This is a genomic window from Pseudorhizobium endolithicum (assembly GCF_902153245.2).
GTDB lineage: Bacteria > Pseudomonadota > Alphaproteobacteria > Rhizobiales > Rhizobiaceae > Neorhizobium > Neorhizobium endolithicum.
The window spans coordinates 108397-333864 of the sequence record NZ_CABFWF030000001.1; the positions used below are offsets into that span (position 1 = coordinate 108397).

Consider the following 225468-nt stretch of genomic DNA (forward strand, 5'->3'; position numbering starts at 1 on the left):
CCAAGGCAAATCCGATCCTTCGCTTGCAGCGTCTGCGAGAAGCGCATAGCGACCAGTGGTCAGCAGTTCCGCGGTGATCCGCCGGTGCAAGGCCTCAAGAGGCAGCCCGTCCTTCGTCGCCTTCTCCCAAAGCGGCTCCATTGCCGCCGGCATTTCGATCTGCGCCTCGGTACGGTGGATGACGCCGACCATTCCATGGATCGTCGGATGGACGATTTCGGGAAACTGCGCCCGCTTCTGGTAGGCGTCGTACAGTGCCCTTCCGCCGTCAGCCTGGGCAGAGAAGCCCGAGGGTTGCGGCAGGTATTGTGTCCCCGCCCCCTTCACCTCCTTCTCGCCGGCCGTCGTGTCGCGCATCAGCGACCATTCGTCGGCACGCTCGATGTAGGATGGGTGCTTGGTGTCGACGGCATCGGTCATCAGTTCAGAACCTCGTGTGGCCGGAACAATGCCGGGGAATGCTGGTTACGCGCGAAGCACTGGGAGGATGTCATGACTACCGAGCATCAAACGTCCGGTGAAATGCCGGAACAGCCGCTGGTTCACCAAAGACAGGCGAGCCCAAATCCATTGGCGGCGGAGATCTGTCTACTCTGCGCTGGCTCTGGGGTATTCAACCGGGTCGAGTGCATGGACTGCGAAGGCCGTGGGATCATCTCGATTGCGTCGGACGAACCGCCCCGCCCGCATTAGTACAGCCCCTTCACCGTTGTTGTCGTCGTCACCGGCGGCGACGATATGAGCGCATTGAAGGCACGGCTCGTGCTGTCGGCGTCATCATCATGGGTTGCCTCGGGGAAGCTCTCCAAGGCCGTGAACCAGTCCTCATTCCATCGTCCGCGGATCACGAACACGTTGCCCGCCTCGGCCTGAGCAGAGAAGCCACTGAAGCGCGTGATCTTGTCGCCGCTCTCCGGAGACGAGCGAACGCTGAAGCCTGCCAGCATCTTCGTCAGGGTTGCGACCTGGCTCTTGCCGGCCTGCCCCGGATCCTGCGGCAACGAAATCGCAACCTGCCTACCGTCGCCATCCGCGGTGTTCTTGATCATGCGCTCGACACCGGCCGGCGACTGCCGATCGCGTCGATGATCTGCGACGAAGTAGCGGCCGTCGGGCGTCTTGCCCATTAGAGTACCGGCCGTCCAGTCGGGGTCGTTGCTCTCGGTCTTCGGCGTACCGGCCAAGTCCCAGCCGCGCATCCAACGAATATCATGCGGCGCGGCGTCAACGATCTGGCACCAGGCCCGCTGGAAGTAGAGACCGGCCGCCGGCCGGATCTTCCAGTTGCCACCGAGGAGACGTTCCCGCTCCACCGTCGGCAGGGCCATGAGGCTTGCCAGATAGCTCGGGTCCGCCGCCATCAGCGCGCGGTTGTCCGTCAGCTTCGCCGGGACGAACGTCACCGACTTAGGCGGGATCGGTCTGTCAACGCCGTCCTCATCCGGCGCGGTGTGATGCGCCAACTCCTCCGGACTGTCTGCCCAGATGATCGCGTCCCCTATGCGGACGAACCACCGAAGGACACCGGCGCGCTCCGGAATCGGCAGACCAGTATCCTGATTGATCCACCACGCGATGAACTCGGCAACCCAGCTATCAGCATCAGGGTTGCAGGTAGCCCTGATGTAAGGCCGGACGCCCGACATCGAGCGGTTACGCGAAACCATGTACCAGAACTGCTTCGCGCTGAAGTGCGTCAACTCATCGAAGCATATGAGAGGAATCTGCGAGCCCTGCCAGTTCAGGACCGTCTTGTCATGCTCGAGGTGAGCGAACGAGACAGAAGCCCCAGAGGGGAAGCTCCATTGCAGAACATGTTCTTTCGGACTGGCGCCGATCGAAGGGTACAGCTTTTCGCTCTCATCCCACAGGCCGCCCTCGTTCCGGACCTGCACCGTCGAACGACGGAAGAAGACCGCGCCGAACTGCGAGTTTGCGATGTGGCGCAGCGGCTCCATGAGGAGCGCCCAGGTCTTGCCGCCGCCGGCCGAACCGCCGTAGATCGCAATATCAGCCGCTGATGCTAGGAACGCCGTCTGTGGCCCCGGTTGCGGCCGGATGATTGTCTGGGCTGCCGCGCCCGCCTCAGCTCCTGCCATTGTCGGGCAACTGGAAGATCGTCACCGGCGATACTGGCACCGGCAAGTCCTTCCCATCCTTTCCCGTCAGCTCGCGGCGGTTCGTGTAGCTGCCGCCGACTTCCTCAGCCGCCTGTTTCAGCAGCGAGGATGCCAACACCATGTTGCCCTGCGTCTCGGCCTTGTCAGCCATTCGCTGGAGAGCACGCAATCTCACCGCCCGGTGACTTATGGCAATGGATGCAGTGTCTTCGAGGAAGGTCTTGCGGGTCTCCTCGAAGAGTAGTCGCCACTTGTCCGAAATCTTTGCGGCGGCCTTTTTGTTCGGGTCGTAAGTCTCGACCAGCTGTCGGCTGATGTCGACACCGAACTCCTTCTTGACTGAGCCAGCGACGATCGATGGGCTGTCGAAGCATGCCAGAGCTTGAACGATGTAGGTTTTCACCTCATCGGTGAGCTTTGTCTTTGCCATTGTCTCGTCTAGGCCCCGTCAACTCAGGCTACGCGCAGCTGACACGTACCGCACACATGGCCGATGCTCGCTTTTGATATCTCCGGCCCGCGGTTCGCAGCATCTACGAGAGCACGAACATTTGCGGCGTCTGCTCCATAACGCCGGACGACACCGACGAACTCTTCAACGTCGTGTCCCCTGAGCGTGAACGCCGGGAGACCGGAGAGCTTGCGGAACTTCGGTGCGCCGAATGCATCACGCTCTTGGCCGCAGTGGTATAGCTCGTGCTCGACCAGGGCGCAGAACTCAACGTCCGAACATGTGGAAGCATACTCAGCGTCGAAGGTCAGCAGGAAGTCTGGCACGTCACCGAACCATTGCTGCAACTGCAATTCGATCCTAGCACGAGACCATTTGCCGGCAGGCGGCAGTCCCATCTCACACTGACCGACGATCCGGCGACCATGTCTCCCGTTGGGAACATTGGTCCATAGCGCGCCGATATGAGCGACGCGAAGGTGAGCGTGATCCTCATTCAGGAGGTCGGCGTCATCGTTGATGAACGAGGCGCGAGCCCATTCGACAAGATCAAGCGCCGGCTCGAACCGGATCGACACATCTTCAGTCATGTCCTTGGGCGGGTATGGCCGGCTGACGTTCATTGCTTGCCTTTGGCGGCTACCTGGGCGAGTTTCGAAGACCTCGCATTTTTAGGACCGGCACTGAATCATGGCTCAAACGGACGTCGACAATCTCACCGGAATGTTCTTCACGTTGGACAATCCCGACGGGAGCTACGGAACGGGACAGGTCATTCGCAGAGCGGCTGACGGCGTCTACTTCGTGCGCTTCGACGGCAATGAGGTGACGCTACCCTTAGAGCTGGTTACGATCGGAGACATGCTCGAGACCACAGCGGACGAGTACAAACTCTGGCGGTTCTTCGAAACGGCCGAAGAGCGAGAGAAATGGATGGATTGGCTGGACGCCCCGTCCAGACCCCGTGTTCTTTCACTAGTCAGGACACCGCCAACAACACCGTCCTCCGACTGATCACCTTGCCATTGGCGCGCATCTCGGTGAACCTCTCGTGCCGGGCGTTTTTCAGGACTGGCATGGTTAACCTTGGGAGAGACATGCATTGACAACTGATCGCGATGAACAAGGTCTCGAAAGCAAATTCGAAGATGGCACGTTATTCGTCACTATCGATAAGATGCTGATTCGGAACACTGGCTCACAAGAAGCGCTGATCGAGCTCCTGAAGAGTCGGTTCGAAGACGAACATCTGGAGAGGGTTGTCATCCTCCCACGGAAAGACAAGGCCTAAACAAGAAGCCCGCCACCAGATTGACGTCTGGGGCGGGGCTGCAAGTGGCCACTAGAGGCCGATATCGACTAGTTGTAGGGCGAATTGCAGTATGCCCTTACGCCGACGCGCGGCACATAGGTGTTGTCGGAGGCGCGGTAGGTACGATACCGGTTGGCGCACCACTGAACATGGCTAGATCCACCGCGGGCGCTGGGCTGGTTAGCTATAGCCCCACCAATGATCGCTCCGGCCCCGAATGCAGCGAGCGGGTACCACCATCCATCACTGTGCCGACGGTAGCCCCGGCGATACTCCCTGGAGCCTCTGTGGCCTCGGTACCATCTGCGGCGGTCATCGCGATCACGATCCCAACGGCGGCGATCATCTCTACGAGCCTGTACTTGCTCCACCGCAGATACCTGCGGCGCCTTCACGGAAGGCATTACAATCGCACCTGCCGGAACGATCGAAGTTGCCAAAATGAGGGCGCTCATCGCCCCGGCGGTCAGTGTCTTACCGATTGCCAACATAGCGGGTCCTTTCATCTAACATTTCCGAAACTGAGTCCGGAGATGTTCGGTTCCCGCTCATGAATGTCACGTGAAGGAGAAGGCTCCTGTGTCACCTTCCCTCGGCACGCCGGCAGAATGAGGCCTCGATCTTCCTGTCGAAACAGAAGGCTTGGACGCCCATGCCCGGCTCCAGGAACGCCACACAGGCGTGCTCACGTTCGGAGGGTGTGGTCATGCGGTCAGATGTTGACGCCGCTGCACATACGCCGCGCTACGTGCCAGCCTACCGATGAAGCGTCGTGGCCTTCGGAGGCCTTGCCGATGCGCTTGATTGTGAACCACGGCAGCCGAAGTTCGAAGGCGACCCGCAGGCCACGCGAACACTCTGGCGCCATGATGATAAGGCGGCCGATGAAACCGCTCTTGCCGCCCGGCCCACGTCCACCAGGGCGGAACCACTTGTTCGGCGCGATACCCCAAATGGTCGAGCCTACCTGCAGGCTAACACCCGTCGCTTGGATCTGCGCAGACTGAACCCCTGTCTCACGGTAGAAGTGCATTCGCTTGTCTCCAGATATGAGTAAGCCCCGCTCTCCGTTTCCGGGGCGGGGCTGTGGTGGCCAGGTCGCCGAAGCCGCGGTTTGACACAACAATTCGCGGGCGGCATCTTCCTTCCTCGTAGCAAGGGAGGAAATTGATGAAAATGACTGCAATTTTTGCTGTTTCGGCTTCTATCCTGCTTTCAGGATGTATGACCGAGTCACGATACAATCAGGCTCAAGAGGTCATTCGAGGCAGCCCGGCGGCCAAACGAGACGTCACCAACAGATGCTATGAAGGAGCCAACAAGGCCTCGCCGGCGCGGAAGGCTGAGATGGCGAAGATCATGAACGTCAGCCCGAGAAGCAACGTGGCCCGCACCTATTGCACGCGAGCCTTCAATGCGATCGCCGCCAAGCGGATTACCTACACCGATCTCCGCACTCGGAGCCCTGCTTTCATTCGAGCCATTCAAGGCCGATGATACGAAAAACATGGTGGCATTGGTAGTCCACCATGCCACTTGCGCATTCGCCTTCCCGATTAGTCCGGTATCGCGCCGGTGGACCGCTCTACACGGCCGTGGCCTCTGTCCCCCCCATCTACGCCATCTGGACGTGCCCGTTTAAACTTTTTGGCGAAACCAGCTTACTTGGCGTCGAAAATAAGCAGCGTCTACAATAGCCCCATTGCGGCCATCAAGCGGGGGTGGGCCTTGAGCGAGATTCTTCTGGTTAACTTCGGAGCTCGGTGGAACGAGCCTGTACACATAGTTGAGAAGAGAAAGGTAGAGAGCATCAATGGACCTGCGGACGCGATACGGCACATGCGAGACAAGTTCCGTGACAAGACGGGTCCAGCCTATTCAAGAGCTGTGAATATTTGTTACGCGGCCCTCCGGCGCGAAGCAGATCCCGACATATCCAGGGTGTTCTTCTTGACCGCTTACGAGGATTATCTTTCGAAGATCCGGCCTAGTGGCTAGCTCTAAGTTCGCGCGCCGATTGGCAGCCTAAGTGAGCACCATTCTCAGTCGGAAGTTTGGCCCTCCAAGGGATGCCAAGATGAAGATCTCGTTTTCGCGGCTGTTACTAGCGCTCCTCGCAGCGGCGTTGATTGGAAGCATCTTCAGCATAATACCGCTCGGCGAGCGGCCACGGGACCCACCGGAAGACGTCATCATCTCACCAGACGCCCCGCCTCAAAATGTGCCTCCACCTGAAGAGGCGGAGTAGGAGGGGCTATCGCGACGAAAGGCCGGGCGAAGTCGCACCGACCTTCCTCATCATCGCCGCGAAACGCCGCTTATTGAGGTGTGGCAGCTAGTTTCTGCTTCAGCAACCAATCCCAAAGCTCGGCATCATTCAATGCGGCCCACTCGACGTCAGAGTGATCCACACCTTCCAGTACAGAGATGCGTGCGTCGCGCTCCAGCGATTTCAGGCGTTCATAGAGGACTACAGAATCTGACAGTGGGATGACGTCATCATTAGCGCCATGGAAGATCCAGAAAGCTGCGTTCTCATTGGTCCTGTTCAGGTAGTGACGATTACCACCCCCAGCGATAGGAACCACAGCCGCAAACCTGTGGGGGAACTGTTCTGCCATCGCCCACGCGCCGAATCCGCCGCGGCTGAAGCCCATAAGATAGATGCGCGACGGATCCACGCGATAATTCGCGATGACCTCTTCAAGCGCAGCATCGACCTTTTCAATCGGGTAGAGCAACTCTTCGCTTGGATTCTGCGGCGAGAACACGAGGAATGGAAACTGCTTCCCATCTTCGATGAGCTTGGGAACCCCGCTGGTCCTAACCTTCTCGATGTCCGTGCCGCCCTGGTCGCCACCGTGGAGCCATACGACAAGAGGGTATGCCTCTGTAGAATCCTCGTACCCCTCCGGTGTGTACATCAGATATTTCAGATCATTTTGGATGTGCTGGCTTGCCGTCACCGGAACCTGATCTGCACCGACTGTGCCGGCTCCGAAACATCCTAGGGCTGCAATCGCAACCACGGACAAAATCTTGCGGAACATCGATCTACCTCCTCTTTGCGATCAGAGGCAGGTTTGCACATCAGAGGGTGTCGAACAACCAACGCCAGCGCTCCGGAGCCCATGAAAAAGCCGCCTCGAAAGGCGGCTATACTCAGGGCGCATTTCTCCTACCGCCTATTTTGGCGGTGGCCCGGCGATAACCGCTCAGAAACAGCCACGTCATGCGCAAATCAGTTGCGCACAATTTTAGGACGCTCTCCGGAGATTATCAAGGGGCACGTCGATGTTCGCGAACCCATTCAAGGTTTCGATCACAGCTTTCACCTTGCCCCGCGAAGATGGGCCCAGCACACGGGCGAGCATGCCGGCGAAAGGCGCACCGTCGACAATGACCGCAGTGGTATTCGGCGGAAACATCTTCTCCATCTGCCGGCGGGTGGTCTTGTTGAGCTTTGCGGCCTCTCTTGCGATGCGCCTTTCCCGATCCAGCAGAAAGTTCTGGTAGGCCTCGTGCTCGGCGTCCATCAGGGCGCCTATGTCTTCCAAGCTGAAACGGACCGGTGGTCGGTCCCTGACCGGCTTCAACAGGCACATGACGCCGTCAATCGCCCTCACCTCTTCGAAGTTCAGGTGGGGCAGGTTCACGAAGGCGTAGCCCACCAACATGGGGAACCGCTTCTCCATCCACTGCTTCGTGCGGTGGTGCTTGGTCTCCATCCGGAACGAAGGCATAAAGCACTCCACCCCTTCATTTCGCAGGTTGCGCTCTATGATCGTCTCGAGCCGGTGCTGCTCGTTTGCCGCGTCCCACCGTGATGCCATGCGCTGGTAGCCTGGCTTGATCCGGATCGCATACCAGTCTGTTTTCGCCATTTTCATTCCCTCGTTTCGAGCCCGCCGCTCGGTTATCTGCTCTGTCCAATGATCGCTTCGGCAGCCGCCGCGGCCTTCTTCGGGTTGTGATAACCGAGCTGCAGCTTGCGTGTGTACGAGCAGCAGCAGCACATGGGCGGCTCCTCGCTTCGGCTGGTGCCGTCGAGGTGGGCCTTGATCACCTTGGCCTTCCGGGTCTCGTAAGCACTGCACTGACAGCGAACGACCCAGCGCTGACCGTTTCCGTTGGACGGGATCTCGCTTGCCACGCCCATGACGGTGAACCGGCCGATCTTTTTGCCGGTGAGATCGACGAAGCTGGGCTTGATCAGCTCTTCTCGGCTAGGCCGCCGGAAGGGGATCGGATCTGCGGAATAGTTCGAGTTCTCAGGCGGTTCCCAATGAAAGTGCTCGCCCTTCCCCGCCACCTGGCTTGCTGTCTTGTCGAACGGCATCAGCGGAGCGACGGCATCGAAATCTACTTGGCGATAGCTCATGCGGCCACCTCGTAGATCGGGGCATCGGCTTCGCAGCACTCTCGGGCCCGTAGCTGCTTGCAGATGCCAAGCGTCAGCTCCTTCCCGGTGCAATGCCAACGGAGAGCCGCAATCATGTCGGGCATGGTCGACTTGCGGCCCGTGGAGATGCGGAGAGAATAGCAGAGCTGCACCAGCTCATCCCGCCACAGAAGGTTGATTGCCGCTGCGGGTAGAGAGCGCTCCAGCCCTTGCGTTGGCATCCTCCACCGCTCTAAGCCGTCGTACTGCCAGGTTGGATCGACGCAACGTCGCTTCTCCGGGAAAACCCAAGTGGCAATTCTATGGCCAATGCCATCAGGAAGGCCGCGCATGTAGTAGGTGCCGTCGCGCTCGTAGTGCATCGCCTTGGCATGGGTGGTGTGCTCGACAAGGAACTTCTCATGAATGGCGGCTATGACGTGATGAGCGCAGCCCTTCATCGCCTCCACTTGGGCAGGGAGCCGGTCAAGCTTGTCCTTTGCCGACTTGATCTCCACCGCGATGATTTCAGCCGGTGAGACCGCAATGAGATCAATCCGGTTTGGCCCGTAGGTGCTGACGTTGATTTCGTGGATGATGCGGGCGCCGGGCCGGTTCTCACGAATCCTCGCCACGACTGCCTCGCGAATGTCTGCCTCTGCAGATGAGCGATAAGCTGGCATCAGACCTCACCCCGCAGCGCTGCGATCTTCCGGACCGAGCTCATAACCGTTGTGTGGTCGCGTCCACCGAACCAACGCCCGATGACAGGATACGAGAGATCGGGACGCTCATGACGAACGACGTACATCGCCGTCTGGCGAGCGAAGCAGAGATCCCGCTGCCGCCTTCCGCTTTTCAGGTCCGCGATGGTGAAACCCGGAAACGCATGCAGTACCTCGCCGACGATATCGCTGACGGGCCGGCGCCCCGGTGCCATAACCTCTGTCTCGCCGCGAAACGCGAGCACATGCTCATCAAAGCGCATTGCCACGAATGTCCAGAGCGGACGAGGACCCCCGCTCCACTTTGGCTCCGGCGTGGGCTCAGCCTTTTCCTCCGGAACCAACGCTTCCACAACGATGGCCTTCGGTGCAGGTCGCACCCGTGGGTGAAAGCAACGTTGGCGGACTGCTGCGGCGCTTGCGAAAATCTCCGCTGCGGATGTGAACTCTCTGGCTGAAACGATCATCTTGCGCGTCCTGCCTTTGTTTGAGGAATTTTCGATGCCGGCTCAGGGCGCGGGCGCTTGAGAGCGTCGAGTCGCGTTTGGATGTCCGGATCTATGCTGGTGTGAGGGCTAGCCGTGAGAGAGCGTGGTGCGCCCTTCAGGACGCGGTCCTTCAGCTCTCGGATGCGCTCGATGTGCTTGGGGTCTTGCCGCTCAAGCGCAATGATGTCGCGCCGGCGCTGGTCCTCCGCCCTGGTGATGAGGTTCTTCGCCTCGCGGCCGATGATCGAGCGCTCCACCACGAACGGGGAGATGATCGACCGGGCATGCCGAGCGAACTCTGCGCAGGTCGGCATGAACTGGCCGGTATGGTTTCCGACACGGCCGGCGAGGAAGTCGTTCGTCGCTTCCGAAACGGCCCAATCGGGAAGATCAGCGCAAGCGATCTTGAACTCTCGGGCATACTCCTCGACGTTGATCTCAGGCTGTGGCCGCAGCTGGCCGTGAAGGCGTCGGCCCGCTTCACGGATGCTGTCGATCGAGCATGGCTGGAGAAGCCTGTCGATTTCGGCGACACGCTTAGCGATCTGTCGCGCTCGGATCCTGAACTGCTCTGGGAGACGGTCGAAAACATGCTGGGCGATGAGGTCACGCATGATCTATCGCCTCCAGAAATCTCGATTGAGCGGATTTTTTTTGCGCGCCAGCGCCTGAAGAAAAATCTCCTGATTTTTCGTTCTGGCTTCTGGAATATGGCTTCTGGGGCTTAACGTCGGTGTTATCCTTCGGGTTATCCAAGGCCTGATTTTCCTTGTCTTTTGAAAGGGCTGGGTTACCCCCTCTGCCGCCGTTTTTGCGCGCAACTGCGCTCTTCTTCTCGTCCCGGATCATGCGCCGCGAGTAGATCACGCCATCTCTCGTGCGGGAGAAGACGCCGGCAGATTCCAGTTCGCCAAGAAGCTCGGTGACCTGATCTGATGGGGCTCCTGCCAACACGGCGATCTGCAGGTCTGTCGGGGATTTGCCGGAGACGAGAAGGTGGCCGTAGGGTGTCGCCTCGTGCATAAGCGCGAGCATTTCGATCCACAGGCCGCGAGCGGCCATGGAACACATGCGAAGCTTAGGATCGCCTCGCCAATCGAGAGGATAGAACTTGAGCCAAGGGTTCTTGCTCATCTCCAAACCTCAACGTCGATGCCGTAGATCGCCTTGATGATCTTCTGGGTCCGCTTGAATTCGCGGGTAACGCAGCCTTTCACGTCCACACACCGAAGCCGGCCGTCCTGGTCGTGGTCGATGAAGGCGAAGTCGGCGCGGTAGCTGCCGATGATCTCGCCATTGACGATGAGGTTGAACTTCCGCTGGCGCTCGAAGCCGGAGATCCGGCCATCCTTCTCCAGCAGCTTCAGATCGCCGTAAACTTCCGCCTCCCGCTTGCTGTCGAAAGTAATGCCGTCGAGGGTGGTGCGCTGCGCACCAAACTTGTTGCCGCGCTTCGGCTTCGCGACGGCGGCCAGATACTCTTCCCGGCTCATGGTCTCGGTCATGCCGGCCTCCGCGCGCGCAGATCCTGCAGCGCTTGCCGGACGCGCCTGTTGTAGGCTTTCCGGCTATCGATAAGTGAGATCCGGTACCGGCGATCCATCTCAGCATTGATGAGGCGGTCAGCCTCGTGCTCAGGGATGCCCATTGCCTTGCTTATGGCGATGGTGTCGGGACCGAACTGAGCAAGGGCTTGAAGGAGGGTCATGGCCGATCCTCCACAACCGTGATTGCGCTCTGGCAGCACCGCCCTTCACCATCATTGATTGGGCTTAAGTCCGAGGAACAGCCTTCGTCGGATCGCATTAATTCATGCGGAATCGGATAGGAGGCGACATGATCAACGACCTTTGGGACAAGCCGGTTGAGCTGATGATCGACGGCCCTGACCACTTCCATTGCGTCGGCAGCAGCCGGGAGGCTGTCGCTTGCCTCACCAAATCCTGGCCGGGAGAGCACGACGCCTTTTATGTTGCGGCGCGCCGAGCCTGCATGAAAGCGATGGAAGGCAAGGTGAGAAGCGAAGAGGCCCAGGCTGCGTTCATCAATGCGGCGGAGAACGCAGGAATCCTTCGGCACTGACCGCTGCAGGTTTTGAACCCGAGTGCCGGGACGCACCCAACGCTCCTGGGTTCTGCCTCTTGATTGGACGGTCCTGAGATCCCAGATCGGAACATGGCGCTGACTAGAGCGCCTTCCTTGTTGATCACACGCCAAATCAGTGAGGTAGAAATGATCTCGAAGCTGTTCGACCGACCGGTCTATCTGAAGGAAAAGAAGGACCTGGTTCGGGAGGTGATCTCCGTCGAAGATGCAATCGACTTCCTCGAGGAGTTGCCTGAACGTGAGCGCGATGTGGTGCACGATGCCGCGCTTAAGACGTGCTACATGGCCCATGATGGCCTCAAGCCTCTGCGTGCAGCACGCGATGCTATCCGCGCCTTCGGAAAGAAAAAGGGCATCCTGGTTAAACAGCCGGCCGTTCAGCCGTGGATGGTCAAGACGCCCGCCGGCGGCGGCCGCGTGTCGCTGTAAGACCGCAGTGAAGATCGGGAGGCCGTGAATGCGGCCTCTCTTGTGCAGCAAGCCGTTCATGCCGCCACCTCGTCTTCCTCGATCGCAGCTGATGTCTTGCCAGTGATCCGGCGCTCGGCGATGTCGGCATATTCCGGATTGAGCTCGACCATGATGCTGCGCAGACCAAGCTGCTCAGCAACGAGACCCACGGTCCCGGAACCGCCGAACGGGTCCAAGACCTTGCCGGGAACACGATCAAACGCATCGCAGATGGGGCCACAGCCATCCGCAGCACCGCAGCAGCCGCAAACGGACTTGGGGGTGCCGGCGACGATGCACCTGCGGGCGAGTTCCTGCGGGAATGTTGCAAAGTGCGCGCCGCTATAGCCTTGGATGTTAAACGTCCAGACGTTTCGTCCATTCCGAAGCTCCGGGACATAGGTCTCGACCCAGGTGCCTTCCCGGTTCTGGCCGGCCGTGCTGCCCTTTGCTGGCTTGTACTGCCCATCCTTGCGGCGGGCGTGCGCGTTTCCCGTTGTTGGCTCTTTCAGCGCTTCCGGATCATAGTAGTATTTCTCGCTCTTCGTGAGCAGCCAGATCTTCTCGTGAACCGCAGCAGGGCGGTCATAAACGGATTCCGGCTTTGGGTTCGTCTTGTTCCAGATGATCTCCGACCGCACCCACCAACCATCGTCCTGCAGGGCGATCGCCAACCGGTTCGGGATCATGCAAAGATCCTTGGGCTTCATGTAACCGCCGGCGACGACACGTCCGCCAGTCTCGACATGCGATTGGCGATCGCCTGAAGAGAACGCCCCGCGGGCCTTCGAATAGTTCGGGTCGTAGACCGGGCCCACGGTGGAAAACGGTTTGTCGCGGAAGGTTCGGTCATCGCTGCCGTCTTCCTTGTATGCGGCTGCCGACTTGCCGTTCGGCGTTGTCGCATAGCAGTCACCGTAGTTGAGCCATAGCGTGCCCTGAGGCTTCAAGACGCGCCGTACCTCGCGGAAAACGTCAACCATGACCTGCAGGTGTTCGCCCAGCGTCGGTTCAAGTCCGATCTGCCCGGCAACGCCATAGTCGCGCAGCCCCCAGTAAGGTGGCGATGTCACCACGCAATCGACGGAACCGGCTGGCATGGTCCGCATCACATCGATGCAGTCCCCCACGTACATGGTGCAGCGGCCGTCGAGCAGTTTGCGCGTCTGGATCATGCCGCCTGCTCCCTCTTTGCGAGAGCCTTCAGGTACGCGCCCTTGATCTCCTCAAACCGAGCGATGTCGTATTCTTTGGTCGCGATCTCGTTCTCAGGGCGGGGCTTCTTTGAACCTTTGCCGTGGTCGTCGAGCCAGGTCATGGCACTCGCAATGCGACGGTCGAGCCATGCGATCATCTCTTGAGGATCGGTCATCGGCGCGTCCTCCAGACTTCGTCCGGGTCGATCCCGTCAGCTGCCATCTGCTCCAGCGCAGCCCTTTGACTAGCCTCATGCTCGGCGAGCCGTTCTTCCGACCATCCATCCAAGCGGGCATACTTTTCTGCGAAAGCTCGCGAGTCTCTCCATGATCTCGCGTAGGGCGGCCAAGCGCGGGTTAGCTCAAATTTTCTTTTTCCGCCCTCGGTAAGTTGCCCCAGGCAGACCCGCTCAAGCCATCCCTTACAGTCGAGCTTCGCTGCGGCGATGACGTAGTCGTCTGGGCAGACCTGAAATGATCGATATCCCGTCTCTGAGAGAAAGGGCTTCTCCCAGTCGATGACACGAGCTTCGCCGCCACATATCCCGAAGATGCCCGAATAGGTGAAATCAACTCGGCAACCGGCGATCTCGATCTCAAATCGACCTTTCTGACCGAACAACGGGATCTCGCCGTCAGTCGCAGCAAGAGCTGCGGACATCCAATCCCATGCGTCGTAAAGGCAGAAGAACCTTCCGTTGCCGTCCGGCGGACCACCCTTTTCAGCTTCGGCTTGCGTCAACCCGAACGCATGTTCCCCGATCGCCCTCAAGCGGTTACCGGACGCCACCATACCGTCGTAGTCTGCGTTCCGAACCGCGACGTCATAGGCGCGGAGTTCTGCCGACGCTTCATTCAGCATTCCGGCATCGTCGCTCGGCAATGTATCGCGGTATGCGAAGCGCGCGAGCCGGTTGTCTCGCTGCTCGATCTGCCAGGGTGAAAGTTTCGGCCGGGTCGGCACTGGCGCGGCGAGCGGTACCAGAGGCGCTGTGATCAGGTCGAACATAGAAAGCTGCTGCATGACCGACCTCACATCAACAGAGGCTGGACGGAGCCGTCCGAAAAGACAGCATCCATAGGTGTGTCGGCAGTCGGCTCATCTCCGCCCCAGCCATTCGGCCATGTGCGGAGAGCGATCAGTTCTCGGATCCGTGCCTCCTCTTGGGCATTGATCAGATCGACTTTCGGCCGGCTGAGGCGCTCGGCCTCAAGGTTGATCTCCGATTGGATCGACAAGATCCGATCGAGTGCCATCAGCCTCGCCTCAAAGGTGAGCGGGCCCATGCGCTGCTTGTTCTTGGCCGTGGCGATGTCGCCGTTATCATCGATGCCGGTCTTCTTCAGCCGGTGTCGCGGCTCCCGCAGTTCACGATAGAGAGGCTTCAGCCCTAGCAGTGGCGAGATGTATGACCAGTACGGAACACGAAGAACAGTCTCGAGGCCAAGATCGCGAGCGGCGAGCGGGCAGCCGTTGCACCCGGTCCGAGCGTTGATCTCCTGCGCCTCGTCGCCGCCGTAAGCATCGACAACAGCTGATGTGTCCCAAGCGCCGTATTCTTCCATTCGGGCGTAGATCTTGAGCCAGTCGAAGACGTTGCAGACCCGCCAATGAAGAATCGGTGCGAGCGTGGCGATGCGTCCGCGGATGCCCTTCGCCTCAGGAACCACCTGCTGGTACCAGCCCTGCCCGCACTCGGCTCCGTCCTTGCCGCAGGACATGGCAATGCGGCCGTCGCGGATTGCGCTCTCGCCCTGCCGAACACCGGTGATCATGAGGATCGAACCGCTGAGCTCGTTGATCCGCCGCTCCAGTGCAGCAGTCATCGGATCGACCTTGATCTGTCGCGTGCACCAGCGGAACGTGTTGTTGTTGGGTGGCGGGACGCCCCGGCCTAGCATGTAGACCAGGAAGCGCTGATCCATCGGCGTGCAAACAACCTCGCAGTGAATGCCGCGCGCCCGAAGCCGATCGAGCAAACGTTCGGCAGCTATCGCCAGAGGCGGTAATTCCATGCGGGTATCGGCGTAAAGGACGCTGATCGACTCTGGCGCCTGGAGCCGGCCGGCGTCGATAAGGTGAATGACCACCGTCAAGGTAGCAGTGCTATCCTTGCCGCCGGAGAAGGCGAATACCCAATGGTCGTGCGCCGGGCCGTATGCCCGCATTGACTGCAGGGTCATCTCGACCGCCTCGTCGTATACAAGGCGCTTCGCGCCTTCGAACAGCGTTGGCTGATGAATGGTCACTGTCAGTCCTCCGTGATCCACTCAGCCCTATCGGCCCACTTCTGAGACCGGGCCCGCCACTTCTTGGCGATGCGCAGACGCCTCAAAAGCGGCAATCTTTTCATCCAGCGAAGCCAGACGGGCACGTAGCTCTCGCTGCTCAATGCGGGCTTGCTCCCGCTCTGCTGCTCGTAGGGCATCCATTTCCTCGCTATCGATGCGCCTTGCCGTACCCTCGTAAATCGAGCGAGCACGGCGGGCTGTGAACTGCTTGGTGACGCGCGGAGAAATGAACCGCACCGCTTCAAAGAAAACGTTGTCGAGCTTGCCGTACCGCTCGAGCGGCCAGGCATCCCGGAATGTCTTTTGCGCTTCGAAAACTGCCGCCATGGCCTTCTTCCTGCTCGTAAACACACGCTTGGGACGAGATCCCAATTCCTTGTCGTGACTTCCCAACACCTTGTCGGTCTCCTGCTTTAGGTTCGCTCGTGTTGATGGAGACGACCTATGCGCAGGACCGAGATTGACGGAGAGAACCCAGGCACTGACGCCAATCAGGCTGATGTTCTCTCCAGGTCCGCCGCTCGCGGAACCTCAGTGCTTCAGTTCCCTCGCAGAGCCGACACCGCCGCATTGGGTGGCTCTGCTGCTGGTGGCGATCCGCCGTCGCCGCCAGCTCCGTTCGAGCCGCTTGGAGATGCCGTCGCTGCCGTCGTGTTGAGGCTGCGGGGTGGCTTCCCTCGGGTGAAAGTGCTGGCCCCGGTCTTGCGGGAGGAGGAGGAAGACCGGGACCAGCGTTGACGGGTCAGAGGCACCCCGCCAACTTTTGGATCAGGCCGCGCCTGATTGGATCTCTGTATGCTTCGTAAAGATGTTCAGCCCGCCGTCGGAGCGCTGTCGCAAAGCCTTGCGCCGGCGGATCTCCGCTTCTGCTTCATCCCGGCTGCGGCCGGAGACGGCGCCAAATTCGGGATCGACGATGATGCAGGTTCCGTCCTGGGTGACCACAACGCTCATGCCGCCCTCCCGAACTGCTTCGGCCACAGACGCGCTGCCACTACGGGGAATTTCTCATGAAGCCATTCACGCTCGCCCTGATCGATATCGTCGTCAGCGGCGAGGAACGGTCGTTCATCGTCGTAGTAGGTCTCACGAAGCTTATGGAGCCCCACCCAAGCGTCGAAACACTCTGGATGCTCGCGGTAATCCATGAAGTACCCATCGAACTTACCGGCGCAGTAGAAGTGTCTTTCGCCCTTGCCGATCGTGCCCGAGCAATGCTCGCAGCGATGATCCTTGCGGCCAACGACGGTCTTGCGATTAAAGAAGTCGTAGCTCATGCGAACTCCTCCTCAATCTCAAAGGCAGCCATGATCTCGGAGGCCCGATGAGGCACTTCCTTCGCCAGTTCGACGGCGATCTTTTTCGATTGTGCGGGGGTGAAATTCCGGGCGGCGAGCTGCCAACGGATCACGTCGAGCAGTTCGTCATCGCCACCGTATTCAATGACCGGATATTGAATGCCGAGGTTGCGGGCGATGTTGTATCGCGACCAACCGTCGAGGAGGATATTGCCCCGGCGAACGATCGGCTCCAGCACTCCTTCGAAAGCTACCGAGGTTCCGAGGGCGTCGTATTCCTTCGTCGACAATTCCGGGAAGCAGTGAGCGAGGCTCGTCCGCTTCATTGGAACCGGCGGGAAGTCTTCGTAGGTGAGATAGCCGGGGATGGCCGGAGCAAGTTCAACGAGGGCTCCGGCCTGATGTGTTGCGGCAGAAGGTTCGCTCTCTACATGATCGCCTCCTGTGTTGGCGGCGGCGCAGCTTGCTTCATCGAGACTTACGCGCGCGGCGCTGGGGGCTTCGGCTTCACCTTGAGAGGCCGGAGCGATGGGGGAATTGGTTGCGGTCTCTCCCGCCGTCACGCCTGCCCTTTCGGGGCCGTCGACGTTCACGCCGTGATGCTGGACGGTCAGAGCTGGGATCACCTCGGGTTGCCCCAATCCACCAGCCACAGCCTCTGCCTTATCGGCTTCGACCAAAGCGGGCGCTACAGTTGCGTCCGTAATCGCGGTCCTTTCGGATACCGCCTCCGCCGCCTGACGCGGGGATTGAAGAGCCATCGAGGGACCGTTGCCGAACTGGGTGGAAACGGCATCCGCAAGAGCTTTGTTTTCGTGGCGCGCCTCCTCCGAGATCAAGCCGGCATCGGCCATCTCGTCGACGAGCGCCTTGTGATCATCCATGGCATCAGTCGTGCGCTGACGACGGCGATCTTCACGAGAAGGCTTGACCTCTTCCGGCTCAAACATCTCGAACTGAGGGATCATGCCGAGGGCGCCGAGATAGGTGGCGAGGACAGCCTCCTCTTCCATGCGCTCCTGGTCGTCCTTTTTGCGGAGAGCGACGACCTTCTTGAGGATCTTGGGGTCGAAGCCCATAGATTTGGCCTCGCCGTAGACGTCCTTGATGTCGTCGGCGATGGTCTTCTTCTCTTCTTCGAGACGTTCGATGCGCTCAATGAACGCTCGGAGTTGGTCGCGGGCTACACCGTGGACGTCACTCATGCTGCCACCTCAGAACGAGACTTGGCTGCCGGATCCGGAGAAAGAAAAAGATCAACGGGTATGTCGAGGCCGATTGCCTTGGCGTGCGCCCAAAGCTTCTGCGCTGGCTTCAAGGGGATGATCCCGTCGGTACCGCCCTTGTCTTTCGGCTGGGTCCAGCGATACACCCGGGTCCTGTCTGCCCCGGTAATTTCCTGGACGGCTTCTGGGCCACCAAAGCGATCTATGATCGAGGCAGCAGGCTCAAGCTTTTCGGGTGCGGTCGTATCCATGTGTCAACTATGCGCTAATCGCACAGTCTTAGTCAATACTTTTGTGCCGCATTCGCACGAGACCCGGCGTTTTCGTCGTGCGAAAATGCCATATGCTTGAAGATCCATACAAGAAATGGGTGATTGAGAACCTCGCAAAGCCCGGAAAATCTCAGACGGGGCTGGCGAAGGCGCTCGGACTACACCCTTCAGCCATTAACAAGGTCGTAAGCGGCAAGCGCCAGCTGAAATCTCACGAGGTCGCAGGAGCGGTCGCCTATTTTGGGGAAGAAGCTCCAAAGACCGAACTTGCTCCCTCGGCGTCGAAATGGGTGCCGGCACGCAAAGCTGGCGTGGTTGCGGCAGGCTTGTTCCGTGAGGTCGACGAGTTCGATCAGTCAGAGCCGGAAGACATTACCGTCCCCAGGGACGAGAACTTCCCGAACGCTCGCCAGCTCACCTTTGAGGTAGAAGGTGACAGCATGAATGAGCTACGCCCTCGCCCGATCCTTCCAGGCGACACCATCGTCTGCACTGCCTACGAGGACATCGCCGACCGCGTCGTTCTCCGCGACGGCATGGTTGTCGTAGTTCAGCGAGAGCGGGACGCCGGCCAGATGCGCGAGTGGTCCGTGAAGCAGATCGAGATCTACGAGGATCGGACAGAGTTTCACCCGCGATCGAGCAATCCAAAGCACAAGCCAATCGTAGTTCACCGGCAGTTTGATGCTGACGACGGGATCTCCGTGGAGGTCATCGCCGTAGTGCGAATGGTAATGAACGCGATGCCAGGGTTCTAGCTTGCCTTCCCGGCATCACTTACGAACAGGCGATGCACCGTCCCATCTTCATTCAAGGTAGGCTTGGCGGTGATGGCGACGACCTCTTGGGTATCGAGGGCGTGCGTGTAGAAGTTCTGCGGTGTCAAAAGAGCGGGATCGGTGATCTTGCCGCGGTATTCCTTCCCATCTTCATCTTCCAAACGGAACGAGCCAGTTGTTGTGTCGACAGCTCTAAACACGCCCCTGAACGTAGCCATTTCGCCTACTGTGACTTCCTCCTTAGAGCGCAAAGCCGCCGCGGTCGGCGTATCGATCACTATAGGATCGGCGTTCTTTGGCACCTGTCGTACCTCGTTGACGGTTTTTCCTACAGGGGCAGCCATATCCGATAGTGCGGCCCGGTTGTTCGCCGCAAGGGTTTTAACGACATCAAGCAGGCCCTCTCGGATTTGCTGGTCACTCTTCCGAGCTTCAAGTGCGAGTTCGTGATACTGAGCGGACTGTTGTTGGATAATATCTAAAGCCTTATCCATTTCTTTTGTCTGCCCCGTGCGTTGCGCCACTATTGCTTTGATGAATGACGGAACCGCCATTTCCGCTAAAGAGAATAGCAATTCGGGGTAAACCGCCATCTTGCCGTGCACCATCATCATGTAGATGAGGTAGAAGATCGAGCCACGCTCCGGCGGACCAACTTGGACCCTTACCTCTGAATGCGCTGACGCCTTTATCTGCCGGTGAAAATGATAATGGCCGACTGAATTGTACACGCGAGCCATCCCCGACAAAGACTGCCCCAATAGGAGCGCGTCCATTCGATGGGCATCTGCGTCTCGTCCAGCGAACTCTACTTTGACCGGCTCGATTAACGACCGTTCCACCATGCTTCTCTCCCCCATCCCTGGGACATAGAAGCAGGAATCCTATTTGTTGTGGAGTCATGAGCTTGCTAAGCCGCGCAGCTTCGAACGCCATGCAGATCAAACGCCTGGCATGCATCCGCGATCTCCTGAACAAACCACCGTTTCGGCTCATCACACATGTAGCTCTTCCCGTCGTCACCAAGGAAGTTCATGACTGGCAGGATGCAGAAGGTTTCCTCGTCTCCTACCGGAGCGAACGGACCTATCTTGAACCGATAGCCTGGGAATCTCCGCTCCAGATAATCCGCCAACCGGTCTTTCGCGGTCGCCACGGCTTCGCGCTGCTCGAATGGCGGCACGATGATGAATTCCAAAACCTCTCTTTCAATAGCCATCTGAGTTTCCTCCGCTGATCGCGAACAGCTTTCCGATGGAGCTGTCACAGTGGCCGCAATGGAACGGCACGTTGTCGAGATAACCGCCCTCGCCCAGTTCATGCGCATCACTTGGAAGATCCACACCCGCCGGCACTTCCAGCTCCCTTGACGACTCCCGCAGGCAATTCGCGCACCGGATGTGAAGCCTCACGGGCGGCTGTCCTTTCATCAATGCTAGACCCATCATGTTCTCCTTTTGTTCTACAAAGCCAGAACGGAAGGAGAGAGTCCAGACCGATTCGCTAATGCGCGGCGAAAAAACAATTGTGCGCTTTTAGCACTTTTTTGTTGTTGCTTTGTTTGTGCGATTATCGCATAGTTACCTCATCAACCGATGGGGAGCAGCAATGCAGACCGCAGCCGACACCACCGCCACCCGGAAGCACATCATCGAGGCGAACGAGACCGTTCTTTGCCTGTCGAAATGGAACAGCCCGATCTGGGGCCCGCGTTCCGTCATTGCCGAAACGCCGGCGATGGGCCGCCCTCTGACGGTCTGCGACCTCCTGGACGAACTGACCGACGACGACACCGTCACGATCCGTCGGCTCAACGTCGAAACGTGGTCTGCTCCTGAGGACATCACCGAGGAAGTCGCTCGGCATTACCTCTACGTCATGGACGAGCGGGAAGGTGTCGAGCTCGGCGACGAAGATCGGTTCCCGGCTTACGTCCGCAACAGTCGTGCTTGGGCGCTCTGGAAAGATGATCTGGAAGCTTCGGCACCGGTCCATCGCGATCCCGATCGTCTGCACGACGAGCGCCGCGACCATCAGGTTATGGGGCTGGTGGCATGAGCAGGACTGATTGCGCCACCCAGGTCTTCGGCGGCTGCTCCTGCCCTCCCGGCCACTGCCGCATCGAAGCCCGCCGCAAGGAAGACGAGGCCAAGCTTCGCCGGATCATCGCCAAGCGAAACGCGGACACGGCGCTGATGATGCTCGGCGCGGTCCTCTCGATCATGGCCTTCATCACCTCATTCATCCTTTTCGCCATCCCGGAGAGCAAGAGGCTTGCACGGGTGAACCAGGAGATTGTTCATGTCCAACGATAACGCATGGAAATGGTGGCAGGACGCTCTTGCCGGAAACTTCGGACCGATCCACGACAGCGACCCTCAGCAGGGTTACTACCGCACGCGCTTCAAGGAAAAGCCGTGGGAGCCGGTTGCGATTTGGTTCGAGAACGGCGAGTGGCACGCCATGCGCGGCGATCGTACCGTTCGCGCCGCCGATATCTGGACCTGGTGCTGCCGGAACCCGATCACCTATGAAGCCTACACCAAGGCGATCGAGGGTGACGGTTGGGATGACGAGCCGGAAGCAGTTCGGGGTATGGGCGACAACCTGCCCGACGATCCGTTCGAAGCATTGAAGCTGGAGTTCGCCGGCGAGCAGGAGCTTGCTGCGGAACTTCTCAGGACAAAGGTCGAAACGCAGGATCAGGCCAACAAGATCGGCGTCCTGTCGAAGCGTATCGCCAGCATTTCGAAACGGGCCTCCGACCTGCATAAGGTTGAGAAGGCCCCGCACCTCGAGGCCGGCCGCGCCGTCGATGACAAATGGCGCGATCTCAAGGAAGAGCCGGACTCGCTTTCCAAACGCCTCAAGCGACACCTCGACGACTACCTCCGTGAGCAGCAGCGGCTCGAAATGGAGCGTCAGCGCAAGGCCCAGGAAGAAGCCGACCGGAAACGTCGGGAGGCCGAAGATGCGGCGAGCGCCGCCGCCCAACAGGAGAATGAGGCTGCGGCTGTCGAAGCAAAGCGGCTGCAGGATGAAGCCGCACAGGCTGAACGGGATGCCCAGGCGCGCAACGCCAGCGCCGGCCGGACTGGCGCCAGGGTGGCACTCCGTACCTTCGTCTATGCCCAGATCACAGACTACGACGCTCTGCTGATGGCGCTCAAGGACCGCGCCGAGATTAAGGAGATCGTCGAGACGCTCGCTCACCGTGCGGCCCGTTCCGGCGTCGAATTACCCGGCATGGGCATCCGCTCCGAACAGAGGGCAGCATGACCATGAACGCACACGTCCCAGCGACACTCTCCGCCGGCGGACAAGTCATGGCAATCGTGCCGCAGACCTTCGAGGAAACCATGCGTGTTTCGCGCGCCGTGGTCGCCTCTGGGCTCGCACCGTCCGCCCTCATCGGCAAACTCACCGGCGACGACGCCGCGGCCGCCGTTGCAGTCGCCATCATGTCCGGTGCGGAGCTTGGCTTAAAGCCGATGGTCAGTCTTCGGAGCTTCACCGTGATCAACGGCAAGCCGGCGCTGTACGGCGACGGTTTAATCAACGTCGTTCGCATGTCCGGCAAGGTGGCATATCTGCGCACCGGCTGCGATGAGGTGAACGGCAAGCTGATCGGCTACTGCGAGGCCAAGCGCAGCGACACCGGCGAAGAGAAGCGTGTCGAATTTAGCCAAGATGACGCAACCCGCGCGCGCCTCTGGGATGATCGGGCAACAGTTAAAAAGCAGGTGTGGGAGAACGGGCAGAAAGTCTGGCGGGACAACGTTCCGAACGACGCGCCTTGGTACCGCTTCCCGAAGCGGATGCTTGCCTGGCGCGCGGCCGGATATTGCCTCCGCGAACTGTTCGGCGATGTGCTGGGCGGTATCCGCGATGAGTTCGAGGCTCGCGAGATCGCAGAAGCTGAAGGCATGCGCGACATCACGCCGCCGGCGGAGACCGAAAACAAGCCGACCCCGCCCAAGCCTCCGAAGCCGCCAGCCCCGCCATCCTCGACGACGATCGACGCCGAACCGGCGCGGGACGGGCAGCCGGCAGAAAGCGACTTCGACCTTGGCGGGTATCTCGAGGAAATCGAAACGGCTCTGGCCGGTGCCAAGGATGAGGCGTCCGTCGAGGAGATCTGGAACGACTTCGACGCTCCGGCCACGCTTGAGACCGAAGGGCATGCCGACATGATCGAAACGGCATTCGCGATCAAGACGCGCCGGCTCGCCCTGCTGTCGCCGCTGAACGGGGGCTGATCATGGGACGGGCGCTTCTTGTTCTGGCGAACGATTCCTTCCGCCAGAAAGCTATCGACTGGATCAGGCGAGCGCCCTTCGACACTCGCGTCGAGTTCAAAGGGCCAAAGCGGACCCTGCCCCAGAATGACCGGATGTGGGCGATGTTGACCGATCTGTCGGTCCAACTGGTCTGGCACGGCCAGCGAATGGCTCCCGACGACTGGAAGCTAGTCATGCTTGATGCGCTGCGCCGGGAGACTGGCGAGCAGCTTCGCATCGTCCCCAACTCCGACGGGACAGGCTTCGTCAATCTCAGCACGTCGTCATCCGATCTTTCGAAGGACGAGATGACGGCTCTCATCGAAATCATCTTCGCCTTCGGTGCTCAGCATGGCGTCGAATGGACCGAGCCGAAAGGGAAAGCAGCATGACCTGCACCTGCATCGAAACCGTCAACGAAAAGCTGGCCGAGCGCAACACCCGTCTGACGCTTCCCCTCGTCTTCGGACGCAAGCCGGGCGAGCCCGAGCGCCTGATGATCGTCACCGAGCAGATCGAAACCGGACGAGGCAAGGCCAAGGCCGTCGGCATGTTCGCAACCTGCTGCCCGTTCTGCGGCGTGAAGTACGAAGGAGCGGCAGCATGACCACTGTCCGCCAGCACGAGCGCCAGAAGCCTCGCAAGCCAGAGGCCTACATCGAGACCCACCTCGCCCTCTTCTCCCGCCGTGCCGACCGCATAGCGTTCTGCCAGAGGCATGGAATCCAGCTCGTCGGATATGACGACCCTCGTCTGTCCAAGCCGACCGCGGATCCGGTTCCCGGGCACGGCCGGTCGCTCACGGAAATAGCCGCACAACTTATGGGACTGGCAAAGCTGGCGAAGAATATCGGGAAGGCACGGCAATGATGGAAACAATCATCTGCTGCCGCTGCGGGATCCGTTTCGATGTGTCAAAGACGTGGAAAGCCGCCCGACTCAACGACAAGGCAACGTTCTACTGCCCAAATGGGGATGCGCAACACTTCACGGAAAGCGAGCTGGACCGTGTGCGCCGCGAGCGCGACCGCCTGAAGCAGCAGATCGCGGAGCGCGACGACAGCATCGCCCGCGCCCGTCAAAGAGCAGATGCCGCGGAGCGATCAGCATCCGCTCGTAAGGGCGTCATCACCCGTTTGAAGCGGCGAGCGGCGGCCGGCGTCTGCCCGTGCTGCAATCGCACCTTCGAAAACCTGCTGCGGCACATGTCGAGCCAGCACCCGACTTTCGCGGCTGAGGAGGTGAAGTGATGGCTTTCGCAATCCGCCGCCCGGCAACGGCATTCTCAAGCGACCCGTCAGACAAGGCGCAGAAGCGGATCACCGACGACCGTCACCTCGCGTTCATCCGGACCCTCCCGAGCGTCCTGTCGGGCGTCTACGGCTGCGAGGCCTGCCATATTCGGTACGGAGACCCGATGTACCGGAAGAAGCACACCGGCAAGGCACAGAAGCCCGATGATGCATGGACGATCCCGCTCACGCCGGACGAGCATCGCGACCAGCATGCCTCGAACGAGCGGGAATGGTGGCTTGCACAGGGAATTGATCCGCTCCGGATCGCGCTCCAGCTCTACGCCGTCACCGGCAACACCGAAGCAGCAACGAAAATTATTCTGGAGGCTCGGAAGCAATGACCACAGACAAGGCAATGGTGACGGATGAATTTCGGCGGCTACTTGCTGCCATCCCACCGACAGATCGCGGCTATTCGTGGGAACTGAAGGATGCTCTCGGGAGCGAGGCGTTCCGCGGCTATGGGCCGGTTGCCACCGCGTGCAAGTTCATGATGGACAACACCGCCGCCCTTTCCGCCGCCCTCGCACAAGCGGGACAGCCCGTGGCGTACCCTAAAATTATGTACGTCTGCGAACGGTGCTACGACGACAATCCAGAAATGTGCGGGCACGACCGCACCGACATCTATGTGACGAAAAGCGGGAAGTGGCTCTGCGACGGCTGCATTGACGATGAAGGTATTTCCGCCGGCGACTGCGTATCGCCGCCAGTCCTATACACCCACCCATCCGTATCGAATTTGAGTGGGAGTGCGGAATGACTCTCGCCCTTGGTGATTGCTTCGACATCCTGCCGACCCTGGCTGACAAGTCTGTGTCGCTCGTCTTGGCAGACCTGCCTTACGGCACGACGCAGAATAAATGGGACAGCGTTCTAGATCTCCAGCGCCTGTGGGCGGAATACGACCGTGTCTGCACTGGAGCCGTAATTTTGTTCAGCCAGGGTGTGTTCACGGCTCAAGTCATCGCGTCCAACGTCAGCGCCTTCAGATACAAACTGGTATGGGAAAAGTCGAAGCCGACGAACTTCCTGAACGTCAGCAGGCAACCGCTTCGAAAGCACGAGGACATCTGTGTATTCTACCGGTCGCAGCCGACCTACAACCCGCAGAAATCCGAAGGAAAGCCCTACAGCAAGGGCGTTCGGAAGGATCAGTTAACAGGCTCCTACGGTGATTTCGCCCCGGTTCTTGTGGCGAGTGAGGGTGGGCGTCACCCGACTGACATCATCTACCACAAGACGGCAGAGAGCGAGGGTCCTGTTGTACACCCGACGCAAAAGCCAGTCGGTCTGCTTGAATACCTCATCAAAACCTACACCAACCCCGGTGATATCGTCCTCGATAACGCGATGGGCAGCGGCTCTACGTGCGTAGCCGCGTCGAGGACAGGTCGCCGATTCATCGGCATTGAGAAAGACCCCGGATTTTTCGCAATCGCAGAACAGCGGCTCACGGCCGAAAGCGAGGCAGCATGACCACCGACCAAAACCAACCTCCCGTGTCGAATTTGCAGCCGCCGGAAGATTGGCTGATCGTACCGAGAGTTGCGTCAAAGGAGATGCAGGAAGCTGCGATGCACTACCTTCTCAGGACGGGAAATATCTACGCTCGCGACGAAGAAACGGTTGTAGTTGAAACGACAACACCAGGGGACGTTTGGAGGGCAATGCTTGACGCTGCTCCGACACACCCCGCACCGAAACCGGACGGCACATCATGAGCGAAGAGCAAGCCGTCCTCGATCTCGTGAAGGCACTCGGCGCCGTCCTCCACGGCTGCAAGCACGATTCCGTCATGTCAGCGCTTGGCACTGTCACTCTGCTCGCGATCGTGGATTGCGCTGAAGATCGCGACGAGGCCGAGGCAATGGCTGAGGAGTTTGCGGAGGTCATCAACGAGGCAGTAGCCGAAGCCATGGACGGGGAATTGCCAAGCCGATGACCGTCATCCGCCACGAAGGCCAGTTGCAGGTCACCTGCGATGCCTGCCCCCTCACCTACCGTCGCACGTATGCCGAAGAGGATTTCAAGATCCTCGTCGAGGAGATCAAGGCTGAAGGCTGGAAGATCGAGCGCCAGGGCGCCGAGTGGCGCCACACCTGTTCCGACTGCGCCAAGTGGGCTGCAGGGAGGCTGATATGAACCTTTCCGAAGCAAAGGCCCTGCTTCCGGAAATCCGAGGCGTGATCGAGCTCGCCAGCGAAGACTGGGCAGCAAGCTACAGCGTCACGAACGGACGCTCGCAGATCTGTGGCCGCGATCCGATGACCGGCGAGATCTACCCGATCGCCACCCTTGAAAAGGCTATCACGACGGACGATCGCCAGCTCATGCGCAAGGCGCCGCTCTACGTCCGGGCACTGCTGATGCTCCGCGACGAAGCTGTCCGCGCGTACCTGGAAGCGACCAGGCCGCCACCGGAGCCGAAGCCCGATCCGAAGGACTTCGCGGCCGAAGTTTCGATGAAGTGCAAGAACGATCGCGCCTTTGCCCGCTACCTGGAGGAGCGCCACGAGTTGCAGGACGCATCGAACGGCGAACGCATCAAGACTCGCGTCCGCTCCATCCTGGCCGTCCAGTCGCTCGCCGAGCTCAACACCGATCCGCAAGCAGCCGAACGCTGGAAGGCGTTGCGTAGCGACTTCAAAACATGGCTGAGGATAAGCAGATGACCAGTCCTGCCCTGGTGAGAGCTGCGGACCTGAAGCGCATGGCGGATGTTGCCAAGGCGAAGAACGTCACCGTCTGGATCGAGATCAACGGGCGCAGGATCGGCGTCTCGCCGGACTTGCCGCCAATTGACAGCGGAGCGAAGCCGACTCAGAAGTATGAGGACTTTGACCTCTGATGAGCGACATGCCGCGCAAACCTTACCTCTCTCGCGAAAAGACCCGCCACGGCAAGTTCGTTTGGTATTTCAAGCGCAATGGAAAGCGCATCCGGCTTCCGGAGCCTTACGGCAGTGACGCCTTCAACGAGGCTTACGAGAAAGCCCTATCCGGCCACGACACGATCATAAAAAAGGAAAAGGCGAGAAGCGGTTCGCTGAAATTGCTCATAGATCAATACAAGCGGAGCGCTGCCTTTGCCCAGCTGGCGCCCTCGACCCGTCGGGCGCGCGACAACATCCTGAAGCAGGTGATCGCTGATCCGAGAAACGCGGACGGCCCGTTCGCCGCCGTCACGAAGGCGACGATCAAGAAGGGCATGGATAAGCGCGCAGCCACGCCGAACGCCGCGAATAACTTTCTGAAGACGATGAGCCACCTGTTCAAGTGGGCGGTCGAGGCGGAGCACATCGAGATCAACCCATGCCACGGGGTTTCGAAAGTCGGCGTGAAATCGGATGGCTTTCATACGTGGACGGTCGACCAGGTGGAGCAGTATCGCAGTTTTCACAAGCTCGGCACGAAGCCGCGGCTCGCGATCGACATCCTGCTCTTTCTTGGCCTCAGGCGCTCTGATGCCGTCGTTGTCGGTCGCCAGCACATGAAGGACGGCGTCATCTCCCTGCGCACGCAGAAGACTGGCCAGTGGGTCTATCTGCCCGTTTTCAAGCACCTGCAGGAATCAATCGACGCGACACCGACAGGCGATCTGGCCTTCCTGACCACGGAAAAAGGCAAACCCTTCAGTTCGGCCGCGTCATTCGGGAACTGGTTCGCGAAGCAATGCACGGCAGCTCGGCTGCCTGACGAGTGCCGCGCCCACGGCCTCCGGAAAGCCGGCGCCACGATTGCAGCCGACGAAGGCGCGACGGCTCATGAACTCATGGCGATGTTCGGATGGTCACGGCTTTCCATGGCCGAGGTCTACACGAAGGAAGCCGACAAAAAACGCCTCGCAAGAGGCGCATCGGAACGTCTGTCGAACAGAATGTAAGTCGCACCCTCGTCCCCGAGCGGTCGCACCTTCAACAGAAACAACAGGTTAGGTATGGTTTTGGCGACCCCTGCAGGACTCGAACCTGCGACCTACTGCTTAGAAGGCAGTTGCTCTATCCAGTTGAGCTAAGGGGCCGGATGCGGCGGATGGCGATGTTTCAGTGCGTCCAGGGCTGGATGCGGTTGTAACGGAAATTGTCCGTGTAGGAGACGATCTGGCGCGCCACTTCCTTAGGCGGGATGACGCGGTACGCGATCCCCTCGCGCTTCGCATAGGCTTCCGCCTGCTCCTGGCTCTCGAAGGTCAAGCGTACCTGCTGGCGCATGTCGGAAGACGACGTGTATCCCAGAATGGGATCGATGCGCCGCGGCGCCTCCTGGTCGAACTCCAGGACCCAGAGATGGGTCTTGGCCTTTCCGGACTGCATGGCGGTTTTGGCAGGACGATAGATCTTGGCGGACATTCCCGACGACGCTCCCTGAATGGGCCGGACTGCTGCTGGCCTCATCCGGCGCGTGGTCGGAGTGGAGAGATTCGAACTCCCGACCCTCTGGTCCCAAACCAGATGCGCTACCAGACTGCGCTACACTCCGTTTCCACGTTGACCAGCGAGATACACGCTTCGATGCGGCCCCGCAACAGCAAAATCCAACGAGGACGCCCCGCCGGCGGTTCCGCCCAAGGTTCCCCAGAGGCTCCCCCGAGGTTCCCTTGTCAGCGGGCGGCCTCCACCCGCTTCGACATCACCCGGTCCCCCGCCTCGATGCCCAGGGCAGCCGCGCGTCCGCCGTTCAATTCGAGGACGAAGTGCACCGGCCCGCGCGAATCGATGATCGTCCTTGAAAAAGGGACGGCTCGCCTGTGGATGTGGGATATTGTTCCGTCGCGCTGGATGAACAGCATGTCGAGCGGCAGCGGCGTGTTCTGCATCCACATGGATACCGGGCGCATTTCGCCGAAGTCGAACAGCATGCCGTGGTCCGGCGGCATGCTCTCCCGGTACATCAGGCCCTGGGCCCGCTGCTCCACGGTCAGCGCCAGTTCCACCGTGAAGCTGTGGGTCTTCCCCGACTTCGTCTGGATCAGCAGCTGTTCCTGCTCAAAACTCTGCTGCGCCTGCGCATGGCCGAAGGCAAACAGGAAGATCGCGGTCAGGACTGCATGGAACAAGGCTTCGGGCCGCCTCGGCATCAATGGGCCCGTGCGATGGGACCGGGATTGTCCGGATGGATTTCGGCCGCCATCAGCCCTTTGTCTCCCGGCCCGTAGCGAACCAGCACCACCTGCCCCGGACGCAGTTCCGTGAGCCCGAAGCGGCGGAGTGTCTCCATGTGGACGAAGATGTCCTCCGTCCCCTCGCCCCGGGTCAGGAAGCCGAAGCCCTTGGTGCGGTTGAACCACTTCACCAGCGCACGCTCCAGCCCGCTGGTCGGCGTGACCTGGACATGCGTCCTGACGGGCGGAAGCTGCGACGGATGAACCGCCGTCGACTGGTCCATGGACAGGATGCGGAATGCCTGGTAGCCGCGATCGCGCTTGTGGATGAGCGCGACGATACGCGTACCTTCCAGAATGGTCTGGTAGCCGTCGCGCCTCAGGCAGGTCACGTGCAGCAGTACATCCTGCATGCCGTTGTCCGGCACGATGAAGCCGAATCCCTTGGCCACGTCGAACCACTTGACGACACCGGTAATCTCGATCAGATCGACAGGCTCTCCGACGATGTCGTCAATCCCGGCCACGCCCTTCGCTGACATACGGTCTGCCATCTGTGTCGGCCCCTTGATTACGCGCTACAGCTAGGTGAACTGATTCTGAAGGTGAGATTAACATTGCGTTAACCCTTCAGCGCAAGTCCCCGTCTAGGAAATATCCATCTCCCTGCTATCTCCGCAGGCTTGCCCGGAGCTTTCCGAGGGGAGCATATGGGCCATCACGACCAAAAAACGGAGACCACCGATGCGTTACCTTCACACCATGGTCCGGATCAGGGACCTCGACTCCTCCATGCGTTTCTATACCGATCTCTTCGGCCTCCAGGAGGTGCGGCGGATCGAAAACGAGAAGGGGCGCTTCACACTGATCTTCCTGGCGGCGCCGGAGGATGTCGAGGCGGCCCGCACCGGTGCCCCCTGCCTCGAGCTCACCTATAACTGGGACCCCGAGGATTACACCGGCGGCCGCAATTTCGGACATCTCGCCTACGAGGTAGACGATATCTACGGCTTCTGCAGGCGGCTGATGGAGAACGGCGTCACCATCAACCGTCCGCCGCGCGACGGACACATGGCCTTCGTCCGCTCGCCGGACGGCATCTCCATCGAGATCCTGCAGAAGGGTGAGCCGCTTCCAACGGCGGAGCCATGGGCGTCGATGCCCAATACCGGCAGTTGGTGACGTCTCCACCCTTGTTGTGAGCGGGGTGGCGAGTCACGCTACCGGCGTGATTCGCATCCCGGCAGCGGAGGCAGGCATGACGCCGCCCTATTCGATAAAATCCATCGGCAGAACGAGCCTCGTTGCAGCACTGGGCCTCCTTGCGATCGTTGCCCTGCCTTCCTGCTCGACCAGCAAGACGGGCCAGACCGCGGAGGCGCCGGCGGAAGCCGCCGATTCGCCGAAGGCCAGGGGCCTGCTGGCGAAGGGCGGCCAGACCGCCCGCGCCCGTTACATAGATCCTGCGCTCGTCTCGGCGCATTCACCGACGCTCGTTGCCGATGCCGCCACAGCCACTCCGGACGAGGAGGCCCCGCCTTCCGTCGACGGCACGGCTGGAGATGCGATGGCGCAAGGCGTGGTGACGCAACCGACGGGCATCCGTGCCGGGACCGTCAGCATCTTCTCCGGCGCGCCGGTATCCACCGCCCCGGTATCCGCCGGGCCCGCCGCGGCAGGATCGGTTCCCCCGCCGCCGCCCGGACGCATGGACGCGCGCGCCGGCAGCCTTTTCGGCAGTCCGCCGGCAGCAGCACCGGTCGTGGAGGCTTGCGGCACGGACCACCGGGGCCTTCCGATAAGCTGCTGAAATCTATCGGTCTCTTACCGGATGACAACCGCCCTCCGACTGTCATTTTTTTGAGGCAAATCGAATTTTGCCGCTTGCGGGATGAAAATCACCCCTCTATAAGGGCGCCACACCGCGCACGCGCCCTTCGTCTATCGGTTAGGACGCCAGATTTTCATTCTGGAAAGAGGGGTTCGACTCCCCTAGGGCGTGCCATTTCCTTTCAGAATCCACTTCAAGGCGCCGCTGCAGCATCCAGAATACGCAGCTGAATTCGGCGGCTCCCCTGCCAGTGATCGCCGTTCAGGCAGCTGGCGAGGTGGAGCTGGTTTCCACGCGAATTGAGCAATAGCTGGCCGAGCGGTGTATCCGCGCAACGGAAGGCAATGCCTTCCAGCCGCGACCCGTCCGCCGCTTCCAGAGTGACCTTCACATGGGCCACGCCCACCATACGTGCGTCCTTGACGCGGTGCGCGGGGATCGCGAACACCGGCTGAGGATGGCCGGATCCGTAGGGCCCTGCCTTCTCGAGCTGGTCGAGCATGTCGAGCGTCGCGCCCGAAGCGGAGAGCGCACCATCGATCTTCAAGACATGATTGGCGACCAGCGACGGCACGACATCGGCCGCCTTCTCCTCGAAGAAGGCCCGCAGTTGTCCGAGCTTCTGGCGCTCCACCGTAAGGCCCGCAGCCATGGCATGGCCTCCCCCCTTGAGCAGCAGGCCCTCGTCGACCGCGGCTCGAACCATCCTGCCCATGTCGAAGCCGTTGATCGAACGGCCGGAGCCGGTGCCCTTGCCCGACGAATCGAAGGCGATAGCGAAGGCGGGTCGCCGGAACTTCTCCTTCAGGCGCGCGGCCAGCAGCCCGACGATACCGGGATGCCAGTTGTCGCGCGCCGTCACCAGCACCGTCGCCGCCTCCCCGTCCCCATACTCGGCGGTCACCTCCGCCTCCGCCTCCGCAAGCATAGCGGTCTCCATGGCCTGCCGCTCGCGGTTGAGGTCGTCGAGACGGCCGGCGATCTCCTCGGCCGCCACCGAATCATCGAGCGTCAGCAGGCGGCTGCCGAGCGCCGCGTCGCTGATGCGTCCCCCGGCATTGATCCGGGGCCCCACCAGAAACCCGAGGTGGTACGGCGTGACGGGACCGCCGAGGCCGGCCTTCCGAAGCAGGGCCGCAAGCCCGGCATTGTTCATGTGGCGCGCCGCAAGCAGGCCCTTGACGACGAACGCCCGGTTGAGGCCCTTAAGGGGCACGACGTCGCACACGGTCGCGAGCGCGACCAGATCGAGCCAGGCCAGGAGATCGAGCGTCCTGGCCCGCGGCTCTCCCTTCTCCCGCAGGAGCCGTGCCGTCGCGACGAGCACCATGAAGACCACGCCCGCCGCGCACAGATGACCCTGCCCCGACAGGTCGTCCTCCCGGTTGGGGTTGACCAGCGCCAGACAATGCGGGAGCGCGTGCCCGAGCTGGTGGTGGTCGATCACCACCACGTCACACCCCTCCTCCCGCGCCGCGTCCAGGGCCTCGTGGCTGGTCGATCCGCAGTCGACCGTCACGATCAGCTGCGCGCCCCTCGCAATGAGCCGACGCATCGCTGCCGGGTTCGGCCCGTAGCCCTCGAAGATGCGATCGGGAATGTAGATTTCCGCCGTCACTCCGAAATGCGAAAGAAAGCGGTGCAGGAGCGCCGACGAGGCGGCACCATCGACGTCATAGTCGCCGAAGATCGCGACGCGTTCTCCGCGTCCGATCGCCAGCGCGATCCGCGTCGCTGCCTCCTCGCAGTCCGTCAGCCTGTATGGTTCCGGCATCAGGGCGCGGATCGTCGGATCGAGAAAGGCGGGCGCGTCATCGAGCCCTACCCCGCGGCCCGCCAGCACCCGCGCCACGAGGTCCGGGATACCGTGGACCTGGGTGATGGCCAAGGCGCGGTTCTCCGCTGCCTGGTCAAGCCGTGAGACCCACCGCTGCCCGCAGGCGGAGCGGTCGACGCCGAGAAAGGCCCGCGGCACCGGATCGACCGGAGCATCGGCAGTGGTGGCGAACGGCAGGTGTCTGGCTGTCATTCCGCCTTATTAGCCGATCCGGTGTTTTGACGGAATCACTTTAATTCGTCACGGTTCCGGCGTCCAAGCCGGCAAGCGCCTTCAAAGCAGCGCCAGCACCGTCCACGTCAGAACCGCCATCGGGGCCACGAGGACGAGCAGGATCGTCCAGTTGCGGCGCACCTCGGCATCGTCAGGATATTCCTGGTCGTTGGCATGCGCGGGCGTGGAACAGCCCGCCGTCTTCGCGACGGCGACTTTCGCCCCGCCGCCGGCCAGACGGAATGTCGGATGACCTGGGAGTTTCGAGATCACGCTAGCGCCTCCCCGCGAAGGTGATGTCGGACACAGCATATGCCGGGACCAGCGCCAGCGCCAGCTCCGTTTTCCGTTAAGCCGGTTTTCCAAACAGCCGCCCCGGCGGAGCCTCCATTGCTGGAAGCGCTGCAAGAGGTCCTCAGAAGGCCTTCGGGCGTTCGATGCGGATCACCTGCGGCTCGCCGACCAGATAGTCCTCCGCCTTGATCCCGGCGACGGCCTTGCGCACCGATTCTTCCGTCGTCGCGTGGGTGACGAGGATGATCGTCTTGGAACCGCCCGCCGCCCCGTTCGGACTTGCGCGCTGCACGATCGATTCCAGCGAGATGTTGTTTTCGGCCATTCGCGTGGCCACGCTTGCAAATACGCCGGTGCGATCGGCGACGGTGAGGCGAATGAAGTAGCCGCCCTCGTGGCTGCGCATCCGTGCCCGCTGGTAGGGAGCAAGGGCCGCCGCCGGCGTACCGAGGACCGGAACCCGCTGCGCTCCCGGCCTGCTCTTGGCGATGTCGGCGATATCGCCCAGGACAGCCGAGGCCGTTGCGTCGCCGCCGGCACCGGGCCCCACCATCAGAAGTTCACCGAGGATGTCCGATTCGATCGCGACGGCGTTGGTCACGCCATCCACCTGTGCGATCACCGTGTCCCGCGGCACCATCGTGGGGTGGACACGCTGTTCGATGCCGGACTCGGTCCGCTGCGCCACGCCGAGCAGCTTGATCCGGTAGCCGAGATCGGCGGCGGCCTCGATGTCCTCGATCGAGATGTTGCCGATCCCCTCGAGATAGATTTCGTCGGCAGCAATCTGCGTGCCGAATGCGAGGGTCGTCAGGATCGCAAGCTTGTGTGCCGTATCGTTCCCCTCGATATCGAAGGTGGGGTCCGCCTCCGCATAGCCGAGACGTTGCGCCTCCTTCAGGCAATCGGCGAAAGAAAGACCTTCCTTCTCCATCCGCGTCAGGATGTAGTTGCAGGTCCCGTTCATGATCCCGTAGATGCGTGCGACCTTGTTACCGGTCAGCGATTCCCGCAGGGCCTTGATGACCGGGATGCCGCCCGCCACCGCCGCCTCGAAATTCAGGAGGACGCCTTTCTCCTCCGCGATCGTCGCCAGTTCGACGCCGTGGCGCGCAAGCAATGCCTTGTTGGCCGTCACCACGTGAAGACCGCGCGTCAGGGCGGCCCGGACGGAACGGTCCGCCGCTCCCTCTGCGCCGCCGACGAGCTCGACGAACACGTCGATATCCGCACTCGCGGCCATCTCCTCGGGACTGTCGAACCAGGTCGCGCCGGACAGATCCACACCGCGATCGCGCGACCGGTCCCGTGCGCTGACGGCAGACACCTCGATGGCCCGTCCGCACGTCACCGCAAGCTCGTTTGCGCGCGTGGTGATGATCCGGACCAGGGAAGCGCCGACGGTTCCGAGACCCGCAATGCCAACCTTCAGGGCATCTGCCATGTTATCTTCCTGCGTCTGTAGGGGATCGGCAGCCCGGCCGGGCCGCCGGAGGTCAACGGCGGGCGTTCAGCGAAATCACGTTGTGCATGGTTTCGTCTGCCGTCGACAGGAACTTCTTGATGTTGCGGGCCGCCTGACGGATGCGGTGCTCGTTCTCCACCAGCGCCAGCCGAACATAGTCGTCGCCCATTTCGCCGAAGCCGACGCCCGGTGCGACGGCCACATCGGCCTTTTCCACGAGCAGCTTGGAGAACTCCAGCGAGCCCAGGTGCCGGAACTTCTCCGGGATCTTCGCCCAGGCGAACATGGTCGCAGCCGGCGGCGGCACCTCGAAGCCGGCCTTGCCGAAGCTCTCCACCATCACGTCGCGCCGGCGCTTGTAGACGTTGCGGACCTCCGCGATGTCGGAACCGTCGCCGTTCAGGGCATGGGTTGCCGCCACCTGGATCGGCGTGAAGGCGCCGTAGTCGAGATAGGACTTCACGCGTGTCAGCGCCGAGATCAGCCGCTCGTTGCCGACCGCAAAGCCCATGCGCCAGCCCGGCATGGAGAAGGTCTTGGACATGGACGTGAACTCGACGGTCACGTCGATGGCGCCCGGCACCTCCAGCACGGAGGGCGGCGGGTTGTTCTCGTCGAAGTAGATCTCCGAATAGGCGAGGTCGGAGAGCACGATGATGTCGTGCTTCTTCGCGAAGGCGATGACCTCCTTGTAGAAGTCGAGCGACGCGACATGAGCCGTCGGGTTCGACGGATAGTTGATGATCAGCGCCAGCGGCTTCGGGATCGAATGGCGGACCGCCCGCTCCAGCGGCGGGAAGAAGCTCTCGTCCGGCTCGACCGACATGGACCGGATCACGCCACCGGCCATCAGGAAGCCGAAGGCGTGGATGGGATAGGTGGGGTTCGGGCAGAGGATCACATCGCCCGGCGCCGTGATGGCCTGCGCCATGTTGGCGAAGCCTTCCTTGGAGCCGAGGGTCGCCACGACCTGGGTCTCGGGGTTGAGCTTCACGCCGAACCGGCGGGCATAGTAGGCCGCCTGCGCGCGGCGCAGACCGGGTATGCCCTTGGAGGAAGAATAGCGGTGCGTGCGCGGGTCCTGCACCACTTCACAGAGCTTGTCGACGATGTTCTTCGGTGTCGGAAGGTCGGGGTTTCCCATGCCGAGATCGATGATGTCGGCGCCTGCCGCTCGTGCGCTGGCCTTCAAACGGTTGACCTGTTCGAAGACGTAGGGTGGCAATCGGCGGACTTTGTGAAACTCTTCCATGACTTTCCCCGTGAAGAGACGCGCGGCAAGTTGCGGCGCAGGGATATTGCCTCTCGGCGATTTGCTGATTTGCTGCCAATCCGCCGCAAACGCAAGCGTTAATTGGCGATTGCCGCCTCGGCCTCGCGGCCGTGTTCGGCGGCAAGCCGGCGCAGCTCTGCAAGCCGGCGCCTGTATTCGGCTTCCGATACGCTGCCGTTCGCACGCGCGGCGGCGAGCGCCGAAAGCTGGGCCTCCGATCCGGCGGCCTCGTCGTCGGCGATCTGCACATTGGCCGCCGTCAGCCTTCGGTCGAAGGTCGGATAGGTTCCGCTGTCGCGCTTGGCGATCGGCCCGGTCGGCGGCGGTGGCGCGTCGGAGACGACGGTCGCGGTCGGAGCGGTGTTGGGTATTCCGTCGTCGAGGGCGAAGCTGTTGCAGCCGGCCAGCAGAATCGGCAGCGCGCCGATGCCGAGGATGAGCGGCGCCCTGGCCGCAAAATACCTGATCTTTTCCATGTTCTTCGCCCGTTCCGGCACTTTCGCCACGACGCGATTTTTAGCGCCGATCGCTGGCACTTGTATTCGTTTTCGGGCACAATGTACAAAAATAATCAAACAACAAGAACATCCTGCGGGAGGAACGATTGACCGACAGACGGGAGGAGAAGGAGACCGGCGGCCAAGGCTTTTCCGGTTTCGACCCGAAGTCGATCGAGTCCTATGTCGTGAAGGACCCGCAGGCCCTGACCCTCAATCTCGCCAGGGCCCTGGAGCATCTCGGGCAGGCGGCTTCGGAATGGCTCGCGTCACGGGAGCGGGGCGAAGCCTCTGATGCCGCTGCCGATCCGGCGACCGATCTCGTCAGGACGCTGTCGCAGGTGGCCCAATACTGGGTATCCGACCCGAAACGCACGCTGGAAGCGCAGACCCTGCTTCTCTCCAGCTATATGGGTATCTGGACCCGCACATTGGCGCAGATGTCTGGCGCGCCGGCACCGGAGCCCGAGCCCTTCCCGAAGGACAAGCGCTTCACCGACGAGGATTGGACCAGGAACCCCTTCTTCGCCTTTCTTCGACAAGCCTACCAGGTGACCGTTTCCTGGGCGGAAAAGCTGGTGACGGAGGCGGAGGGCCTCGACGACCACGCGCGGCTCAAGGCGACCTTCTATGTCCGGCAACTCACGGCCGCCCTGTCGCCCGCGAATTTCGCCCTGACCAACCCGGAGGTCTATCGGCATACGGTGGCGACCAGCGGCGCGAACCTCGTCGAGGGCATGCGCATGCTGGCCGAGGACGTGGCCGCCGGTGGCGGTGAACTGCGGCTTCGCCACACGGATCACAAGCAGTTCAAGGTCGGCGAAAACCTCGCCTTGACCCCAGGTAAGGTGATCGCCCAGAGCGAAGTCTGCGAGATCATCCAGTACGACGCGTCGACCGAGACTGTCCTCAAGCGGCCGCTGCTGATCGTGCCGCCATGGATCAACAAGTTCTACATTCTCGACCTGACGCCGCAGAAGAGCTTCATCAAGTGGTGCGTGGACCACGGCCACACCGTCTTCGTCATCTCCTGGGTGAACCCGGACGAGCGCCATGCGAGGAAGGACTGGGAAGCCTATATCGAGGAAGGTATCGAATTCGCGCTGGAGACGGTGGAGAAGGCAACCGGCGAGCGGGAAGTCAATGCAATCGGCTATTGCGTCGGCGGTACGCTCCTCGCAGCAGCACTGGCGCTGCACGCGCAGAAGAAGGACAGTCGCATCGCCTCGGCGACCTTTTTGACGACCCAGGTGGACTTCACGCTCGCCGGCGACCTCAAGGTCTTCGTCGACGAGGAGCAGTTGGCTGCTATCCAGAAGCAGATGGAAAAGACCGGCTACCTCGAAGGCTCGCGCATGGCCAACGCCTTCAACATGCTGCGGGCCTCGGAACTGATCTGGCCTTATGTCGTCAACAACTACCTGATGGGCAAGGAGCCCCTGCCCTTCGACCTTCTCTACTGGAATGCCGATTCCACCCGCATGGCGGCTGCAAATCACGCCTACTACCTGCGTAATTGCTACCTCGACAACACCTTGAGCAAGGGCGAGATGAAGCTCGCAGGCCGGGTGATCTCGCTGAAGGACGTCAAGATACCGATCTACAACCTCGCGACCCGCGAGGATCACATCGCGCCCCCGCGCTCGGTGTTCAAAGGCTCGGACCTGTTCGGCGGACCGGTGGAATTCGTCCTGAGCGGCTCCGGCCACATCGCCGGCGTCGTCAACCCGCCGGACAAACAGAAGTACCAGTACTGGACAAACGGCAAGCCCCGCGGCGATTTCGATGAATGGGTTGCGAAGGCAAGGGAAACCAAGGGTTCGTGGTGGCCGCACTGGCACGCCTGGATCGAGAAACGCAGCAAGGAGCGCGTCGGTGCCCGCAAGCCCGGCGGCGCCGCCCTGAACGCCATCGGCGACGCACCGGGCACCTACGTCCTCGAACGAGTCTGACGGCAGCCGATGATCTTCGACCCGCCGCTCGTGCCGGCAAGGCTGGTGCAGCGCTACAAGCGCTTCCTGTTCGACGCCATTCTGGACGGCGGCGCGCCGATCACCGGTTTCTGCCCGAATACCGGCTCGATGCGCGGATTGACGACGCCCGGCTCCCGCATCTGGATCTCGCTGCATGACAGTCCGACGCGAAAATACCGCCACATGCTGGAGATGGTGGAGGCGGACGGAACGATGGTCGGCATCAACGCGGCCTTCGCCAACCGTCTCGCGGAAGAAGCGCTGGTCGCCGGTCTGGTGCCTGCCCTTTCCGGCTATGGGAGGCTCCGCCGCGAGCAGCGTTACGGCAACCGGTCGCGGATCGACTTCCTGCTCTGCGAGCCGGGGCGGCCGGACTGCTATGTCGAGGTGAAGAACGTCCACTTCGTGCGCGAGTGCGGCGTGGCGGAATTCCCCGACACCGTGACCGTCCGCGGCGCGAGGCATCTGGAGGAATTGGGCGACGCGGTGGAGGCCGGTCACCGGGCGGTGATGCTCTACGTGGTTCAGCGGCAGGATTGTGAACGCCTCAGGCTTTGCAGCGATCTCGATCCGCGTTATGCCGCAGCCTTCCGGCGCGCAGCCGGACGCGGCGTCGAAGCCTACGTCCTGCGATGCCGGGTGACGCCGGCGGAAATCGTCGCCACCGACCTGATCGGCATGGACGAGGCCGGCCTGCCTGCATTATGAACGTAAGAATTGTGAGAGCATCCGGATGGTAAACTATATCGACGCGGTCGCAGCCCCCCTGAAGAACACGGGCGCGATCCGGCTCTACAGCGCGGACGACTTCGCCGGCATGCGCAAGGCCTGCCTGCTGACCGCCCGCTGCCTGGACGAGCTCGCCGCCATCGTCAAGCCGGGCGTCACCACCAACGCGATCGACCGCTTCGTGTTCGAGTTCGGCATGGATCACGGCGCCCTGCCCGCGACGCTGAACTACCGCGGCTACAAGTATTCGGTCTGCACCTCCATCAACCATGTCGTCTGCCACGGCATGCCGGACGACAAGCCGCTGCGCGAGGGCGACATCGTCAACATCGACGTCACCTATGTGCTGGACGGCTGGCATGGCGATTCCAGCCGCATGTATCCCGTCGGGCAGATCAAGCGTGCCGCCGAGCGGCTGCTGGAAGTCACCTATGAATGCCTGATGCGCGGCATTGAGGCGGTACGGCCCGGCGCCCGAACGGGCGCGATCGGCCAGGCGATCCAGACCTATGCCGAAGCGGAGCGCTGCTCCGTGGTCCGCGACTTCTGCGGCCACGGCGTCGGACGCCTCTTCCACGATACGCCGAACATACTTCACTATGGCCGCGCGGACGAAGGGCCGGAACTGCGCGAAGGCATGATCTTCACCATCGAGCCGATGATCAATCTCGGCAAGCCGCATGTTAAGGTGCTCACCGACGGTTGGACCGCCGTGACGCGCGATCGTTCGCTCTCGGCCCAGTACGAACACGCCGTCGGCGTCACTGCGACCGGCTGCGAAGTCTTCACCCTCTCCCCGGCCGGCCTCGACCGCCCGGGCCTGCCGCCGCTCAAGAGGTAGCGCATGACGAACCGCCCCTCTCCTCCACATGACGGCGAAGCGCCTGCCATGGACGAGGAGGTGGACGAGCGCGGTTTCTTTGCCGAGCAGGCGCCCAAGCCGGCTGCCTTGAAGAAGAGCGGCCTGCTCCCGCGCGACGACAAGCAGGCCCATTACCACGGGCACCGCGACCGGCTGCGCGCCCGCTTTCGAGATCATGGCGATACGGCACTCGCCGACTACGAGATCCTCGAGCTTCTGCTCTTCCGGCTCATCCCGCGCCGCGATACCAAGCCGATCGCCAAGGCGCTGATCGACCGCTTCGGCAACCTTGCGGGCGTCTTCGGGGCACCCGCCGCCCTGCTGCAGGAGGTAAGTGGCGTAGGCGAGGCCGTCGCCCACGACCTGAAGCTTGTTTCCACCGTCGCGCACCGGATGCTGAAAAGCGAGCTCCGCGGCAAGCAGGTGCTGTCCTCCTGGTCGTCGGTCATCGACTACTGCCACGCGGCCATGGCCTACGAGGCACGGGAGCAGTTCCGTATCCTCTTCCTGGACAAGCGCAATGCACTGATCGCCGACGAAGTGCAGGGACGCGGCACCGTCGACCATACGCCGGTCTATCCGCGTGAGGTGGTCCGCCGGGCGGAGCTCTCGGCGACCGCCATCATCCTCGTCCACAACCATCCGAGCGGCGACCCGACCCCCTCGCGCGCCGACATCGATATGACGAAGACCATCGTCGACTCCGCCAAGCCGCTCGGCATCACCGTCCACGATCACATCATCATCGGCAAGGAAGGCCATGCGAGCCTGCGTGGACTGCGGCTGATCTGAACCCCTTGCCCGCATCCCTCCTGCCCGACGCGAACAAAGCGGATCGCAGGCTGTTCGGCACCTGCCACCTTCAATCAAACCGTAAGACAAAGCTGATATGCAGTGGCTGACGCTGGCGCATCGCAGCAGAGCAGAAACCGGAGCGATCCATGAACCATCTCGACCTCATCGTGGTCGGCAGCGGACCGGCCGGGCGCCGTGCTGCGATTCAAGCCGCCAAGCTGGACAAGAACGTGCTCGTCATCGAGCGCGGCCGCCGCGTCGGGGGCGTCTCCGTCCATACCGGCACCATCCCGTCGAAGACGCTGCGGGAGACCGCCCTCAACCTGACCGGCTGGCGAGAGCGCGGCTTCTACGGCCAGTCGTATCGGGTGAAACAGCACATCAATGCTGCGGATCTGCGCCGCCGTCTGCTGATTACTCTCGACCACGAGGTGCAGGTGCTGGAGCACCAGTTCGCCCGCAACCGCGTACAGCAACTGCATGGCGCGGCCCGCTTCGTCGACCCGCACACGCTGGAAGTAACGCGGGAGGACGGAGAACTTCAGCGGGTGAGCGGCGCGTCGATCCTGCTGGCGGTCGGCACCAAGCCCTTTCGCCCCTCCCATATTCCCTTCGACGGACAGGCGATCATCGACAGCGACGAGCTTCTGGACATCGACACCGTGCCGCGGTCGCTGGTGGTGATCGGCGCCGGCGTCATCGGCATCGAATACGCCTCCATCTTCAGCGCGCTGGACACGCAGGTTTCGGTCGTCGAACCCAGATCCACCATGCTCGACTTCATCGACCGCGAGATCGTCGAGGACTTCGCCTACCAACTGCGCGACCGAAACATGAAACTGATCTTCGGGCAGACGGCGGAGAGGATCGAACGGGAGCCGGGCGGCAAGTGTCGCGTCGAGCTCAACAACGGCCGCATCCTGCATTCCGAGATGGTGCTGTTTGCCGCCGGCCGCGTCGGCGCCACCGCCGACCTCAACCTGGCTGCCTGCGGGCTGGAGGCCGACAGCCGCGGACGCCTCAAGGTCGATCCGGAAACCTTCCAGACCGCCGTGCCGCATATCTACGCTGCGGGCGACATCGTCGGCTTCCCGAGCCTGGCCTCGACCTCCATGGAACAGGGCCGTATCGCCGCCCGCCATGCAGTGGGTGCGCCGGCCAGCGAACCGCCGCAATATTTCCCCTACGGCATCTATGCGGTGCCGGAGATCTCCACCTGCGGCCTGACGGAGGAAGAGGTGATCGCCCGCAAGATTCCCTACGAGACGGGGATCGCGCACTTCCGCGAAACCTCCCGCGGCCACATCATGGGCCTGGAGACCGGGCTCCTGAAGATGATCTTCTCGCGCAGGACCCGCCGCCTGCTCGGCGTCCATATCATCGGCGAAGGCGCAACCGAACTCGTCCACATCGGCCAGGCAGTGCTGAACCTCAAGGGCACCGTGGATTACTTCGTGGAAAACACGTTCAACTATCCGACGCTGGCGGAAGCCTACAAGATCGCCGGCCTGGACGCATGGAACCGGATGGGCGAAGGACCGAAGGAAGCGCCGGTCGCGACCGCCCAGTCGCTCGATCCCTCCCTGCAGCCCATGAAAAAAGCCGCGTCGAGCTGACGCGGCTTCGAAGGTCTGTCCGATGAGCCCGCGCTGCGGGCTCATTCGTTTTAGCGCGAATAGAATTCGACGACCAGGTTCGGTTCCATGATGACCGGGTACGGCACATCCGAAAGGCTCGGAACGCGGACATAGGTGGCGACCATCTTGCTGTGGTCGGCGTCGATGTAGTCCGGAACGTCACGCTCGGCGAGCTGTACCGATTCCAGGACAGAAACCAGCTGCTTCGACTTCTGGCGCACTTCGATGACGTCGCCCGGCTTGCAGCGGTAGGAACCGATGTTGACGCGCACGCCGTTCACGGTCACGTGGCCGTGGTTGACGAACTGGCGAGCCGCCCAGATGGTCGGTACGAACTTGGCGCGGTAGACGATCGCGTCGAGGCGCGACTCGAGCAGGCCGATCAGGTTCTCGCCGGTGTCGCCCTTGCGGCGGTTAGCTTCGTCGTAGATGGCGCGGAACTGCTTTTCACGGACGTCGCCGTAATAGCCCTTCAGCTTCTGCTTGGCGCGCAGCTGCACGCCGAAGTCGGAAAGCTTGCCCTTGCGGCGCTGACCGTGCTGGCCCGGACCATATTCGCGGCGGTTGACCGGGGACTTCGGACGGCCCCAGATGTTTTCGCCCATACGGCGATCGATTTTGTACTTGGACGACGCGCGCTTGCTCATCGTATTTCCTTCTCAACAGGTTGCACCGGCTTGTTGCCAAACCGGATCAAGGAAACACGCCCTCCTCTGGACTTCGATTTAGAAGTCCTGACAGGTTTCTCACGAAAGCGTCCGGAGAAAACCACGGGACATGTCAAATGAAACACCGGGCGTTGCCACCCGGTGCTGGCGGGGTCTTTAGGCCGGCGACGGGGAAATGTCAACTATGGAAGCGCCTATTCCGCCGCCGCCCTTGCCTCGTCGGCATCCGGCGCGTCGGCGCTGCCCGGCGAGGTTTGCACCTGCAGGTCGGGGAACGCCACAATCCGCTTGCCGCCGAAGTCCGTGTGGACGACGATCAGCCCCTGTTCCTCGAAATAACCGAGCAGACGCCGAGCACGTCGGGCCGAGTGGGTTCCATAAGCCTTGGCGATGCGCATGTCCGAGGGACAGGGTTCCGCAAGCAGCGCCGCCTTGGCGAGCATCAGGAAGACACCCTGCAGGTCGTCCGACACCCGGACCGACAGATCGAGCGCCGTCTGCCACCCCACGGTCTCCGCCGTCTCCTTGTCCACGCCTGCACGCGAGATCGCAACGCGTCGGCGGAACTCGCTCATCGACATGGGCGGTCCTGGAAGCCGCCGCATGCGGGCACGCACTAGGAAATCCTGGTAGAGAACGGAATCGGTCCGATAGGCCGCCTGCGGGTCGTTGATGATCTCGCAGAGGACCGCGTTCAGCCGCTCCTCCCGCTCCTCGGGCGAAAGCTCCGGCTGCGCCGGACGGCTGGGCTCCTGCGGCATCGGACCGGCTGCCGGGGCCGAGCGCGACAATTCCGCCAGAATATCCGTGGTTGGCCTGGGCGCCGGCGGCGCCCGCCGCACGATCGGGCGCTTGAACTCCTCCGGATCGGGCGTGAAGATCAGGTCTTCGATGTCCTGCGGCGCATCCGGCAACGGCATCAGCTTAGGGCTGGAGGACCTGGCAGATGTCTCAACAGGACCGATCACGATCGGCAGCGGCCGTCGAGACAGCGCGGGACCGAGAGCGACGAAATTTCCCCGCTTCAGGTCGCGAAACATCTCCGCCTGCCGGCGGTCCATGCCGAGAAGATCGGCGGCACGCGCCATGTCGATGTCGAGGAAGGTGCGTCCCATCAGGAAGTTGGAGGCTTCCGCCGCGACATTCTTGGCAAGCTTCGCGAGGCGCTGCGTAGCAATGACGCCGGCCAATCCCCTCTTTCGGCCTCGGCACATCAGGTTGGTCATGGCGCCGAGCGACATCTTGCGGGCCTCTTCCGAGACATCGCCGCCGACCGAGGGCGCGAACATCTGCGCCTCATCCACCACGACCAGCACCGGATACCAGTATTCGCGATCGGCATCGAAGAGCCCGTTGAGGAATGCAGCCGCTGCCCGCATCTGCTCCTCGATGTCGAGACCTTCGAGCGTCAGGACGCAGGAGACCCGGTGCTGGCGGATGCGGGTCGCAATCCCGACCAGTTCGGCTTCCGTACGCTCTCCATCGACGACGACATGGCCGTACTTGTCGGCGAGCGTGACGAAATCTCCTTCCGGATCGATGACGACCTGCTGTACCCATTGCGCCGACTGCTCCAGCAGGCGGCGCAGGAGATGGGACTTGCCTGATCCGGAATTGCCCTGCACCAGAAGGCGAGTCGCCAGCAGCTCCTCGATATCGAGCTTGGCCGGAGCGCCCCCGGACACGGTCCCCATATCGATGCCGACCTGCAATGCCCTAACCCCGTATGCCTAAGTCTCTTGATGGTGACGCCCAGCGCGCAAGGAGGAGCTACCTATCACGAACATCGCGCCTTTTCGCCCGCCTCGGCGAGTTGTTCACAGACGATTGACGGTCAGGCGGCCATCGCCCGCTTCCAGCCGAGCGTCAGAAGCCCCGCCCCGATCATCAGCGTGCCGCCGCTGCGGTTGACGAGCCGCTGGACCCTCGGCTTGCGGATCGTGCTGCGCGCCATCGACGCGAGAAGCGCATAGAGCGTTGCGTTCAACGTGGCGAGCACCAGGAAGGTCGCCTCGAAGATCGCCATCTGCAGAAACAGGGGACGCGCCAGGTCGAGGAACTGCGGAAGGAAGGCGACGAAGAACATGATGCTCTTCGGGTTCAGCGCGGTTACCACGTAAGTGTGCAGGAATACCCGAAATGGACGCTCCGACGATACCTCACCCTCGGCGACAACGCCCCCGCCCGAAACGGGAGCGCGCCACAGCTTGATACCGAGGTAGATCAGGTAGGCAGCTCCGACCCATTTCAGGACCGTGAAGAGGGCAGCCGACGTGGCAAGCAGCGCGCCGAGCCCGAGCATGGACGCCGTCATCGCCGTAAAATCGCCGAGCGCCACGCCCGCGACGGTCGCGGAGGCGATCCTGCGGCCGTGTCCCAATGCATAGGAGATCACGAGGAGTATCGTCGGCCCCGGAATGGCCAGCAGGACGGCGGAAGCGGCAACGAAGGCGAGCCAGGTTTCGATCGGCATGGCGATTCCTCTCAATGGACCGCAGCAGCAAGCCACCGATTCCGCCGCTTTGCAAGCGCAGCACGCCGCAGGCTCAGGCCCCCAGCCCGAACCCCTGCATGAGCCGCCGTATGGCGGGATCGGGACTGCCGGAGGTAAAGACGGCAATATCGGGTTCGGCCGGAATCGGCTCTTGCGGCCGGTGCTCCTGCGGCAGGAGCGACAGCGCACGGCGGGCAATGGCTTCCGCGGGATCGATCCAGTCGACGGGCCAGGGCGCCGTCTTGCGCATCCGATTGACGAGGAAGGGATAGTGGGTACAGGCGAGCACGACGATATCGGTGCGTCGCCCGTCCTGTTCGATGAAGCAGGGAGCGATCTCCTGCCCCACGGCCGCCTCGTCGACGAAGCCTTCGCGCATGTAGGTTTCCGCCAGGCCCGCCAGCCGTTCGCTGCCGACCAGTCGCACATGCACTTTCGATGCCCATTCGCCGATCAGATCACGCGTATATTGCCGCCTGACGGTTCCCGGCGTCGCCAGGACGGAGATGAGGCCGGAGCGCGTCCGTTCCGCTGCCGGCTTGATTGCCGGCACCGTGCCGACGAAGGGAGTTTCGGGAAATGCCGCCCGCAGGTCGCCAAGGACCAGCGTCGAGGCCGTATTGCAGGCGATCACCGCAATCTCCGGATCATGCCGCTCGATCAGGTCGCGGAACAGGGTGACGATCCGCTCACGAAGCCGCTCCTCGTCCCAGCTGCCATAGGGAAAACCGGCGTCGTCGGCGATGTAGACGAAGCGACGTTCCGGCATCAGCACCCGCGCCTCGCGAAGCACCGTAAGGCCGCCGATGCCCGAATCGAACATCAGCACGGGCTTGAGGTCAGACGTCGTCATTCTCCGGCTTCTCCCCCGCGCTTCCCGTCTTCTTCGGCCAGCGCCGCGGGAAACGGTCCAGCGACGAGATCACCCCACGAAATACGCTGATCTCCTGCTCCGTGAAGCCGCGGCGTGAAATGACGGCGCGCAGGTTGTCGACCATCTTCGGCTTTTTCGCAGGCGGATGAAAATATCCCCGCGCATCGAGCGCCTCTTCCAGATGCTCGAACAGTCCAAGCACCTGTTCCTTGGTGGACGGCCGCTGCTCCACCGGCTGGAACGGCGTGGCCGCCACGTCGTCCAGTCCCGTCTTCATCCACTCGTAGGACATCAGCAGCACCGCCTGGGCGATATTCAGCGAGGCGAATGCCGGGTTGACGGGAAAGGTGACGATCTCGTCCGCCAGTGCCACCTCTTCATTGGTAAGGCCCCAGCGCTCGCGGCCGAAGAGGACTCCCGTCTTCTCCCCTGCCCGGAACTTCTCGCGCAAGGTCGTGGCCGCGATCACCGGGGAGCGCACCGGCTTGTAGCCGTAGCGCTCCCGCGCCGTGGTGGCGTAGACGAAATTGAGGTCCCTGATCGCGTCCTCCAGGGTGTCGAAGACGCGCGTCCCGTCGATCACATGATCCGCCTTGGAGGCGGCCGAACGGGCCTTCTCGTTGGGCCAGCCGTCCCGCGGATTGACGAGCCGCAGTTCCGCCAGTCCGAAATTGGCCATGGCGCGGGCAACCATGCCTATGTTCTCGCCGAGCTGCGGCTCGACGAGAATGATGGCCGGACCTTCGGCTATGAGTTCGCGCTCGCTATTGGTGCCTGACATGCTTCCATCCGATCCCCCGGCGCCGCAATAGCGGCCCCGGAGTGGAACGGCAAGGCCTTCTTCCCTCGCTCAGCGTTCGGCGAGCGCCAACTTTGCGCCCATGGCGACGAAGGCGGCGGCAAATGTGCGCCGCATCCAGTTCACCACTCCCGGCCGGGAGATGACATGCCGGCGCATGGCGGCGGCGAACACGCCATAGCCGGCGAAGACGACGAAGGTGAGCGCCATGAACGCGCCGCTCAGCACCAGCATCATCGGCAGGGCGTTCGCCTCGGCCGGGCTGACGAACTGCGGCAGGAAGGCGAAAAAGAAGATCGAGAGCTTCGGATTGAGGATGTTGAGCAGGATTCCGTCGACAACCGTCTGGCGTACGGTGCGCGGCGTTGCCTCCTCGTCGACCGCAAGCGTTCCGCGGTCCATGATCGTCCGCCATGCCATGTAGAGCAGGTAGGCGACGCCGAGATACTTGATGATCTCGAAGGCCAACGCACTGGCATGCAGCACGGCCGCAAGGCCGGTCACGGCCGCGGCAATGTGGGGCACGATGCCGAGCGTGCAGGCGAAGGCCGCGACGATGCTGGCCCTGGCGCCGCGGGAGAGGCCGGCGGCCAGCGTGTAGAGGACCCCGGTGCCGGGCGAGGCGATGATGACGAGCGAGGTCAGAAGGAATTCGAGGCTCATGCTGTTCCCCTTCGATTGTGCCGCCCGGCAGGCTTACGGCCGCCGCTGGTTCTGATCGCAGTCCGGCTTGTCGAGAACCTCCAGCTTCGACAAGCTTCCGCTGAGTACGAAGTCGCCGTAGTCCATGGTGAGGTCGCGGGTGATGCCGTTGTCGTAAAGCTTGAAGGACATGGAGTAGACCGGCATGGCGTCTCCCTCCGCCCCTTCGCTGAAATAGGCGATGGTGACGGGCCAGTAGGCGGCCTGGGAGAATTCTCCTGCCCTTTCGGCGTCGTCCCCCGCCTCCTGCTGCGGCGTCTGCTGCGGGCCAATGACCGTATTGGTGATCATGCTCTGGTCGCCGTTCTCCGAACCGTCGAAGATCCGGGTCTCGAAGAAGCGCTTCCCGCTTTTCGCGTTCTTGATGACCTCCAGCATATGCTCGGTCGGAAAGGCGCTGGCGACCAGTTCGATCTCCCGGGGATCCGGACGCTCGATCTCGACCTTTACCTTCGAATCGTCCTCCCTCGCCTCCCCCGACACCTCCTTGTCCATCTGCTCGTCGGTGAAGGACTTCGTCTCGAAGCGGAACTCGTCCCTCTGCATGTCCTCGAAAGTGGTCGTCTGCTGATCGGTCAGGCGGGTCTCTTCGCCCGTATTGATGCGCGTGACGAAGCGGAAATTGGTGGTGAAGCCGGTGCAGGCGGAGCCGGTGAATTCGTAGACCATCCGGCCGTTCATGCCCTCGATCCCGGAGCGCTCGGATGAGTCCTTCAGTTTCAGATCATAGACGGCACGATGCGGCAGAAGAACTGCAGCCCCTTCCACGCCGGCCGGAGCCGATGCTGCGGATCCGGCAGCAAGCCCGAAAGCGAGGATTGCCGCACGTCCCTGGTTGATCATTCACAATCTCCTGTTGGACTCACCGAGGGTGTTATATGAACGCCATTCAGTGAGGCTATCGCCTTTGAATGCCGGATTTTCGAGACGTTTACAACAGAACTGGAGTCGCCCGTGTCCGAAGCCATAGAAAGCCGCCTCAGGGAGAAGGGGATCACGCTGCCCGTAGCGGCCGCCCCCGCGGCCAATTATGTCCCCTATACGATCAGCGGAAACACGCTCTACCTCTCCGGACAGTTGCCGATCGAAAACGGCAAAGTTGCGGTGACCGGTCTCGTGGGTCGCGATATCGATGTCGCAGCCGCGCAGCGGGCGGCCGAATTGTGCGCCGTCAACATCCTCGCCCAGGCAAAGGCGGCGCTCGGCGGCGATCTGGGACGGGTACGCCGTATCCTCAAGCTCAACGGCTTCGTCGCCTCCACGCCCGATTTCACGGAACAGCACCTCGTCATCAACGGCGCCTCCAACCTCATCGCCGAAATCCTGGGCGAAGCCGGCAGGCATGCGCGTGCAGCCGTCGGCATGGCGGCTCTGCCGCTGAATGCCTCCGTGGAAATCGACGCCATCATAGAGATCGAAGCATGAGCACCGCCGACTGGATCAGGGACGTGCCCGTGGCCCATCGCGGCTACCACGACATGAACAAAACCGTATGGGAAAACACGCTTTCCGCCTTCTCCCGTGCCGCCGAGGCCAGCTTCGCCATCGAATGCGATGTCCAACTTGCCGCCGACAGCGTGCCGGTGGTCTTCCACGACCATGACCTCGAACGCCTCTGCGGCATCAAGGGCGATGTGCGCGAACGCACCTCTGCAGAGCTCGGCATGTTGGCCGTTGGCGGCACCGCCGACCGGATCCCGACCCTCAAGCAGATGCTGAAGCTGGTGGCCGGCAAGGTTCCGCTGGTCATCGAGATCAAGGGCCGCGCCGGCGAGGACGACGGCTTCGCGGAGGCAGTGCTGGAGGCGCTGGAGGGCTACGAGGGGAAGGTCGCGCTGATGAGCTTCGACCACCACAGCCTCAAGGACCTCAAGAACGCCGGCTCTCCCTACCCTGTCGGATTGACGGCCGAAGGCATGAAACCGGAGGATCTGTTCCGTCATGATGACGCGATGCATCTGGGCCTCGACTTCATCTCCTATCACCACGGCCACCTGCCCAACAGCTTCGTCACCGGCCGGCGACAATCCGGCATTCCGGTGATTACCTGGACCGTCAGGGATGAAAACGCCCGCAGGCATACCTATACTCATGCGGACCAGATGACCTTCGAGGGCTTCGACCCACGGGAGACCGCTTCCGCCTAGGATGACCGAACCGCTTTCCATCCGCATCGAGAAGAGCTTTGCCGCGATCCAGCCGGAGCGCTGGGCGCGGCTTTCCGGGGCGTCGAAGTCCGGGCCCGGCATCTACAATCCGTTTCTGTCGCATGCCTACCTCTCCGCCATGGAAGAGTCCGGATCCGCCACCGCCAGGACCGGATGGCTTGGGCACCACATGCTGCTGGAAGATGCGGACGGGGCGCTGCTGGGTGCCATCCCCGGCTACCTGAAAAGCCACAGCCAGGGGGAATACGTCTTCGACCACGGATGGGCTGACGCCTTCGAACGTGCGGGCGGTCGCTACTATCCCAAGATCCAATGCAGCATTCCCTTCACACCGGCGACGGGGCCTCGTCTTCTGGTCACCGAGGGCGCGGATGAGGAAGCCGTCCGGGCCACGCTTGCCGCAGGTCTCCGGCAGGTGACACAGCAGCTCGGCGTCTCATCCGCCCATGTCACCTTCCTGCCGAAGGAGGAACTGCCCTTCCTCGAGGAGGCGGGCTACCTCCACCGCACCGACCAGCAATTCCACTTCATCAACGCAGGTTATGCCGACCACGATGCCTTTCTCGAAACGCTCGCCTCGCGCAAGCGGAAAGCCCTGAAAAAGGAACGGCGAGCCGCTCTGGAGAACGGCATCGCCATCGACTGGCTGACCGGCAGCGACCTTACCGAAGACATCTGGGACCAGTTCTTCGCCTTCTACATGGACACCGGCAGCCGCAAGTGGGGCCGCCCCTACCTCACCCGCAGCTTCTATTCCCTGATCGGCGAGCGCATGGCGGACGACATCCTGCTGGTCATGGCGAGACGCGGCGGCCGCTACATAGCCGGGGCCATTAACTTCATCGGCGGCGACACGCTCTACGGCCGCCACTGGGGCTGCGTCGAGGACCATCCTTTCCTGCATTTCGAGGTCTGCTACCATCAGGCTATCGACTTCGCGCTGGCGAAGGGGCTGAAACGGGTCGAGGCCGGCGCGCAGGGCCAACACAAGCTGGCACGCGGATACCTGCCGGTGACGACGCATTCCGCCCACTACATCGCCCATCCGGGCCTGAGGCGGGCCGTGGCCGACTACCTCGAGCGCGAGCGGCTGGAGGTGGAGCATGTCGGCGAATATCTCGAAGCCCACAGCCCCTTTCGCAAGGACGAGCGGCAGCAGCAAGAACGACGAATAGACGAAGGAGAGGAATGCCAATGAGTGGCCCGGCCTATGACGACAACAATATCTTCGCCAAGATCCTCCGTGGCGAGATCCCCTGCCACAAGGTTTATGAGGACGAAGACACCCTCGCCTTCATGGACGTGATGCCCCAGGCGCCCGGCCATCTGCTGGTCGTGCCGAAATCACCCTCCCGCAACCTCCTCGATGCGGACCCCGTTGCTCTTTCGAAGACGATCCCGGTTGTCCAGAAGCTCGCGAAGGCGGCAAAGGAAGCCTTTGATGCCGACGGTATCTTCATCGCCCAGTTCAACGAGCCTGCCGCCGGTCAGACGGTCTATCACCTGCACTTCCACGTCATCCCGCGCCGCGAAGGCGAGCCGCTCAGGCCGCATTCTGGCAAGATGGAAGATGGTGACATCCTGAAGGCTGATGCCGAGAAGATCAGGGCCGTCCTGTAGGCATGCTCGCAAACCAGAAGAGAGGCAGGTCAGCCTCCCTTTCTCATTGCACGGATGTCAGACCGGGCTCACATAGCCGTTCCGGCGCGGAAACGGCCAGCCCGACAAGAGGTCCATGTCCGGCCGGAACACCTCCACCTTCAGCGGATAGCAGGCGGCGGCATCGCTGGAATGCGAGTTGCCGCACTCTCCTCCCGGGCAAGCGGAGAGAGCACCCAGCAGGTCGATCTCCGCGAAGAACTCCAAATAGTCCCCCGGCCGCACTGGGCTCGCCTTCATGAAGTACTGGTGCGTGTCCTTCGTGAAGCCGGTGCACATGAAGACGTTCAGGACGTCGTGGACATGCGGTTCCGCCTCCTTGAACGACATTCCCCGGGCAGAAGACAGCGCGCGGCAAAGGTTGGAATGGCAGCAGTTGTGATAGTCGCCGCCGCCCAAGAGCCGGTTCGTGTAGGGATCGCAGCGCGTGCCGATGACGTCATGCACGCCTGCACCATCATCGTCCCAGCCATACCAAGCGAGCGTATCGTGGGTGATGGTCGCCATCGGCCGCAGCGATGGCAGCGTGCTCCAGAGCCGGTCACCGACGGACACGTGTGTCGCATGCAGCGCCCGCGTCTTGCCGCTGAAGAACCGCTCGTTGAGGTCGTTGGCATTCCAGAGGTTGAGATCCCCCACCTGCGGGCCGTCAACGCTGACGACACGGAAGAAATACCCCTTCGGCACCGTAAATGTGCGCCCGTCACGCGGCGGCACGATCACCTCGTCGATCTTCTCCAGCGTCTCCCGGGCCTTTCCCAGCCGATCCAGGTCCGGCGCTGCCAGCGTCCCGTTCGGATAAACCACTACGGGCTTTCTCGACCGGCGCTCGGCCGCGTCGGCGGGTTCTGCTGAGGGAAGGCTTCTGTCTGTCATGGGGATCCCGTATCGGTGAGGCATGGTATGGAGTGGCATGTTGGGTAGCGCTAGAAGCCAAGCCAGTAAAGGCCAAGCCCCAGGACTACAGTCGAGGTGACGACTGCAACGCCGATCCGCTGGCCCGCGACGAGGAATGCAGCAAACCCTATCCCGGCAGCGAGCAGTCGCAGCCAGAGCGGGGATTCGGCAAGCGTTCCGGTGGGGAAGACGATGAGCTTGGCAGTCACGGCCATGACCAGGGCAGTGGCTACCGCCCTCACCCAGTGCAGCGCCTCGGAGTCTTCGTCCAGCCTGTTGCCCGCCAGGACGCCGAGCCAGCGCCAGATATCCGTCGCCAGCCACCCCGCAACGGCGATCACGACATAGGGCCACCACTCACCGCCCATGTTGTTCCCCTGTCTGCGGCTCCCGTTTACGTCCCCGGATCCAGATCCGGTCGATCAGATAGGCAGCCGTCCCGCCGCCGATCCCGGCATAGAGGACATCGAAACCAGGTGAGATCACCGCCATGAGCGGTCCGGCTGCCACGCCGATGATGAAGGCCAGTTTCACCACGGCCTGGCGAGCCGTCGCCCAGATCGAGGCGAGGAAATAGACCGGGGTGAGCATGAAGAGCGCCCCCGACACGAGCGGCGGGAAACCTTCGACGATGCCGTAGCAGACCGCGACGATCAGGGTATTGGTCAGCGTCAGCGTGATGCCGAAACCGGCAAAGAAGATCGCCCGGTGCTCCCGTGGCACGTCCTTGAGGCGCTGCGTCGCGAAGACCCAAGCAGTAATGGCAATGAAGTGCGACAGAAACAGAAGCAGCCAGGCCGGCGTACGGCTGGTCCGCATCTCCGGCACGAGCGAAGCGACCATCGGCATCAGGCGGATCGATGAGAGTGTGACGGCGGCGAAGCAAGCGGCGATGTGGGCACCACCCGCCATCATCCCGACCAGGATCATCTTGGCCGGAAGCGCCCAGATCGAAATGGTCATGAAGATCGCTTCGCCACGGCTGATGCCGGACTCGAAGGCAAACGCACTGAAGCCGACGAAGGAGGTCATCAGGATCAGCGCAGGTAGCGAGGTGATGCCCCTCATCCCGGAAAGAAACCAGAAGAAGGCAGGCTGGATATCACTGCTTGGAGACATGAGGAACCGAAGGCAAAGCGGGCTGTGCCGCAGGAATGACAATGCCGGGCTCTGGACCCGGCATTGCTGTTCTGGTGGTGGGATTACTTCGACTTCGGCACGCGTGGCACAATGCTGCCCTTGCGAGGCGGCGTCTTCGGTGCCTCCTCGGAGGCCGTCACGTCAGCTTCAGCCATCGGCCGGCCCGTTTCGCCATCATCCCTGTCCTTGGTCTTCTTCGGACGCGCCTTCTTCGCTTTTGCGCCAGCCTCTTCCGAAGCCTCTTCGACTTCGGCTTCCGGCTTCGGCTTCACCGGCACGGCTTCCGGTATGCACTCCAGGATCAGGCCGTCGGTGCCGTCTTCCTGCTTGCCGACCGTTACGTGAACCACGCCGCCCTTGCGCAGCTTGCCGAACAGGATTTCGTTGGCAAGCGGCTTCTTGATGTGCTCCTGGATGACACGTGCCAGCGGCCGTGCCCCCATCCGCTCGTCATAGCCCTTCTCGGCCAGCCAGGCGATCGCATCCGGCTGCAGGTCGAAGGTGACGTTCCGCTCGGAAAGCTGCGTCTCCAACTGCATGACGAACTTCTGCACGACCTGATGGATGACCTCGGTGGGCAGCGGCGCAAAGGGAATCGTCGCGTCGAGACGGTTGCGGAATTCCGGCGTAAATAGACGGTTCAGCGCCTCCTCGTCTTCGCCGGTGCGCTTTGACGAACCGAAGCCAATCGCGGCCTTGGCCATTTCCGAAGCACCCGCATTGGTCGTCATGATCAGGATGACGTTACGGAAGTCGATCTTCTTGCCGTTGTGGTCAGTCAGCGATCCATGGTCCATCACCTGCAACAGGATGTTGAAGATGTCCGGATGCGCCTTCTCGATCTCGTCGAGCAGGACCACGCTGTGCGGATGCTGATCGACGCTGTCGGTCAGCAGGCCGCCCTGGTCGAATCCGACATAGCCGGGAGGTGCGCCGAGCAGACGCGAGACCGTGTGCCGCTCCATGTATTCCGACATGTCGAACCGTAGCAGTTCCACGCCGAGCGACGATGCCAACTGCTTGGCAACCTCCGTCTTGCCGACACCCGTCGGCCCGGAGAAGACGTAGGCGCCGATCGGCTTGTTCGGCTCGCGCAGGCCGGCGCGAGCAAGCTTGATGGAGGTCGACAGGGCCTCGATCGCCTTGTCCTGGCCGTAGACGACCGAACGAAGCTCCTTCTCCAGGTTGGCGAGAACCATCTCGTCGTCCTTCGAAACGGTCTTCGGCGGGATTCGGGCCATGGTCGCGATTGTCGCCTCGATCTCCTTCTCGGTGATCAGCTTCCGCCGCTTGGAGGCCGGTAACAGCATCTGCGCCGCCCCCGTCTCGTCGATCACGTCGATCGCCTTGTCCGGCAGCTTGCGGTCGGAGATGTAGCGGGCCGACAGTTCGACAGCGGACTTGATCGCCTCGTTCGTGTAGCGGAGCTTGTGGTACTCCTCGAAATAAGGCTTCAGCCCCTTCATGATCTCGATCGCATCCTCGACCGACGGTTCGTTGACGTCGATCTTCTGGAAACGGCGGACGAGCGCCCGGTCCTTCTCGAAGAACTGGCGATACTCCTTGTAGGTGGTCGACCCGATGCAGCGGATCGCGCCCGAGGACAGTGCCGGCTTCAGCAGGTTGGACGCATCCATCGCACCGCCGGAGGTGGCGCCGGCGCCGATGACGGTATGGATCTCGTCGATGAAAAGCACGGCTCCGGGATACTCCTCGAGCTCCTTCACCACCTGCTTCAGGCGCTCCTCGAAATCGCCGCGGTAGCGGGTTCCAGCCAGCAGCGTGCCCATGTCGAGCGAGAAGATTGTGGCATCCGCAAGCGCCTCGGGCACCTTGCCCTCGACGATGCGCTTGGCGAGACCTTCGGCGATCGCTGTCTTGCCCACGCCGGGATCACCCACGTAGAGCGGGTTGTTCTTGGAGCGGCGGCAGAGCACCTGGATTGTCCGATTGACCTCCGAGTGGCGGCCGATCAGCGGATCGATCCGCCCGTCCTTCGCCTTTTCGTTGAGGTTGACGCAGTAGGCCTTCAAGGCCTCCGCCGGCTTCTTGCCGGGACCCTCGTCCTGCTCGCGGGAAGGCTTGGCATCGGCATCGCTCTCTTCTGCGCCGCGTGGCGGACGCACGGTGGACGAGCCGGGACGCTTGCCGATCCCGTGCGAGATGTAGTTGACCGCGTCGTAGCGGGTCATCTCCTGTTCCTGGAGGAAGAAGGCGGCATGGCTTTCCCGCTCGGCGAAGATCGCCACGAGCACGTTGGCGCCCGTGACTTCTTCCCGGCCGGAGGACTGGACGTGGATCACCGCGCGCTGGATGACGCGCTGGAAGCCCGAGGTCGGCTTGGAATCCTCGTCGTAACCGGTGATAAGGTTGGCGAGCTCGTTGTCGACATAGTCTGTCACGGTCTTGCGCAGGGCATCGAGGTTGACGTTACAAGCACCCATGACCGCTGCTGCATCGGCATCGTCGATCAATGCCAGAAGCAGGTGCTCGAGCGTGGCATATTCATGATGCCGCTCGTTCGCATAGGTCAGTGCCTGGTGTAGCGCCTTTTCAAGACTAGGCGAAAAAGTTGGCACGTGGGCTCCTCACTTCTTTTCCATCACGCACTGGAGCGGATGCTGGTGCTGCCGGGCGAAATCCATGACCTGGCTCACCTTCGTTTCCGCAACCTCGTACGTGTAGATTCCGCATTCCCCCACGCCATGGTTATGGACGTGGAGCATGATCCGCGTGGCTGCTTCGCGATCCTTCTGGAAGAAGCGCTCCAGGATGTGGATGACGAACTCCATCGGGGTGTAGTCATCATTCAGCAGCAATACGCGGTACAGGTTCGGTTTCTTCGTCTTCGGCTTCGTGCGGGTGATGACGGACGTGCCGCGATTTGCGTTGTCCCCGTCGCCGCTTTTGTCATCTTGCATCAAGATCGGCCGTGCGATCATTTCCATTCATTCCCCAATCATCCGGCGATCGATCCATCGGCTCGGGCGGCGGACATCAGATCGTACTAACTTAGTTCATTGGGCGGCGATTTTAAGCCCCCTTCGCTCCTGCGCAATCACTATTCGCGGACGGCAGCCCTATTCCCGCAGATGTTTTACCCGCCGCGGAATCAAAAAGCCGGTGACGTTGCCATCACCGGCCGTGCCGATCCCATATGGCTGTGCAGCTACGCCGCCTCGGCCGCGACCACCGCGGTCGAACTGCCGGTCGGCACCCGCGCTTTCGACGCGTAGGCAGACTTCGCCAGATCCGCATATAGCTCGCTCAGCTTCCCCGCTTCCGCCACGAACGCATCGTAGGAAGACTTCATGTAATCCGCCTGCAACTGGTAGGCGTCCTCCAGACCACGTGCGGACATGAGCGACTCCATGAAGCTCGTCATGTCCTGAAAGGAGCGGCGGGAATAGTCTCCCGCCTCGGTGGCAATCGTCTGAAAACCCTTGGCCATCTCGGAATAGCTCTTCAGCATCTCCTCCATGACTTCGCTGCTTTTCCTGCTGGCATCATCAAAATTGAACATAGCAGTGCCCCTTGTTCATTCGGACCTGCTCATAAAATGACCGGCGGATGCGGGAGTCAAGGATTTTTGTGCGGCGCACAAAGTATACAGCCGGCGTGGCCGGATCAGAGATCCACGTCCAGGATGGCCATGGAGAAATTATAGGAACGGTCGCCGTCCTCGTCGTCGACGTAAACGACGCCGAGGAACTCTTCCCCGAGATAGACTTCGGCCGAATCGTCCTTGCGGGGCCGCGCCTTGACCGTCATCTGCGGGTTGAACGTCCGCTTGAAATAGCCGTCGAGCTTCTTGATTTCGTCTGCTTTCACGATGTCTTCTCCGTCAGCGGTTCGGTTCGCGGCGCTTGTGGCATGGCATCAAGGGCAAAGTAAAGGCAGGCAACGGAACGCCGGCCTCTTTCGCACACCGGCGCCGTTCAGGCCGGACGGTTCATTCGTCGGACGTCAGCAACTGGTCCATCAGACGGGCAGGCTCGGAGCAGCCGGCCTCGCCCACCACCTTGGCGGGGACGCCTGCGACCGTCTTCATGGCCGGCACCGGCTTCAGCACCACCGACCCGGCGGCGATGCGCGAGCACGAGCCGATCTCGATGTTGCCGAGGATCTTCGCGCCGGCGCCGATCAGCACGCCGTTGCCGATCTTCGGATGCCGGTCCGCCCCTTCCTTGCCCGTGCCGCCGAGGGTCACGCCGTGAAGGATGGAGACGTTGTCGCCGATCACCGCCGTTTCCCCGACCACAAGCCCCGTGGCGTGGTCGAGGAAGATTCCCCTGCCGATCCGGGCGGCGGGATTGATGTCCGTCTGGAAGACGCTCGATGCCCGGCTCTGCAGGTAGAGGGCAAAGTCGCGCCTGCCACGGGCCAGAAGCCAGTGCGCCAGGCGATGCGTCTGGATCGCGTGGAAACCCTTGAAGTAGAGGACCGGCTCCAGAAAGCGCAGGCAGGCGGGATCACGGTCATAGACCGCCTGGATATCGACCCTCAGGATGCTGCCCCATTCCGCCCACTCGTTCAGCATCTCCGCGAATGTCTGGCGAAGCAGCACCGCCTGGAGGTCGGGATGGTCCAAACGTTCGCAGATCCTATGGATGACGCTGTCTTCAAGCGAAGTGTGGTTGAGGACGGTTGAATACAGGAACGCCGCTAGAAGCGGATCGCTGTCGGCCGCGGCCCTCGCCTCCTGGCGCATCGTGTCCCAGATGGGGTCCATGGTTGCGACTGGTTCCTTCGGACGGATCTCGGTTCTCGCGGCCATGGCCGTCTCCTCGTTTCTCTCGCCGTCTATTATATAGAATGAACGCTACAGGAACACCAATGGCGATGAAATCGCATTTCTTTGATCCTGGGTTCAGCCATGGTGAAGCTCGGGCCGGAACTGCGAATAGAATTCCAGCACGGCTTTCTTGAACACCTTGTCGCCGACGGCCAGCATGTGGTCGCGGCCGGGGATGTCGAGGGCCCTGGCGTTCGACATCAGCGCCGCAAGCCTGTGGGGCGAGCCGGCGATATCGTCCTTGGTGCCGACCCCGATCAGGGTCGGAGCCTCGATCCGACCCATGTCGGCTTCAGACACTAGATCCCGCGAACCACGGATGCAGGCGGCCAGCGCTTCCCGGTCGCTCCGCGTCTGGTCAGCAAACGCCCGGAACATCCGGCCGCGTTCATGATCCACCTCATCGAGGGAGGGCGCCAGAAGCGCATCGGCGATCGGATCCCAATCCCCTACCCCGTCGGTCATCCCGCTGCCGAGTCCGCCGAGAACGAGCGATCGGACCCGGTGCGGATGAGCCAGCGCCAGAAACACGGAGATGCGGGCTCCCATGGAATAGCCCATGACGTGAGCTTCCGGGATGCGCAGGTGGTCGAGGAGCGCGGCCGCGTCTTCGGCCATTACCGACGGCCTGTAGGCTTCGGGATCGCGCGGCTTGCCGCTCTGGCCGTGGCCGCGATTGTCGATTGCGATCACGCGGTAGCCGGCCTCGCCCAGCGTCTTCACCCAGCCGGGATGGACCCAGTTCACCAGCGCGCTGGATGCGAAGCCGTGGATGAGGAGCACCGGATCGCCCGCCGGGTCTCCCTCGTCCAGATAATGGAGGTCCAGGCCGTCATGCCGGAAGGAGGAGAAGGAGGGAGCATTGAGATTCATGGGAGAGCCTTGAGGTCACTGCCGGATGGAGGCGGATGTAAACCGCCGCTTGCGGACTTTCCACCTCATGCGACCTTTTTTTCCCCTACACATTCGCGACCGGGGCAGATAATGTCCGCCGCCAAACAAACAAGCAATTCGGAGACGACCATGGCTGGTCACAGCATCCCCCATTTCCAGAACGACGGCGGCCATCGGCTGATCCAGATCGGCGTCAAGGAGTTCATGTGCACCGGTGCCTCGGTTCCGTTCGACCACCCGCACATCTACATCGACATGGGCGACGACAGCGAGAAGGTATGCTCCTATTGCTCGACCTTGTACCGCTACAACCCGGCGCTCAAGGCGGAGCAGACGGATCCGCCCGGCTGCGTCTTTCACGTGAAGGCCGCCTGACACGCCGGGCGTAACTCATGCCTGTTGAAAAGGCCGCGATCGTCGGGGCCGGCATAGCGGGACTGACCACCGCGCTTTCCTTTGCCCGGCGCGGTATCGCATGCGACATCTTCGAAGAAGCGCGGGAACTGACGGAAGTCGGCGCTGGCCTCCAGATATCGCCCAATGCCTCGCGGATCCTCGCCGACCTGGACGTGCTCCCGGCGCTCGAGGCCGTATGGACCGAGCCGGAGCGGATCGCGCTGGTGTCCGGCACGTCGCTTCGGCAGATCGCCCATGTTCCGGTCGGGCCGTTCGCCCGCGAGCGGTGGGGAGCGCCCTACGGAGTGCTTCACCGGGCGACGCTCCAAAAGACGCTGATTGAGGCCGTCGAGGCGAACTCGATTTGCAGCATATATCTCGATCATCCGATCCGCCCGGATATTCGAGAGACCCTCCGTCACGCGGGCGGGATGGGCTACGACCTCATCGTCGGCGCCGACGGCGTCTGGTCGAATATTCGTGCCGAGGTTTCCGGAAGCCCGCTCCCCGGATTTTCCGGAAACGTTGCGTGGCGTTTCACGATACCCCAGGCTGGCGCCCCTGACTGGCTGCCGCTCGACCAGGTAACCGCGTTTCTTGGTCCGTCCACTCACTTGGTCGCCTATCCTCTGAAAGACAACGACAGCATCAACCTGGTTGCCATCGCATCCGGCATCGGCGCCGGACAGATGTGGGATGCCAAGGCAAGCGAGGCGCAGCATCGCATGCTGGTCACGCAGTTCAGTGCGTGGGACAGCCGCATATCCCGCCTGCTTGCAGATACGGACGCAGCGACTTTCTGGCCGCTCTACCAGGCATCCACCGGACGGTGGCAGAACGGCAAGGACGTCGTTCTGATCGGCGATGCCGCCCACGCCATGATGCCGTTCGCAGCACAGGGAGCAGCCATGGCGATCGAGGATGCCTTCCTGCTGGCCGAAAAGGTCCACCGTGCCCCCTCCCTGCCGAGGGCCTTGTCGGATTTCGAGGCAGAACGGAAGGCAAGGGCCGCCCGCGTGCGCTCCCGCGGTGCCTTCAACCGTTTCGCCTACCATGCCCGCGGCCCCATCCGGATCGGCCGGGATCTCGTGCTGGCGCTGAAGCCGCCGCGATCCCTCGCGGCGGATCTGGACTGGCTCTACGGCTATCGTGCTTCCTGACGTCAGGCCGCCGCTGCGGCCGCGAAGCCTGCTTCCAGGTCCTTCTTCAGGTCCGCGACATCTTCGAGCCCGATCTGCAGGCGAATGACCGGCCCGTCCTCCGGCGCCTTGCGGATGGTCCGGTCGGACAGGTTCACCGGCACGGCCAGGCTTTCGTAGCCGCCCCAGGAATAGCCGAGCCCGAACAGCGAAAGCGTGTCCAGCAACGCGTGCGCCTTGGCCTTGAACCGGACCGGATCATCACCGGCCTTGAGCACGAAGGAGAAGACGCCGCTCGCCCCCTTGAAGTCGCGCTTCCAGATCTCGTGTCCGGGAAAGCTCGGCAAGGCCGGGTGCAGCACGCGCGCAACGTCGTCCCGGCTCTCTAGCCAGCGGGCGATCTCCAGCGCGCTGCGCTGATGGTGTTCCAGGCGCACACCCATGGTCCTCAGTCCCCGCAGGATCTGATAGGAATCGTCCGGGGAGCCGCAGATCCCCATGGTGATCGCGGTTTCCTTCAGTTGCGGCCAATAGGTGGCATTCGCCGAGACCGATCCCATCAGGACGTCAGAATGGCCCGACGGATATTTGGTGGTCGCGTGGATGGAAATGTCGACGCCGAAATCGAGCGGCCGGAAGTAGAGCGGTGTCGCCCAGGTGTTGTCCATGGTCACCACGCAGCCATGCCGGTGGGCTGCCTCGGAGATCGCCCGGATGTCCTGCATCTCCATCGTGTTGGAGCCCGGCGCTTCCGTGTGAACCAGCTTCGTGTTCGGCTTGATCAGGCTCTCTATCCCCCCGCCGATCTCCGGATCGTAATACTCGATCTCGACGCCCAGGCGCTGCAGCATCGCGTTGCAGAACAGCCGGCATGGCGCATAGACGGAGTCGACAATGAGGGCATGGTCGCCGGCCGACAGGAAGGCCAGGAAGGGGACGGAGATCGCCGCCAGCCCGGATGGCACGACGATCGTGCCGGCCGATCCCTCCAGCTCGTCCAGCGCCTCGCACAATGCATCCGTCGTCGGTGTTCCGCGCGTGCCGTAGGTATATTTCTGGCTCCGCGTCTCCATCGCCCGGCAGTTTGGAAAAAGCACCGTCGATGCGTGGACGACAGGCGGATTGACGAACCCGTGGTAGCTGAACGGATCATGCCCAATATGCGCGAGGCGTGTGTTGACGCCGGCATCGGCGGACAAGGGGGCCTTTTTCTTCATGCGGGGGAAGCTCTCTTCTGGAAGGAGGCCGGATGTTGCCCATTGAGGCGGGAACGGTCAACCCCGCGGGTCTGATGCCTCGCCTGCCGGCGACCATCCGTGAGCGGACGCCGAGTCTTTCAGCATCCGGAGCTCAAAGATTGGCAGCATGATCCGCAAATAGGCAGATTAAGGACATTTGACTCTTTTCGGACACAATTTAGGCACCGCAGGCTTGACCGTGCTGACGTTTGCGACTGTGATAGCGCTCCCGCATCCGGGAGGTTGGCGGGACGTCGTGTTGTGATCGGTTAGCGAACTGCAGCGTGACGAGATCAGAAAAACCAAAAGATAAAGGTTGGGAAAATGAGAAAGACGCTACTGTCAGCCACGATTGGCGCAGCAGTCCTGGGCGCTGCCTCGGCTGCATCGGCTGCCACGCTTGATGATGTCAAGGCGAAGGGTTTCCTGCAATGCGTGGTCAACACCGGACTTGCAGGCTTCTCTGCGCCGGATGCGTCGGGGAACTGGACCGGTTTCGACGTCGACTACTGCCGCGCCATTGCCGCTGCCATCTTCAATGATCCGTCCAAGGTCAAGTTCACGCCGACCACGGCACAGACACGCTTCACGGCGCTGCAGTCGGGTGAAGGCGACGTGATGTTCCGCAACACGACCTGGACCATCAACCGCGACACGGCGCTGGGCCTCAATTTCCGTATCGTCAACTACTATGACGGTCAGGGCTTCATGGTTCCGAAGTCGCTCAACGTGAAATCGGCTCTTGAACTGTCCGGCGCCGCGGTTTGCGTTCAGTCGGGAACCACGACCGAACTGAACCTGGCCGATTACTTCAAGGCCAACAACCTTCAGTACAATCCGGTCGTCTTCGAAAAGCTGCCGGAAGTGAATGCCGCATACCAGGAAGGCCGTTGCGACGTCTACACGACGGACCAGTCGGGCCTCTATTCGATCCGTCTGTCGCTTTCCAACCCGGACGATCACATGGTCCTGCCGGAGATCATCTCCAAGGAGCCGCTCGGCCCGGCAGTCCGCCAAGGTGATGACCAGTGGTTCGACATCGTATCCTGGACGCATTACGCGCTCGTACAGGCGGAGGAATTCGGCATCACCCAGGCGAACGTCGACGAGATGAAGAACTCCGAGAACCCGGAAATCCGTCGTCTCCTTGGTGTTGAAGCAGATTCCAAGATCGGCACCGATCTCGGTCTCGGCAATGATTGGGCGTACAACATTATCAAGCACGTGGGCAATTACGGCGAGGTGTTCGAGCGTAACATCGGCGCCAACACGCCGCTCAAAATCGAGCGCGGCCTGAACGCTCTGTGGACCAAGGGCGGCCTTCAGTACGCAATGCCGATCCGCTGATCAGCGATCGAACTCCGGATGAGGCGGTTTCGCCTCATCCCTTCTGCCACATAACAAAAGAAAACCCGAAAAGGGTCAAAGGGGAATAGGCCGGCATGACCGATCACGCTATCGCTGCGCCGCCCGCTGAACGATCGTTGGCTTCATATATCTACGATCCGAAGTTTCGCGGGCTGTTTTTCCAGGCGCTCACTCTCGTCATCACCGTCTTGGTGGGCTGGTGGATATTTGACAACACGACCGAAAACCTGGCGCGTTCCAACACCGCTTCCGGTTACCAGTTCCTGAGGGGTCGCGCCGGATTTGATATCGGCCAGTCGCTGATCCCCTATACCAGCGATTCCACCTATGGCAGGGCCATTTTCGTCGGCTTCCTGAATACGCTGCTCGTCGCCTCGGTGGGAATCGTAACCGCGACGATCATCGGCTTTGTGATCGGCATCGGACGCCTGTCGCGGAACTGGCTGATTGCCAGGCTTTGCACGGTCTATGTCGAAGTGTTCCGCAACATCCCCGTCCTGCTCGTCATCTTCTTCTTCTACAAGGGAGTCCTCGGCGCACTACCACAGGTACGCGATTCTCTGGAGCTGCCATTCAGCATGTTTCTCAACAATCGCGGTTTGGCGTTCCCCCGGCCTATATGGGGAGATAGCGCCATCCTGATCCCCATTGCCCTTGTGGTCGCAGTCATTGCCGCTCTTGTCATCGCGCGATGGGCCAAGGCTCGTCAGGCCGCCACAGGAAAACCATTCCACACCGTCTGGGTCGCCATCGGATTGATCGTCGGGCTGCCATTGTTTGCCTTTGTCCTCGCCGGAATGCCGCTGACATTCGATTATCCCATCGCAGGCCGCTTCAACCTCACCGGCGGCAGCGTGATCGCGCCAGAATTCGTTGCGCTTTACCTGGCTCTCGCCTTCTATACCGCGTCATTCATCGCGGAGATCTTCCGAGCCGGCATCAAGGGCGTGCCAAAGGGCCAGACAGAAGCTGCCTCTGCGCTCGGGCTGCAGCCATCGACAACGACGAGGCTGGTCGTCATGCCGCAGGCAATGCGGATCATCATTCCGCCGCTCACGAGCCAATATCTCAACCTGACCAAGAACTCCTCGCTCGGTATCGCCATCGGTTTCCCTGAACTCGTGGCAACGGGCGGAACGACCATGAATCAGACCGGTCAGGCGATCGAGGTCGTTTCGATCTGGCTGGCCGTCTATCTCAGCATCAGCATCGTGACGTCGATCTTCATGAACTGGTTCAACGCCAAGATGGCGCTGGTGGAAAGGTAAGCGATGAGCACGAACTCTCTCGGCTTTGTCCGCACCGAACTCCTCGCTCCCCACCCTGCCCCCGCCGGCGAAAGAAGCGCGTTTGGCTGGATCCGCGGCAATCTCTTCGCGACACCAAAGGATACCCTTCTGACGATCCTTGCGATCGCCCTGCTTGTCTGGACTGTTCCGGACATGCTGAACTGGCTTTTCTTCGATGCCGTCTGGAGCGGATCTGACCGAACCGCCTGCCTCACGCTCGCCCAGGGCGGCGTCCAGCCGGATGGCTGGAGTGGCGCATGCTGGGCTTTCGTCAGCGAGCGCTTCGAACAGTTCATGTTTGGCCGCTACCCGATCGACGAACGTTGGCGCCCCACCCTGGTAGCCGTGCTCTTCGCTGCCGTTCTGGCCCCCATGCTGATGCCGCGACTACCCTACAAGGGATGGAACGCGCTCGTTCTGTTCGTCATCTTCCCAATTGTCGCTTTCTTCCTGCTGCACGGCGGTGTCTTCGGCCTGCAACGGGTAGAGACGCCGCTCTGGGGCGGTCTGATGGTCACCCTCATCCTGTCGTTCGTCGGCATTGCGGTGTCCCTGCCGATCGGCATCCTGCTCGCACTCGGCCGACGATCGCATCTACCGGTCATCCGGGTGATCTGCGTGACCTTCATCGAGGTCATACGCGGCGTCCCGCTGATTACGGTCCTCTTCATGGCCAACGTCATGCTGCCGCTCTTCCTGCCGACCGGCTGGACGATCGACAACTTCCTGCGAGCACTCGTAGGCGTTGCGCTGTTCGCCTCCGCCTACATGGCGGAAGTCGTGCGCGGCGGCCTGCAGGCGATCCCGAAGGGCCAGTACGAAGGCGCCGATTCGCTCGGCCTGAGTTATTGGCAGAAGACCCGGCTCATCATCATGCCGCAGGCGCTGAAGCTGGTGATCCCGGGCATCGTCAACACCTTCATCGGCCTGTTCAAGGACACCTCTCTGGTGTCGATCATCGGCATGTTCGACCTGCTTGGGATCGTTCAGTTGAACTTCACCGACACGCGATGGATCACGCCGATCACGCCGAGCACAGGCCTGATCTTCGCGGGCTTCATATTCTGGCTGTTCTGCTTCGGCATGTCGCGCTACTCCGCCTTCATGGAGCGCCATCTCGACACTGGCCACAAACGATAAGACAAGGGGAAAACAATGGCTGACGCCCGACCCAACAAGCTTTCCGTCTCCGCCACCGATGTCGCCATCGACATCATTGCCATGAACAAGTGGTACGGCGACTTTCACGTGCTTCGCGACATCAACCTGCGCGTCATGGCAGGCGAACGCATCGTCGTCGCCGGACCGTCCGGCTCCGGCAAGTCCACGATGATCCGCTGCATCAACCGCCTGGAAGAGCACCAGTCGGGCCGCATCGTCGTTGATGGCATCGAACTCACCAACGACCTCAAGAAGATCGACGAGGTGCGCCGCGAAGTCGGCATGGTGTTCCAGCACTTCAACCTCTTCCCGCATCTCACCATCCTGGAGAATTGCACGCTAGCGCCGATCTGGGTGCGCAAGATGCCGAAGAGGAAGGCCGAGGAGATCGCCATGCACTACCTGGAGCGGGTGAAGATCCCCGAACAGGCGCACAAGTATCCCGGCCAGCTCTCCGGCGGCCAGCAGCAGCGCGTGGCGATCGCCCGCTCGCTCTGCATGAGCCCCAAGATCATGCTCTTCGACGAGCCGACCTCAGCGCTCGATCCGGAGATGATCAAGGAGGTTCTGGACACGATGGTGAGCCTGGCGGAGGAAGGCATGACGATGGTCTGCGTCACCCACGAGATGGGTTTCGCCCGCCAGGTCGCCAACCGGGTCATCTTCATGGACCAGGGGCAGATCGTCGAGCAGAACGAGCCGGCGGAGTTCTTCGACAACCCGCAGCACGAGCGCACGAAGCTCTTCCTCAGCCAGATCCTCCACTAAGGCGGCAGCCAGCCACAGACGGGCCACGGCTGCAAAGCTTGGCCCGTTCCGCTTTGCGGGACGCGCTCCGCAAGGGATGCCGGCCAGCAGCGAACGCACCGAACGACGCCTCAAGCAGCGTATCAGCAAACCCGGCTAACGACTTGGTTGATTGGGATGTTTGGTGGGTGATGTAGGGCTCGAACCTACGACCCGCTGATTAAGAGTCAGCTGCTCTACCAACTGAGCTAATCACCCGAAATCCGACCGCCGCAACCCGTGCGCCGCCGGTGTGTGAGCGCGTATAAAGTGGAACGAACCGCTTGTCCAGCGCTTCAGCCAAAATAATTTGTGCGCCGCGATTTCGCCTGTCGCGGCTCCCGCATCCAGGCAAAATCAGAGTTCAAGCGTACCTCGGGCCAGCCGCACCGCCTGCCCTCCGATCCTCGCTCTCGCGATCCGGCCATCTTTTACATCCACATGAAGATGGATGTAGGACGGCCGGCCCATCTCCACGCCCTGCTCCACCAGGAGCGGATGGTGCCCGTCCGGAAGTGCGTCGAAATGGTGGATCGCTCCGGCAAGTGCGGCAACCGCCGAGCCCGTCGCGGGATCTTCCACAATTCCCATATCCGCGGAGAACATCCGCGCATGGAATTTCGCCTGATGGTGAACACCGCCGCGGCAGTAGACAAAGGCCGATGCGAGGCCGCCCTCCACGAAGGGTGCAACCTTTTCCCAGAGCGCCGGATCGAAGTCGATCGCCTCGACGTCCGAAAGGCCATGGACTGGAATCACCACGAAGGGAACACCTGCGCTCCAGATGGATACCCGGTGGTTCTCCAGGCCGATGCTTTTCGGATGCAGGCTCAGTGCTTCGGCAATACCTTGCACGTCGAGCGGCAGCTGGATGCTGATCGGCGTCTTCGGAAGATCGAATTCGGCGAAGCTGGCGGAGCGCTCCCGCAGCCTCACGGCGCAACGCACCGGCCCGACCGTCTCCTCCAGCACGCAGACGATGTCGGCGTCTCCCTCTCCCGCCTGCTGGAGCTCCGCAAGCGCCACGGCCGTTCCGACGGTCGGATGCCCCGCGAACGGAAGCTCGCGCGCAGGAGTGAATATGCGCAGCCGGGCCGCATGTGCGGGCTTCACCGCCGGCTGCACGAACACGGTCTCTGAAAGGTTCATCTCGCGGGCGACGGCTTGCATCGTCTCGTCGTCCAGCCCATCGCCATCGAAGATGACCGCCAGCGGATTTCCCGCCAGCACCTGGTCCGTGAAGACGTCATAGATCCCGTAGCGGCGCGCCATCGTCCCTCCTGAATGAATGCCTCCGTCCGCAACCTGCCTGACCGCCATGCCGGACGCAACCCATAAACCCGGAACCTTCGCACGGTTTTGCCGGGAGCTTATATGTTCAGTTCCATCACCACGGGACAGTGATCCGACGCCTTCGGCCGGTCCCAGCCGATGCGCGGGAAACGCTCGACCTCCTGGCCCGGCGGAAACGGCGTGCGGTATGGCTGGCCGCCGCGAACGATGTCCGGGATCACCGTCGCATTGCGGGCGGCAAGCGCCGGCGAAAGCCAGATGTAGTCGAGCTGGCAGAGATGTTGCTCCTGCGGGCCACGGGCATGATAGAGCGTCCAGCGATCCATCTCGGGACGCCGTTCGACCGGGTTCACCGCAAAGCCATCCGTCGAGAACACATCCAGCGCGCTCCTTTCTTCCCGCACATGCGCGAAATGGTGGCCGAGACGCCGGCTGCCGGTGACGACGACCTTTTCCTGGTAGTCGTTCATGTCACCGCAGATGGCGAAGTTCTTGCTCGCAGCACGATCCGCCCCGAACCGGTCCTCGATGATCTTCCGCACCGCCCTCGCCTCTGCCTCGCGCACGGGCATGGTGCTGGTCCGGCCGTCGCCCGGCTCGCGCCCATTGCCCATGGATTTGAAGTGGACGACGTAGAGCGTCAGGGGCCGGCCGCCGATCTTCAGGTCGAGCTCGAGGCAGTCGCGCTTGAAGACCTTGTCATGGGGCTTTTCGTAGGCGGCCAGTTCGTCGGTAAACAGATCGAGGTCCGCATAGGTCAGCATCGCATTGCTGCGGATGTCGACGAGCTCGATCGGCTGCCCGTGACGCGTCGTCTCGCGCATGAGCACCGCGACGTCGATCCCACGGGTATCGTTACCCTCCACCAGGTACTTCTGCATGTAGCCATGCCCGACCATGCGGAACAGATATCCGTACTCGAAGGCGTGCAGCGCCGGCATGTTGTCGACCTCCTGCAGGCAGAGGATGTCGGCATCCGCATCGGCGATTGCGAGTGCCGACATCTGGCGCGTGTCGTCCGTCGACGCGACCACGCGCGCCTGCTCCATCTGCTCGTAGAGCTCCTTGCTGTCGACGTCGTAGAGACGCATCACGCGATCCCTCCGCAAGTGGTTGCGGAAACCGGAGAAGTCGAACCGCGTGATCAGGTTCTCGATGTTGAAGGTCGCGAGGCGGACGGACATGCGCAAATTCCTGAAGGACAGGCTGCCGTTATGCCCGCTGTGGAGGGGCCTTACAACCGCCACCCGGACTGGAGCACCACCCTTACCGTCTCGCCCTCCCGGACGGCCTGCCGCGAAAAGGCCCGCAGCGGCTGTCCGTCGGCAAGCTGCAGCCGCAGGGCATACCGCTCCCCCTCGAAGAAGGAGGACATGACGGCCGCCGCGATGCCGGAGCCATCGAGGATGACATCCTGCGGCCGGACGAGGACGTCCGATCGAGGCGCAGCGACGTTGCAATGAAGCAGCGCGTCGCGAAGGCGTGGCCAATCGAGATGCCGCACCGCCTCCTCCGCAGGCATCCGCACCGACAGGATGGAGCCCTGCCCCACCAGTCCACCCACGATCCGGCCCTCCGGTCGCGCATAGATGACCTCGGGCGGCGCCACCTGCAGCAGCCGGCCTTCGGACATGACCGCGACATCCGTCGCCAGCGCCATCGCCTCGCTCTGGTCGTGCGTCACATAGATCATCGTCGCACCGGAGCGGGAGTGGAATTCCCGGAACGTTTCCTCCATCTCCTGCCGCAGATGCCGGTCGAGATTGGCAAGCGGTTCGTCGAGCAGCACCACGTCGGGCTCGGTCACGAGGCAGCGGGCGAGCGCAACGCGTTGTCTTTGCCCACCGGAAAGTGCGGCCGGGCGCCGGTCCGCATAGGCCTCCAGACGGACCGCCGAAAGCGCCTCGCGGACCTTCTGCCGCGCCCTGTCCTTCCCCACGCCTCTCACCGTCAGCGGATAGCCGACGTTCTCCGCCACCGTCATGTGCGGCCAGAGTGCGTAGGACTGGAACACCATCGCCATGTTGCGCCGCTCCGGCGGCAGCATGGTCGCCGCATCGGCGAGCAGCCGCTCGCCGAGCAGGATCGAACCGTCGGTCGGCTGCTCGAACCCCGCGATCATCCGCAGCACCGTCGTCTTGCCGCAGCCGGACGGTCCGAGAAGAGCCAGGAAACGGCCTTGCTGGACGGTAAGCGAAAGATCGCGCACCGCAGGAGCTGCACTGGCGAAACGCTTCTCGAGGCTGTTGAGGATCAGCGGCGCCATGGCAGGGCTCCCACCGGCAGGCGCCGCGCCATCAGTTCAAGAGCAAGCATGAGGACCACCACCATTGCCACGACGAGCACCGATAGGGCTGCAGCGAGGTCGAAGCTGCCGCTGTCGTCGAGATTGTAGATTGCCACCCCGAGCGTCTGGGTCCCGGCGGACCAGAGGAGCGCCGACACCGTCAGTTCGTTGCAGGCGATCAGGAAGACCAGGATGACCGAGGAACCCGCGGCAGGCGCGATCAGCGGCACCATCACGTCTCGCATCCGTCGGGAGAATCCGGCCCCGGCAAGACGGGCGGCCTCCTCCAGCGACGGGTCGAGCTGCCGGTAGGCGCTGACCACCGGCTTCAGGCTGACAGCCAGGAAGCTCGACAGATAGGCGATGAGGATGATCCAGACCGTGCCGTAGATCGAGATGCCGACCACGGGCAGCGGAGCGGCGAACAACAGGATGAAGGCGACGGCCAGCACGATACCCGGAAGCGCATACGGAATCTCCGCCAGCGCGGCGATGAAGCCGGCCAGCCGGCTCCGCGTCTGCACGATGTAGTAGCCGAGCAGGACGGAGATCAGCAGCAGCCCGAGCGCGCTTGCGAACGCCAGCGAGATCGAGTTCGCAAATGCCGTGCGCGTCACCGATTGCCGGAACAGGACCTCCTCGTAAGCATGCAGGGTCGCCGTTTCCGGCGTCAGCGGCACCCCGTAGGCTGGCGCCAGTGAGCTTGCCAGGAGCGCCAGGAACGGCAGGACCAGGATGACGCAGGTCAGGCCCCACAGCAGCAGTTCGGCAATCCACCGGAAGCGCCCGAGGGTGAAGAGCGCGGCCTGGCCGGAGTGGCCGATGGTGCGGAAGTCGCGACCGCGCAGCACCCGCGCCTCCACCGACAATCCTGCGACGGCCAGAAGCGTGATCAGCGCGGAAATGATGGAGATGTCGGAGAAGGTCGTCGGACCGAAGCTTGCGAACTTCGAATAGATGAGCGTCGGCAGAGTGTAGATGGAAGCCGGAATGCCGAGGATTGCCGGTATTCCGAAATTGCCCACCCCGGAGACGAAGGCGATCGCCGCCCCGGCGACGAGCCCGGGAACTGCGAGCGGCAGGACGATATCCAGCAGCACGCGCCAGGAAGAGGCCCCGGACAACCGCGCCGCCTCCACGCCTTCCTTCGGAAGCGCCAGCAGTCCGGCACGCATCGCCAGGTAGACGAGCGGCGCATGCTGCACCCCGAACAGGAGCGCGATGCCGCCGATCGAATAGAGCGGCTGCGGGCTGCCGAGCGGCGGCGCCATGCCGATTGCCTTCAGAAGCGTGCTCGACGGTCCCGTCAGCCCGATCCAGGAAAGCGCCGTCACCTGTGGCGGGATCATCATCGGCAGCATGAAGAGAAAACCGAGAGCGCCCCTGCCCCGAACGTCGAACAGCGTCAGCAGGACGGCGAAGCTGCCGCCGAGGGTGACCGCTGCGATCATTCCGAGGAGGGATGTCGTCAGCGTGTTCAGCGTCGCCTCCCAGAGCGCGGGGTCGGCAAGCAGCCGGCCTGCTTCTCCTTTCAGGGCCGAAGAGATGCCCGTTGCCGCCAGCCGGGCGAGCGGCAGCACGCTCAGAACGAGTATGACGGTTGCTACAAAAGGAAACAGCCAGCGCGGCTGGCTGTCCCGGGAATAGGTTTGGGGTGGCATCTGCTCGTGATGAATCAGCCGGCGGTGCCGAAGATATCGGAGAAGGTCTTGAGGTCCTGTTCCGAATTCTTGAGCGCGTCGGCCGCATCGAGCGGCAGGACCTTGATCTCCTCGCGCGGCGGGAAGCCGGCCGGAACGCCGAGACCGCTATGGGCCGGGATGTAGCCGAGGTCGAGCTGCACCTTCTGGCCTTCCTCGGAGAGGAGGTAATCGATGAACTTCTTGGCCGCATCCTCGTGCTTCGTCGAAGACAGGATGGCGACAGGCTCGGTCACCGCGGAGACGCCCTCTTCCGGGAAGACGAATTCGACCGGCGCACCCTTGGCCTTCTCGCGGATCGGCAGGTAATCGACGACCATGCCGAAGGCCTTCTCGCCGGAGGCAACGGATTTCAGGACCGCGCCATTGCCGCCGGAGGCGACGGCGCCGTTGTCCTTCAACTGCCCGTAGTAGTCCCAGCCGAGGCCATCGACGCCGGCCAGCGTCTGGGCATGGATGAGCGCCGCCCCCGAGGTCAGCGGGCTCGGCATGGCGACCAGGCCCTTGGCTTCCGGCTTGGTCAGGTCCTTCCAGCTCGTCGGCTTCATGCCGGCCTGGGTATTGTACATGATGCCGGTGGTGATCAGCTTGGTCGAATAGTAGTGGCCGTCCGCATCGTAGAGGGCGGCGTCGAGGTTCTTCGCTTCCGGCGACTTGTAGGCCATCAGCTGGCCAGCCTGCTTCATGCGCTCGAGCGTCACGGTGTCGGCGATCAGCAGGACGTCGGCGACCGGATTGCCGGCCTCGATCTCGGCCATCAGCTTGGCCATGATCTTCGGCGTCCCGTCCCGGACCCATTCGACGTCGAGGTCGGGATTGGCTGCCTTGAAGCCGTCGACGGTGGCCTGCGCGTCCTCGTTCGGCTGGCTCGTGTAGATCACGAGATCTGCGGCCTGGACGGCGCCGGCGACAAGAGCCGTGGCGGCGAGAGCGGAGATTGCTGAGACGATCTTGTTCATGGGGACCCTTCCTGATGGATGCCCCGCTAAATCACAGCCGTCTAACAGCCATATGACAGTGCCGCGCCGTCCCGCGGGTTAGGGGAAGCACCGGACATCCGGCATCTTCCCGGGTCGCATCGGATCAGGCCGCTTCTGCGACCGCCGTGCCGATCAGCCGGCCGAGACGTTGTATTCCTTCCTCGATCATGGTCTCGCTGGCGCAGGAGAAGGAGAGCCGCAGCGTATTGTTGCTGGAGCCGTCGGCGTAGAAGGCTCTGCCCGGAACGAAGGCCACCTTCTCCGTCTGGATCGACCGAGCGAGAAGTTCGCCGCCGTCCATGCCTTCCGGAAGCCTCACCCAGACGAACATGCCGCCTTCCGGCTTTGTCCAGCTGGTGCCCGCCGGCATGTACCTGGCAAGCGCCGCAAGCATCGCGTCGCGCCGCGCGCTGTAAGCCTTCCTGATCTTCGCCACCTGCTCCGGGAATATCCGCTCGGCGACATGGGCGATGGCGATCTGGTTGATCGTGGAGGAATGCAGGTCGGCGGCCTGCTTCATCAGGACCAGTTTGCGGATGACCGGCATCGCGGCGACGACGAAGCCCACCCGAAGCCCCGGCGCGAGCGTCTTGGAGAAGCTGCCGCTGTAGATCGTCCGGGTATTCTCGATGCCGCCGCTGCGGGCAATATCGAGGGCCATGATCGGCGGAACCGGCTCGCCGTCATAGCGCAGGTTCTGGTAGGCCGCATCCTCGATGATGGCGATGTCGAGCTCGTCGGCCAGCGCCAGAAGCTTCTCGCGACCGGGCCGGTCCACGGTCTCGCCGGTCGGATTGGCGAAATCGGCCGAGAGATAGGCAAATTTCACCGCTCCGCCCGCCTTCGCGGCAGCCTCCCGGTAGCCGTCAGGCGTGCGGTTGCCGTTCAGCGACAGCTGGTCGTATGTCGGCTCGTAGGCGTTGAAGGCCTGCAGCGCGCCGAGATAGGTCGGCCAGGTCACGAGCGCCGTATCCTTCGGCGACAGGAAGAGCTTGCCGATATAGTCCAGGGCCTGCTGCGAGCCGGACGTGATGAAGACGTTGTCGACGCTGCAGGGGATGCCGATCTTCACCATCTCCGTCACCAGCCATTCGCGCAGCGGCTTATAGCCTTCGCTGATGGAGTACTGCAGCGCGGCATTCGCCCGCGGCCCGGAAAAAATATCCCCATAGGCTTGCTTGAACGCCTCGTCCGGAAAGAGCGCCGGATCGGGGATACCGCCGGCGAAGGAAATGATGTCCGGCTGATCGAGAAGCTTCAGCAGTTCCCGTATTTCCGACGCCCGCATCCGCGTGGCGCGGGTTGCGAAGATATTTTCCCAGTCGAGCATCTGCGTTTCCTCCGCCTTCACCAATGCCGCCATCCTACACAAAAGGCGATAGGTCAGCAACACTGACCTATCCCCTTCATTCGGCTTCGGCGTCAGCCGGGCTTGCACAACAAAAGACAGCGTGCTCAACGAACTGAACCCCATCGCCACTTCGAGAAGACCAATGACGTCATCATTCTACGACGAGAATGCCGAGGCCTACGCATCAAGGGTCCGCGGACTGCCGATGGCGCGACTCGATGCCTTCCTGGCTGGATTGAAACCCGCAGCCCGGGTGCTGGAACTGGGCTGCGGCGGTGGCCAGGATAGCGCCTACATGCTGAAGAAGGGCTTTGACGTCGTGCCGAGCGACGGTTCGGCAAGCCTCGCCCGAGAGGCAGAGAAGCTGATCGGCAGGCCGGTCAAGGTGATGCAGTTCCAGGAACTCGATGCGGCTGATGAATTCGACGGCATATGGGCGGAGGCGAGTCTGCTGCACGTGCCACGCGCGCAACTCCCGGATGTCTTTTCCCGCATCCGCATTGCCCTTCGGAAGGATGCACCGGTGCATGCGAGCTTCAAGGCCGGCGATGCCGAGGGCCACGACGGTCTCGGCCGTTACTATAACTATCCGCCCGCCGTATCGCTTTTCGAACTTCTGGCCATAAGCGGCTTGAAGGACATCACGATCGACGAGGCCGATGGCACCGGATATGACAACATGCCGACGCGTTGGCTCTATATCGCGGCCGGAAAATGAGAAAGGCCGGAGCTTTCGCCCCGGCCTCGCGGTTCCATCAGTTTAACGTCGCTTAGTTGACCGACTTGTCGACCAGCTTGTTCTTGCCGATCCAGGGCATCATGCCGCGCAGCTTGGCGCCGACTTCCTCGATCTGGTGGCTGTCGTTGTTGCGGCGGATGCCCTTGAAGCGCGCCATGCCGGAACGGTATTCCTGCATCCACTCGGAGGTGAAGCGGCCGGTCTGGATGTCCTTCAGCACGCGCTTCATCTCGGCCTTGGTTTCTTCCGTGATGATGCGCGGACCGGTGACGTATTCGCCCCACTCGGCCGTGTTGGAGATCGAGTAGTTCATGTTGGCGATGCCACCTTCGTAGATCAGGTCGACGATCAGCTTCACTTCGTGCAGGCACTCGAAATAGGCCATTTCCGGCGCGTAGCCGGCTTCCACCAGCGTCTCGAAACCGGCGCGGATGAGCTCGACTAGACCGCCGCAGAGAACGACCTGTTCGCCGAAGAGGTCAGTTTCGCACTCTTCCTTGAAATTGGTCTCGATGATGCCCGAACGGCCGCCGCCGACGCCGCAGGCGTAGGAGAGAGCGAGTTCGAGGGCATTGCCGGAAGCGTTCTGGTGAACGGCGACCAGGCAGGGAACGCCGCCGCCCTTCTGGTACTCGCCGCGAACCGTGTGGCCGGGGCCCTTCGGCGCGATCATCACCACGTCGACGGAAGCCTTCGGCTCGATCAGGCCGAAATGGACGTTGAGGCCGTGGGCGAAGGCGATCGCCGCGCCGTCACGGATGTTCGGAGCGATCTCCGCCTTGTAGATGTCGGCCTGCAGTTCGTCCGGCGTCGCCATCATCATCAGGTCGGCCCAGCCGGCCGCCTCGGCAACGGTCATGACCTTGAAACCGTCAGCTTCCGCCTTCTTGGCCGTCGCCGAGCCGCTCTTCAGGGCGATCGCCACGTTCTGGGCACCGGAATCCTTGAGGTTCAGCGCGTGCGCCCGCCCCTGGGACCCGTAGCCGATAATGGCGACCTTCTTCGACTTGATGAGGTTGAGATCGGCATCGCGATCGTAATAGACGCGCATCGTAAGTTCCTTCCCTATGCGTGTACGTTGTTGCTGGTCTTCATCGTCCCGAAGAGAAGCGCAACGCCTCCCCCGATTCCTGTCGTGCGCCGTGGAGGGAGAGGAAGGCGGTAACCGCCCTCTCCGCCTGGCGCGCATTGTCCTTAAGCCCCGGCTCGCCGAGCAGCATGCGCACATGCAGATCGGACACGATCAGGCCGTAAAGCGTGTGATAGGCGGCATCGGCATCGTCGAAGCGCAAGAGGCCGGCGCGCTTGCCGGCGTCGATCAAAGCCATGGCGCGCCGGTCGATCTGCCGCCGGCCGTGCTCAACGAGCAGCTTGCCGAGCTTGGAGCCGTCGCGGCTCGACTGGCCGATCGCCAGCCGGTTCAGCGCCAGAGACACATCTCCGGAAAGCACCTCCAGAAGATCGCGCGCGAAGAGTTCGAGATGGTCGCGCAGGCTTTCGGCCGTCAGCCGCTCCTTGCCGCGTTCGGCAGTGCGGACCTTGCTCGCCTGATGGGCGATCATCGCCGCGAGAAGGCCGTCGCGGTCGCCGAACCACTTGTAGAGGCTTTCCTTGGAGCAGTTCGCCGCCCGTGCGAGACCCGACGTGGTCAAGGCCTTGTCGCCGCCCTCCACCAGTAAACGCAGCGCCTGCTCCAGAACTTCGTTCTGGCGCGGGGTAAACTCCGGCATCCGACCTGCATCGGCGATCACGACACTCACTCCAACAATGGTACCGTACGGTACGGTTCGTGAGCGACTTATGCTGATTTGTCCGCACCTCGTCAAGAGGCTCAGCGGGCGTAGTCTACCGGCAGGCTCTCCCCGCTCTTCAACACCTCCATGGAGATGAAGGCGGAGACGTCGAACAGCTCGATCCGCTTCACCATTCGCCGGTAGACGATGTCGTAGTGCTCCACTCGAGGCAGCACCACCTTCAGGATGTAGTCGTAGCTGCCGGTAAGCCGGTGAGCCTCCACGATCTCGCCGATGTCGCTGATCGCCTTGCGGAAACTCTCGATCCAGTCGTCCGAATGATGCGCGGTCTTGATGAGCGCGAAAACGGTGGTCGGCACGCCGATCCGGTCGCGGTCGAGCACGGCGATCCGGCTGCGGATATAGCCCGCCTCCTCCAGCCGCTGAATTCGCCGGGAACAGGCCGACGGAGAAAGCGACACCTGCTCCGCGACATCGGCCACCGGCAGCGTCGCATTCCCTTGCAGGAGATCCAGGATCTTTCGGTCACGCTCATCCAGCATCGGATGCTCTCCCTTTCAAGCATCCAGAATGCGCCTTAGAGCCGCAAGACGCAATCCACGTGCGCAGAATCTCCCAATCACCTCGCAAGATGCACGCCGCTGCGGCGGAGCACGCCCTATCATCACCGGCAATTCGGAAGGGAAACAACCATGAAAACCATCGGCCTGATCGGCGGCATGAGCTTCGAAAGCACCGCGGTCTACTATCGCCTCATCAACGAGATGGTGCGCAGCCGCTGCGGCGGCCTCGCCTCCGCCGACATCCTGCTGCATTCGGTGAACTTCGCAGAGATCGTCGAGATGCAGAAGGCAGGCCGTTGGGACCTCGCGGCACGGACGCTTGCCGACAGCGCAAGGCGGCTTGAGACTGCGGGCGCATCATGCATCCTGATCTGTACCAACACCATGCATCTGGTCGCCGGGGATGTCGCCGCTGCCGGCGCAATCCCGCTGATCCACATCATCGACGAAACCGCGGCAGCGCTGCAGGCCCAGGGCCTGAAGCGCCCTCTCCTGCTCGCCACCCGCTACACCATGGAGCACGGTTTCTATGCCGACCGGATGCGCCGGGCGGGTCTGGACGTCATGGTCCCGGAAAAGGAAGGCCGCGACCTGATGCACGACATCATCTTCGGCGAGCTTTGCGTTGGTGCCGTGCGCGCCGAGTCGCGGCAGAAAGCCCTCGCACTGATCGATGGGGCGAACGCGGCCGGCGCCGACAGCGTCATCCTCGGCTGCACGGAAATCTGCCTCCTGCTCGACCCCGAGCGTCTGCCGCTGCCCGGCATCGACTCCACCACGGTCCATGCCCGCGCCGCCGTGGAGTTCGCTTTGAAAAGAACCGGCATCACCCGATCCGCCGCGTGACGATACTTGACTCAGTCAAGTGAATAGCGAAAGTCTCGCCGGGGAGGCTTTTCACTATGATCGCGACCGAAACCATTGAGGCCATCCGCGCCTTTAACCGCTTCTATACGAACAGGCTCGGCTTGCTGGCCAAAGGGTATCTGGCGACCCCATATACCCTGACCGAGGGCCGAATCCTCTACGAGCTTGGATCACGTCGTAGCGTTTCCTCCACGCAACTGAACCGCGACCTCGGCCTGGATCCCGCCTATCTCAGCCGCATCCTGAAGAAGTTCCGTGAGGCGGGGCTCCTTGCGACCGAACCCGATCCCATCGACGGGCGTAGCCGCATCCTCTCCCTCACCGCTGAGGGAGCGGAGATCTACAAGACCCTGGGCGACCGGTCGCGCCGGCAGATCGCCGGCGATCTACAGAACGTCGATAAGGCGGACCAGGCCCGGCTGGTCGATGCCCTGCGGACCGTCCACACAATCCTCGCCCCATCCTCCACCTGCGAAACGGAACCTGTCATCCTGCGCCCGCACAGGATCGGCGACATGGGCTGGCTTGTGGAGGCACAGGCGACGGCCTATGCCAGGGAATACGGTCTGAACGAGAAGTTCGAAGGTCTCATCGCCGAGGTTACCGGCAGGTTCATCGCCAACTTCAACCCGGAGCGCGAGCGGAGCTGGATCGCCGAGCGTGGCGGCACGCGTGTCGGCTGCGTGCTCGTCGCCGACGGCGGCGGGAACATCGCCAAGTTGCGGCTGCTTTATCTGGATCCGCGGGCGCGCGGGTTGGGTATCGGCCGAAAGCTCGTGGATGAGTGCATCCGCTTCGCGACGGCGGCAGGCTATGAGAAGCTGTCGCTCTGGACGACCGACATGCTGACGGCTGCGATCCGGATCTACGAAATGGCCGGATTCGAGCTTATCTCCGAGGAGAGACATTCGATGTTCGGGCCGCAATGTGTGGGCCAGACCTGGGAACTCAATCTCGCCGAAGCCGGACCGAGGCCCGTCTAAACGGTCTGCCCGCAGGCATGGCGGAATCGCCGCACCGTTTCCGCCATCCCGAACTCCAGCGCGTCCGCCGTCAGCCCGTGCCCGATGGATACTTCCGCGAGGTGAGGGATGCGCTTCACCAGCGCCGGCAGGTTGGCTACGGTCAGGTCGTGCCCGGCATTGACCCCCAGCCCTTCCGCGCGTGCCGCATCGGCCGTCCGCCCCAGCAGTTCGACGATTTCAGCCGCGCGCTCCGGATTGTCGTAGCAACCGCCGTAAGGCCCGGTGTAGAGCTCGATCCGGTCGGCGCCTGTTTCCTTGGCCAGCCGCACCGCCTCCACGTCACCGTCGCCGTCCGCAAACAGGGAAACCCGCATTCCCCCCGCCTTCAGCCGCGCAACGATCGGTTTCAGCATCTCGCCCTGCGCCCTGAAGTCGAAGCCGTGGTCGGACGTTGCCTGGCTCGGATCGTCCGGCACGAGCGTCACCTGCTCCGGCTCTGTCCGCTCGCACAGCGCCAGGAAATCCTCGCTCGGATAACCCTCGATGTTGAACTCGGCCTGCGGGAACTCGTCGTCGATCAGCGCCCGGATCACCGGCAGGTCGGAGAAGCGGATATGCCGCTGGTCAGGCCGCGGGTGGACGGTGAGCCCGCTTGCCCCTGCCTGCAACGCGATGCGACCCAGATGCTCCAGGCTCGGCCACGGCAGGTCGCGGCGGTTGCGCAGCATGGCGATGGCGTTGATGTTGACGGAAAGCTTGGTCGGCATGGCACGGATTCCGTTTGGAAGATGTCTACCTGCTTACGCCAGCGCGGCCCGGCAGACCAATGGCTTTCGCAAATCCGCCCATTGAAACTTTTGATGCTTGTTCACCGCACGATGGTCAGAGTCTCCGCCGCCCGCGTGATCCCCGTATAAAGCCAGCGTTCCCGCGTGTCCCGGAACGCCCAGCTCTCGTCGAACAGCACGACATTGTTCCATTGGGAACCCTGCGCCTTGTGGACGGTCAGCGCATAGCCGTAGTCGAATTCGTCATAGCGCTTGCGGGTCGACCAGGGGATCTCCTCCTCGCTCTCGAACGCCGCCTTCAGAAGCTTGATCTTCGCCGCACCGCGATCCATGTCGTCGTCTTCCGGGCGGATCATCAGGTTGATGCCCGGCTTCACGGTTTCCCGCGACGAACTCATCACCTGCCAGAGCGAGCCGTTGAGCAGGCCCTTCACCTGGTCGTTCCTGAGGCAGACCAACTTGTCGCCGGATTGCGGATAGTCCGTGGTGAAACCCTTGAGCTCGCGGAGCCGCTGGTTGTATCGCTTGCGGGTCTTGTTCGTGCCGACGAGAACCTGGTCCGCGTCGAGCACCAGTGCCTGGTTCACCTCGTTGCGCGAGATCACCTGCGCCGTCCCATAGTCCCCATACATGATCTCCTTGCCCTCGCGCACGTTCATGGCGAGTTGGATGATCGGGTTGTCCCGCGCCTGCCGGTGGATGTCCGTCAGGAGGTAATCCGGCTGCTGCTCCGTGAAGAAGCCGCCGCCGGAGACCGGCGGAAGCTGCCCCGGATCGCCCAGCACCAGGATAGGCGTGCCGAAGCTCATGAGGTCGCGGCCAAGCTGCTCGTCCACCATGGAGCACTCGTCGATGACGATCAGCGCTGCCTTCGCGACGGGGCTCTGGCGGTTGATGGAAAACATCGGTGAGATCGAGGTCTTGCCGGTCTCCTCGTCGGAAACCTCCTCCTCGCCCCGAGGCCTGTAGATCAGCGAATGGATGGTCTTGGCGTTCTTGGCGCCGCGTGAGCGAAGCACCTGCGCTGCCTTGCCGGTAAAGGCAGCGAACAGCACGTCGCCATCCACATGCTCGGCGAAATGCTTGGCAAGCGTCGTCTTGCCGGTTCCGGCATAGCCGAATAGCCGGAAGACCTGTTGGCGGCCGTCTTTCAGCCAGCGCGAAACGGCCTTCAGGGCCTCGTCCTGTTGCGGAGCAAATTGCATGGCTGCGACATGGCAGGATTCTGGACGCTACCGCAACCGAAAAGAACGAAAGAGGATCAAAACCGCCGGGAAAGCGGATCGTTCGCAAGTTCGACCGGCCGTCCATGCGGCGTCGCCTCCGCCGCCCGCTGCCAGCTTTTCTGCAGGCCAAGAATGGCCTCGGCATCCGCAATGTCCTTGCGCACCAGCAGCCCCGTCAGCGCCTCGACCCAGCAGTCGAAGTAGTCGCTGCCGTCCTCGGCGCGTCCCGGCCTGTGGACTTCCGCCGACAATGCTTCCGCCCATTCGCCCCAGGAGAACAAACCTTTCTCGTGAAGATGCACGGTCATGGCGAAGGCTTCCGCCGCCCAAGGCTCCGGAAACACCGGATCGCCCTCGGCGGAACGCGGCAGACCCGGAGACTGGACAAGCAGGGATCTCGCCTCACACGCGCTCAAGATAGCTCTCCCAGGCATCGATCGAGACCGTCAGGGTCGGGTCGGCACCCTCGCCCCAGATCTCCCCGCCATCGAACACGACGGTGTAGACCCATTGCGGGTTCTCCCCGCGACCATGCGCGTTGTCGTCGGCGAAGACGAAGGAGCCCTGCACCGCCTCGATCACACCGGTCTTCCCCCGCGCATAGCGTGGCAATCGCGTATGCGTCTCCGGATTGAAGTTCCGGGTCCGCACCCGGTCGCCGACCGCGTATAGCGGCTCCGTCTCCACAGGCCGGTCGCACGGTCCACCCCGTGCCAGCACGCCAGCCACCAGGTCGGCGGTCAGCACCCGCTTCGGTTTCGCCGGCTCCTGCAGCTTGTGCCCGGCATCGATCTCCTCGGCATTCGCGAAGCCATGCCGCTCCAGAAGTGTCTCCAGCGCACGGATCCAGATTTCGTAATAGCTGGCCTTCAGATAATCCGCCGGCGGAATATTCTCCCTGGCGTGCCTGCTCTCATCGATCGTCCAGGCACCGAATGCACCGCAGGAGAGCGTGATGCCGAGCGCCCGCTTTTCCCAGCCGGCATGAAAATACGGCTCGTTCGGCTCCGGCGCGACCGGCCCGAACCCCATCTGGCCGCCGAGATCGTGGGGCCCGTTCATCGAGCCTGCTCCGGCGAGAGCGCAAGTCCGGTACCGATCATCGAGTCGCGCGTCACAAGATCGGCAAGCCGGCTTTCATCCATCCCCTCCGTCCCTTCGGGACGCATGGGCACCACGAGATAACGCAGCTCCGCCGTCGAATCCCATACGCGGATCTTCGTGCCCTGGGGCAGCCTCACGCCGAACTCCGTCAGCACGCCGCGCGGATCGATCACTGCCCGCGACCGGTAGGCAGGCGCCTTGTACCAGACGGGAGGGAGGCCGAGCACCGCCCAGGGATAACAGGAGCAAAGCGTGCAGACGACGAGATTATGCATTTCCGGTGTATTGAACACCGCCCGCATGTGCTCGCCCTGCCGACCTGTGAAGCCGAGGCTGGCGATCGCCGCCGTCGCGTCCTGCCGCAGCCAATCCGCGAACTCCGGGTCGCTCCAGGCTTTCGCCACGACGCGCGCGCCGTTGCGCGGTCCCACCTTGGTCTCGTAGGTCTCGACGATTGCATCGATGGCGGCGGGTTCGATCAGGCCCTTCTCCGTCAGCACCGTCTCCAGGGCCCGCACCCGCGCCTGCATGTCGGAATAGCGGTTGTCGTGGTGGTGATCGTGATCGTGATCGTGGGGATCGTGCTCGTGCATTGCTCCCGCCCTTTACTTCAGCATCGGCCAGAGGCTGATGACGAGCAGAACGGCCATGGTGATGTTGAACCATTTCAGCCGCAATGGCACCGACAGCCACTCGCGCAGCGCCGAGCCGAAGCCGGCCCAGGTGGAGACGCTCGGCAGGTTGACGAGCGCGAAGGCCACGCCGACCAATAGCACCGTCGGCACGTAATAGGTGGGGTTGGTATAGGTGGCCATCGCCGTCACCGCCATTACCCAGGCCTTGGGGTTCACCCACTGAAAGGCGGCCGCTCCGAAAAAGGTCATCGGCCGCGCTCCCGCCTCGCCCTCCGACAGGCTGCGCGAAGTGCCGATCTTCCATGCGATCCAGAGGAGATAGGCTCCGCCTGCGAACTTCAGGATGGTATAGACGAGAGGCACGCTCTGCATCAGGGCGCCGAGCCCGAGTCCCACGCCGATCAGGAGCGACAGGAAGCCGGCCCCGATGCCCAGCATGTGGGGAATGGTCCGGCGAAAGCCGAAGTTCACCCCCGAGGCGAACAGCATCATGTTGTTGGGGCCGGGCGTGATCGATGTCGTGAATGCGAACAGCACCAGGGCCAGAAAGGTTTCCAGCGGCATGTATTCTCCAGGCGCCAATGTTTGATGTTCACCAGACGGTCGCCTCGTTCGGCGGGCGGCCTGGGAAAGTTCTAGGCTCATTCCGCAGTCGCTTCAAGCGGGCTTGGCAGGCGAGCGGTACGCCTTATCTTGGCGTCATTGAGCTGGAGCCGTTCCATGATAGACGACACCCTCCCGACCGTCACGCTCCCGGACCGTGTGGTCGTGCCGGCACTTGGCCTCGGGACATGGCAGATGGGCGAGGATGCCGGGAAGGCAGAACAGGAGATCGCCGCCCTGCGTGAGGGCATCGACCGCGGCATAACCCTGATCGACACGGCCGAGATGTATGGCGAGGGTGGCGCCGAGCGCCTTGTCGGTGAAGCAATCTCCGGCCGCCGTGACGAAGTCTTCCTCGTCAGCAAGGTCCATCCGTGGAACGCCAGCCGCAAAGGCACGATCGCCGCCTGCGAGCGCAGCCTCACCCGCATGAAGACCGGCCGCATCGACCTCTACCTCCTCCATTGGCGCGGCGAACATCCGCTTGCAGAAACGGTGGAGGCTTTCGAAGAGCTTCGGCGGCAGGGCAGGATCGGCGCCTGGGGCGTCTCCAACTTCGATCTTGCCGACATGCGGGAACTGATGGAGGTGCCGGGTGGCGAGAACTGCGCCGCCAACCAGGTGCTCTACAACCTGTCCCGCCGGGGAGTGGAGTACGACCTCCTTCCCTGGTGCCAGAAGCGTGGCATCGCAGTCATGGCTTATTCGCCGATCGAGCAGGGAAGCCTCGCCCGTAACGACACCCTCATCCACATCGCCAAGGCCTACCAGGCGACGCCGGCGCAGGTGGCGCTCGCCTTCCTGCTGGAACGGGACGGCGTCATCGCCATCCCGAAATCTTCCCATGCGTCACGCGTCGCGGAAAACAGGGAGGCGGCCAAACTCGACCTGACGGACGACGACCTGGCGGCACTGGATGCCGCCTTCCCGCCCCCGAGCCGGCCGACGCCGCTGGAGATGATCTGATTACATTCCCTGCGGGCCGCGGTTCATCGCGGCGATCCCGGTGCGGCAGATCTCGATGAGGCCGAGTGGTTTCAGGATGGCCACGAACTGGTCGATTTTCGAGGACTTCCCGGTAATCTCCAGGATGAAATGCTCCACCGTCGCATCCACCACCTTGGCCTGGAAGGCATCGGCAAGCCGCAGCGTCTCGGCCCGATGCTCGCCCGAACCCACCACCTTGATCAGCGCCACCTCCCGTTCGATCGGCCGCTCCTGGCCGAGCACCTGCGCGCGGACTGTGAGATCCACCACCCGGTGCACCGGAACGATGCGCTCCAGTTGCGCCTTGATCTGCTCCAGCACGCTCGGCGTGCCGCGCGTGACGATGGTGATGCGGGAGAGATGTGCCTCGTGCTCCGTTTCCGAAACCGTCAGGCTCTCGATATTGTAGCCGCGGCCGGAAAACAGGCCGATCACGCGGGCAAGTACCCCCGGCTCGTTGCTGACGAGCACGGAGAGCGTATGGTTCTCGGCCTTTGCCGTTTCCGGAGCGATAAAATAGGCCGATCCGGTCGGTAGTTGATGAGCATTCATGTTCTTGCGTCCGTTATCTCAGAAATGGCTTTAACAAGCTGCCGCTCAAACGAGCTGCCGGCCCTTGGCATCGATGGCAGTGGCGACAGCTTCATCCGTGGCCTCGTCCGGAAGCAGCATCTCGTTATGCGCCTTGCCGGACGGGATCATCGGGAAGCAGTTGGCGAGGTTTGCGACGCGGCAGTCGAAGATCACCGGCTTCTTCACCGCGATCATCTCCTCGATCTTGCCGTCGAGTTCCTTCGGATCGTCGCAGTACATGCCGACCGCGCCATAGGCTTCCGCCAGCTTGACGAAGTCCGGCATCGCTTCCGTGTAGGAGTTCGACAGCCGGTTGCCATGCAGCAGCTGCTGCCACTGGCGCACCATGCCCATGTACTGGTTGTTGAGGATGAATATCTTGACCGGCAGGTTGTACTGGATGGCGCAGGACATTTCCTGGATGCACATCTGGATGGAGGCATCGCCGGCGATGTCGATGACGAGCGCGTCCGGATGCGCCACCTGAACGCCGATCGCCGCCGGAAGGCCGTAGCCCATGGTGCCGAGACCGCCGGAGGTCAACCAGTGGTTCGGCTGTTCGAAGCCGAAGAACTGCGCCGCCCACATCTGGTGCTGGCCCACTTCCGTGGTGATGTAGGTGTCCCTGCCCTTCGAGAGTTCGTAGAGCCGCTGGATCGCGTATTGCGGCATGATGACGTCGTTCGACGGCTTGAACGCGAAGGAATTGCGCGCCCGCCACCGTTCTATGCTGGCCTTCCATTCCTGCGTCTGGGCCGCCTCCGGCCTCTTCGGCAGCGCCCGCCACAGGCGGACCATGTCTTCCAGAATCGTCCCGACATCGCCGAGGATCGGCACGTCGACGCGGACGTTCTTGTTGATCGAGGACGGGTCGATGTCGATATGGATCTTGCGGGAATTCGGCGAGAATGCGTTCAGACGCCCGGTGATCCTGTCGTCGAAGCGCGCCCCGATGCAGACCATGACGTCGCAGTCGTGCATCGCCATGTTCGCCTCGTAGGAGCCGTGCATGCCGAGCATGCCGAGCCAGTTCCTGCCCGATGCCGGATAGGCGCCGAGCCCCATCAGGGTCGAGGTGATCGGGAAATCCGTCAGGTCGACCAGTTCGCGCAGCAGGCGGCAGGCTTCCGGCCCGGAATTGACGACCCCGCCGCCCGTATAGAGGATCGGACGCTTCGCCGCGGCCATCAGTTCGACGGCGGCCTGGATTGCCTTCAGGTCGCCCTGCAGCTTCGGGGTGTAGCTCTTGTTGACGGGCGTCTCGCCCGGCGGCGTATAGGTGCCGGTGGCAAACTGGATATCCTTGGGAATATCGACGACGACCGGGCCCGGGCGGCCCGTCTGCGCGATCCGGAACGCTTCATGGATGATGCCGGCCAGTTCGTTGACGTCCTTCACCAGCCAGTTGTGCTTGGTGCAGGGCCGCGTGATGCCGACGGTGTCGCATTCCTGGAAGGCATCCGAACCGATCAGCGTCGTCGGAACCTGCCCGGAAATGCAGACCAGCGGCACGGAATCCATCAGCGCGTCCTGCAGCGGCGTGACGGCATTCGTCGCACCCGGCCCGGAAGTGACCAGCATCACGCCGACCTTGCCGGTCGAGCGCGCATAGCCTTCGGCCGCATGACCCGCCCCTTGCTCGTGCCGGACGAGGATGTGCTGGATTTCTTCCTGCTGGAATATCTCGTCATAGATCGGCAGCACCGCGCCGCCGGGATAGCCGAAGATATGCTCCACCCCGTTGTCCTTCAGAGCCTTCAGAACGATCTCCGCGCCCGTCATCTGATTGTTGCTGTCCGTCATTGTCCTGATCCACTCGCTCCGGCTGTTCTGGCTGAGATTGGGCATAAAAAAAGGCCCCTTGAGGAGCCTGTTAGCGCATGGGTGGCTGACGCCGGATGGTTACACCATCCTGCCCATGCGCCTTCCCACCACGATAAGTACGTTCGAAATCGTCATGGCCGGAAGTGTTAGACAGATTGTTGCTCCGCGTCAACGCGATCGACACCAAAAATTACGCCCGGTCAAGAATGGCCGGCCAAGGCAGGCGAACTACACCACTTGTTAAACCGGCTGCACTAGGTTGCAGTTGGTCAGCAGCCGGAGAGCATTGATGCTCCTCTCCCGATGACAGGGCTTCGTCTTGCGCAACAACGACCTGCACCATTCCGTATCGGCTGGCGAACAGGATCGCCGGGACACCACCGCGCCGGGGAACCGGATGCTCGGGCGGGTGGTCGCGTGCACGGGCTCACGTGCAACGATCGCCGCCACGGCAGAGAACGGAGAGACCACGCTGACGGAGCTGTGGTCGGTCGGCCGCCTGATTTCGATCAGCGTCGGCAACAACCGCGTGGTTGCGCTCGCCTATTCGATGACGACCGATGAGAAGACCTGGGGCGAGAACGACAACGGCTTTCGGATCGAGGCCGAACTTCTGGGCGAGGTCCGCGTCGGCCCGGATGGCCGGGAAGAATTCTCCGGCGGCATCTCGCGCTATCCCTATCTCGGCGCGGTCGCCCATCGCATCCGCGCCGCCGACCTCCTGCGCATATACGACGCCGGCAAGAACGATAGCTGCGTCATCGGCAGGCTGACGCAGGATGAAACGATCGATGCCGCGATCCACATCCCCTCGATGCTGTCGAAGCACTTCGCCATCGTCGGCTCGACCGGCGTGGGCAAGTCGACCGCCGTCTCGCTTCTCCTCCACAAAGCCATCGAGGCGGATCCGAAACTGCGGGTCCTGATCCTCGACCCCCACAACGAGTTCGCGGCAGCGTTCCCCGAACACGCTGTCGTCATCGACACGGAAACACTCGACCTGCCCTTCTGGCTGATGAGGCTCGAGGAATTCGCGGAGGTCCTTTTCCGTGGCCGCCCCCCGGTCGCGGAGGAGCTCGACATCCTGCGGGACCTCATCCCCGAAGCAAAGCGAGCCTTTCGCGGGGGCGATTCCAGCCTGATGCGCCGCACCACGGAGAAGAGCTCGATCACGGCCGATACGCCGGTGCCGTATCGGATGGCGGACCTCCTCGCGCTGATCGACGAGCGGATCGGCCGGCTGGAAGGGCGCGGCGAAAAGCCGATCCTGCGAACCCTCAAGCTGCGCGTCATCTCGGCGATCAATGACCCGCGCTACCACTTCATGTTCTCCAACAATACGATCCAGGACACGATCATGGAGACGATCGCCCACATCTTCCGCATTCCGGGCGGTGACAGGCCGATCTGCACGTTCCAGCTCGCCGGGATTCCGTCCGAGGTCGTGAACTCCGTGGCGTCCATCCTGTGCCGTATGGCCTTCGAACTGGCGCTCTGGAGCAACGGCGCAATCCACATGCTCGTCGTCTGCGAGGAGGCGCACCGCTATGTCCCCGCGGATCCGGAGCGGGGCTTCCTCCCAACCCGGCAGGCCATCGCCCGCATCGCGAAGGAAGGCCGCAAATACGGCGTGTCGCTCGGGGTCATCACGCAGCGGCCGGGAGAACTCGACCAGACGATCCTGTCGCAATGCTCCACCCTGTTTGCGATGCGCCTCGCGAACGACCGCGACCAGGAAATCATCCGGTCGGCCATACCCAACTCGTCGATCTCGACCTTGAGCTTCCTGTCCTCGCTCGGCAACGGCGAGGCGATCGCCTTCGGCGAAGCGATCGCTGTTCCGATGCGGCTGCGGTTCGCGCGGGTGGAGGAGAAATACCTCCCGAAGGCGAACGGGGTCCTCGACAAGGGCAGCGAGGAGACACCCGACACGGTGGATCTCCGCAACGTCGTGGCCCGGATGCGCTCGATCGCAGCGCCGGAACTCGGGGCTTTCAAGCCAATCGCCGATGATGTCTGCGAGGCACGGTCTCAACTACTCCCGGAGGAGAGCGAGGAGCGGGATGCCATGGCCGCCGAGATGGAACTTGACCGCTGGGCGCGCAGCGTTGCGCCTTCCCACCAGGCATCGGGACTGTCGGCGGACCTTCCGGCAAGGCCGGAGCCCTATCGGCCGGACATGCTACCCGGTGCATCTCCGCAGAACGTGCAGCGCACGCCGGCCGCCTTCGAGCAGCCGCGCGGTTTCGATCGTGATCATTCCCCTGATCGTCCGCCGGTCTCCGCACGAGCCTTCGGCGGGAATGCCGGACTTCGCCCGTTGCAGCCGCCGCGCCGGGAAGGTTCGTTGCGCGACACCCTGCTCAAGAGGCCGCTGAGCAGCCTCTACGACGACAGGGACTGATCGCCGGAAGGATCGATCCGTCGCCAGCTCTCGTCCATCTGGTTGCGGAACCAGGTCATCTGACGTTTTGCATATTGCCGTGTGAGCGCCGAGGCCCGCTCCACCACCTCTTTCGGCGTCATGCCCCCGTCAAGCATCTGCGCGATCTGGACGACTCCGATCGCTTTCATCGCGGGAGCCTCAGCGGGAGGATCGAGCGCCAGCAAATCCCTGACCTCCTCCACGGCTCCATTGTCGAACATCTTCTCGAAACGCCGGTTGATCCGGTCCTGCAGCACCGCCCGGTCGGGCAGCACGACGAGTTTCAGCGCCCGGTCCGGGTCGATGACTATCGGCCCAGGCTCCTGCCGGAAAGCAGCGATGGAGCGGCCGGTCTCTTCCAGCATTTCGAGGGCACGAACGATCCTCTGCCCGTCGGTTGGCCGAAGCGTCCGGGCCGTCATGGGGTCACGGTCGGCAAGCTCGGCATGAAGCCGCTCGGCCCCCTCCTGCTTGAGCCTGAGGCGCACCCGGCAGCGCACGTCCTGGGAGATCTCGGGCATTGCGGAAAGCCCGCCGGTCAGCGCCTTGAAATAGAGCCCGGTGCCGCCGACGAAGACCGGCAACCGCTTCTGCGCCCGCAGTTGCGGCAGAAGCGCCGCCACGTCCCGTAGCCATTCTCCCGTGGAATGCGCCCGTGTCGCCGGCACATAGCCATAAAGATGGTGCGGGACGTCGGCCATTTCCTCCTGCGAGGGGCGTGCCGTCAGCACGCGCAAGGTGTCGTAGACCTGCATGCTGTCGGCATTGATGACGGCTCCGCCGGCATCCGCCGCCAGTTGCAGGGCAAGCGCCGACTTGCCGCTGGCGGTCGGCCCCGTTATCAGGATCGCGTCCCAATCTGTCGCAAGGTTTCTCATATGGCTTTCGTTGCCACGCTCATCGCCCATCCGTCAAATCCCGTACTGTCTCCATCCATGGGCGACCGTGCAGCCGAGGCGGTGAACGCTGCGGGTCTCTACTGGCTCGCGGACGGCATAGCCTGCGACATAGCCCTGCGGGACGGCGCGGATGTCCAGGCAGCGGAAGCCAATCTCCGCGCCGTGATCGCCGGTGGGCCGGTCGACCTCGTGGTGCAGGAGACAGAATCCCGGCGAAAGAAATTCCTGATCGCCGACATGGATTCCACCATGATCGGCCAGGAATGCATCGACGAACTCGCGGACGTCGTCGGCCTCAAGGACAAGGTGGCCGCGATCACGGCCCGTGCGATGAACGGCGAGATCGCCTTCGAGCCGGCGCTGCGGGAGCGGGTGGCGCTCCTGAAGGGCCTGCCGCTCTCGGTCGTCGACGACGTCATCTCCAGCCGCATCACACTGACCCCCGGGGGACCGGAACTGATCGCCACCATGAAGGCCCAGGGCTTCCACACCGCCCTCGTCTCCGGCGGCTTTACCGTCTTCACGAACCCGATCGCCGCGCGCCTCGGCTTCCACGAGAACCGCGCCAACATCCTGCTGGAGAAGGACGGGATCCTCACCGGCCAGGTGGCGGAGCCGATCCTCGGCAAGCAGGCGAAGATCGACGCGGTGACGGAGATCTCTGCGCGGCTCGGCATCTCCACGGATGAGGTTATCGCAGTCGGCGACGGGGCGAACGATCTCGGCATGCTCAATCTCGCCGGCTCCGGTGTCGCCCTCCATGCAAAGCCCGTCGTCGCGGCCCAGGCCCGCATGCGCATCGACCACGGCGACCTCACCGCCCTCCTCTATATCCAGGGCTACCGGAAAACGGATTTCGTGACGCCGTGACGTTGAACGAGCCACCATTGGTCGTCCTGGAGACCGCCCGCCTGCGCATCCGCAGCTGGATCGAAGGCGATCGCGATCTGTTCCGGGAGATCAATGCCGATCCCAAGGTGATGGAGTATTTCGCCTTCCGGCGCAGCCATGCCGAATCGGATGCGCTCCTCGACAAGCTGAATGGCTCCATCCGCGATACCGGACTCGGCTTCTATGCCCTGGAACTGAAGGAAACGCGCGAGCCCATCGGCTTCTGCGGCCTGTCGCCTGCCAGCATGCCGGAGATCTTCCCGGCCGAAACCGTGGAGATCGGATGGCGGCTCGCGACCCGTTTCTGGGGGCACGGCTATGTCACGGAAGCTGCGCGCGCGCTGCTTGATTTCGCGTTCACCGGCAAGGGCATACCAGCGGTTCTGGCATTCGCTGTGGCAGACAACCGCCGGTCCACCGCCGTCATGGAACGGATCGGAATGAAGCGCTGTCCGCAGATGGATTTCGACCATCCCCGGGTTCCGGACACCCATCCTCACCTGAAGCGGCACGCGGTCTACGCGGCCATGGGCGGCCGCGTCACCCCGTAGCCCGGCCTATTCCACCGGCACCGCCACGAAGCGCAACGCTCCCGTTGGGTCGGCGATCATCAGGTGGGCGTTGCGGCGACCTTCCGATTTCAGCGCATCGATCCGATCCTTCACCGCCTTCGGGCTGTCGACGAAGTCCTGGGCGACCTCGACGATGACGTCGCCTGGCTTCAGCCCCTTCTCGGCGGCTGCGGAACCCGCCTCGACAGCGGTGATGGCCACGCCTTCGACGTCTTCGGCTATGTTGAACGCAGCTCGCTGCTCGTCGTCGAGAGGCGCGATCGTCATGCCGAGTGTGACTTCGGTGGCCTGCTCCGTTTCACCGTTCTGCTCTTCGCCCTGATCTCCGTCTTCCGGTGCCGGCTCTTCGCCTTCGGGCGCGACATTTTCCTCGGCTGCCTGGTCTTCCGGGCTGTCCTCCAGCCTGCCGAGCGTCACCTTGACTGTTTCCTCCTTGCCGTCCCTCAGCACGACGACGTCGACCTCCTTCCCGACCGGGCTTTCCGCCACCGCACGCGGCAGATCGCGCATTTCGGTGACGGGATTGCCGTCGAAGGAAAGGATGACGTCACCGGCCCTTATCGAGCCATCGTCCACGGGACCGCCCTTCACGACACCAGAGACGAGCGCACCGCGGGCACTGCCCATCCCCAGGCTCTCGGCCACCTCGTTGCTGACCGGCTGGATGCGCACGCCGAGCCAGCCGCGCCGTGTCTCGCCGAACTCGATCAGCTGGTTGACGATGTTCTGAGCAAGCTCCGTCGGAACGGCAAAGCCGATGCCGATCGAGCCTCCGGACGGAGAGATGATGGCCGTGTTGATGCCGATGACCTCGCCCTTCATGTTGAACAGCGGCCCGCCGGAATTGCCCTTATTGATGGCAGCGTCTGTCTGGATGAAGTTGTCATAGGGGCCGGCATTGATGTTGCGGCCGCGCGCGGAGATGATGCCGAGCGTCACCGACCCTCCGAGCCCGAACGGATTGCCGATCGCCATCACCCAGTCGCCGATGCGCATCTGGCGGGAATCGCCGAAGCGAACCGCCTTCAGCGGCGTCTTGGGCTCGACCTTCAGCACCGAGAGATCGGTCTTCGGGTCGGTGCCGACGAGGGTGGCCTTCAGCTTGCTGCCGTCGGGAAACACGACCTCGATGTCGTCGGCGTCCTCGATGACGTGATTGTTGGTGACGACGAAACCCGCCGGATCGATGACGAAGCCCGATCCGAGGGAGTTGACCTTCTGGCTGCCGCCTTCTCCTCCCTCGCCGTCGAAGAATTCGTCGAAGAACTCCTCGAAGGGGGAACCGTCCGGCGTTTGCGGCGGCTGCGGCCCGGCCCCGTTGCTTTCGACGCTTTGCGACGTGGAGATGTTGACCACCGCGTCGAGCAGGCCTTCCGCAAGATCGGCCACGGAGCCGGGGCCGGTGGCGAGGCCGGCGCCCGGCGAAGGCTGGATGTTCACGGTCGGAGCAGCGGTCGGCGGTGCCGGCAGCATGGCCTCCGGCTGGGTGCCCTCTCCGGCTGACGGTCCCCTGTCCGGCCCTGCCGGCGGCTCGTTTCCGCCGGGCGCCCCCGGCGCCGGCGCTGCCGGAACGCTCGGGGCGGGGCTTGCCTGTGGCGCGGGCGTCTGCGCCGCGGCAGCGCCCGTCACGGCGAGGATGGCAAGCACCGCAACCGAACGTTTCAAGGTCAGAACCGATTGAGCCATATGGCTTCCCCTGTATGTCATGCCCGCGTGAGAAATGCCCGGCGGAATCGTGCGGGACTGTCACCGCAAGATAGGGCGGAATGAAGACCGGGGAAATTACCTTTTCGTGACATGGATCCCGATGCAGACGGCCCGTGTAGAACGGAAAGAGGCGGCCGAAGCCGCCTCTCGAAGCTAGCCGCCGTTGCCGGCCGCGCCGGCCTCTGCCGGTGCAGGCTGGGTCGGCGGTGTCGCCGGGGCGGGCGATGCGGCCGGCGCGTCGGCACCTTGTCCGTTGCGTGCGGCCGCCGCGGCGGCGGCGACATCCGGACTATTCAGGAACTTCAGGAAGTCCGAATTGGGCGACATCACGAGCGTGGTGCCGGTGTCGACCAGTGAGGCGACATAGGCGCGCATGGACCGGTAGAAGTCGAAGAATGCCGGATCGCGCCCGAAGGCCTCGGCAAAGATGCGGGTACGCTCCGCATCGCCTTCGCCTCGGATGATTTCCGAATCCCTCTGCGCCGCCGATACGATTTCCACAACCTGACGGTCGGCGACGGCGCGGCGGGTCTGCCCCTGCTCGTTACCGCGTGCACGGATCAGTTCGGCCTCAGCAAGACGCTCGGCCTTCATGCGCTCGAAGGTCTGCTGCGAGACTTCCTGCGTCAGGTCCGTCCGGCGGATGCGGACGTCGCGAACCGCAAGACCCAGGGATTCGGCGGCCTCGCGCAGTTGGGCGTTGACCTCCTGCATCATCTGGGAACGCTCGTCGGACAGCGCGGCATCGAAGTTGCGCAGGCCGTAGACCCGGCGAAGTGCCGCATCGAGACGCGTGCGCAGACGCGCTTCGGCCGCCTCGCGGTCACCCGAGACCGTTTCCCGGAAACGGCGCGGATCGCTGATCTGGTAGACCACGAAGGCGTCTACCTCGTAGAAGGCGCCGCCGCGAACCTGGACGCGGATGTCGTCGAGGTCGAAGCGCAGCGCGCGATCCTCGACATACTGGACACGATCGGCATCCATGAAGGCGAAGGGCAGCTTGAAATACAGGCCCGGCTCCGTCTTGACGTCCTGGATCTCACCGAAGCGGACGACGATAGCCTGCTCCCGTTCGTTGACCACGAAGACCGACGAATAGATGAGGAACAGGAGGATGGCGAGGCCGATCAGCAAGGCCGGGAGACGATTGGAAATCATCGGTTGCCCCCCTGCTGGTTGCCGCGGGTCAGTTCATTGAGGGGCAGATACGGGACGACACCCGGCCCTTCCTCCATGATGATCTTGTTGGAATTCTTCAGGACCGTCTCCATGGTCTCGAGGAAGATCCGCTGGCGCGTCACCTCGGGTGCGGTGGCATATTCTTCGTAGATCGAGATGAAGCGCTGGGCCTCACCCTGCGCCTCGTTCACGACGCGATCCTTGTAGGCTGCCGCCTCTTCGCGAATCTGCGCCGCCTGACCGCGGGCCTGGCCGAGCTGCTGGTTGGCGTACTGGTTCGCCTCTTCCACGAAGCGATCCTCGTCCTGCTCGGCGCGCTGCACTTCTTCGAAGGCGTCGGCGACTTCGCGCGGCGGTGCCGCGTCCTCGATCGGCACGGCATTGATGGAGATGCCCGCGCCGTAGGCATCCATGGTGCCCTGGATGATCGCCCGCACTTCCGTCGAGATGTCCTCGCGATTGTCGCGGAAAATGTCCTGAGCCGGACGGCGGCCCACCACCTCGCGCATGGCGCTCTCGGCGACCTGCTGCAGGGTGGATGCCGGGCTTTCCAGATTGAAGAGATAGGCTTTCGGATCGCTCACCGTATAAAGGACGGAGAACTGGACGTTGACGATATTCTGGTCGCCCGACAGCATCAGGCCGGCGGCGGACTGGGCGCTGCCTGCGGCGCCGATGTTCTGCTGCTGCTCGGTCACCTTGACGATTTCTACGGTTTCCAGAGGCCAGAGATGGAAGTGAAGCCCCGGCATGGAGATCTCTTCCTTGGGCTTGCCGAAACGAAGCTCGACGCCCCGCTCGTCCGGCTGCACGGTATACACCGACTGGATCGCCAGGAAGGCGACGATCACGAGGATCACGATGACGACGGCACCGCCGTTGAAGCCGCCGGGAACGACGCCGCGGAGACGGTCCTGGCTTCGACGGATCAGATCCTCGAGATCCGGAGGACCGCCGCTTCCGCCACCGCCCCGGGGCCGGTTCGGACCGCCCCCCCATGGACCCTGATTATTGCCGCCGCCGCCGCCCCATGGGCCGCCGCCGCCATTCTGATTGCTCCAGGGCATCAAAACCTCTTTGTTTGCCACTCCCGAACACGCGGAAGCGCAGCTCCCCCGTCCAATGCCCGTTATAGGGAGCCGCGCGGGCGCTTTCAACGATGCGCCAATAACTTCAGGGTATTTGGTAACGAAATGTTTCAGTTTGTCGCGGGACGGCGACGATAGACAGCGAAGCGGGTGGGATAACTGTCCTTCTCACCAGCAGGAACAGCCGTTTCCTCGCACCTCTCGAAGAGCGCGGGATCGATGTCGGGGAAGAAGGTATCGCCGTCCGCCACGGAGGTCTCGACATGCGTCACGTAGAGGATGTCGACAGCATCCATGATCTGGCGATAGATCTCCCCTCCGCCAATCACGCACACCTCCGCCGCACCCGTCTCTGCGGCGATCCGTTGCGCAGCAGCCAGCCCCTCGGCCACCGAAGCTGCCGTCACCGCGCCTTCGACGGAAAAGTCGCGATTGCGGGTAATGATCACATGCGGCCGGCCGGGCAGAGGCTTGCCGCCGAACGATTCCAGCGTCTTGCGGCCGACGATGATCGGCTTGCCCATCGTCAGAGCCTTGAAGCGCTTCAGATCGGTCGACAGCTTCCACGGCATGTCGCCGTCCCGGCCGATGACACCGTTCCGTGCGACTGCGACGACGATGGAGACGGGAACGCTCATACCGCGATCGGCGCCTTGATGCTCGGATCGGCCACGTAGTTTTCCAACGTGAAATCCTCGTAGGTGAAGGCGAAGAGGTCGCTGACCGCCGGGTTGAGACGCATCGTCGGCAAGGGCTTCGGCATACGGGTCAGTTGCAGCTTCGCCTGCTCGAAGTGATCGGCATAGAGATGGGCGTCTCCGAGCGTATGGACGAAGTCGCCCGGCTTCAGCCCGGTCACCTGCGCCATCATCATCGTCAGCAGCGCATAGGAAGCGATGTTGAAGGGCACGCCGAGGAAGATGTCGGCCGAACGCTGGTAGAGCTGGCAGGAGAGCCGGCCATCCGCCACGTAGAACTGGAACAGGCAATGGCAGGGCGGCAGCGCCATTTCGTCCACCAGCGCCGGATTCCATGCCGAAACGATGTGGCGGCGCGAGTTCGGATTGGTCTTCAGCGATTCGACCACATTGGCGATCTGGTCGATGTGGCGGCCGTCCGGCGCCGGCCAGGACCGCCACTGGGCGCCGTAGACCGGACCGAGATCGCCGTTGTCGTCCGCCCACTCGTCCCAGATGGTGACGCCGTTCTCCTTGAGATAGGCGATGTTGGTATCGCCGCGCAGGAACCAGAGCAGTTCGTGGATGATCGACCGGAGATGCAGTTTCTTCGTCGTGAGGACGGGAAAGCCGTCCTCGAGGTTGAAGCGCATCTGATAGCCGAAGACGGAGCGCGTACCCGTACCGGTCCGGTCGCCGCGGTCGGTTCCGTGATCCATCACATGGGAGAGGAGATCAAGATACTGCTTCATGCCACACGCCAGTTTTTCAACGGGAGCCACCATAGCGGCTCCGCTCTCCGCCACCAACGCCGCGGAGCGCTTGCGCACAATTATCTGCGGGATCCGGCACTATGGCGCAAGTCATCGCACCATGTTCCGGATGCCCCCTTTTCAGGACCGATGGAAATCCCTATATCTGCCTTGCCGGGCTTCGGTCCGGCTATGGCGATAAACGGTCGGTGAAATAAGCCTATTGGACCCGGGGGCGGTACCCGGCGCCTCCACCAAAAACCGGTCGGTCGATCTGACCGGCTTTTGATGGGGGCGAAATAGGATCGACAAGGGTGTAAAGATCGAACTTTCGCTCGGCATGATACCGCCGTTATCGGGTCACAAGAGTAGTTGCAAACGACAACTATGCGGAAGCTCGTCTCGCTGCCTAATGGCGGTGTGACACTTCAAATCAAGTCCTAAGGGGTCGCACTCTTAGGCGGGGTCCGAAGGCACCTGGCAACAGAAGCCTTCACCTTCTCCCTTCCCGCGAAATTATGTACACTAGCCATCATGCCGACGCTTTCCCGCGTTTGGCTGGCATGGCATAAGCATGCTTCGATAAGACAGTCAGAAGTGAGAGACAGAACCGTATGGGGCAGGATCATATCCGCTACGATATCTTGGCGCAGGACGCATTGCGCGGTGTTATCCGCAAGGTTTTGAGCGAAGTCTCTGCCACCGCCCGCCTTCCCGGCGACCACCACTTCTTCATCACCTTCCTGACCGGCGCGCCGGGCGTGCGCATTTCGCAGCACCTGAAGGCCAAGTATCCGGAACAGATGACGATCGTGATCCAGCACCAGTTCTGGGACCTGAAGGTATCCGACACGCAGTTCGAGGTGGGTCTTTCCTTCTCCGACACGCCGGAGCGGCTGGTGATCCCGTTCAACGCGATTCGCGGCTTCTACGATCCGTCAGTGAACTTCGAGCTCGAATTCGAAGTGCCGCTGGCGGAAGAAGACGATCAGTCGACGGCGGAAATCACCGCCATTCCGGTCGAACCGGTGGCCAAGGCCGAACCTACGGCACCTGCCGAGGGCGAGGAGAAGAAGCCCGCCTCGGTCGTCTCGCTCGATTCGTTCCGCAAGAAGCAATAGCATCGCCGGAGATGGCATGAGCGGCGATGTCCTGAACCTGCGGCAGTTCCGCAAGTCGAAGCAGCGGGCGGAGAAGGAAAGGCAGGCGGAGCAGAACCGCATCACCTTCGGCCGCACCAAGGCCGAGAAGATGCTGACGAAGGCGTTGAACGACAAGGCGGAACAGTCCCTCGATCAGGGCCGGCTGGAAAAGCCCTCGGAAGGGGACTGAAGGGCAGCATCCGCCAAGGGGCGGCGGAATCTCTTGTGACATTGGGTATGGCTTGGCTCTCGACTGGAGGCGCCGGTGATCCGCAAACACTCCGCCACGCTCCACGGGCATCGCACCAGCTTTTCCCTCGAAGATGAATTCTGGGATGAGTTGAAGCGGATCGCCGCCCAGCGGCAGATGAGCCTCGCCGGGCTCATCGCCAGGATCGACGACGAACGTCCACCCGAAAGCAATCTTTCTTCGGCGCTGCGGGTCTACGTCCTGCGCTGGCTTAGGGGCGAAAGGGAACCCGCCCCTACCGATCACTAGTCTTATTGTTCGACGCCCGGCAGGCCTTGAATGCTCGGCGTTTCGAGCGGCGCGGAACCGCCCGGCGAAAACAGCTCCTGCGCCGGCGGAATGTTCAGAACCGGCGGAGCCTGCTCGGCTCTTCTGCGGTTTTCCTCCGCCTCTCTCGCCGCCGCCTCGGCGCGTTCGCGCTCCGCCCGTGCGGCGGCCTCGGCACGAAGTCGTTCCTCCTCGCGGCGGGCCCGTTCCTCCGCCTCCGCCTTCTTGCGGGCCGCCTGCCGCTCGGCAGCGAGGAACCGGTAGAGGGCGGTTTCACGGCGCAATCGCTGCTTTTCCAGCACGCTCGCCTGCAGTGCTTCCACGCGCCGGCGCTCCTTTTCGAAGGCGCGCAGCGACAGGAAATTGGTGAGCGGCATGACATCGAACTCCACCTGCGGCTCCGCCAGGGAACCGGAATAGATCCATCGCACGGTCGGATCTCCGCCGGCCAGCCCCTCGTCGCCGGCCTCGTAGATGGCCGCCAATTCGCCGCGCAGCATCCGCTCGGACAGCTCGATCCGCGCCTGTCCCGAGAGGGCGACGCCGTCCGCGGAAGCCGTGACGTTCTGGGCCCGCACTTCGCCGTCGGTGATGGTGAAGGGCACCTTCACCTCGCCCAGGTCCGCCTGCCCCTTGCGGATCAGTCTCTCCGCCAAAGGCAGGATGTTCGCCTCTGTCACCTCGCCTTCCCTCCCATCCACTTCCGCCAGAAGGGCCGGCAGGGCACCGGGGGCAATGCCGGACACCGACAGATCGGAGAGCGCGATTTCCCCGGAGCCGTTGAGGGAACGCAGCAGCTCCGCGGGCCCCTCGGCAGTCGCTTCCGCCGCGACGACGGCATCGAAGCGCCCGGTCGCGACGGGCAGACCGCCCTTCTGCCAGGCGAGCGCCGCAAGATCGGCCCCTTCCACCGTCAGCCGTGTCTGGAATATGCCGTTGCCTTCTCCGTTCGACATGGCGAGCCGGCCCGAAAAGCGCCCTCCGAGCCATGATCCGGTGGCGTCCTCGAGCGCCATCGCCCCATTGCGGTGATCCAGTGTTGCCGAGAAGCCCGTGGCCGGACCCAGGACACCCGGCATGAAGGTCTTCGCGCGCAGCTTCAACTGAGCTTCGGCAGCGCCGAAGATGGGCAGCGAGAACGGCTTCTCCGACAGTGCCCCCGTCGCCGGATCGGTAACGGCCCCATAGACGGCTTCCGCAAGCCAGGCCAGATCCAGGCTATCCAGCGCAAGGTCACCCTCGACCGAAGCACTGCCGGCGCTGCGGTCGATCGTCAGGCGCTCGCTGGCGAAACCGTTCCCCCTCGCCTGACCGGAAGCCTTCTCCAGCCGGATCGTTTCCGGCGCGACGACCAGGTCGGAACGGACCTCCAGCGGCAATCCGGTACCGAACTGGGGCAGCCCGATCCCCGTCATCAGCAGGTAGGGCTCGATATCATCCGAACGCAGGCTGATCCGTCCGTTTCCGGTTCCGAAAGCCGCAGCGTCCAGGTCGATCGCGCCTTCGGCCTGGAACTGCGTCCGCCCGGTCGTGAAGGTGAACTTCGACACAGCAGGGCGGTCTTCCTCCAGATGCAGGTCCACCGTCGCCGTCGCCGCCCCGTCGTTCCCGAGCGGAAGCGGATCGAGGCCCAACTGGCCGAGGATGACGGCGGTCTCCTCGTTCCGGAGGCTCGCGGACAGCGACAGCTCGTTCTCGCGGGTAAGGTCGAGCACCGTCGGCAGCGTGAGTTGGGCCCTCACGGCACTTCCGTTGCTGTTTCCGCTGAGTTCGGCGCGCACTCCCGCCCCGTCTCCGCCAACGTCGACCTCGGCGGTCAAGGCAGTCCCACGGAACCAGCGGGCATTCGCCGCGAGCCGGTCGAGCAGCGGGTGCGGCGGCAATCGGTCTCGCAGGACGGCGATCACGCCGGAGGGATCGTCCGCACGAAAGGTCGCCGTCCCGCTTCCGGTGTAGTCGAGCAGCGATCCTTCCAGCCGGCCCCTGGCTTCGACCTGAGCCCCCGCGAGGTCTCTGACCTTCAGCCTTTCCAGCGCAAGCGCTCCTTCGGAGAGGGTGAAGACCGTATCGACCTTGTCGGCGGCGACGCCGAGCGCCGTGAAGCGTTCCGCCTTCAGGCTGGCGGCAATGGTGTGATCCAGCACGTCCTCTCCGGCGTCATTGCCGGTGATCAGCGATCCCAGCGCCCGCATGGCATCGAGATCGATCTCGTCGCCCGCAAGATCAAGGGTGAGCGACGGCGCGGCCTGTGCGGAAGCCTGGCGCTCCAGCTTGCCGCGAAGGGTCGCCGGGCCGATTGCGAGTTCGAGATCCTCGAAGCGCTGCAGTTCTCGGGTCAGGTTCACGCGGGCCGAAAATCCGGCCGTCTTGAGCCGCCGGATGGCCGGATCGACCGATCCCGAAAGCCAGTCGGCCAGGCCCGACGGCTGGTTCGATGCCACGAGCATGTCGCCAACGAAGGAGACCCGGTCGGCAAGCGTCAGCGCACCCTTGGCTTCTACTTGGGTGCGGCCGGGAAAGGTCGCCGCGAAACCGTCCACGCTCCAACCGGTGCCGGCAGGGCGGACGTCAATCCGGATATCGCGGACCGTGGTGTCGTTGGCAACCACGGCAGGCAGGCTGAACCGCGCCCGTCCGGGTACCTGCGGAATGGGTATCTGAGCGGCGACGTCGATCACCGCCTGGATGCGGCGCTGCGCCGAAGCGGCCGCGTCGCGGCCTGTCTTGGCACGCTCACCCTCGCCTAGCCGGTTCACATCGATCTGCTGTCCCTCCGCCGTCAGCAGGAATTCAGGCTTTTCACCGGTGTCGAGCGTGGCCTCGCCCGTCACGACATAGGGATCGTTCAGCGGGCCGACTTCGAGCCGGTAGTCGGGAATCCTGATGCGCTCGTTGGTCAGTTCGAAGCTGCCGTTGAGACGCGGCCCCGGCGGCGGCGCTTCGACCGGCTCGCTCTCGTCCTCCTCCTGCAGGACATCGACGGCAAACCGGCCGTTGAAGGCGGGGCGGTCGTCGGCCAGCAGCAAGGCCCCGTCGAGATCGAGCGCTACCGGAGCGGCATCGGGCAGCAGCCGCAGCCGCAGCGGCATCCTCAACCCCGTCGCTTCCCCCTCTCCTGTCGCGAGGCTGAAGGCCGCCTCCTGCCCGTCGAGCGAGGCATAGCCCTCGCCGCGCCACGGCCCGGCCAGCGAGGCGGCGGAGAGATCGGCGTTGAGCCCTGTGAGGCGGCGCGTGGCGCCGCTCTGCTCGTCGATCAGGTCGAGCGAGCCATTGGTGATATGAACGTCCTCGATCACGACGGTCCGCAGCGGAATGTCGGCGCGGCTGCCGCGCATCCAGTCGAGCGTCCCATCCCCGAGTATCCGCACACGGGCCTGCGGCTCCTCGATCCGCATGTCGAAGATGCGCGCCTCGCCCGACAGGAACGGGGCGAGTTCCATGTCCATGGAAAAATGGGCCGCATGCAGTTGCGGCAGGCCATCGCGATCCTGCCCGACCCGCACGTCGTGCAGGGTCACCGACGGGAACGGCAGGATGCGAGCATCGACCGCGCCGTGCACCACCACCTTCTTGCCGAGGATGCGGCTTGCCCGCTCCTCGAACTCGACCCGGAAATCCGTCCAGTCGACGAAATACGGGGCGAACAAAGCGGCGAACAAAGCCACCACCAGAACACCGCCAAACGTCAACAGGATGCGTCCGAGCACCGAGCGAGTCTCCTTGCCTTTATGAAAAGACTAGTCCCACCCGATACCCCGACAAGTCAAGCATCAGGCCCCCTCGCCGCTTGAGGCGTCCAGCGGGAAGATCTTGCCCGGGTTGAAGATGTTGTCCGGATCGAGGCTCTTCTTGATTGACCGCATCAGATCGATGGCGCCTCCGAGTTCCTGTCTCAGGAAGCTCATCTTGCCCTGGCCGATGCCATGCTCGCCGGTGCAGGTACCGCCCATGGCGAGAGCCCGGGCATTGAGGCGGGCGACGAAGGCCTCGGCCCGCGCCACGTCGTCCGGGTCCTTGTCGTCGAACAGGATCAGCACGTGGAAATTACCGTCGCCCGCATGGCCCACGATCGGCGCCAGGAAGCCATGCTCGATAATATCCGCCTGGGTCTCCACGACGCAGTCGGCAAGCCGCGAGATCGGCACGCAGACATCCGTCGACAGGCCGTTGAGATGCGGCGCCAGTGCCCGCGACGCCCAGTAGGCGTTGTGGCGCGCCTTCCAGAGCCGGTTTCGCTCGTCGACGTCCTGCGTGAAGCTGAAGCTGTCGCCGCCGCACTCCGCCGCGATTTCGGCGAACTGCGCCGACTGCAGCGCGACCGTCTCTTCCGTTCCGTGGAATTCCAGAAACAACGTCGGCTTCTCCGCATAGGAAAGGCCGGAATAGCTGTTGCAGGCGCGCATCTGCATTTCGTCCAGAAGCTCGATGCGCGCCACCGGAATGCCCATCTGGATCGTCGTGATGACCGCATCGCAGGCCGCCTTAACGGACGGAAAGGCGCAGACCCCACCGCCGATCTTTTCGGGGATGCCCTGCAGCCGGAGCGTGATGGAGGTGATGACGCCGAGCGTGCCTTCGGCACCGACGAAGAGCCGCGTCAGGTCGTAGCCGGCGGAAGACTTGCGCGCCCGCTGCGCGGTGCGGATCTCCTCGCCGTCGGCCGTCACCACCGTCAGCGACAGCACGGCGTCCTTCATCGTGCCGTAGCGCACGGCATTGGTGCCGGACGCGCGGGTAGCCGCCATGCCGCCGATGGAGGCATTCGCACCGGGATCGATGGGGAAGAACAGGCCGGTCGCCCGCAATTCGGTGTTGAGCTGCTCCCGCGTCACGCCTGGTTCGACCACCACATCGAGATCCTCGGCATTGACTTCAAGAACGCGATTCATTCGGCTGAAATCAATGGAGATGCCACCATTCGGGGCATTGACCTGGCCCTCGAGCGAGGATCCGGTGCCAAAGGGAATAACCGGCACCTTATGGTGGGCGCAGGCCCGAACCACCGCCTTGACGTCCTCGGCACTCTCGACGAAGGCGACCCCGTCGGGCAGCTGCGAAGGAAGATAAGTCGTGGTGTGCGCGTGTTGCTCCCGAAAAGCCTGGCCGGTCTGGAAGCGCTCGCCGAACTGCTGCTTGAGGATGTCGAGCACGGTCGCGATGCCCTCCTCATTCCGGATCCCCGGCCGAACGTCTCTTACCGCCATGCTGCCTCTCCTTCAAAACTTGTGGGCCTCGGGTTAGGCGACCGCCCGGATTTTGTCCAGAACAGTGAGGGGCAAACGTCGCCGCACCAAGATGCCGCTCAGGCATCCGAATCCCTGGATAGAGGCCGAGGATGACGACAAGACAGACTCCTCCCCTGGCGTTCCACGGGCCTCACTCGTCCGCCCGGGGAGAACGAATAATTTCGAGAGGACATCTTACGATATTTTGGACTTCCAGGAGTCCCTGCGCCGCAGACGCGGCACTACCGAATTCCTGTGACACGCACAGGAATGACGGGAGGAGTTGGTGGGTCGGCATACAATTTTAGGCGGAGGGAGTGCGGCGTCCACGCTCTCCTCCATCCTGCGGTGGCCGGCAAAGCCGGCCCCCAAGGATCTGCGGTTCGCGTGCAGCCAACCAGCAGGTTTCAGTATGTTCCCGCCCCGGCTTTTCGGCTCACTCCGCCGCCAGCAGTGGCCGGTCGCCGTCCTCGTTCGCCTGTGGCTGCATCGCCACCGCCAGTTCCTGGTGCAGACGCCGCTCCTCGTGCACATGCGGCTTGGAGAAGCGTGCGATCAGCAGATAGGCCACGGGGGTGATGAGCAGCGTGACCGATGTTGCGAGCCCCAGCCCGCCGACGATGACCCAGCCCAGCGCGATACGCGCCTCCGCACCCGCGCCCTGCGCCAGGATCAGCGGCAGCCCACCGATGACAGTGGCAATCATCGTCATCATGACGGGGCGCAGGCGAATGCTACAGGCCCGTTCGATCGCCTGGCGCACGCCCGCCCCCTGGTCACGGAGCTGGTTGGCGAACTCAACGATGAGGATGCCGTTCTTGGCCATGACGCCCACCAGCAGCACCAGTCCGATCTGGCTGTAGACGTTGAGGCTCGTCCCCGTGAGGATCAGCGCAAAGACCGCGCAGGCGAGCCCCAGCGGCACCGTCGACATGATGATCAGCGAGGACAGGACGCTCTCGAACTGTGCGGCAAGAACAAGGAAGATGATGGCAATGGCAAAGCCGAAGGTCATCAGCATGCCGGAGGAGTTTTCCTCCAACGTGGCGGCCTCGGCAAGGGGGATGAGCCGCGCGCCGGCGGGCAGCAAGGGCTCCGCCATCGCCTCGACTGCCTGCACCGCATCTCCAAGCGTCACGCCGTCCCGCAGATTGCCCGTGAAGGAAACGGAGGGAAGCTGCTGCTCGCGATTAAGTTCGGGTGCCACCGCGCCCTCCTGCAAGGTCGCGATAGTGGAGAGCGGGACGATCTTTCCATCGCCGGCTTTCAGGAAGATGCCCTCCAGATCCGTGGGGTCGTCAATCGGCTGCGTCGTCGAGGTGAGCTTGACCGGCACCGCCTCACCCTCGACGAAGACATCGAGAATTTCGCGACCTTCGAGCAGGGCCCGCATGGCGGCCGAAAGCCCCGCGATGTCGATCCCGAGATCGGAGGCACGCTCACGGTCGATGGCCACGGAGAGCTGGGCCTGGGTTGGCTCGTTGGAAAGGCGCGGCGTGTCGAACAAGCCGCTATCCTCCATCTTGTGAACGAGCTCGATTGCCGCCTGGGTGAGCTTCTCGTGATCGCTGCCGACCATGGCCATCTGCAGCCCGTTGCCTGCGCCGCGGATACGCAGGCTGTTCGGCTGCATGGCCACGCCCCTGAGGGCCGGCACCTGCTGTGCTGCGGCATTCACATCCTGCACAATCTCGTCCTGCGTGCGCTCGCGCTCTCCCCAAGGTGCAAGCGTCAGCACCATGAAGCCGCTGTTCGTGCTGCTGCCGAAGCCGGAGATGGAGAAGATATTGGCAATCTCGCCGGAATCGCGCAGAGGCTGCAGGTTCTCCTCGATGCGCTGCATCTGGTCGCGCGTGTAATCGAGGCTAACCCCTTCGGGTGCAGTGAGCCGCATCATCACCATGGACCGGTCCTCCCGCGGCGTCAGTTCGCTGCGGACAAGACCGAAGGCCCCATAGGCAGCGGCCGAGATGAGGGCGGAAACGACGATGACCACGACCGGCGCGTCGAGGCAGCGCCGCAGCAGGCTGGCATAGAGGCTCGCGAACTTCTCGCCGATCCAGTAGAGGACGCCGCTTTCGCTTTCCTTGATCGGTTTCGACAGCATGCGCGACGCCAGCATCGGACAGAGCGTCAGCGCGGTGATCGAGGAAAGCCCGACCGCGAAGGCCAGCACGAAACCAAACTCGCGGAACAGCCCGCCCATCTGGCCGGGCAGGAAGGAGAGCGGGATGAAGACCGCCGCAAGCGTCGCCGTGGTCGCGATGACCGCGAAGAAGACCTGCTGCGTGCCAAGAACCGCGGCTGCCCGCGGCCCCATGCCTTCCGCGCGCCGCCGGACGATGTTCTCGAGAACCACGATCGCATCGTCGACGACGAGGCCGGTGGCGAGCACGATGGCAAGCAGCGTCAGGATATTGATCGAGAATCCGACCAGATAGATGGCCACCAGCGTGCCGATCAGCGCCACCGGCATGGTGACCGCCGGGATGAGGGTGGCGCGCCAGTCGCGCAGGAAGAGGAAGATGACGATCAGCACCACCGTGGCGGAAAGCCCGAGCGCAATTTCCACCTCGTGGAGCGCGCCTTCGATGAAGACGGCATCGTCGCTGGTAATGGCGATGCGCGTGCCTTCGGGCAGGTTCTGCTGCAGTTCCGCCACCGCAGCCTTGATGCCCTCCGAGATGCTGAGCGTGTTCGACTGCGCCTGGCGGATGATGCCGAGCCCGACGCCCTGTATGCCGTTGGCGCGAAGCACCGTGGAGCCGTCATCGGCGCCGAGGGTCACCGTCGCGACATCACGAAGCCGGATATTGTCCTTGATCAGGACATTTTCGAAATCCTCCGGCGTCGTCAGGTTCGCTGTGGCACGCACGACGATATCCTGCCGGTTGCTTTCCAGTGATCCGGCCGGCACATCGAGGGCCGCGGTTGAAAGCGCCGTGGAGATATCGCCGACGGTCAGGCCTCGGCCGGCGAGCGAGGCCTGATTGACGTCGACGCGGAAGATCTTCTCCTGGTCGCCATAGAGCTCGACATCGGCCACGCCATCGACGGCCGCCAGTCGGTCGGTGACTTCATTGTCGACCAGAAGCGTCAGGTCCTCCATGGAAAGATCTGTGGAGGTCACCGCGATCCGCATGATCGCCTGGGAATCCGAATCCGCCTTGATGATGCGCGGCTCGTCGGAATCTTCCGGCAACTGGTTGGTCACACGTCCCAGGGCGTCGCGGACGTCGTTTGCTGCAACCGCGATGTCGGCGGCATCAGTGAATTCCAGCGTCACCCGGCTCGAGCCCAACTGCGATTCCGAGGAGATGGACTTGATGCCGCTGACGCGCGCCACGGCTCCCTCGATGATCTGGGTCACCTCCTGGTCGATCGTCTGCGGCGACGCACCTTCGTAGGTGGTGCGCACGGTGATGACAGGCTGGTCAACATCGGGAAGCTCGCGCACCTCCACGCCAAAGAGGGCAGCGAGGCCGGCCACGACGAGAAGCGTGTTGAGGACCGCGGCGAGGATCGGCCGACGGACGAAGATGGCGATGGAACTCTGGCTCGGATCCTGCTGCGGCAGATGGCTGTCGTGAGAGGTCATTGGCTTGCCACCTCTGCGCTTTCCGGTGCGCCTGCGACGCGGACAGGTGAGCCTTCCCGCACTCGCTGCAGCCCTTCGATCACGACCGCATCGTCAGGAGCAAGATCTGCCTCGACGAGCACCACATCGGGGTTCCGCTGGATGATCCGCACCCGGTTCTTAACCGACTTGCCATCGACGACCTGCCAGACATAGGAGCCTTCGGCATCCCACTGCACTGCCAGCGGGTCCACCGCCGGGAAAGTGTCGCCGGGAAAGCGCATGCCGACATTGAAGGCCATGCCGGCGCGCAGTTTGTCGTCTGGATTGTCGATCCGGGCGCGGATGCGGATGGTGCGGCTTGCCGGATCGATGCGGTTGTCGATAGCATGAACGACACCGGTGAAGACATCGCCCGGCCGGGCGATCGAGGTCGCTTCTACGGGGTGGCCGACGGCGATGGCCGTTGCGAAACGCTCCGGGGCCCAGAAATCGACAAGCAGCGAAGACCGGTCGTCGATGGTGACGATGGCGGTCTGGGTGGTGACGTTGTCACCAACATTGGCCGCCACGATGCCCGCAACACCATCGATCGGCGCGACGATCTCGCGGCGCTTCAGGTTCAACTCTGCGGTGGAGAGCTCCAGCTTCGCCGTCTCTTCGGCGATCTGCGCATCGAGGACGTCGAGGCGCGATACGGAGCGGAGATTGCTGAGCGACTGAGAGCGCTCAGTCGCACTGCGAAGCGCAACCTGCGCCCGGTCACGCGCAATCACCTGCTCGTCGTCGTCGAGGCGAGCCAGCACCTGGCCCTTCGTCACCTTGTCACCGGCGGAGACCAGGATTTCCTCGATTATGCCTGAAGCCTGGGGCATCACGACTACCGACTGGATCGCCTCGCCGCTGCCGATGGCGGCAAGCCGGTCATTAACTGTGCCGGTGGCGACCGCTTCGGTCACCACGAGGGTTGCGCGCCCGCCGGCGCCCCTGCCCTGCCCTTCAGCGCCCTGGCCGCCTCCCGCGCCATTGTCGGCCCCCTGTGGCCCCTGCGGACGAATGGCGGCAACGATCGGCTCGGGCACGCCCATCCGCGCCAGCGTGTCGCCCGCCCCTGGGACCAGGAAGACCCAGAGACAGAGGGCAGCGACGACGACTACGAGACTGAGGAGCAACTGCTTCCAAATGCGCATTAAGATCTCCGGCGGGAGGAGTATGACGTGAATGGCGGCAATATGTATGTCCACGACTATACATGCAATTCGCGATCAACATCCTTACGGATTTGTAACATCGTGGGATTTCACGCAGATGTCAGATCGCGCGTCTGATGCATGCGCTGTACATCGTCCTCCCTCCCCCGCATTCCGTGGGCCACACCTTGATTTCGCCATGCGCTGGTGAAAAGGGTGGGAATGAAACCAGAACATCTTTTCTGGCCTTTCAGGTCGGAATCACTACATTGGCCGCATGAGTAACGTATTCGACGACATTCCGTTCTTCGACGAGGAACCGGAGAACGAACCGCGCCGTGATTCGCAGGCCGCGCCACCGCCGGCCGCCGCGGGACAGGGATCAGGGCTCGGCATCGCCGCCCGCGCCATGGCCGCACGCGACCAGAACCGTCCAGTTCCCGACTATCTCTCCGGCCTGAACCCCGAGCAGCGGGAAGCCGTCGAAACGCTGGACGGCCCGGTGCTGGTGCTGGCCGGCGCCGGCACCGGCAAGACGCGCGTGCTGACGACCCGCATTGCCCATATCCTCGCGACCGGCCGCGCATTCCCCTCGCAGATCCTCGCCGTCACCTTCACCAACAAGGCGGCGCGGGAGATGAAGGAGCGCATCGGCGTGCTCGTCGGCGGCGCCGTTGAAGGCATGCCCTGGCTCGGCACCTTCCACTCGATCGGCGTGAAGCTCTTGCGCCGCCATGCCGAGCTTGCGGGCCTGCGCTCCGACTTCACCATCCTCGACACCGACGACGTGATCCGGCTGATCAAGCAGCTGATCCAGGCTGAAGGCCTTGACGACAAGCGCTGGCCGGCCCGCCAGTTCGCCGGCATGATCGACAACTGGAAGAACAAGGGCCTGACGCCGAAGGACATTCCCGAAGGCGACGCCCGCGCCTTCGCCAACGGCAAGGGCCGCGAGCTCTACCGCGCCTACCAGGACCGGCTGAAGACGCTGAACGCCTGCGATTTCGGCGACCTGCTCCTACATCCGATCGCAATCTTCCGCGATCACCCGGATATCCTGAAGGAGTATCACGGCAAGTTCCGCTACATCCTGGTGGACGAGTACCAGGACACCAACACCGCGCAGTACATGTGGCTGCGGCTGCTTGCCCAGCGGCCGAAGGGCGTGCCGCAGAACGTCTGCTGCGTCGGCGACGACGACCAGTCGATCTATGGCTGGCGGGGCGCCGAAGTGGACAACATCCTGCGCTTCGAGAAGGATTTTCTGGGCGCCAGGGTGATCAAGCTGGAGCGCAACTACCGCTCCACCGAACATATCCTGGGTGCCGCCGGCCACCTGATCGCCCACAATGAGGGCCGGCTCGGCAAGACGCTGTTCACCGACCGCGTGGACCCGGACGACGAGAAGGTGCAGGTGCATGCCGCCTGGGATTCCGAGGAGGAAGCCCGCGCCGTCGGCGAGGAGATCGAGCGGCTGCAGCGGGGCGATGCGGATGGCAGGAAGCACAACCTCAACGACATGGCGATCCTGGTGCGCGCCTCCTTCCAGATGCGCGAGTTCGAAGACCGCTTCGTGACGCTCGGCCTCAACTACCGCGTCATCGGCGGCCCGCGCTTCTACGAGCGGCTCGAGATCCGCGATGCCATGGCCTATTTCCGCCTTACCTGCCAGCCGGCCGACGACCTCGCCTTCGAGCGGATCGTCAACACGCCGAAGCGCGGGCTCGGCGACACCACCGTGCGCACGCTGCACGACTATGCCCGCGCCCGCGACATTCCCATGCTTGCCGCCGCAAGCGAGATCATCGAGACGGACGAGTTGAAGCCGAAGGCGCGCAAGGCGCTGTTCGACGTGATTCAATCCTTCAGGAATTGGCAGGAACGGCTTGAGAAGGTTCCGCATATCGAGCTTGCCGAACAGATCCTCGAAGAGTCCGGCTACACCGACATGTGGAAGGCCGACAAGTCGGCCGAAGCACCGGGACGGCTGGAAAACCTCAAGGAACTGATCCGCTCCATGGAGCAGTTCGAGAGCATGCGCGGCTTCCTCGAGCATGTCTCGCTCGTCATGGATGCCGAGCAGAACGAGGATCTCGACGCCGTCTCGATCATGACGCTCCATTCCGCCAAGGGGCTGGAATTCGACACCGTCTTCCTGCCCGGCTGGGAGGAAGGCCTGTTCCCGCACCAGCGGGCGCTCGACGAGGGTGGCCGCTCCGGTCTGGAGGAGGAACGACGCCTCGCCTATGTCGGCATCACCCGCGCCAAGCGCCGCTGCCACATCTGGTTCGTCTCCAACCGGCGCATCCACGGGCTGTGGCAATCCACCATGCCCTCGCGCTTTCTCGATGAACTGCCGGCCCATCATGTCGATGTCGCGGCGTCGGACAGCAACTATGGCGGCTATAGTGGAAGGGGCGGCTACGGCCAGTCACGATTCGACAAGGCCGATCCCTTCGCCAACACCTATTCCACCCCCGGCTGGAAGCGCGCCCAGGCCAATCAGACGAGCGCCACCCGCGACAACTGGGGCACCCGCTCCGGCCATGCGGTGGAGCGCATCGGCTATGGCGAGAGCGGCCCGCGCGGCCGCACGATCGAAGGCGAACTGGTAGCGAAATCCGTCGCCGACACGCCCTCGCAATTCGCAGTCGGCGACCGCGTCTTCCATATCAAGTTCGGCAACGGCAACATAGCGGCGATCGAAGGCAACAAGCTGACCATCGACTTCGACAAGGCCGGCCAGAAGCGGGTGCTGGAGGGGTTCGTGGAGCGGGTGTGAGGACAACTACTCCTCCTCGCTCTCCCAGTTCTCATGTGCGTGCCGCACGCGAAGCACCAGAACCTGGTTATCGTCCTCAATCAGGTAGACGACGAGATGTGCCTTGAATGGCTGGATACGCACCGGTGGGACGATCTCGCGGCGCTCCCGCGCCATCCGCGGATGGTCGGCGATCAACGCCATCAGCGTGAAGAGCTCTTGATGGTAGCGTCTGGCCGGCGCCTCACCGAATGCGAGGACACCGTGTTCGGCAATAGCAACGATGTCTTCTTCCGCCTCACGAGAAAGACGGAAGCCCATGATCAGCGCCCCTTACTCTGGGTCCGCTTCACCGCCTCATCGAAAAGAGCGGACGCCGATCGCTGTCCGATGCCGCTCGCCAGGCCTTCGTCGACCAAGCGTTGCATGGCGGCGATCTTGTCGGACCGCTCCTGATCGCGCCGGATGAGGTCGCGGACATAATCGCTGACGTTGGAATAGCGGCCGGATCGGGCCTGGTCTTCGGCCCAATCCTTCATTTTGTCCGGAAGTGATACGTTCATCGTCGCCATGGCAAAACACCTCGTCTGCCGAGGATGATGACAAAGTTTGCCATTTCCTGCAATCGGCACGAGGAGATCTGGCGGAATCGCTGGTGGTCCGCTCGCCGGACGCCCTACCCCTCCAAAAACCCCACCACCTCCTTCACCCGTCCCGCCGCATCCACCCTCGCGACATCCATCCCCCGCGCAACCGTCTCACCGGCCGGCGAGACCAAAGCCCACGAAAACCGGGTAAACGGTCCATGGCCGTCGGGGGTGCCGGTAAGTTTGAAGCGGTGGCCGGGGAAGTGGGTTCGGGCGGCGGCGATCATGGCGGAAATGCCGGCAGGGCCTTCGCCCTGCATCAGCGGGTCGGTGTAGCGGGCATCGGCGGCCCACCCTTCGGCGAGCGCCTTGGTGCGGGCGTCGTCGTCGGCCTCGGTCCAGAGGGCGAGATAGGCGTTGGCGATTGCAAGGTGGTCGGTCATGGTCGTGCTCCTTCGTTGATCACGGCCTCAAGGCTGGCCCGGCCGGCGGCGCGGAACAATTACCTCCGAGGTAATCGCATTCCGCCACTCCTCTGGTAGGGTCTCGGCCATGACCCAGGCAGACATCCTCACCAGATCATCCTCGCCACAGGCCGACGTCGGCACCGTGCTGCGCGAATGGCGCAGCCGCCGGCGCATGAGCCAGCTCGATCTCGCGCTCGACGCGGAAATCTCCGCGCGGCACCTGAGCTTCGTCGAAAGCGGGCGTTCCTCGCCCAGCCGTGACCTGCTGCTGCGGCTCGCCGAGCGGCTGTCCATGCCGCTGCGTGCCCAGAACCGGCTGCTGCTTTCGGCAGGCTATGCGCCGGTCCATGCGGAAGCGGCCTTCGATGCGCCGGAACTTGCGGAGATCCGGCAGACGGTGGAGACCATCCTGACGAACCACATGCCCTTCCCCGCCATTGCCGTTGACGGGCGGTGGACGCTGCTGCAGGCGAACGCGGCAGCGATGGCGCTGTTCGAGGGCATTGATCCAGCAATGCTGGTGCCGCCACTCAACGTTCTGCGGCTGAGCCTCCATCCACAGGGATTGGCGCCTCGGATGGCAAACCTCGGCGAGTGGCGCCACCACGTTCTGGAGCGGCTGCGGGTACAGATGGAAGGCTCGGGAGATCCCTTCCTGACCGAATTGCATGCGGAGATTTCCGCCTATCCGGCGGCGCCGGCTCCGAAGGAGAATCGGACCCATCCGCTGCTTGCCGTGCCGCTCGAACTGCGCATGCCGGGAAGCGACCGGGTGCTGCGCTTCATCTCGACCACCGCCGTCTTCAGCACCGCCACCAGCGTCACGCTCTCCGAACTGGCGCTGGAATGCTTCTATCCCGCCGACGCCGAGACCCGGGTGGCGCTGATGCAAAGCCAAGAAAGGAGCTCGCCATGAGCGTCACCTACCTGATCGAGTTCGACGTGAAGCCTGCGGAGCGCGAGCGATTTCTGAGGCTGCTGAGCGGCGTGCTGGACGCCATGCGCCACGAGGCGATGTTCGTCGAAGCCACCCTGCATGCCGATCCGGAGACGGACACGCGCTTCCTGCTGCACGAGACCTGGCGGAGCCATGAAGACGTTCTTTCCGTGCAGCTCGCCCGCCCCTATCGCCAGGAATGGCATGCGGCACTGCCGGACCTGCTGGCAGCGGAGCGGAAGATCTCGGTCTGGCAGCCGCTGCGGAGTGACCGCACTGTGACGGCTGCCTAGCTCCGCCCCTCCCGCTCGCGGAACGCCGCACGGGCCTTCTCGATCGCGGCATGATGCTTTTCCGCCCAAAGCCAAACGCCACAGAAGGCTTCGCCGAGGCTGTGGCCGAGGTCAGTGAGGCTATAGTCGACATGCGGCGGGATGACCGGGTGAACGGTTCGGGAAACGAGGCCGTCCCGCTCCATGTCGCGCAACGTCTTGGTCAGCATCTTCTGGCTGATGCCACCGACACGTCGTCCGACTTCGGTAAAGCGCAGCGTTCCATGCTCCTCCAGCGTTTCGAGGATCAGCATAGTCCACTTGTCGGCAACCTGGCCAATGATGCTCCTCACCAGCTCTTCGATCGCCGGGTCGATCTCGTCCGGAATCTCTCGGGCGGCATGAGTTTTCTCGGCGGGATGTGCTTGCGACACAGATACTCTCCTTCGGGTGGGTATGGAACTTTCAGGTGCCTTCTTTGCGAAGGAGAGTGTCGGCCATATCTTGTCCTCTTGCAACCCAAGAGGAGATAAGCATGAAGACCACAGGCAACACCATCCTCGTCACCGGCGGCAATTCCGGCATCGGCCGCGGGCTGGCGGAAGCCTTCCACCGGCTCGGAAACAAGGTGATCATCACCGGCCGACGCCGCGAGACGCTGGAGGAGGGTTCGGCTGCCAATCCCGGTATCGTCGGCATGGCGCTCGACATGGCCGACGCGGAGGGCATCCGAGCTTTCGCAGAGCGGCTGGTACGCGATCACCCGGACCTCAACGCCGTGATTCACAGCGCCGGCATCATGAAGCATGAGCGACTGGCGGAAGCGCCGGATTACCTGGCGACCGCGGAAGAGACGATCGCGACCAACCTGCTCGGCCCGATCCGCCTGACTGCAGCCCTTTTGCCGCATCTGGTCAGGCAGAAGGATGCAGCGGTGCTGACGGTTTCCTCCGGCCTTGCCTTCGTGCCGCTCGCCTCGACACCCACCTACTCCGCCACCAAAGCCGCGATCCACGCCTACTCCATGGGCATCCGCCATCAGTTGAAGGACACCTCCGTCCAGGTGATCGAGATCGCTCCGCCTTACGTGCGTACCTCGCTGATGGGTGACCGGCAGGCGAACGACCCGAACGCCATGCCGCTCGATGAATTCATCGCGGAGGTGATGGAGATCCTGTCCAGCCAGCCGGAGGCCGAGCAGGTGATCGTGGAGCGGTGCAAGCCGCTCCGCTACGCTGCGGAGAACGGCAAGGTGAAGGAGATGTTCGACATGCTGGCCTCGCTGAACCATTGAACGGCGGCAGCGGGGCGTTGCGTCCCTGCCCCTCCCCGGCTAGGTCTTCTGAAACGGCGGAAGGCGGAGGGGCCAGCATGTATCTCACCAATCACGACATCGTCGAACTCACCGCGTGGCGGCGCAAGCTGCATGCCATGCCGGAGATTTCCGGAGAGGAGGTGGCGACGGCGGCGGAGGTGCAGGCGTTCCTGGCCGAAACGATTCCCGACAAGCTCATTTCCGGACTCGGAGGAACGGGCGTAGCGGCCGTATTCGAGGGCGAGGAGGACGGTCCGACGGTGCTGTTCCGCTGCGAACTAGATGCGCTGCCGATCGAGGAAATCTCGGACCTGCCGCATCGCTCTCGCCTGCCCGGCAAGGGCCATATGTGCGGCCATGACGGGCATACGGCGACGGTTGCAGCCCTTGCGCGGGGTTTCGCGAAACAGCGCCCGAAACGGGGGCGCGTGGTCCTGATGTTCCAGCCGGCGGAAGAGACCGGCGCCGGTGCGGCGGCCGTGATCGCCGACGAGCGGTTCGCGGAAATCCGGCCGGACTATTCCTTCTCCCTGCACAACCTCCCGGGACTGCCGCTCGGCCATGTCTGGCTGAAGGAAGGCATCGCCAACTGCGCCTCGCGTGGGCTGAAGATCATGCTGACGGGCAAGACTGCGCATGCCTCCGCGCCGGAAACCGGGACCTCGCCCATGCGGGCGATCGCATCCCTGATGCCGGCGCTGACGGGTCTGAGTGGCGGCACCGTCGCCGGTGGGGACTTCGTTCTCGCCACGGTAGGGCATGTGCATCTGGGAGAGCCCGCTTTCGGCATCGCTCCAGGCTATGCCGAACTCTGGGTGACCTTGCGTACCACGACGGACGGCCAGATGCAGGCGCTGGTGGATGCCGCCGAGGGGCTGGCGCTGGAGGCGGCCGGAAAGGGCGGGCTGGCGCTTGAGACGAGCTACCACGAGATCTTCAGCCACTGCGACAACGATCCCGAGGCCGTCGGCATCCTGCGGGCGGCGCTCGATGCGGAGGGCGTTTCCCACGAGCCGGGCGAAGCGCTGCGGGCTTCGGAGGACTTTGGCCTGTTCGGGACGGTTTCAAGATCGGCGATGTTCTATCTCGGCGCGGGCGAGAAGCACCCTGCCCTGCACAATCCGGACTATGATTATCCGGACGACCTCATCCCGCTCGGCGCCCGCATCTTCATGCGCACCGCTCGCGACCTGCTCGGTTAGGCACCCTTGCCGCCGAACAGCTTGACCAGCAGGTTCCGGTTCTTGCCCGGCAGCCGGCCGTTATATTCCGGCACGATCACCATGTGGGTGATCTCGCCGCGACGGAAAGCCTTGAGGAACTTGTCGTAGTGCTTGAAGGCGACGCAGCCGTGCGAATCGCCGGGGGCTGAGCGCAGGAGATAGGTATGGGCGAGAAGCCCGGTACGGCCCTGCGGATGCTTTCCGTCGACCGAGGTCAACCGGATGGCCGCGACTCCATGGAAAGGCTTTTCACGCATGGAGAGCTTATAGGTGCCGGGCGGCGTCGGGCCCTTCATCTTCACATGGGTATATTTCGGATTGTCGCGCATCTTGCCGATGCCGGAATGGGCTTCGAGCCTGGTGCCGTCCGGCATGTGCACGACGCCGTTGGTGATGTCGTAGATCGCCACCTTCTTCGTGCCCGGGTCAGGTATCGGCGTCACCTTGGGCAGCGACTTCATCGGGTTTTCCGGCTTTGCGTAAGCCAGAACGGTCGAGGCTGGCTCCTCCGGCTCTTCGGCAGGCGCCCGGCCCGGCTTGGTGAGCTTGGCGGCCGCCAGAGCTTCGAGCGCCTTGGCCGCGGTTTCGGGCCGGGAGGTCGGGAGCGGACCCTGGATGGGCAGCGTGTCGTCCATGAGGGCTGCAAGTTCGGTCGTCCGTCCTGCCTCCTCCGCCTCGATCGCCGCCGTCTCGACCGCGCTTTCATCAGAGAGGGCTTCATCCTCCGTCACATCGGACGGAATGGAGGCAGTCACGATGGCGGCCTCCGGAAGTTCTATGCGCGGTGCGACGGCGACCGTCTGGTTCATCGCCTCGCCGAGCATCCGCTTGACCACATCCGTCTCGGGACGAAGGGCGGCGAGCGCCTGGAACTTCTCCTCCTCCGCAGCCGAAGCCAGGGCAATCGTGAGGCTCGTCGCAACGGCATCGCTTGCGGGGCGCTGCGACAGGACGGCTGCAAGCCGCGCACCTTCCAGCCGCTTCGCCTTCGGTGCGGCCGGCTGCCGGTAAAGGCGTTCGAACTTGTTGATCTTCAGGGCGATCTCGCCGGGCGCGGCGGGCTGTGGCTGAACCGCCGGCTTCAACGACAGTGCGACCGAGAACTCGGGCTTCTCCGGCGCGGAGAAGGACGGCGCGAAGCTGCTGACGGTGGTCGTCGCGGCGAACATCCAGATGCCGCCGAGTGCGGCAGTCGCAAGGACCATCCTGCCGGCGAAGGCGAGGCGCGAAGGACGCTTGCGGCGTCGCGTCGGCACTTGAGCGGGGAATGCGGTGTCGAACGTGTCGATCTCTAGCGCCATGATACTCGTTACCCAGTCATTCTGCCAAAGCCGCAAGCGCGACCAAGTCCACTTCCATTGAACGGCGGCTCGAAGGCTTCATGCCGTCCGGTGACTGGATTAGAGAATGACGAAATATGGTAACCAATATCTTTACGCCCTGCCCCGAATTGCTGCTTCTGCCTTTAGTGAGGAAAGCTGCCGGAAGTTTAGCGGGAATGTGGCGGAGAGGTGGCGGGCGCCGGAAAAGCGGTCCTCCCGCACCACATGGTCGGCGCGGGAGGAAAGGCGAATTCAGCCGTCGATGCGGCGGACGGCACTGCGTTCCATGAAGAACCAGGGGCGCAGCCTGACGCCGAGAATGTTGCCTGCAAATGCGGCGACGGCCCATAGATAGCCGTGCAGACTGCCGGACGAGATGCCGGAGAAATAGGCGCCGATATTGCAGCCATAGGCGATGCGCGCGCCGTAGCCGAGCAGGAGGCCGCCGACGACCGCCGCCAGGATCGAACGCAGCGGAATATCGAGGCTCGGCGCGAACTTACCGGCGAGCGCGGCGGCAAGCATCGCGCCGGCGACGATGCCGAAGTCCATGACCGAGGTGACATCGGCGAAGACGCTTTCGCCCAGAGCCTTGGCGTTGGCGGGCGTCTGCCAGTAGGCCCAGGCGGTGGGATCGATGCCGATGAGCTGCGCGCCCTTGGCGCCCCACAGCGCGAAGGCAGAGGTGATGCCCCACGGGCGGCCGGCGAGCGAAAGCGTAGCAAAGTTGAGAAGCGCCAGCGCCACCGCGCCGGCAACCAGCGGCCAGGGACCGCGCAGGTAGCGTGCAATACCGTGACGGGGAGACGCCGGCGGCTGCTCGAGCGTCCCGTGACGCTTCTTCTCCACCGCGACAGTCAGCGCCGCGATTACCGCGAAGATCGCGAGCGAGACCGCGATGCCGGCGACGGGGCCGAGGCTGACGAGCGTGGCCGGCGGCAACGACGGCAAGCTCGCCCACCAGTCGAAGTGGATCGTTGCCAGCACCGAGCCGACGATGAAGAAGAACAGGGTGACCAGCATGCGGGCATTGCCGCCGCCGGCGGTGAACAGGGTGCCGGAGGCGCATCCGCCGCCGAGTTGCATGCCGATGCCGAACATGAAGGCGCCGACAAGGACACCGGTGCCGGCCGGCGACACGAGGCCGCGTACCTCATTGCCGAACAGGGTGCCGGAAGCGAGGAAGGGGAAGAACAGAACGACGGTCAGCGCCAGCAGGATCATCTGCACGCGAAGGCCGCGCCCCCTGCCCTCGGCGATGAAGACACGCCAGGCGGACGTGAAGCCGAAGGCCGCATGGTAGAGCGAGATGCCGAGCGCGCCGCCGATGAGGAAGAGCGCACCATGCGCGGGACCATAGGCGGAGCCGAGCCCAAGCGTGCCGGCGACGAGCACGACAAGGGCGGTAAGTCCCGGTACGCCGATCGGCGAACCCGTATCGGCGTGCGACTGAATGGACGAGGAGGTGACGGACATAGCAATACTCCGGGATTTGCCCGGATTTTTAAAGAATCGGTCCGCCTTTTGACAGGAACGATCCTTCGCTCCGAGGACCGGAGGCGGATTATGTTTTCACCGCCTGCGCGTCCGGCAGAACGCCTGTTTACGGTCCCGCGGCGATCAGGTGGGTCCCTTGCATATTCCGCTGGAGGTGGATCTCGACCGCCAGCGCCAGCTCGTGCCCTGGAGGCTCAGGCCTCTGCCGGCTTCGCATGCGGCGGCGATACCGGCTTTTCCGCCACCCAAGCCGCCATAGGCTTGTCCGACTGCCGCTGCTCGGTGTTTAATCGCCCAAAGAGGTGGAAGGAGAAAGCACCATGAAGGCCCTGCTGCTGGTCGACATCCAGAACGGCTTCTGCCCCGGCGGGAATCTTGCGGTTCCGGAGGGGGACAAGGTCGTGCCGGTCGCGAACCGCCTGATCGAGGAAGGCGGCTATGACGTGATCGTCGCCTCGCAGGACTGGCACCCGGCCGACCACGGCAGCTTCGCCTCGCAGCATCCGGGAAAGCAGCCGTTCCAGATGGGCGAGCTCTGCGGCCGGCCGCAAATGTTGTGGCCTGATCATTGCGTGCAGGGCACATCCGATGCCGAGTTTCACCCGGATCTCAAGATGGACGAGATCGACTACATCCAGCAGAAGGGCGAGAATCCCGCGATAGACAGCTATTCCGCCTTCCGGGACAACGACAAGGCCGCCGTCACGGGCCTCGCCGGCTATCTGCGGGCGCAGCAGATCAACGAACTCGACATCTGCGGCCTCGCCACTGACTACTGCGTGAGGTTCTCGGCTCTGGACGCCGTGGAGATGCTGCCCGGCGTGCAGATCTGCTTCATCGAGGACGCAAGCCGCGGGATCGACCAAAAGGGCGTCAAGGCGGCCATCGAGGAAATGCGCGGAAAGGGCGTCGGCATCGTCAGGAGCCGGCAGATCCTCAAGGACTGACGCATGGCGCAGGCCCAAGCTTCAACGAAATCGATGCGTTCATAAACCTAATTGAATTGCGCGCTGCCCCGCCCACCCGTAAGGCTGGCGGCAAGCAGGAAATTCCATGAATCGCAGCGACGTAAAAGACGGCCTCAGGGGCGGCCTGATCATTGCCCTGTCCTCGGCTCCCTTCGGCGTCCTCTTCGGCGCCGTCGCCGTGGACAACGGCCTGAGCTTCCTCGAGACGCTGCTGATGAGCGCCACCGTCTATGCCGGCGCCAGCCAGTTGGTAGGGATCGAGCTCTTCGGGCAGCGCGTAGAGCCCTGGCTGGTGGTGCTTTCGATCTTCGCCGTCAACTTCCGGCACATCCTCTATTCGGCGGCACTCGCCAAATACATCCGCCACTACTCGCCGCTTCAGAAGTTCCTGGCCTTCTTCCTGCTCGTGGATCCTCAATTTGCCGAGGGCATCCGGCGGGGCGAAAGCGGCGAAGGCGTCAGCTTTTCCTGGTATCTCGGCTTCGGAACGGTGATCTACGTCAGTTGGAGCATTTCCACGATGATCGGCGCCTGGTTCGGCAAGATGATTGGCGATCCTACGGCCATCGGCATCGATATCCTGCTTCCGGTCTATTTCCTGGGCATGGTGCTCGCCTTCCGCAGCCGCTGGGGGTTCGTGCCGGTCGTGGCGGCGAGCGCCGCCGGTTCGGTCGCGGCCTATCACTTCGTCGGCTCACCCTGGCATGTCAGCCTCGGCGCCGCCGCCGGCATCCTCGTCGCGACGCTGCTGCCGCTGCAGGCAAAGAGTGAGCCCGACGCTGCCGTCGAGGCGGAGGGTTGAGATGGAGGCTTCTCTCGACACCGGAACGCTGTTCCTGATCCTCGCCGCCGCCGTCGCCACCTATCTCACGCGGGTCGGCGGTTATGTGCTGATCACGCGGATGAAGAGCATACCGCCCCGCGTGGAAGCGGCTCTCAACGCCGTTCCGGCGGCGGTCCTGACGACACTGGTGGCGCCGGCCTTCTTCACCGGCGGCTGGGACGTGAAGATCGCCATGCTGGTGGCGCTCGCGGTCGCACTGCGCTTCCCCGGCCTGGTCATGCTGGCGGCAGGCTGGGTGGCGGTGATGGTCTGCCGCCACCTCTTCGGGCTCTGACGCCGGCCGCTTACAGCGGCTCCGTCGCCCGAACCAGCCATTCGCGCACCTCGGCCTTCTCGATCAGCGGCATCAGCTTTTCGCGCGTTGCCGCGTGGTAGCCGTTCAGCCAGTCGCGCTCCTCGGCCGTCAGAAGCTCCGGAAGGACGAGGCGGCGGTCGATCGGGCACCATGTAAGCGTCTCGAAGGAGAGCATGGGGATGTCCCCGCCCTCGATCTCCTCCGCCTCCCGCACATGGATGAGGTTCTCGATACGGATGCCGTAATGGCCGGGCCGATAGTAGCCGGGCTCGTTGGAGAGGATCATGCCGGGCAGGAGCTCCTGCGTCGAAAGGCGTGCGATCCGCTGCGGGCCCTCGTGCACGGACAGGTAAGAGCCGACGCCATGGCCGGTGCCGTGGGCATAATCGCCGCCGGCCTTCCACAGCGCGATGCGCGCGAGTGGGTCCAGGTCGCAACCCCGTGTTCCCTTCGGAAAGCGCGCCGTGCTGATCGCGATCATCCCCTTCAGGACCAGGGTGAAGAAGCGCTTGCGGTCCTCCGGCACCTCTCCGATGGCAACGGTTCGCGTGATGTCGGTGGTGCCGTTGATATACTGGGCGCCGGAATCGATGAGGAAGAGCTCCCCCTCGTTCAACAGGCGGTCGCTCTCCGTCGTCACCCGGTAATGCATGATGGCCGCATGCTCCCCTGCCCCCGAGATGGTGTCGAAGGAGATGTCCCTGAGCGGGTTCTGCATCCGCTCGCCCACCCTGGTGCGGGCGGCCTCCAGCGCTTGGACAGTCCTGATCTCGCGGACGCTTCCGGCTGGCTGCTGATCCAGCCAGTGAAGGAACTCGACCACCGCAACTCCATCCTGCAGATGCGCCTTCGCGGAGCCTTCAAGCTCCGTGCGGTTCTTGCAGGCGCGCGGCAGCTTTGCGGGATCGGGCGCTTCCACCACTTTGCAGCCGGCGCTCTCGATCGCGCGCGAGAGCGCCAGCGGAGCGAGCTCCGGATCGAGCATCACCGGACCCTGGTCCGCGAATGCCTTCAGCCGCAAGAGGAAGTCCGCCGGCGGCCGCTGTTCTGCGAATTGCGTCAGGTAGGCCCGCACCTCGACATTCGTCTTCCGATCGTCGAGGAAGATTTCCGGCCTGCCCTCGGCCGGGACGATGGCCCGCGCCAGCGGATGCGGCGTGTGCGGCACATCCTGCCCGCGGATGTTGAAGATCCAGGCCACCGAGGAGGGATCGGTGATGACGACTGCGGCCGCCCCCTTCTCCTTCACCTTCTCGACAACCACCTCGATCTTGTCGGTTGCGAGCGTTCCGGCATGCTCCGCCTTCTGGATCGCCACCTGCCCCAGCGGCTCGGCCGGCCGATCCGTCCAGATGGCGTCAAGCGGGTTGGACGGCAGGAAGACCAGCGATCCGCCGATGTCGGCCAGTGCCTTTTCCAGCCGCCGCACCTCGGCCGCCGTGTGCAGCCAGGGATCGATACCGAGCCGGAAGCCCTTCACGGCATTGCGCGGCAACCAAAGATGTGGCGGCTCGTTGACGAGGTCGCCACCGGTGAAGACGGCAGGATCGACCTGCTCCTTCAGTTGCGTCGTATATCTGCCGTCCACGAAGACAACCGCCTGCGACTGTGTGACCAGCGCCACCCCTGCCGATCCGGTGAAGCCGGTGAGCCAGGAGAGGCGCTCGGCGGAGGCCGGCACGTACTCTCCCTGATATTCGTCGGCGCGCGGGACGAGGAAGCCGTCAATGCCATGCTCGGCGAAGCGGGCGCGGAGTGAGGCGACTCTTTCGCGGCCGAACTGCGGGGCGGATCTGTTGTCAAAGGACTGGAGCATGATGAATTCCGGGTGATCTCTGGAAACAAGGCGGGAGCCGGATACTAGCGGCGAAGCCCTGCCGCCGCCAGTCCGCCATGACGTTGCCCGACGATTGTGCATCTGCGAAGGTCGGATGAACGCCCGGTGCGCATCCTATGCACGAGGCGCATAACACCATTGATAAAGGACCTCTCACTGCCGGGCCTCGGAACGACTATATTCCCATCATCGAACGGGCGCCGAACAAGGCCCGTTGCCAAGGGATTACCGAAATGGCCAACTCCATCTTCCGCACTGCCTTCGAACGCGTGGTCGCAGCGCGTGAGCGCCAGGCCAGCCGCTATGTCAACAATGTTCTCATGAACCTGGACGACCAGACCCTGCGGGGCATGGGCACCAGCCGCGAAGAATTGCGCCGCAAGGGCGCGACCAGCTCCGTATTCTGATCCGTTACGGCCTCGACGGTTCCTCCTCCCCCGTCGCCGGCCTGATCAGAATGCGTTTCCCGCTCGAGCTTCTCCTCCCAGGCTCGCGGGATCGATCAGGTTCTCCTGATCGCAAGGCGGTACCGACCCGGTGCCGCCTTTTTCTTTGTCCAGACCCGCACGGCCAAATCTGTATTGCGTCCAGCGCAATGCTGCGATGCGGCAACAGACATCAAGCCTGACCGTGCCGCAGGTGGATGGTCACCCAGCCATTGCGCCAGAGGGTGCGGACATGGCGCAGGCGGACGCCGTTATAGGCGGCCAGCACCTTCCAGCGCTGCGCGGCGAGGATACCCGATAGGATCACGGAGCCGCCCGGGGAGAGATTGGCGGCAACCTGCGGCGCCATCCTCATCAGGGGACGGGCAAGGATGTTGGCGATGATCAGATCGAATGGCCCCTCCTCTGCGAAGGCGGGGGAATGGAAGCCGGGCGCCGTCACCAGCCGCAGGCCCGAAACGATCCCGTTGCGCCGGACGTTCTCCTTCGCCACACGGACCGCAACCGGATCGATATCGGTCGCAAGGATCGGAATGTTGCGGATCTTCCTGAGCCCGATCGCCAGAACGCCGCTGCCGGTGCCGAGATCGAGCGCCCTGCGGATCGGCCGCGAGCGGGCGACGGCGTCGATCATTTCGAGGCAGCCGGCGGTCGTTCCGTGGTGACCGGTCCCGAAGGCCTGGCCGGCGTCGATCTCGATCGCGATGTCGTTGACGCCGACCTTGTCGCGGTCGTGCGAGCCATGGACGAGGAAGCGCCCGGCGCGCACCGGCTTCAGTCCCTCGAGTGACCGGGCGATCCAGTCGACGTCGGGGATTACTTCCCTTTCGACGGCAGCATGCGGGTAGGCATGGGCGAGCCCTTCGACCATCCGCCGCCGGACCTCGTCCTCCTCCTCGGCCATCATGTAGACCGAGGCTTCCCAGATATCCCGCTTCTCGTCCACCTCGGTCGTTGCGAGGGCATAATCCTCTTCGCCGAAGACGTCCGAGAAAATGTCGAGGATGCGTTCGGCATCCTTCTCACTGGTGCTGACGTAGAGACGGATCTCGCTCAAGGGACGGTTCTTTCACGGTTGCGGTGCGGGACGGATGCCACAAAGGCCGCATCCCTTCAACCGGAAGCTGGTTAGCTCTTGACGAGGTTCTCGAGTTTCTTGACCGCCGTTTCAGGATTTTCGCCGTAGGAGATGGTCCCGGCGAAGCGGCCCTCCTTGTCGAGCAGGAAGACCGAGGCGGTGTGATCCATCGTATAATCGCCCGTCGGGTCCTTCTCGTCCAGCGGCACCTTCTTGAAATACACCTTGAAGCCCTTCGCCATCTCGACCACCTCCTCCGGCGGCCCGGAGATGCCGACGATCCGGTCGGTGACGTTGGAAATGTACTGACCGAGCAGTTCGGGCGAATCGCGCTCGGGATCGACGGTGACGAAATAGCCGGCAAGCTTACTTCCGTCAGGATCGACCTGCTGCATCCAGCCGTTCAGCTCGTAGAGCGTCGTCGGGCAGACTTCCGGGCAATGGGTGAAGCCGAAGAACAGCGCGGTCGGCTTCTGCCGGAACGCTTCCTCCGTGATCGGCTCGCCATTCTGAGCAACGAGTTCGAAGGGCACGCCGAAGGGACCTTCGGCGATCTGCTCCTTGTTGCGTGTGACCTCGAACGTGAGCCAGGCGAGAACTCCGCCGAGAACCAGGACGGCAGCCCAAAGAATGATGCGCAGCGTTTTCATGTGTTTCTCTCTTCATGCGGTCTGAAGCGAAGCCGCTCCCTCGATAGGCGAAAGGCCGCCACGCCGCAAATCATTAGCGGCTCGCCTCGCCGTGCGCGCTGATTTGTCTCAAACAAAACGAATTTCAGAGGCAGCCGGAAAGGCCGTTTTCCGCAAGCGTCAACAGTATGCTCGAGCCGAACCGCATCCAGCCGTAGAAGGCACCCGCGACGATCCCAGCCCCGCCGAGCATGGCAAGAGCAATGAGAGGCAGACGGTGCGGTGTGGGCGAAAGGGTGTCCATACCCCCAGTCTATTCGATGTCCGCGGCTCGCGGAAGGGGCCGGGCACAGGCCGGCATTAGCACAAGCTTAATATCTCTTCAGCACACTGCAGGGCGCGAAGGTGGATTCGCACGATAGCGCCGTCGTGATCGACATGGTGCGGCCGAAGCCACACGGACATGACGTCACCGAGATCATTCTCGTCTCCGCATCACGATCCGGACAATCACGGCAGCCTGAATGGCGGCATCCGCGGCCTCTACCGCGAAGCCCATTGGCAGGTGGGAGAAAAGAATATGAGCAACGCCATCAAGCAATCGGGAGCCTATCTCGAAATCGTCTCCTTCCATCTCGGAGATCAGGAATTCTGCATCGACATCATGGCGATCCGCGAAATCCGCGGCTGGGCGCCAGTAACGCCGATGCCGCATACCCCGCCCTATGTTCTCGGCCTCATCAACCTGCGTGGCGCCGTCATTCCCGTCATCGACATGGCCTGCCGCCTCGGCATGAAGATGACCGAGCCGTCCGAACGCTCGGCCATCATCGTCACCGACATTGCTGGCAAGCTGGTCGGCCTGCTGGTGGAGCAGGTCTCCGACATGATGACGATCCGCTCGGAAGACCTGCAGCCGGCGCCGGAGATTATTCCGGAAGCCCAGCGCGCCTTCTGCCGCGGCATCGTGGCCCTGGAAAAGACGATGGTCTGCTTCCTCAACCTCGATACGGTGATCGCCGACGAGCTGACCCGCGAAGCCGCCTGATCCCTTCTCTGACCGATCTTCCAAACGAGCCCACACCCGCGGGCTCGTTGCGTTTTGCGGGCCCCTTCTCGGAATTGACTTCGGCAGGCCCCCGTGGACCTATGGCGCTGCAGGTGGCGTGAGGTTGCCCGCTGCGATCGCGGGAGGAGTAGATGCAGGACAAGGCGGACGCCATCGTCGTGGGGGCGGGATTGTCGGGGCTGGTCGCGGCAACGGAACTAGCCGATGCGGGACGGCGCGTCATCGTCGTCGACCAGGAGCCGGAGCAGAACATCGGCGCCCAGGCCTTCTGGTCGCTCGGCGGCCTCTTTCTGATCGATTCGCCGGAACAGCGGCGCATGGGCATCCGCGACAGTTTCGAACTGGCCCGCCAGGACTGGTTCGGCTCCGCCGCCTTCGACCGTCCCGAGGACTACTGGCCGCGAGCCTGGGCGGAGGCCTATCTTGCCTTCGCCGCCGGCGAAAAGCGGGACTGGCTGCGCGCCATGGGCCATCGCTTCTTCCCGGTGGTCGGCTGGGCGGAGCGCGGCGGCTGGTCCGCCACCTCCCACGGCAATTCCGTTCCCCGCTTCCATATCACCTGGGGCACCGGTCCCGGCGTAGTCGAACCCTTCGAGCGGCGTGCCCGCGAGGCGGAACGGGACGGTAGGATCCGCTTCCTGTGGCGGCATCGCGTGGACCGACTGGTCGTCAGCAATGGCGTTGTAACGGGCATCGCCGGTTCGGTGCTGGAGCCGAGCAGCGCGCCGCGCGGAGCCGAGAGTTCCCGAACGGTCATCGGCGATTTCGAACTTAGCGCCCAGGCGGTGATCGTCGCCTCCGGCGGCATTGGCGGCGACCATGATCTCGTCCGCACGAACTGGCCGGCGCGGCTCGGTGTGGCGCCGAAGTTCATGGTGTCGGGCGTGCCGAAGCACGTGGACGGGCGGATGCTCGCCATCACCGAGGCCGCTGGCGGCCGGATCATCAATCGCGACCGCATGTGGCATTACACCGAAGGCCTGCGGAACTGGAACCCTGTCTGGCAGAACCACGGAATCCGCATCCTGCCCGGTCCCTCATCCCTGTGGTTTGATGCAACGGGCAAGCGCCTCCCTGCCCCGTTCTTCCCCGGATATGACACGCTCGGTACGTTGCAGCATATCCTTTCCACGGGCCATGACTACTCCTGGTTCATCCTCAACCAGTCGATCATCCGCAAGGAATTTGCCCTCTCCGGCTCCGAGCAGAACCCCGACCTCACCGGCCGCGACTGGCGGTTGACGGCACGGCGCGGGATCGGTCGGCGGGCAACGGGACCGGTGGAAGCTTTCAAGGAGAAGGGCGAGGATTTCGTCGTCGCCCGAAGCCTGGATGAACTGGTGCGCGGGATGAACCGCATCGCGGGCAGCGACCTGTTGAAGTTCGAGGAGATCGAGCGCGAAATCATCGCGCGCGACCGGCAGGTGGAGAACCCCTATGGCAAGGACCTGCAGGTGGCCGGCATCCACAATGCGCGCCGGTCGCTGGGCGACAGGCTGATCCGTACGGCCAGGCCGCACCGCATCCTCGACCCGGCGCACGGGCCGCTGATCGCCGTGAAGCTCAACATCCTGACTCGCAAGACGCTGGGCGGGCTGGAAATCGATCTTTCCGCACGAGTGCTCGGCAATGACGGGCAGCCTGTGCCCGGCTTGTACGCGGTGGGCGAAGCCGGCGGCTTCGGCGGCGGCGGCATGCATGGCTACCGGGCGCTCGAGGGGACCTTCCTCGGCGGCTGCCTCTTTTCCGGCCGCGTCGCCGGACGCGCGGCGGCGGCCGACCTAAGGTGAAGCGTCAGGCTTGCCGTTCATCCAGGTAACCTCTTCTCCGTAGAGCGGAACGGTCGAGATCGACATCTTGGCGGAGCCTTCGATCACCTGGCGGGAATGGGCGAGATAGACCAGCGTGTCGTTGGTCTTGTCGTAGATGCGCTTGACGAGCAGGTTCTTCCAGATCAGCGAGCGCCCCTGCCGGAACACTTCCTCTCCCCCGCGCGACAGGTCGATGTCGCCGATTTCGATCGGGCCGGTCTGGCGGCAGGAGATCGAGCTGTTGGAGGGATCCTCGAACCAGTTGCCCTGCTTCAGGCGATCGATGATTGAGCGGTCGAAATAGGTGACGTGGCAGGTGACTCCCTTCACCTGCGGATCGGCGACAGCTTCGACGATGATGTCGTTGCCGATCCAATCCACGCCTACCTCGCCGACCACCTCGGCAGAGGCGGCAGTGGCAAATAAGCCGGTGGCAAGGGCCACAGCGGACGCATAGGGGGCAGGTCGTCTCATGATCGGGCACTCCGGGAAGCCATATGGGATCAGAGATAAGTGCGCCGCCGCCCGTTGCAAGCAGTGGGCCTATTTGAGCCGGCAGGTGCACGGCGCGTATCCACCTTCGAACAGGCGTCCGACCTTCATGCCGATCATCGCCGGTATCTCGCCTACATGCCCCACACCGAGAGACTTCGCGATGGCGATCGCTGCACGGGCGCAGACGCTGGCATCCTCGGCGGCATTGTGATGGGCGAAAGTAAGCCCGAGATGCGCCGCCAGCGCATTCAGCCGGTGCGAGCCGAGATGCGGCCAGACCTTCTGCGACATCTTTACACTGCAGAGATAGGACAGTTCCGGATAGGCGCGGCCGTAGAGATCGAGGCAGGCGCGCCAAACTCTGAAGTCGAAGGCCGCGTTGTGCGCGATCATCGTCGCCTCGCGGAAATCCTCCGCGAATTCCTCCATCACCTGCGGAAACTCCGGCGCACCCTCGACATCTTCCGGACGGATGCCGTGAATGGCAATGTTGAAGGAAGAAAAGCGCATGTCATGCGGCCGGATCAGCCGCTCCTCGACCCGCACCACCTCGCCGTCCTCGATCCAGGCAAGTCCTACCGAGCAGGCGCTGCCGCGGGATTCGTTGGCGGTCTCGAAGTCGATGGCGATGGTTTTCAAGATCAATTCCTGTGTGGTCGCCATCTTCTACCGGCACGAATGCGATTCGGGAATAAACGGTATGCCTCCGCCATTGTGAAACAGGCACAGGCAAGCTAAACTGGTCACATATGACCATTCGGTGACGGTGATGTCGACAATCAGCCTTAAAGACGCCAAGGCAGGCTTCTCTTCGATCGTGGACAAAGCGAGCGCGGGCGAGTTCGTTACGATTACCCGGCACGGCAAGCCTGCCGCTGTTCTAGTCAGTGTGGACGCTGCAGAGGTTGCAAAGCGGGCGACCAAGCGAGCAAGGACAAGCTTCGCCGATCACTTGCTGTCCTTTCCCAAAGTTGAGGACAACATTTTCGAGCGGAATGCCTCGCCGTCGCGGGACGCGGAGCTTTGAGCGGCTTCCTCCTGGATACGAACGTCGTCTCCATGTCCTCGCCCACCCGTCCGGTAGATGAGGCTTTCGCGGAATGGCTACGGCAGCAGGAAAAGGCGGACCTGCTGTTCGTCTCGGTCGTTACGATCCACGAGATCACGAAGGGGATCGTCCTTCTTGAGCAGAAGGGAGCCACATCCAAGGCGGCCCATATCCGGGAGTGGCTGGATGTCCTCGTTGCCCAGTTCGATGATCGCATCCTCCCTTTCGATATTGCAGCGGCGGCACTGGCCGGAGAAATGGAAGCTCGTGCACTCTCGGCAGGACATCGATCAGGGATGGCAGACGCCATGATCGCCGCGACAGCCAAGCTGCACGGGCTGGTCGTGGTGACTCACAACATCCGGGATTTCCAAATCCTCCCTGTCGAGATCAGGGGACCGGAAAATCTTCGCGTCTGACCATCACCCGCCGATCAGCGCCAGCCACTCGTCCTCGTCCATCACCTGGACGCCGAGTTCGGCCGCCTTTGCCAGCTTGGAACCGGCACCGGGGCCGGCGACGACATAGTCGGTCTTCTTGGACACCGAGCCGGCGACCTTCGCGCCTAGGCTTTCGGCGCGAGCCTTGGCCTCGTCCCGCGTGAATTTCTCCAACGCGCCGGTGAAGACGACCGTCTTGCCAGCAACCGGGCTGCCACTTGTGGATATCTGCTCCACGGGCTGCGGCGTCACCTCCTGCAGCAGTCGGCTGATGACATCGACATTGCGCGGCTCCTTGAAGAACTCCACGATCGCGCGCGCCATCACCTCTCCGATGCCCTCGATGCTGTTCAGATGCTCCCACGCCTCGCCGGAGAAATCGGCCGCCTCCCGCATCGCGTCTTCAAACGCGTCGTAGGTTGCATAGGAGCGCGCCAGCAGCTTCGCAGTCGTTTCGCCCACATGGCGGATGCCGAGCGCATAGATGAAACGATGCAGTGCGATCGACCGCCGCTCGTCGATCGCATCGAAAAGCTTGCGCACGCTGACCTTGCCGAAGCCCTCGATGTTTTCAAGCTTCGTCAGCGGCGACGCCTCCTGCCGCCTCTTCAGCGTGAAGATATCGGGAGCGGTCTTGATGGACAGCGACGGATCCTGCACCTCAAAGAAGAAGTCGATCTGCTTGGCGCCCAGCCCCTCGATATCGAAGGCATTGCGCGAGACGAAATGCTTCAGGTGCTCGACCGCCTGCGCGCGGCAGACGAAGCCGCCCGTGCAGCGCGTTACCGAATCGAGCTTGCCGGTCTTCTCGTTCCTTTCCCGCACGGCGTGACTGCCACAAACGGGACACGTCTTCGGGAACTCGTAACGCACGGCCTCCGCCGGCCGCTTCTCCATGACCACGTCCAGCACCTGCGGGATGACGTCCCCTGCCCGCTGCACGATCACCGTGTCTCCGATGCGGATGTCGTGCACGTCGTCGCGGATGCGTTCGCCGGAATTGCCGATACCCTTGATGTAGTCCTCGTTGTGCAGCGTCGCGTTGGTGACGACGACGCCGCCGACCGTTACCGGCGTCAGCCGCGCGACCGGCGTCAGCGCGCCGGTGCGGCCCACCTGGATGTCGATGCGCTCGACGCGGGTAAAGGCCTGCTCTGCCGGGAACTTGTGGGCGGTCGCCCAGCGCGGCGAGCGGGAGCGGAAACCGAGCCGCTGCTGCAGGTCCAGCCGGTCCACCTTATAGACGACGCCGTCGATCTCGTAGTCGAGGTCGGGACGCTTCAGGCCGATTTCGGCATAGTGGGCGATGATCTCCTCGACGGAGGAGAGCCGCTTCATCAGCGGATTGACCGGAAAGCCCCATTCCCTGAATTTCTCGACCATGCCCATCTGCGTATCGGCCGGCATTTCCGAGATCTCGCCCCAGGCATAAGCGAAGAAGCGCAGGTTGCGGCTTGCCGTCACCTTGGCGTCGAGCTGGCGCAGCGACCCGGCGGCGGTGTTGCGGGGGTTCACGTAGGTCTGCTTGCCTTCCGCCCCCATCTTCTCGTTGAGCGCCAGGAAATCGCCCTTCGTCATGTAGACCTCGCCGCGCACTTCCACGACGGCCGGCACGCCCTCCGGAAGCCGGTTCGGGATTTCCCTGATGGTCAGGATATTGGCGGTGACGTTCTCGCCGGTCGTGCCGTCGCCCCGGGTGGCGGCATTGGCGAGCCGGCCGTTCTCGTAGCGGATCGACATGGACAGCCCGTCGATCTTCGGCTCGGCAGTGAACGCGATCGAGCCGTCCGGGAGCTTGCCGAGGAAGCGGTAGACGGAGTTCACGAAGTCCCGCACGTCCTCGTCCGAAAACGTGTTGTCGAGCGACAGCATCGGCCGGGAGTGGGTGATCGGCGCGAACGTGGGCAGCGGCGCGGCGCCCACCCGCAGCGATGGACTGTCGGCGCGACGCAGATGCGGGAAACGTTTCTCGATCGCGTCGTTGCGCCGCTTCAGGGCATCGTAGTCGGCATCCGAGATCTCCGGTGCGTCGTGGCTGTGGTAGAGCTCGTCGTGACGCGCGATCTCGGAGGCAAGGAAGGCCAGCTCGGCCGCCGCCTGCTCTTCGCTCAACGTTTCAACTGGTGTGTGCGCGTCCGCCATGAGAGTCACTCCGGAGATGGAGTCGCTTTTTTAGTGCAATTCCGGGAGATGGGAAGAGACGGATCAGTCGGCGCTAATTCCAGTCGGACGCATTGCGCAGGCGTATGCCGCTCGCATGGAGGCTGGTATTCCAAAGATCTTTCAGAGGTTTCAGGCTTTCGACGACACGAAGGTCCACGCCGCGGGGCACGAATTGCCGATCCAGTTGGGAAAGACCCAGCCTTCCAAGGGGAATGACCGGGTTGCGAGCTATCCACATTCCGGCGTCATCGACATCCTCAAACTCCTCCGGCGGCATATCGTAGCGATAGATCGATTGGGCTTCCAGCCGCTCCAGCCACCTCCTCTCGACATAGGCCGCAGCCCGCCAGCGGCCCAGCCAGGCCAGCCGGTCGTGCTCCGTCGAAAGAACCGTCGCCCAAACCAGGATACGCGGGCACTCCCGCGGAAAGAGGTACATGAAATCGTGCGCTTCATCGATCGCCCAGACGAGAGGACCATTTAGCCACTCCCGGCCCGCCGGACGCATGGATGGAACCCGGACCGGCCGCGGCTCGAAGAGCGCAATGGCTGGATCATCGCTGAAGTGGAAAAGCCGCATGGAGGCCGTCAGCCGCTTCCCGCCAGCAGGCGCGCGGCCGCCGCGCGAGCCTCGTCGGTCACGGATGCGCCGGCGAGCATGCGGGCGATTTCCTCCGTCCGGTGCTCCGGCGCCATGGTGGCGACGCGGGTGGCGATCTTCTCCGAGCCCTCACCTGCGGGACCCTTGGAGATCAGCAGGTGCGTGGCAGCGCGGGCGGCCACCTGCGGCGCATGGGTGACCGAGAGCACCTGCACCTTCTCCGACAGCCGCTTCAGCCGCTGGCCGATTGCATCCGCCACCGCCCCGCCGACGCCGGTATCGATTTCGTCGAAGACGAGCGTCGGCGCCGAGCCGCGATCGGCGAGCGCCACCTTGAGGGCGAGCAGGAAGCGGGAGAGCTCTCCGCCGGAGGCGACCTTCATGATCGGGCCGGGACGCGTACCGGGATTGGTCTGGACGTGGAACTCCACCGTGTCCATGCCTTCGGCGGTCGCCGCCTCCGGATCGCTCGCTACCTCCACCATGAAACGGGCGCGCTCCAGCTTGAGGGCCGGAAGCTCCGCCATCACCGCGTCCGCGAGCGATTTTGCGCCATGGCGCCGCTTCTCGGACAGCGCCCGCGCTGCGATGTCGTACGCAGCCTTGGCAGTCGCGGCCTGCGCTTCCAGCTGCCCGAGCTTCTCCTCGCCGGCATCGAGATCGGCAAGGTCGGCGACCATCTTTTCCGCCAGGGCCGGCAGGTCGGCGACGGCGACCGAATATTTTCGACCGGCGGCGCGTAGCGCGAAAAGGCGCTCCTCGACCCGCTCCAACTCACGCGGATCGAATTCCGTCTTCCTCAGCGCGGCCTCCACCTCCATCTGCGCGCTGGACAGGCTGTTCAGCGCCGCGTCGAGAAGCTCGACCGTCTCTTCCAGCAGGCCCGGCGCCTCATGGCTCTTGCGCTCCAGCCGCCGCACCATGGAGGCGATGAGCGGCACCGGCGAGGCGTGGCCGTTGAGAAAATCGGAGGCCTCCGAGATGTCCCCGGCGATGCGCTCGGCCTTCTGCATCTGCGAACGCCGCTCGGCAAGCTCGTCTTCCTCGCCGTCGCGTGGGCTCAAGGCCTCCAGTTCCTCGACGGAAGCGCGGATGTAATCGGCTTCCCGCGCGGCTGCCTCGACCTTGGCGCGGTGCGCCTTGAAGCTGCGCTCGGCGTCCTTCCAGGTGCGATAGAGACCGGCAACACCTTGTGCCTCCTCCGCAAGCCCGGCGAAGGCATCGAGAAGCGTACGGTGGGTGTTCGTGTCGGTGAGCGCCCGGTCGTCGTGCTGGCCGTGGATCTCCACCAGCACCTGGCCGATCTGCCGCATCAACTGGACGCTGACGGGCTGGTCGTTGATCGAGGCGCGGGTGCGCCCGTCGGCATTCTGGATTCGGCGGAAGATCAGGTCCCCGTCGTCATCGATGCCGTTGTCGCGGAGGATCCCGCGGACGGGATGCTGGGTGGGGACGTCGAAGACGGCCGTCACCTGCCCCTTCTCCTCGCCGTGGCGCACCAACCCGCCGTCGCCCCGCCCCCCGAGCGCCAGCGACAGGCTGTCGAGGAGGATGGACTTGCCGGCGCCCGTCTCGCCGGTCAGAACCGAAAGGCCGGATTCGAAGGCGAGATCCAGCCGCTCGATCAGGACGATATCGCGGATCGAAAGCTGGATCAGCACGATCAGGCCCCGATGAGCTTTGCCCCGGCGCGAGAAATCCAGGAACCGCGGTTTTCACGCGGCTCCAGACCGCCCGTCTGCAGCAGCTTGAAGGAATCGGCGTACCACTGGCTGTCCGGATAGTTGCGGCCGAGCACGGCGGCGGCCGTCTGCGCCTCTTCCACGATCCCCATCGCGTAGTAGGTTTCCACCAGGCGTGCGAGCGCTTCCTCGATCTGGTTGGTGTTCGGGTAACGCTCGACCACGGACCGGAAGCGCTGGATCGCCGCCAGATATTCCTTCCGCTCCAGATAGTAGCGGCCAACCTGCATCTCCTTGCCGGCAAGCTGGTCGCGGGCGAAGCGGATCTTCGCCTGAGCATCCTCAACATACTCGGAGTCGGGATAATCGTTGACGACCTTGGACATGGCTTCGATCGTCTGGTTGGCCGGACGCTGGTCCTGCGTCACGTCCCGGATCTGCTTTGAATAGGAAAGCCCCACCAGATACTGCACATATGCCGAATCCTGCGAATTCGGATACTGCTTCAGGTACCGGTTGCCTGTCGCCACCGCGTCGTCGTTGCGGCCGAGGCGATACTTGGCGAAGGTGCTCATCACCAGCGCCTTGCGGCCCCACTCGGTGAACGGATGCTGGCGGTCGATCGAATCGAACTTGCGGCTGGCTTCGGCGATGTTACCCGCCTTCATGTTGGCCAGGCCCTGATTGTAGAGCGTCTCCGGCGGGTCCGTCTCGAAACCGAGCTTGGTGATGTCGATATCCTTGTCGGACTGGCAGGCGGTCACTGCGATGCCCGTGCAGGCCAGGGCCAGTGACACGAAGGCAATCCTCGCCGTTCTTCTCATTCCAACAGACCTCGCATAAGTCATTCGACAGTTCCTGATCGTCCCGCGCAAAGATGCCGCTGCTCGAGATGGCCTTCTAGCCTTACAAGCACGCGCGGAGCAACGCAATGCGGGGGCATTAACGCAATTTTGTGGCAGGTTCCGCCCGGCAGCTTCGTCCGTGGCGAGGGCATCCCGACCTTGACCTGCCGGACCAAAGAAAAGGCCGCCCCGAGGAGCGGCCAGTTGGACTGGATCGATTGGATCAGGCGAAGACGCCCGTCAGTTCCGGTTCCTTCACCCGCACGAATTCCACCGCGCGGACGCGATTGCTGCGCACCGGCGCCTCGACGATCTCGTAGGCGGTGGGATCGCTCAGCAGTGCCTTCAGCGCATTGGCATTCATCTTGTGCCCGCCCCGGTAGGAACGGTAGCAGCCGATGAACTGCGCACCCGCCAGCGCGAGATCGCCCACGGCATCGAGCGTCTTGTGCCGGACGAACTCGTCGCCTTCGTAACGCAGGCCTTCGACGTTGACGATCGTATCGTCGTCCGAGATGACGACCGAATTCTCAAGCGAGGAGCCGAGCGCATAGCCGGCTGCCCACAGGCGTTCGACATCGCGCATGAACCCGAAGGTGCGGGCGCGGGAAAGTTCTTCCTTGAAGGAGGCAGCCGTCAGGTCGCCCTTCCAGCTCTGGCGGCCGATCAGCGGCGTCGGGAAGTCAATCTCCACCTCGAAGCGGGTACCGTCATAGGGCCGGAACTCCGACCAGGACGCACCGGCATCGATGCGGACCGGCTTTGTCACGCGGATATAGCGCCGCTTGACGCCGAGGCTGACGATGCCGGACTGCTCCAGAGCCTCGATGAACGGATAGGAGCTGCCGTCCATGATGGGCATTTCGGCCCCGTCGACCTCCACAACGATATTGTCGATCCCGAGGGCGTAGAGCGCGGCCATCACGTGCTCGATCGTGGCAACCCATTTCGCCGGGGAACTGCCGAGCACCGTGCAGAGATCGGTCGGGCCGACATGGGAGGAGACGGCGCGGTATTCCACCGAGCTGCCACCGTCGAGATTGCGGCTGAAGACGATGCCTGTGCCGGCTTCGGCGGGCTGGAAGGTGATGCTAACCGGAGATCCCGAATGCACACCGATGCCCGTCATGGTCACGGGGGCTGCAATGGTGGCCTGGAAACCCAAAAGTCCGATCGTCATTCTCTTGCCTTTTCATGGACCGGCCCGCAATAGCGACCGATCCCCTGTTCTCGTGCCCGCCCGCACGTCGCGGGGCATGGCTTTCACTACTCTTCTACGCAGGCCGGCGGGACATTCCAAATCACTGTTCGTTTCGGATTGTTACGTGCCAACCCCGCGTAATAGCTTGCCTTTTCGCGTCCATGTCACAAAAGCGGGAAAAGGCCCGGAACAGGGTTCCGGACCTTGCCTCCCATCGCTTGACCGCCGTGGCTCAGTTGTGCTGGCGGCGCAGGAACGCCGGGATCTCCAGTTGGTCGTCCTCGTGGTGGAGGCCGGCCTGCGGGACCGCGCGGCCATGGTCGTCGAGCTGACCGCGGCGAGGTGCGTAGAGGCTTGCCTCGGCCGAGAGCGGGCGGCGCTGCTGCGATGCCGCCGACGGCGCCGGGGCCGTCATGTCAGCGGAAACCTGCTCGTCTTCCTCGCGGCGGCCCAGCGAATTGGTGATCCGCTTGAGGAGCCCCATCGGGCCGCGCTCTTCCTGCACATGCTGCACCTGGTGGGCGCGGTGATCCATCTCGGCTTTCACGACCGGCGGAAAGTCCTCGACCTTCGGCATGCGAACCGGCTCCATGACCATCGACGGCGCTGCCGGCTCAGGCTGGACCATCCGCGGCGCGGGCTGTGCCGCAGCCTGGACCGGTTGGGCATGCATTACCGGAGCCGTGGCGGGACGGAGCATCGGCGCTTCGGCGGGAGCGGCTGCGAAGATCCGGCTCTGCGGCCGGAATTCCGGCTCAGCCTGTGCGACCGGCTGCGGTGCTGCCGGCTGAGGCACGGCCTGCCGGATCGGTTCGGCAATCGCCAGCTCGCGCTCCATCTCGGCCTCAGCCTGACGGATCGTCTCGGCGACGGGATCAACGGCCTTCGGTGCCTGCATGACCGGTGCCGGCTGCGGCGCCACCTGTGCCGGGGCGACGGCCGCGGACGGACGGATCACCGGGCGGGCGGCGGCGGCTGCCGGACGGGTGTCGGTGATGCGGTGATCGCCGTGGCCTGCCGCACGGTCGATGCCGGTTGCCACGACGGAAACGCGGATGAGACCTTCCAGCGCCTCGTCGAAGGTAGCGCCGAGGATGATGTTCGCGTCCGGATCGACTTCTTCGCGGATACGGGTCGCGGCTTCGTCGACTTCGAAGAGCGTAAGGTCGCGACCGCCGGTGATGGAGATCAGCAGACCCTGTGCGCCCTTCATCGAGGTCTCGTCGAGGAGCGGGTTGGCGATCGCGGCTTCCGCGGCCTGCATGGCGCGGCCGGGGCCGGAGGCTTCGCCGGTGCCCATCATCGCGCGGCCCATTTCGCGCATCACCGAGCGGACGTCGGCGAAGTCGAGGTTGATGAGGCCTTCCTTGACCATCAGGTCGGTGATGCAGGCGACGCCCGAATAGAGCACCTGGTCGGCCATCGCGAAGGCGTCGGCAAAGGTGGTCTTGTCGTTGGCGATGCGGAAGAGGTTCTGGTTCGGGATGACGATCAGGGTGTCGACCGACTTCTGCAGTTCCTGAATGCCGGACTCCGCCAGACGCATGCGGCGCTGGCCTTCGAAGTGGAAGGGCTTGGTGACGACGCCGACGGTGAGGATGCCCTTGCTGCGGGCCGCCTGCGCCACGACCGGAGCTGCACCGGTTCCCGTCCCGCCGCCCATGCCGGCAGTGACGAAGCACATGTGGGTACCGTTCAGGTGGTCGACGATCTCGTCCAGGCATTCCTCGGCGGCGGCGCGGCCAACTTCCGGCTGCGAACCGGCCCCGAGACCCTCGGTGACCTGCACGCCCATCTGGATGATGCGGTCGGCCTTCGTCATCGTCAGCGCCTGGGCGTCGGTATTGGCGACGACGAAGTCGACGCCTTCGAGCCCGGCGGAGATCATGTTGTTCACGGCGTTGCCACCACCGCCGCCCACACCGAAGACGGTGATGCGGGGCTTCAGCTCTGTGATGTCGGGCTTCTGCAGCTTGATGGTCATGGGTAGGTTCCTTTTTGTCTCAGGCCGCATCGCCGCCGGCCGATTTTCTTGCCATTCTTCATGACGCGGCCCCATCCGGGGCTGAGCGCCAAAACTCAAAAACTCTCCTTCAGCCACTGGCCCATTCGGGCCAGCCGGCCGCTTCCGTTGCCGAGCGAGGAGATCAGCCCACCCTGGGAGGCGTGCGTCTCCATGTCGGCGACCTGGGGATAGATCATCAGCCCCACCGCCGTGGAGAATGCCGGGCCCTTGGCTGCGACCGGAAGCCCGGAAATGCCCATCGGACGTCCGATCCGGACATTGCGGGCGAGAATCCGCCGTGCCGTTTCCGGCAATCCCGTCAACTGGCTCGCGCCTCCCGTCAGCACCACGCGCTTTCCGACGATCGGGCTGAAGCCGGATTTCTGGATCCGGTCGCGGATCAGTTCCAGCGTCTCCTCGATGCGGGCACGGACGATCCTCGTCACCAGAGACCGCGGCACCTGCGTCGGCAGGTCCCGGTCGTCCTCCCCGATCGGCGGGATGGAGATCATGTCGCGCTCGTCGGCGCCGTTGGCGAGCGCCGAACCATGCACCACCTTCAGACGCTCGGCATCCTCGATGCGCGTGGAAAGACCGCGCGCAAGGTCCGTCGTCACGTGATGACCGCCGAGGCTGATCGCATCAGTGTGAACGAGCTTGCCTTCCGCGAAGACGGAAATCGTCGTCGTGCCGCCGCCCATGTCGATCGCGGCGCAGCCCAATTCCACCTCGTCATCGACCAGGGCCGCAAGGCCGCTGGCGTAAGGGGTCGCGACCATGCCCTCAACGGAGAGATGGGCGCGGTTCACGCAGAGTTCCAGGTTCTTGAGCATGGCACGCTCGGCCGTCACGACATGCATGTCGACACCGAGAAGATCACCGAACATGCCGAGCGGGTCGCGAATGCCGCGCTCGCCGTCGAGCGAGTAGCCGGTGGCAAGCGAATGGAGGATCGCCCGATCCTGCCGCTGCGACTGCTGGCTTGCGGAAACAAGGACCTTGCGGAGGTCGGCGCCTTCAACTTCCTGGCCGCCGAGATCGATGGTCGCGGTGTAGACGTCGCTGGCGAGACGGCCGGCGGAAATATTGATGATCAGGCTGTCGACGGTCAGCCCGGCCATCCGCTCCGCCGCGTCAACAGCGAGCCGCACGACGCTCTCGGCCGCATCCAGATCGGCGATCACGCCCGACTTGACGCCGCGCGAACGCTGGTGGCCGATACCGATGATCTCGACATTGTGCGTCCGGCCCGGCAGCACCAGGCTCTCCTGGCGGGGCGTCAGGCGCCCGATCATGCAGACGACCTTCGTCGATCCGATGTCGAGGACGGTGACGACATGGCTGCGCTTCGACGACAACGGCTTGAGGCGCGGCAGGAAATGACCCGAACCGAAGAGGCTCATGATTGCGCTCCCGCCTTCTTGAGTGCCTTGGTCCGCGCCTCGAGCGCTTCCTTGCGCCGCTCCATCGCCCCCTGAGACAATTGGACGGTGGTGCGATCGTCCAGCCGAAGATCGACGGCGGCGATGTCGCGCTCCAGTATCCCCTGCTCCGCATCGAGCCGCGACAGGACGGCGAGCGCCTTCTGCACGCCCTGCTCGGGCAGCTTCAACACGATGCCGTTGTCCAGGTGCAGATCCCACCGGCGGCCGGCGACGCGCACATAGGCCCTCACGCGGCTCTTCAGTTCCGGCCAGCCGGCCAGTTCCTGCTCGAAAGCCGCCGCCTTCGTCTCGGCCTCGCGCCCGACGAACAGGGGCAGCGTGGCAAACTTGCCGTCGCGGAGCGGCCCGATGATGTTGCCGTTCCGCTCGATCAGGGAAAGTTCCGAGCCGTGCTGCCATATCCCGAAGGCCTGACGCTCCTTCAGCATCACCTCGATGGTCTTCGGATAGACCTTTCGGACTTCCGCGTATTCGACCCAGGGCAGTTCCGAAAGCTTCCTGCGGGCGGCCTCAATATCGAGTGCGACAAGCGACGTGGTGCCGTCGAGGCCGAGAAGCTGAAGGATATCGATCTCGGAAGTCTGATCATTGCCCGAGACCCGAACGTCCTCGATGGCAAAACCTGCGGATGCCGTCACCGCCTGGGCAACCGTCTCGGTATGGCCGCCGACCGACATGCCGTAAAGGGCGACAGCCCCCAGAAAGGCGAAGGTAGAGAATGTCCCGACGTGACGGGGAATATGGACGCGGCCGATCGCGAGACTGACGGTGAAGCGGACGACACGGCGGAGCGGACGCGGCAGGACGCGACGATCCTCTCCGCCGGCATAGGCATGCGGCGCCTGCTTCCCTGAACCTACGGCCCTTTTGCCGCTCACCGAAGACACGATGCGTCCTCCACCATCCAACGGACGAGATCACCGAACGAGAGGCCGGCATACGCGGCCATTTCAGGCACCAGCGAGGTGGGCGTCATGCCAGGCTGGGTATTGACCTCCAGCCAGATCACCTCGCCGTCCTCCGAGAGACGGTCGTCGTAGCGAAAGTCGGATCGACTCACGCCGCGGCAGCCCATCGCCTGGTGCGCCTTGAGCGCAAAGGATTGGATCTTTTGGTAAACATTCGGTGAAATCGGCGCCGGTAAAATGTGCTTCGAGCCGCCTGCCGCGTACTTGGCGTCGTAGTCATAGAAGGCATTGCCGGTCGGGACCACTTCGGTGACGCCGAGAGGCTGGTCGCCCATCACGCCGCAGGTGAGCTCGCGACCGTAGACATAACGCTCCACCATGACCTCGTCGCCATACCGCCAGTCGTCCGACAGCAGGACCTGAGGCGGATGGGATTGATCTTCCTTGACGATCACCACACCGAAGGAGGAGCCCTCCCGGACCGGCTTCACGACATAGGGCGGATCGATGGGATGAGGGCTGCCGATGTCGAAACGGCTCATCACCCGTGCCTCAGCCACGGGAATTCCCGCCGCCTCGGCAACATGCTTGGCACGCCCCTTGTCCATGGCCAGAGCCGAGGCCAGCACGCCCGAATGGGTGTAGGGAACCTGCAGATATTCAAGGACGCCCTGGATGGCGCCATCTTCCCCGAAAGGACCGTGAAGGGCGTTGAAGGCGACGTCGGGGCGAAGATCGGCCAGGAAGGAGGAAATGTTGCGATCCACATCGACACAAGTGACGCGAAAGCCTTCCGCCTCGAGCGCTTCGGCGCAAGCCTTTCCGGAAGACAGGCTTACGGGCCGCTCGGAGGAAAACCCTCCCATCAGAACAGCCACATGCTTGCCACTCATCGACGACCTCCGGAAAAAGTACGCATCCTTGCCCCAGCTTGCTTGCGCCAACCTGTTCCTGATGCGATTCCAGTCCCATGCGGCGTTGAGGCCGATACTGACCGCATATGGTTAACAAACCGTTTACTTTCGTTAACCGGAGCCGGAAAGGCGTGGAATTTCAACTACTCGGCACGGCTGCCTGAATCGGATTCGTCGCATGAAAAAAGGCCGCCAACTCGCTGGTATGGCAGCCTTTTATTCGCTTTGCATAATATGCCGGGCTATTCCGAGGTTACTCCCCTGGAAGGCCTTCACCTCCCTGCCCGGCATGAATATCCCGAGCCGTTTGATCTCCCATTCGAGCTTGATTCCGGAGTGTTCGAAGACGCGCTGCCGAACCGTCTCGCCCAGATATTCCAGATCGTAGCCGCTGGCATGGCCGGTATTGATCATGAAGTTGCAGTGGAGCGAGGACATCTGCGCACCGCCGCAGACGAGTCCGCGGCAGCCGGCCTCGTCGATCAGCTTCCAGGCGGAGTGGCCTTCCGGGTTCTTGAAGGTCGAGCCGCCGGTCTTCTCCTTGACCGGCTGGACCGTCTCGCGGTGCTGGCGGACCGCGTCCATCTCCTGCCGGATCGTCGCCCGGTCTTCCGGATATCCTTCGAAGATCGCATGGGTGAAGATCAGTCCCGCCGGCGCCTTCGACTGCCGGTAGCCGTAGCCCATGTCGGCCTTCGTCAGCACATGCCGGTTGCCCTGCCGGTCGACCGCATGCACCTCGACGACCCGGTCGGCCGTCTCCGTGCCGTTCGCGCCGGCGTTCATGCGCAGCGCCCCGCCGATCGAGCCGGGAATGCCGTAGTAGAAGGCGAAGCCGCCGATGCCGTTGTCCATCGCCATGGCAGCGACGTGCTTGTCCGGGCAGATGGCGCCTGCCTGGATGCGGTTTTCGCCGGCGAGATCGACCTGCCCGAAGCCCTTCGCCGACAGCCGCAGCACCACGCCGGGAATGCCGCCGTCGCGGACCAGAAGGTTGGATCCGACGCCGACCACCGTCAGGGGAACGTCATCCGGCAGGATCTTCAGGAAGGTCACCAGGTCGTCGACGTCGTGCGGCTGGAACATCAGTTCCGCAAGGCCTCCCGCCTGGAACCAGGTGACGCGATCCATCGGGGCATCCGGCGTCAACCGGCCGCGAAGTTCGTTGACGCGATCTCCGAGAGACGCCAGCAGTTTTTCCCCGTTTACCTGTTTCATACCGACTGTCCCGAAATGCTTTCCAGTTCCCTGGGCAGAGCCGCTGCCCATTGGGTTATATTACCGGCTCCCAGAAGAACCACGAAATCACCCGGCTTCGCAATGCCCGCGACAATCGGCGCGAGATCGCCCGGACCGGTGATGTAGCGGGCGTCACGATGGCCGCCCGCGCGGATCTTGGTGACCAGCGCTTCGGAATCGACGCCCTCGATCGGCTCTTCGCCGGCCGCGTAGACGGGCGCCAGGATGATGCTGTCGGCATCGTTGAAGCAGGTGGCGAATTCTTCGAAGAGGCTGGAAAGGCGGGTAAAGCGGTGCGGCTGATGGACGGCGATGATGCGGCCGGAGCAAGATTCGCGGGCGGCGCGCAAGACGGCCTTGATCTCTACCGGATGGTGCCCGTAGTCGTCGAAGACCGAAACGCCGTTCCAGGTGCCGGTCAGCGTGAAGCGACGCTTGACCCCGCCGAAGGCCGCCAGCCCCTTGCGGATGTCTTCTTCCGCTATGCCGAGCCGGTTGGCGACCGCGATGGCTGCCGTCGCATTCGAGATGTTGTGGCGGCCGGGCATCGGCAGCGCGAGATCCTTGAAGGTGAACACCCGGCCGGTCCGCCGGCGGCGGATCTCCACATCGAAGATGGCCTTCGTCCCCTCCATGCGGATGTTCGAGAAGCGCGCATCCGCCTGCGGATTTTCGCCGTAGGTGATGATCTTGCGGTCCTCGATCCGCGCCGCCAGCGCCTGCACCTCCGGATGGTCGATGCACAGGACGCCGAAGCCGTAGAACGGCACGTTCTCGACGAACTGCCGGAAGGCGGCGCGCACTGCGTCGAAACTGCCGTAGTGGTCCAGGTGCTCGGGGTCGATGTTGGTGACCACCGCCACGTCGGCAGGCAGCTTCAGGAACGTTCCGTCCGATTCGTCGGCCTCCACCACCATCCATTCGCCCTCGCCCATGCGGGCGTTGGTGCCGTAGGCATTGATGATGCCGCCGTTGATGACCGTAGGATCGAGTCCGCCGGCTTCGAGAAGCGTTGCGACCATCGACGTCGTGGTCGTCTTGCCGTGGGTGCCGCCGATGGCGATCGCGTTGCGGAAGCGCATCAGTTCCGCAAGCATCTCGGCGCGGCGGACCACCGGCAGGAATTTCTCGCGGGCCGCGATCAGTTCCGGATTGTTCTTCTTGATGGCGGTCGATACCACAACCACCTCGGCATCGCCGAGATTGTCGGCGGTATGCCCGACGAAAACGGGGATGCCCTTTTCACGAAGCCGCTGGACATTGGCACCGTCCGACTGGTCGGAACCCTGGACGCGATGGCCGAGGTTGTGGAGCACCTCGGCGATGCCGCTCATGCCGATGCCGCCGATGCCGATGAAATGGACGAGTCCGATGGCTTTCGGCATCTTCATGAATGCTCTCCTTTGAATTCCACGACCGATTGACGGCGGGAAATAGCCACAACCAGCTCTGCGAGCAAGGCCGCAGCATCGGGATGCCCGGCCTGTTTGGCGGCAGCCGCCATCTTCTGCAGCCGCTCAGGCTCTTTCATGGCCGACGAAAGGATGGCCGCGAGACGCTCCGGAGACAGTTCCGACTGCGGCACCACCTCTGCCCCGCCCTTCGCCACCAGCGCCGCGGCATTGGCAGCCTGGTCATGGTCGAGCGCGTAGGGATAGGGCACGAGAACGGCCGGCCGGCCGATGACGGCGATTTCGGACACCGTAGAGGCGCCGGAGCGGCAGATGACGAGATGGGCGCCCGCGAGGCGTTCGGCCATGTCGCCGAAGAAGGGCGAGACTTCGGCCGGAACGCCAAGGCTGCGATAGGCCTCGGCCACGGCACCGGCATCGTCGGTACGCGCCTGTTGGATGACGGTGAGACGCGCACGCTCCTCCGGTTCCAGCAGGCCGACAGCCGCAGGAATGGCCTTGGAGAAGAACTGCGCCCCCTGGCTGCCACCGAACACCAGGAGTTTGAATTCCTGGGCTTCGGCCGAGGGCCGATAAAGCGTCTTTGCAGCCTCGAGCACGGCAGGGCGCACCGGGTTTCCGGTTATGACTGTTCGGTCCGCATGCGCGCCGCTCCCCTCGGGCAGGAAGCCGCCGGCGATCGCTTGGACCCGCGATGCAAGCGCCTTGTTGGCACGTCCCATGACCGCGTTCTGCTCATGGATGACCGACGGAACGCCCATCGACGTCGCGGCGAGCAGCGGCGGGACGGTGGGATAACCGCCGAAACCGACCACTGCGAGCGGCTTCAGCCGGCCGATCAGCCGCCGGGCGGCTCGCAGGCCGCTCCAAAGCGTCCAGCCGGTGCGCAGCAGCGCGATCGGGTTCTTGGAACCGAAGGTGGCGGACGGGACGACGTGGATCTCTTCGGCGGGAAACGTACCGGCAAAACGTTCCGCACGGCTGTCCGTGACGAGATGCACGGAATAGCCCCTCGCCTTCAATTCGTGGCCCAGCGCTTCTGCCGGAAACAGATGGCCGCCGGTACCGCCGGCCGCCAGCAGGATAATGCCCTTGCTCATCATCTACTCCGCCGGGACGCCGGCCACGCGAAAGAGGCTGCGCTCCTGTGCCCGCTTTTCCGGGCGATGACGGGTGAGCGCGAGGATGAAGCCGGCGGTGACGCAGATGGCGATCATGGACGAGCCGCCGTAGGAAATCAGCGGCAGCGTCATGCCCTTCGCCGGCATCAGTTCGAGGTTCACGCCGATGTTGATCATCGACTGCATGCCGATCTGCAACACGAGGCCCGCGACGGCGAAGCGGGCGAAGTCGTTGCGCTCCCTGAAGGCATGGCTCAGCCCCCGCAGGACGATGAAGGCGAAGATCGCCACCAGCACCATGCAGAACAGGATGCCGAATTCTTCGGCCGCGACGGAGAAGATGAAGTCGGTATGGCTGTCGGGGATGATACGCTTGACGATGCCCTCGCCCGGCCCCTGGCCGAACCAGTCGCCGCGGATGATGGCATCCCGCGCCGTATCCACCTGGAAAGTATCGCCCTCGCCGGTGAGGAAGCGGTCGATACGGCCGGCGACGTGCGGCAGCATGTAGTAGGCGGTGACGAAGCCGCCGACCCCCAAGGCACCGAGCACCATGATCCACAACCAGGGCATTCCGGCCATGAAGAACATGCCCCCCCAGACGACCGAGGTCAGGATGGTCTGGCCGAGGTCGGGCTGCGCCACGAGCAGGGCGCCGACGATGCCGAAGAGAATGATGGCGAAGAGATTTCCCGGAATTTCGGGCTGGCGCGCATGCTCGGCAAAGAGCCAGGCGCAGACCACCACGAAGGCCGGCTTCATGAACTCCGAAGGCTGGATGGAAAAGCTGCCGATCGAGATCCAGCGCCGCGATCCCTTCACCTCGACGCCGAAGAACAGGGCGAGCACCATCATCATCAATGAGACGGCAAGCAGGATGATGGCCGTGCGCCGGACCTGCCGCGGCGTCAGGAACGACAAGCCGATCATGACGACCAGCGACGGCACGATGAAGACGGCATGGCGTTCGACGAAGTGGAAGCTGTCCAGCCCGAGCCGTTCGGCGACCGGCGGAGATGCGGCGAAGGACAGCATGAAGCCGATGCCCATCAGCAGGATGAAAGCCGCCAGGAAGAAGCGGTCGATCGTCCAGAACCAGTCCGCCAGCGGTCCCCGGTCGGCGCGGCTTACCATAGTCAGTCCCCTTTCTTCGTCTCGACCAGCATCGTGACGCCGTCGAGCGCGGCAACATGGCTCACGAAGGCATCTCCGCGGACCTCGAAGTTCTTGTACTGATCGAAGCTGGCGCAGGCCGGCGAGAGCATTACCGCCGAATCTCCCCCGTCCGCGGCAGCGTCCGCAGCCGCATGCACCACGGCGCGTTCGAGGGTGCCCGAGATCTCGTAAGGGACCTGTTCACCGAGCGTTGCAGCAAACGCCGGAGCTGCCTCTCCGATCAGATAGGCTTTGACGATACGCGGAAAGAGTGGTGCGAGGCTTGCGATCCCGCCTTCCTTGGGAAGCCCGCCCGCTATCCAGTAGATACGGTCGTAGCTGGAAAGCGCCGGGGCGGCGGCCTCCGCATTGGTCGCCTTGGAATCGTTGATGAAAACCACCTGCGCGCGCCGTCCGACCGGTTGCATGCGATGTTTCAAACCCGGGAAGGAGCGGAGGCCGGCGCGGATTTCCTCGGCGCCGACACCCACCGCCAGGCAGGTGGCGATGGCAGCGGCAGCGTTCTGGGCATTGTGGCTGCCCTTCAGTGTGTCCATCCCGGCAAGGTCGGCGAACGCCGCCGCAGTTCCGCCTTGCGCCTCGATGATCCGGCTTCCCTCCGCATAGAGGCCCTCTGCCAGCGGATTGCGCTTCGAAATCCTGCGGACACGCACGCCGGCCCGCTCCACCCGATCCGCGATCAGAGACGAAAAGCTGTCGTCGATGCCGATGATCGCCGTCCGGCTGCCTGCCACCAGCCGCTCCTTGATGTCCGCATAGTGCTGCATCGTCCCATGACGGTCGAGATGGTCCGGCGTAAGGTTGAGGAGTAATCCCGCAGTCGGGTTCAGCGTCGGGGCCAGATCGATCTGGTAGGAAGAGCATTCGACCACATAGTACCGTCGGGCCTTTGGTGGATCGAGCGTCAGGAGCGCCGTTCCGATATTGCCGCCGAGCTGGGTGTCGCGGCCGCTGGTCCTCAGGATATGCGCGATCAATGCGGTCGTCGTGGATTTCCCGTTGGTACCGGTGATGGCGATGAAAGGGCAGTCGGGCGCGTGCGCCCGACGCTCGCGTACGAAGAGCTCGATGTCGCCGATGATCTCCAGCCCTGCGGCCCTGGCAAGGTCGACGCTCCAGTGCGGCCTCGGATGCGTCAGCGGAACGCCGGGCGAGAGCACGAATGCAGCCTGCGCCGGCCAGTCGATGCCGCGAAGATCGCCCGTGGGAATGCCAGCGGCCGCCGCCTTGGCGATGCTGTCGGGATTGTCGTCCCAGGCCACGACCTCGGCACCGCCTGCCACGAGCGCCCGTGCCGTCGCCAGCCCCGAGCCGCCAAGGCCGAAGAGAGCGACCTTCTTTCCCGCGAATGTGGTGACCGGGATCATGGGCGGCTCACCGGAGTTTCAGGGTGGACAGCCCGAGAAGCGCCAGTCCGACGGCGATGATCCAGAAGCGCACCACGACCTGGCTCTCGGTCCAGCCGAGCTTTTCGAAATGATGGTGGATCGGCGCCATCAGGAAGACACGCCGGCCGGTCAGCTTGAAGAAGCCGACCTGGATGATGACCGACAGCGTCTCCATGACGAACAGGCCGCCGATGATGACCATGACGATCTCGTGCTTTGTGGCGACCGCAACGGAGCCGATCAAGCCGCCCAGCGCCAGCGATCCGGTGTCGCCCATGAAGATGGCGGCGGGCGGAGCGTTGAACCAGAGGAAGCCGAGGCCGGCGCCGATCACCGCGCCGAGGATGACGGCGAGTTCGCCCGTGCCGGGCACGAAGTTGATCTGCAGATAGTTGGCGAACACGCCGTTTCCGACGAGGTAGGCGATCGCGCCGAAGGAGGCGGCGGCGATCATCACCGGCACGATGGCAAGCCCGTCCAGGCCGTCGGTCAGGTTGACGGCGTTGCCGGCACCGACGATCACGAAGGCGCCGAACAGCACGAAGAAGATGCCGAGGTCGACCAGAAAGTCCTTGAAGAAGGGGAAAGCGATCGAAGAGGAAAGATCCGGGTTGCCCGCCTGCTGCGTCGCCGACGCGACCTGCATCATGAAGAAGACGGCGATTGCCGCGATGACGAACTCGATCCCCAGCCGGGCCTTGCCGGAAAAGCCCTTGTCCGTCTGCTTCGTCACCTTCAGGTAGTCATCGTAGAAACCGATCGCGCCGAAGCCGAGCGTGACCAGGAGGGTCGCCACGACATAGACGTTGGAGAGATCCGCCCAGAGCAGCGAGCCGCCAACAATGCCGGCGAGAATCATCAGGCCGCCCATGGTCGGCGTTCCGGCCTTCTTGAAATGAGTCTGCGGCCCGTCGGCCCGAATCGGCTGTCCCTTGCCCTGCCTTACCCTCAGCGATGAGATCATGGCGGGGCCAAACAGGAAGACGATCAGAGCGGAGGTACAGAGAGCGGCTCCGGTGCGGAACGTGATGTACCGGAAGAGATTGAAGAATTGGAACGAATCCGCCAGTTCCACAAGCCAGATGAGCATCCATGGCCCTTTCTAGAAGCCGTATTAAAGTTGGCGCTCCGTGTCCGAAACTGCCGGGTAATTGTCAATAAGCGCAGAGACGATCTTGCCGAAGCCGATGCCGAGGGAGGATTTCACCATCAGCACGTCTCCCGGCAGCACGTTGCGGACGGCGTGGTCGCGCAGTTCCTCCATGGTCGCCCGGTACTCCACATGCACGCTGTCGGGGAGCGCGTCGCGCAAGGCCGCCATCTCCGGACCCGCCAGCCATACGTGTTCGATTCCGGCCGCAAGAAGGGGACCGGCCAGTTCCTCGTGAACCTTGGCGGAGAATTCGCCCATCTCCAGCATGTCGCCCAGCACCGCGACCCGCCGCCCGGAAGCCTTCGGCTCGGCGGCGGCAAGCAAGGCGATCGCAGCCCTCATAGAGGCTGGGTTGGCATTGTAGCTCTCGTCGATCAGCGTGAGGATGCCTTCGCCGATCCCAAGCCGGTGTTGCTCGCCGCGGCCCTTGACGGGCCGCAGTTCCGCAAGCGCTGACACGGCCTGGGAACGATCTGCTCCCACGAGCGAACAGGCCCCAAGGGCCGCCATGGCGTTCTCGGCAATATGCCGGCCGGGCGCCCCGAGATGCACCTCGACCGTCTCACCGTTGAGGACGGCCCAGATTGTCGATGTCTGGGCGTCGCCTTCGAAATCGGCCAGTCGGAAGTCGGACTTCGGGTGCTGTCCGAAGGTGTGAACATGGGTGACTCCCACCTCCTGAGCCTTCTGCTCCAGGAAGGCGAACTGCTTGTTGTCGCGATTGAGGATCGCCGCACCGCCCGGCTCGATCCCCTCGAAGATCTCCGCCTTGGCGGCCGCTATCTCTTCGAGATTCCTGAAGTGGCCGAGATGAGCTGCGGCGATCGTCGTGATGATCGCGACATGGGGACGGACCATCTTCACGAGCGGACGGATTTCGTCCGGGTGGTTCATGCCGATCTCGAAGACGCCGAAATCGGTATCCTGCGGCATGCGCGCGAGCGTCAGCGGCACGCCCCAGTGGTTGTTGAACGAGGCGACGGCGGCGTGCACCTTTCCGGACGGCGCAAGCACATGGCGCAGCATTTCCTTGGTCGTGGTCTTGCCGACCGAGCCGGTGACGGCGACGATCTGGGCATGGCTACGCTCCCGCGACGCCACTGCGAGCTTGCCGAGCGCCGCAAGCACGTCCTCCACCACGATCATCGGAACGGTGAGCCTGCCCATGGCGGGCAGCTTGGCCTCGCTGACGACGATCAGCGAAGCGCCGTTGGCAACGGCAATGCTGGCGAAGTCATGACCGTCGACGCGGTCGCCCTTGATGGCGAAGAAGGCTTCGTCGGCCGTGATCGAGCGGCTGTCGATCGAGATGCCGGTAATACCCTCGGGAAGCGTGCCCACGGGCCGCCCTCCCATCGCGGAAACCATTGCATCGGAGGTCCATAGCCAGCTCAAGATCCCTTCTCCTCCAATGCCTTGCGGAGTTCCACATGATCGGAGAACGACAGCACCGTCGTCCCGATCGTCTGCCCCTCCTCATGTCCTTTCCCGGCGACGATGAGCGTGTCGCCCGGGCCGAGAATGGAAACCGCATGCCGGATCGCTGCGGCGCGATCGCCGATCTCCCTAGCCTGCGGCGCTGCCGCCATGATCTCGGAGCGGATCACCTCCGGCACTTCCGAACGCGGATTGTCGTCGGTGACGATGACGACATCCGCCAGTCGGGTCGCGACCTCGCCCATGATCGGGCGTTTGCCCTTGTCGCGGTCGCCGCCGCATCCGAACACCACCACGACGCGCCCCGTCGTGAACGGACGGACCGACGACAACACGTTCTCGAGCGCATCGGGCTTGTGCGCGTAATCGACATAGCAGAGCGCGCCGTCACTCGTCTGTCCCACGAGTTCGAGGCGGCCGGAGGCGCCCTGAAGCTTTTCCAGAGCGGCCATGACGGCTGCGGCGGGCGTGCCCGTGGAAACGGCAAGGCCAGCCGCCACCAGAGCGTTCGCCACCTGGAAATCGCCCGCCAGGGGAATGTCGACTTCAAAGATCTCATCTCCGAAGTGAATCTCCGCCATCTGCTTGTGCCGGAAGTGCTCGACGCGCTTGAGAGCCAGATAGTCGCCGTTGCGGCCGACCGTCAGCACCTGAAGACCCGCATCGCGGGCGACACGGGTCGCCTCCGCCGACCACTCGTCGTCGGCGAAGATCACGGCGGGAGCGCCCTTCGGCAGCAAAGTGTCGAAGAGCCGCATCTTGGCGGCCATGTAGCTTTCGATGGTGGGGTGATAGTCCATGTGGTCGCGGCCGAGATTGGTGAAGCCGCCTGCAGCCAGCAGGACACCGTCGAGACGGCTCTGGTCAAGACCATGGCTCGACGCTTCCATTGCCGCATGGGTAACGCCCTCGGCCGCGAGTTCCGCAAGCAGGGCATGGAGTGCGACCGGATCCGGCGTCGTCAGCGAGCCGTAATCGTTGCGGGTCGGAGAAACGACGCCGGTCGTGCCGATCTGCGCCGCCGCGTAGCCGGCATGCGCCCAGATCTGCCGGGTGAAGGAGGCGACCGAAGTCTTGCCGGCGGTGCCCGTCACGGCCACCATGGTTTCCGGCTGCGCACCGTAGAAACGTGCGGCAGCGATCGCCAGGAACCGCCGGGGATTGGAGACGGGGAGAACGGGAATACCGGCATCCGCGGGATGAGCGGCAACGGCGGCAACGGCGCCGCGTCCGGCAGCGTCGGCAAGGAAGCCCGCACCGTCCGTCTTGCTTCCGGCCAATGCCGCGAAGAGTGTCCCCGCCCCCGCCTTCCGGCTGTCCGACGTCAGCGCGGCAATCTCGAGGTCGCCTGCCGGCCCGGCCAGGACATCGTCTATCTCCGGGAAATCCTTTCCCGCAAGGTCTCGCAGTTTCATCGGCGGCACTTTCACTTTCGAGCGGATGCTCACTCTACGAATCGTCCGCTCGAGTTGTTGTCGGTCAATAAGACACCAGCAGGGCAGAACCGTCATCGCCGAATTTAGGCTTTACACCGAGAATGGCCGCAGACCGACTGATGATGTCGTGCGCCATCGGTGCCGCCGAAGTACCGGCAAGCGCCGCACCATTGCCCTTGTCGGTCTTCGGTTCATCGATGAAGGTCAGAACCACATACTGCGGATCGTCGATCGGGAAGGCCGCGAGGAAGGCGTTGAAGTTCTTGTCGTGCGCGTAGCGGCCGTTGACGACCTTGTCGGCCGTTCCGGTCTTGCCGCCGACGTTGAAGCCCTCGACGCGGGCGTTCCTGCCGGAGCCCTTTACGCCGTTCCAGTGGAAGAGATAGCGCATGGAATCGCTTGTCGACGGCTTCAGCACCGGCGTGGCCACCGCATCCGCCTCGTCACGGGTCCGCGGCAGGAATGTGGGCTGGACCAGCTTGCCGCCGTTGACGAGCGCCGCTCCGGCGACTGCCGTCTGCAGCGGCGTCGTCGAAACGCCGTGACCGAAGGAGATCGTGATCGAATTGATCTTCTTCCATTCGCGCGGCTGGCTGGGCTGCGCGACTTCCGGAAGTTCCGTTTTCATCCTGGACAGAAGACCGAGCTTCGTGAGGAACGCCTTGTGCCTTTCGATCCCGACCACATCGGCCATCTTGGCGGTGCCGATGTTGGAGGAATACTGGAACACCTCGGGCACGGTCAGGAACCGGCCCTTTCCATGGAAATCCTTGATGGTGAAGCCGCCGATCCTGATGGGATAGCGCGCGTCGAAACTGTCGTTCATGTTCACCAGGCCGGAATCGAGCGCCATGGCGGTAGTAAACGACTTGAAGGTCGAACCCATTTCGAACGTACCGTTCGACATCCGGTTCAGCCAGCCTTCCTCGGCGCCGGCTGCCGGATTGTTCGGGTCATAGTCCGGGGCGGACGCCATCGCCAGAACCTCGCCGGTATGGACGTCCAGCACCACGGCGCCGGCACCGATCGCCTTGAACTTGGCGATCGCCGAAAGAAGGACTTCGCGAACGATCGATTGGACCCGGAGGTCGATGGACAGCTTGACCGGCTCGAGCGGCTGGTCGGAGGTCATGCCCACGGCGGCGAGGTCGGCGAGCCCCTGGCTGTCGACGTAGCGCTCCATCCCGGCGACGCCGCGGTTGTCGATATTGACATGGCCGACGACATGGGCCGCGGTTGGGCCACCCGGATAGAAGCGCCGCTTCTCCGGCCGGAAGCCGATGCCCGGAATGCCGAGGGCCAGAACCTGGCTCTGCTGCTTCGGCGTCAACTGGCGGCGGAGCCACTGGAAATGGGACTTGGAGGTCAGCTTGCCGTAGATTGACTTGGCGTCCAGGTCCGGGAGGACGGTTGCGAGCTTCTCGATCACCTCGTCGGCGTCGACGATCTTGTGGGGCTCCGCATAGAGCGAGACGGTGCGGATGTCGGTGGCCAGAACCTCGCCGTTGCGGTCGAGGAGGTCGGGACGCGAGGCCATCAGTCGGTCGGCGGGCATGATGCTGGAGGTGATCTCCGGCTGAGCCATACCATACTGCACGAGGCGTCCGCCGATCACGCAATAGAAGGCGGCGAAACCAACCATGATGAGCCCGACGCGGTTGCGGGCCTGCGCCGCCTTCCGCTTGGCCGTCCCCTCGAAGGCGGCGTCGGACGATGCGAAGGCCTGGCGGCGGGAACCCGTCGAAAGGTGGGCGCGGCTCTTCAGGACCATGATGCGGGAGAGGAAGGACATCAGCGGTTCACCGATCCGGTTGAGATGATATCGACGGACGCCGCGCCGCGCGGGATCGGCACGGGAATAGCGGCGACGGGCGGCTTGGCGTTCTTGGCCGCATCCACCCCCTTGAGAGCCGCAGCCACCTCGCCGCCGGCGCTGGCGATCAGTTCCTCGATGGTGGTTTCAGGCATGGGCAACTGCGAGCGCGGCATCGGCAACTCGACCGGCATGGCGAGTTGTGTCGGCTGGGTCGGGACCAGTTGCAGTTCCGACTGGTAGGCAGCGATCAGGCGCTCCAGCCGATTGGGCTGCGTCAGCAACGCCCAGTCCGCCCGCAGCAGGTCGATGGTATCCTTCTCGAGCCGGATTTCCGCCTCCAGGCGGCGAACCTCCTGCAGTTTGTCGTCTGCCCGGTGCTTGATCGTATAGGTCGCCACGGCTGCAGCCGTCATGACGCCGATGAGAACGAGGTCGAAGCTTCTCAGCATGATTCAGGCTCCCATCCTGGCGAGGGCGGCGAGGTCGGGAAGGTCGAAGATCGAAAGATCCGGGGATCGGGGCGGCGTCTCCGTCCGCCACCCGGCCCGCAGCTTGGCGGAACGGGCACGCGGATTGGCCTGCGCCTCCTCCTCCGAAGCGGCAACCAGCCCCTTGCCGACCGGCTGGAAGATCGCCGCCTTCTCTTCCAGCACAGGCATGTGCCGCGAACCGGCCGTCTTGCCGAAGCGGTCCGCGAAGAACTTCTTGACGATCCGGTCTTCCAGCGAATGGAAGGTCACGACGACCAGCCGCCCTCCGGGCTTCAGCGCGCGCTCGGCCGCGAACAGCGCCTGCGCAAGCTCGCCCAGTTCGTCGTTGACGAAGATGCGGAGCGCCTGGAAAACGCGGGTCGCCGGATGGATCTTATCCTTGGCCTTGCGCGGATTGACGCTCTCGATGAGGTTGGCGAGATCGCGGGTCGTCGCGAAGGGCTCGGTTGCGCGCCGCTTCTCGATCGCCCGCGCGATCCGGCCCGCATGCTTCTCTTCGCCAAGAAAGCCGAAGATCCGGGTCAGATCACTCACCTTGGCGCGGTTGACGACGTCCGCCGCCGAAACACCTTCCCCGGACATGCGCATGTCCAGCGGCCCGTTCCTCTGGAAGGAAAAGCCCCGCTCCGCCTCGTCGATCTGCATGGAGGAGACGCCGATATCGAGCACGACGCCATCCAGCCCCTCCTCCGGAGCATGCTCCGCAAGGCGGGAAAACCTCGAATGATGAAGGGTCAGCCGATCGGGGTTTTGCACCACCAGCGCCTGGCCGCCGGAGATCGCCGCAGGATCGCGATCGAGAGCGATCACGCGCGCACCTGCGGCCAGGATCGCGGAACTGTACCCGCCTGCGCCGAACGTCCCGTCGAGGATGACGTCGCCCGGCTGCACATCGAGCGCCTGAAGCACTTCCGCCAGGAGAACAGGAACGTGGCGAACCGGTCCGCCTTCGGCTTCGGACTCGCCTCCACCAAGATTCGCCGCCATTCCGACCCCCCGTCCTAGGCGGGACGCGGGAAGCGCCCCTCTCTTGCCGCCGCCTGCGCCTCGTGGAACGCCTGCGGCCGCCAAAGCTGAAAATGATCCGAGCGCCCGACGAAGGTCACTTCCGCACTGATTCCGGTGAAGTCCCGGATGAAATCCGTGACCATCAGCCGGCCCTCCGCATCGAGCCTCATGAAGACGCCGCCGCCATGAACCAGCAGCGACATCCTGTTCGCCTCCGGCGAAAAGGGGTCCACGGACGCAATCTGCCGCTCGTACCGATCGAGCAGATCCGGACCGCCGACGCTGATCGCCGGGAAGATGAAATCCTGGAGACAATAGAGCTCCTGGACCCCTCTTTCCGCCAGCACGGACCTGAAGCTTGCGGGAACGGAAACCCGCCCCTTGGCATCGATCCGGTTGGTCGCATTCGACAGGAAGCGGTTCATGACTCCAGACGTCCGCTCCGTTGCCCACAAAGGCCGCACTGAACCCGAGGCACACCACTGAACCAGACAAGGCTCCGCCCGCCAGACGGATGAACATCCGCCCTGTGGAGCGACCGAAGCTTTGCGATGGATGGGCAATCATTTGCCCGTAAACAGGATGTAAATGGGATACCATGGGACCATATGGGCGTCAATGGGAAGAGGCCCCGCTGCAAGGCCGCAACATCATTTATTTATAAGCTGTTAAGTTTAACAAAGGGTTAGTTCGAGATGCCGACAAACAGGTTCTCGATCCCCCCGTAAGCGAGTTTTCGACGCCTTCCAAGCGCTTGATCCAGCGCCCATTTAAGGATGCGCTCACACACACTCGAGGGGTGAATTCGAGGCGCGAGGTTGCTGTTATGCAGGGGTAAAATTGCCAGTTGGCCTGTAAGCCGGGTTCTGTATGGCCCCGGCGCGAACACCGGGACGTGGCAGCCATTCATCTGGGACGATGCTTGCACATCGCCTCGCGCAACCCACCCGGATGACTGGCCCGGAAACCGGCTGTGGGCGCCTGCGCGCCCCGCGTCATCCCTATTCGGTCTTGCTCCCGGTGGGGTTTACCGTGCCGCCCCTGTTACCAGTGGCGCGGTGGGCTCTTACCCCACCCTTTCACCCTTACCCCGCCGGCTCTGCCGCTCTTGCAACGAGCGGCACAGCAGGCGGGGCGGTTTCCTTTCTGTGGCACTATCCCTGGGGTCGCCCCCGCCGGACGTTATCCGGCACCGTGTATCCGTGGAGCCCGGACTTTCCTCACCCTACCGCCTTTCGGCATTGGTAGAGCGCGGCTGCCCGGCCAACTGGCAGAGGCTGAGATAGTCGACTTCGTCTCCGAACGCCAGCGCAAACGACGGACCGCCACCTCAGGCGAACCGTGCCCCGAAGTCGGCGTCGTAGGCCTCGTCACGGATGGCACCGTGGAAAAGCAGCTCCGCCCCGAGACGCCCGATCTCGTCGGAGCTTTTGGCGGCGGCACCGCAACCACCCGCAAGCACGCCGATTCGACTGGACTCCGACCACGAGATCGCGGGATAGCCAGTCGGCGTGAACGATGTGACGCAGGCGGCCATGGAGGTTCTGGAAAGATCGACTGCCGGCATCAGACGGCGCATCACGTCCGCCAGATGGCGGTGCGTAGTTTCACGTCCGCCCGAACGGAACCAGGCGCGGATATCGGCTTCGCGCTCCAGCAGCAGGTCGTCCGGATCGCCGCCGATCTTCAGATAGGTCTTGCCGTCAGGATAACGGACCGGCGGGAGGAGGTAGATGCCGTCGTCCTCCTCGTTCCACTTCCAAATCAATGAGGGAACCGGGCCAAGGCGCGCCAGCTGTGCTTCGTCCAACTCGAAGAAGGCAACCGTGCGGGCGTAGACCTTGAGATCGAGCCACGGCTTTAGCAGCCCTTCGTTGATGGAGAATCCTCCCGCGGCAACCAGAACCTTGTCTGCGGTGAAGACACCCCCTTCTTCCGTCGTCACGACGACCCGCCCGCCTTCGTCGCGGATTTCGGAGACGGTTTCGCGAACCAGCGCACAACCCTGCCGCTCGGCCAGCATCGTTTGCGCCTTCACCAGGCGGCGAGGGTTGATATGGCCGGCCCCCTTCTCTTCCCAGACCCCTTCGCTGCCGCCCTGGAACGAAAAGCAGGAGAACTGCCGTGCCAGTGCCGCGTCGTCCAAGAGCCCGGCCTCGACATCCAGGCGGCGGGCCGCCGCCAGCACGTTGCCGACATAGGACGGGCCCTGCCCCCTGCCAGGTCCGACGAGAAGGCAGCCGGCCTCGGTGTAGAAGTCGATGCCGCTTTCCCGCTCGATTTCGGCGTAACGGGCGATGGAGGCATTGGCGAGGCGGGCCCAGACCGCATCGGCATCGATGGTGCGGGTGATGCGGGCCTCGTCGTAGTGACTGGAAAAGACGCCTGAATGGGATCGTATATCCGCCGGCTCTGCGGGTCCGATCAGGGCAACGCCTTCCGTCCACTGCGACAGATGCCGGGCAGCGGCAGCACCCATCATGCCCGCGCCGATGATGACGTATCTGAAGTGCTGCATGAGTATCCCCTACCGGAAGAGCGGTGTCATCAGGCTGCCGAAATCATCCTCGCCCAACCCGCCTTCGAGAAGCAGCACAGCGCCGAGCCGCCCCAGTTCGTCCGAGGATTTGGCCGCGACGAAGTTGCCGCCCGTCAGCACCGCGATCCGCGACGAATCGGTGAAGCCCGCATAGGGTCGCCCGGTCGGAGTGAAGGTCGCGACGCAGGCGGCGGAAGAGGTGAGGCATCCTTCCAGGCCGGGCATGATCTGAAGTGCCGTTTCCGTCAGCCGCCGGCGCTCCTGCGGATTTCCCGCAGAAGCGAACCATGCCCGGAAGTCGTCGGGCCGCGTCAGATCGCCCGTCTCGATGTCGCCGCCGAGCTTGAGGTAGGTCTTGCCGTCCGGATAACGGACCGGCGGCAGAATGTAGACATGGTCTTCCTCGCGATCGGTGAAGACGATCGTGGACGGCATGGTCGCGAATGTCGCCAGCCGGGCTTCGTGGAGCTCGAAGAAGACGACAGTCCGCGGCGCGGCCCGCATCTCCAGCGTCCGCGGCAGAAGATCGTTCTGATTGCTGAAGGCGCCGGCGGCAAGCAGCACCCGCTCCGCATGGAAGATCTCGCCGCCCGCTTCGACACGCACACGACCACCCTCCTCACGCACCGAATTCACTGTTGCCTCGACATGGGTCGCGCCGCCCCGCTTCGCCAATGCGATCTGTGCACGGACGAGCGCACGCGGATTGATGTGGCCGGCCTGTACCGGCTCATGATAGCCGACGACGTGACCGGGGAATTCGAACTGCGGAAAGCGGGACGTCAGGTCGCGCGCGGTCAGCTTCTCGACCGTGGTGAGGGACGTTGTCTCGGCGATGCGGGCGGCCCGGTAGAGGTAATCCGCATCGGATCGCGGTTCAGGTCCGGCGAAGAGGCAGCCCGCCTCGGAAAAGAACCGGATGCCGCTGCCCTCCTCGATCTCGCGATAGCGATCGATGGCGCGCGCCGCAAACGTCGCCCAGATGAGGTCGCCGTCGAAACGGCGGGTAATGCGCGCCTCGTCGTAATGGCTGGCGAATACGCCGTGGTGGGTGCGGTAGTCGGAGGGCTCACCCGGACCGATGAGCGCCACGGCCTCCTCACGCTGGGAGAGATGTCTGGCGGCGGCGGCACCCATCATGCCGCCGCCGATGACGATATACTTGAATTCCCTTGCCATGCCTGCCTGCTTCGAATCCGGAAAACCTCGTGGACAGAAGTATTTCTAGCCGTTTCCTGAATCGAATTGCCAGAGGCAAAGCAGCGCAGCAGGATTAGGAGGCGAGCAGCGCCTGCACCTTGCCGCAGTAGCGCTTGGAGATCGGGTTCATGCGCTTGGCGCCATGGCCGGCGTTGTACTTGAGGATGGTTCCGCAGGTCTTGCCGCCGCCGAGTTCGTGCGCCGCAGCCAGATATTTCATGCCGAACTGGATGTTGGTTTCGGGATCGTAGAGGTTCTTGACGCTGCCCTTGTAGCCCATCATGCGGGCGGTCGCCGGCTTGATCTGCATAAGCCCGACTTCACCGGCGCTGCCGCGCGCCTTAGGATCAAAGTTGCTTTCGATCTTGACGACCGCATGCGCCAGGTCGACCGGCACGCCGTATTCCTCAGCGTATTTCACGATGATCTTCGAATACGGGGTGGCTGCCTGCGCCGACGCCGTCAGAGCCTTCTTGGGCGAAGCATATCCGGGCTTGCTGACCTTGGTTTGAAGCGCGACGGTCTTTGTCTTGGCCTTTTCCTCGGCAGCGAACGATGCCTGGGGAAGAGAGACGAGCATGGCGAGGCATGCCGCAGCAGCAACAACTGATCTTTTCATGTCTTGGACAATTCTCCGCATCGGGATACCCGCGGTCATGGTTCTGCCGCTGCACCACGTCTGTCAGACGCGGCGACATTGGGAAGCATCCCATTTCATTGATGTTTTGCGGTCCCCCCGTCCATTGGCGGCGACCACGTTGATGGCTCGGTTAAAACGGCCCAATGAGGAAATGATGTGGCGCAGCAATTTTTTTCGGCCGCCCCTACGGAACCTGCCGCAGAGAATTGCGTTATGCGTGGTTGAGTTTCGGCAGGGACGCCAGGAGCCGGTGCAGCGTCTCGATGGTCGAGATATCGGCGATACCATCCACTCGCCGAGGCCGAAAGTGCCGCTGAAAGGCTTCCACGACGCCCTTTGTCCTGTCACAGAATGTTCCTGTGATTTCAATATCATAACCATAGAGAGAGAGCATGGACTGCAGCGCCTCGATAGGCTGCCCCACCTCGCCGCGCTGAAGGAACCGCCCTCCTCCGATCGGAGCCGGCTCCACCCAGTGCCCCACCCCTTGCGCGTGCAGTTGTCCCCAAGGGAAATTTTCGCCGGGATCAACCTTGCGGATAGGGGCCACATCGGAATGTCCAAGCACCCGTTCAGGCGGAATCCGCCACCGCTGGCCGCATTCGCGACACAATCTGGCGACCGCCTCGATCTGCGCGTCGGGGAAGGCCGGGAGCCCGCCCGGGTGCCCGACATTGGCGATCTCGATGCCGATGGATGCGGAGTTGATGTCGCGGTCCCCGGCCCAGCAGCTCTTGCCTGCATGCCAGGCCCGCTCCTGCTCCCGGACCAGTTGCACGACGCCCCCGTCCTCCTGAACGAAGTAGTGACAGGATACCTGGCTCTCGGGATTGCACAGCCACGAAAGTGCCTGCTCGTGATCCGGCATGCCTGTGTAGTGCAGCACGATCATGTCCGGCGCCCGGCCATTGGCCCGCGGCCCGAAATTGGGGGATGGCTTCACCGTAGCGCCGAGACATTCGGCGGTGAACTGGCTCATGCGGCGCGGCGCTCTTTCTCGATCGCGGCATAGGCCGCATTGAGCGCTGCCATACGTTCATTCGCCGCCGCATGCAATGCCGCCGGGACGCCGCGGGCGATCAGCCGGTCGGGATGATGCTCGGAGACCAGCCGCCGATAGGTCTTGCGGATCTCTGCGAATTCCTCCGTCGGAGAGACGCCGAGCACCAGATAGGGATCGCGCCCTTCCAGATGCACGTGACGCGCCATGATGCGCCGGAAGTGCTCCTCGTCGATGCGGAAGATCTCCGCGATCCTGGCCAGGAAAGCGAGTTCCTTTTCATGCATGAGCCCGTCGGCCTTGGCGATGTGGAACAGCCCGTCGATCACGTTCTCCAGCATCGGGCAGTTGTCGTTGCCGCTGCCGCAGAGGCTGGCGAGCTTCACCGCATAGGCGTCGTAGCCGGCAATGTCCTGGCGTGCGAGGTTGTAGAGGCGGGCGACGTTGCGCGCCTCCTCTGCGGGAAAGTCGAAGATCTGCCGGAAGGCGTCTACCTCCTTCTCGGTCACCAGGCCGTCGGCCTTCGCCATCTTGGCGGAGAGCGCGATGATGGCGACCGAGAACGAGACCTGTCTACGGGTCTCCGGATCACCTTCGAACACCGTCCGTATGGCCTCGATCACGCGTCCGAGTGCGCCGCCGGCGGCATCGCCGATTGCGCCGAGAAGCCGATCCCACAGGGAGGAAATCTGGAAACAGGAGAAATCGAAAAACATGCCACTAATGACCAGATTATGGATTTGGACGCAAGGCGGTGGAGTAGGCTGAAAAGATTAAACTATGTTCATCTTTCCCGAACAAAGGCCAGAACCGGCATCGCCTGCTTCTGTTCCACTATATTCATTCCTTCTACTATAACAGGTTCGGCGCCGCTTCTCCGTCGCCGGCTGGCTCAACCTGTCTTCTCTTTCCGGCAGGCGCTCGAGTCATGCAGGGGGCGTTGTCCACAGTGGGCCCACAGGCGGCGCCCGGTTGAAACGATTAGATCGCAAATCTTTGTGCCGACGCACCGCCGGAGCTGCGAAATATCGGTTTTTCTTGAGAAAATCCCTTTACACCATCGGCGCTCTGCTCCATCCATTCCCCACGCGCGGTGAGGCGAAGGCTGAAGGAGAAAACGATGACGAAGCAGAAAGTGGCGATGCTGACGGCGGGCGGGCTGGCACCTTGCCTTTCATCGGCGGTCGGCGGGTTGATCGAGAGATACACCGATATCGCTCCGGAAATCGAACTCGTCGCCTATCGCTCCGGCTATCAGGGTCTGCTCAAGGGCGACCGGATCGAAATCACGCCGGAAATCCGCGAACGCGCCCACCTGCTCCATCGCTACGGCGGCTCACCGATCGGCAACAGCCGCGTCAAGCTCACCAACGCCGCCGATTGCGTCAAGCGCGGTCTCGTGAAGGAAGGCCAGAATCCGCTGCAGGTCGCAGCCGACCGGCTTGCCGAGGACGGCATCACCATTCTCCACACCATCGGCGGCGACGACACGAACACGACGGCGGCGGACCTTGCCGCCTATCTCGGCGCCAACGGTTACGACCTGACCGTCGTTGGTCTGCCGAAGACGGTAGACAACGACATCGTGCCGATCCGCCAGTCGCTCGGCGCCTGGACCGCCGCCGAAGTCGGCGCCCATTTCTTCGACCACGTCAGCAACGAGCAGAGTGCGGCACCGCGCACCCTCGTCATCCACGAGGTCATGGGGCGCCACTGTGGCTGGCTGACTGCTGCGACCGCCCGGAAATACATCCAGCGCACGCAAGGCAACGAATATGTCGAGCAGCTGATGATGAACACGGAGATGAAGAACATCGACGGTATCTATCTGCCCGAAATGGCCTTCGACCTCGACGCGGAGGCCATTCGCCTGCGCAGCATCATGGACAAGCGCGGTTATGTGACGCTGTTCGTTTCCGAGGGAGCGTGTCTGGATGCCATCGTCGCCGAACGCGAGGCCGCCGGCGAGGAGGTCAAGCGCGACGCCTTCGGTCACGTCAAGATCGACACGATCAACGTGGGGAACTGGTTCCAGAAGCACTTCGCAGCGCTGTTGAAGTCCGAGCGTTCCATGGTCCAGAAGTCCGGCTATTTCGCCCGTTCGGCGCCTGCCAATCCCGGCGACCTGCGCCTGATCCAGAGCATGGTGGATCTCGCCGTGGACAGTGCGCTGGACAAGGTTTCGGGGGTGACGGGCCACGACGAGGACCATGGCGGACGGCTGCGGACGATCGAGTTTCCGAGAATTAAGGGTGGAAAACACTTCGATCTGTCGGCAAAATGGTTCGGCGAGGTGATGGACTTCATCGGCCAGCCCTACACGCCGGCCTGATCCTCCTCTCCTTACAACGCAAGCCTCCGGAGGACATGACGATGGTCGAGACATGGACAGCATTCTGTGCCGCCTCGATCCTGCTCGTCCTCCTGCCGAGCCCGATTGCGGCGCTGGTTGCCCGCTTCGTCCTCCAGCGCGGCCGGAGCACGGCTTTCTTCACCGTGCCCGGCGCATGCCTCGGGTTTGGCGCCGCCCTTGCCGTGGCTTCGATTCCTGTCCTACTGCTGGCGACAGTGCTCCCGCAGATGATCGGACCGCTGGCCTGGCTGGGGTTCGCCTACCTCATGCTCTATGCCCTCTGGTCCTTCCAGGAACCGTCGATCCGGGGCCCCCTGCCCGCCAACGACAACCTGCCTGCCCAGCAGCCTGTCGCGGTTTTTGCCCACCTCGTTGCCGCCACCCTGGGCACGGGCCGCTATGTCGCTATGCTCGCCGCGCTGCTCCTGCAATTCGCGGGTACCGTATCCGGCAATCCGGCCACGATGCTTGAGATGCAGGCGGTTTTCCTTCTGGTCGCCGCATTCGGCTTCCTGGTCCCCGTAGCCTCGCCGCGCTGGGCGCTGGACAGGCTGCGCAGAAGAACGGTACCGGGTCCAGCCTCGCACAAGTTGCGCACGCGATTCATCGCACGGCGTGCCGTGAGCGCGGGTTACCGTCGGATCGCCGCCTGATGTATTGCCCGGCAAGGGGCAATCCGCTATCAGTTTGGCTGTTCGGTGACGTCTGGGCGGCTGGGGACAAGCAGAAATCATGAGAGCGACCCGATGGCTATGAACCGATTCCTGACCCGCACGGCCTTGGCGACGCTCGCCGTGACATCGGCGCTCGCGGGTTGTTCCAGCGTCGAACCTGCCGCAAAGAAGACCGCCCGCCTTTCGGCGCCGGTAGCCTCTCAGCAAACCGCCGCCGGTGACGTAACCGCCCCGGCCGAGGCCGGAACCGAAGTCGCGAGCGCCGCCGTGGCCACCCCCGGAACCAGCGAACCGCTGGCGAAGACCGGGCGCATACAGATCGCCGTTCCGGACAGTCCGACGGTCACGTCGGTGCAGGCCGCCGCGATGGCCTCGCCCGAGATGGCGCCGCAGGTCGCCTATGCCGCCACCGATCCTGTTTCCGCAACGACAGCCGCCGCGGCGATCCAAACGGTGGCGCTCCCTTCCGGACAAACCCCTGCCACGGCGGAAGCGCTGCTTGCTCCGCCGGCCGATGCCCAGCCGCTTGGCGCCCCCGTCGCTCAGTTGCGCGCCCAGGCGCTCGCCGTCGACGAGGAGGAACTGACGCCGGACATGCAGGCCCTGCAGGCAGCCATCCCGATCCCGCGGCCCGAGACGCCGAAGCTCGCCTATGCCAGCCCTGCTCCGCAGCCTGCCGCCCTCGCGACGCTTCAGGCCGTAGACACGCGAACGCAGTTTCCGCCCGCCCCCGGGGATCCCTTGCCGGAAACGGCCAAGGCAAGCCCTCCGGAAATCAGCGCGCTCATCAAGCGCTATGCCGGGCTCTACGGCGTGCCCGAGTCGCTCGTCCATCGCGTTGTCCATCGCGAAAGCAGCTACGATCCGAAGGCCTATCACAAGAACGGCTACTGGGGCCTCATGCAGATCAAGTATGCGACCGCCAAATCGATGGGCTATGACGGAGCGCCCGAAGGCCTTCTCGACCCCGAAACCAACCTGAAATATGCGATAAAGTATCTTCGCGGCGCGTGGCTCGTTGCCGACAACAGCAACGACAACGCCATCCGGCTCTATGCGCGCGGTTATTACTATGACGCCAAGCGCAAGGGCATGCTGCACGTCCTGCAGTAGGCCGGACCCCTTACAGCTCCATCATCGGCTCAGTCCGACGATTTCCCGCACGAGCGGCATCACGTCGTAGCCGTCCCGCCGCGGCGTAAGCCCGAGGCGAACCACCGCAAGATCGAGGGACGGAACGATCGCGATCGTCTGGCCGTCATGCCCCTGCAGGAAGAAGGCATCCGCCGGCAGGTCCGGGCCGTCTCCATCTGAAAGCCATGTCTGCATTCTGGAATAGCGGCCGCCGGAAGTGTCGTTCGGTGTCGACATCATCGCGACGAAGCCTTCCGGCACCAGGCGTTCGCCATTCCACACACCGTCGCGCAGGAGGAAGAGCGCAAGACGGGCCCAGTCGCGGGCGGTGGCGTACATGTAGGAACTGCCGACGAAAGTACCGGCGGCATCCGCTTCCAGCACTGCACTGGACATGCCCAGCGGCCCGAACAGCGCCTGCCGCGGATAGGCGAGCGCTTGCGCGGGATTCCCGATCCGGTCCATCCATATCCGCGAGAGCAGGACCGCCGTGCCCGAGGAATAGCTGAAGCGGGTGCCGGGCTCCGCCGCCAGCGGCGCGTCGGCCGAAAATCCGGCCATGTCGGCTTCCAGATAGAGCATGCGCGTGACATCGGTCACGGTCCCGTAATCCTCGTTGAAGGCGAGCCCGTCTTCCATCGCCAGCAGATGCGCGAGCGTGATTGCTTCGCGCTCGTCCCCCTGCCATTGCGGCAGGAGGGCGCGATCCGCCAGGGAAAGGCGGCCCTGCCTCAGCAGCGTGCCGATAATGGCGGCATTGACGGTCTTCGTCATAGACCAGCCGAGCAGCGGCGTGGTGGCGGAAAAGCCGGAACCGTAGGCTTCACCGACAATCCGTCCGCCACGGACGACAACGACCGCGCGCATACCCGGTCCTGTTAAAGCGATATCTGAAATATGTGTGACAATATCCTGATCTGGCACCACATGCTGCCCCTCCGGCCAAAGCGCTTGCGACTCGCTCGGGAGAGTCGTGACTGCCGGCAATCCTGATCCGGCGGCGACATCGCCGTCCGGTATCACGGAGCATCCCAGCCCTTCGCGGTAAAGGGCATCGTTGGCCGCGAACACGCCAAGAAGTGCCGCCCGCACCCTTCCCGCCTGCCGGTCGACATCCACATCCATCAGCCGCAGCAGCGGATGGCCGGGGGCCTGTACGTCGACGGCCAGAACCTCTTCCGGGTCACGGCCGGCAAGGAAGACGTTGGAGCACACGATCTTCGCCGTATACCCGGCGCCGACCCGCAGCAGCGCGGGAGGCGCGAGGATGAGCCAAGTGGAGAGACCGACGAGGGACACGACAAGCAGCGACGCGAATGCGATCAGGACCTGGCGTAGACGCGTCATCGTTTGGCTTCTCCTCGTGCCGCGCCATGCAACCAGCAAAGCGGCGACGGCGAAAGCCCCGATCGCAGGTTACGCACAGGCCGGGTCATCAATCTGTAGCAGACCGCTTTTAAACGCCGGTGACATCACTGGTGGGGAACGACCATGGCCGAGATTGCTCACGACGCAGGCTACCTCCGCAACCGCAGGCTCCGCGACGCGCTGCTTCGGCACAAGGCGCTGAGCCGCAACGGCGTCTCCGAACGGCTCTTCGGGCTTCTGTTCTCGGGTTTGGTTTATCTCCAGATCTGGGAGGATCCGGATGTGGACATGGAGGCCATGGCGCTCGGTAGCGGCCACCGCCTTGTCACCATCGGCTCTGGCGGCTGCAACATGCTCGCCTATCTCAGCCGCGCCCCCCGTTCCATCGACGTGGTGGACCTCAATCTCCACCATATCGCGCTCAACCGGCTCAAGCTCGCCGCCTTCCGTCACCTGCCGTCCCACGCCGACGTCGTGCGCCTGTTCGGGATGGATCAGGTTCGCAGCAACAGCGCATCCTTCGACCTCTTCCTCGCCGCCAAACTCGATGCCCCGACCCGCGCCTACTGGGAGCGCCGCAACCTGACCGGCCGCAGGCGGATCGAGATCTTCGACCGGAATATCTATCGCAGCGGCCTTCTCGGACGGTTCATTGCCGCCGGTCATCTCATTGCCCGCCTGCACGGAGTCGACATGACGGAACTCGTCAAGGCCCGTTCGCTGCGCGAACAAAGGCTCTTCTTCGACGCGCACGTCGCCCCGCTTTTCGACCGGCCGCTGATCCGCTGGCTGACCGGCCGCAAGAGCTCCCTCTTCGGTCTCGGCATTCCGCCCCAGCAATATGATGAGCTCGCCCGTAGCAGCGACGACCGGACCATGGCGCCGATCCTGCGGCGGCGCCTGGAGAAGCTGGCCTGCCACTTCCCCCTTAGCGACAACTACTTCGCCTGGCAGGCCTTCGCCCGCCGCTACCCGGCGAAGCACGAGGGAAGCCTGCCGACCTATCTGCGGCCGGAGAACTACCTGGCGATCCGCAACCATGTCGACCGTGTCGCCGTGCACCACGCGAGCTTCACCGAACTCCTGTCTAACAAGGCGGCCCGATCGGTGGACCGCTACGTGCTGCTCGATGCCCAGGACTGGATGACGGACCGGCAGTTGAACGCGCTGTGGTCGGAGATCGACCGCACGGCGGCACCAGGCGCGAGAGTAATCTTCCGAACCGCGGCAGAGACCAGCGTCATCGAGGGCCGTGTCGGCGAGCACGTCCTGCACCGCTGGCATTATCTCGGCGAGCAGTCGAGAGAGCTGAACCTGCGCGACCGCTCGGCGATCTACGGCGGTTTCCACATCTACGAGCTGCGTGGATGACGGAACTGCACGGGGTGGCGGAGCCGATCGCAGCCGAACACGCCGAACGGATGGACCGGATGGACCGCTACCAGCGGCACATCTACGACCTGACCCGCAAATACTACCTCCTCGGCCGTGACCGGGCCATCGAAAGCCTCCAGCTTGCCCCGGATGCCCGCTGGAAGTCGGATGCGGCACCGGGCGCAACCTTCTGAAGGCGCATCGTCTTTATCCCGAGGGCCGCCTCTACGGCCTGGACATTTCGGCGGAGATGCTCACCAGCGCGCGCCGGCTTTTCCGGGACGAGGCGACCGACCCTCATCTCCTGCGCGCCGACGCGGCGACCTTCGGCGCGGCCGATTTCGGCGTCGAGGGGTTCGATCGCATCATGATCTCCTACGCGCTGTCGATGATCCCGGACTGGGAGGGTGCCGTCGACGCGTCTCTTGCGGCGCTCGCGCCAGGCGGATCGCTGCACATCGTGGATTTCGGCCATCAGGAAGGACTTCCCCGGTGGTTCCGGTCGCTCCTGCGCCGCTGGCTCGCCCGCTTCCGCGTCACACCGCGGGCGCGGCTTCACGAAGCGCTCGAGGAGAGGCTGGAGCAAGCCGAAGCGGACATGATCTTCGAAGCGATCGGCGGCGGATACGCTTGGCATGCCATTGTGCGCAAGCGGACCTGACGCCGATCCTTGCTCTGACGCGGGTTTTACGGCGTTATGGCAGGCGACGCTTCAGGATCGGCCGCGATTCAGGCTGACCAGCACACGGAACACCGATGCCAAGGCTTCTGACCGTCCTTTCCATGACGATGCTGCTGCTCTGCGGGTGCAGCGTTTCCGATTACGATGCCTTCGAAACCGCCTCCATCGTAAAGCCCCGCTTCCGCGACAACGATCCCGTCGACTTCGGCGGCAAGCATCCGCACAGACACGATATCCACGGCATCGACGTCTCCAAGTGGAACGGCGACATCGACTGGCAGGCTGCCCGGAAGTCGGGCGTCTCCTTCGCTTTCATCAAGGCGACTGAAGGCAAGGACAGGATCGATTCGGCCTTCGAACGGAACTGGCGCGGTGCGGCGGCCGCAGGATTGCCGCACGCGCCCTACCACTTCTACTATTTCTGCTCGACGCCGGACGAGCAGGCGGACTGGTTCATCCGCAACGTGCCGAAGGCGGCCGTACGCCTTCCGCCCGTGCTCGACGCGGAATGGAACCACGCCTCCCCCACATGCAAGCTGCGGCCCGACGCCACCATCGTGCGTGCAAGCCTGCAGCGTTTCATGGACCGGATCGAAGCCCATTACGGCAAGCGGCCGATCATCTACACCACCGTCGACTTCCACCGCGACAACCTGGTCGGCCATTTCGAAGACTATCACTTCTGGGTGCGTTCGACGGCGGCCCATCCGGAAGACATTTATGCATCCCGGCGCTGGGCCTTCTGGCAATACACCGCCACCGGCATCGTGCCGGGAATCGAGGGCAATACCGATATCAACGTCTTTTCCGGCACCGAAAGGCATTGGCAGGCATGGCTCGCCTCCGCCGGAACCTGAGACGCATCGAGCGCGCGGCAGGCTCGCCGCCGTTCCGTCACAATGTATTTCCAGAGCATAGGCACGACCTGTTTAATCGGAGCCACCCCATGTCCCTCCTCCGCCGTACCGCCGTTTCCGCCTTCGTCCTCGCCTGTCTCACCGCACCCGCGCTGGCGCAGACCTGCGGCGGTGACCTCGAAACCTTCCTCGCCGGCGTGAAGGCTGAAGCCATAGCCAAGGGCATCCCGGCCGATGTCGCCGACAAGGCCCTGGCGGGCGCGCGGATCGACCAGAAGGTTCTCTCGCGGGACCGTGCCCAAGGGGTATTCAAACAGACCTTCCTGGAGTTCTCGCAGCGAACGGTCAGCCAGGCCCGGCTCGACATCGGCCGGCAGAAGCTGAAGCAGTACGCGGAGGTATTTCAGCGCGCCGAGCAGGAATTCGGTGTGCCCTCGGGGGTGATCGCCGCCTTCTGGGCCATGGAGACGGATTTCGGCGCCGTCCAGGGCGACTTCAACACCCGCAATGCCCTCGTCACCCTCGCCCATGATTGCCGCCGCCCGGAGTTGTTTCGCCCCCAACTCCTCGCGCTGATCGAGATGGTCCAGCATGGGGACCTCGACCCCGCCGCCAACACCGGTGCATGGGCCGGCGAGATCGGCCAGGTGCAGATGCTGCCCGAGGATATCATCGCCTATGGCGTCGACGGCGACGGCGACGGTCATGTCAACGTCAAGAGCAGTTCGCCCGACGCCATCCTGACGGCCGCCAAATTCATCCAGAGCCTCGGCTTCCGCCGCGGCGAGCCCTGGATCCAGGAGGTTACCCTGCCGGCCGACCTCGCATGGGAGAAGACCGGGCTCGGCAACGAGGTTCCGGCGAGCGACTGGTTCGCCATGGGCGTGACGCCGCGCGACGGAAACACCTCGTTCGGGCAGTTGCTCGCAGCGCTGGTGCTGCCGCAGGGCCGAAGCGGCCCGGCCTTCCTCACCTATCCCAACTTCAACATCTACCTGGAATGGAACCAGTCCTTCATCTACACCACCTCGGCCGCCTATTTCGCGACACGGCTGATGGGAGCTCCGGTATACCAGAAGGGCAATCCGCAGACCGGACTCGACGACGCTGCGATGAGGGCTCTCCAGGAGAAGCTCCAGTCGCTCGGTCACGATGTCGGCAAGATCGACGGGATTCTCGGCTCCGGCACACGTCGCGCGGTCCAGAAGGAGCAGGCAAGGCTCGGTCTGCCGGCGGACGGCTGGCCGACGCCGGACCTTCTGCAGGCCCTCTGAGAACGTTTCTCCTTCGCATGATCCGGGTGGCGCCGAGCGACCGGCGCCACTATGCCTGCCAGGGCAGAGCGAGGGAGAATCATGACTGCACCGGCATCCGCACAACGTTTGACATCAAAGTCCTGGTCGCTTCTGCTGCTCCTCGGCCTGATCTGGGGCGGATCCTTCTTCTTTGCCAGGATTGCCGTCCTGGAGGTTCCACCCTTCACGCTGGTCCTGCTGCGGCTCTCGCTCGCCGCGCTGGCGCTGCACGTTTACCTGCGGGGCCGCTCCGGCCTCTACGCGACACTTCGCACGCATTGGCGAGCGTTCACGGTGATGGGCCTCCTGAACAACGCACTGCCGCACACGCTCATCTTCTTCGGCCAGACGGAGATCGGTGCGGGCCTTGCCTCCATCCTCAACGCCACGACGCCGATCTGGACGGTGCTGATCGCCAACCGCTGGACCGTGGACGAGAAGCTGACGGGCCGCAAGGTCGCAGGCTGCATGCTGGGGCTGGCGGGCACGGTGGTGCTGATCGGTCCCGCCGTCAGTTCGGCCGCTCACGCCCCGGCATGGGCCCTTGTCCTGCCTGTGCTGGCGGCGATCTGCTACGGCTTCGCCGGAACCTTCGGCAAGCGCTTCCGCGACATCCCGGCGCCCGTGACCGCAACGGGCCAGTTAACGGCGTCCAGCCTCATCATGCTGCCGGTGGCACTGTTTGCCGACCAGCCGTGGTCGCTGCCGCTTCCGGGCGTCCCGGCAATCCTCGCCATCCTGGGGCTCGCCCTTCTGTCTACGGCCTTCGCCTACCTGCTGTTCTTCCGGATCCTGACGCTGGCCGGCGCAACCAATACCTCGCTCGTCACGCTGCTGGTGCCTCCGAGTGCGATTCTCCTCGGCGCGCTCTTCCTCGGGGAGCGGCTTTCCGCCACCGATCTGTCAGGAATGGCCCTGATCGGTGCCGGTCTCCTTGTTCTCGATGGCCGGCTCCTCACAAGGATTTCCCGTTCACGGACCGTTAGCAACGGCGGCTGATCCGTGCCGTTTCCTCACAGACTGTTTCGGTTGTTAACAGGCAGAGACGTTAAATTCATGTTTTATTCAGCAAAGGCGCAGCCGAGATTTTCCTTTTAAATCAGCGGATTAATAGCCTAACAAAAAGAAAATCCGCTGCTTCCGTTTTGCGGTGCAGTACAAAAACCGCTTTTCAAGACGCGAAAAAACGACTTACACTGCCCTTGTCAGCACAAGGAGGCAGACATGGGACGTGCATACTCTCTGAATGTCCTGGCAGTCGGTGCAGCGTTTGTGTTCGTGGCTTCCATGCTCTTCATCTGAGCGCCACAATCTCTCCGCGCCGGGACATATCTGGCATCCGTGACACTATGACAAAGGTTTGAGAGCAAAGAACGCAGCTTCATCGGCTGCGTTCTTTTCTTTTCGGGAGGCGGCCGACACTATGCGGCCGCGCCGGCCTCCGCCTGACGCTTGGAACGACCCAGCCGCTCGAGCACCGCGTTGACCAGGGGGGCCCTGTTCATCGTATAGATGTGGAAGTCGTGGACGCCACGACGCTGCAGGTCCTCGATCTGCTCCGCCGCCACATCTGCCGCCACCTCCGCCCGTTCAAGCGGCTTTTCGTCCAGCCCGTCGAAGCGGGCATCGAGGAACGCCGGAATCGAAGCGCCGCAGCGGGAGGCGAAGCGCTTGAGCTGGGTGAGATTCTGGATCGGCATGATGCCCGGCACGACCGGGATATCGATACCCGCTGCCCGAACCTTTTCCAGGTAGCGCTCATAAAGGTCGTTGTCGAAGAAGCACTGGGTCAGTGCCCGCGCGGCGCCGGCATCGGCCTTGCGCTTCAGCGTGTCGATGTCGGTGGCAAGGTCGGCACTCTCAGGATGCATTTCCGGATAGGCGGAGACGGAGACATCGAATTCCCCGGCTGCGCGCAAGGCCGCAACGAGTTCGGCCGTGTCGCCATAACCCTCCGGGTGCGGCACGTAGCTCGTACCGATGCCGCTTGCCGGATCGCCGCGCAGCGCGACGATGTGGCGGACGCCGGAGGTTCGGTACTCGTCGACCACCGCCTGCACCTCCCCGCGGGAAGCGTCGACGCAGGTGAGGTGCGCCGCCGTCACCAGGGACGTCTCTCCGATCAGCCGACGGACGGTCGCGAGTGTGGGAGCCTTGGTCGAACCGCCCGCACCGTAGGTGACGGAGACGAAATCCGGATCCCAAACCGCAAGATCCTCCACGGTATCCCACAACTGCCCTTCCATCTCGGGCGAGCGCGGCGGGAAAAACTCGAAGGAAATACCGAAGGATTTCCGCGGATGCCTTGGCGATGTCATGGCGGTCTTCCTTTCAGGCTGTGGTGAGCTCTTCGGCAACGGCCTCGTCGGCAACCAGCAGGCGGCGGTCGCGGGCCAGCCAGACGGTCGCGGTCAAGGATGGTCCCCCGTGCTTGTCGGAGGTGAGGTCGATTACCTCTTCGACATCCAGACCGACCTTGGCCAGCCAGTCGGCCATCGTCTGGTGCGAGAAGCCGAGCCGCACATGGGCGTGCTCGTCGCGCAGGTATTCGAGGTCGTGCGGCGCCAGATCGACGATCAGAAGACGCCCGCCGGGCCGCAGCACACGCGCAGCCTCCGCGATTGCGCGTTCCGGCTCGTCGAGAAAGTGCAGCACCTGGTGGATCGTCACCAGATCGAAGTCCTGCCCGTCGAGGGGCAGGTTGAAGATATCTCCCTGGCGAACCGAGGCCTTCACGATACCGGCCTTGTCGAGATTCGCGCGCGCCACGGAGAGCATGTCCCGGCTCGCATCGATGCCGAGGGCACGGCGGTAGACGCCAGAGAGGAGTTGCAGGATCCATCCGGTGCCGGTGCCGAGGTCCAGCAGCGAATCGACCGGAGCCCGCCCGATCAGCCTGAGCAATGCCTTCTCGACGGCGGTATCGCTGACATGCAGGCGGCGCAGTTCGTCCCATTCGGATGCGTTACGGCTGAAATAGGCCTGCGCCCGTTCCGCCCGCACCCGTTTCACCGTCGCCAGACGCTCCCGATCGCGGACCAGGATCGGATCGTCGCCGGAAACGGATTCCAGCAGCGTCCGCACGAGCGAAGCCGCCGGGCCATCCTGCTTCAGCCGGAAATAGGCCCACGCCCCTTCCTGGTAGCGCTCGATCAGATCTTCCTCCGCCAGAAGCTTGAGATGGCGCGAGATGCGAGGCTGCGACTGGCCGAGGATTTCAGTAAGGTCGGTCACGGTCAGATCGCCGGCGCCGACGAGAGCGAGCAGCCGGAAGCGCGTGGGCTCCCCTGCCGTCTTCAGCACATCCACGAGCGTGTCGAGCGAATGTCCCATGCCTGCCGCGTCCTCGCAATCAACATATAAAGATATGTTTATATCTGATGCGTGCACGAGGCAACCCTAAAACATCAGCCGGAGCAGAAACATCAAGGGCGGGGCACCTGCAGCACCCCGCCCCCTTTCATCTCTTCATCCGTTGTTCCGTCAGAACTCCTGCCAATCCTCCGCAGGTGTCTGAGCCAGGGCTGCGCTGCCCACAACGGAGGAGCGACGTAAGGCTTGGGGGGCGTGACGCACCGGCGCCGCAGGAGCTTCCGAATCCGGAGCGGTCGCTGGACGCCGCATCCGAGCGGCGGTTGCCTGCAACTGCTGCACACCGTCGCCGAGGTTGAAGCGGGACAGAAGTTCGCTGAGGGTCGCACTCTCCTGCGCAAGGCCTGCCCCTGCCGCGTTCATCTCCTCGACCATCGCGGCATTCTGCTGCGTGGCCTCGTCCATATGGTTGACGGCGGTATTGACCTGCGCGAGCCCGGCTGCCTGCTCCTGTGCGGCAGTGGCAATGGCTTCCATGTGCATGTTGATCGTCTGAACGAGCTGCTCAATGGTGCCGAGGCCCTCGCCCGTGTTGCTGACCAGCCGCACGCCGTCACCGACGGCCACGGCAGAGCTGTCGATGAGGCTCTTGATCTCCTTGGCGGCATTGGCCGACCGCTGCGCAAGCTCGCGGACCTCCTGAGCCACGACCGCAAAGCCCTTGCCGGCCTCGCCCGCACGGGCCGCCTCGACGCCGGCATTGAGGGCCAGCAGGTTGGTCTGGAAGGCGATCTCGTCAATGACCGAGATGATCTGGCCGATCTGCTTGGAGGATTGCTCGATCCGCTCCATGGCGGTGACCGCATCGCGGACGACCTTTCCGGACTGGTCGGCCTTGGTGCGCGCCTCCCTTGCGACGTCCCGCGCCTGATCGGTGCGTCGGGAGGTCGAGCTGACATTCGAGGTGATTTCCTCAAGAGCGGCGGCGGTTTCCTCCAGGGACGCCGCCTGCTGCTCCGTTCGCCGCGCCAGGTTGTCCGAAGCTTCCGAGATTTCCCTGGACCCGCCGGTGACGGTGGAAACCGATCTGCCGACCCTGAGCAGGGCCTGGCGCAACTGATCGACCGAGGTGTTGAAGTCGTGGCGAAGCGGCTCGAATTGCGACGCAAAGGGCTTGTCGATCTGGCAAAGCATGTCTCCACGCGCCAGCTGCCGCAGTCCCGCGGCCAGGGCGCCGGTCGCCTGGTTGAGCCGGATCTCGGCCTCCTGCTCGGCAATGCGCTGCATCTCCTCGCGCTCCGCCGCCGCCCGGCGCCGCGTGGCCTCCGCCTCGATCTCAAGGTCGCCATTGCGGATGGCCGCCCGACGGAAAATCTCCACCGCCTGTTCCATCTCGCCGATCTCATCCTTGCGGCCCGACGCCATATCGACGGACCCGATCTCCCCGCCGGCAAGACGGGCCATGTATTGCACGAGCCGGTTCAATGGCTTCACGACGGTCATCGCCATCAGCACCGAAAGACCGACGGCCAGCAGAACAGCGCCCGTGCATGCCACCGCGATGGCAATCAGGCTGCGCAGTGCCTGCTCCGCATCGCTGGTTGCAGTCGTGGATATCCGAGCGAGGGTGTCGTCTTCGATGAGCTTCATCGCATCGATGCGCCGCGTGGCCGTGGAGAACCAGAGGTCGCTGTCCATGTCTGAGATATCCGCCCCGGCGCCGTTGATCACCAGCCGCTCCCTCATGGACGCCAGGCTTCCGACAGCGTTCTCAAGCTGGCGGCGATACTCCTGCGCCAACGGGGAGTCCTGGGACGCCAGGAAGGCGCCCATCAACGCCTCCTGCCCTCCGGCTATGGCCGCAAAGGCCTGGAAGCGCGCCGGATCGACCCTGCCGGCGGTGATGAAGCCGTTGCCGAGAGCCCGCTCCTGCCCTGCAAGCTCCTTGGCCTGCAGAAGCTGCATGTAGGCGCCCATCGCCGTCGAAACTTCCGCATTCGCTTCCATGCGAAGCAGATCGCCCGACAGCGAGATCAACCGCGCTATCGTGTCGGTATAGAACGCGAATGATTCCGCTGCGGACGTGGAAAGCGCGTCGATGGACGCACGCGTTGCGCGCAGCCGTGACAGTTCGTCCTCCATTCCGGTCGCCAGAGCACCATCTCCGATGGCGGAGAGCTTTTCGCCGAGACCGAGGAAGCCGCCGATCGCCGTATCCGTGGATGTCCGCGCCTCGCGCAGCTGGCTTGCACCCCTCTGACCTTGGGAGCCGATGAACCCGGCCGTGAGGCCACGCTCGACCTGGAGACGATGGACCATATTGCCCACGGCGGACAGGCCGTCGCTCACCGTCATGACCTGATTCATGTTCTGGTAGGTACGCCACCTGTCCCCGATCTGGGCGTAGGCGAAATAGACGACGGCAAGCAACGGAAAGGCCACCGCGGCAAGGAGCCGGCGGCTGATTGAAACATCCACAAGTCGCATGAAAGCACTCCATAAGCAGGCTTCATGCCGGCAGGCTCTGCGCGTCATGCGCGGCTCGGAATAAGCGACCCGGACGTTAAGAAGAGACTAAGAAATACAACCGCAAGGAAATATCCCGCCTTGCGAATGACAATTGTCAATTGTCGCACCAGTATATTGCTACCAGTTTGAGATGCCGCAAATACGGCCGTCCGCAGCAGTCGTGCCACAGGCATCCGAGCGCCTGCGGCACGACCATGCGACTGAATCAGCGTGTCAGTCGCTTGTAGGTCACACGCTTCGGATTGACCGATTCGGGGCCGAGGCGGCGGATCTTGTCCTGCTCGTAGTCCTCGAAATTGCCCTCGAACCATTCGACATGGCTGTCACCCTCGAAAGCCAGGATATGGGTTGCGAGGCGGTCCAGGAACATGCGGTCGTGGCTGATGATGACGGCGCAGCCGGCGAAGTTTTCCAGTGCGTCCTCGAGGGCCGACAGCGTTTCGGTGTCGAGGTCGTTGGTCGGCTCGTCGAGCAGCAGCACGTTGCCGCCGGCCTTCAGCATCTTGGCGAGATGTACGCGGTTGCGCTGCCCTCCCGACAGGTTGCCCACCTTCTGCTGCTGGTCGCCGCCCTTGAAGTTGAAGGCGCCGCAATAGGCGCGGGAATTCATCTCGTACTTGCCGAGCTTGATGATGTCGTTGCCGCCGGAGATCTCTTCCCAGACATTCTTGTTGCCGTCGAGCGAGTCGCGGCTCTGGTCGACATAGCCGAGGTGGACGGTATCACCAATGCGAATGTCGCCGCTATCGGGCTTTTCCTGGCCGGTGATCATCCTGAAGAGCGTCGTCTTGCCGGCGCCGTTCGGGCCGATCACACCGACGATGCCGCCGGGCGGCAGCTTGAAGGACAGGTTTTCGAAGAGCACGCGGCCGTCATAGGCCTTGGTGATGTTCTCCGCCTCGATGACGACATTGCCGAGACGCTCTCCGACCGGGATGATGATCTGGGCTTCGCCGGGACGACGATTTTCGGCCGCGGCCACCAGTTCGTCATAGGCGCGAATACGGGCCTTCGACTTCGCCTGGCGGGCCTTTGGGCTCGAAGCGATCCACTCCTGCTCGCGCGACAGAGCCTTCTGGCGACTGCCTTCCTCACGCTCTTCCTGCGCCAGGCGCTTCGCCTTGGCCTGCAGATACGCGGAATAGTTGCCTTCGTAAGGAATGCCACGGCCTCGGTCGAGTTCGAGGATCCAGCCGGTGACGTTGTCGAGGAAGTAGCGGTCGTGGGTGACCATCAGGATGGCGCCCGGATATTCGCGCAGGTGCTTTTCGAGCCAGGCGATTGTCTCGGCGTCGAGATGGTTGGTCGGCTCGTCGAGCAGCAGCAGGTCGGGCTGGCGCAACAACAACTGGCAGAGCGCGACGCGGCGCTTCTCACCACCCGAGAGGTTGTCGATCGTCGCATCACCCGGCGGGCAGCGCAGGGCCTCCATCGCCATCTCGACCTGGCTTTCGAGGTCCCAGAGGTTCTGGCTGTCGATGATGTCCTGGAGCTTGGCTCCCTCTTCCGCCGTCTCGTCGGAATAATTCATCATCAACTCGTTGTAGCGGTCGAGGATCGCCTTCTTGTCGGCCACGCCTTCCATCACGTTGCCGAAGACGTTCAGCGCCGGATCGAGCTGCGGCTCCTGCGGCAGGTAGCCGAGCGTCGCCCCTTCGGCGAGCCAGGCTTCGCCCGTGTATTCCTTGTCGAGCCCGGCCATGATCTTCAGCACCGTCGACTTACCCGCACCGTTCGGGCCGAGGATGCCGATCTTGGCGTCCGGATAGAAGGACAGGTGGATGTTCTCGAGGATCTTCTTGTTGCCGTAGGACTTGTTCAGTCCGGCCATGTGATAGATGAACTGGCGTGCCATGAATTGAATGCTCCAGGCGGGAATGGAAGTTGCCGCTATGTAGGCGAAATGCGCCGCGGGGGCAATGCGGGCACACGGAGGGGACGCGATGTTCGAAGAGACCAGGCGGCTGGAGAGCGCGACCGGCGCGAGCCTCGCCTACCATTACCAGCCGGCCGCCGGAAGCGCCCGCGGCATACTGCTGATATGCCACGGGCTGGCCGAACACTCCCGCCGCTACGGCGAGTTCGCGGCGCTGATGGCCGGCCGGGGATGGCATGTCTATGCCCACGACCACCGGGGGCATGGCGCGACCACCGCGCCGGACGCGCCGCTCGGCCGCTTCGCCGCCCGCAACGGAGACCGCAAGGTCGTCGAGGACGTCCACATGATGCGCATGCACGCCCTTGACGCCCATCCTGGCCTTCCCGTCCTCCTGTTCGGCCACTCGATGGGGGGGCTGATCGCGCTCAACGCCGCCTCCGACCGCCCTTCGGACTATCAAGGCCTCGCAGTCTGGAATTCCAACCTCCATCCGGGCCCGTCCGGCCGCTTCGCACAACTCGTCCTCAAGGCGGAGAAGGCCCTGAAGGGTGCCGACGTACCGAGCACCATTCTTCCCAAGGCGACCTTCCGCGCCTGGGGCCGCTCGATGCCGGAAAAGAGGACGGACTTCGACTGGCTGAGCAGCGACCCGAAGGAAGTCGATAAGTACATTGCCGATCCGCTCTGCGGATTCGATGCCAGCGTCTCCCTCTGGATCGACCTCTTCGCGATGACCTTCCGAGGACCGGCGCTGGTCGGACGCCTGCCGAAGACCATGCCGGTTCACCTCATCGGCGGGACGGACGACCCGGCCACCAATCGCGGCAGGGAAATCCTCTGGCTTGCCGAGCATCTGCGCCGCGCAGGCCTGTCGCAGGTGACCGCCAAACTCTGGCCGGACACCCGTCACGAGACGTTGAAGGAGAAGGTGCGCCGGCAGGCCATGGAGGAGTTCGCGGACTGGGCAGAGGGGGCACTTCCGCTGCAAACGGAATGAACTGTTGATATTTCATCAAGTGCGTTTCCGACCAAGCTTGGCTATAGATTGTGCGCGGCAGCGGCGTCGGGCGCTCCGCATGTCGCAAGAGTGGAACGCATGACTTCACCGGCCGGTGGCCCTGCCACGCCATCCGCACCCACCTCGGCCATCGTGAACGGCCTCCTGCTGATGCTGCTGGCCATGCTGGCGGCACCGCTGATCGATATCTTCGCGAAGCTCGCGACCGTCACCACATCCCCGACGATGATCACCGCCGCGCGCTTCGTCTTCCAGGCCCTGTTCATGCTGCCCATCGTGATGTGGAACGGGCTCTGGCGGAATTTCTCCTGGCGCATGAGCGCCTGCCACGCGGTCCGCGCTGCGATCATAACCCTGTCCATGATCTGCTTCGTAGCAACGCTTGCCGTCATGCCGGTTGCCGACGCGATCGCCATCTTCTTCGTTGAACCAATCATCCTGACCATCCTTGCCAGCATCTTCCTCGGCGAGACGATCGGCTGGCGGCGCTATACTGCCTGCGGCATCGGCTTCTTCGGAGCGATGATCGTGATCCGCCCGAGCTTCGAGGAGGTGGGGCTGATCTCCGTGTTGCCGGTCATCACCGCACTCTGCGTCGCGGTCTTCGCGCTGATGACCCGGGCCCTGGCACAGAAGGAAAATCCGTGGGCGATGCAGTTCCAGATGTCGCTCTGGGGCGTGCCGATCTGCGGCGTGCTGCTTCTGATCGGCGACTGGACGGACGTCGCCTTCCTGGCGCCGTCGATCCCGGATCTCACCGTCTGCCTTTGGCTGGTCGCGGTCGGCTTCTTCGCCGCGCTCTCCGGCATCCTCGCGACCTATGCCTACCGGGTCGCACCCGCATCCGTGCTCGCGCCGCTCCAGTATTTTGAGATCGTCTCCGCGACGCTCTTCGGCTGGCTCGTCTTCCGGGATTTCCCGGACGCGGTGAAGTGGCTCGGCATCGCCATCATCGTCGGCTCCGGCCTCTACATCATCTGGCGCGAAAGGCGCGTTGCCTCCAGTCCTGTCACCACGACCGAAACAATGGCCGCACCGTGAACGAAGTACCCATGACCCAGAACAGTCCGAAGAAACCGCCGCTTGCCGGCATCCGCGTCATCGAACTCGCCCGTGTGCTCGCCGGCCCCTGGGCCGGACAGATGCTGGCCGACATGGGCGCCGATGTCATCAAGGTTGAGCATCCCGAAGGCGGCGACGATACTCGTGCCTGGGGGCCTCCCTTCGTCGAGGGCAAGGACGGCGAAAATCTGTCGGCCGCCTACTATCACTCCACCAACCGCGGCAAGCGCTCGATCGCGGTGGACCTCAAGACGGAGGAAGGCCAGGAGATCGTCCGGCGGCTCGTGGCGACTGCGGACGTGGTCATCGAGAACTTCAAATTGGGCGGCCTGAAGAAATACGGCCTCGACTACGAAAGCCTGAAGGCGATCAACCCAAGGCTCATCTACTGCTCCATCACCGGCTTCGGCCAGGACGGCCCCTATGCCAGCCTCGCCGGCTATGACTATATCGTGCAGGGCATGTCCGGCTTCATGTCGATCACCGGCGAGCCGGACGGCCAGCCGATGAAGGCGGGCGTCGCCATCGCCGACATCTTCACGGGTATCTATGCCGTCACCGCGATCCAGGCAGCCCTCATCCACGCCATGAAGACAGGCGAAGGCCAGTTGGTGGACATGGCGCTGCTGGACGTGATGTCAGCGGTGCTGGCCAACCAGAACATGAACTACCTGATCTCGGGCGCTGCACCGTCTCGCCTTGGCAACGCACATCCGAACATCAGCCCCTATGAGGTGATCCCCGTCGCCGATGGTTACATCATCCTCGCGGTCGGCAATGACGGGCAGTTCCGGCGCTTTTGCAAGCTTCTCGGCGTGGAACACCTCGCCGACGACGAACGCTTCGCCACCAACAAGGCGCGTGTCGCCAACCGCATCGAGGTCCGGCGCCTGCTCTTGGCCGAAACGGAAAAACGGTCGAAGGCCGACCTGCTCGCCGCCTGCGGCGAGAACGCCGTGCCGGCCGGACCGATCAACTCGATCGCCGAGATGTTCGGCGATCCCCAGATCGAGGCCCGCGGACTGCGCGTCGATCTCGAGGCAGCAGACGGCACGGTCATCCCGAGCGTCCGCACCCCGATCATCCTGACCGAGACGCCGCTCACCTACGACCGCCCGAGCCCGGCGCTCGGCGAACACACGGCCGCCGTTCTGGCGGAACTGGAACAGATGGAATTGAAGGGGAAAGATCTATGAAGACGGGTGGCCAACTGATCGTCGAGGCGCTGAAGGCGAACGGCGTGGAGCGCGTATCCTGCGTGCCGGGCGAAAGTTACCTGGCCGTCCTGGACGCACTCCATGACAGCGGCATTGACGTGATGGTCTGCCGCCAGGAAGGCGGCGCCGCGATGATGGCTGACTGCTGGGGAAGGCTTACGGGTGTGCCGGGCATCTGCATGGTCACCCGCGGTCCGGGCGCCACCAATGCGTCGGCCGGCCTTCACATCGCCCGGCAGGATTCCATCCCGATGATCCTCTTCATCGGCCAGGTACAGCGTGACGCCCGCGAACGGGAAGCCTTCCAGGAGGTCGAGTACCGGCGCGCCTTCACCGAGTTCGCCAAATGGGTCGGCGAGATCGACGACGCCCGGCGCATCCCCGAATTTGTCACGCGTGCCTTCGCCGTCGCAACCTCCGGTCGCCCCGGCCCTGTCGTGCTGACTCTGCCGGAAGACATGCTGGTGGACGAGGTGGAGGCTCCGGCAGCGCAAGCCTACACGCCCGTCGAAGCCCATCCGGGCCCCAGCCAGATGAAGCAATTCGAAGCCATGCTGAAGGAGGCGCAGCGGCCGATGTTCATCCTTGGCGGCACGCGCTGGAGCGAAGACGCGATCGCCGGGTTCCAGGAGTTCGCCAGCCGCTTCAAGGTACCGGTTGGCTGCTCCTTCCGCCGGCAGATGCTCTTCGACCACCTGCATCCGAGCTATGCCGGCGATGTCGGCATCGGCATCAATCCGGCGCTTGCCAAGGAGATCAAGGGAGCAGACCTGCTTGTCCTCGTCGGCGCTCGCATGTCCGAAATGCCGTCATCCAGCTATACACTGATCGACATCCCCTACCCGGCCCAGAAGCTCGTTCATGTCTATCCCGATCCGGAGGAACTGGGGCGCATCTACCGGCCGGATCTGGCCATCTGCGCAGCACCCGCAGAATTTGCCGCCGCGCTGCAGGATCTCGAGCCGCCGGCGGCTCCGCTCTGGGCGGAGCGCAAGTCCGCGATGCACGACGTCTACCTGAAGTGGTCAACCCCGCCGCAGACCGGACCCGGCAAGGTCCAGATGGGGCCCGTCATGGACTGGATCGAGGCCAATACGGCGCAGGATACGATCTTCACCAACGGCGCCGGCAACTACGCAACCTGGGTTCACCGGTTCCACCGCTTCCGCAGGTTCAATACCCAGGCAGCTCCCACCTCCGGTTCCATGGGGTATGGCCTGCCGGCAGCGGTTGCCGCCAAGCAGCTCTTCCCGGAGCGCGAGGTCATCTGCTTTGCCGGCGACGGCTGCTTCATGATGCACGGCCAGGAATTCATCACGGCCGTCCGCTACAACCTACCGATCATCACAGTGCTGGTGAACAACGGCACCTACGGCACGATCCGCATGCATCAGGAGCGGGAATATCCCGGCCGCGTCAGCGCCACCGACCTGGTGAACCCCGACTTCGTCGCCTTCGCCCAGGCCTATGGTGGGCATGGGGAACTGGTGGAACGGACGGAGGATTTCGCGTCCGCCTTCGAACGGGCACGGGCCAGCGGCAAGCCGGCGATCCTCGAGGTCAAGCTGGATGCCGAAGCCATCACCCCGACGCGGACGCTGACGCAGATCCGCGAAAAGGCCTGACCTGTCCCGGAATACGAAAGGGCCGGAGCATCGCTGCTCCGGCCCTTTTTTATTGTCGGCAGATCCGATCAGATCGCGGCAGTAACGGTGAACTCGACCTTGTACTTCGGCGCCGCAAGCTTTGCTTCGCTGGTGGCGCGGGCCGGCGTGTTGGCCGGATCGACCCAGGCTTCCCAGGCGGCATTCATCTCGGCGAAATAAGACATGTCCGAGAGGTAGATCAGCGTCTGCAGGATCTTCGACTTGTCGGAGCCTGCGGCTGCCAGCAGGCGATCGACCTCGCGCAGCGCGTATTCGCACTGTTCCTTCACGGTCTCGCCCTCACCGACCTGGCCGGACAGATAGACGGTATTGCCGTGGACGACGGCGCCGCTCATGCGGGCGCCGGGTTCGATGCGCTTGATGCTCATGAATGCTCCTGGAAGGTTCGAGCTGCTGAGGATTGGCCGGCGCAAACCGGCCTCGGAGGGTGCTAGCCGCGGAGGTGCTGGCTCTTTTCGTAAATGGTGGTGGAACGGGCGCCGGAGCGGCAATAGCCGAGCATCGGCCGCGGCAGTTCGTCGAGCGCATCGACCATGCCGTTGACCGCGTCCGCGTCGACGCCCATGCGACCGACGGGAACGTGCTTGATCTCGAGGCCCAGTTCTTCGGCCCTGGCGGCAATCTCTGCGAAGCGCGGCTGGCCGGGCTCCTCCTCGTCGGGACGGTTGCAGACGATCGACTTGAAGCCCATCGCCTTGATCTGGTCGAGATCCTCGATCCGGATCTGTCCGGTCACGGCGTATTCGTCGTTGATCTGGCGGATATCCATGGGCGTCTTCCTCCGGCTCTCTGTCTGGCTGAACCCTTACGCCGCAGCCGGCAGGGCGTCAATCGAGGGAAGGTCAGGCAAAGCAGAACCGCAGGCCGTATTCGATGCTCTTGCCCGGCTTGAGCGGCTTCATCTCGCCGCGCTCGGCGAGCTCCTCGCGGTTCACCCAGCGGTGCGAGACGGGCTCGATGCCGAGGACATGCGCCGGCGCCTCCTGGTTGCGCCAGACCTGCAGCCAGGGGAGCGTATCGGTACGGAACTTCACCTTCAGAGTAAGGCCGCCGATCGCCGCGATCGGTCCCAGGCAGACCTCCGCCCAGGCCTCGCCCTGGCGGGCCGCCGGCACACAGAAGACACCGCCGGGATCCTCGCCGAAATTCCAGGGCAGACTGCCGTTTTCCAACATCTGTCCCGTGAGCCGCACCTCGCCGTCGAACAGCCAGGCACCGATGTTCATATGGTACATCTGCACGGGCGGGAAAGGACTCGTCCCGGTATTGGTGAGCCGGTCGGACAGGCAGACTTCGCCGCTCTTGCCATCGATGCGCCAGTGCCGTTCCAGCAGAGCCCTGCCGCCGTCCGCAAGAACGACCGGCACCCGCGCCCGGCATTCCGCGTCCCCCTCCTGCACGTCCCAAAAGAGGATTTCCGCGGGATGAGACGAAAACGAACCGTGCAGAGGATATTTCTTGCCATCCTTGCGCCCGGATATCGGCTCCGGATGCCGGACATGGTCCGGCCCGCAGGTGAAGAGAAAGCCCTGGAGCGAATGATCGATTCGCGGATCACCGTCGTCCGGAATGGCGCGACCGGGCGCCAGATCCACGGCACCGACGAAGCAGGAGCCCACGTCGAGCACGGAGCCCTCATCCAGAAAGAGGCGCGGACCGGCGGATGCTGAGAAGGCTTTCATGCGGATGTCCTCGTTCCCCAAACAAACTCGTTACCAGATCGTGAGGAGAAATTAACGTCGCGTTCATGACGAATTCACCTTTTTCACACTAGCGTCAAATTCTGCTTGTCTGTGGCGAACCACGCACGCGCGGGAACGTTGGGCCGCTTTGGGATTTTATGAGACATGACGATCAAGAATGCTGGTGGCACCGTGAAGTATCTTCTCACCGCAACCGTCGGGCTGGCACTCCTGGCGACGCAGGGCGTTACGCCCGCTTCGGCACAGAGCTTCTACGACCCCTACGCCCCCGATACGCTTCTCGTCGCTCCCGACGGCAGCATTCTGGATTACGTTCCCGAGCAGGATGAGGTCGTTATCAGCCGCGACCGGACCGGGCGGCGCATCCTGATCGACCGTTATGGCGAGGTCGTCGCGACGGAAATACCGCGCGATGCCTATGGCGCGCCGGACTTCGACCGCTACCCGCCGGCGCCGGGCGGCTACAGGCGCTACCGGGATGAGGCTGGATACCGGGACTACCGCGAATATCGTCCCGGCGAACCAGGTGAGTTCACCGGGTCCGTGCCCGACCGCGGCTCCATCACCCGGTTGCCGCTCGAGGACCAGCCCTTTCCCGGCGACCAGCCGGAGGACGATTACGCTTCCATTGACCGCGAGCAGCAGCCGGCGCGAGCCCTGGAGCCCGAAAAGCCGATCATTGCCGTTACCAAGAAGCCGCAGGCGGAGATCGCCGCCTTGCAGGTCTTCCTCGACCGCGAAGGCATCTCGCCCGGCGTCATCGACGGGCATCTGGGCGACAACGTGAACAAGGCCATCGCCGCCTGGCAGGAGATGACCGGCGAAACCCTCGACCCGAACAATTCCGAGGACATCCTGCAGAGGCTCGCCTATTCCGGCGGCCTGCCGATCGTCGACTACACCATCACGGCTGCCGATGCGGCCGGCCCCTTCGTCGCATCCATTCCGGATGACTACGCCGAAAAGGCGCAAATGCCCGCGATGTCCTATACCTCCACCAGCGAAAAACTGGCCGAGCAGTTCCACATGGACGAGAACTACCTGAAGGCGCTCAACCCGGACAAGGACTTCTCGGTCCCCGGGACGATCATCAAGGTCATCAATCCCGGCCAGCCGAAGAAGGGCACTGTCGCGCGCATCGTCGCCGATAAGAGCAAGAAGCAGGTCTTTGCCTATGGCGAGGACGGCGCGTTGATCGCCGCCTACCCGGCCACGATCGGCTCTACCGACACCCCTTCGCCGACGGGCACCCACAATGTGGAGCGCGTGGCGCTCGATCCCGGCTACACCTATAATCCGAAGATCAATTTCAAGCAGGGCAACAACGACAAGATCCTGCAGATTCCTCCCGGACCGAATGGCCCCGTCGGCACCGTCTGGATCGCGTTGTCCAAGCCGAGCTACGGCATCCACGGCACGCCTGAGCCGTCGAAGATCGGCAAGACCAACTCCCATGGCTGCATCCGCCTGACCAACTGGGACGCCACCGAACTGGCAAAGATGGTCAAACCCGGCGTGAGCGTCGAATTCGTGGAATAGAAAAAGGCGCCTCGCGCGCCTTTTTCGTGGGGAAGCAGGTCTTACGGTCAGTTCAGGCCGCCAAGCGTCCTGAGGCGGCCGGCCGCAATTTTCCCGAGCGCACCACCTTGGCCGGCATCAGGCGAAGCACCTCCTGGGCAAAGGCGGCGGCATTTTCCCGCCCTTTATCGAGATTGCTCACCCTGGCAGGATCGAGCGTATGGAGCGTGCCGCCCGTCTCGAACAGTTCCTTGAAGGCGTTGCGCTCACCGATCGGGGTGTTCAGGACGTTGACGCCGCGCGCGGCAAGCAGGCCCTTGATGGCGACCAGCGCCTTGGTCGTGACCATGGAGGTGACGCGGGTCAGGACGACGGAATGGGAAATGACGAGGTTCGCCTTCTCCTTCATCAGGTTCAGGAGATCGAGGATCTGAGCCGCACCCTTCGCATCCATGGCCGAGCCCTGGACCGGGATCATCACGTGGTCGGACAGGCCGACTGCGGTCGTCACCAGCGCATCCCTGGCTCCGGCAAGATCGATGACGAAGAAATCCACCTGCCCCGCCATCTCCCGCAGGTGACACTGAAGCGAGGCAACGGAAACCTCCGAGATCACCTCCAGATTGCGCACCGGACCGGATATCTCGGCCCACTGGCTGATCCAGTGCTGCGGGTCGCAATCCATGATGACGACGCGGTGGCCCTGGTGGGCGAGTTCAGTTGCGAGGAGGAGTGCTGCGGTGGTCTTTCCGGCTCCACCCTTGGCATTGGCAAAGGAAATTACGGGCATTCTCGATCCTTGAGAGGCATGAGCCGTATCGCTCAGATGCGCACCGGAGAAGCATGGTGCATTGCCGGCATACTTGCTTAATCATGGTTAACGAACCGTAAATTCAGCGAGCGACGATATAGTCCCTGATTTGTGGTGCCCAATGAAAAAGACCCCGGAGCGAACGCTCCGAGGCCAGTGGCTGCGTAGGTCCGGCGAAGCTCAGAAGCAGTCGTGAAACAGCTGCCTGGTGTTCTCCAGCGTCATGGGCACCGGGTTCCCCCCGCAGCTAGGATCCTCGATCGCCATGGCGGCCAGTTCATCGATCCGGTCCGGCTTGATGCCCATGGCAGTCAGATTTTCCGGCACGTCGAGTTCCGCCCGCAACGACAGCACATAATCGTAGAAACCGTCGAAGCCCCCGGAAATGCCGAGATAGGCTGCGGCGCGCTCGATCTTTTCCTCGATCGCCGGACGGTTGAAGCGCAGCACCGGCGGCATGACCACGGCGTTCGTCATCCCGTGATGGGTGTTGTAGACCGCTCCGATCGGGTGCGACAGCGAGTGGATGGCGCCGAGCCCCTTCTGGAACGCGACCGCTCCCATCGCTGCCGCGGCCATCATGTTCGTGCGGGCCTCGATGTCCGTCCCGTCCTTGTAGGCGCGCGGCAGGAATTCCTTCACGAGCCGCATGCCTTCCAGCGCAATCCCCTGGCTCATCGGATGATAGAAGGGCGAGCAATAGGCTTCGAGGCAATGGGCGAAGGCATCCATTCCGGTTCCGGCGGTAATCATCTTCGGCATGCCGACCGTCAGATCCGGATCGGCGATCACCACGCCCGGCAGGAACTTCGGGTGGAAGATGATCTTCTTCACATGCGTTTCGGAGTTGGTGATGACCGAGGCGCGGCCGACTTCCGATCCCGTGCCCGCGGTCGTCGGCACGGCGACAATCGGCGCGATGCCTTCAGTGCTGGCACGGGTCCACCAGTCGCCGATGTCCTCGAAATCCCAGACCGGCCGCGTCTGGCCGACCATGAAGGCAACGGCCTTGCCGAGGTCGAGACCGGAGCCGCCGCCGAACGCGACGACGCCGTCATGCCCCCCGTCGCGGAAGGCCTTCACGCCCGCCTCGAGGTTCTTCTCGTTGGGGTTCGGGTCGACATCGGCGAAGATCGCGCGGCCGAGGCCCGCCTGCTCGAGAATATCCAGCGCGTGGGTCGTGATCGCCATGGAAGCAAGCCCCCGGTCGGTGACCAGAAGCGGCTTCTTCATGCCGAGCGACTTGCAGGCGTCGGCAAGTTCCTTGATCCGGCCACGGCCGAGCTTGAAGGCGGTCGGATAGCTCCAGTTCGCGACGATATTCATTTCGTGACTTTCTTCAGATGGTAGGACTTGGGTCTTGTCAGGTTGTGGAAGCCGAGGACGGACAGCGAGCCGCCGCGGCCCGTTTCCTTGACGCCGGTCCAGCACAGTGCCGGGTCGAGATAGTCGGCACGGTTCATGAACACGGTGCCGGTCTCGATCTCGCGGCCGATGCGGCCTGCCCGCTCCGCGTCCTGCGTCCAGAGCGAGGCGGTCAAGCCGTATTTGCTGTCGTTCATCAGCGAGATGGCCTCGTGGTCGTTCTTCACTTTCATGATGCCGACGGCGGGACCGAAGGTTTCTTCCGTCATGAACGGCATGGAGTGATCGACGTTCACGAGCACCTGCGGGGCCAGATAGGCGCCACCGTCATCGGCCGGGAAGAGCTTCGGATCGACCAGCGCTTTTGCGCCACGAGACACTGCATCCGCGACCTGCTCGCGCACCACCTTGGCAAAACGCTTGTTCGCCATCGGCCCGAGCGTCGTTTCCTGCTCCAGCGGATTGCCGAGCTTGTAGTTGGATACCCATGCGACCGACTTTTCCACGAACCGGTCGTAGAGCGACTCATGCACGTAGACGCGCTCGATGCCGCAGCAGCACTGGCCGGAATTGTAGGTGGCACCGTCCATCAGCGTATCGACGGCGGCATCGAGGTCGGCATCCTCCATGACATAGCCCGGGTCCTTGCCGCCGAGCTCCAGCCCAAGCCCGGTGAAGGTCCCTGCCGCAGCCCGCTCGATGGAGCGTCCGCCCTCGACCGAACCCGTGAAGTTGACGAAGTTGAACTTGCCCGCAGCGATCAGCGCCGAGGTCGTGTCGTGGTCGAGGAACAGGTTGACGAAGACGTCGTCCGGAACCCCGGCCTCCACGAACGCACGCACGAGCCGCTCGCCGACGAGCAGTGTCTGCGAGGCGTGCTTGATGACGACCGTGTTGCCGGCCATCAGCGCCGGCGCCACCGTGTTGATTGCCGTCATGTAGGGGTAGTTCCACGGCGCGATGACGAAGACGACGCCGTGCGGCTCGCGCTCGATGCGACGCTCGAAGCTCGCGCTTTCCTCCACCACCATCGGCGCCAGCGCATCGGCTGCAATCGAGGCGACGTAGTTGGAGCGCTCGTTGAAACCCTTGAACTCGCCACCATAGCGGATCGGGCGTCCCATCATCCAGGCGAGTTCCGGTACCACCTCATCGGCCATCTCGTTCATGCGCGCGACGCCCTTGAGCACGAGTTGCACGCGCTCCTCAAGCGGCCGCTTGGCCCAGCCCTTTTGCGCCTTTCGGGCTCGCTCAACGGCGGCCGAAGCCTCCTCAAAGCTCATGGCCTGCCTTTCGGCATAAACCGAACCATCGATAGGCGAGATACATTGGATCATGGTCATGATCACACTTCCTGTGGTTTATGATCTTGTTGGCCGAGTACTAAGCCCGCTCGAAGCCGCGCGCCACTTCCCAATCGGTGATGCGACGATCGTATTCTTCCTGCTCCCATTGCGCCGCCCGCGTATAGTGGTCGATGACGTCGTCACCGAAGGCGGAGCGCAGCATGGCGGAGCCTGACATCAAGGCCGTTGCGTCGCGCAGCGTGTGCGGGATCTCGCGAATGTCCTTGCCGCCATAAGCATCACCCTCGAAGGCTGGCTCCAGTTCCATCCGGTTTTCGATCCCGTCAATTCCGGCGGCGAGAAGTGCCGCCATGGCGAGATAGGGATTGAGATCGGAGCCACCGACGCGGCACTCGATGCGGATGCCTTTCGTTTCCTCCCCGCAGAGGCGATAGCCAGCCGTGCGGTTGTCCTTCGACCAGATGGCCTTGGTGGGCGCGAAGGTGCCGGCCATGAACCGCTTGTAGGAATTGATGTAGGGCGCCAGGAAATAGGTGATCTCGCCGGCATGGGCGAGCAGGCCCGCGACGTAGTGCTTCATCGTCTCCGACATGCCGTGCTCGGCGTCCTTGTCGAAGAAAAGCGGCGTCTTTCCATCCCCGCTCCACAGCGACTGGTGGATGTGTGAGGAGGACCCGGCCGCATTATAGTTCCACTTGGCGAGGAAGGTGATCGCCTTGCCTTTCGACCAGGCGATCTCCTTGCAGGCATTCTTGATGACTACGTGCCGGTCGGCCATGGTCAGTGCATCGGCATAGCGGACATTGATCTCCTCCTGCCCGGCCGAGGCCTCGCCCTTGGAATTCTCCACCGGGATGCCGGCGGCCTGCAACCCGTTGCGGATTGCCCGCATGACGTCCTCTTCCTTGCTCGTCTGGAAGATGTGGTAGTCTTCATTATAGGCGCTGGCGGTCTTCAGCCCGCGGTAGCCGGCGGCATGCGCCTGTTCATAGGTCTGGTCGAACAGGTAGAATTCGAGCTCGGTCGCCATGAAGGCCTTCATGCCCATGGCTTCAAGGCGGGCAACCTGCTTCTTGAGGATGGCGCGCGGCGAATGTGGCACGTCCTCATGGGTGTGATGGTCCAGCACGTCGCAGAGGACGAGAGCGGTTCCTTCGAGCCAGGGCACGCGACGTAGCGTCGAAAGGTCGGGCTTCATCGTGTAGTCGCCATAGCCCTTTTCCCAGCTGGTCGCCTTGAAGCCAGAGACGGTTTCCATCTCCATGTCGGTGGCGAGCAGGTAGTTGCAGCTATGGGTTTCCTCATAGGCGCCTTCCACGAAGAATTGCGCCTGGAAGCGCTTACCCATCAGGCGACCCTGCATGTCCACGAGGCAGGCGAGAACGGTATCGATCCGGCCATCCGCGACATCGCGTTTCAGGTCGTCAAAGCTATAGTTTGTGGTCATGGAGGCTTCCATCGGGACGAGCATTGGAGGAATGGCGGGGCGCGCCGGAGCCGCCCCGCCTCTGTCTTGTCAGCTGTAGCGGTATGGAGGCCCGGCCTTCTCCATCGTGTCGCGGTACTTCTTCAGGATCTCCACGACCTTCGCGCAGCGGGGGCTAGTGGCCGCGATCTCATCCCAGAACTTCAGGGCTTCCGTTTCAACCGTCTTCCACTCCGCCTCCGGAATGGTAGTCAGTTCGAGCTTGGTGCCCTCGGTGCGAAGCTGCGCCTCGCCGCCCCAATACCAGTACTGGCGGTAGTAGTGCGAGGAATCCATGGCAAGCTTGAAGAGCTCCTTGAGATTGTCCGGCACCTCGTTCCAGCGATCGGCATTGGCAAAGAACGACCCGCACCAGGCGCCGGAGATATTGTTGGTGAGGAAATATTTCGTCACGTCGGCCCAGCCGACCGTATAGTCCTCGGTGATGCCGGACCAGGCGATGCCGTCGATCTCGCCCGTCTGCATGGCGACCTGCACGTCTTCCCACGGCAGCGTCACCGGCACGACGCCGAAGCGGGTGAGGAACTGGCCGGCGGTCGGGAAGGTGAAGATGCGCAGGCCCTTGAGGTCTTCCAGGCTCTTCAGCGGCTTGTTGGTGGCGAAGTTGCAGGGGTCCCAGGCGCCGGCGGAGAGCCACTTCACGCCGACCTCGTTATAGGCCTCCTCCCAGATATCTTTCAGCCCGTACTGGTGGAACAGCGTCGGCACGTCGAGGCTGTAGCGCGAGGCGAAGGGGAAGTAGCCGCCGAACACCTTGATGTCGACCGGCGAGTTCATCGAGTCGTCGTCCGACTGGACCGCGTCGATCGTGCCGGCCTGCATGGCGCGGAAGAGTTCGCCCGTCGGGACGAGCTGGTCTGCGGTATAGAGTTCAATCTCCATCTGCCCTTCGGCGATTTTGTTGAAGGAATCGATCGCCGGCTTGATGACGTGCTCGGCAAGTGCCGGACCCGCGTAGGTCTGCAGGCGCCAGCGGATCGGCGCCTGCGCCTTCACATAGGGTGCGGCCAGCATGGCCGGGCCGGCTGCGGCAGCCGTGAGCCCCGCCGTCTTCAGGAATTGTCTTCTGTTGGTCATGTCTGTTCCCTCTGTTGATGATTGATCCAGTCACGCCACGCCGGACGGCTCCGGCGGGTGAAGATGGCCCGTGGACCGGGCTCTTGTGATGCGTTTCGATCAGCCGCGGACATTGACCTGCTCCGGCAGCCAGAGTGCGATCTGCGGGAAGGCCATGATGATGGCGAGCCCGATCATCATGACGATGACGAAGGGCCAGACGGACCGATAGATGTCCGCAAGCGAAATCTCCGGCGGCGCCATGGCCCGCATGAGGAAGAGATTATAGCCGAAGGGCGGGGTCATGTAGGAGATCTGGCAGGTGATCGTGTAGAGCACGCCGTACCAGATCAGGTCGAAGCCGAGCTTGCCGACCAGCGGGATGTAGAGCGGCGCGACGATCACCAGCATGGCGGTGTCGTCGAGGAACATGCCCATCAGGATGAAGGAAAGCTGCATCATGATGAGGATCGTCCAGGGTGAGAGGCCCCAGTCGTTGATCAGCAGGCCCTCGATTGCCCGCACCGCCCCCAACCCGTCGAAGACAGCGCCGAAGCAGAGGGCGGCGAGGATGATCCACATGAACATGCAGGAGATGCCGAGCGTCTGCTCGATCGTACGCGTAAGCACGCCATTGCCGAGCCTGCGCTTGAATGCCGCCACTGCGAGGGCGGACAGTGCGCCCACCGCGGAGCTTTCCACAAGGCTCGTATAGCCCATCAGGAACAGGCCCATCATCAGGAAGAAGATGAGGAAGGGAAGTATCCCCGCCTTCAGGAGCTTCAGCTTCTCCGACAGCGGCAGGTCGCGCTCTTCCTTGGGAAGGACCGGACCGAGCGATGGATTGAGGTGGCAGCGGATCACGATGTAGATCGCAAAGAGTGCCGCGAGCAGCAGACCCGGAAAGACGCCTGCGAGCCAGAGCTGCCCAACGGGCTGGCGGGCGATCATGCCGTAGAGCACCAGCACGACGCTCGGCGGCACCAGGATGCCGAGCGAACTGCCAGCCTGGATGACGCCCGACACCATGATCTTGTCATAGCCGCGTTTGAGCAGTTCCGGGAGCGCTATGGTGGCGCCGATGGCCATGCCTGCGACCGACAGGCCGTTCATGGCCGAGATGATGACCATCAAGCCGATCGTGCCGAGCGCCAGGCCGCCGCGCAGCCCGCCCATCCAGACGTGGAAGGCTTTGTAGAGATCCTCGGCGATCCCCGATTCCGACAGCAGGTAGCCCATGAAGATGAACATCGGTAGCGTCAGAAGCGGATACCACTTCATCAGTTTCATCGCCGCGGCGAAACCCATCTCGAAGCCGCCATTTCCCCACAGGATCGCGGCAGCCACGACACCCACGAACCCGATGACGGCGAAGACGCGTTGGCCCGTCAGCATGCTGAGCAGCATGGACGAGAACATGAAGAGGATGATCAGTTCCGCGCTCATGCCAGCGGCCTCCCGAGCGCGACGGCAAGATCCTTGATGAAGATCGAGGTCGCCTGGAGGAAGGTCAGGAAGATGCCGATGACCATCATGATCTTGATCGGCGCCATGTAGGGAGACCAGGAGGAATAGCTCGTCTCGTTGTACTGGATGGCGTAAGCCGTGCTGGAGACGCCGCCGTAGAGGAGGAAGAAGAGGTAGACGAACAGCATGAAGATGGTGATCACGTCCACCACCGCCTTGGTCTTCGGAGACCAGCGACCATAGGCGAGGTCCATCCGGACGTGTGAATCAAGTTGCAGGGAGTATGCGCCGCCGAGGATATAGTAGGCAGCCATGACGAACTGGGCCATCTCGAGGGTCCAGAGAGACGGCAGGAAGAACGATTTCGAAACGGACGACCACAACAGGATGCCCATCATCACGAAGATCAGGTACATGGTGATGCGTCCGACACCGCGGTTGAAGCGGTCCACGACCCGCACATAGGTTTTCAGCACGTCAGGCATCAGGGCCTGCCGCAGCTAGGATTATGTGATTGAGCACCCTTTCATTCTCCCAGTCTGTTCCACCTCATTACGCGCCGCTGTTCTTGTTATCTGCCTTCAGCGCATCCATGCTTTCCCTCAGCAGCCCGCTGAGGAAATCCGCCGCCACTCCCTGCCCCGTCTCGTCGACGATCAGGTCGTTGCGGATCTCGATCATTACGTTCAAAAGCCCGGCAGGCAAGGCGTGAACTTCAAGCGTATGGGTCACGCCGTCGGCGGCACCATAAGGCTCGTTCCGTTCCACCCGGTAGAGATTCGTATCCACCGCGGACCTGAGCATCGCATCCGCCAGCCGGCTGTCCTTGTCGTGCAGGATGCCGATCTCGACCGCCCGCTTCCGCCCAAAATAGACCGGCGTGAAGCTGTGAACGGTGACCAGAACCGTCTCCAGCCCCCTTGCCCGCCGCGCCGCTATCTCGTCGCGGATAGCCCCCTGGAACGGCAGATAAAGCGAAGTCGTGCGAAGGGATTTCTCCGCCTCCGACAGGTTCTCGTTGCCCGGAATTCGGAAGATCTCGCTGACATCGCGCATGGCGGCGGGCGATTCGGGCGGCCGGTTGCAGTCGTAGATCAGACGGGAAAACCGCTGATAGATCAGCGTGGCATCTAGCTGCCTCGACATCACCTGCGCGACGGCAAGCGCACCCGGATCCCAGGCAATGTGGGAGGCGAGCGCATCTTCAGAGAGGCCGAGATTTCCGTATCTCTCGGGCAGCCGGCGGGAGGCATGCTCGCAAACGAGCAGGATTTCGCTTCGCCCCTGGACGTTTTCGACCGCCACCGGCTCACCGTCGCTTTCCGTGAAGAATGTCGTTTCGGCCAGCATGGCGCTCGGATTGAGAGTGTGGAACACGAAGAAGAGAATTCTTCATCTTTCGCCTTCCGTCAATGCGGCTCTGAAAAATTCTCTTCATCATCTCAGTTGACTCGAGAAACAAAAGAAGAGTTAAATCTTCTTCAACCGGCGAAGACCGGAAGGGAATAGCTTCAGTGCCAACAGCTGCACGCACCGTCTCGGATGTCATCCGCTCAAGCTACGACAGCCTGACGCGTGCAGAAAGGCAGTTGGCCGACAGGATCTTGGAGAACTATCCGGTGTCGGGCCTCGGGAGCATCACCACGATCGCGGAAAACGCCGGTGTCTCGACGCCGACTGTGGCCCGCATGGTGCAGAAGCTCGGCTTCAAGGGCTATCCCGAGTTCCAGTCCCACCTGCATCACGAGTTGGAGGAGACGATCTCCAACCCGATCGCCAAGCACGACCGCTGGGTGCTCAACGCACCGGGAACGCATATCCTCAATCGCTTCGCCGAGGCGATCACCGCCAACCTTCGCGACACCCTTTCGGAACTGGACACCAGAACCTTTGAGGATGCCGCGGCCCTCCTGGGTGACCGGGAACGCAGCATCTACTTCGTCGGCGGGCGCATCACCGGCGCGCTGGCGGAATACTTCTTCACCCACATGCAGGTCATCCGTCCGAAGACGACGCTGATCTCCACGAACTCCAGTTCCTGGCCGCAGCATGTTCTGAACATGAACCGCGGCGACGTCCTGGTGATCTTCGACATCCGCCGCTACGAGCAGGAAATGGCCACGTTGGCGGAAGTGGCCAAGGCGAACGGCATCGTCATCATCCTGATGACCGACGTATGGACTTCGCCCGTCGCCAAGCATGCGAGGCATACCTTCCGCGTGCGGATCGAGGCACCGAGCGCCTGGGATTCCTCTGTGGTGACACTCTTCGTCGTCGAGGCGCTGATCGAAGCCGTGCAGAGCGCCACCTGGGACAGGACGCGGGAGCGTATGAATTCGCTCGAACAGCTCTTCGAGCAGTCGCGGCTTTTTCGCCGTCCCCACCGGCATAAACTCGAATGAAGGGCGGGCGAAATACCTGCAGCGAAAGACACTTATCAGCGAATGCTCACCTGTGCAGACTGTCACATACGGTACATGAACCGGCCCTACGAGTCGCCGCCACACGACCAAACCTCAGGAGGATATCGTGCTCAACAAGACCCACCGCCTTCTCTCACTGACGACCGCCGTCGTCATCGCCTCGACGAGCGTCGCTTTCGCCGAGCCGAGCGCGGAACTGATCGAAGCCGCCAAGAAGGAAGGCATGCTGACCACCATCGCCCTGCCCCACAGCTGGTGCGGCTATGGTGAGGTCATCGCCGGCTTCAAGGCCAAGTACCCGGAAATCCAGGTCAACGAACTGAACCCCGATGCCGGCTCTGCCGACGAAGTGGAAGCCATCAAGGCCAACAAGGACAACAAGGGCCCGCAAGCTCCCGACGTGATTGATGTCGGCCTGTCCTTCGGCCCACAAATGAAGGAAGAAGGCCTGCTCCAGCCCTACAAGGTTTCGACCTGGGACGAGATCCCGGACGAGATCAAGGACCCCGAAGGCCATTGGTACGGTGACTATTACGGCGTTCTGTCGTTCATCGTGAACAAGGACATGGTCGAGACGGTACCGCAGGACTGGGCCGACCTCCTGAAGCCGGACTACGCCGGTCAGGTCGCCCTTGCCGGTGATCCGCGCGCCTCCAACCAGGCGATCCTTGCCGTTCTCGCCGCAGGTCTCTCCAAGGGAGCGAAAGCCGGGGAGGAATCCGGCAAGGCGGGCCTGGAATATTTCGCCGAGTTGAACAAGGCCGGAAACTTCGTTCCCGTCATCGCCAAGGCCGGCACGATCGCCCAGGGCGCGACACCGATCTCCATCGCCTGGGACTACAACGCGCTCGCATGGCGCGACGAACTGAAGGACAATCCGCCCGTGGAGGTGGTCGTTCCGAAGACCGGTGTGCTCGCCGGTGTGTATGTTCAGGGCATCTCCGCCTACGCGCCTCACCCGAATGCCGCCAAGCTGTGGATGGAGTATCTCTACTCCGACGAAGGCCAGAACCTGTGGCTGAAGGGCTATTGCCACCCGGCGCGCTTCAACGCCATGGCCAAGGCCGGCAAGATCCCGCAGGAACTCCTGGATGCGCTGCCGCCGGCCGAAAGCTATGAGGCCGCCGTCTTCCCGACCGTTGAGGAGCAGAACGCCAACAAGGCTGCCGTCACCGGCGGCTGGGACAGCGTCGTCGGCGCCAACGTTCAATAAGTACGCTACTTCCGTGAGCCCGGCCCGACTCCTCGGGTCGGGCTTGCCATTTCAGCCGAGCTTGCCGTAGTTTTGCCGCAGACGGGAATGAGCCAAAGGGGGAAGACCGCGCCGATGAACCAAGCCTCTCCCGCCCCACGGCTGCGTCTTTCGCTGACCTGGCTGGGCCTGATGCCCTTCGCCGTGTTCGTCCTGCTGTTCCTTCTGCTGCCGACCATGCACATCGTGATCGGTGCCTTCCAAACGCGTGACGGCTCCTTCACGCTCCAGAACATCCTGGATCTCAATAGCGGTACGATTCCCTCGAGCTACTGGGTCTCGATCAAGATTTCCGCGACCTCGGCCGCGCTCGGCTGCCTTATCGGTTTTGGCATGGCATCCGCGGTGGTCTTCGGAGCCGTTCCTCGCTGGATCAGGTCCCCGCTGATGACGTTCTCCGGCGTCGCGTCGAACTTCGCGGGCGTGCCGCTCGCCTTCGCCTTCCTGGCCACCTTCGGCCCGGTCGGCCTCGTCACGCTATTTCTCCGCCAGAACTTTGGGATCGTCCTGCAGCGCGACCTCGGGTTCAATATCCTGAGCTTCTGGGGTCTCACCGTCACCTACCTTTTCTTCCAGATCCCGCTGATGATCCTGATCATCACGCCCGCTCTCGAAGGCCTGCGGCGCGAATGGCGGGAGGCCGCACAGGTTCTCGGTGCCACGACCCTGCAATACTGGCGGATGGTGGCCCTGCCGATCCTGTTTCCCTCGCTGCTCGGGACCTTCGCGCTGCTGTTTGCCAATGCCTTCGGCGCCGTGGCGACCGCCATCGCCCTGACGGGCTCCAGCCTCAACATCGTGCCGATCCAGCTCTTCGCGCAGATCCGTGGCGACGTGCTGGGCAATCCGAACCTCGGCTATGCCATGGCCTTCGGCATGATCGTCGTCACCGCGATCGCCAACATCGTCTACATCTGGCTGCGCATCCGCGCCGAAAGGTGGCTGAAATGAGTATCGGCGCGCGCATCATCGGCTGGGCCGTCCTGATCTTCGGGCTGCTCTATTTCTTCATACCGCTGGGCGGTCTTTTCGAGTTTTCCCTGAAGGCGCGGCGCGGCGTCTATTCCTTCGATGCCTACCGGGAGGTCTTTGCCGACCCGCAGTTCCAGGCGACCTTCACCTATTCGGTGGTGATGGCCCTGGTGACGATCGCGATCGGCATCCTGATCGTCGTGCCCACGGCCTTCTGGGTGCGCCTGAAGATGCCGTGGGCCCGGCCCTACGTGGAATTCGTGACCCTCCTGCCGCTGGTGATCCCGGCCATCGTTATCGTCTTCGGCTATATCCGGCTCTACAACACCTCGAGCTGGCTGCCGCTGACCGGTTCCGTCTTCGGCACGAACGCCCTGCTCGCATTCGGCTATACGACCCTCGCCCTGCCCTACATGTATCGGGCGGTCGATACCGGGTTGCGGACGATCGACGTGGCCACTCTGACTGAAGCGGCACAGAGCCTCGGCGCCGGTTGGTTCACGATCCTCCGGCGCGTCATCCTGCCGAACGTGGTGCCGGCGGTCCTATCGGGCGCCTTCCTCACCTTCGCGATCGTCATCGGCGAGTTCACCCTGGCCGCGCTCCTCGACCGCCCCGCCTTCGGACCGTATCTCCAGCGGATCGGCGCCAACAAGGCTTATGAACCCTTCGCCCTCTCCGTCATCGCCTTCGCCATCACCTGGGGTTGCCTCGGTCTCATCCAGATCGTGTCGCGCTTCAGCAAGGCGGCGCCCTCGCGCATCTAAGGATTTTCGCTGCATGTCGTTCCTGGTTCTCGACAACCTCCAGAAAAGCTTCGGCGCCGTCCAGGTGGTGAAGGACTTCAACATGTCGATCGATAAGGGCGAGTTCGTCTCCTTCCTCGGCCCGTCTGGCTGCGGCAAGACGACAGTCCTGAGAATGATCGCGGGCTTCGAGACGCCAAGCGGCGGCACGATCAGCATCAATGGAAAGGACCAGAACCGGCTGAAGACGAACCAGCGCAATATCGGCATGGTGTTCCAGGCCTATGCGCTGTTTCCCAACATGAACGTCTTCGACAACGTCGCCTTCGGGCTGAAGGTCGCCGGCACGCCCAAGGCTGAGATCCAGGCCCGGGTGAAGGAAATGCTGGCGCTCATCCGCCTGGAGCACCTCGCCGACCGCTACCCCTACCAGATGTCCGGGGGCCAGCAGCAGCGCGTGGCACTTGCCCGGGCGCTGGCGCCTAAGCCGCAGCTCCTGCTGCTCGACGAGCCGCTGTCGGCGCTCGATGCCAAGATCCGCATCTCGCTGCGCGAGGAGATCCGCCAGATCCAGCGGCAGCTCGGCATCACCACGGTCTTCGTCACGCATGACCAGGAAGAGGCGCTGTCGATTTCGGACCGTATCGTGGTGATGAATGCAGGCCGCGCCGACCAGATCGGCACGCCCTCGGAAATCTACAACCGCCCCGCCACCCGCTTCGTCGCGTCCTTTGTCGGCACCCTCAACATGATCGATGCGACAGTGGAAGACCCGGCTGCCCGCACCGTGCGCATCGGGGACCAGGTGATCGCGCTGCGAGAGATGCCGGGGAGCCACAAGGCCGGGGACCCGATCCTCCTGGCACTGCGTCCCGAGGCGGGTTCCCTTTCCAGCACCGGCGACAGCCGCCTTCAAGGAGAGGTCATTTCGTCCAGCTTCCTCGGATCCGTCGTGCGCACCAAGATCGCAGTGGGCGCAAACGCCGTCTCCTTCGACACGTTCAACGCACCCGACCTGACGATGCCGACACCGGGCGAGAAGGTGACCCTCAACTTCTCGTCCCAGGACCTTCTGGTCGTTCGCGACTGACGCGAATCCCGGCCTGGCTGCCGCTAGGCCGCCTCGTCAGCTGTTTCTCCCGCTCGCGCCGGCATGTAGTTGAGAACCGGGCCCAGCCATCGCTCGACCTCCTCTACCGGCATGCCTTTCCGCGACGCGTAGTCCTGCACCTGGTCGCGCTCGACCTTGGCAACACCGAAGTAGTACGCATCCGGATGACCGATATAGAGGCCGGAGACGCTGGATCCCGGCCACATCGAATAGCCTTCGGTCAGGGTAACCCCTGTCTGCGCTTCGGCATCGAGAATACGGAAGAGCGTGTCCTTCTCGGTATGGTCCGGCTGGGCCGGATAGCCCGGCGCCGGACGGATACCGCCATAGGCCTCGCTGACGAGCTCGTCATTGGTGAAGTTCTCCTCCGGCGCATAGCCCCAGAACTCCCGGCGCACCCGCTCGTGCATGCGCTCGGCAAAGGCCTCTGCAAACCGGTCGGCAAGCGCCTTGACCAGGATTGAGGAGTAGTCGTCGTTTGCCCGCTCGAAACGCTCGGCAATGGCAATCTCCTCGAAGCCCGCTGTAACGACGAAACCGCCGACATAATCCTCAATGCCGCTGCCCGCAGGTGCCACGAAGTCGGACAAGGCGACGTTGGGACGTCCGTCCCGCTTCGACAACTGCTGGCGGAGCGTGAAGAAGGTGGCGAGTTCCTGCGCGCGGGTCTCATCGGCGAACAGCCGGATGTCGTCGCCGACAGTATTGGCGGGCCAGAAGCCGATGACCGCGCGCGGCCTGAACCATTTCTCCTCGATGATCTTGGCGAGCATCGCCTGGGCGTCGGCCCACAGATGGCGGGCCGCCTCGCCCTGCTTCTCGTCCTCCAGGATGGCCGGGAAGCGTCCCTTCAGCTCCCATGTCTGGAAGAACGGCGTCCAGTCGATATAGCGGGCCAGTTCCGCCAGGTCATAGTGATCGAAGCTGCGCGTCCCAAGGAAACTCGGCCGCGTCGGGCGATAGTTCGCCCAATCTAGTTTCTCGGCATTTTCACGCGCCCGTGCCAGCGGCAGGCGCTTCTTTTCCAATTCGGCCCGCGCATGGGCCGCCGCGACCTTGGCATATTCCGCCCGGATGGTCTCGACGTAGCCGGACTTCGCTTCAGGCGAAAGCAGCGAGGACACCACGCCGACCGCACGGCTGGCATCGGTGACATAGACCGCCTGTCCGCGTTCATAGCGCGGGTGGATCTTGACGGCCGTATGGACGCGGCTGGTCGTCGCTCCGCCGATCAGCAGCGGGATGTCGAAGCCCTGGCGCTCCATCTCGGAGGCCACATGCGCCATCTCGTCGAGCGACGGCGTGATGAGGCCCGAGAGGCCGATGATGTCGACCTTCTCCGCCACCGCCGTCTCCAGGATTTTCGTCGCCGGCACCATCACCCCGAGGTCGATGATCTCGTAATTGTTGCAGGCCAGAACGACGCCGACGATGTTCTTGCCGATGTCGTGGACGTCGCCCTTCACGGTGGCCATCAGCACCTTGCCGGCGGACTGGCGCCCCTCGCCGCCGTTCAGGCGCTTCTCTTCCTCCATGTAAGGCAGCAGGACGGCGACCGCCTGCTTCATCACCCGGGCGGACTTCACCACCTGCGGCAGGAACATCTTGCCGGAACCGAACAGGTCGCCCACGACGTTCATGCCGGCCATCAGCGGCCCTTCGATCACGTCCAGCGGACGCTTCGCCTGCAGCCTCGCTTCTTCCGTATCGGCGTCGATGAATTCGGTGATGCCGTTGACCAGCGCATGCTCCAGGCGCTTTTCGACCGGCCACTCACGCCATGTCAGATCCTGGGCCTTGGCTTCCTTGCCGGCCGCACCGCGGTAGCGCTCAGCCACGTCCAGGAGCCGTTCGGTCGCATCGGCGCGGCGGTTGAGGACGACGTCCTCGCAGGCCTCCCGCAGTTCCGGATCGATCGATTCATAGACCGCCAGCTGGCCTGCATTGACGATCCCCATATCCATGCCGGCCTGGATGGCATGGTAGAGGAACACCGCATGCATCGCCTCGCGCACCGGCTCGTTGCCGCGGAAGGAGAAGGAGAGGTTCGAGACGCCGCCGGAGACGTGCACGAGCGGCATGCGCTCGCGGATGGTGCGCGTGGCCTCGATGAAGTCGACGCCGTAATTGTTGTGCTCGTCGATCCCCGTCGCGACCGCAAAGATGTTCGGATCGAAGATGATGTCTTCCGGCGGAAAATTCACTTCCTCCGTCAGAAGCTTGTAGGCGCGCGCGGAAATCTCCACCTTCCGCTCGTAGCTGTCCGCCTGGCCTTGCTCGTCGAAGGCCATGATGACGACGGCCGCACCGTAATTGCGCAGGAGCCGCGCCTGCTCGAGGAACTTCTCCTCGCCCTCCTTGAGCGAGATTGAATTCACCACCGCCTTGCCCTGCACGCATTTCAGGCCTGCCTCGATGATCTCGAACTTGGACGAGTCGATCATCACCGGCACCTTGGCGATGTCCGGTTCCGCGGCGATCAGGTTCAGGAACTCCACCATGGCGCGGCCGGAATCGATCAGGCCTTCGTCCATATTGATGTCGATGATCTGAGCGCCGTTCTCCACCTGGTCTTGCGCGACAACGAGCGCGGCGGCATAGTCGCCCGCGGTGACAAGCTTGCGGAACTTGGCCGAGCCGGTGACGTTGGTCCGCTCGCCGACGTTGACGAAGGGAATGTCCTTCGTCAGGACGAAGGGCTCCAGCCCCGCCAGCGACATCAGCGGCTTGTGCTCCGGTACGGTCCGCGGCGCGAAGCCCGAGACCGCCTCGGCGATCGCCCGGATGTGCTCCGGCGTGGAGCCGCAGCAGCCGCCGATGACGTTGATCAGCCCTTCGCGGGCGAATTCCGCCACCTGCCGGGCCATGTCGGCCGGCGTCTCGTCGTACTGGCCGAACTCGTTCGGCAGGCCTGCGTTCGGATAGGCGCAGATGAAGGTATCCGCGACGCCCGAAAGCTCCTGCAGGTGCGGCAGCATGGCGTCGGCGCCGAGCGCGCAGTTGAGGCCGATCGTGAACGGGTTGGCGTGCCGCACCGAATACCAGAAGGCGGAGGGGGTCTGGCCCGAGAGGGTGCGGCCGGAAAGATCGGTGATCGTGCCCGAGATCATCACGGGCAAACGGATGCCCTTCTCCGCGAAACGCTCCTCGCAGGCGAAGATCGCCGCCTTGGCGTTCAGCGTGTCGAAGATCGTCTCGATCAGGATGATGTCGGCACCGCCGTCGATCAGACCGTCGATCTGCTCGGCATAGGCAAGTCGCAGGTCATCGAAGGTCACGGCCCGGTAACCGGGATTGTTCACGTCGGGCGAGATGGATGCGGTGCGGTTGGTGGGGCCGAGCGCGCCTGCCACGAAACGGCGCTTGCCGTCTTCCTTCTCCGCCCTCAGCGCCGCACGGCGTGCAAGCCGGGCGCCATCGCGGTTGAGGTCGTAGACGGCGTTCTCCATCTGATAGTCGGCCTGCGCGATCCTGGTCGAGGAGAAGGTGTTCGTTTCGAGGATGTCCGCGCCCGCCATCGCATAGCGATAGTGGATCTCCTCGATCGCCTGCGGCTGGGTCAGGATGAGCAGGTCGTTGTTGTCTTGCTGGTGACAGGCACAGCCGGCAAAACGCTCACCGCGGAAATGATCCTCGTTAAAGCCAAGCCCCTGGATCTGGGTACCCATGGCACCGTCGATGATCAGTATCCGCTCGCGGGCCACCTTTTGCAGTGCGGCGAGCACTTCGGTTCCATCGCGTGGCGCAGCCTGCGGGCCAAACAGCTCGTCGAACATAGACGTCTCCCTTTCCGATTTGCGCCATAAGCGCATAAACATATCTTTATGTCAAACAATAACCCACCTTGAGGATTCAACAAACGCGGTGACACGATTGCTCGCGCGGGCTATACGCTCAGACGCTAAATCTTTGACTTCCGGAGGAGTTTCATGAGCGGTCAGGGTTCGACGCCACGGACATGGGCCAAGCGTGACTATCACCGTCAGTGGCTCCTGCGCCAGGCGGATGCGCTGATGGATTTCTTCCAGTATCGCACCATCAACCCGAATGGCGGCTTCCACGAATTGACTGCGGAAGGAGTGCCGCTCGATCCGGGTAATGCGGTGCGGGGCATTCACGTCTCGGCGCGGATGGTTCACTGCTACTCGATCGCCTATCTCCTCGGCCGCCCCGGCGCCGGGGAAATCATCGATCATGGCATGCAATACCTCTGGAACCGGCACCGCGACGAGCGCCATGGCGGCTATGTCTGGTCGCTCGACGACGACGGCGCTGTCGATGCGACGAAGCAGGGCTACGGCCATGCTTTCGTGCTGCTGGCCGCCTCCTCCGCGAAGACGGCCGGCCACCCGCTTGCCGACCGGATGCTCGCCGACGTCAGCGAAATCCTCGATACGCGCTTCTGGGAAGAGCACCACGGCGCCATCGCCGAGGAGTTTGAGAACGACTGGTCGCCGATCGGCGGCGGGAAATACCGCGGCCAGAATTCCAACATGCATCTCACCGAAGCGCTCATGGCGGCATTCGAGGTTACCGGAGAGAGACTTTACCTCGATAGGGCCGAACGCATCGCCGATCTCGTCATCCGCCGCTCCGCCGGCAGTGTCGGCTTCCGCGTGGCCGAGCATTTCGACGCCGATTGGCGGATCGACCGGGACTACTACCATCCGAACGAGATGTTCCGACCGGCCGGGACCACCCCCGGCCACTGGCTGGAGTGGTCGCGCCTGCTGCTGCAGCTCTGGTCGCTGGGCGGCAAGCAGCACGGCTGGATGGCGGAAGCCGCCAAGGCGCTCTTCGTCCAGGCGATGTCACTGGGATGGGACAAGGAGCGCGGCGGGTTCTTTTATACGCTGGACTGGGAGGACCGGCCGGCAAAGACCAGCAAGCTCTGGTGGCCCATGTGCGAGGCGGCGGGGGCCGCGCACTTCCTCAACGAGCACCTGCCGGCCGATGACTTCTACGAGGACAGCTACCGGCTGATCTGGAGCACCATTGCCAATCGTTTCCTGGACCATGCCCACGGCGGCTGGCACGAGGAACTGACGGAAGACCTCGTACCGGCACATACGCTCTTTCCGGGAAAAGGCGACATCTACCATGCGCTGCAGGCCTGCCTCATTCCGCTCTTTCCGGCCAGCCGCAGTCTGACGCGCGTCGTGCACGAAGTCGAAGGCAGGATCTGAGGGGGCCCAGCCTCTGCGGAACCCACCGGGGCGGGTTTCCGACCGAGGATGTCAACGGCGCCGGGTCACCATGGATCGGATGCGTATCGCGAGCAGATCGTAGTCATAGGGCTTGGTGATCAGCGCCGTCTGCTCCAGGGTCTCCGCGCCCGGCACGCTCCGGTCGCCCGTCGCGAAGATTACGGGCAGGTCCGGCAAGGTTTCCCGCAGCTTCAGCGTCAGCTGCAGGCCGCTCATGTCGGGCAGATGAACATCCGCCACGAGGATGTCGATCGGATGGCTCTCCGCAGCCGAGATGGCCTCGGCGGCGGTACCGGCCTCCACCACGTTCATGCCCGCATCTTGCAGGAAGTCGGCCGTGGAGATGCGGATGAGCGCCTCGTCCTCGCAGAGAAGCACGGTGATCGGCAGCGCCCGCTCCTGCTCCGGCGGCGCGGCGGAGGCGACGGTCATCGGGTCGGCGATGGCAGCTTGTTTCTCCCGGCCCTGCTCGATCGCCTGCCTAATCTTCCGTGCGAGCGCCTCGCGGGTATAGGGCTTGCTGAGGAGGTTCACGCCCGGATCGAGCCGGCCGCCGTGAACGATCGAATTTTCCGTATAGCCGGACGTGAAGAGCACACCCAGCATCGGAAGCCGTTCCTTTGCCTTGCGCGCGAGGTCGCGGCTCTTCAGCCGGCCGGGCATGACCACATCCGTGAACAGCAGGTCGATCGGTGCGCCGCTCTCGACGATCGCAAGGGCGCTGTCGGCATCCTTGGCCTTCAGCACCTTATAGCCGAGCTCCGTCAGAAGCCCGACCGTGACTTCCCGCACCGCCTCGTCATCCTCGACGACCAGCACCGTTTCCGATCCACCGGTGACGGGACCCGTAAGGGCATCCGTCACGACGTCTTCCGCCTCGAGCGAGCGCGGCAGATAGATCCGGACCGTGGTGCCGTTGCTCGGCTCGCTGTAGATCTTGATATGGCCGCCGGACTGCTTGACGAAGCCGTAGACCATCGAAAGCCCGAGGCCGGTACCCTTGCCGTCAGGTTTGGTGGTGAAGAACGGGTCGAAGACCTTCTCCAGGATGTCCTGTGTCATTCCGCAGCCGGTATCGCTGACGGCCAGCATCACATACTGGCCCGCCTTCACGTCATAGGCGCTGCGCGCATATTCATCGTCTAGGAAAGCATTGCCTAGCTCGATCGTCAGCTTGCCCTGCCCGTCCATGGCGTCGCGCGCGTTGATCGCCAGATTGAGCAACGCGTTCTCCACGTTGCTCGGATCCACCAGGGTATTCCACAATCCTCCGCCGACGATCGTGTCGATCTCGATCGCCTCGCCCAGGCTACGCCGCAGCAGGTGGTCCATTTCCCGGATCAGGCGGCTGAGATTGATGACCTTGGGCTCCAGCGGCTGCCGGCGGCCGAAGGACAGGAGCTGCGAGGCGAGCCGGGCGCCGCGCGCTGCCCCGGCAAGCGCGCTGCTCACCCGCCGTTCGGCCACCTCGTCTCCCGCTATCTGCCGGTTGAGCAGTTGCAGGTTCCCGGTGATCACCTGCAGCAGGTTGTTGAAATCATGGGCGATGCCGCCGGCCAGGTTGCCGATGGCCTCCATCTTCTGGCTCTGCCTCAGGGCCTCCTGGGTCCGCTCCAGTTCCTGCGTCCGGGCCTCCACGGTCTGACCCAGCGATTCGGCCAGATGTTCGAGATGGGACTCCGTCTTCTTCTGCTCTTCAATGTCCGTATTGGTTGCAACCCAGAGAATGATGTCTCCGTTGTTGTTGGTGATCGGCGCGGCGCGGCTGATGAACCACCGGTAGGTTCCGTCATGCCGGCGCAGTCGCATCTCCGTCTCGAAGAGACGGCCGGACCTCAAACAGTCCTGCCAGTGCCTGGTCACAGACTCGACATCGTCCGGGTGGATCATCGGGGAGCGGGTGGCCGCGTCAAAGAAGATCTTGTCCAGGCCGCTGTAGCGGTAGACCTGGTCATTGCACCATTCCACCTCCCCGTTAGGCTGGGCAGTCCAAACCTGGTTGGGAAGGGATTGCGCCAGCGTACGGAAGCGGTTTTCATTCGCCCTCGCCGTTTCCTGCGCCTGTCTCAGGGCAGTGACATCGTGGCCTTGGACAAAGATGCCTGTAACGCGGCCTTCCACGTTTCGGATCGGCTGATAGACGAAATCGAGATAGTGCTCGTCGCCACCCTCGCGGTCACCCCGTTCAAGCATAATCCTCGCCGCATGGGCGGTATAGGAGACCCCCGTTCGATAGACTTCGTCGAGCAATTCGTAGAAGCCCTGCCCTGCGATATCCGGCAAGGCGTCACGAACCGGCTTCCCGATCAGATCATCACGCCCGACCAGCTCCCGGAATGTCCGGTTTGCAATGGTGAAGATGTGCTCGGGTTCCTGCAGGACGGCCATGAAACCGGGCGCCTGCTCGAACAGGCTGCGGAGATACTCCCGCTCTTCTCCAAGCGCCTGGTTTTGTCCCTGGACGGCATCGGCACGCCGCATGATATCCGTCTGCATCTTCCAGTCGTCGCCGCCGCTCGCCTGGCGCAGATGGTGCAGTTCGGTGACATCGACCGTATGTTGCAGGATGAAGGCGACCTTACCGCCGGCCGCATGGATGGGCGTATGGGTGGCACTCCAGTAGCGGTTCGTCATCGTCCCATCGGGAGCAGAGATCGGATAGGGAATGACCGGTACGTGATCGATCTCGCCGGTTTCGAATACCTTGGCGAATGACTGCTGCAGTAGACGGTGTGAAGGAGAATCCGGCTCGCTCGGAAAGGCATCGAACATTTTCCGGCCGAGGATATCCTCCTCCCGCCGCATGGTTACCGCGAGATAGGCGCCGTTCATTCCGACGATATGAAGGTCCCGGTCCAAAAGGACATAGGGGTTCGGCGAGCGGTTGAACAACTGGTTGACGTCGATGTCGGACAAACCTGCGCGGCGAAACATACCCATTCCCATGCCAAATACAGGGATCGGTTATAGACGTTCCGCCGACGATGACAATTCCCAACGCGCGACGGATCGGGATCTATACGCACGTTGACTCTGCACGCCTGAGTGAGTTCTTGAATTAGATCCGGACCGGGCCGATATTCCTCCCGCCGCAGCGATCGCCGCTCTGTTTGTGGCGCGGCTACCGAGGCGGCAAGTCTTCGAAACTGGTCATGCACAGGAGGAGAAGTGATGGACTTGAAGTTCGACACCCCCGTGCCGATCATTATCGGCCTCGGCTATCCGGCAACCGTGGATGGCGTGATGGCAGCCTGTTCGTTTCTCGACGATTGGCCTGCCTGGAGACGGGACAAAAGTTATTCCCTGGCCTTGAAGGCGTGCAAGGCTGCGCTTGCAGGCGAGGTGGAGCCCTCCACCACCCGAACCGCCTTCCTGGCCTTTGCGCGTTGCCACGACCTGCTCGCCTACGAGGATGAACCGCCGGCGGCGGTCGCGCCGGCGCTCGCAGATCCCGCCGTGTCGCGCTGACCGCGGCGTGCCGGCGCCTGTTGCCAGCCAGCGGGCGCCGAAGCTGCCTTCAAGTCAGTGCAGCTTGAACTCCCCGTCGATCTGCCTCCATTCGTGCGGGCCGATCAGGCGCTTGTGGGTGTAGCGGATAGAATGGAGCGGTCCTTCCAGATTTGTCTCCCAGAAGTCGAGGAACTTGCGCATCTCGGGGAAATCGGGCGCAAGATCGTAGTCCTGCCAGACGTAGGTCTGCAACACGGAGCCGAAGTCAGGCATGCGGTAGAGGATATGCGCGGTCGTCAGGCCGTAGCCGTTGAGTTGATATTCCAGATCAGACGAAAATCTCATTCTCATCTCCGTTACATCACCTTGATCAGGCTGCCGCAAAACCGCAGCCTGATCAACATCAACTCCAATGCAGATAAGAAATAATTGTTCCAGTTCAGTATGTTAGCAGCCACGCAAGGCGAGTGCTGATTTTTTTCTGAAATCCTCTTGAATCTGCAAAATCTACCAACCAAATCGTTTGCCGCCGGTTGCTCGATAGAGGACCGGCACCCGTCCGGATCAGTCATCCGGTCCGGTAGGGGGATTGATCATCATTGTTTGTCCAGGAGGAAAACATGACGTTCCGACCGCTTCATGATCGCATTCTGGTGCGCCGGGTCGAATCTGAGGAGAAGACCAAGGGCGGCATCATCATTCCCGACACCGCCAAGGAAAAGCCGCAGGAAGGCGAAGTCATCGCCGTCGGCCCCGGAGCCCGCAACGAGCAGGGTCAGATCCAGGTGCTCGACGTGAAGGTGGGTGACCGCATCCTGTTCGGCAAGTGGTCTGGCACCGAGATCAAGATCGACGGCGAGGACCTTCTGATCATGAAGGAAAGCGACGTGATGGGTGTCATCGAAGCCCGGGTCGCCGAGAAGAAGGCCGCCTGAGGCCAGCATCAGTCATAACCAGCTGCCTATAGAGGAGTGAACCATGGCTGCTAAAGAAGTCAAATTCCACACCGATGCCCGCGAACGCATGCTGCGGGGGGTCGATGTTCTTGCCAACGCGGTAAAGGTCACGCTTGGTCCGAAGGGCCGCAACGTTGTGATCGACAAGTCCTTCGGCGCACCGCGCATCACCAAGGACGGCGTTTCCGTCGCCAAGGAAATCGAACTGGAGGACAAGTTCGAGAACATGGGCGCACAGATGCTGCGCGAAGTCGCCTCCAAGACCAATGATCTCGCTGGCGACGGCACCACGACCGCGACCGTTCTAGCCCAGGCCATCGTCAAGGAAGGTGCCAAGGCTGTGGCCTCGGGGATGAACCCGATGGACCTGAAGCGTGGCATCGATCTCGCGGTGGATGCTGTCGTGAATGAACTGAAGAGCAACGCCCGAAAGATCTCCAACAATTCCGAGATCGCCCAGGTCGGCACCATCTCCGCCAATGGCGACACCGAGATCGGCCGTTATCTCGCCGAAGCGATGCAGAAGGTCGGCAATGAGGGCGTCATTACGGTCGAGGAAGCCAAGACTGCCGAAACCGAACTGGAAGTCGTCGAAGGCATGCAGTTCGACCGCGGTTATCTCTCGCCCTACTTCGTTACCAACCAGGACAAGATGCGCGTCGAACTCGAGGATCCCTACATCCTGATCCACGAGAAGAAGCTCTCCAACCTGCAGGCCCTGCTGCCGGTTCTCGAAGCCGTCGTTCAGTCGGGCAAGCCGCTTCTCATCATCGCCGAGGACGTCGAAGGCGAAGCGCTTGCGACGCTCGTCGTCAACAAGCTGCGCGGCGGTCTCAAGGTTGCTGCCGTCAAGGCTCCGGGCTTCGGCGACCGCCGCAAGGCCATGCTCGAGGACATCGCCATCCTGACGGGCGGCACGGTGATCTCCGAAGACCTCGGCATCAAGCTCGAGAACGTGACCCTCAACATGCTTGGTCGCGCCAAGAAGGTGTCCATCGAGAAGGAAAACACCACGATCATCGACGGCGCAGGTTCCAAGGCTGAGATCGACGGACGCGCCAACCAGATCCGCGCCCAGATCGAGGAGACCACCTCGGACTACGACCGCGAGAAGCTGCAGGAGCGCCTGGCCAAGCTCGCCGGCGGCGTTGCCGTGATCCGCGTCGGCGGCTCGACGGAAGTCGAAGTGAAGGAAAAGAAGGACCGCGTCGACGACGCGCTGCATGCAACCCGCGCGGCCGTCGAGGAAGGCATCCTTCCCGGCGGCGGTGTCGCCCTGCTGCGGGCGGTGAAGGCGCTTGATGCGGTCAAGACGGCCAATGCGGACCAGCAGGTCGGCGTCGAGATCGTCCGCCGCGCCATCGAGGCTCCGGTCCGCCAGATCGCCGAGAATGCCGGCGCCGAGGGTTCCATCATTGTCGGCAAGCTGCGCGAGAAGGCCGAATTCTCCTTCGGCTGGAACGCTCAGACCAACGAATACGGCGACCTCTATGCCATGGGTGTGATCGATCCGGCCAAGGTAGTTCGCACCGCGCTGCAGGACGCAGCCTCGGTGGCCGGTCTGCTCGTCACGACCGAAGCCATGATCGCCGAGAAGCCGAAGAAGGAAGCTGCTCCGGCAATGCCCGCTGGTGGCATAGACTTCTAAGCAAACGATCGCCACGTCTCAGCCCGGCCTCCCGGAAAGGCCGGGCTTTTCCCTTTAGGACGCCCTCGTTCTCGGATCAGGCAAAATAGCGGTAGGCTCCCGCCGAGATCATGTTACACTTCCTTGGCAGTGCAACTGCTGCAACTCCTGGGCGTTCATTGGACGTCGCGGCCGATCCGGCCAAAGACCTGAGACATCATGGGAGGATGATATGCAGAACGACGTTTGGCAGAGACCGGTGAATACCAGTGTCACCGCCGTGTCCAGCGCCTTCGAGGCCCTCGATCTCCTGGACCACCACTGGCCCAATATAAAGGGTCCCAGATTCATAAAGGCGCGTTACGCCTGCCTGGCCGCGCTGGACGGTCGCGAGAGTGCCGAAGCGGCGCGCGAAAAGTTCAAGGACGCCGTCGCTGAGGCACAACTGATGTAGTCCCGATCCGGCTGGAACAACGCAAGGGCCTTCTCGTTTAGCTCACGAAGCCAAACGCAAGGCCCCCGCGATGAATACAATTCCGACGCTCGATGCTCCGGTCTCCCGTGTCACACAGCCTCCCAGGATCTATTACGTCCACCCGCTTCAGCTGAAGGGCTACGACGCCTGGGAGCAGGTTTTCGCGCACGCGCAGGCGCTCGGCTTCGACACCGTCCTGACGGCGCCGCTTTTCCAGCGCGGCACGAACTCCAGCATCTTCGTTTCCGGCGGTTTCGACCGGTTGGAGCCGGAGCTCGACCTGGGCGCGGACGTCTCCTCCTCGCTCTCGCGCCTCACGGCGCTCGCCCGTGGATACCAGCTTCGGCTGATGCTCGATCTGGTCATCGACCGGGTGGCGCAGGAGGAGCGCGGTACCGACCGGATAGCCGCCGACCCGCGTGTTTCGCCCGAATGCAACTGCAGCCGCTCCTTGGATCTGTCGCCCAGCGATGCCACCTATCACTACCTGGAGGAATGGCGTCAGCGGATCGGGACGCTCGTTGAAGCAGGGATTTCAGGCTTCCGCTGCCTTGGCGTGGAGCGGGTGCCCGAGGAAGCCTGGGCGTCGCTGATCAAGGCCACCAGGGCTCGCAAGGCTGAGACGGAGTTCTTTGCCTGGACGCCCGGCACTGACTTCGAGCGCAGGCGAGCGCTGCGCGGTGCTGGTTTCGACGGCTGCTTCTCCTCCTTTGCGTGGTGGGACCTGCAGTCCAGATGGCTCGCGGAAGAACACGAGGTCCAGCGCGCGCTCGGCCACCAGATCACCTTCCCGGAGCCTCCCTTCGGCAAGCGGCTCGCCCACGGGACCGAAAGCTGCGAGGTCCTCCAGCGAAAGTCGCTGCGGGCCCTGAAGCTTGCGGCTTGCTTCGGTAGCGGCCTGATGGTGCCGATGGGTTTCGAGTTCGGCGCCTCCAAGCCTCTCGATCAGATGCATGGCGACGGGCTGGGTCTCGCCGGCCTTCGTGACCAGTCCTCCTTTGATATTTGCAGCGATATCCGCGCCACGAACGAGATGCTGCGACAGGATCAGGAACCGTTCCGCCTGCGCCCCTTCACTCTGATTGCGGCGACCCACACCCCGGCGGTCGCCCTCATCCAGTCCAATCGCGAAGACGTGCGGAGTTCGGAGAAGCTACGCGTGATTCTGGTCAACCGCGATCTGCGGCAAACCGCGCCGCCTCCGCTTAACGCCGTCAACCAGGTCGCCTCCTCCTTCCTTCCCCTGACAGAGGTCGAGGGGCACTCGGGGCCGCGCCTGAAGCCCGGCGAGGTACGGATACTGGAAGGGCGTGTGTCTGCACCCATCCTGTCCGCCTCGCCGCTGCCCGATATCGACGTCGCCGCCGCCGCACCGCGCCTGGCGATCGAGAAGATCACGCCGTCCGTCGACGAAGGTCGCTTCACCGTCAAGCGCGTGGTCGGGGAGACGGTCCGTGTCGAAGCCGACATCTTCGGCGACGGCCATGATCCGCTTGCGGCCGTACTGCTCTGGCGGGCTGCCGATGAGGACGAGTGGCAGGAAGTCCGCATGCAGTTGTTCGAGAACGACCGCTGGCGGGGCGAATTCACGCCGAGGCGCATGGGGCGCCATGAATTCGCGATCGAAGCCTGGCGCAACCCCTTTGCCATCTTCCGATACGAATTCACCAAGAAGCATGACGCACGGCTGGACCTGACGCTGGAGATCCAGGAGGGTATAAACCTTGTCCGGGAGGCGCTCGCTTCGGCGAGTCCCGATTTGGAGGCCGAGCTTCGAGCGCTGCTCGATGAGATGGATGGTGCGGCGGAATCGCGACGGATCGAGCTCCTGCTCGCCCACGAGACATCCGAGCTCATGGCAAGAGCCGATCGCCGGCCCTTCAGGCTACGCTCGCAGATCATCCCGCTGGATGCGGAGCGGCTCGGAGCGTCATTCGCCAGTTGGTACCAGATCTTTCCCCGCTCGCAGAGCGGCGACCCGAACCGTCACGGAACTTTCGACGACGTCATCAATCGGCTTCCCGCAATCCGGGAAATGGGTTTCGACGTCCTCTACTTCCCGCCCATCCATCCGATCGGCTCCACCAACCGCAAGGGGCGCAACAACAGCCTCAAGGCGCTTCCGGGAGACCCCGGCAGCCCTTACGCTATCGGATCGGAGGATGGAGGACATGATGCGATCCATCCGGAACTCGGGACCTTCGAAGACTTCCGTCGGCTGGTAGCGGCCGCCCAGGACCACGGACTGGAAATCGCTCTCGACCTCGCGATCCAGGCCTCGCCGGATCATCCCTGGCTAAAAGAGCATCCCGGCTGGTTCGACTGGCGTCCGGACGGCACGATCCGCTACGCAGAAAACCCGCCGAAGAAGTACGAGGACATCGTCAACGTCGACTTCTACGCCAAGGATGCCGTTCCGTCTCTCTGGCAGGAACTGCGCGACATCGTTCAGATGTGGGTGGACCAGGGCGTCAAGCTCTTCCGCGTCGATAACCCCCACACCAAGCCATTTCCCTTCTGGGAATGGCTGATCGCCGACATCCGTTCGCGTCATCCCGATGTGATCTTCCTGTCGGAGGCCTTCACCAAGCCGAAGGTGATGTACCGGCTGGCGAAGATCGGCTTCTCGCAATCCTACACCTACTTCACCTGGCGCAACACCAAATGGGAGCTCGAGCAGTACATGCGCGAGATCACCACGGAAGCGCCGAAGGACTTCTTCCGTCCGCACTTCTTCGTCAACACGCACGACATCAACCCCGAGTTCCTGCAGAACGCGCCCCGGCCCGCCTACCTGATCCGGGCCGCCCTGGCTGCGACGCTTTCCGGCCTCTGGGGCGTCTACAACGGCTTCGAACTCTGCGAAGGCCGGCCCGACGCCAAGCGCAAGGAATATGCCGACAGCGAGAAGTACGAAATACGGGCCTGGGACTGGGACCGCCCCGGCAACATCAAGCACGAGATCGGGCTCCTGAACCGTATCCGCAAGGAAAATCCGGCCCTCCACTCGCACCTCGGCCTCACGCTCCTGACGGCCTGGAACGACAACGTGATGTTCTTCGAGAAGGCGAGCGCCGGCCGCGAGAACGTGCTGCTCATCGCGATCAGCCTCGATCCGTATAACGCGCAGGAGGCGGATGTCGAAATCCCCCTCTGGTCGTGGAACCTGCCCGACCACGGATCGCTTCCCATGGAGGACCTGATCTCGGGCAACGCCTTCACTTGGACCGGGAAACGGCAGCGGCTGCGGCTGGAGGCGGACATGCCGTTCGCCGTCTGGCGTGTGAGATAAGGGAGGAACCGAATGGATACCCTGCAGTCGCAGGCTCAGATCGTCAACGATCCCCTGTGGTACAAGGATGCCATAATCTACCAGCTTCACATCAAGTCGTTTTTCGACGCCAACGGCGACGGGATCGGTGACTTCAAGGGGCTGCACGAGAAGCTGGACCACATCGCGTCGCTCGGGGCGACCGCGATCTGGCTTCTACCCTTCTTTCCTTCGCCTCGCCGGGACGATGGCTACGATATCGCCGACTATGGCGATGTCAGCCCCGACTACGGAACGATGGACGACTTCCGGGCCTTCGTCGACGCAGCCCACGAACGAGGCATCCGGGTCATCATCGAGCTCGTCATCAACCACACCTCCGATCAGCATCCGTGGTTCCAGCGCGCCCGCCACGCGCCGCCCGGATCGCAGGAGCGCGATTTCTACGTTTGGTCTGACACCGACCAGAAGTTTCCCGAGACGCGGATCATCTTCCTCGATACGGAGAAATCGAACTGGACCTGGGATCCGGTAGCGGGCGCCTATTACTGGCACCGTTTCTATTCCCATCAGCCGGATCTCAACTTCGACAATCCGGCTGTGCTGGAAGAACTGCTGCAGGTGATGCGTTTCTGGCTCGAAACCGGCATCGACGGCTTCCGGCTGGACGCGATCCCCTATCTGATCGAGCGCGAGGGCACGATCAACGAGAACCTGCCCGAGACCCACGAGATCCTGAAGAAGATTCGTGGTGCACTGGACTCGACCCATCCGGGAAAGATGCTGCTCGCGGAGGCCAATCAATGGCCCGAAGATACCAGCGAGTATTTCGGCGATGGCGACGAATGCAACATGGCGTTCCATTTCCCGCTGATGCCGCGCATGTACATGGCGATCGCCAAGGAGGATCGCTTTCCGATCACCGACATCATGCGGCAGACGCCGGAAATCCCGGAGAACTGCCAGTGGGCGATCTTCCTGCGCAATCACGACGAGTTGACGCTCGAAATGGTGACGGACGAGGAACGCGATTACCTGTGGAACACCTATGCCGCCGACCGGCGCGCCCGGATCAATCTCGGCATCCGCCGCCGGCTTGCGCCGTTGATGGAACGCGACCGCCGCCGAATAGAGTTGATGAACGCGCTTCTCCTTTCCATGCCCGGCACCCCGGTCCTCTACTACGGCGACGAAATAGGAATGGGCGACAACATCTATCTGGGCGATCGGGATGGTGTGCGGACGCCGATGCAATGGTCGCCGGACCGCAATGGCGGCTTCTCCAAGGCTGATCCCGCCCGTCTCGTACTGCCGCCGATCATGGACCCTCTCTACGGATACGAAGCAGTCAACGTCGAGGCGCAGGCAGCAGACGCCCACTCGCTGCTCAACTGGACACGCCGGATGCTGGCGCTGCGCGGCAAGCACGCCGCCTTCGGCCGCGGCACCCTCCGTTTCCTGGCTCCCGGAAACCGGAAAATCCTCGCCTACCTCCGAGAATACCAGGGCGAGACGATCATGTGCGTCGCCAACCTCTCGCGCCTGCCGCAGGCAGTCGAGCTCGATCTTTCCGAGTTCGAAGGACGCGTACCGATCGAGCTGACCGGCATGTCGCCCTTCCCGCCGATCGGTCAGCTGACCTACCTCTTGACCCTGCCGCCCTACGGCTTCTTCTGGTTCCAGTTGGTGGCCGAGGCCGACGGTCCGGCCTGGCGGAACGAACCGCCGCAGCAGCTTCCCGACCTCGTCACCATGGTCGTGCGCCGCGACCTGCATGAGCTTGTGGAGGAGCCGCGGCTGGCAGCCACCCTCTCGCGGGATATCCTGCCGGCCTATGTCTCGAAGCGCCGCTGGTTCGGCTCAAAAGGCGAGCAGCTGAACGGGGTGAGGCTGGTGTCGGCGACGCCTCTCCCCTTTGGCGGCAACGTCCTTCTCGGGGAACTGGAAGCCGATCTCGAAGGCCATACGGAGACCTACCTCCTTCCGCTCGCAGCAGCCTGGGACGAGACCCATCCTACCGCCCTTGTGCAGCAGCTCGCGCTCGGCCGCATCCGCCAGGGACGTCGCGTCGGCTTCCTGACAGACGGATTTGCGATGGAAAGCATGGCGCGCGGCATCATCCGCGCCCTGTGCGAAAGGTCGCGGGTTTCGGGGCGGGCCGGAACGTTGGAATTTGTCGGCACAGAAAACCTCGACTGCATGGGCATCACTGACGAGATGCAGGTGCACTGGCTTTCGGCAGAGCAGTCGAACAGTTCGCTGATCGTCGGTGATACGGCGATGATCAAGCTCATCCGCCACATCTTCCCGGGCGTCCATCCGGAAGTCGAAATGACTCGCTACCTGACGAAGGTGGGATATTCAAACACCGCTCCGCTGCTGGGCGAAGTGGCACGGATAGCACCCGACGGCAGCCGCTACACGCTGATCATCATCCAGGGCGCAATCCGCAACCAGGGTGATGCCTGGACGTGGATGCTGAGCAATCTGCGCCGCGGCATGGACGAAATCCTCGTGGCGAGCGGCGAGGACGAGGTGATCCAGGACCAGTTCCAGCCGCTCGTGGATTTCGCCGGCACGGTGGGACAGAGGCTCGGCGAACTCCATGTGGCGCTTGCGCAAGACACCGGCGATCCGGACTTCAAGCCGCTGAAAGCGACGTCAGCGGACATCGAGGCATGGCGGCAATCGGTAACCCTCCAGATCACGAACGCGCTGGACATCCTGGCGAACGAAGTGGGAGGTCTCGAACCTGGGGTCACGCAGCTCGTGCAGCCTCTGCTCGACCGCCGGGACGAGCTTCTGCGTGCCGCGGCGAAACTTGCCCACACGGCGGTCGGCGCCTTGATGACCCGGCATCACGGTGATTTCCATCTTGGCCAGATCCTCGTTGCCGAAAGCGATGCCTACCTCATCGATTTCGAAGGTGAACCCGCCCGGGATCTTGCCGATCGGCGTGCCAAATCGAGCCCGTTGCGCGATGTTGCAGGTCTCCTGCGCTCGCTGAGCTATCTGGCCGCGACGGCGGACCTGGAGCAGGACGTAGTCGTTGATACCGATCAGGCACGACGCCATGAGATCGTCAGTATCTTCCGGCGGGAGGCAGAGCAGGCATTCCGCCAACGGTACTTCGACGCCGTAGCCGAAGCGTCAGCGCTGAACATGGACGAAGCCACCCGCGAGGCGCTGTTGGACCTGTTCCTTCTGGAGAAGGCGGCGTATGAGATCGCGTACGAGGCGCGCAACCGGCCGAAATGGCTGCCGATCCCGCTCGAAGGCTTCTCTGACATTTCAATGAGGCTCATGGAGAACTCCGAATGAACCTTGAGCGCGCAGAACTGCTCGCCAATATCGACGCTGGCGCCCTGCATGCGCTGGTGGAAGGACGTCATGGCGATCCCTTTGCAATACTTGGCCGCCATTCCGTGGGACAGACCAACGTGGTCCGCGCGTTGTTGCCCGGTGCGTCAATGGTGGAAGTCGTCGATGGCGAAACTGATGCCATCATCGCTCGAATGGAACAGGTCTTCGACGGCGGGCTGTATGCGGCAGACATTGGCGGGCGCGGCACCTACCGGCTCCGGATCCACTGGCCGGATGCGGTCCAGGAGACCGAAGACCCCTACTCCTTTGGGCCATTGCTTGGGGATCTCGATCTTCATCTGATTTCTCAAGGCACCCACTACGACTTGGGCAGGACACTCGGGGCACAGCCTATGGATGTCGATGGCGTCTCCGGCGTGCGCTTCGCCGTCTGGGCGCCGAATGCGCGTCGTGTCTCTGTTGTCGGCGACTTCAACGCGTGGGACGGCCGACGCCATCCGATGCGCCTGCGCCCATTCGCCGGAATTTGGGAGATCTTCTTGCCGCGGCTGGGCCCAGGTGAACGCTACAAGTTCGAGATCGTGGACCGCAACGGCCACACGCTTCCGCAGAAGGCGGACCCGGTCGCGCGTGCGAGCGAAGCGGCACCCTCCACCGCTTCCATCGTCGCGTCCAATATACCCTTCCGCTGGAGTGACGACGAATGGATGCGCCGCCACGACGCGCGGGAGGGCAAAGGCGCGATGTCCGTCTATGAAGTCCATCTGGAGTCATGGCTGAGGGTGCCGGAAGAAGGCAACCGCAACCTCGACTGGATCGAACTCAGCCAGCGGCTGATCCCGTATGCCGCCGACCTCGGTTTCACCCATATCGAGCTTCTGCCGATCATGGAGCACCCGTTCGGCGGCTCCTGGGGGTATCAGCCGCTCGGGCTCTTCGCACCGACCGGGCGTTACGGCACCCCGGAGGACTTCGCCTATTTCGTCGACCGCTGCCATGCCGCGGGACTGGGCGTCATCCTCGACTGGGTGCCGGCGCATTTCCCGACCGACGTCTGGGGCCTCGCCCGCTTCGACGGCACCGCGCTCTATGAGCACGAGGATCCGCGGGAGGGCTTTCACAAGGACTGGAACACGCTGATCTACAACCTCGGACGCAACGAGGTGAAAGGCTTCCTGATCGCCAGCGCCCTGGAATGGCTGGAGCACTACCATGTGGATGCGCTGCGCGTCGACGCTGTCGCCTCCATGCTCTACCGCGACTACAGCCGCAATGCCGGCGAGTGGATCCCGAACAAGTACGGCGGTCGCGAGAATCTGGAATCTGTGGAGTTCTTCAAGCACCTCAACAGCATCATCCACCAGCGCTGCCCGCACGCCTTCACGGTGGCGGAGGAGTCGACGGCCTGGCCGGGCGTCACGCGTCCGCCGGAGGAAGGCGGCTTAGGCTTCGACTTCAAGTGGAACATGGGCTGGATGCATGACAGCCTGCATTACATGCAGGAGGATCCTGTCTACCGGAAATATCATCACGGCATGATGACCTTCGGCATGGTCTATGCCTATTCGGAACGCTTCATGCTGCCGCTCTCCCACGACGAGGTCGTGCATGGCAAAGGCTCGCTCCTGGGCAAGATGCCGGGCGACACATGGCAGAAGCACGCCAACCTTCGGGCCTATTTCGGTTTCATGTGGGCCCATCCAGGCAAGAAGCTGCTCTTCATGGGGGGTGAGATTGCGCAGTCGAGCGAGTGGAACCACGACAGCTCCGTGCATTGGGACCTGCTCGACGATCCGCTGCATGCGGGGATACAGCGGCTGATCCGCGACCTCAATCGTCTCTACGTCTCGGAGCCGGCCCTCCAATATGGCGACCTTCATCCCGATGGTTTCCAGTGGGCGGTGGGCGACGATGCAGAAAACTCGATCTTCGGCATCTTCCGCTGGCCGCAAGACCGCTCCTCCTGCATCCTCGCCGTGTCCAACATGACACCGGTTCCCCGCCACGGCTACCGGGTGGGGGTTCCCCATGCGGGACAATGGGAAGAGGTGCTGAACTCCGACGCAACCTGTTATGGCGGATCGAACCTCGGGAATGTGCAGGCCTGGACGGAAGCGGTGCCTTCGCATGGGAAGGAACAATCGCTGCAACTGGCGCTGCCGCCGCTGTCGACGATCTATCTCCGCTGGAAGGGCTGATACGCCGTTTCAGCCGCCGTTCTGCCAGAGCTTGCTGACGGCATCACCGCCAAGCGGATCGGTCTCCGGCAAGGGCAGCGTCGCGATGATGTGAAGGCCCGCCTCCCCCGGCGCCTCTCGGCGAAGGTCCGGGTCCTGCCCCGGCGGATAGCCGCCGACTACCAGGAAATCCTCGCTTGCGGAGATCCGGCAATGGCCGGTGCCAGCCGGCAGGATCAGGCAATCTCCGGCGGAAACCTCGATCTCCCGCCCGCCAGGACCGCCGAGCATCACGACGCCGTGGCCGCGAGCGATCCCCAGCACCTCATGGGCCATGGTGTGGTAATGGTGGTAGTCGAAGATACCGTTCCGCCAGGTTCCCTGCCAATGATTGCCGGCGAAAGTTCGCTCGAAGGTCCTCGCAAGGTCGCCGCCCTCATCCGGCGCGACTCCGCGGTAGCCGATAACCGGCAGATGCGCATTGTTGGGAACCCAGCCATTCTCCGACAGGAAGAAATGTTCGATCACCATCGCCGCCTCCATTCTCGCTCCGTCCATAAAGCTAGGAGGCACGGCGGCGCAGACCAGTAGCGCACATCACTCGGCGGCGCTTTTCGCTTCCACCTCGATCTCGTAGGAATAGCCCTCGAGCATCTGGTAAGCCTGCTCGATCGTCGCGATCTGCGCCTCCGCCTTGGTGATCGCGTCGGTAATGGAATCGCTGCGTGCCCGCATCATGCTGCCGAGGAAGTCGGTCTCCGGTCGTTTGCCGATCCGGTCCAGGTGGTTGCGGATGCGCGCGCGGTGCCGCTCGAGCTCCAGGATGTGAAAGCGCACATTGACGATCTTGTCGGTCAGCTTGCGTCGCATCGCCGCCACGGGATCGAAGCTGCCGGGCTCCCGCTCGTCCAGAATGAAGTCGTTGATCAGTCCTTCGAGAACCAGCAGCCCTTCGAGATCCTTGGTATCGGCCAATGTCGGATCATAGCCGGTTTCATCGAAGACCTTGCGGCGCACGGGATCGGACAAAATCTCGAAGGAGATCTTCAGTTTGGAGAACGCGTCGGCATCGCCCCCCGTGTCCGGATGGGCGTTCTTGGCGCGCTTGCGATACGCGGTCTTGATCTGTGCGGTATCGGCGTCCCGGGCAACACCGAGGGTATCGTATGGATCGATCAACGTGTCCCACCTGATTTTCGCTGAGCCATGGGTCCAGCCGCCCAAGGCTTAGAGGTTGATGCCGCTTCGCTCAAGCGCCAACCTCGTTTTTCCCACCGGCCGGTCATGCGCTTAGCCCGGTGTTTGGGCGATATAACGGCGGGCGACCAGCCAGCAGACCAACGCCCAGGTCGCGCCGGCGCACCAGCCGCCGAGGACATCCGTCGGGTAGTGTACACCGAGAAAGACCCTGCTCAAACCGATGATGAATGTCAGAAAGACGGCGACGCCGATCATGTAGAGGCGCGTTACCCGCGTCGGCTGGGCACGGGAGAGGAGCGCCCCCAGCGTCAGGTAGGTGGCGGCTGAGACCATGGCGTGGCCGCTCGGGAAGCTGAGATCGTAGACCTCGACGAGATGCGGGACGATGTCCGGCCGCGGCCGCGCCACCCCCAGCTTCAGCGCCGCGCTCAGCGCCCAGCCTCCGGCCACCGAGGCGAGCGTGAAGACGGCGATCGCCCTGCGCCGTGCCAAAAGAAGGTAGCCCGTCACCATGATGGTCATCAGCGAAAGCACCGCCGTGCCACCAAGCGCGGTGATGTCGTCCATCGCATGCGACAGCCAGTACGGGCCGATCGGGGTTGCCGGATCGTCGGCGGAACGCAGCAGCAGGAGCAGCCGTTCGTCGAACGCGTGCGTGTCGCCCTCGATCACCTCACCGGTGAGTTGCAGGAACAGGAATAGTCCGCCGGCCGCGACGGCAAACAGGATCAGGCTCACCGGCTCGAACGTCATGATCCGGTCAACGATCTTTCGGCTGACCCTTTGATGGAACGCCATCCGTCACTCCGCTGAAGATTATGCCGCGGCTCAGGTCCGCAGCGCGTGCTTGGCATCACTTAGTGAGGGTTCCCGGATAATGCGATACCTGGCCTCGACCACACCATAGGCACCGAAGGCAAAAAGCCCGAGCGCCGCAAGAGCGTAGAGCAGGCCCCCGAAGGGCAGTCCCCGCACCCAGGCCAGCGCATCCGCCGTGCTCCCCGCCTGCCCCGGATCGACGGCCCAGGCCGCGTAAAGGAAGAAGCCGCCCAGAATGACGAAGATTGCGCCGCGGGCGGCAAGGCCATAGATGCAGAAGAGCTCGAGCAACCGCTTGTGCCGGCCGCTGATGCGGACGAACTTCTCGTAGCGCCGCGTTACACCCTTGACGATCTGCACCATGCCGGCGCCGATCACAGCAAGCCCGACCGCCGCTACGAGGTAGGGGCCGAAAGGCTGCTGCATCAGCCAGGCGGTCCAGCTTTCCTGGCTGTTGCCGGATCCGGCGCCGAAAGAAATTTTCAACGCCTGGCCGATGGCATAGGAGGCCAGACCGGTATAGGTAGCCGCACTGACGAGGAGGGCTGCCCGGATGACGAGGCCCTGGGCGTCGTTTTCATGCTGATCGGCGTTGAGGAAAGCCTGCGCCAGCCGCCACACGATGAAGCCGATCAAGCCGATGCCGATCAGCCCCAGCCAGATGGCGCCGAAGGGCGTGTCGAGCACCAGTTCCAGCGCCGAGCGCGAATCCGCCTCGCCGCCCCCCAGGGTCGAAAGCAGCGCCATGCCGCCGACGAGGATATAGACGACGCCCCGCGCCGCATATCCGGCACGCGCCAGCCATTCGAAACGCGGACGATCCTGCATGTCGTTCTCCGTAAAGACGGGCGAACGCGCGGACCTGCGGCCGGTTCCGAACGACGCGGTTACAAACGAGGAAGGCCTGCCAAGGCAAGCCTCGCCTTGCGCGTTTCCCGATCCTCAGCGGCGCTGGTTGTAGACGTCGACGCAGACGGCACCGAGCAGGACCAGTCCCTTGATCACCTGCTGGTAATCGATGCCGATGCCGAGGATCGACATGCCGTTGTTCATCACGCCCATGATGAAGGCGCCGATCACCGCACCCGTCACCTTGCCGACGCCGCCATAGGCCGAGGCGCCGCCGATGAAGCAGGCGGCGATGACGTCGAGTTCGAAACCGAGGCCGGCCTTCGGCGTCGCCGTATTCAGACGAGCAGCGAAGACAAGGCCCGCAAGAGCTGCCAGGACCCCCATGTTGACGAAGGTGAAGAAGGTCAGCCGCGCCGTCTTGATGCCGGAGAGCGCCGCCGCCTTCTCGTTGCCGCCCACCGCGTAGATCTGCCGCCCGAAGATCGTCCGGTTCGTGAAGAAGGCATAGGCCGCGATCAGGAGCGCCATGATGATCAGCACGTTGGGCATGCCGCGATGGGAGGCGATGAGATAGGCCAGATAGC

The 225468-nt window shown here is 63.3% G+C and carries 227 protein-coding genes, 4 tRNA genes, 2 other RNA genes and 2 pseudogenes (2 of these 235 cut by a window edge); 90 read left to right on the forward strand and 145 right to left on the reverse strand.

Annotation, left to right across the window (positions count from 1 at the left end; translation table 11 throughout):
- From RTCK_RS00610 to RTCK_RS00625, 4 genes are all read right to left on the reverse strand, one after another.
- On the reverse strand, positions 1-420 hold the start of the coding sequence (locus tag RTCK_RS00610; protein ID WP_142590823.1) for a DUF4055 domain-containing protein. Its footprint begins 951 nt before the window's first position; only the first 420 of its 1371 coding nucleotides appear in the window; the start codon lies at positions 418-420; the stop codon falls past the left edge of the window.
- Positions 421-689: 269 nt separating this feature from the next.
- Complete coding sequence (gene terL, locus RTCK_RS00615; protein ID WP_142590825.1) at positions 690-2099, reverse strand: phage terminase large subunit; 1410 nt, start codon at positions 2097-2099, stop codon at positions 690-692.
- Positions 2086-2550, reverse strand: a complete 465-nt coding sequence (locus tag RTCK_RS00620; RefSeq protein ID WP_142590827.1) for a DUF2280 domain-containing protein — start codon at positions 2548-2550, stop codon at positions 2086-2088. The genes terL and RTCK_RS00620 overlap by 14 nt, the downstream gene beginning before the upstream one ends.
- Before the next feature lie 23 nt (positions 2551-2573).
- The gene (locus tag RTCK_RS00625) at positions 2574-3194 is read right to left on the reverse strand and encodes a putative metallopeptidase (RefSeq protein ID WP_211181425.1); all 621 of its coding nucleotides are present in this window, start codon (positions 3192-3194) and stop codon (positions 2574-2576) included.
- A 67-nt stretch (positions 3195-3261) separates the two neighbouring features.
- On the opposite strand from RTCK_RS00625, the gene RTCK_RS00630 reads away from it, so the two are divergent.
- The gene (locus RTCK_RS00630) at positions 3262-3585 is read left to right on the forward strand and encodes a hypothetical protein (protein ID WP_185927860.1); all 324 of its coding nucleotides are present in this window, start codon (positions 3262-3264) and stop codon (positions 3583-3585) included.
- Positions 3586-3930: 345 nt separating this feature from the next.
- On the opposite strand, the gene RTCK_RS00635 is transcribed toward RTCK_RS00630, so the two are convergent.
- Positions 3931-4374, reverse strand: a complete 444-nt coding sequence (locus RTCK_RS00635) for a BA14K family protein (protein WP_142591418.1) — start codon at positions 4372-4374, stop codon at positions 3931-3933.
- 221 nt (positions 4375-4595) lie between these two features.
- A complete protein-coding gene (locus RTCK_RS00640; protein WP_142590829.1) occupies positions 4596-4916 on the reverse strand; it encodes a hypothetical protein in 321 nt (106 codons plus the stop codon).
- A 137-nt stretch (positions 4917-5053) separates the two neighbouring features.
- On the opposite strand from RTCK_RS00640, the gene RTCK_RS00645 reads away from it, so the two are divergent.
- Positions 5054-5380: a hypothetical protein gene (locus RTCK_RS00645; protein WP_142590831.1), complete on the forward strand. Its 327-nt coding sequence runs from the start codon at positions 5054-5056 to the stop codon at positions 5378-5380.
- Between the two features lie 78 nt (positions 5381-5458).
- Positions 5459-5881: a DUF982 domain-containing protein gene (locus RTCK_RS21145; protein WP_408004489.1), complete on the forward strand. Its 423-nt coding sequence runs from the start codon at positions 5459-5461 to the stop codon at positions 5879-5881.
- A gap of 320 nt (positions 5882-6201) precedes the next feature.
- On the opposite strand, the gene RTCK_RS00655 is transcribed toward RTCK_RS21145, so the two are convergent.
- From RTCK_RS00655 to RTCK_RS00695, 9 genes are all read right to left on the reverse strand, one after another.
- Positions 6202-6933 (reverse strand): carboxylesterase family protein, encoded by a 732-nt coding sequence (locus RTCK_RS00655; protein WP_142590833.1) that lies wholly within the window; start codon positions 6931-6933, stop codon positions 6202-6204.
- 207 nt (positions 6934-7140) lie between these two features.
- Positions 7141-7899 carry a transcription termination/antitermination protein NusG gene (nusG, locus tag RTCK_RS00660; protein WP_185927862.1) on the reverse strand — a complete coding sequence of 253 codons (759 nt, stop codon included), beginning with the start codon at positions 7897-7899 and terminating at the stop codon, positions 7141-7143.
- The gene (locus RTCK_RS00665; RefSeq protein WP_142590837.1) at positions 7800-8264 is read right to left on the reverse strand and encodes a hypothetical protein; all 465 of its coding nucleotides are present in this window, start codon (positions 8262-8264) and stop codon (positions 7800-7802) included. Before RTCK_RS00665 ends, nusG begins: the two co-directional genes overlap by 100 nt.
- Positions 8261-8947 carry an NERD domain-containing protein gene (locus tag RTCK_RS00670; protein ID WP_142590839.1) on the reverse strand — a complete coding sequence of 229 codons (687 nt, stop codon included), beginning with the start codon at positions 8945-8947 and terminating at the stop codon, positions 8261-8263. The genes RTCK_RS00665 and RTCK_RS00670 overlap by 4 nt, the downstream gene beginning before the upstream one ends.
- The gene (locus tag RTCK_RS00675; protein WP_211181426.1) at positions 8947-9252 is read right to left on the reverse strand and encodes a helix-turn-helix domain-containing protein; all 306 of its coding nucleotides are present in this window, start codon (positions 9250-9252) and stop codon (positions 8947-8949) included. The genes RTCK_RS00670 and RTCK_RS00675 overlap by 1 nt, the downstream gene beginning before the upstream one ends.
- A 200-nt stretch (positions 9253-9452) precedes the next feature.
- Positions 9453-10091 (reverse strand): hypothetical protein, encoded by a 639-nt coding sequence (locus RTCK_RS00680; RefSeq protein WP_142590843.1) that lies wholly within the window; start codon positions 10089-10091, stop codon positions 9453-9455.
- On the reverse strand, positions 10084-10611 hold the full coding sequence (locus tag RTCK_RS00685; RefSeq protein ID WP_142590845.1) for a hypothetical protein: 528 nt from the start codon (positions 10609-10611) through the stop codon (positions 10084-10086). The genes RTCK_RS00680 and RTCK_RS00685 overlap by 8 nt, the downstream gene beginning before the upstream one ends.
- Positions 10608-10982 carry a DUF1064 domain-containing protein gene (locus RTCK_RS00690; RefSeq protein ID WP_142590847.1) on the reverse strand — a complete coding sequence of 125 codons (375 nt, stop codon included), beginning with the start codon at positions 10980-10982 and terminating at the stop codon, positions 10608-10610. Before RTCK_RS00690 ends, RTCK_RS00685 begins: the two co-directional genes overlap by 4 nt.
- Positions 10979-11185 carry a hypothetical protein gene (locus RTCK_RS00695; protein WP_142590848.1) on the reverse strand — a complete coding sequence of 69 codons (207 nt, stop codon included), beginning with the start codon at positions 11183-11185 and terminating at the stop codon, positions 10979-10981. The genes RTCK_RS00690 and RTCK_RS00695 overlap by 4 nt, the downstream gene beginning before the upstream one ends.
- A 128-nt stretch (positions 11186-11313) precedes the next feature.
- On the opposite strand from RTCK_RS00695, the gene RTCK_RS00700 reads away from it, so the two are divergent.
- Positions 11314-11559 carry a DUF982 domain-containing protein gene (locus tag RTCK_RS00700; protein ID WP_142590849.1) on the forward strand — a complete coding sequence of 82 codons (246 nt, stop codon included), beginning with the start codon at positions 11314-11316 and terminating at the stop codon, positions 11557-11559.
- Positions 11560-11709: 150 nt separating this feature from the next.
- On the forward strand, positions 11710-12012 hold the full coding sequence (locus RTCK_RS00705; RefSeq protein ID WP_142591422.1) for a DUF982 domain-containing protein: 303 nt from the start codon (positions 11710-11712) through the stop codon (positions 12010-12012).
- 56 nt (positions 12013-12068) lie between these two features.
- Here RTCK_RS00705 and RTCK_RS00710 read toward each other — a convergent pair whose 3' ends face one another.
- From RTCK_RS00710 to RTCK_RS00750, 9 genes and pseudogenes are all read right to left on the reverse strand, one after another.
- Complete coding sequence (locus tag RTCK_RS00710; protein ID WP_142590850.1) at positions 12069-13208, reverse strand: DNA-methyltransferase; 1140 nt, start codon at positions 13206-13208, stop codon at positions 12069-12071.
- Complete coding sequence (locus RTCK_RS00715) at positions 13205-13405, reverse strand: hypothetical protein (protein ID WP_142590851.1); 201 nt, start codon at positions 13403-13405, stop codon at positions 13205-13207. Before RTCK_RS00715 ends, RTCK_RS00710 begins: the two co-directional genes overlap by 4 nt.
- On the reverse strand, positions 13402-14253 hold the full coding sequence (locus tag RTCK_RS00720; protein ID WP_142590852.1) for a hypothetical protein: 852 nt from the start codon (positions 14251-14253) through the stop codon (positions 13402-13404). Before RTCK_RS00720 ends, RTCK_RS00715 begins: the two co-directional genes overlap by 4 nt.
- An 8-nt stretch (positions 14254-14261) precedes the next feature.
- Positions 14262-15479 carry a phosphoadenosine phosphosulfate reductase domain-containing protein gene (locus RTCK_RS00725; protein ID WP_235988435.1) on the reverse strand — a complete coding sequence of 406 codons (1218 nt, stop codon included), beginning with the start codon at positions 15477-15479 and terminating at the stop codon, positions 14262-14264.
- 27 nt (positions 15480-15506) lie between these two features.
- Positions 15507-15848 (reverse strand): hypothetical protein, encoded by a 342-nt coding sequence (locus tag RTCK_RS00730; protein WP_142590853.1) that lies wholly within the window; start codon positions 15846-15848, stop codon positions 15507-15509.
- Between the two features lie 441 nt (positions 15849-16289).
- Positions 16290-16475 (reverse strand): hypothetical protein, encoded by a 186-nt coding sequence (locus tag RTCK_RS00735; RefSeq protein WP_142590854.1) that lies wholly within the window; start codon positions 16473-16475, stop codon positions 16290-16292.
- Entirely contained in the window at positions 16472-16798 is a 327-nt protein-coding gene (locus tag RTCK_RS00740; RefSeq protein WP_142590855.1) for a hypothetical protein, read from the reverse strand. Before RTCK_RS00740 ends, RTCK_RS00735 begins: the two co-directional genes overlap by 4 nt.
- 983 nt (positions 16799-17781) lie before the next feature.
- Positions 17782-18024 (reverse strand): annotated as a pseudogene (locus RTCK_RS00745) (DUF2312 domain-containing protein); the annotation flags it as partial.
- Positions 18021-18296 carry a hypothetical protein gene (locus RTCK_RS00750; RefSeq protein WP_185927863.1) on the reverse strand — a complete coding sequence of 92 codons (276 nt, stop codon included), beginning with the start codon at positions 18294-18296 and terminating at the stop codon, positions 18021-18023. The pseudogene RTCK_RS00745 and the gene RTCK_RS00750, both read right to left, overlap by 4 nt.
- A 92-nt stretch (positions 18297-18388) precedes the next feature.
- Between RTCK_RS00750 and RTCK_RS00755 the strand changes: the two genes are divergently transcribed.
- Entirely contained in the window at positions 18389-19075 is a 687-nt protein-coding gene (locus tag RTCK_RS00755) for a LexA family protein (RefSeq protein WP_142590856.1), read from the forward strand.
- Here RTCK_RS00755 and RTCK_RS00760 read toward each other — a convergent pair.
- The 3 genes from RTCK_RS00760 to RTCK_RS00770 form a co-directional block, all read right to left on the reverse strand.
- Positions 19072-19941, reverse strand: a complete 870-nt coding sequence (locus RTCK_RS00760; RefSeq protein WP_142590858.1) for a DUF7946 domain-containing protein — start codon at positions 19939-19941, stop codon at positions 19072-19074. The genes RTCK_RS00755 and RTCK_RS00760 overlap by 4 nt on opposite strands.
- 65 nt (positions 19942-20006) lie before the next feature.
- Positions 20007-20315: a hypothetical protein gene (locus RTCK_RS00765; RefSeq protein WP_185927864.1), complete on the reverse strand. Its 309-nt coding sequence runs from the start codon at positions 20313-20315 to the stop codon at positions 20007-20009.
- On the reverse strand, positions 20305-20541 hold the full coding sequence (locus RTCK_RS00770) for a hypothetical protein (RefSeq protein WP_142590860.1): 237 nt from the start codon (positions 20539-20541) through the stop codon (positions 20305-20307). Before RTCK_RS00770 ends, RTCK_RS00765 begins: the two co-directional genes overlap by 11 nt.
- A 163-nt stretch (positions 20542-20704) precedes the next feature.
- Here RTCK_RS00770 and RTCK_RS00775 point away from each other — a divergent pair, with 163 nt between their 5' ends.
- The 16 genes from RTCK_RS00775 to RTCK_RS00850 all read left to right on the forward strand — a co-directional run bounded on the left by RTCK_RS00775 (position 20705) and on the right by RTCK_RS00850 (position 28556).
- Positions 20705-21154 (forward strand): hypothetical protein, encoded by a 450-nt coding sequence (locus RTCK_RS00775; protein WP_142590862.1) that lies wholly within the window; start codon positions 20705-20707, stop codon positions 21152-21154.
- The gene (locus tag RTCK_RS00780) at positions 21151-21411 is read left to right on the forward strand and encodes a hypothetical protein (protein WP_142590864.1); all 261 of its coding nucleotides are present in this window, start codon (positions 21151-21153) and stop codon (positions 21409-21411) included. Before RTCK_RS00775 ends, RTCK_RS00780 begins: the two co-directional genes overlap by 4 nt.
- Complete coding sequence (locus RTCK_RS00785) at positions 21398-22375, forward strand: hypothetical protein (RefSeq protein ID WP_142590867.1); 978 nt, start codon at positions 21398-21400, stop codon at positions 22373-22375. Before RTCK_RS00780 ends, RTCK_RS00785 begins: the two co-directional genes overlap by 14 nt.
- Positions 22372-23355 (forward strand): recombinase RecT, encoded by a 984-nt coding sequence (locus RTCK_RS00790; protein ID WP_235988437.1) that lies wholly within the window; start codon positions 22372-22374, stop codon positions 23353-23355. The genes RTCK_RS00785 and RTCK_RS00790 overlap by 4 nt, the downstream gene beginning before the upstream one ends.
- A gap of 2 nt (positions 23356-23357) precedes the next feature.
- On the forward strand, positions 23358-23768 hold the full coding sequence (locus tag RTCK_RS00795; protein WP_142590869.1) for a recombination protein NinB: 411 nt from the start codon (positions 23358-23360) through the stop codon (positions 23766-23768).
- Positions 23765-23983, forward strand: a complete 219-nt coding sequence (locus RTCK_RS00800; RefSeq protein ID WP_142590871.1) for a hypothetical protein — start codon at positions 23765-23767, stop codon at positions 23981-23983. The genes RTCK_RS00795 and RTCK_RS00800 overlap by 4 nt, the downstream gene beginning before the upstream one ends.
- On the forward strand, positions 23980-24246 hold the full coding sequence (locus RTCK_RS00805) for a hypothetical protein (protein WP_142590873.1): 267 nt from the start codon (positions 23980-23982) through the stop codon (positions 24244-24246). The genes RTCK_RS00800 and RTCK_RS00805 overlap by 4 nt, the downstream gene beginning before the upstream one ends.
- The gene (locus RTCK_RS00810) at positions 24243-24626 is read left to right on the forward strand and encodes a hypothetical protein (protein WP_142590875.1); all 384 of its coding nucleotides are present in this window, start codon (positions 24243-24245) and stop codon (positions 24624-24626) included. Before RTCK_RS00805 ends, RTCK_RS00810 begins: the two co-directional genes overlap by 4 nt.
- Positions 24626-25012, forward strand: a complete 387-nt coding sequence (locus RTCK_RS00815; protein WP_142590877.1) for a DUF968 domain-containing protein — start codon at positions 24626-24628, stop codon at positions 25010-25012. The genes RTCK_RS00810 and RTCK_RS00815 overlap by 1 nt, the downstream gene beginning before the upstream one ends.
- On the forward strand, positions 25009-25434 hold the full coding sequence (locus RTCK_RS00820) for a hypothetical protein (protein ID WP_142590879.1): 426 nt from the start codon (positions 25009-25011) through the stop codon (positions 25432-25434). The genes RTCK_RS00815 and RTCK_RS00820 overlap by 4 nt, the downstream gene beginning before the upstream one ends.
- On the forward strand, positions 25431-26150 hold the full coding sequence (locus tag RTCK_RS00825; RefSeq protein ID WP_142590881.1) for a DNA-methyltransferase: 720 nt from the start codon (positions 25431-25433) through the stop codon (positions 26148-26150). The genes RTCK_RS00820 and RTCK_RS00825 overlap by 4 nt, the downstream gene beginning before the upstream one ends.
- A gap of 241 nt (positions 26151-26391) precedes the next feature.
- A complete protein-coding gene (locus tag RTCK_RS00830) occupies positions 26392-26616 on the forward strand; it encodes a hypothetical protein (RefSeq protein ID WP_142590883.1) in 225 nt (74 codons plus the stop codon).
- Entirely contained in the window at positions 26613-26816 is a 204-nt protein-coding gene (locus RTCK_RS00835) for a hypothetical protein (protein ID WP_142590885.1), read from the forward strand. The genes RTCK_RS00830 and RTCK_RS00835 overlap by 4 nt, the downstream gene beginning before the upstream one ends.
- Positions 26813-27346, forward strand: a complete 534-nt coding sequence (locus RTCK_RS00840; RefSeq protein ID WP_142590887.1) for a hypothetical protein — start codon at positions 26813-26815, stop codon at positions 27344-27346. Before RTCK_RS00835 ends, RTCK_RS00840 begins: the two co-directional genes overlap by 4 nt.
- A complete protein-coding gene (locus tag RTCK_RS00845; RefSeq protein ID WP_142520381.1) occupies positions 27343-27522 on the forward strand; it encodes a hypothetical protein in 180 nt (59 codons plus the stop codon). Before RTCK_RS00840 ends, RTCK_RS00845 begins: the two co-directional genes overlap by 4 nt.
- Positions 27522-28556, forward strand: a complete 1035-nt coding sequence (locus RTCK_RS00850) for a site-specific integrase (RefSeq protein WP_235988447.1) — start codon at positions 27522-27524, stop codon at positions 28554-28556. Before RTCK_RS00845 ends, RTCK_RS00850 begins: the two co-directional genes overlap by 1 nt.
- Before the next feature lie 61 nt (positions 28557-28617).
- Here RTCK_RS00850 and RTCK_RS00855 read toward each other — a convergent pair.
- The 5 genes from RTCK_RS00855 to RTCK_RS00875 all read right to left on the reverse strand — a co-directional run bounded on the left by RTCK_RS00855 (position 28618) and on the right by RTCK_RS00875 (position 30328).
- Positions 28618-28694, reverse strand: a tRNA-Arg gene (locus tag RTCK_RS00855).
- Positions 28695-28716: 22 nt separating this feature from the next.
- Positions 28717-29022, reverse strand: a complete 306-nt coding sequence (locus RTCK_RS00860; RefSeq protein WP_142520380.1) for an ETC complex I subunit — start codon at positions 29020-29022, stop codon at positions 28717-28719.
- 53 nt (positions 29023-29075) lie between these two features.
- Positions 29076-29152, reverse strand: a tRNA-Pro gene (locus RTCK_RS00865).
- A gap of 121 nt (positions 29153-29273) precedes the next feature.
- Positions 29274-29750 (reverse strand): DUF192 domain-containing protein, encoded by a 477-nt coding sequence (locus tag RTCK_RS00870; protein ID WP_142590889.1) that lies wholly within the window; start codon positions 29748-29750, stop codon positions 29274-29276.
- Entirely contained in the window at positions 29750-30328 is a 579-nt protein-coding gene (locus tag RTCK_RS00875) for a cold-shock protein (protein WP_142520378.1), read from the reverse strand. The genes RTCK_RS00870 and RTCK_RS00875 overlap by 1 nt, the downstream gene beginning before the upstream one ends.
- Before the next feature lie 190 nt (positions 30329-30518).
- Here RTCK_RS00875 and RTCK_RS00880 point away from each other — a divergent pair, with 190 nt between their 5' ends.
- The 3 genes from RTCK_RS00880 (at position 30519) to RTCK_RS00890 (ending at position 31779) form a co-directional block, all read left to right on the forward strand.
- Positions 30519-30956 (forward strand): VOC family protein, encoded by a 438-nt coding sequence (locus RTCK_RS00880; RefSeq protein WP_142590891.1) that lies wholly within the window; start codon positions 30519-30521, stop codon positions 30954-30956.
- Positions 30957-31032: 76 nt separating this feature from the next.
- Positions 31033-31584, forward strand: a complete 552-nt coding sequence (locus RTCK_RS00885; RefSeq protein ID WP_142590894.1) for a hypothetical protein — start codon at positions 31033-31035, stop codon at positions 31582-31584.
- A gap of 120 nt (positions 31585-31704) precedes the next feature.
- A tRNA-Glu gene (locus RTCK_RS00890) sits at positions 31705-31779 on the forward strand.
- Positions 31780-31798: 19 nt separating this feature from the next.
- Here RTCK_RS00890 and recJ read toward each other — a convergent pair.
- The 5 genes from recJ to RTCK_RS00915 all read right to left on the reverse strand — a co-directional run bounded on the left by recJ (position 31799) and on the right by RTCK_RS00915 (position 37163).
- On the reverse strand, positions 31799-33634 hold the full coding sequence (recJ, locus tag RTCK_RS00895; protein ID WP_142590896.1) for a single-stranded-DNA-specific exonuclease RecJ: 1836 nt from the start codon (positions 33632-33634) through the stop codon (positions 31799-31801).
- 81 nt (positions 33635-33715) lie between these two features.
- Entirely contained in the window at positions 33716-33928 is a 213-nt protein-coding gene (locus RTCK_RS00900; RefSeq protein ID WP_142590897.1) for a hypothetical protein, read from the reverse strand.
- Positions 33929-34070: 142 nt separating this feature from the next.
- The gene (locus tag RTCK_RS00905; protein ID WP_142590899.1) at positions 34071-35393 is read right to left on the reverse strand and encodes a homoserine dehydrogenase; all 1323 of its coding nucleotides are present in this window, start codon (positions 35391-35393) and stop codon (positions 34071-34073) included.
- 52 nt (positions 35394-35445) lie between these two features.
- On the reverse strand, positions 35446-36666 hold the full coding sequence (locus RTCK_RS00910) for an LL-diaminopimelate aminotransferase (RefSeq protein WP_142520373.1): 1221 nt from the start codon (positions 36664-36666) through the stop codon (positions 35446-35448).
- Positions 36667-36764: 98 nt separating this feature from the next.
- Entirely contained in the window at positions 36765-37163 is a 399-nt protein-coding gene (locus RTCK_RS00915; protein ID WP_142590901.1) for a hypothetical protein, read from the reverse strand.
- A 128-nt stretch (positions 37164-37291) separates the two neighbouring features.
- Here RTCK_RS00915 and RTCK_RS00920 point away from each other — a divergent pair, with 128 nt between their 5' ends.
- The 5 genes from RTCK_RS00920 (at position 37292) to sthA (ending at position 43159) form a co-directional block, all read left to right on the forward strand.
- A complete protein-coding gene (locus RTCK_RS00920; RefSeq protein ID WP_142520371.1) occupies positions 37292-39136 on the forward strand; it encodes a PHA/PHB synthase family protein in 1845 nt (614 codons plus the stop codon).
- 9 nt (positions 39137-39145) lie between these two features.
- On the forward strand, positions 39146-39865 hold the full coding sequence (gene sfsA / locus RTCK_RS00925; protein WP_142520370.1) for a DNA/RNA nuclease SfsA: 720 nt from the start codon (positions 39146-39148) through the stop codon (positions 39863-39865).
- 25 nt (positions 39866-39890) lie between these two features.
- The gene (map, locus tag RTCK_RS00930) at positions 39891-40727 is read left to right on the forward strand and encodes a type I methionyl aminopeptidase (RefSeq protein ID WP_142590903.1); all 837 of its coding nucleotides are present in this window, start codon (positions 39891-39893) and stop codon (positions 40725-40727) included.
- Positions 40728-40730: 3 nt separating this feature from the next.
- Entirely contained in the window at positions 40731-41540 is an 810-nt protein-coding gene (gene radC / locus RTCK_RS00935) for a RadC family protein (RefSeq protein WP_142590905.1), read from the forward strand.
- 149 nt (positions 41541-41689) lie between these two features.
- Positions 41690-43159: a Si-specific NAD(P)(+) transhydrogenase gene (sthA, locus tag RTCK_RS00940; RefSeq protein ID WP_142520367.1), complete on the forward strand. Its 1470-nt coding sequence runs from the start codon at positions 41690-41692 to the stop codon at positions 43157-43159.
- A gap of 50 nt (positions 43160-43209) precedes the next feature.
- Here the strand turns inward: sthA and rpsD are convergent, their stop codons facing one another.
- From rpsD to RTCK_RS00975, 7 genes are all read right to left on the reverse strand, one after another.
- Positions 43210-43827, reverse strand: coding sequence for a 30S ribosomal protein S4 (gene rpsD, locus RTCK_RS00945; RefSeq protein WP_142520366.1), 618 nt, complete (start codon positions 43825-43827; stop codon positions 43210-43212).
- Positions 43828-44042: 215 nt separating this feature from the next.
- A complete protein-coding gene (locus tag RTCK_RS00950) occupies positions 44043-45560 on the reverse strand; it encodes an ATP-binding protein (RefSeq protein WP_142590907.1) in 1518 nt (505 codons plus the stop codon).
- Between the two features lie 122 nt (positions 45561-45682).
- Positions 45683-46321: a LysE family translocator gene (locus RTCK_RS00955; RefSeq protein ID WP_142590909.1), complete on the reverse strand. Its 639-nt coding sequence runs from the start codon at positions 46319-46321 to the stop codon at positions 45683-45685.
- A 73-nt stretch (positions 46322-46394) separates the two neighbouring features.
- Positions 46395-47195, reverse strand: a complete 801-nt coding sequence (gene murI / locus RTCK_RS00960) for a glutamate racemase (RefSeq protein ID WP_142520363.1) — start codon at positions 47193-47195, stop codon at positions 46395-46397.
- On the reverse strand, positions 47182-47997 hold the full coding sequence (locus RTCK_RS00965; RefSeq protein WP_142590911.1) for an RNA methyltransferase: 816 nt from the start codon (positions 47995-47997) through the stop codon (positions 47182-47184). The genes murI and RTCK_RS00965 overlap by 14 nt, the downstream gene beginning before the upstream one ends.
- Before the next feature lie 69 nt (positions 47998-48066).
- Positions 48067-48678 (reverse strand): LysE family translocator, encoded by a 612-nt coding sequence (locus RTCK_RS00970; protein ID WP_142590913.1) that lies wholly within the window; start codon positions 48676-48678, stop codon positions 48067-48069.
- Positions 48679-48711: 33 nt separating this feature from the next.
- Positions 48712-49560, reverse strand: coding sequence for a cell envelope integrity EipB family protein (locus RTCK_RS00975; RefSeq protein WP_142590915.1), 849 nt, complete (start codon positions 49558-49560; stop codon positions 48712-48714).
- Between the two features lie 111 nt (positions 49561-49671).
- On the opposite strand from RTCK_RS00975, the gene RTCK_RS00980 reads away from it, so the two are divergent.
- From RTCK_RS00980 to RTCK_RS00995, 4 genes are read left to right on the forward strand one after another with little or no spacing between them, the layout of a single operon-like run.
- Positions 49672-50142 carry a RidA family protein gene (locus RTCK_RS00980; protein ID WP_142590917.1) on the forward strand — a complete coding sequence of 157 codons (471 nt, stop codon included), beginning with the start codon at positions 49672-49674 and terminating at the stop codon, positions 50140-50142.
- Positions 50139-50864, forward strand: a complete 726-nt coding sequence (locus RTCK_RS00985; RefSeq protein WP_185927865.1) for a glycerophosphodiester phosphodiesterase — start codon at positions 50139-50141, stop codon at positions 50862-50864. Before RTCK_RS00980 ends, RTCK_RS00985 begins: the two co-directional genes overlap by 4 nt.
- A gap of 1 nt (position 50865) precedes the next feature.
- Positions 50866-52083 (forward strand): GNAT family N-acetyltransferase, encoded by a 1218-nt coding sequence (locus RTCK_RS00990; RefSeq protein ID WP_142590919.1) that lies wholly within the window; start codon positions 50866-50868, stop codon positions 52081-52083.
- A complete protein-coding gene (locus RTCK_RS00995; RefSeq protein WP_142590921.1) occupies positions 52080-52505 on the forward strand; it encodes an HIT family protein in 426 nt (141 codons plus the stop codon). Before RTCK_RS00990 ends, RTCK_RS00995 begins: the two co-directional genes overlap by 4 nt.
- 57 nt (positions 52506-52562) lie before the next feature.
- On the opposite strand, the gene RTCK_RS01000 is transcribed toward RTCK_RS00995, so the two are convergent.
- From RTCK_RS01000 to RTCK_RS01040, 9 genes are all read right to left on the reverse strand, one after another.
- Entirely contained in the window at positions 52563-53420 is an 858-nt protein-coding gene (locus tag RTCK_RS01000; protein ID WP_142590924.1) for an urea carboxylase-associated family protein, read from the reverse strand.
- Between the two features lie 50 nt (positions 53421-53470).
- Positions 53471-53809 carry an AzlD domain-containing protein gene (locus tag RTCK_RS01005; RefSeq protein WP_142520355.1) on the reverse strand — a complete coding sequence of 113 codons (339 nt, stop codon included), beginning with the start codon at positions 53807-53809 and terminating at the stop codon, positions 53471-53473.
- The gene (locus RTCK_RS01010) at positions 53799-54560 is read right to left on the reverse strand and encodes an AzlC family ABC transporter permease (protein ID WP_142520354.1); all 762 of its coding nucleotides are present in this window, start codon (positions 54558-54560) and stop codon (positions 53799-53801) included. Before RTCK_RS01010 ends, RTCK_RS01005 begins: the two co-directional genes overlap by 11 nt.
- Positions 54561-54643: 83 nt before the next feature.
- Positions 54644-57160 (reverse strand): ATP-dependent Clp protease ATP-binding subunit ClpA, encoded by a 2517-nt coding sequence (gene clpA, locus RTCK_RS01015; RefSeq protein WP_142590926.1) that lies wholly within the window; start codon positions 57158-57160, stop codon positions 54644-54646.
- A 9-nt stretch (positions 57161-57169) separates the two neighbouring features.
- On the reverse strand, positions 57170-57523 hold the full coding sequence (gene clpS / locus RTCK_RS01020; protein ID WP_052642018.1) for an ATP-dependent Clp protease adapter ClpS: 354 nt from the start codon (positions 57521-57523) through the stop codon (positions 57170-57172).
- Between the two features lie 227 nt (positions 57524-57750).
- Positions 57751-58104 carry a phasin family protein gene (locus RTCK_RS01025; RefSeq protein WP_142520352.1) on the reverse strand — a complete coding sequence of 118 codons (354 nt, stop codon included), beginning with the start codon at positions 58102-58104 and terminating at the stop codon, positions 57751-57753.
- Between the two features lie 104 nt (positions 58105-58208).
- On the reverse strand, positions 58209-58412 hold the full coding sequence (locus RTCK_RS01030; RefSeq protein ID WP_142520351.1) for a DUF3126 family protein: 204 nt from the start codon (positions 58410-58412) through the stop codon (positions 58209-58211).
- Between the two features lie 121 nt (positions 58413-58533).
- A complete protein-coding gene (gene cysE, locus RTCK_RS01035) occupies positions 58534-59358 on the reverse strand; it encodes a serine O-acetyltransferase (protein WP_142590928.1) in 825 nt (274 codons plus the stop codon).
- Positions 59359-59451: 93 nt separating this feature from the next.
- The gene (locus RTCK_RS01040) at positions 59452-60249 is read right to left on the reverse strand and encodes an alpha/beta fold hydrolase (protein ID WP_142590930.1); all 798 of its coding nucleotides are present in this window, start codon (positions 60247-60249) and stop codon (positions 59452-59454) included.
- Positions 60250-60399: 150 nt separating this feature from the next.
- Between RTCK_RS01040 and RTCK_RS01045 the strand changes: the two genes are divergently transcribed.
- Both RTCK_RS01045 and RTCK_RS01050 read left to right on the forward strand, forming a co-directional pair.
- On the forward strand, positions 60400-60645 hold the full coding sequence (locus RTCK_RS01045) for a zinc-finger domain-containing protein (protein ID WP_142520348.1): 246 nt from the start codon (positions 60400-60402) through the stop codon (positions 60643-60645).
- Positions 60646-60662: 17 nt separating this feature from the next.
- On the forward strand, positions 60663-61826 hold the full coding sequence (locus RTCK_RS01050; RefSeq protein ID WP_142590932.1) for an FAD-dependent monooxygenase: 1164 nt from the start codon (positions 60663-60665) through the stop codon (positions 61824-61826).
- Between the two features lie 2 nt (positions 61827-61828).
- Here the strand turns inward: RTCK_RS01050 and RTCK_RS01055 are convergent, their stop codons facing one another.
- A complete protein-coding gene (locus RTCK_RS01055) occupies positions 61829-63022 on the reverse strand; it encodes a cystathionine beta-lyase (RefSeq protein ID WP_142590934.1) in 1194 nt (397 codons plus the stop codon).
- 345 nt (positions 63023-63367) lie between these two features.
- On the opposite strand from RTCK_RS01055, the gene RTCK_RS01060 reads away from it, so the two are divergent.
- From RTCK_RS01060 to RTCK_RS01075, 4 genes are all read left to right on the forward strand, one after another.
- The gene (locus RTCK_RS01060; protein WP_142520345.1) at positions 63368-64390 is read left to right on the forward strand and encodes an amino acid ABC transporter substrate-binding protein; all 1023 of its coding nucleotides are present in this window, start codon (positions 63368-63370) and stop codon (positions 64388-64390) included.
- A gap of 95 nt (positions 64391-64485) precedes the next feature.
- Positions 64486-65679, forward strand: a complete 1194-nt coding sequence (locus RTCK_RS01065; RefSeq protein WP_142590936.1) for an amino acid ABC transporter permease — start codon at positions 64486-64488, stop codon at positions 65677-65679.
- Between the two features lie 3 nt (positions 65680-65682).
- The gene (locus RTCK_RS01070) at positions 65683-66840 is read left to right on the forward strand and encodes an amino acid ABC transporter permease (protein WP_142590938.1); all 1158 of its coding nucleotides are present in this window, start codon (positions 65683-65685) and stop codon (positions 66838-66840) included.
- A gap of 15 nt (positions 66841-66855) precedes the next feature.
- Positions 66856-67629 carry an amino acid ABC transporter ATP-binding protein gene (locus RTCK_RS01075; protein WP_142520342.1) on the forward strand — a complete coding sequence of 258 codons (774 nt, stop codon included), beginning with the start codon at positions 66856-66858 and terminating at the stop codon, positions 67627-67629.
- Between the two features lie 161 nt (positions 67630-67790).
- Here the strand turns inward: RTCK_RS01075 and RTCK_RS01080 are convergent.
- From RTCK_RS01080 to RTCK_RS01110, 7 genes are all read right to left on the reverse strand, one after another.
- Positions 67791-67866, reverse strand: a tRNA-Lys gene (locus RTCK_RS01080).
- Between the two features lie 138 nt (positions 67867-68004).
- The gene (locus RTCK_RS01085) at positions 68005-68919 is read right to left on the reverse strand and encodes a PhzF family phenazine biosynthesis protein (protein WP_142590941.1); all 915 of its coding nucleotides are present in this window, start codon (positions 68917-68919) and stop codon (positions 68005-68007) included.
- A gap of 98 nt (positions 68920-69017) precedes the next feature.
- Positions 69018-70124 carry an endonuclease/exonuclease/phosphatase family protein gene (locus tag RTCK_RS01090; RefSeq protein WP_142590943.1) on the reverse strand — a complete coding sequence of 369 codons (1107 nt, stop codon included), beginning with the start codon at positions 70122-70124 and terminating at the stop codon, positions 69018-69020.
- A 50-nt stretch (positions 70125-70174) separates the two neighbouring features.
- Positions 70175-71206: an ABC transporter ATP-binding protein gene (locus RTCK_RS01095; RefSeq protein WP_142590945.1), complete on the reverse strand. Its 1032-nt coding sequence runs from the start codon at positions 71204-71206 to the stop codon at positions 70175-70177.
- Positions 71194-72888 carry an ABC transporter permease gene (locus RTCK_RS01100; RefSeq protein WP_142590947.1) on the reverse strand — a complete coding sequence of 565 codons (1695 nt, stop codon included), beginning with the start codon at positions 72886-72888 and terminating at the stop codon, positions 71194-71196. The genes RTCK_RS01095 and RTCK_RS01100 overlap by 13 nt, the downstream gene beginning before the upstream one ends.
- A gap of 14 nt (positions 72889-72902) precedes the next feature.
- Positions 72903-73886 carry an ABC transporter substrate-binding protein gene (locus RTCK_RS01105; protein WP_142590949.1) on the reverse strand — a complete coding sequence of 328 codons (984 nt, stop codon included), beginning with the start codon at positions 73884-73886 and terminating at the stop codon, positions 72903-72905.
- 124 nt (positions 73887-74010) lie between these two features.
- Complete coding sequence (locus RTCK_RS01110) at positions 74011-75237, reverse strand: aminotransferase-like domain-containing protein (RefSeq protein WP_142590951.1); 1227 nt, start codon at positions 75235-75237, stop codon at positions 74011-74013.
- A 163-nt stretch (positions 75238-75400) separates the two neighbouring features.
- On the opposite strand from RTCK_RS01110, the gene RTCK_RS01115 reads away from it, so the two are divergent.
- Positions 75401-75976: a class I SAM-dependent methyltransferase gene (locus tag RTCK_RS01115; protein ID WP_142590953.1), complete on the forward strand. Its 576-nt coding sequence runs from the start codon at positions 75401-75403 to the stop codon at positions 75974-75976.
- Between the two features lie 52 nt (positions 75977-76028).
- Here RTCK_RS01115 and ilvC read toward each other — a convergent pair whose 3' ends face one another.
- The 3 genes from ilvC to RTCK_RS01130 form a co-directional block, all read right to left on the reverse strand.
- Entirely contained in the window at positions 76029-77048 is a 1020-nt protein-coding gene (gene ilvC / locus RTCK_RS01120) for a ketol-acid reductoisomerase (RefSeq protein ID WP_142590955.1), read from the reverse strand.
- A gap of 40 nt (positions 77049-77088) precedes the next feature.
- The gene (locus RTCK_RS01125) at positions 77089-77727 is read right to left on the reverse strand and encodes a TetR/AcrR family transcriptional regulator (protein ID WP_142522839.1); all 639 of its coding nucleotides are present in this window, start codon (positions 77725-77727) and stop codon (positions 77089-77091) included.
- 101 nt (positions 77728-77828) lie between these two features.
- Positions 77829-78293, reverse strand: coding sequence for an Lrp/AsnC family transcriptional regulator (locus RTCK_RS01130; RefSeq protein WP_142590957.1), 465 nt, complete (start codon positions 78291-78293; stop codon positions 77829-77831).
- Positions 78294-78443: 150 nt separating this feature from the next.
- Between RTCK_RS01130 and RTCK_RS01135 the strand changes: the two genes are divergently transcribed.
- Positions 78444-79160 (forward strand): aspartate/glutamate racemase family protein, encoded by a 717-nt coding sequence (locus RTCK_RS01135; protein WP_142590959.1) that lies wholly within the window; start codon positions 78444-78446, stop codon positions 79158-79160.
- Positions 79161-79216: 56 nt separating this feature from the next.
- Complete coding sequence (locus RTCK_RS01140; RefSeq protein ID WP_142590960.1) at positions 79217-80164, forward strand: bifunctional helix-turn-helix transcriptional regulator/GNAT family N-acetyltransferase; 948 nt, start codon at positions 79217-79219, stop codon at positions 80162-80164.
- On the opposite strand, the gene RTCK_RS01145 is transcribed toward RTCK_RS01140, so the two are convergent.
- The 6 genes from RTCK_RS01145 to RTCK_RS01170 all read right to left on the reverse strand — a co-directional run bounded on the left by RTCK_RS01145 (position 80161) and on the right by RTCK_RS01170 (position 84463).
- Positions 80161-80913 (reverse strand): pyridoxine 5'-phosphate synthase, encoded by a 753-nt coding sequence (locus RTCK_RS01145; protein ID WP_142520331.1) that lies wholly within the window; start codon positions 80911-80913, stop codon positions 80161-80163. The two genes, RTCK_RS01140 and RTCK_RS01145, sit on opposite strands and share 4 nt — an antisense overlap.
- A gap of 101 nt (positions 80914-81014) precedes the next feature.
- Entirely contained in the window at positions 81015-82139 is a 1125-nt protein-coding gene (locus RTCK_RS01150; RefSeq protein ID WP_142590962.1) for an ATP-dependent DNA helicase, read from the reverse strand.
- Between the two features lie 56 nt (positions 82140-82195).
- Positions 82196-82576 carry a nitrile hydratase accessory protein gene (locus RTCK_RS01155; protein ID WP_142520329.1) on the reverse strand — a complete coding sequence of 127 codons (381 nt, stop codon included), beginning with the start codon at positions 82574-82576 and terminating at the stop codon, positions 82196-82198.
- On the reverse strand, positions 82563-83222 hold the full coding sequence (gene nthB, locus RTCK_RS01160; RefSeq protein ID WP_142520328.1) for a nitrile hydratase subunit beta: 660 nt from the start codon (positions 83220-83222) through the stop codon (positions 82563-82565). Before nthB ends, RTCK_RS01155 begins: the two co-directional genes overlap by 14 nt.
- Entirely contained in the window at positions 83219-83857 is a 639-nt protein-coding gene (nthA, locus tag RTCK_RS01165) for a nitrile hydratase subunit alpha (protein WP_142590964.1), read from the reverse strand. The genes nthB and nthA overlap by 4 nt, the downstream gene beginning before the upstream one ends.
- 12 nt (positions 83858-83869) lie before the next feature.
- On the reverse strand, positions 83870-84463 hold the full coding sequence (locus RTCK_RS01170) for a LysE family translocator (RefSeq protein ID WP_142590967.1): 594 nt from the start codon (positions 84461-84463) through the stop codon (positions 83870-83872).
- A gap of 156 nt (positions 84464-84619) precedes the next feature.
- On the opposite strand from RTCK_RS01170, the gene RTCK_RS01175 reads away from it, so the two are divergent.
- A complete protein-coding gene (locus RTCK_RS01175) occupies positions 84620-85468 on the forward strand; it encodes an aldo/keto reductase (RefSeq protein WP_142590969.1) in 849 nt (282 codons plus the stop codon).
- Here the strand turns inward: RTCK_RS01175 and ilvN are convergent, their stop codons facing one another.
- Together ilvN and RTCK_RS01185 are read right to left on the reverse strand one after the other, a co-directional pair.
- A complete protein-coding gene (gene ilvN / locus RTCK_RS01180) occupies positions 85469-86041 on the reverse strand; it encodes an acetolactate synthase small subunit (protein ID WP_142520324.1) in 573 nt (190 codons plus the stop codon). It lies immediately after the preceding gene.
- Between the two features lie 45 nt (positions 86042-86086).
- Entirely contained in the window at positions 86087-87865 is a 1779-nt protein-coding gene (locus tag RTCK_RS01185; protein ID WP_142590971.1) for an acetolactate synthase 3 large subunit, read from the reverse strand.
- Between the two features lie 340 nt (positions 87866-88205).
- Here RTCK_RS01185 and RTCK_RS01190 point away from each other — a divergent pair, with 340 nt between their 5' ends.
- A complete protein-coding gene (locus tag RTCK_RS01190) occupies positions 88206-90290 on the forward strand; it encodes a helicase HerA domain-containing protein (protein WP_142590974.1) in 2085 nt (694 codons plus the stop codon).
- Here RTCK_RS01190 and miaA read toward each other — a convergent pair.
- Entirely contained in the window at positions 90272-91189 is a 918-nt protein-coding gene (miaA, locus tag RTCK_RS01195; protein ID WP_142590976.1) for a tRNA (adenosine(37)-N6)-dimethylallyltransferase MiaA, read from the reverse strand. The genes RTCK_RS01190 and miaA overlap by 19 nt on opposite strands.
- Between miaA and serB the strand changes: the two genes are divergently transcribed.
- Complete coding sequence (gene serB / locus RTCK_RS01200) at positions 91190-92080, forward strand: phosphoserine phosphatase SerB (protein WP_142590978.1); 891 nt, start codon at positions 91190-91192, stop codon at positions 92078-92080.
- Between the two features lie 17 nt (positions 92081-92097).
- On the forward strand, positions 92098-92652 hold the full coding sequence (locus RTCK_RS01205) for a GNAT family N-acetyltransferase (RefSeq protein WP_142591436.1): 555 nt from the start codon (positions 92098-92100) through the stop codon (positions 92650-92652).
- Between the two features lie 6 nt (positions 92653-92658).
- Here RTCK_RS01205 and RTCK_RS01210 read toward each other — a convergent pair whose 3' ends face one another.
- The 5 genes from RTCK_RS01210 to RTCK_RS01230 all read right to left on the reverse strand — a co-directional run bounded on the left by RTCK_RS01210 (position 92659) and on the right by RTCK_RS01230 (position 98076).
- On the reverse strand, positions 92659-94359 hold the full coding sequence (locus RTCK_RS01210) for a Do family serine endopeptidase (protein WP_235988457.1): 1701 nt from the start codon (positions 94357-94359) through the stop codon (positions 92659-92661).
- Positions 94360-94533: 174 nt separating this feature from the next.
- Positions 94534-95538 (reverse strand): protease modulator HflC, encoded by a 1005-nt coding sequence (gene hflC, locus RTCK_RS01215; protein ID WP_142590983.1) that lies wholly within the window; start codon positions 95536-95538, stop codon positions 94534-94536.
- Positions 95535-96626 (reverse strand): FtsH protease activity modulator HflK, encoded by a 1092-nt coding sequence (gene hflK, locus RTCK_RS01220; RefSeq protein WP_142520317.1) that lies wholly within the window; start codon positions 96624-96626, stop codon positions 95535-95537. The genes hflC and hflK overlap by 4 nt, the downstream gene beginning before the upstream one ends.
- A 131-nt stretch (positions 96627-96757) precedes the next feature.
- Positions 96758-97285 carry a dihydrofolate reductase gene (locus tag RTCK_RS01225; RefSeq protein WP_142590985.1) on the reverse strand — a complete coding sequence of 176 codons (528 nt, stop codon included), beginning with the start codon at positions 97283-97285 and terminating at the stop codon, positions 96758-96760.
- On the reverse strand, positions 97282-98076 hold the full coding sequence (locus RTCK_RS01230) for a thymidylate synthase (RefSeq protein ID WP_142590986.1): 795 nt from the start codon (positions 98074-98076) through the stop codon (positions 97282-97284). The genes RTCK_RS01225 and RTCK_RS01230 overlap by 4 nt, the downstream gene beginning before the upstream one ends.
- A gap of 134 nt (positions 98077-98210) precedes the next feature.
- Between RTCK_RS01230 and ssrA the strand changes: the two genes are divergently transcribed.
- The 4 genes from ssrA to RTCK_RS01250 all read left to right on the forward strand — a co-directional run bounded on the left by ssrA (position 98211) and on the right by RTCK_RS01250 (position 99717).
- Positions 98211-98574, forward strand: a transfer-messenger RNA (tmRNA) gene (ssrA, locus tag RTCK_RS01235).
- Between the two features lie 116 nt (positions 98575-98690).
- Positions 98691-99197: an SspB family protein gene (locus RTCK_RS01240; protein WP_142520315.1), complete on the forward strand. Its 507-nt coding sequence runs from the start codon at positions 98691-98693 to the stop codon at positions 99195-99197.
- 16 nt (positions 99198-99213) lie between these two features.
- On the forward strand, positions 99214-99408 hold the full coding sequence (locus RTCK_RS01245; protein ID WP_142520314.1) for a DUF4169 family protein: 195 nt from the start codon (positions 99214-99216) through the stop codon (positions 99406-99408).
- Between the two features lie 75 nt (positions 99409-99483).
- Positions 99484-99717 (forward strand): ribbon-helix-helix domain-containing protein, encoded by a 234-nt coding sequence (locus tag RTCK_RS01250; RefSeq protein WP_142590988.1) that lies wholly within the window; start codon positions 99484-99486, stop codon positions 99715-99717.
- 2 nt (positions 99718-99719) lie between these two features.
- Here the strand turns inward: RTCK_RS01250 and RTCK_RS01255 are convergent, their stop codons facing one another.
- From RTCK_RS01255 to RTCK_RS01270, 4 genes are all read right to left on the reverse strand, one after another.
- Positions 99720-103442 (reverse strand): AsmA family protein, encoded by a 3723-nt coding sequence (locus RTCK_RS01255; protein WP_142590990.1) that lies wholly within the window; start codon positions 103440-103442, stop codon positions 99720-99722.
- Between the two features lie 63 nt (positions 103443-103505).
- Complete coding sequence (locus RTCK_RS01260) at positions 103506-104939, reverse strand: FAD-binding oxidoreductase (RefSeq protein WP_142590992.1); 1434 nt, start codon at positions 104937-104939, stop codon at positions 103506-103508.
- A gap of 457 nt (positions 104940-105396) precedes the next feature.
- A complete protein-coding gene (locus tag RTCK_RS01265) occupies positions 105397-108558 on the reverse strand; it encodes an efflux RND transporter permease subunit (protein WP_142590993.1) in 3162 nt (1053 codons plus the stop codon).
- Complete coding sequence (locus RTCK_RS01270) at positions 108555-109727, reverse strand: efflux RND transporter periplasmic adaptor subunit (RefSeq protein ID WP_142590996.1); 1173 nt, start codon at positions 109725-109727, stop codon at positions 108555-108557. The genes RTCK_RS01265 and RTCK_RS01270 overlap by 4 nt, the downstream gene beginning before the upstream one ends.
- A gap of 277 nt (positions 109728-110004) precedes the next feature.
- On the opposite strand from RTCK_RS01270, the gene RTCK_RS01275 reads away from it, so the two are divergent.
- A complete protein-coding gene (locus RTCK_RS01275; RefSeq protein WP_142520308.1) occupies positions 110005-112509 on the forward strand; it encodes an ATP-dependent helicase in 2505 nt (834 codons plus the stop codon).
- Positions 112510-112515: 6 nt separating this feature from the next.
- Here RTCK_RS01275 and RTCK_RS01280 read toward each other — a convergent pair whose 3' ends face one another.
- From RTCK_RS01280 to RTCK_RS01290, 3 genes are all read right to left on the reverse strand, one after another.
- Entirely contained in the window at positions 112516-112809 is a 294-nt protein-coding gene (locus RTCK_RS01280; protein ID WP_142520307.1) for a type II toxin-antitoxin system RelE/ParE family toxin, read from the reverse strand.
- Positions 112810-112811: 2 nt separating this feature from the next.
- A complete protein-coding gene (locus tag RTCK_RS01285) occupies positions 112812-113060 on the reverse strand; it encodes a type II toxin-antitoxin system ParD family antitoxin (RefSeq protein ID WP_142520306.1) in 249 nt (82 codons plus the stop codon).
- 104 nt (positions 113061-113164) lie between these two features.
- Positions 113165-113518 carry a nuclear transport factor 2 family protein gene (locus RTCK_RS01290; protein WP_142590998.1) on the reverse strand — a complete coding sequence of 118 codons (354 nt, stop codon included), beginning with the start codon at positions 113516-113518 and terminating at the stop codon, positions 113165-113167.
- A gap of 109 nt (positions 113519-113627) precedes the next feature.
- Between RTCK_RS01290 and RTCK_RS01295 the strand changes: the two genes are divergently transcribed.
- Complete coding sequence (locus tag RTCK_RS01295) at positions 113628-114458, forward strand: helix-turn-helix domain-containing protein (protein ID WP_142591001.1); 831 nt, start codon at positions 113628-113630, stop codon at positions 114456-114458.
- Positions 114455-114772, forward strand: coding sequence for a putative quinol monooxygenase (locus RTCK_RS01300; RefSeq protein WP_142591003.1), 318 nt, complete (start codon positions 114455-114457; stop codon positions 114770-114772). Before RTCK_RS01295 ends, RTCK_RS01300 begins: the two co-directional genes overlap by 4 nt.
- Here the strand turns inward: RTCK_RS01300 and RTCK_RS01305 are convergent.
- On the reverse strand, positions 114769-115185 hold the full coding sequence (locus tag RTCK_RS01305) for a winged helix-turn-helix transcriptional regulator (protein WP_142591005.1): 417 nt from the start codon (positions 115183-115185) through the stop codon (positions 114769-114771). The genes RTCK_RS01300 and RTCK_RS01305 overlap by 4 nt on opposite strands.
- A 101-nt stretch (positions 115186-115286) precedes the next feature.
- On the opposite strand from RTCK_RS01305, the gene RTCK_RS01310 reads away from it, so the two are divergent.
- Together RTCK_RS01310 and RTCK_RS01315 are read left to right on the forward strand one after the other, a co-directional pair.
- The gene (locus RTCK_RS01310; protein ID WP_142591007.1) at positions 115287-116045 is read left to right on the forward strand and encodes an SDR family oxidoreductase; all 759 of its coding nucleotides are present in this window, start codon (positions 115287-115289) and stop codon (positions 116043-116045) included.
- 77 nt (positions 116046-116122) lie between these two features.
- Positions 116123-117268 carry an amidohydrolase gene (locus RTCK_RS01315; protein WP_142591009.1) on the forward strand — a complete coding sequence of 382 codons (1146 nt, stop codon included), beginning with the start codon at positions 116123-116125 and terminating at the stop codon, positions 117266-117268.
- On the opposite strand, the gene RTCK_RS01320 is transcribed toward RTCK_RS01315, so the two are convergent.
- Together RTCK_RS01320 and RTCK_RS01325 are read right to left on the reverse strand one after the other, a co-directional pair.
- Positions 117265-118590, reverse strand: coding sequence for a DUF2778 domain-containing protein (locus tag RTCK_RS01320; protein WP_142591011.1), 1326 nt, complete (start codon positions 118588-118590; stop codon positions 117265-117267). The two genes, RTCK_RS01315 and RTCK_RS01320, sit on opposite strands and share 4 nt — an antisense overlap.
- 273 nt (positions 118591-118863) lie before the next feature.
- The gene (locus tag RTCK_RS01325; RefSeq protein ID WP_142591014.1) at positions 118864-120087 is read right to left on the reverse strand and encodes a YeeE/YedE family protein; all 1224 of its coding nucleotides are present in this window, start codon (positions 120085-120087) and stop codon (positions 118864-118866) included.
- A 341-nt stretch (positions 120088-120428) separates the two neighbouring features.
- Between RTCK_RS01325 and pncA the strand changes: the two genes are divergently transcribed.
- The 3 genes from pncA to RTCK_RS01340 all read left to right on the forward strand — a co-directional run bounded on the left by pncA (position 120429) and on the right by RTCK_RS01340 (position 122194).
- The gene (gene pncA / locus RTCK_RS01330) at positions 120429-121055 is read left to right on the forward strand and encodes a bifunctional nicotinamidase/pyrazinamidase (protein ID WP_142591016.1); all 627 of its coding nucleotides are present in this window, start codon (positions 120429-120431) and stop codon (positions 121053-121055) included.
- Between the two features lie 106 nt (positions 121056-121161).
- Positions 121162-121878, forward strand: a complete 717-nt coding sequence (locus RTCK_RS01335) for an AzlC family ABC transporter permease (RefSeq protein ID WP_142591018.1) — start codon at positions 121162-121164, stop codon at positions 121876-121878.
- A gap of 1 nt (position 121879) precedes the next feature.
- Complete coding sequence (locus tag RTCK_RS01340; protein WP_142591020.1) at positions 121880-122194, forward strand: AzlD family protein; 315 nt, start codon at positions 121880-121882, stop codon at positions 122192-122194.
- A gap of 10 nt (positions 122195-122204) precedes the next feature.
- Here the strand turns inward: RTCK_RS01340 and RTCK_RS01345 are convergent, their stop codons facing one another.
- Entirely contained in the window at positions 122205-124031 is a 1827-nt protein-coding gene (locus tag RTCK_RS01345) for an aminopeptidase P family protein (protein ID WP_142591021.1), read from the reverse strand.
- 254 nt (positions 124032-124285) lie between these two features.
- On the opposite strand from RTCK_RS01345, the gene RTCK_RS01350 reads away from it, so the two are divergent.
- A complete protein-coding gene (locus tag RTCK_RS01350) occupies positions 124286-124459 on the forward strand; it encodes a hypothetical protein (RefSeq protein WP_185927866.1) in 174 nt (57 codons plus the stop codon).
- A gap of 211 nt (positions 124460-124670) precedes the next feature.
- Here RTCK_RS01350 and RTCK_RS01355 read toward each other — a convergent pair whose 3' ends face one another.
- The 3 genes from RTCK_RS01355 to RTCK_RS01365 form a co-directional block, all read right to left on the reverse strand.
- A complete protein-coding gene (locus RTCK_RS01355; protein WP_142591024.1) occupies positions 124671-125555 on the reverse strand; it encodes a 50S ribosomal protein L11 methyltransferase in 885 nt (294 codons plus the stop codon).
- A gap of 71 nt (positions 125556-125626) precedes the next feature.
- Positions 125627-126226: an SCO family protein gene (locus tag RTCK_RS01360; RefSeq protein ID WP_142591026.1), complete on the reverse strand. Its 600-nt coding sequence runs from the start codon at positions 126224-126226 to the stop codon at positions 125627-125629.
- 124 nt (positions 126227-126350) lie between these two features.
- A complete protein-coding gene (locus tag RTCK_RS01365; protein ID WP_185927867.1) occupies positions 126351-126509 on the reverse strand; it encodes a hypothetical protein in 159 nt (52 codons plus the stop codon).
- 276 nt (positions 126510-126785) lie between these two features.
- On the opposite strand from RTCK_RS01365, the gene RTCK_RS01370 reads away from it, so the two are divergent.
- On the forward strand, positions 126786-127253 hold the full coding sequence (locus RTCK_RS01370; RefSeq protein WP_052638696.1) for a chemotaxis protein CheW: 468 nt from the start codon (positions 126786-126788) through the stop codon (positions 127251-127253).
- 152 nt (positions 127254-127405) lie between these two features.
- Positions 127406-129064, forward strand: a complete 1659-nt coding sequence (locus RTCK_RS01375; RefSeq protein ID WP_142591029.1) for an FAD-binding dehydrogenase — start codon at positions 127406-127408, stop codon at positions 129062-129064.
- Here RTCK_RS01375 and RTCK_RS01380 read toward each other — a convergent pair.
- Positions 129056-129559, reverse strand: coding sequence for a CreA family protein (locus RTCK_RS01380; RefSeq protein WP_142591031.1), 504 nt, complete (start codon positions 129557-129559; stop codon positions 129056-129058). The two genes, RTCK_RS01375 and RTCK_RS01380, sit on opposite strands and share 9 nt — an antisense overlap.
- Positions 129560-129628: 69 nt before the next feature.
- A complete protein-coding gene (locus tag RTCK_RS01385) occupies positions 129629-130219 on the reverse strand; it encodes a 3'-5' exonuclease (RefSeq protein WP_142591033.1) in 591 nt (196 codons plus the stop codon).
- A gap of 130 nt (positions 130220-130349) precedes the next feature.
- Here RTCK_RS01385 and RTCK_RS01390 point away from each other — a divergent pair, with 130 nt between their 5' ends.
- Positions 130350-130607 carry a type II toxin-antitoxin system Phd/YefM family antitoxin gene (locus RTCK_RS01390; RefSeq protein ID WP_142591034.1) on the forward strand — a complete coding sequence of 86 codons (258 nt, stop codon included), beginning with the start codon at positions 130350-130352 and terminating at the stop codon, positions 130605-130607.
- Entirely contained in the window at positions 130604-131047 is a 444-nt protein-coding gene (locus RTCK_RS01395; RefSeq protein ID WP_142591036.1) for a type II toxin-antitoxin system VapC family toxin, read from the forward strand. The genes RTCK_RS01390 and RTCK_RS01395 overlap by 4 nt, the downstream gene beginning before the upstream one ends.
- Before the next feature lie 3 nt (positions 131048-131050).
- Here RTCK_RS01395 and ligA read toward each other — a convergent pair whose 3' ends face one another.
- The 27 genes from ligA to RTCK_RS01530 all read right to left on the reverse strand — a co-directional run bounded on the left by ligA (position 131051) and on the right by RTCK_RS01530 (position 162604).
- Complete coding sequence (ligA, locus tag RTCK_RS01400; RefSeq protein WP_142591038.1) at positions 131051-133210, reverse strand: NAD-dependent DNA ligase LigA; 2160 nt, start codon at positions 133208-133210, stop codon at positions 131051-131053.
- Positions 133211-133283: 73 nt separating this feature from the next.
- Positions 133284-133811 carry a DUF6886 family protein gene (locus RTCK_RS01405; RefSeq protein WP_142591040.1) on the reverse strand — a complete coding sequence of 176 codons (528 nt, stop codon included), beginning with the start codon at positions 133809-133811 and terminating at the stop codon, positions 133284-133286.
- An 8-nt stretch (positions 133812-133819) separates the two neighbouring features.
- The gene (gene recN, locus RTCK_RS01410) at positions 133820-135493 is read right to left on the reverse strand and encodes a DNA repair protein RecN (RefSeq protein ID WP_142591042.1); all 1674 of its coding nucleotides are present in this window, start codon (positions 135491-135493) and stop codon (positions 133820-133822) included.
- Positions 135494-135495: 2 nt separating this feature from the next.
- On the reverse strand, positions 135496-136362 hold the full coding sequence (locus RTCK_RS01415) for an outer membrane protein assembly factor BamD (protein WP_185927868.1): 867 nt from the start codon (positions 136360-136362) through the stop codon (positions 135496-135498).
- 220 nt (positions 136363-136582) lie between these two features.
- Positions 136583-137539, reverse strand: coding sequence for a UDP-3-O-acyl-N-acetylglucosamine deacetylase (gene lpxC / locus RTCK_RS01420; protein WP_142591045.1), 957 nt, complete (start codon positions 137537-137539; stop codon positions 136583-136585).
- A 253-nt stretch (positions 137540-137792) separates the two neighbouring features.
- The gene (gene ftsZ / locus RTCK_RS01425; RefSeq protein WP_142591047.1) at positions 137793-139544 is read right to left on the reverse strand and encodes a cell division protein FtsZ; all 1752 of its coding nucleotides are present in this window, start codon (positions 139542-139544) and stop codon (positions 137793-137795) included.
- A 95-nt stretch (positions 139545-139639) separates the two neighbouring features.
- Positions 139640-140968: a cell division protein FtsA gene (gene ftsA / locus RTCK_RS01430; protein ID WP_142591049.1), complete on the reverse strand. Its 1329-nt coding sequence runs from the start codon at positions 140966-140968 to the stop codon at positions 139640-139642.
- Entirely contained in the window at positions 140965-141897 is a 933-nt protein-coding gene (locus RTCK_RS01435; RefSeq protein WP_408004494.1) for a cell division protein FtsQ/DivIB, read from the reverse strand. Before RTCK_RS01435 ends, ftsA begins: the two co-directional genes overlap by 4 nt.
- A complete protein-coding gene (locus RTCK_RS01440) occupies positions 141885-142811 on the reverse strand; it encodes a D-alanine--D-alanine ligase (RefSeq protein WP_142591053.1) in 927 nt (308 codons plus the stop codon). Before RTCK_RS01440 ends, RTCK_RS01435 begins: the two co-directional genes overlap by 13 nt.
- Positions 142812-143048: 237 nt before the next feature.
- Positions 143049-144050: a UDP-N-acetylmuramate dehydrogenase gene (murB, locus tag RTCK_RS01445; RefSeq protein ID WP_142591055.1), complete on the reverse strand. Its 1002-nt coding sequence runs from the start codon at positions 144048-144050 to the stop codon at positions 143049-143051.
- Positions 144047-145462, reverse strand: coding sequence for a UDP-N-acetylmuramate--L-alanine ligase (gene murC / locus RTCK_RS01450; RefSeq protein WP_142591057.1), 1416 nt, complete (start codon positions 145460-145462; stop codon positions 144047-144049). Before murC ends, murB begins: the two co-directional genes overlap by 4 nt.
- Positions 145459-146583: an undecaprenyldiphospho-muramoylpentapeptide beta-N-acetylglucosaminyltransferase gene (gene murG, locus RTCK_RS01455; RefSeq protein WP_142591059.1), complete on the reverse strand. Its 1125-nt coding sequence runs from the start codon at positions 146581-146583 to the stop codon at positions 145459-145461. The genes murC and murG overlap by 4 nt, the downstream gene beginning before the upstream one ends.
- A gap of 3 nt (positions 146584-146586) precedes the next feature.
- Positions 146587-147738, reverse strand: a complete 1152-nt coding sequence (ftsW, locus tag RTCK_RS01460) for a putative lipid II flippase FtsW (protein WP_142520275.1) — start codon at positions 147736-147738, stop codon at positions 146587-146589.
- 2 nt (positions 147739-147740) lie between these two features.
- Entirely contained in the window at positions 147741-149147 is a 1407-nt protein-coding gene (gene murD / locus RTCK_RS01465; RefSeq protein ID WP_142591061.1) for a UDP-N-acetylmuramoyl-L-alanine--D-glutamate ligase, read from the reverse strand.
- Between the two features lie 7 nt (positions 149148-149154).
- Positions 149155-150258: a phospho-N-acetylmuramoyl-pentapeptide-transferase gene (gene mraY / locus RTCK_RS01470; protein WP_142591063.1), complete on the reverse strand. Its 1104-nt coding sequence runs from the start codon at positions 150256-150258 to the stop codon at positions 149155-149157.
- Positions 150259-150282: 24 nt separating this feature from the next.
- Positions 150283-151716, reverse strand: coding sequence for a UDP-N-acetylmuramoylalanyl-D-glutamyl-2,6-diaminopimelate--D-alanyl-D-alanine ligase (locus tag RTCK_RS01475; protein ID WP_142591065.1), 1434 nt, complete (start codon positions 151714-151716; stop codon positions 150283-150285).
- Positions 151713-153173, reverse strand: coding sequence for a UDP-N-acetylmuramoyl-L-alanyl-D-glutamate--2,6-diaminopimelate ligase (locus RTCK_RS01480; RefSeq protein ID WP_142591067.1), 1461 nt, complete (start codon positions 153171-153173; stop codon positions 151713-151715). Before RTCK_RS01480 ends, RTCK_RS01475 begins: the two co-directional genes overlap by 4 nt.
- A 64-nt stretch (positions 153174-153237) precedes the next feature.
- On the reverse strand, positions 153238-154986 hold the full coding sequence (locus RTCK_RS01485) for a peptidoglycan D,D-transpeptidase FtsI family protein (protein ID WP_142591069.1): 1749 nt from the start codon (positions 154984-154986) through the stop codon (positions 153238-153240).
- Positions 154986-155459 carry a cell division protein FtsL gene (gene ftsL, locus RTCK_RS01490; RefSeq protein ID WP_142520269.1) on the reverse strand — a complete coding sequence of 158 codons (474 nt, stop codon included), beginning with the start codon at positions 155457-155459 and terminating at the stop codon, positions 154986-154988. Before ftsL ends, RTCK_RS01485 begins: the two co-directional genes overlap by 1 nt.
- Positions 155460-155462: 3 nt before the next feature.
- Positions 155463-156488, reverse strand: a complete 1026-nt coding sequence (gene rsmH / locus RTCK_RS01495; RefSeq protein ID WP_142520268.1) for a 16S rRNA (cytosine(1402)-N(4))-methyltransferase RsmH — start codon at positions 156486-156488, stop codon at positions 155463-155465.
- A gap of 14 nt (positions 156489-156502) precedes the next feature.
- Positions 156503-156934, reverse strand: coding sequence for a division/cell wall cluster transcriptional repressor MraZ (gene mraZ, locus RTCK_RS01500; RefSeq protein WP_142520267.1), 432 nt, complete (start codon positions 156932-156934; stop codon positions 156503-156505).
- A gap of 414 nt (positions 156935-157348) precedes the next feature.
- An RNA gene (gene rnpB, locus RTCK_RS01505) (RNase P RNA component class A) lies at positions 157349-157780 on the reverse strand.
- A gap of 59 nt (positions 157781-157839) precedes the next feature.
- Positions 157840-159027, reverse strand: coding sequence for an NAD(P)/FAD-dependent oxidoreductase (locus tag RTCK_RS01510; RefSeq protein WP_142591070.1), 1188 nt, complete (start codon positions 159025-159027; stop codon positions 157840-157842).
- A 9-nt stretch (positions 159028-159036) separates the two neighbouring features.
- On the reverse strand, positions 159037-160227 hold the full coding sequence (locus RTCK_RS01515; RefSeq protein ID WP_142591072.1) for an FAD-dependent oxidoreductase: 1191 nt from the start codon (positions 160225-160227) through the stop codon (positions 159037-159039).
- A 94-nt stretch (positions 160228-160321) separates the two neighbouring features.
- On the reverse strand, positions 160322-160867 hold the full coding sequence (locus tag RTCK_RS01520) for a lytic transglycosylase domain-containing protein (RefSeq protein WP_142520264.1): 546 nt from the start codon (positions 160865-160867) through the stop codon (positions 160322-160324).
- 232 nt (positions 160868-161099) lie between these two features.
- The gene (locus tag RTCK_RS01525) at positions 161100-161867 is read right to left on the reverse strand and encodes an N-acetylmuramoyl-L-alanine amidase (RefSeq protein ID WP_142591074.1); all 768 of its coding nucleotides are present in this window, start codon (positions 161865-161867) and stop codon (positions 161100-161102) included.
- Positions 161864-162604: a J domain-containing protein gene (locus RTCK_RS01530; protein WP_142520262.1), complete on the reverse strand. Its 741-nt coding sequence runs from the start codon at positions 162602-162604 to the stop codon at positions 161864-161866. Before RTCK_RS01530 ends, RTCK_RS01525 begins: the two co-directional genes overlap by 4 nt.
- A 404-nt stretch (positions 162605-163008) precedes the next feature.
- On the opposite strand from RTCK_RS01530, the gene RTCK_RS01535 reads away from it, so the two are divergent.
- The 3 genes from RTCK_RS01535 to RTCK_RS01545 all read left to right on the forward strand — a co-directional run bounded on the left by RTCK_RS01535 (position 163009) and on the right by RTCK_RS01545 (position 166028).
- A complete protein-coding gene (locus RTCK_RS01535; protein ID WP_142520261.1) occupies positions 163009-164220 on the forward strand; it encodes a pyrophosphate--fructose-6-phosphate 1-phosphotransferase in 1212 nt (403 codons plus the stop codon).
- A 41-nt stretch (positions 164221-164261) separates the two neighbouring features.
- Positions 164262-164894, forward strand: a complete 633-nt coding sequence (locus RTCK_RS01540) for a LysE family translocator (RefSeq protein WP_142591076.1) — start codon at positions 164262-164264, stop codon at positions 164892-164894.
- Between the two features lie 93 nt (positions 164895-164987).
- A complete protein-coding gene (locus RTCK_RS01545; protein ID WP_235988460.1) occupies positions 164988-166028 on the forward strand; it encodes a transglycosylase SLT domain-containing protein in 1041 nt (346 codons plus the stop codon).
- A 21-nt stretch (positions 166029-166049) separates the two neighbouring features.
- Here the strand turns inward: RTCK_RS01545 and RTCK_RS01550 are convergent, their stop codons facing one another.
- Positions 166050-167396 (reverse strand): serine hydrolase domain-containing protein, encoded by a 1347-nt coding sequence (locus RTCK_RS01550; RefSeq protein ID WP_142591078.1) that lies wholly within the window; start codon positions 167394-167396, stop codon positions 166050-166052.
- A 144-nt stretch (positions 167397-167540) separates the two neighbouring features.
- On the opposite strand from RTCK_RS01550, the gene RTCK_RS01555 reads away from it, so the two are divergent.
- From RTCK_RS01555 to RTCK_RS01575, 5 genes and pseudogenes are all read left to right on the forward strand, one after another.
- Entirely contained in the window at positions 167541-168788 is a 1248-nt protein-coding gene (locus tag RTCK_RS01555) for a DUF3419 family protein (RefSeq protein ID WP_142591080.1), read from the forward strand.
- A pseudogene (locus RTCK_RS01560) lies at positions 168785-169452 on the forward strand (class I SAM-dependent methyltransferase). The gene RTCK_RS01555 and the pseudogene RTCK_RS01560 overlap by 4 nt, the downstream one beginning before the upstream one ends.
- 95 nt (positions 169453-169547) lie before the next feature.
- Positions 169548-170330 carry a glycoside hydrolase family 25 protein gene (locus RTCK_RS01565; RefSeq protein WP_142520256.1) on the forward strand — a complete coding sequence of 261 codons (783 nt, stop codon included), beginning with the start codon at positions 169548-169550 and terminating at the stop codon, positions 170328-170330.
- An 89-nt stretch (positions 170331-170419) separates the two neighbouring features.
- Positions 170420-171604, forward strand: coding sequence for a lytic murein transglycosylase (locus tag RTCK_RS01570; RefSeq protein WP_142591082.1), 1185 nt, complete (start codon positions 170420-170422; stop codon positions 171602-171604).
- 81 nt (positions 171605-171685) lie between these two features.
- Positions 171686-172624, forward strand: coding sequence for a DMT family transporter (locus tag RTCK_RS01575; protein WP_142520254.1), 939 nt, complete (start codon positions 171686-171688; stop codon positions 172622-172624).
- A 422-nt stretch (positions 172625-173046) separates the two neighbouring features.
- On the opposite strand, the gene metF is transcribed toward RTCK_RS01575, so the two are convergent.
- From metF to ettA, 4 genes are all read right to left on the reverse strand, one after another.
- Positions 173047-173943 carry a methylenetetrahydrofolate reductase [NAD(P)H] gene (gene metF / locus RTCK_RS01580; RefSeq protein ID WP_142591084.1) on the reverse strand — a complete coding sequence of 299 codons (897 nt, stop codon included), beginning with the start codon at positions 173941-173943 and terminating at the stop codon, positions 173047-173049.
- Positions 173944-173956: 13 nt separating this feature from the next.
- The gene (locus RTCK_RS01585; protein ID WP_142520252.1) at positions 173957-174958 is read right to left on the reverse strand and encodes an ArsR/SmtB family transcription factor; all 1002 of its coding nucleotides are present in this window, start codon (positions 174956-174958) and stop codon (positions 173957-173959) included.
- 150 nt (positions 174959-175108) lie between these two features.
- A complete protein-coding gene (locus tag RTCK_RS01590; RefSeq protein WP_235988462.1) occupies positions 175109-177424 on the reverse strand; it encodes a methyl-accepting chemotaxis protein in 2316 nt (771 codons plus the stop codon).
- Positions 177425-177671: 247 nt separating this feature from the next.
- Positions 177672-179321, reverse strand: a complete 1650-nt coding sequence (ettA, locus tag RTCK_RS01595) for an energy-dependent translational throttle protein EttA (protein ID WP_142591088.1) — start codon at positions 179319-179321, stop codon at positions 177672-177674.
- Between the two features lie 88 nt (positions 179322-179409).
- Here ettA and RTCK_RS01600 point away from each other — a divergent pair, with 88 nt between their 5' ends.
- From RTCK_RS01600 to RTCK_RS01615, 4 genes are all read left to right on the forward strand, one after another.
- Positions 179410-180342, forward strand: coding sequence for an alpha/beta fold hydrolase (locus RTCK_RS01600; RefSeq protein WP_142591090.1), 933 nt, complete (start codon positions 179410-179412; stop codon positions 180340-180342).
- A gap of 99 nt (positions 180343-180441) precedes the next feature.
- A complete protein-coding gene (locus RTCK_RS01605) occupies positions 180442-181404 on the forward strand; it encodes a DMT family transporter (protein WP_142591091.1) in 963 nt (320 codons plus the stop codon).
- Between the two features lie 11 nt (positions 181405-181415).
- The gene (locus RTCK_RS01610; RefSeq protein ID WP_142591093.1) at positions 181416-182621 is read left to right on the forward strand and encodes a CaiB/BaiF CoA transferase family protein; all 1206 of its coding nucleotides are present in this window, start codon (positions 181416-181418) and stop codon (positions 182619-182621) included.
- Complete coding sequence (locus RTCK_RS01615) at positions 182618-184267, forward strand: thiamine pyrophosphate-binding protein (RefSeq protein ID WP_142591095.1); 1650 nt, start codon at positions 182618-182620, stop codon at positions 184265-184267. Before RTCK_RS01610 ends, RTCK_RS01615 begins: the two co-directional genes overlap by 4 nt.
- 68 nt (positions 184268-184335) lie before the next feature.
- Here RTCK_RS01615 and RTCK_RS01620 read toward each other — a convergent pair whose 3' ends face one another.
- The 3 genes from RTCK_RS01620 to RTCK_RS01630 form a co-directional block, all read right to left on the reverse strand.
- Positions 184336-184677, reverse strand: a complete 342-nt coding sequence (locus tag RTCK_RS01620) for a RidA family protein (RefSeq protein WP_142520245.1) — start codon at positions 184675-184677, stop codon at positions 184336-184338.
- A 62-nt stretch (positions 184678-184739) separates the two neighbouring features.
- Positions 184740-185078, reverse strand: coding sequence for a TIGR01244 family sulfur transferase (locus tag RTCK_RS01625; protein ID WP_142520244.1), 339 nt, complete (start codon positions 185076-185078; stop codon positions 184740-184742).
- A gap of 73 nt (positions 185079-185151) precedes the next feature.
- Positions 185152-185991 (reverse strand): DUF4432 family protein, encoded by an 840-nt coding sequence (locus RTCK_RS01630; protein WP_142591097.1) that lies wholly within the window; start codon positions 185989-185991, stop codon positions 185152-185154.
- A 165-nt stretch (positions 185992-186156) separates the two neighbouring features.
- On the opposite strand from RTCK_RS01630, the gene RTCK_RS01635 reads away from it, so the two are divergent.
- On the forward strand, positions 186157-187551 hold the full coding sequence (locus RTCK_RS01635; RefSeq protein ID WP_142591099.1) for a L,D-transpeptidase: 1395 nt from the start codon (positions 186157-186159) through the stop codon (positions 187549-187551).
- 52 nt (positions 187552-187603) lie between these two features.
- On the opposite strand, the gene RTCK_RS01640 is transcribed toward RTCK_RS01635, so the two are convergent.
- The 8 genes from RTCK_RS01640 to RTCK_RS01675 form a co-directional block, all read right to left on the reverse strand.
- On the reverse strand, positions 187604-188320 hold the full coding sequence (locus RTCK_RS01640) for a ParA family protein (RefSeq protein ID WP_142591101.1): 717 nt from the start codon (positions 188318-188320) through the stop codon (positions 187604-187606).
- A gap of 201 nt (positions 188321-188521) precedes the next feature.
- Positions 188522-189667, reverse strand: a complete 1146-nt coding sequence (locus RTCK_RS01645; RefSeq protein ID WP_142591102.1) for an iron-containing alcohol dehydrogenase — start codon at positions 189665-189667, stop codon at positions 188522-188524.
- Positions 189664-191049: an aldehyde dehydrogenase family protein gene (locus tag RTCK_RS01650; RefSeq protein ID WP_142591104.1), complete on the reverse strand. Its 1386-nt coding sequence runs from the start codon at positions 191047-191049 to the stop codon at positions 189664-189666. Before RTCK_RS01650 ends, RTCK_RS01645 begins: the two co-directional genes overlap by 4 nt.
- A gap of 40 nt (positions 191050-191089) precedes the next feature.
- A complete protein-coding gene (locus tag RTCK_RS01655) occupies positions 191090-192460 on the reverse strand; it encodes a glutamine synthetase family protein (RefSeq protein WP_142591106.1) in 1371 nt (456 codons plus the stop codon).
- A 69-nt stretch (positions 192461-192529) separates the two neighbouring features.
- A complete protein-coding gene (locus RTCK_RS01660; protein WP_142591107.1) occupies positions 192530-193576 on the reverse strand; it encodes a TRAP transporter substrate-binding protein in 1047 nt (348 codons plus the stop codon).
- 99 nt (positions 193577-193675) lie between these two features.
- Positions 193676-195001, reverse strand: coding sequence for a TRAP transporter large permease (locus RTCK_RS01665; protein ID WP_142591109.1), 1326 nt, complete (start codon positions 194999-195001; stop codon positions 193676-193678).
- Entirely contained in the window at positions 194998-195507 is a 510-nt protein-coding gene (locus RTCK_RS01670; RefSeq protein ID WP_142591111.1) for a TRAP transporter small permease subunit, read from the reverse strand. The genes RTCK_RS01665 and RTCK_RS01670 overlap by 4 nt, the downstream gene beginning before the upstream one ends.
- Positions 195508-195574: 67 nt before the next feature.
- The gene (locus tag RTCK_RS01675) at positions 195575-196372 is read right to left on the reverse strand and encodes an N-formylglutamate amidohydrolase (protein ID WP_142591440.1); all 798 of its coding nucleotides are present in this window, start codon (positions 196370-196372) and stop codon (positions 195575-195577) included.
- A gap of 164 nt (positions 196373-196536) precedes the next feature.
- On the opposite strand from RTCK_RS01675, the gene RTCK_RS01680 reads away from it, so the two are divergent.
- The 5 genes from RTCK_RS01680 to RTCK_RS01700 all read left to right on the forward strand — a co-directional run bounded on the left by RTCK_RS01680 (position 196537) and on the right by RTCK_RS01700 (position 201505).
- Positions 196537-197424: a MurR/RpiR family transcriptional regulator gene (locus RTCK_RS01680; RefSeq protein WP_142591113.1), complete on the forward strand. Its 888-nt coding sequence runs from the start codon at positions 196537-196539 to the stop codon at positions 197422-197424.
- A gap of 127 nt (positions 197425-197551) precedes the next feature.
- Positions 197552-198658 (forward strand): ABC transporter substrate-binding protein, encoded by a 1107-nt coding sequence (locus RTCK_RS01685; protein ID WP_142520233.1) that lies wholly within the window; start codon positions 197552-197554, stop codon positions 198656-198658.
- Between the two features lie 114 nt (positions 198659-198772).
- Entirely contained in the window at positions 198773-199648 is an 876-nt protein-coding gene (locus RTCK_RS01690) for an ABC transporter permease (protein WP_142591114.1), read from the forward strand.
- On the forward strand, positions 199645-200436 hold the full coding sequence (locus tag RTCK_RS01695; RefSeq protein WP_142520231.1) for an ABC transporter permease: 792 nt from the start codon (positions 199645-199647) through the stop codon (positions 200434-200436). The genes RTCK_RS01690 and RTCK_RS01695 overlap by 4 nt, the downstream gene beginning before the upstream one ends.
- A gap of 13 nt (positions 200437-200449) precedes the next feature.
- Complete coding sequence (locus tag RTCK_RS01700; RefSeq protein ID WP_142591116.1) at positions 200450-201505, forward strand: ABC transporter ATP-binding protein; 1056 nt, start codon at positions 200450-200452, stop codon at positions 201503-201505.
- Between the two features lie 23 nt (positions 201506-201528).
- Here RTCK_RS01700 and metH read toward each other — a convergent pair whose 3' ends face one another.
- Positions 201529-205302: a methionine synthase gene (gene metH / locus RTCK_RS01705; protein WP_142591119.1), complete on the reverse strand. Its 3774-nt coding sequence runs from the start codon at positions 205300-205302 to the stop codon at positions 201529-201531.
- A gap of 153 nt (positions 205303-205455) precedes the next feature.
- Between metH and RTCK_RS01710 the strand changes: the two genes are divergently transcribed.
- A complete protein-coding gene (locus RTCK_RS01710; protein WP_142591121.1) occupies positions 205456-206712 on the forward strand; it encodes an AGE family epimerase/isomerase in 1257 nt (418 codons plus the stop codon).
- Between the two features lie 51 nt (positions 206713-206763).
- Here RTCK_RS01710 and RTCK_RS01715 read toward each other — a convergent pair whose 3' ends face one another.
- Positions 206764-209667 (reverse strand): PAS domain-containing protein, encoded by a 2904-nt coding sequence (locus RTCK_RS01715; protein ID WP_185927869.1) that lies wholly within the window; start codon positions 209665-209667, stop codon positions 206764-206766.
- A 237-nt stretch (positions 209668-209904) separates the two neighbouring features.
- Here RTCK_RS01715 and RTCK_RS01720 point away from each other — a divergent pair, with 237 nt between their 5' ends.
- Positions 209905-210201 carry a DUF982 domain-containing protein gene (locus RTCK_RS01720; RefSeq protein ID WP_142591125.1) on the forward strand — a complete coding sequence of 99 codons (297 nt, stop codon included), beginning with the start codon at positions 209905-209907 and terminating at the stop codon, positions 210199-210201.
- A 54-nt stretch (positions 210202-210255) separates the two neighbouring features.
- On the opposite strand, the gene RTCK_RS01725 is transcribed toward RTCK_RS01720, so the two are convergent.
- Positions 210256-210528: an usg protein gene (locus RTCK_RS01725; protein WP_142591127.1), complete on the reverse strand. Its 273-nt coding sequence runs from the start codon at positions 210526-210528 to the stop codon at positions 210256-210258.
- A gap of 275 nt (positions 210529-210803) precedes the next feature.
- Here RTCK_RS01725 and groES point away from each other — a divergent pair, with 275 nt between their 5' ends.
- From groES to glgB, 6 genes are all read left to right on the forward strand, one after another.
- A complete protein-coding gene (gene groES / locus RTCK_RS01730) occupies positions 210804-211118 on the forward strand; it encodes a co-chaperone GroES (protein WP_142591131.1) in 315 nt (104 codons plus the stop codon).
- A gap of 43 nt (positions 211119-211161) precedes the next feature.
- Complete coding sequence (gene groL, locus RTCK_RS01735; protein ID WP_142591133.1) at positions 211162-212787, forward strand: chaperonin GroEL; 1626 nt, start codon at positions 211162-211164, stop codon at positions 212785-212787.
- A gap of 211 nt (positions 212788-212998) precedes the next feature.
- Entirely contained in the window at positions 212999-213220 is a 222-nt protein-coding gene (locus tag RTCK_RS01740; protein ID WP_142591135.1) for a DUF982 domain-containing protein, read from the forward strand.
- Positions 213221-213290: 70 nt separating this feature from the next.
- Positions 213291-216533: an alpha-1,4-glucan--maltose-1-phosphate maltosyltransferase gene (locus tag RTCK_RS01745; protein WP_142591137.1), complete on the forward strand. Its 3243-nt coding sequence runs from the start codon at positions 213291-213293 to the stop codon at positions 216531-216533.
- 12 nt (positions 216534-216545) lie between these two features.
- A complete protein-coding gene (treS, locus tag RTCK_RS01750; RefSeq protein ID WP_142591139.1) occupies positions 216546-219833 on the forward strand; it encodes a maltose alpha-D-glucosyltransferase in 3288 nt (1095 codons plus the stop codon).
- Positions 219830-222034 (forward strand): 1,4-alpha-glucan branching protein GlgB, encoded by a 2205-nt coding sequence (gene glgB / locus RTCK_RS01755; RefSeq protein WP_142591141.1) that lies wholly within the window; start codon positions 219830-219832, stop codon positions 222032-222034. Before treS ends, glgB begins: the two co-directional genes overlap by 4 nt.
- A gap of 9 nt (positions 222035-222043) precedes the next feature.
- Here the strand turns inward: glgB and RTCK_RS01760 are convergent, their stop codons facing one another.
- The 5 genes from RTCK_RS01760 to mmsB form a co-directional block, all read right to left on the reverse strand.
- Positions 222044-222544, reverse strand: coding sequence for a cupin domain-containing protein (locus RTCK_RS01760; RefSeq protein ID WP_142520218.1), 501 nt, complete (start codon positions 222542-222544; stop codon positions 222044-222046).
- Positions 222545-222610: 66 nt separating this feature from the next.
- Positions 222611-223192, reverse strand: a complete 582-nt coding sequence (locus RTCK_RS01765) for a J domain-containing protein (protein WP_142591143.1) — start codon at positions 223190-223192, stop codon at positions 222611-222613.
- Positions 223193-223303: 111 nt separating this feature from the next.
- A complete protein-coding gene (locus RTCK_RS01770) occupies positions 223304-224011 on the reverse strand; it encodes a phosphatase PAP2 family protein (RefSeq protein WP_142520216.1) in 708 nt (235 codons plus the stop codon).
- A gap of 30 nt (positions 224012-224041) precedes the next feature.
- Positions 224042-224860: a DUF1206 domain-containing protein gene (locus RTCK_RS01775; RefSeq protein ID WP_142520215.1), complete on the reverse strand. Its 819-nt coding sequence runs from the start codon at positions 224858-224860 to the stop codon at positions 224042-224044.
- 114 nt (positions 224861-224974) lie between these two features.
- Positions 224975-225468 carry the final stretch of a multiple monosaccharide ABC transporter permease gene (gene mmsB, locus RTCK_RS01780; RefSeq protein ID WP_142520214.1) on the reverse strand. The gene runs 697 nt beyond the window's last position, so the window shows 494 of its 1191 coding nt (coding positions 698-1191); its start codon lies off the right edge, out of view; it ends in the stop codon at positions 224975-224977.

Coding starts and splice junctions, on each gene's coding strand:
- RTCK_RS01290 (WP_142590998.1), bottom strand. CDS start 113,518: ATGACCGACCACCTTGCAATCGCCAACGCCTATCTCGCCCTCTGGACC.
- RTCK_RS01225 (WP_142590985.1), bottom strand. CDS start 97,285: ATGAGCGTTCCCGTCTCCATCGTCGTCGCAGTCGCACGGAACGGTGTC.
- RTCK_RS00730 (WP_142590853.1), bottom strand. CDS start 15,848: ATGGCGGCAGTTTTCGAAGCGCAAAAGACATTCCGGGATGCCTGGCCG.
- RTCK_RS01050 (WP_142590932.1), top strand. CDS start 60,663: ATGCCTGTTGAAAAGGCCGCGATCGTCGGGGCCGGCATAGCGGGACTG.
- RTCK_RS01660 (WP_142591107.1), bottom strand. CDS start 193,576: ATGACCAACAGAAGACAATTCCTGAAGACGGCGGGGCTCACGGCTGCC.
- RTCK_RS01670 (WP_142591111.1), bottom strand. CDS start 195,507: ATGCCTGACGTGCTGAAAACCTATGTGCGGGTCGTGGACCGCTTCAAC.
- ilvC (WP_142590955.1), bottom strand. CDS start 77,048: ATGCGCGTCTATTACGATCGCGATGCCGATCTCAACCTCATCAAGTCG.
- RTCK_RS00840 (WP_142590887.1), top strand. CDS start 26,813: ATGAACCTTTCCGAAGCAAAGGCCCTGCTTCCGGAAATCCGAGGCGTG.
- RTCK_RS01530 (WP_142520262.1), bottom strand. CDS start 162,604: ATGTTTTTCGATTTCTCCTGTTTCCAGATTTCCTCCCTGTGGGATCGG.
- RTCK_RS01085 (WP_142590941.1), bottom strand. CDS start 68,919: ATGGCGCGCCGCTACGGGATCTATGACGTCTTCACGGACCAGGTGCTG.
- RTCK_RS00625 (WP_211181425.1), bottom strand. CDS start 3,194: ATGAACGTCAGCCGGCCATACCCGCCCAAGGACATGACTGAAGATGTG.
- RTCK_RS00875 (WP_142520378.1), bottom strand. CDS start 30,328: ATGGCAGACCGTATGTCAGCGAAGGGCGTGGCCGGGATTGACGACATC.
- RTCK_RS01720 (WP_142591125.1), top strand. CDS start 209,905: ATGGACTTGAAGTTCGACACCCCCGTGCCGATCATTATCGGCCTCGGC.
- RTCK_RS00975 (WP_142590915.1), bottom strand. CDS start 49,560: ATGATCAACCAGGGACGTGCGGCAATCCTCGCTTTCGGGCTTGCTGCC.
- RTCK_RS01145 (WP_142520331.1), bottom strand. CDS start 80,913: ATGCCGACCAAGCTTTCCGTCAACATCAACGCCATCGCCATGCTGCGC.
- RTCK_RS00915 (WP_142590901.1), bottom strand. CDS start 37,163: ATGGAAAAGATCAGGTATTTTGCGGCCAGGGCGCCGCTCATCCTCGGC.
- RTCK_RS01095 (WP_142590945.1), bottom strand. CDS start 71,206: ATGGCGCCGCTGATCCTCAACAGCCTCGAGAAGCGTTTCGCCAGTGCA.
- RTCK_RS01650 (WP_142591104.1), bottom strand. CDS start 191,049: ATGACCATGATCCAATGTATCTCGCCTATCGATGGTTCGGTTTATGCC.
- RTCK_RS01300 (WP_142591003.1), top strand. CDS start 114,455: ATGAGCGTCACCTACCTGATCGAGTTCGACGTGAAGCCTGCGGAGCGC.
- RTCK_RS00845 (WP_142520381.1), top strand. CDS start 27,343: ATGACCAGTCCTGCCCTGGTGAGAGCTGCGGACCTGAAGCGCATGGCG.
- RTCK_RS01240 (WP_142520315.1), top strand. CDS start 98,691: ATGGGGCAGGATCATATCCGCTACGATATCTTGGCGCAGGACGCATTG.
- RTCK_RS01690 (WP_142591114.1), top strand. CDS start 198,773: ATGAACCAAGCCTCTCCCGCCCCACGGCTGCGTCTTTCGCTGACCTGG.
- RTCK_RS01295 (WP_142591001.1), top strand. CDS start 113,628: ATGACCCAGGCAGACATCCTCACCAGATCATCCTCGCCACAGGCCGAC.
- RTCK_RS01335 (WP_142591018.1), top strand. CDS start 121,162: ATGAATCGCAGCGACGTAAAAGACGGCCTCAGGGGCGGCCTGATCATT.
- RTCK_RS00820 (WP_142590879.1), top strand. CDS start 25,009: ATGACCACAGACAAGGCAATGGTGACGGATGAATTTCGGCGGCTACTT.
- RTCK_RS00685 (WP_142590845.1), bottom strand. CDS start 10,611: ATGAGCAAGAACCCTTGGCTCAAGTTCTATCCTCTCGATTGGCGAGGC.
- RTCK_RS01285 (WP_142520306.1), bottom strand. CDS start 113,060: ATGGCGACGATGAACGTATCACTTCCGGACAAAATGAAGGATTGGGCC.
- RTCK_RS01520 (WP_142520264.1), bottom strand. CDS start 160,867: ATGAAAAGATCAGTTGTTGCTGCTGCGGCATGCCTCGCCATGCTCGTC.
- cysE (WP_142590928.1), bottom strand. CDS start 59,358: ATGGCCGCGAGAACCGAGATCCGTCCGAAGGAACCAGTCGCAACCATG.
- RTCK_RS00790 (WP_235988437.1), top strand. CDS start 22,372: ATGACCATGAACGCACACGTCCCAGCGACACTCTCCGCCGGCGGACAA.
- RTCK_RS00955 (WP_142590909.1), bottom strand. CDS start 46,321: ATGCCGATCGAAACCTGGCTCGCCTTCGTTGCCGCTTCCGCCGTCCTG.
- RTCK_RS01605 (WP_142591091.1), top strand. CDS start 180,442: ATGACTTCACCGGCCGGTGGCCCTGCCACGCCATCCGCACCCACCTCG.
- RTCK_RS01280 (WP_142520307.1), bottom strand. CDS start 112,809: ATGGGCTTCCGTCTTTCTCGTGAGGCGGAAGAAGACATCGTTGCTATT.
- RTCK_RS01710 (WP_142591121.1), top strand. CDS start 205,456: ATGAGCGGTCAGGGTTCGACGCCACGGACATGGGCCAAGCGTGACTAT.
- RTCK_RS01615 (WP_142591095.1), top strand. CDS start 182,618: ATGAAGACGGGTGGCCAACTGATCGTCGAGGCGCTGAAGGCGAACGGC.
- RTCK_RS01640 (WP_142591101.1), bottom strand. CDS start 188,320: ATGCCCGTAATTTCCTTTGCCAATGCCAAGGGTGGAGCCGGAAAGACC.
- RTCK_RS01380 (WP_142591031.1), bottom strand. CDS start 129,559: ATGAGACGACCTGCCCCCTATGCGTCCGCTGTGGCCCTTGCCACCGGC.
- mraY (WP_142591063.1), bottom strand. CDS start 150,258: ATGCTCATCTGGCTTGTGGAACTGGCGGATTCGTTCCAATTCTTCAAT.
- pncA (WP_142591016.1), top strand. CDS start 120,429: ATGAAGGCCCTGCTGCTGGTCGACATCCAGAACGGCTTCTGCCCCGGC.
- RTCK_RS01130 (WP_142590957.1), bottom strand. CDS start 78,293: ATGCTGGATGAGCGTGACCGAAAGATCCTGGATCTCCTGCAAGGGAAT.
- miaA (WP_142590976.1), bottom strand. CDS start 91,189: ATGAGAAACCTTGCGACAGATTGGGACGCGATCCTGATAACGGGGCCG.
- groES (WP_142591131.1), top strand. CDS start 210,804: ATGACGTTCCGACCGCTTCATGATCGCATTCTGGTGCGCCGGGTCGAA.
- RTCK_RS00995 (WP_142590921.1), top strand. CDS start 52,080: ATGAGTGGCCCGGCCTATGACGACAACAATATCTTCGCCAAGATCCTC.
- RTCK_RS00700 (WP_142590849.1), top strand. CDS start 11,314: ATGATCAACGACCTTTGGGACAAGCCGGTTGAGCTGATGATCGACGGC.
- RTCK_RS01110 (WP_142590951.1), bottom strand. CDS start 75,237: ATGCTCGACTGGGAAAATATCTTCGCAACCCGCGCCACGCGGATGCGG.
- RTCK_RS00630 (WP_185927860.1), top strand. CDS start 3,262: ATGGCTCAAACGGACGTCGACAATCTCACCGGAATGTTCTTCACGTTG.
- radC (WP_142590905.1), top strand. CDS start 40,731: ATGACGAACCGCCCCTCTCCTCCACATGACGGCGAAGCGCCTGCCATG.
- RTCK_RS01345 (WP_142591021.1), bottom strand. CDS start 124,031: ATGCTCCAGTCCTTTGACAACAGATCCGCCCCGCAGTTCGGCCGCGAA.
- rpsD (WP_142520366.1), bottom strand. CDS start 43,827: ATGAGCAAGCGCGCGTCGTCCAAGTACAAAATCGATCGCCGTATGGGC.
- nthB (WP_142520328.1), bottom strand. CDS start 83,222: ATGAACGGGCCCCACGATCTCGGCGGCCAGATGGGGTTCGGGCCGGTC.
- RTCK_RS01700 (WP_142591116.1), top strand. CDS start 200,450: ATGTCGTTCCTGGTTCTCGACAACCTCCAGAAAAGCTTCGGCGCCGTC.
- RTCK_RS01185 (WP_142590971.1), bottom strand. CDS start 87,865: ATGACGGACAGCAACAATCAGATGACGGGCGCGGAGATCGTTCTGAAG.
- treS (WP_142591139.1), top strand. CDS start 216,546: ATGGATACCCTGCAGTCGCAGGCTCAGATCGTCAACGATCCCCTGTGG.
- murG (WP_142591059.1), bottom strand. CDS start 146,583: ATGAGCAAGGGCATTATCCTGCTGGCGGCCGGCGGTACCGGCGGCCAT.
- map (WP_142590903.1), top strand. CDS start 39,891: ATGGTAAACTATATCGACGCGGTCGCAGCCCCCCTGAAGAACACGGGC.
- RTCK_RS01655 (WP_142591106.1), bottom strand. CDS start 192,460: ATGACCACAAACTATAGCTTTGACGACCTGAAACGCGATGTCGCGGAT.
- RTCK_RS01350 (WP_185927866.1), top strand. CDS start 124,286: ATGGCCAACTCCATCTTCCGCACTGCCTTCGAACGCGTGGTCGCAGCG.
- RTCK_RS00965 (WP_142590911.1), bottom strand. CDS start 47,997: ATGTCAGGCACCAATAGCGAGCGCGAACTCATAGCCGAAGGTCCGGCC.
- RTCK_RS00880 (WP_142590891.1), top strand. CDS start 30,519: ATGCGTTACCTTCACACCATGGTCCGGATCAGGGACCTCGACTCCTCC.
- RTCK_RS00990 (WP_142590919.1), top strand. CDS start 50,866: ATGACCGAACCGCTTTCCATCCGCATCGAGAAGAGCTTTGCCGCGATC.
- mraZ (WP_142520267.1), bottom strand. CDS start 156,934: ATGAACCGCTTCCTGTCGAATGCGACCAACCGGATCGATGCCAAGGGG.
- RTCK_RS01535 (WP_142520261.1), top strand. CDS start 163,009: ATGACGAAGCAGAAAGTGGCGATGCTGACGGCGGGCGGGCTGGCACCT.
- RTCK_RS00800 (WP_142590871.1), top strand. CDS start 23,765: ATGACCTGCACCTGCATCGAAACCGTCAACGAAAAGCTGGCCGAGCGC.
- RTCK_RS00835 (WP_142590885.1), top strand. CDS start 26,613: ATGACCGTCATCCGCCACGAAGGCCAGTTGCAGGTCACCTGCGATGCC.
- murC (WP_142591057.1), bottom strand. CDS start 145,462: ATGAAGATGCCGAAAGCCATCGGACTCGTCCATTTCATCGGCATCGGC.
- RTCK_RS01175 (WP_142590969.1), top strand. CDS start 84,620: ATGATAGACGACACCCTCCCGACCGTCACGCTCCCGGACCGTGTGGTC.
- RTCK_RS00765 (WP_185927864.1), bottom strand. CDS start 20,315: ATGGCTATTGAAAGAGAGGTTTTGGAATTCATCATCGTGCCGCCATTC.
- ftsA (WP_142591049.1), bottom strand. CDS start 140,968: ATGAGCCTCTTCGGTTCGGGTCATTTCCTGCCGCGCCTCAAGCCGTTG.
- RTCK_RS00705 (WP_142591422.1), top strand. CDS start 11,710: ATGATCTCGAAGCTGTTCGACCGACCGGTCTATCTGAAGGAAAAGAAG.
- RTCK_RS01545 (WP_235988460.1), top strand. CDS start 164,988: ATGGCTATGAACCGATTCCTGACCCGCACGGCCTTGGCGACGCTCGCC.
- RTCK_RS00655 (WP_142590833.1), bottom strand. CDS start 6,933: ATGTTCCGCAAGATTTTGTCCGTGGTTGCGATTGCAGCCCTAGGATGT.
- RTCK_RS01480 (WP_142591067.1), bottom strand. CDS start 153,173: ATGAAACTGCGAGACCTTGCGGGAAAGGATTTCCCGGAGATAGACGAT.
- RTCK_RS01675 (WP_142591440.1), bottom strand. CDS start 196,372: ATGCTGGCCGAAACGACATTCTTCACGGAAAGCGACGGTGAGCCGGTG.
- RTCK_RS00770 (WP_142590860.1), bottom strand. CDS start 20,541: ATGGGTCTAGCATTGATGAAAGGACAGCCGCCCGTGAGGCTTCACATC.
- RTCK_RS01770 (WP_142520216.1), bottom strand. CDS start 224,011: ATGGCGTTCCATCAAAGGGTCAGCCGAAAGATCGTTGACCGGATCATG.
- RTCK_RS00905 (WP_142590899.1), bottom strand. CDS start 35,393: ATGGCAGATGCCCTGAAGGTTGGCATTGCGGGTCTCGGAACCGTCGGC.
- RTCK_RS00825 (WP_142590881.1), top strand. CDS start 25,431: ATGACTCTCGCCCTTGGTGATTGCTTCGACATCCTGCCGACCCTGGCT.
- RTCK_RS00680 (WP_142590843.1), bottom strand. CDS start 10,091: ATGCGTGACCTCATCGCCCAGCATGTTTTCGACCGTCTCCCAGAGCAG.
- RTCK_RS01100 (WP_142590947.1), bottom strand. CDS start 72,888: ATGCCACCCCAAACCTATTCCCGGGACAGCCAGCCGCGCTGGCTGTTT.
- RTCK_RS01045 (WP_142520348.1), top strand. CDS start 60,400: ATGGCTGGTCACAGCATCCCCCATTTCCAGAACGACGGCGGCCATCGG.
- RTCK_RS01415 (WP_185927868.1), bottom strand. CDS start 136,362: ATGACTTATGCGAGGTCTGTTGGAATGAGAAGAACGGCGAGGATTGCC.
- RTCK_RS01630 (WP_142591097.1), bottom strand. CDS start 185,991: ATGAAAGCCTTCTCAGCATCCGCCGGTCCGCGCCTCTTTCTGGATGAG.
- RTCK_RS01275 (WP_142520308.1), top strand. CDS start 110,005: ATGAGTAACGTATTCGACGACATTCCGTTCTTCGACGAGGAACCGGAG.
- murB (WP_142591055.1), bottom strand. CDS start 144,050: ATGAAACAGGTAAACGGGGAAAAACTGCTGGCGTCTCTCGGAGATCGC.
- RTCK_RS01000 (WP_142590924.1), bottom strand. CDS start 53,420: ATGACAGACAGAAGCCTTCCCTCAGCAGAACCCGCCGACGCGGCCGAG.
- RTCK_RS01725 (WP_142591127.1), bottom strand. CDS start 210,528: ATGAGATTTTCGTCTGATCTGGAATATCAACTCAACGGCTACGGCCTG.
- ettA (WP_142591088.1), bottom strand. CDS start 179,321: ATGGCACGCCAGTTCATCTATCACATGGCCGGACTGAACAAGTCCTAC.
- RTCK_RS01135 (WP_142590959.1), top strand. CDS start 78,444: ATGAAAACCATCGGCCTGATCGGCGGCATGAGCTTCGAAAGCACCGCG.
- RTCK_RS00715 (WP_142590851.1), bottom strand. CDS start 13,405: ATGACCGATCCTCAAGAGATGATCGCATGGCTCGACCGTCGCATTGCG.
- RTCK_RS01340 (WP_142591020.1), top strand. CDS start 121,880: ATGGAGGCTTCTCTCGACACCGGAACGCTGTTCCTGATCCTCGCCGCC.
- ftsZ (WP_142591047.1), bottom strand. CDS start 139,544: ATGACCATCAAGCTGCAGAAGCCCGACATCACAGAGCTGAAGCCCCGC.
- RTCK_RS00985 (WP_185927865.1), top strand. CDS start 50,139: ATGAGCACCGCCGACTGGATCAGGGACGTGCCCGTGGCCCATCGCGGC.
- RTCK_RS01760 (WP_142520218.1), bottom strand. CDS start 222,544: ATGGTGATCGAACATTTCTTCCTGTCGGAGAATGGCTGGGTTCCCAAC.
- RTCK_RS01555 (WP_142591080.1), top strand. CDS start 167,541: ATGGCCGAGATTGCTCACGACGCAGGCTACCTCCGCAACCGCAGGCTC.
- RTCK_RS01245 (WP_142520314.1), top strand. CDS start 99,214: ATGAGCGGCGATGTCCTGAACCTGCGGCAGTTCCGCAAGTCGAAGCAG.
- RTCK_RS00870 (WP_142590889.1), bottom strand. CDS start 29,750: ATGCCGAGGCGGCCCGAAGCCTTGTTCCATGCAGTCCTGACCGCGATC.
- RTCK_RS00640 (WP_142590829.1), bottom strand. CDS start 4,916: ATGCACTTCTACCGTGAGACAGGGGTTCAGTCTGCGCAGATCCAAGCG.
- glgB (WP_142591141.1), top strand. CDS start 219,830: ATGAACCTTGAGCGCGCAGAACTGCTCGCCAATATCGACGCTGGCGCC.
- metF (WP_142591084.1), bottom strand. CDS start 173,943: ATGACATCGCCAAGGCATCCGCGGAAATCCTTCGGTATTTCCTTCGAG.
- RTCK_RS01550 (WP_142591078.1), bottom strand. CDS start 167,396: ATGACGCGTCTACGCCAGGTCCTGATCGCATTCGCGTCGCTGCTTGTC.
- RTCK_RS01070 (WP_142590938.1), top strand. CDS start 65,683: ATGAGCACGAACTCTCTCGGCTTTGTCCGCACCGAACTCCTCGCTCCC.
- RTCK_RS01150 (WP_142590962.1), bottom strand. CDS start 82,139: ATGCAATTTGCTCCGCAACAGGACGAGGCCCTGAAGGCCGTTTCGCGC.
- RTCK_RS01010 (WP_142520354.1), bottom strand. CDS start 54,560: ATGTCTCCAAGCAGTGATATCCAGCCTGCCTTCTTCTGGTTTCTTTCC.
- RTCK_RS01635 (WP_142591099.1), top strand. CDS start 186,157: ATGACGATCAAGAATGCTGGTGGCACCGTGAAGTATCTTCTCACCGCA.
- RTCK_RS01695 (WP_142520231.1), top strand. CDS start 199,645: ATGAGTATCGGCGCGCGCATCATCGGCTGGGCCGTCCTGATCTTCGGG.
- RTCK_RS00885 (WP_142590894.1), top strand. CDS start 31,033: ATGACGCCGCCCTATTCGATAAAATCCATCGGCAGAACGAGCCTCGTT.
- RTCK_RS00780 (WP_142590864.1), top strand. CDS start 21,151: ATGAGCAGGACTGATTGCGCCACCCAGGTCTTCGGCGGCTGCTCCTGC.
- RTCK_RS00830 (WP_142590883.1), top strand. CDS start 26,392: ATGAGCGAAGAGCAAGCCGTCCTCGATCTCGTGAAGGCACTCGGCGCC.
- RTCK_RS00675 (WP_211181426.1), bottom strand. CDS start 9,252: ATGCGCTTTGATGAGCATGTGCTCGCGTTTCGCGGCGAGACAGAGGTT.
- RTCK_RS01075 (WP_142520342.1), top strand. CDS start 66,856: ATGGCTGACGCCCGACCCAACAAGCTTTCCGTCTCCGCCACCGATGTC.
- RTCK_RS01515 (WP_142591072.1), bottom strand. CDS start 160,227: ATGGCAAGGGAATTCAAGTATATCGTCATCGGCGGCGGCATGATGGGT.
- RTCK_RS00735 (WP_142590854.1), bottom strand. CDS start 16,475: ATGAGCGTTGTGGTCACCCAGGACGGAACCTGCATCATCGTCGATCCC.
- nthA (WP_142590964.1), bottom strand. CDS start 83,857: ATGCACGAGCACGATCCCCACGATCACGATCACGATCACCACCACGAC.
- RTCK_RS01620 (WP_142520245.1), bottom strand. CDS start 184,677: ATGAGCATCAAGCGCATCGAACCCGGCGCCCGCATGAGCGGCGCCGTC.
- hflK (WP_142520317.1), bottom strand. CDS start 96,626: ATGCCCTGGAGCAATCAGAATGGCGGCGGCGGCCCATGGGGCGGCGGC.
- lpxC (WP_142591045.1), bottom strand. CDS start 137,539: ATGACGATCGGACTTTTGGGTTTCCAGGCCACCATTGCAGCCCCCGTG.
- RTCK_RS00795 (WP_142590869.1), top strand. CDS start 23,358: ATGGGACGGGCGCTTCTTGTTCTGGCGAACGATTCCTTCCGCCAGAAA.
- terL (WP_142590825.1), bottom strand. CDS start 2,099: ATGGCAGGAGCTGAGGCGGGCGCGGCAGCCCAGACAATCATCCGGCCG.
- RTCK_RS01485 (WP_142591069.1), bottom strand. CDS start 154,986: ATGTCCTTCCTCTCCCGCATCATGGTCCTGAAGAGCCGCGCCCACCTT.
- ftsL (WP_142520269.1), bottom strand. CDS start 155,459: ATGCTGAGAAGCTTCGACCTCGTTCTCATCGGCGTCATGACGGCTGCA.
- RTCK_RS01025 (WP_142520352.1), bottom strand. CDS start 58,104: ATGTTCAATTTTGATGATGCCAGCAGGAAAAGCAGCGAAGTCATGGAG.
- RTCK_RS00665 (WP_142590837.1), bottom strand. CDS start 8,264: ATGAGCTATCGCCAAGTAGATTTCGATGCCGTCGCTCCGCTGATGCCG.
- RTCK_RS01585 (WP_142520252.1), bottom strand. CDS start 174,958: ATGGGACATTCGCTCGACACGCTCGTGGATGTGCTGAAGACGGCAGGG.
- RTCK_RS01645 (WP_142591102.1), bottom strand. CDS start 189,667: ATGAATATCGTCGCGAACTGGAGCTATCCGACCGCCTTCAAGCTCGGC.
- RTCK_RS01610 (WP_142591093.1), top strand. CDS start 181,416: ATGACCCAGAACAGTCCGAAGAAACCGCCGCTTGCCGGCATCCGCGTC.
- RTCK_RS01540 (WP_142591076.1), top strand. CDS start 164,262: ATGGTCGAGACATGGACAGCATTCTGTGCCGCCTCGATCCTGCTCGTC.
- RTCK_RS00815 (WP_142590877.1), top strand. CDS start 24,626: ATGGCTTTCGCAATCCGCCGCCCGGCAACGGCATTCTCAAGCGACCCG.
- RTCK_RS00750 (WP_185927863.1), bottom strand. CDS start 18,296: ATGGATACGACCGCACCCGAAAAGCTTGAGCCTGCTGCCTCGATCATA.
- RTCK_RS01325 (WP_142591014.1), bottom strand. CDS start 120,087: ATGTCCGTCACCTCCTCGTCCATTCAGTCGCACGCCGATACGGGTTCG.
- RTCK_RS01740 (WP_142591135.1), top strand. CDS start 212,999: ATGCAGAACGACGTTTGGCAGAGACCGGTGAATACCAGTGTCACCGCC.
- murI (WP_142520363.1), bottom strand. CDS start 47,195: ATGACGACGTCTGACCTCAAGCCCGTGCTGATGTTCGATTCGGGCATC.
- RTCK_RS00720 (WP_142590852.1), bottom strand. CDS start 14,253: ATGCAGCAGCTTTCTATGTTCGACCTGATCACAGCGCCTCTGGTACCG.
- RTCK_RS01600 (WP_142591090.1), top strand. CDS start 179,410: ATGTTCGAAGAGACCAGGCGGCTGGAGAGCGCGACCGGCGCGAGCCTC.
- RTCK_RS01060 (WP_142520345.1), top strand. CDS start 63,368: ATGAGAAAGACGCTACTGTCAGCCACGATTGGCGCAGCAGTCCTGGGC.
- ligA (WP_142591038.1), bottom strand. CDS start 133,210: ATGGCGGACGCGCACACACCAGTTGAAACGTTGAGCGAAGAGCAGGCG.
- RTCK_RS01390 (WP_142591034.1), top strand. CDS start 130,350: ATGTCGACAATCAGCCTTAAAGACGCCAAGGCAGGCTTCTCTTCGATC.
- RTCK_RS01775 (WP_142520215.1), bottom strand. CDS start 224,860: ATGCAGGATCGTCCGCGTTTCGAATGGCTGGCGCGTGCCGGATATGCG.
- RTCK_RS01370 (WP_052638696.1), top strand. CDS start 126,786: ATGAGCAACGCCATCAAGCAATCGGGAGCCTATCTCGAAATCGTCTCC.
- RTCK_RS01105 (WP_142590949.1), bottom strand. CDS start 73,886: ATGAACAAGATCGTCTCAGCAATCTCCGCTCTCGCCGCCACGGCTCTT.
- RTCK_RS01115 (WP_142590953.1), top strand. CDS start 75,401: ATGACGTCATCATTCTACGACGAGAATGCCGAGGCCTACGCATCAAGG.
- rsmH (WP_142520268.1), bottom strand. CDS start 156,488: ATGGCGGCGAATCTTGGTGGAGGCGAGTCCGAAGCCGAAGGCGGACCG.
- RTCK_RS01125 (WP_142522839.1), bottom strand. CDS start 77,727: ATGCCGGAGTTTACCCCGCGCCAGAACGAAGTTCTGGAGCAGGCGCTG.
- RTCK_RS00690 (WP_142590847.1), bottom strand. CDS start 10,982: ATGACCGAGACCATGAGCCGGGAAGAGTATCTGGCCGCCGTCGCGAAG.
- RTCK_RS01040 (WP_142590930.1), bottom strand. CDS start 60,249: ATGAATCTCAATGCTCCCTCCTTCTCCTCCTTCCGGCATGACGGCCTG.
- RTCK_RS01140 (WP_142590960.1), top strand. CDS start 79,217: ATGATCGCGACCGAAACCATTGAGGCCATCCGCGCCTTTAACCGCTTC.
- RTCK_RS01265 (WP_142590993.1), bottom strand. CDS start 108,558: ATGACCTCTCACGACAGCCATCTGCCGCAGCAGGATCCGAGCCAGAGT.
- RTCK_RS01575 (WP_142520254.1), top strand. CDS start 171,686: ATGACTGCACCGGCATCCGCACAACGTTTGACATCAAAGTCCTGGTCG.
- RTCK_RS00785 (WP_142590867.1), top strand. CDS start 21,398: ATGTCCAACGATAACGCATGGAAATGGTGGCAGGACGCTCTTGCCGGA.
- RTCK_RS01360 (WP_142591026.1), bottom strand. CDS start 126,226: ATGAAAACGCTGCGCATCATTCTTTGGGCTGCCGTCCTGGTTCTCGGC.
- RTCK_RS01525 (WP_142591074.1), bottom strand. CDS start 161,867: ATGAGCCAGTTCACCGCCGAATGTCTCGGCGCTACGGTGAAGCCATCC.
- sfsA (WP_142520370.1), top strand. CDS start 39,146: ATGATCTTCGACCCGCCGCTCGTGCCGGCAAGGCTGGTGCAGCGCTAC.
- RTCK_RS00695 (WP_142590848.1), bottom strand. CDS start 11,185: ATGACCCTCCTTCAAGCCCTTGCTCAGTTCGGTCCCGACACCATCGCC.
- RTCK_RS00645 (WP_142590831.1), top strand. CDS start 5,054: ATGAAAATGACTGCAATTTTTGCTGTTTCGGCTTCTATCCTGCTTTCA.
- RTCK_RS01625 (WP_142520244.1), bottom strand. CDS start 185,078: ATGGATATCCGCCAGATCAACGACGAATACGCCGTGACCGGACAGATC.
- RTCK_RS01005 (WP_142520355.1), bottom strand. CDS start 53,809: ATGGGCGGTGAGTGGTGGCCCTATGTCGTGATCGCCGTTGCGGGGTGG.
- RTCK_RS01315 (WP_142591009.1), top strand. CDS start 116,123: ATGTATCTCACCAATCACGACATCGTCGAACTCACCGCGTGGCGGCGC.
- RTCK_RS00635 (WP_142591418.1), bottom strand. CDS start 4,374: ATGTTGGCAATCGGTAAGACACTGACCGCCGGGGCGATGAGCGCCCTC.
- RTCK_RS00710 (WP_142590850.1), bottom strand. CDS start 13,208: ATGATCCAGACGCGCAAACTGCTCGACGGCCGCTGCACCATGTACGTG.
- serB (WP_142590978.1), top strand. CDS start 91,190: ATGGCTTTCGTTGCCACGCTCATCGCCCATCCGTCAAATCCCGTACTG.
- metH (WP_142591119.1), bottom strand. CDS start 205,302: ATGTTCGACGAGCTGTTTGGCCCGCAGGCTGCGCCACGCGATGGAACC.
- clpS (WP_052642018.1), bottom strand. CDS start 57,523: ATGATCGCACGGCCGATCTTGATGCAAGATGACAAAAGCGGCGACGGG.
- RTCK_RS01375 (WP_142591029.1), top strand. CDS start 127,406: ATGCAGGACAAGGCGGACGCCATCGTCGTGGGGGCGGGATTGTCGGGG.
- RTCK_RS01565 (WP_142520256.1), top strand. CDS start 169,548: ATGCCAAGGCTTCTGACCGTCCTTTCCATGACGATGCTGCTGCTCTGC.
- groL (WP_142591133.1), top strand. CDS start 211,162: ATGGCTGCTAAAGAAGTCAAATTCCACACCGATGCCCGCGAACGCATG.
- RTCK_RS00740 (WP_142590855.1), bottom strand. CDS start 16,798: ATGAGCTACGACTTCTTTAATCGCAAGACCGTCGTTGGCCGCAAGGAT.
- recJ (WP_142590896.1), bottom strand. CDS start 33,634: ATGACAGCCAGACACCTGCCGTTCGCCACCACTGCCGATGCTCCGGTC.
- RTCK_RS00755 (WP_142590856.1), top strand. CDS start 18,389: ATGCTTGAAGATCCATACAAGAAATGGGTGATTGAGAACCTCGCAAAG.
- RTCK_RS00810 (WP_142590875.1), top strand. CDS start 24,243: ATGATGGAAACAATCATCTGCTGCCGCTGCGGGATCCGTTTCGATGTG.
- RTCK_RS01310 (WP_142591007.1), top strand. CDS start 115,287: ATGAAGACCACAGGCAACACCATCCTCGTCACCGGCGGCAATTCCGGC.
- RTCK_RS00910 (WP_142520373.1), bottom strand. CDS start 36,666: ATGGAAGAGTTTCACAAAGTCCGCCGATTGCCACCCTACGTCTTCGAA.
- ftsW (WP_142520275.1), bottom strand. CDS start 147,738: ATGGTAAGCCGCGCCGACCGGGGACCGCTGGCGGACTGGTTCTGGACG.
- sthA (WP_142520367.1), top strand. CDS start 41,690: ATGAACCATCTCGACCTCATCGTGGTCGGCAGCGGACCGGCCGGGCGC.
- RTCK_RS01665 (WP_142591109.1), bottom strand. CDS start 195,001: ATGAGCGCGGAACTGATCATCCTCTTCATGTTCTCGTCCATGCTGCTC.
- RTCK_RS00970 (WP_142590913.1), bottom strand. CDS start 48,678: ATGAGCCTCGAATTCCTTCTGACCTCGCTCGTCATCATCGCCTCGCCC.
- RTCK_RS01745 (WP_142591137.1), top strand. CDS start 213,291: ATGAATACAATTCCGACGCTCGATGCTCCGGTCTCCCGTGTCACACAG.
- RTCK_RS01715 (WP_185927869.1), bottom strand. CDS start 209,667: ATGTTTCGCCGCGCAGGTTTGTCCGACATCGACGTCAACCAGTTGTTC.
- RTCK_RS01270 (WP_142590996.1), bottom strand. CDS start 109,727: ATGCGCATTTGGAAGCAGTTGCTCCTCAGTCTCGTAGTCGTCGTCGCT.
- RTCK_RS00850 (WP_235988447.1), top strand. CDS start 27,522: ATGAGCGACATGCCGCGCAAACCTTACCTCTCTCGCGAAAAGACCCGC.
- RTCK_RS01260 (WP_142590992.1), bottom strand. CDS start 104,939: ATGGCGGTAAGAGACGTTCGGCCGGGGATCCGGAATGAGGAGGGCATC.
- RTCK_RS00775 (WP_142590862.1), top strand. CDS start 20,705: ATGCAGACCGCAGCCGACACCACCGCCACCCGGAAGCACATCATCGAG.
- RTCK_RS01055 (WP_142590934.1), bottom strand. CDS start 63,022: ATGAAGAAAAAGGCCCCCTTGTCCGCCGATGCCGGCGTCAACACACGC.
- RTCK_RS01230 (WP_142590986.1), bottom strand. CDS start 98,076: ATGAAGCAGTATCTTGATCTCCTCTCCCATGTGATGGATCACGGAACC.
- RTCK_RS01065 (WP_142590936.1), top strand. CDS start 64,486: ATGACCGATCACGCTATCGCTGCGCCGCCCGCTGAACGATCGTTGGCT.
- RTCK_RS00670 (WP_142590839.1), bottom strand. CDS start 8,947: ATGCCAGCTTATCGCTCATCTGCAGAGGCAGACATTCGCGAGGCAGTC.
- RTCK_RS01320 (WP_142591011.1), bottom strand. CDS start 118,590: ATGGCGCTAGAGATCGACACGTTCGACACCGCATTCCCCGCTCAAGTG.
- RTCK_RS01090 (WP_142590943.1), bottom strand. CDS start 70,124: ATGTCCGTCCGCCTCGCGACCTTCAACATCGAGAACCTGATCACGCGG.
- hflC (WP_142590983.1), bottom strand. CDS start 95,538: ATGATTTCCAATCGTCTCCCGGCCTTGCTGATCGGCCTCGCCATCCTC.
- RTCK_RS01210 (WP_235988457.1), bottom strand. CDS start 94,359: ATGGCTCAATCGGTTCTGACCTTGAAACGTTCGGTTGCGGTGCTTGCC.
- RTCK_RS00805 (WP_142590873.1), top strand. CDS start 23,980: ATGACCACTGTCCGCCAGCACGAGCGCCAGAAGCCTCGCAAGCCAGAG.
- RTCK_RS00860 (WP_142520380.1), bottom strand. CDS start 29,022: ATGTCCGCCAAGATCTATCGTCCTGCCAAAACCGCCATGCAGTCCGGA.
- RTCK_RS01590 (WP_235988462.1), bottom strand. CDS start 177,424: ATGCGACTTGTGGATGTTTCAATCAGCCGCCGGCTCCTTGCCGCGGTG.
- RTCK_RS01440 (WP_142591053.1), bottom strand. CDS start 142,811: ATGAGTGGCAAGCATGTGGCTGTTCTGATGGGAGGGTTTTCCTCCGAG.
- RTCK_RS01365 (WP_185927867.1), bottom strand. CDS start 126,509: ATGGACACCCTTTCGCCCACACCGCACCGTCTGCCTCTCATTGCTCTT.
- RTCK_RS00620 (WP_142590827.1), bottom strand. CDS start 2,550: ATGGCAAAGACAAAGCTCACCGATGAGGTGAAAACCTACATCGTTCAA.
- RTCK_RS01170 (WP_142590967.1), bottom strand. CDS start 84,463: ATGCCGCTGGAAACCTTTCTGGCCCTGGTGCTGTTCGCATTCACGACA.
- RTCK_RS01405 (WP_142591040.1), bottom strand. CDS start 133,811: ATGCGGCTTTTCCACTTCAGCGATGATCCAGCCATTGCGCTCTTCGAG.
- RTCK_RS00760 (WP_142590858.1), bottom strand. CDS start 19,941: ATGGTGGAACGGTCGTTAATCGAGCCGGTCAAAGTAGAGTTCGCTGGA.
- murD (WP_142591061.1), bottom strand. CDS start 149,147: ATGATCCCGGTCACCACATTCGCGGGAAAGAAGGTCGCTCTCTTCGGC.
- RTCK_RS01510 (WP_142591070.1), bottom strand. CDS start 159,027: ATGCAGCACTTCAGATACGTCATCATCGGCGCGGGCATGATGGGTGCT.
- RTCK_RS01570 (WP_142591082.1), top strand. CDS start 170,420: ATGTCCCTCCTCCGCCGTACCGCCGTTTCCGCCTTCGTCCTCGCCTGT.
- ilvN (WP_142520324.1), bottom strand. CDS start 86,041: ATGAATGCTCATCAACTACCGACCGGATCGGCCTATTTTATCGCTCCG.